This is a genomic window from Brucella sp. LJL56, from assembly GCF_054871705.1.
Map to the genome: position 1 here is coordinate 288,064 of NZ_JBTXLQ010000002.1, position 230,686 is coordinate 518,749.

Here is a 230,686-nt window from a genome sequence, read left to right on the forward strand (position 1 = left end):
GCTCTGGATTGCCGTTGCCATCGGATCTATTACGAGCTTCGTCGGTGCCTATGTAAGCTACTTTCTGGATGGTGCGACTGGAGGCATTATCGTTGTTCTCCAAACGCTGGTGTTCCTCGGCGTCTTTATCCTTGCTCCGAAACATGGCCTTCTGGCAGCACGTCGCAAAGCTGCGATTGCCCTCAAGAAGAGTCTGCAATGACCATTCTTGAAATGCTGGCCTCCCCTTTTCAGTTCGAGTTTATGCGATATGCACTCGCCATTTCAGTGCTCATCGCCGTCCCGACAGCGTTGTTGTCGTGCTTTCTGGTTCTCAAAGGCTGGTCACTGATGGGCGATGCGATCAGCCATGCCGTTTTTCCGGGTGTGGTTATTGCCTATATTATTGGGATACCTTTTGGCATCGGCGCCTTTGTAGCGGGTATGGCTTGTGCTCTTGCGACCGGCTATCTCACTGAGAACAGCCGTATCAAGCAGGATACGGTGATGGGCATCGTATTCTCCGGCATGTTCGGCCTGGGCCTCGTCCTCTACGTTTCGATCCGCTCGACAGTGCATCTCGATCATATCCTGTTTGGCGACATGCTCGGCATAACACTACCCGACCTGATCGAAACGGCAGTTATCGCTGCGCTGACCGCTGGCGTTCTTGTCGTCAAATGGCGCGACTTCCTGCTGCATGCTTTCGACCCGGCACAAGCCAGAGCCGTCGGCCTCCCGGTTCGTCTTCTGCACTACGGCTTGCTCTGCCTGATATCGCTGACAATTGTTGGCGTTCTGAAAGCAGTAGGCATCATTCTGGCCATCGCCATGTTGATCGCTCCTGGTGCGATTGCCTTTCTGCTTACGCGCAAATTCAGCGCCATGATGGTGCTTGCTGTGGTGATTGCGGTCATCGCATCTTTCTTTGGTGTCTATCTATCGTTCTTCATCGACAGCGCCCCGGCACCAACGATCGTCCTGCTGATGACCGCGATGTTCCTTGCCGCGTTCATCCACTCCTCTCGGCGAAATGCAAAATTCGAAGAGCGCGCAGAAGAAGTATGACCCGACATCGATAACAAACCTGGGCCTGTACTCTCCGCAGCGCCCGCTTGCGTGCGACGTGGACAGCTTTGCAAAGCTATCCACGTCTTCGGCTATGCGTCATGCATCTGTTATAAAATCTCGCTAAATAGCATCCAGATAACGTTCCACATTGGAATTCAGAGCGGTTTTCCACGCAATTTCACTTTTGCGGCTTGTCGAGGTGGCTTAAAGATGCTTCAATCCAATTTGCACGGCTGTGCAGAAAAAATAAAACCAGCCGGCGATCCTGGGGAGGAGGCGCTTATGCCAGCGTTTTTGGAGGTGGCGGACGCACGCGTTCGCTATGGGAGCAATGAAGTTCTCAAAGGCGTGAATTTGTCAGTCAAGAAGGGCGAATTCGTTGCGCTTCTCGGCTCGTCCGGCTGCGGGAAGACAACCCTGCTGCGTGCGATCGCAGGCTTTAACATGCCATCCGATGGCGCCATCCGGGTAGACGGGAAAGATGTCACAAAACTCCCTCCGGATAAACGCGGCATGGCACTTGTCTTCCAGTCCTACGCGCTCTGGCCGCATATGACTGTCGCGCAGAACATGGGCTACGGCCTGCGTATTCGCGGCGCAGCAAAAGAAAAGATCAAGCACAAGGTCGAAGAAGTTGCTCGCCTGCTGGGCCTCGACGCCTTGTTGGAGCGCAAACCCTCCGCCCTTTCCGGCGGACAGCGCCAGCGTGTCGCTCTCGGTCGAGCCCTCGCTATTCAGCCTGACATTTTGTTGCTTGATGAGCCACTTTCCAATCTCGATGCGCGCATCAGACTGACGGTTCGCCACGAGATCAGCGCTTTGCAGCGCCGCCTCGGCATTACGGCGGTCCACGTGACACACGACCGAGAAGAAGCCATGGTTATGGCCGACCGCATCGTCATCCTCAATAACGGCAAAATCGCACAGGCTGGCGCACCAGAAGAGGTCTACAACCATCCTGTTTCGGATTTTGTAGCGGCATTTATGGGTGCCGAAAATCTGATCGAAGTGCCAATCCAGATCAAGGCCGATCGCATAGAGATCGCAGCGGGCGCCAACAACAAGGCCGGTAGCATTTCTGCGGGCCGTCGCAACCTTTCAGACGGCTTGGCATCCGCACGCTTCCGCAGTGAAGCAGCCCGCCTCACCGAGCCGGGGGCAAACCAGCCCGCCCAAGCCTCCGAGCTAATCCTCAACGGAACAGTCGAACAGACCAGTTATCCCGGCGGCCTATGGCGACACATGATCCGCATTGGTGATCGTCACATCATGGTCGATGCTCAGGAAAGCCATCGACCTGGAGCGAATGTTGAAATCCATATACCCGAACACACCCTGTTTCTGTTCGACAAATAGTTCGCCAACAGGCGATTCTCGCCAGCGGCATGTACGATGTACCCTTGAAATGAAGGAGATTATGGATCGGTGAGATAAGCGTTCGCGTCACATTTTTTTATGCACAGCCGTGCACACCGATCCCATTCTCTATCGTGTCCAATACGGGGAAAGCCCGTTTCGAAGTTCTTTCTACGGACACTTCCGTGCCCGTATATGCCTCTGTTCCCGATAGCCACCACAGGATGCGCTGCATCTACATTCAACATAAGACCGGAAATCCCGGTTTCAGACAGGAGTCCTTTTCATGAGAACTATCCTGAACGCAGCGATGGCGATAGGCCTCACCGTCGCACCAGCCGCTGCCGATGACCTTACCGTCCTTACGGCAGGCGATCAGAATATGGTCGACTATATTAATCAGTATCTTGGACCTTTGTTCGAGAAGGAAAACCCAGGAACGACTGTTCGCGTCGTTGGAACAGGCCCTGGCGATGCAGGCTCGCAAAAAATTCTCGAACGTTTCGAAGCCCAATCCAAGGCCGGGGTAGAAAAATGGGATACCGACGTTGCTGTAGTCCACGAAAAATTTGCCGGACCAATGGTAACGGCCAAGTTCCTCGAAAACTACCGCGGCAAGATCGACAGTGGCAAGCTGGTCACACGCGATAATGCAAAAATGGCACTCGGCACGGACGTCGACGGTTATGTCATGCCGATGTTCAACAGCCAGACAGCACTTGCATACAATCCAGCTCTCGTCGCCAACCCGCCGAAGAGCTATGACGAGCTCGTCACATGGGCCAAAGAAAACCCGAAGCAGTTCGGTTATAATGGCATCAAAGGTGGTGCGTCGGGCGTGAGTTTCGTTATGGGTTGGATCTATGCTTATGGCGGCGATGCAGACAAGCTAATGAAAGGTCCATTCGAAGAAGGCGAAGCGAAGAACTGGGACAAGGCATTTACCTCGCTCAAGGACTTTACAAAAAATGCCACCCTCACCCCAGGAAATGCCGGCACACTCGACATGCTGAGCCGGGGCGAGATTGCGATGGGACCGGTATGGGTCGACATGTTCTATTCATGGAAGGCGAATGGTCAGCTTCCGCCAGAAATGAAACTTGTCCTGCCCGCTCCCGGCATGCCCGGACAGCCGATGCACTATGTGATCCCAGAAAAGAGCGCACATAAGGAACTCGCCGAAAAATTCGTTGCTTTGGCGACAAGCCCGAAAGTGCAAGCCGAAGGTATCGTGAAGCGATTCAACTGGTATCCGGGCATCGATGCCGACCATGTCAAGGCAGAGCTGGATAACGACACCTGGAACAAGCTTTTCACCGATATTTCGCCGGATGACCTTGCGAAATATGGCAAGCCTTTCCCAATCGCACCTTATAACACAGCGATTCTGGAGGCTTATGAGCGTCAGGTTGGCAATTAAGCCCGACAATCCTGCCTTCTATCGGAGCGTTTCGGCGAACCTGGTTCTATTCTGAATGCTCCGATGTTGATGCCGGGTACGCCACTAAAGCACCATTAAAGCGCATTCGAAAAATTTGAAACGGTTTTCGGATGCGCGTCTAAGCGAGCTGTTAGAGCGCCGATCTGAATCGATCAGATCGCAACGCACTTGAGTATGCCCGGCACGTCCCCATTTTCATGAGGTTTCGAATGTCGCATCGACTGATAGGGATCCTTCTTGTCGCGCCAGCAATGGCGATCGTCTTGTTGCTGTTTATCGTACCGCTTTTCGGAGCGATCACCGGAGCATTCTATGTCTCGGGCGAATGGGGAACCGGCAATTTCACCAAAGCATTCGAGCTTTATTCCAGTGATATTCTTTTCACTTTCGTGATCGTCACACTGTCGTCTCTGCTGATTGCGTTGTTTTCCGTCGCTATCGGCGGTTACCTGACGCTCGGCTCGAACCCGCGTGCCGTCACAATTCTGCGCTGGCTGTATCGGTGGCCGCTTTTCATACCCTTCATCGTCGTCGGCCAGATACTCCGTACCTTCCTTGCCAAGAACGGGTTGATGAACAGCCTACTCATCGAAACCGGGCTCCTCACGCCACTGCAAGCCATGAGCTTTCTAGACTGGCGGGGCATCGTGATCGCGTTCGTCTGGAAACAAACCCCCTTTGTCACGCTGTTACTGGCTGGTGCCATGGCGTCCATTGATCGCAGCACTATTGAATCCGCCCGCAATCTGGGTGCCGGACGGCTGCGCATCCTCATCGAGATCGTTCTCCCCCAGGTCCGCCAGACGTTGCTCGTTGGACTGATACTGAGCTTTGTCACCATGATGTCCGTTTTGTCCGTGCCTTTGATGATTAACGCCCAATCACCGACGATGATTACCGCAAACATGGCATTCCGCATCAACGCCTATGGCGATTATGGCGTCGCAAACGCGTTGGGTACCATTTCTCTGCTCATGACGAGCCTCGTCGCCTGGATTTACCTCCGCCAGACCATGAAGGAACACGGCCAATGAGCAACATCATTGATTGGCGCTGGATACCGCGTGGCATACTGCTTGGCCTGCTCGCCTTTGCGATTTTCGGGCCGCTTGCCAACCTGCTTCTGTGGGCCGTGGCTGAGCGCTGGTATTTTCCGCATACACTGCCGCTTCAGTATGGATTTTCGTTCTGGGCGAATGTTTTTTCCTCTCGGGGCAATGCGCTCTCATCACTTGCCACAAGCGTCGTCATCGCAGGACTGACCGTGGTCGTCTCGCTCGGCCTTGCAATTCCCGCCGGTTATGCTCTCGCACGATTAACACTGCCGTTTCGTGGGCTGATCCTGTTGACGCTCCTGATACCGCAGGCTTTTCCGAACCTGCCCGTTTACGTGAACATCGCACAAATATTCTATTCGTTTGGCCTGAATGGCACGATTACTGGCGTCGTTCTGGTGCATGTCACCCATGGTCTGGTCTATGCTGTGTGGATCGCCACGGCCGCGTTCTCGGCTATTGATCGCGAGCTTGAAGAAGCGGCCCGTTCAATGGGCGCATCAGCACTCAAGACATTTTTCGACATCACCCTGCCTATAGCTGCACCCGGTTTGCTTGCCAGCGCCATCTTCGTCTTTCTCGAGTCGCTCGACGAGTTCACTGGCACCTATTTCGTTGGCGCTCCGGATATTTCCACCTTGCCGTTGCTACTTTATACAGCGAGTTCCGGTGGCAATTATCAAATCGCGTCGATCAGTGCATTGATATTGCTGGTGCCGTCAATTGCCTTCATGTTCGTGGTCGAGCGCTTCCTCAGAGCCGATGTCCTTTCAAAAGTAGGACGATGAAATGTCAGATAAAGAAATACCGCGTGAACTGGACATCGCCGATAACCAGCCACGGTTCATCAGTGCGCATGAAGTCGCGCTTGAGGCAGGTGTGTCTCGTTCCGCAGTGTCTCGCACCTTTACGCCGGGCGCGAGTGTCTCGCCCGCGACACGTGAGAAAGTGCTGAAAGCCGCAGAAAAGCTTGGCTATCAGGTCAACGACTTGGCGCGTGGTCTTCTAGCAAATCGCAGCCGTATCGTCGGAATGATCGCCGCAGACCCGGACAGCCCGTTTCGCGCTCGCCAGGTAGCAGCACTTTCCCGTCGGCTTGCCGCACGCGGCAGTGTGCCTGTATTGATCCCGACCGGTCAGCACGGCGAGAACCTCTCCGCCGCCCACGAAACGCTGCTCCGTTATCGCGCCGAAGCGACGGTGGTTCTTTCCGGTATGCCCTCATCGTCATTTGTCGAACTGGCACAACGAAATGGCCAGACCCTCATCCTCGTCGGGCGCACCGAAAATGGGGCCGACCACATCCACATCAACAATCGACTTGCCGCCGAAACGGCTGTCGATATTTTTGCCGCACGTGGCATGAAAAAGCTCGGCCTGATAACGTCGAATGTCGGCAGCCTCAATCTCGTTGAACGTGAGGAAGCCTTTATCGCCAAGGGCAAGAGCCTCGGATTAAGCATCAGTGTCCAACGCGGTGAACTCACCGATTATGATGGCGGCTATGGAGCCGCCTCCCTGCTTCTTGGTGAAAGAGAGCGGGTGGAAGGCGTTTTCTGCGTCAACGATCTTATGGCCTTCGGTCTGATGGACTGCGCACGCGACGTCTTCAACCTTTCCATTCCCGAGGATATTTCAGTGATCGGCTTCGACAATGTCACTGAAGCACGCTGGGGCGCCTATCGCCTGACAACATTCGACCAAAACGCAGAACGTCTTTCTACCGAGATCATCCGGCTGCTGGATGACCGGCAAGCAGCCCCGAACGCACCACCGCAAACTCTCATACTCGAATTGCCGCTCATTCTGCGCAACAGTGTCAGACCACTAAAAGCCGAACGCGGCGTTCGGGGAAAGCCAGACCAATGAGTTTCCATTCCATCTGGTTACGTCCTTCACGCGACGACCTCAAATTTCTTGAATCCATCGTTACAGAGCTGGCTGGCCGCTTTGCCTCGCCTAAATTTGAACCGCATGCGACGCTCGTGCCCGATATGAAACGCTCGGCAGACGAACTGCTGCCGCTAGTGCTGAGCCTCGCGGTCGGTCGCAAGCCGATCGACGTCCAGATTGAAGATGTAACGACAACCAAGGACTATTTCCGGTCGTTCTATGCCGCATTGCAGAAAACACCTGCACTGATGGCATTGAAACAGGATGCACTGGGCATATCAGGAGAGGACGATGCCTCAACCTTTCTGCCGCATGTTTCGCTTGCCTACGGCGTCGCTGATAACGCTTTGCGTGAAACGGAGATGTTACGCCTGGCACAATCGCTCACTGGTCGTAGACTTTGCTTCGACCGAATGGTGATCGTCAGTTCCTCAAGCGAGACGCCAATCGAACAATGGATCGTCAAACACGAAATCTATCTTGCCGGATAGAGAAAGCCCGCCAGGTTGCGGGCTTTCTTCAATGCCTTGTCTTGACTTACAGCGGACGTGGATACTGCCTGTAGACCTTCTCAATGTCGGTCATAACATCATCGGAAAGATTGACCTGATAGGCGGCGATATCGATCTTCAACTGGTCGACAGTCGTCGCACCAATGATGGCCGAAGTCATAAACGGGCGCGTCAACGTAAAGGCAATAGCCATCTGGGCGATATCGAGACCATGCTTCTTTGCAACCTCGATATAAGCGCGAACTGCCGGTTCGGAATGAACATTGTTCCTCCAGATACCACCTTCGGAAATGGCCGCGCGTGAGCCGGCTGGCATTTTGCCTCCCAGATATTTCCCAGTCAGCACACCGGCTGCAAGCGTCGAATAAGCAAGCAGCCCCACATCCTCACAAATTGCCAGCTCCGCCATGTCAAAATCGAACTGGCGCTGCAACAGGCTATATTCGTTCTGGATCGAGGCTATCCGCGGCAGGTCATGCTGCTCCGCCAGCCGAAGCCACTGCATGGTTCCCCAGGCCGTCTCATTGGAAAGACCAATATGTCGGATCTTGCCATCCTGAACCATGTCTCCGAGCCCCCGCAGAACGTCATGCATCTGTCGGGTTTCTGCTGTTCCGTCCGTCATGGACGGATCGAAGCTCCAGCTTTGGCCAAAATGATAGTGCGCGCGCATGGGCCAATGGACCTGATAGAGGTCTATATAGTCCGTCTGAAGCCGCTTCAGGCTATTTTCCACCGCCTCGCGAACGCTGGCTCGGCTTGGCCTGGCACCGTCTCGAATCCACTTCTGCCTACCACCACCGGCGATCTTGCTTGCCAGTACAATCTTGTCACGTTTCCCGGACTTTTTAAACCAACTACCAATATAAGCCTCTGTTTTGCCGTAACTTTCCGGGCTCATTGGAATAGCATACCCCTCGGCCGTATCAATGAAGTTGATACCGGCATCAAGGGCGACATCGAGCTGCTCATGAGCGTCTGACTCGGTATTTTGCACCCCCCAAGTCATGGTGCCGAGGCAAATTTCAGTGACAGTAAGGCCGGTACGGCCCAAAGGCTTCATTTTCACGAGAGTTTTCCGGATCGATTGTTCGCGACTGCGCGATATGAGAGTGGGACCAATTGATAGCCCCGCTCTATCGCAACTGACAAGCCTGTCACGAAATTTTCAGATCAAATTAAAGAAATCGTTCTACCGAATAAGGCTTCGGATCAACAAAAGTCTCTTCTCCAACAAGCATTTCGGCGAGCAACCGTCCTGTTGCAGGTCCAAGCGTCAAGCCGTGATGCGCATGGCCGAAATTGAACCACAACCCCTTGTGCCTTGGCGCGGCACCAATGACCGGGCGCATATCAGGCAGGCAGGGACGTAGCCCAAGCCAAGGCGTCGTTTCGACAGCGTCGCCCAATTGGGGCACAAGCTGGCGCGCGATTTTCTCATCTTTCTTAAGCTGTATATAATTGGCGGGTGCATCGGGCGAGGCGAATTCGATGCCTGTCGATAGACGTACGCCCTGTACCATCGGGGCGAGAACATAGCCAGCTTCTTCATCCACCACCGTATGACCAAGCCGCGAACCGTCCTTCATAGCAAAATGAAGGTGATGGCCGCGCTTGATGCCGAGCGGGATTGGATAGCCAAACTTTCGGAAAATAAGACCGGATTGCGGACCCAGTGCGACGACAACGTCACGCGCATGGATAGCGCCCTCTTCCGTTGTCACTTGCCAGCCGTTCTCATTCGGCACCAAGCTCGCAGCATCGCCGTGAACGAAGATGCCGCCATTTCCGGTAAACAAATCAGCATAGGCTTTGACCAAACCACCCGGGTTCACAACGGTCTTGGGGTCGAGCCAGTGAATGCCGCCCGCCACATCGCCGAGTGATGTCTCACGCTGGCGCAATGCTGTTGCATCCAAGATGTCATAAGACAGTTTGAAGCGTTGCAGATCAGGTAACCGGCGCACTGCTGCATCGAATGCCGAAGACGTCCGGAACACTTCGATCCATCCCTGCGACCGGATTAATCTCTCACTGCCTGACTGGCCCACCAAGGCATCATGCTCACGGACGCTCGCTTCGATCAATGGCAGCATGGCATTCGTAGCAATTTTCAACCGATCCGGCGACGATTCCCGCCAGTACTGAAACAGCCAGCTCGCCATCTTCGGTATGTAGAGTGGGTTATAACGAACGTCAGAACGACGGTTCATACCGTAACGCACAAGTGTCCAAAGGCCTTGCGGGAAGGAGTAGGGAATTACACTCGACCGCTCGATCAGACCCGCATTTCCGAAACTGGTGCCATTGCCCGGCTCGTTCTTGTCAATCAAAAAGACCGAACGACCTCGCGCCTGCAGATGCAGCGCCGTGGATACACCGATAATACCCGCGCCCAGAACGATGACATCTTGTTGCTGAATCGGCATTTCCGGTATCCACAAAATTAAAGAAACAAACGCGCCGATTGCAGCCGGCGCGTTGTTGCTTACAGCAAAGTGCTGTGTCTTTTACAAGCAATCAGTAGATGTCGAAGTCGAAATATTTCTTCACAATGGTAGCGTAGGTCCCGTCTTCGCGAATTTTCTTGATTGCAGCGTTGAATTGTTCACGCAGATCGTCATCACCCTGACGCAGCGCAATTCCAGTATCGGTCTGCGTTCCAGGAATATCGCCAATGAGCTTGCAGCAATCGGCACCGTCACCCTTGATCCAGTCGGAGATCGGGAACTTATCGGAAACAACTGCATCAAGCCGCCCATTTTTCAGGTCGGCATTGGCTTCGTCGGCAGTCGGATAGAGCTTAACGTCAGCACCAGCCTTGCCGTAGACGTCTTCCGCATAGTTGCCCTGCGTCGTCGAGCCTTGAGCACCAACTGATTTGCCCTTGAAGGCTGCGGCATCCAAGGATGCGATCGGGCTGTCCTTTGGCACGGCAACGGAAAGCGGTGTGGAGTAATATTTGTCGGTGAAGGCGACTTCCTTTTTGCGCTCTTCCGTAATGCTCATCGAAGCGATGACCGCATCGAACTTGTTCGATTTCAGACCGGGAATCATCCCGTCCCAATCATTAGCAACAATGGTGCACTTCGCTTCCATCGCCTTGCACAGAGCATTGGCTATTTCGACATCAAGCCCCTGCAACGAACCGTCGGCGGCCACGAAGTTGAAAGGTGGGTACGCACCTTCGGTTGCAATGCGGATTTCCTTCCACTCCTTGGCCTGCGCCGGCAAGGCCGCGATTACGGTTGCAACACTCGCAAATAGGATGGCTTTCAACATAACTATTCCCCTTACTGCTTTGTTATCGTTGTAATTGGCAGGGTATCTCCTGCGAATGGCAGCGCCCCATTTTTCATGCGCTCGCCAAGACTGAAGCACCGGACGCCCTCCACTGCAAGCAGGATTTGAAGGCATCCGGTGCAAATTTTGTCACATCAATAGATGTCGAAATCGAAATACTTCTTGCGGATCGTTTCGTAGGTGCCGTCGTCACGGATCTTCTTGATAGCGGCGTTGAACTGTTCACGCAGATCGTCATCACCCTTGCGCAAGGCAACTGCGATCTTGGTTTCAGAACCGGGAATGTCGCCGAGGAATTTGCAGCAGTTTCCACCTTGCTTCTTCAGCCAGTCCGCAGCGAGGAATTTGTCAGCGGCAATTGCGTCCAGACGGCCACTTTCAAGATCGGCGTTAGCTTCGTCGGCAGTCGGATAAAGCTTCACATCTGCTCCCGCTTTGCCATAAACGTCGTCGGCATAGTTGCCCTGAGTGGTGCCAGCCTGCGCACCAACCGTCTTTCCATCAAATGCCGATGGATCGAGCGAAGTGATATCAGTATCCTTCGGTACGACAACCGCAAGCGGGGTCGTGTAATAGCGTTCAGTGAAGGCGACCTGCTTTTCACGCTCTTCGGTAATGGCCATCGAAGCAATAACCGCATCGAATTTATTGGCCTGCAGACCTGGGATCATACCATCCCAATCATTGGCAACGATCGTGCATTTGGCTTCCATGGCTTCGCAAAGCGCGTTCGCGATATCAAGATCGAAACCTTCAAGCTTGCCGTCTGGAGACATATAGTTGAACGGAGGATAAGCACCTTCGCTGGCGATGCGGATTTCTTTCCATTCCTTTGCCTGAACCGGCAAAGCGAGGAAGACAGAGGCCAGACCGGCCAGCAAAACTGATTTCAACATAACTTTCCTACTTCTTCAAAGCGCACTCCGAAACGTGCGAAACGGTTTTCGGATACGATGCGCAGATAGACACAGATCAAGCGGGCAGAAATATCCATCCGCCGGTTTGGATCGGGCAATGCGCTTAAATCCGATCCCGTTCAATAGCAACTTTTGCAGGACTGACTTACCAAATGCCAAAACGCAAAAAGGGTCTGTTGCAAACAAGTGCAACAGACCCTGCATTCATGCGGCAGAAGCTATCAGGCAACCATACGTGCGCAATGGTCTTCCTGTGCATAAGCCTTGCCAAAGCGATTTGCGAGAAACGCTTCCAGCGTGATGTCTTCCTGGCGGATAAAGCCCTGCTGCGGAAGATCGCCCTTGGCAAGCATGTCGAGCACAGCGCAAATAGCCGAAGCCGTCGTGATCTGAATACCCGAGCGAACGATCTTGCCAACCTGAGCGGCATAAACCTTGTTCGCGTAGGTTTCCTGAACCAGGCGACCATTCTTGGTGCCGGAAACTGTCACGAAAATCACGACAACATCCTGAAGGGTCGTTGGCAGGGCATTTTCAAAAATGTCCTTGAGCACTTCACGACGATGGCGCAGGCCGAGGTCGTTGAGGAGCGCCTTCATCAGCGCAACGTGCCCCGGATAACGGATGGTGCGATAATTGAGCGTACGCACCTTGCCTTCGAGCGTTTCGCAGAGCGTGCCAAGACCACCAGAGGTGTTGAAGGCTTCATAGGTAACGCCATCAAGCGAAAATTCTTCACGCTCTTCGAGAGCAGGAACTTCAGTCAGTTCACCGTTAACGATGGCTTCGCACGGCTCGATATACTCGTTGATGACGCCATCGGTGCTCCAGGTCAGATTGTAGTTCAGAGCATTCGAAGGGTACTGCGGCAGGGCGCCAACGCGCATACGAACGTTATCGAGCTTATCAAAGCGCTTCGCCAGATCATAGGCAACGATAGAGATGAAGCCGGGAGCAAGGCCACACTGTGGAATGAAGGCCGTCTTGGCTTCCTTCGCAAGCTCCTTGACACGGCGGGTGCTTGCCACGTCTTCAGTGAGGTCCAGATAGTGAACGCCCGCCTTCGCTGCAGCTTCGGCGATACGGGTCGTCAGATGAAATGGAGCGGCGCTGAGTACGGCGAACTTGCCAGTAAGAGCGACTTCAAGAGCCTTGGCATCTTCAATAGCTAGTGCCTGCGTCTTGACTTCTGCACCAGACTCCAGAGCATCAAGCTGTTCCTGAGAGCGATCGACAACGGTGACGGCATACTCGCCTGTGGAAGCGAGAAGATCGGCAATGGTGGCGCCGATTTTACCTGCGCCGACAACAACGATCTCTTTCATGTATTTTCCCCTTGGAATGCAAATCGGATATGCAAGAATCGCATAGTTCCATGCAAAAAGAAGCATACAAACCGACGATATGACGTTGTTTATTTGCACATATTAACGTATTTAATATGCATTATGACGACAGAAGCCGACCTTACACTCATCGCCCTCCTCCGTGAAAATGCCCGCGCCTCTACGGCGGACCTTGCGAGGCGCCTCGGCGTCTCTCGCACCACAGTCCAAAGCCGGATCGAAAAGCTGGAAAAACGTGGAGTTATTGAAGGTTATACGGTGCGAATCGCACCGGAATTCGAACGCGATCTGGTTCGCGCTCATGTACTGGTGACAGCATTACCCAAACTTGCTCCGAAAGTCGAAACGGCACTGCGTGGCATGATGGCCGTCCGTTCGCTTCATTCTGTCAGCGGCCACTTCGATATGATCGTCGTTGTCGAAGCTCCGTCCATACAAGAGCTCGACGCCGTTCTGGATCGCATAGGCGCGCTGGAAGGTGTCGAGCGTACGATGTCATCCATCATCCTTTCGACACGGATTGATCGCTAAACGACTTCGGATAAAAAGAGCGGCATCAAGTGGCGGCGGTTCCCGCTCCTCTCAAACGTTTTCGACGAAAAAACATGGCTGCAAGGCCTAAAAGCACCGTACCTGCGATGAACAGAAATGCTGCGGAAGCTATAGCCGGACTAATATTCTCTCGGATTGTCGAAAACATCTGACGCGCCAAGGTGCGCTGATTTGGACCAGCAACAAACAGTGTCAGCACAACCTCGTCCAGCGAAGTAGCAAAAGCAAGCACAGCACCGGAAGCTATGCCCGGCATGGCAAGTGGAAGAGTGATTTTTCGAAACACTGTCAAAGGGGATGCGCCCAGGCTCTCGGCTGCAAGTTCGACGCGCCTGTCAATACCAGCCAGTGCCCCGGTAACGCTCACGAGAACAAAAGGTATCGAAATCACGGTATGAGCGACGATCACGCCAAGATAGGAACTCGCTATACCAAGTCGCACGAATAACAACTGCATCCCTACCCCCATGACGACGGCGGGAACGACCATGGGTAACAGGAACAGAGTTTTAATGGGGCCGGAAAGAAACAAGGTCCTGCTGCGCAAGCCGAGTGCAGCCATGGTTCCTAGCGCAGTCGCCAAAATCGTCGTTCCTGAACCGACAATCAGGCTGTTACCGATTGCGCGCCGCCAGACGTCCGCCGTAGCAAGTTCTTCAAACCAGCGCACTGACCAGCCGGGCACCGGATAGGTCAGGAATACGCTGGATGTAAAAGCAAGCGGAAGGATGGCGAATAACGGCGCGATCAAAAAGACCACCGCTGCGATACCGAACATGATTTTCGCAATGCGCCCCATGTTCACGCCCTCCCCTGTTCGTCAGCGGTAAGCCGTCCGTACACAGCGTAGAGTATAAGACAGGCAACCAGCAACACGAGTCCGAGTGCGCCAGCCATACCCCAGTTGGCTGAACCGGTCGCATAATAGGCGATGATCGAGCTTATCATCTGATCGCTCGGTCCACCAATCAATGCCGGGGTGATGTAATAGCCAATAGCGCTCATGAACACGAGCAGCATTCCGGACAGGATGCCGCGCATGCTCAATGGCAGCAATACACGCAGAAAAGCCCTCCACGGTGGCGCACCGAGTGATGCAGCCGCTGGCATCAGATTGCTTGGGATCGACACAAGCACGCTATAGATCGGAAGCACCATGAACGGCAAAAGCACATGCGTCATGGCTATCACCACACCTGCCCTGTTGAAAATCAATGGGAAAGGCGAATCCGTAATACCCAGCCAGATCAATGCATCATTAATAAGCCCCTTGTCCTGCAGAAGGATGAACCAGGCAGCGGTTCGCACCAGCAACGATGTCCACAACGGCAGAAGAACGGCAGCAAAAAGTACATTTCTGACCCACCCCGTAGACGATGTAAGCAAGACAGCATAGGGGTAACCGATCACCGCACAGGCTAGCGTCACCAGCGCAGCGATCCAGAATGTACGCAACATTATTGCCCGGTTGGCCGATGTGCCAGACGCCATAGAAACAATCTCGCCAGACGTATCGCGTTCCATGTCAACGGCTGCAAGCAGGTTGCGATCAGTTGTTGGAGAAAGCGCATTCGCAATCGTCTGCCAGAATTCCGGTCGGCTCCATCGCTTGTCGATCATTTCCAGGTCAGGAACAGGATCGCCCTTGTCTATGGCCGACAGCGTTTTGCTCATCAACGTTCGAAAGCCCGATTGAGCGCTGTTCAAACGGCGAACCATGTCCCCTACAGCCTGCTGATCGGTGGAGGACTTGAGATCCGTCACCAGAGCCTGCTTCATATCCGGTGACGGCCCCGATTGCCCGTCCCACAGGCTTACAGCCTCGGCTGTCTGAGGAAGAACGCGCAAAACCGCCGTATCGGACACAGCCTGCTTCATCATCACCCCGAGAGGCCACAGGAAAAATAAGGCTATGAAAACAAGTAAAGGCGCGATCAGGAGCATCGCTCGGACAGTTTTGCCGGATAGAACCGTCATGTTGCGATAGTCCAGCAATCAGCGGCGTTGAACCCTGCAACTACATCCGTTCCAGGCGTCCATTCACGCGCTTTCCTGTCAAGACGTACGATGAAATCATGGGCGCGGCCATCAAGCTGGATACGGAGATGATCTCCCTGATAGACATTGTCAATCACGCGAGTTCTAAGAAGATTGTCTGAATTGCCCTCGCTACCCAGCTCAATACGCTCGGGCCGGATGGACAGGAGAACTTTCTGTCCCATCGCAAACGTTCCCTTTGATGACGCGGTTAGCGTGCCGCCATTGCTCAAACGAATAAAAGCGCTGGTGCCTTCAACCCGGTCGATTGTTCCTTCAGTGAGATTGGTTTCACCTATGAACTCGGCGACAAACCTCGTCTGCGGTTCATCGTAAATCGTGCGTGGTGTGCCTATCTGTTCGATTTTTCCTTTGTTGAAAACAGCAATCCTGTCAGACATGGTCAGGGCTTCGCTTTGGTCATGGGTGACGAAAACAATCGTCAATCCCAACCGGCTGTGCAGCGCACGGATGTCGAGTTGCATTTGTTCGCGCAACTGCTTGTCAAGCGCGCCGAGCGGCTCATCCATCAAGACCACTCCCGGTTCGAAAACCAGTGCCCGGGCAAGCGCCACGCGTTGTTGCTGTCCACCGGAGAGTTGGGACGGCTTGCGTTCGCGCATCGTGGAAAGCTGCACCATATCGAGCACCTTATCCACCAGCTTGCCGATCTCCACTTTCCCAATACCTCGCATCTGAAGCGGAAAGGCGACATTTTCGCCAACTGTCATATGGGGGAAAAGCGCATAGTTCTGAAAGACCACCCCCATATTGCGCTTGTATGAAGGAACCGTGTTGATTGCCTTGCCATCAACGTGAATCGCTCCACTGCTTGGATTTTCAAACCCCGCGAGCATCATCAAAAGTGTCGTCTTACCTGACCCGGAAGGACCGAGCAGGCTCACGAATTCACCTCGATCAATATCGAGGTTCAAACCATCTATGACTTTGAAATCACCGTAGGATTTACTGATATTCTCGAAGCGGATGCGGCAGTCCGTCAATGAATCACTCCATCTTCCGGAAACGGGGAAACCCCGCCGATATTGCACGACGGGGGCCATAACTACGAATTATTGCGCCAGCCAGGCGTTGAAGCGCTTTGTCAACTCTTCGGAATTATCGATCCAGAAATCGACATTAAGCGGAAGGGCGTCTTTCAGATTGGCTTCCGCTGTTGGAAGATCCGACGCGAATTCCGCAGGCACCTTGCTTGCAGCTTCCTTGTTCGGCAGACCGTAAGCGACGTATTTCGGCAGTTTCACCTGATTTTCAGGTTGGCTGGCAAAAGCAATGAAATCCAGCCCTGCATCCTTGTTCTCGGCATCTTTCAGGATCACCCAGCTATCAACGGCATAAATACTTCCCGGCCAGACCACCTTGAAGTTCTTGCCTTCGCTCCGGTTTATACCCGTAATACGCCCGTTGTAGGCGGATGCCATCACCACTTCATCCGAGGCCAGCAATTGCAACGGTTGTGCCCCTGCTTCCCACCAGACGATGTTCGGCTTCAATTCATCGAGTTTTTTGAACGCACGGTCCACACCTTCCGGTGTCGAGAGCACGTCATAAACTTCATCCTTGCTGACCCCATCGGCGAGAAGCGCGAATTCTAACGTATACTTTGCGCCCTTACGCAAGGAGCGCTTGCCTGGAAATTTCTTCACATCCCAGAAATCAGCCCAGGATTGCGGGCCATCTTTCAGCTTGTCCGCATTATAGGCGATTGCCGTCGACCACACGATTGCACCCACGCCGCAATCATTGACCGCACTCTCGAGGAATTTATCCTTGCCGCCAACCTTGTCCCAATCGATCTTCTCGTAAAGACCGTCCGCACAGCCCAGCGCGAGCTCTTCGGCCTCCACCTGCACGACATCCCAATTAGGCGATCCTGCCTTTACTTTAGCCTGAACGACGCCATAGCCGCCGTCCCAGGATTCATCCAGCAAGGGCTTGCCGGTCTTCTCGGAAAAAGGCTTGAAGTAGATTTCACGCTGGGCGTCCTGATAATTACCACCCCAGGAAACGACCGTCAGGTCACGGGCGGCAGCGGAGCCGGTATAAAGCGCGGTTGCGAGGAGTCCACCCATCAGGGCAAGGCGAGCAATTTTCATCGACATGTTCCCCATTTTGGTTCGACGGGTTGTTCCCGCCATTGTTGTAATGAGGTCATGCTAACTTGATCGGTAGGCGCGGGCAATATTGTAGTCGCCCAGGAATACAAAAGTCGTATCTGCTCTGTCAGAAACAACAAATCCGGGCGCAAAAGTGCTCGGATTTGTTATTTATTCAGACTCAAGCGCGCTCTAGCGCGATTGCAATACCCTGCCCGACGCCGATGCACATCGTTGCGAGAGCATATTTGCCACCGTTGAGCGAGAGTTCGAGTGCCGCCGTGCCTGCAATGCGTGCACCAGACATGCCGAGCGGATGCCCGAGCGCAATAGCACCACCATTCGGATTGACGCGTTTGTCGTCGTCGATAATTCCAAGATCGCGCAACACTGCCAGCCCCTGCGACGCAAATGCTTCATTCAGTTCGATCACATCGAATGCATCGGGTGCAATGCCGATGCGTGCAGAAAGCTTCTTTGTTGCCGGGGCCGGACCGATCCCCATGATGCGTGGAGGAACACCTGCCGTGGCTCCGCCCATGATACGGGCAATTGGTGTGAGACCATATTTCTTGATGGAGGCATCAGACGCGATGATGAGTGCCGCCGCTCCATCATTGACACCGGAAGCATTGCCAGCCGTCACGGTACCACCCTCGCGGAAGGGCGTACCCAGCTTCGCCAGCGCTTCCAAGCTCGTAGCGCGAGGGTGTTCGTCTTTTTCGACAATCAAGGGATCACCCCTGCGCTGCGGGATCGTAACCGGAGCAATTTCCTTCGCAAGGCGTCCATTGGCCTGCGCAGCAGCCGCCTTCTCCTGGCTGCGAAGTGCAAATGCGTCCTGATCTTGTCGTGAGACATGAAAATCTTCGGCGACATTTTCACCCGTCTCCGGCATGGAATCGACGCCGTACTGCCTTTTCATCAAAGGATTGATGAACCGCCAGCCGATTGTCGTATCGAAAATTTCCGCCTTGCGTGAAAATGCACTATCGGCCTTCGGCATAACGAAGGGAGCGCGGCTCATGCTTTCCACACCACCCGCTATAAGCAATTCTGCCTCGCCCGCCTTGATAGCGCGTGCGGCAGTTATGACTGCATCCATCCCGGAACCGCAGAGACGGTTGATCGTCGTTCCTGATACCCCAACAGGTAATCCAGCCAAAAGCAGTGACATGCGCGCAACATCGCGGTTGTCTTCCCCCGCCTGATTGGCCGAGCCGAAGATAACGTCATCGACTCCTTCCCAGTCGACGGAGCTGTTACGTTCCATAAGTGCTTTCAATGGAATAGCACCAAGATCGTCCGCACGGATTGATGAAAGCGCGCCGCCGAAACGACCGATGGGAGTGCGGATATAGTCGCAGATATAGGCTTCATTCATGGTATGGCCTCACAGTTCGGGGACGATGAGATCGGCAACCGGGCCGTCAATATGAAGCTCTGCACCAGTCATGGCCTGAAGGTCTTCCAGCGTCATCGCCGCCAGTTTTTCGCGCAAAACGAAACGGCCCTTGTCAATGTCGATCACGGCATGACTGGTATAGATGCGAGTGATACATGCGACGCCAGTGAGTGGAAAAGTGCACTTTTCGACCAGTTTCGGCTCGCCTTTCTTGGTCATATGCTCGGTGATGACAACCACCTGCTTCGCGCCGTGCACAAGGTCCATCGCACCGCCGACCGCGGGCACGCCCTTCGCGCCAACCCGCCAGTTGGCGAGATCACCATTCTGGGCAACCTGATAAGCACCGAGAATTGCCACATCAAGATGCCCACCACGCACCATTGCGAAACTATCGGCATGATGGAAGAATGCTGCTCCGGGCTTCAGCGTAACTGCTTTTTTTCCTGCATTGATCAGATCCCAGTCTTCCTCGCCAACCGGAGGTGCGTCACCGAAATCCAGAATGCCGTTTTCTGTATGGAAAATTGCTTCGCGCCCTTCCGGCTGATAGCGGGCGACCATTTCGGGAAAGCCAATTCCAAGATTTACGTAGGCACCGTCCTGAATATCCTGTGCAGCACGCCATGCGATCTGGGCATTGGACAGTTTAATGTCCTCATGAGGATCAATCATCATACGTAAGCCACTCCCGCCCGAATAAGTTCTTCTTCCTGCTGCGGATTTGCAACTTCGACGACACTATCGACGAAGATACCCGGCGTGATGATGTCTTCCGGTTCCATGCCGCCGAGCGGAACAATTTCTGAGACCTGCACAATCGTCTTGGCCGCAGCCATACACATGAGCGGATTGAAATTGCGTGCGGCCATGCGATAGGTCAGATTGCCGTGAGTATCACCGAGATGCGCTTTGATGAGCGCGAAATCGGCTTTCAACCAGCGCTCCTGCACGTAAAATCGTCCATCGAACTCGGCTATGATCTTGCCTTCGGCAAGCTCGGTGCCGTAGGCCGTCGGCGTATAGAAAGCCGGAATACCGGCACCGCCCGCACGGATACGCTCTGCCAACGTTCCCTGCGGCACAAGCTCAAGGTCGATTTCACCGGCGATGTACTTATCGGTGAATGCGCGCGGATCGGAAGATCGAGGGAATGAACAAATCATTTTCCTGATCATCCCTGCATCGATCATGGCCGCAATACCGATGCGTCCATTGCCTGCATTGTTATTGATGACCGTCAGGTTCTTTGGGCCTTTGTCGATCAGGGCATGAATGAGTTCGATTGGCGCACCGGAGCCACCAAATCCGCCAATCATGACGGTTGCACCCTCACCTATTCCGTCAACGGCCTCCGCCAGACTTCCGACTGTCTTGTCCATCTTACCTCCATACCGGAAAGCTCCTGCTCCTGCCCAAGCATTTCCGATCTCAATGGCGCTGGAGTTAGCCACTCGATCGATACTTGGTCAAATTTTTTGTGCGTTATTTGAAATTTGTTCATATATCGCACAAACTGCACTATACGGCGAGGGGAATCTCATGCGTGAAACAGATTTCGTTGGAGGCTTTGCCAAAGGCCTGAGGGTCATTGAAGCATTAGGTGAAGACCAGCCACGTCTTTCAATAGCTGACGTTTCAAAGATCACAGGCCTTGATCGCGCGACGGCACGACGATGCCTGCTGACACTCGCCGAACTCGGCTATGCCGAATATGACGGGAAATTTTTTATGCTCCTGCCCAGGATCCTGCGGCTTGGACATGCATACCTCTCCTCAACGCCATTGCCCACGATCATCCAGCCGCATCTGGATCGGCTCGCCGATATAGTCGGCGAGAGCGCATCAGCATCCGTTCTTGACGGAACGGAAATTGTTTACATCGCACGTGCCTCGCAAATGCGCGTGATGTCCATCAATCTGATGGCTGGCAGCAGGCTTCCAGCATACTGTGCTTCAATGGGCCGTGTACTTCTGGCCTGGCTCCACGAAGACGAAGCACAGGCTCTTCTCAAACGCACTGAACGAAAAAAATTGACGCCGTTTACGAAAACGGAAATTGGCCTGGTGATGACTGAGCTGTCTCTTATTCGCGGACAGGGTTATGCAATCAACGATCAGGAACTGGAGCTTGGATTACGCTCCATCGCCGTTCCTGTCTTTAATCATCGCGGCACCATTGTCGCAGCGCTCAACATCGGGGCCCCAGTGGCCCATGTTGAAACAAGCGATCTTGTCAGGCGCTTCCTACCTGTCATGCTGCAGATTCAATCAGAATTGCGCAGTCTGCTGAGATGAACTGCCAAGAATGAAAAATCCAATCTAACTCTGCGGTGATGAATCCAGAGCGGCCAGACGCTGGCGCTCCCTCAAACGGTAAGATCGCGGTGTCTCCCCCGTCATTTTTAGAAAGAAACGTGAGAAATAAGCCGGATCCGAGAAACCAAGACTGTAAGCTATATGCTGAACAGACGATGGCATAGCTATCAAATCACGCTTGGCTACATCAACCAGCTTGCTTGCAAGCATATGTTGTGCGGTCATCCCTGTTAGCAGTTTGACAGTCCGATTGAGATGCGTCGATGAAACTCCAAGTAATTTCGCATAGAACCAAACGGGCTTGTGTTCGCGGTAATAACGGTCAATCAGCTCCAGAAATCGTTCGATGCAGGGGGACCTATACGCCTGCCGCACGTCCTGAATCGCCGGTTCACAATTACAAAGCTGCCTCAGAATATAGACAAAAAATACTTTAAAAAGAGATTCCAGTAAGCTGTTTTTATATTCTTTTCTCATCTGAAATTCATCTTGCATCTGCTTTAAAAGAGACGAAAGCAACGCTAGGTTTTCTTCGCCCGCACCTTCCATCGTCAGGAGTTGAGGCCGCATGAGCCACTCCGGCGTCGCGCCTCCCCCGATAAATGGCATATGAGGATTCAAGATCGTTACGATATGCCCTACAATATCTCTTGAAAATGCAAACCCATGATTGAATCCTGGTGGTATTAAAACAGCACATGGTGTCAGGAATGGGCGAACGACGCCGTCAAAATTCGCATGCCCCGTACCACCTTCAATGTACAAGAGCTGAAAGAAGCTCTCGTGACGATGCAATGAAATCTCGAAATTGTGCAAACTTGATCGCGAAAAAAGCGTCTCACAATGTAGCCAGAAATCCGGCTTCTGCTCGTTCTCTTCTCCGTACAGCTTGTAGGTCGGAATAAATCGATCTCGCATGTCCTCCTCCAGTCATGTTCGATTTGTACAATAAATTGCTAGGATTATCCATTGTCAGCTTGAAGGTTCCCTCAAGAATAAAGGCGGATTTGCATTGGGAGGAATATATGCGCACTCAGGTCGCAATCATCGGATCAGGCCCGTCCGGCCTACTCCTCGGCCAGCTTCTGACGAAAGCCGGGATCGACAACGTGGTGCTTGATCGCGTAAACGCGGATTATATTCTGGGCCGTGTACGTGCTGGCGTATTGGAAGAAGGCACCGTCAATCTGATGGATGAAGCTGGAGTATCGGCGCGCCTCTTCGCAGAGGGACTGCCACATGACGGCTTCTCTCTCGCCTTCGACGGACGCGATCACCGTATCGATCTGTACAAGCTTGCCGGCAAACGCGTGACGGTTTATGGCCAGACCGAAATGACGCATGATCTCATGGATGAGCGGCGGAAGTCTAACACAGTCAGCATTTACGAAGCCGCCAACGTAACGCCGCACGATTTCGATACAACATCACCATATGTCACTTACGAAATGGACGGGAAAACTCATCGCATCGATTGCGATTTCATAGCGGGATGCGATGGATATCATGGCATAAGCCGCAAATCCGTGCCGGACAAGGCAATCGACATCTTTGAAAAGACCTACCCCTTCGGTTGGCTGGGGTTACTGGCGGATATTCCACCAGTCGCTCACGAACTGATCTACGCGAACCACGAACGCGGCTTTGCACTGTGCTCCATGCGCTCCCTCACCCGCAGCCGCTATTATATTCAATGTTCGCTTGATGAGAAAATCGAAGACTGGAGCGATCAACGCTTTTACGACGAATTACGCCGACGTCTTCCATCTCATCATTCCGAGGCTATGGTAACCGGAACGTCTTTCGAAAAATCCATCGCGCCTCTACGCTCTTTCGTGGCCGAGCCGATGCGTTTCGGGCGTCTTTTCCTTGTCGGTGATGCCGCTCATATCGTTCCTCCGACTGGCGCAAAAGGACTGAACCTCGCTGCCAGCGACGTGCATTATCTTTACGAAGGACTGAGAGAGTTTTACTTAGATAAATCGACGAATGGTATCGATGCTTATTCCGTCAATGCGCTCTCGCGTATCTGGAAAGCCGAGCGCTTTTCATGGTCAATGACGAAGATGCTGCACCGATTTCCAGATATGGTTCCATTCGATCAGAAAGTACAGGAGGCCGAACTTAACTATTTCTGTACTTCCGAAGCAGCTTCCAGTGCGCTTGCCGAAAATTACGTCGGGCTACCGTTTTGACAAGCGAATACCTTCAATTAAATAATTACTAATATTAATGGTAAGCAACCATTACTATTGTTAATACATTGTACAAATTTGATGCCTTATTTTAGAAATGATGTATAATTCTATTCATCGCGAAACCCCCGGCGTGAAGTTCCGGCCAGAACTTCTCGCTCCTAGCACGGTCAGTCATCTTTTTTCGGGTGACTGACCGTGTTTTTCTATGACTTCAAACCGGCAGCTTCTCGCAATGTCTGGATTAGAATTTGCATCGCGGCTGTCTCCACCATGTCTGTGCGCATAGTTAGCCCTACAGGGCCTGTCGTCTCACTTGTATCAATAGGAAGCGCAACGAGTTTGCCTTCCAATACATCTCTGGCCGCAACGCCTTCTGAAATAATCCACACCGCGTCACTGTCTCGGACAAAAGCACGTCCGAAAGAATCCGATACGGTCTCGATCTGGATAGGCAAGGCACCTATGCCGTTGGTTATTAGCAAGCGCTCTACAAATGGGCGAATGATTGAATTGCGTGTCGGCATCAACACCGGATAGTCGGCCAGATTCTCGAAGACCGCGCGTCCGTCTGTCAAAGGATGCCGAGCCCGCACCAGAAATCGAACCTGCTCCGAATAAAGATGTTCGAATGAAAACCCTGTCATCTTTTCCGGCGCAGCAAGCCGCCCTACAACCAGATCGAGGTCCCCAACCCGCAACTGTTCCAGAAGTACGGCATTCTCTCCCGTAACGATTTTGACCCGGCTGGACGTTCTTTCCGCAAGGAACAGGCTCATAGCTTTCGGCATGATACGGGTTGAGACTGTCGGCAACGCTCCTATGCGAATAGGTGGCCCTGTTCCATCCAACTCCTGCGACACAGAATCCAGTCCCTGCCGCAAGGCCGTCAAAGCTGTCCCTGCGTGGCGAAGGAACACTTCACCAAATCGCGTTATGCGGATGCCGCGACCATCACGCTCTACCACCGGAACGCCTAGTATCTCCTCCAGCTCACGCATCGTTTTGGTCACTGCCGGCTGACTGATGCTCAAAACTTCCGAGGCTTTTACAACGCTCTTCTGTCGCGCAACCTCGACGAACGTATGCAGATGACGAAACTTGATCCTGTTCCCGATCACTTATTAATAACCCTATAGTTATGATTTTGGTCAATAATATCATTTTACTTAACCACTTTAAAGCACGACAGTACGGCACGAGAGGAGAAAGCCGTGCAGTTCACGTCTGTAAATGACATCGTCATTCACTATGATTTTCGACAATCAACGGAAGAAACGCCTGTTCTCGTTTTCATCAATTCGCTCGGAACTGATTTCCGTATATGGGATGAAGTTCGCAAGCGCCTGCGCAGTGACGTATCGACGCTTGTTTATGACAAGCGCGGTCACGGTCTTTCGGATGTCGGAGCCACCCCATACACGATAGAATTGCTTGCCTCCGATCTCATAGCTCTGCTCGACAAACTATCGATAAAGCAGGCGGTCATCTGTGGTCTTTCCGTAGGCGGTCTGATTGCGCAAGGCGTTTATGCAGCGCGCCCCGATCTGGTAGCTGGGCTCGTCCTTTCCAATACCGCACACAAAATCGGCACAGCAGAAATGTGGAATGCGCGTATTGCCGCAATTTTGCAGGACGGTCTTTCAAGCATCCTCGACGCGACGATGCCCCGCTGGTTTACTCTGGACTATCGGCGACCCGATAATCCGGCCTACCGGGCCTATTGCAATATGTTTGTTCGCCAACCGCTCGACGGCTACGCCGCAACATGCGCCGCACTACGGGATGCCGATTTTACCGAAGCGGCTAGTAGAATTCCGGTACCCGTACTTTGCCTCGTCGGTGATCAGGACGGCTCCACACCACCGTCTCTTGTGCGCGAGTTAGCAAATCTCATTCCGGGAGCCGATTTCTCAGAAATTGCAGCTAGCGGCCATATCCCTTGTGTTGAGCAGCCTGATGCCTATGTCGCGCTGTTGCGTAATTTTCTTTCAAACAGATTTGAGCATGGAGAATAACCATGGCTGATAGTGCCGCGCAGTCGGAACGCTATAAGATTGGCATGAATGTGCGCCGTTCGGTTCTGGGCGATACACATGTGGACCGCGCTTCGAACAGTGCAACCGAGCTTGATGCGCCCTTTCAGGAGTTGATAACAGAAGCGGCTTGGGGAACTGTCTGGTCGCGGCCCGGTTGGACCAAGCGCGAGCGTTCCATCATCACGATTGCGCTTCTCGCCGCGCTGGGACAAGACGATGAAGTTGCCATGCATATACGCGCTACTAAAAATACGGGCGCGACGAAGGAGGACATCTGCGAAGCGTTGATGCATGTTGCCATCTATGCGGGAGTCCCGGCATCGAACCACGCATTTAAGATCGCAAAGCAGATTTACGCGCAGATGGAAGTGGAGGAAGCTGAGAAATGAAGAACCGTCTGCCGGAGACAACTCCATTCTTCGCTCGTGATTTGTTCATACATCCGCCGGCCTACACACCGTGGTACAAGACCTCTGTGCTCCGCTCGCCTACTCGCGCGCTGCTTTCGCTGGAAGGCACCAAAAGCGAAATTACTGGCCCGGTATTCGGGCACAATATGCTGCACGAACTGGATAACGACCTCATTGCCAATTATGCGCGCCCCGGCGAAATGCCGATTGGTCCGCGCATTCTGGTGCATGGTCGTGTACTGGACGAAAGCAACCACCCCGTTCCAGGCGCATTACTTGAATTCTGGCAGGCCAATGCTGGCGGACGTTATCGCCACAAGAAGGAAACCTATCTTGCAGCTATCGATCCCAACTTCGGCGGCGTCGGTCGCACGATCACAGATGAGAACGGCTATTACTGGTTCAAGACCATAAAGCCCGGCCCATATCCCTGGCCGAATGGTGTGAACGACTGGCGACCAGCTCACATCCATTTCTCTGTGTTCGGTCATGGCTTTGCACAGCGCCTTATCACCCAGATGTATTTCGAGGGGGACCCGCTGATCTGGATTTGCCCGATCGTCAAAACCATTCCGGATAAATCGGCTGTCGAGCGGCTGGTCGCGCCGTTGGATATGAATGCCAACTTGCCGATGGATATGCTCGCCTACAAATTCGACATCGTGTTGCGCGGGCGCCGTTCGACCTTCTTTGAAAATCGCCCGGAGGGTAACTGATATGGTCCAATCTCTCGGCTATCTGAAGGAAACCGCCTCACAAACCGCTGGCCCCTACGTCCATATCGGACTGACCCCCAACTTTGTCGGCATCAACGGTGTCTTTGAGGAGGATCTGGGCTCCGGTCCTCTTTATAATGAGAAGACCGCTGGCGAGCGCATCACTATCAAGGGCCATGTGATTGATGGCATGGGCGCGCCACTCCGCGATGCGCTTGTCGAAATATGGCAAGCGGATGCGAAAGGCCTCTATAACAGCCCTTCCGAAACTGCGGGGAAGGCCGACCCTGGTTTTCGCGGCTGGGGCCGCTGTCCAAGCCACATGGATACGGGCGAATTTACTTTCGAGACGATCAAGCCTGGCCGCGTTCCTTTAAAGAACGGTCGCCTCATGGCGCCACACGTCACTTTGTGGATCGTGGCTCGCGGCATTAACCTTGGCTTGCAGACGCGGATGTATTTTTCCGACGAAGCCGATGCCAATGCTGATGATCCTATCCTTGCTCGCATCGAACATCGCAGCCGGGTGCAAACCCTGATTGGTCAGCGCGACGGTAACGTCTATCATTTCGACATTCACTTGCAGGGCGAGAAAGAAACTGTCTTTTTCGATATTTGAAGCATGAGCATCTCGGTCTTCGAACATCCATTTCTGGCGCAGCTTTTCGGCGATGACGAAGAGATACTGAGCCTTTTCACGGCGGCAGCCGATATTACCGAAATGCTGCGCTTCGAAGCGGCTCTGGCTGAAGCGCAAGCCGACTTGTGCCTCATACCGGTCGACGCGGGACGGGCAATCAAGCAAGCCGTAGAATTGTTTGAACCCAATCTATCCGACCTAGCAAAAGCGACAGCGCGTGATGGGGTGATCGTTCCTTCTTTGGTGAAGGAACTGCGTAAAGCCGTGGGCAACAATCATGGAGAATACGTCCATTTCGGCGCAACAAGTCAGGATGTCATTGATACAAGCCTGATTTTGCGACTGAAGCGCGCCAGCGCAATTCTCTCCGGTCGAATTCAGCAACTCGCACAATGTTTCAACCAGCTTGACGGAACGTTCGGAACAAATCCGCTGACCGGTTTTACGCGTATGCAGCCCGCTATCCCGATAACCGTATCAGATCGGATCGCAAGCTGGAAAAGCCCACTCCGCGCTTATGAGACAAAACTGAATGCCATCGTTTTTCCTATGCAGTTCGGAGGAGCAGCAGGAACGCTTGAAAAATTCGATGATCAAGCACTGGCACTGCGTGCGCTGCTAGCGGAAAAACTTGGGCTGCACGATTGTCCGCAATGGCACAGCCAACGCGCTTTCATTATTGAGTTCGGCAATCTAGCTTCGCTCGTCACAGGTACTCTTGGAAAATTCGGACAGGATATCGCGCTGATGGCTGAGCTGGGCACGGAACTGTCCTTGACCGGTGGGGGCGGCTCATCCGCCATGCCCCACAAGCAAAATCCGGTATCGGCAGAGATACTCGTCAGCCTTGCTCGTTTCAACGCTACCCAAATGGGTGGTCTGCATCAGACAATGGTGCACGAGCAGGAACGCTCAGGTGCGGCCTGGATGATCGAATGGATGATCCTGCCACAAATCGTGGCGTCGACCGGCAGTGCTCTCAACATAGCATCAACTCTGATGGATAAGATCGTCTGGATCGGAAACGAACAAGCCCCAGACATATAACCATCTGAGTATCGTTTATAAGGAATTTTTCATTTTACATGACCAATTAGATAGGCATGCTGAAATCAGGACATTCCCTGTTGCGACAAGACGGTTACGCACGGGAATGGTGGGCGATAGGGAGGAGAACATGAAGAAAATCGCATTAACCGCGCTTACGGTCTTTTCACTCGCAACATCAGCGGCTTATGCCGATGTGGTGAAGGTCGGTGTCATTGGTCCATTTTCGGGTCCGTTTGCCCTTCAAGGTAAGAACTTCAAGGCTGGTATCGACGCCTATATGACCGAGCACGGTAACAAGATCGGCGATGACACTGTCGAGATCGTTTATCGTGACGTACCTCAAGCCGATCCGGCGCAATCCAAGGCGCTTGCGCAGGAACTCGTGGTCAAAGAAGGCGTGCAATATCTCGCAGGCTTTTACTTCACTCCCGATGCCATGGCGGTTACGCCCATTCTCAAGCAGGGCAATGTGCCGATGGTAGTCATGAATGCCGCCACTTCTTCCATTGTGACGAAGAGCCCGTATGTGGTGCGAACATCGTTCACCACTTGGCAGACGTCGACCCCGATTGCAAAGGTCGCGCTTGATAAAGGTGTCAAGAAAGTCATCTCGGTCGTGAGCGATTACGGTCCAGGCGTGGACGCAGAAAACGCTTTCAAAGCGGCTTTTACAGAAGCAGGCGGCGAAGTAGTTGAAACTATTCGCATGCCGCTCGCCACAAATGATTTCAGCCCGATCATGCAGCGCGTCAAGGACTCCGGCGCGCAAGGCGTTTTTGCTTTTCTGCCATCCGGCCCAACGACGCTTGGCTTTATGAAGTCCTATGTCGACAACGGGTTGAAGGGTTCGGGCATCCAGCTTTTCGCTCCTGGCGATCTGACACAGGAATCTGATCTTCCGGCACTGGGAGAGAATGCACTCGGGGTGCTGACGACATTCCACTACGCAGTCTCGCATGACTCACCCGAGAACAAGAAGTTCGTCGAGGAAGCCCAAAAGGCGATCGGTAATCCTGTAGAATTGTCCTTCCCTTCAGTTGGCGCGTATGATGGCATGCATGTCATCTACAAGATGATCGAAGCAACGGGCGGCAAAAAAGATGCTGAAAAGGCAGTGGAGGCCGTGAAAGGAATGGAGTGGGTTAGTCCCCGCGGCCCCGTATCCATTGACCCCGAAAGCCGCCACGTGACGCAGAACATATATCTGCGCGAAGTCGCAAAGGCTGACGACGGCACCTATTACAACAAGGAAATCGAGACCTTCGAGAAGCAGGGGGATCCTGGGCTAAAAGCCCAATAAACCCGACATTCAAGAGTGAACGCGCCTTGATGCTCGAAATGACACAAGGCGATACACAGCTCGCAAGCAACTGCTTATTTTAACGCTCATCCCGAAGGCCATTTCACACACTTCGGGATGCGCTCTAATAGGACCACTCAATGCAGACTGTGCTCAGCATTGCTGTCGATGCGCTCGCCTATGGCATGGTGCTTTTCGTCATTTCCGTCGGCCTTTCGGTCACCATGGGTTTGATGCGCGTTGTCAATCTCGCTCATGGCGCATTTGCAATGATCGGCGGTTATTTCGCATCCTATGCCGTCCAGCAGCTTGGCCTCAATTATGGCTTTGCAATCATTATCGCGGTCGTCGGTACGATGATAATCGCCATTCCCGTAGAGAGACTGCTCTATCGACGCATTTATGAAGCACCTGAACTGACACAGGTGCTGATGACCATCGGTATCACTTTTTGCATCATCGGTCTCACCAATTATATATTCGGGCCGACACTGAAGACCATTCCTTTGCCCGAAATGTTGCGTGGATCGGTCGATCTCGGATTCCGCGCCATTGCAAAACACCGCATCTTTGCAATCGGATGTGGCTTCGCAGTAGCTCTTGGCCTCTGGTACATCATTGAACGCACTGCTTTCGGCGTGAAACTGCGTGCTGCTGTCGACAATGCCAATATGGCGGCTGCACTCGGCGTGCGAACGGAAATCGTTTACGCTATCAGCTTTGCGCTTGCCATCGGACTTGCAGCTTTCGGCGGCGTTGTCGGTGCCGAACTTCTGCCAGTCGAGCCCTATTATGCTCTCCGCTACATGGTGACATTTCTGGTTGTTGTTTCCGTCGGTGGTGCAGGCTCCATACCGGGTGCGCTGATTGCCTGTCTCTTGCTCGGGGGAATCGACACAACCGGTCGCTATCTGGCACCGGAATATGGCGAGTTCTTCTTTTATCTGGCGGTGATCGTCATTGTGACTCTGTTCCCACGCGGTCTCGCAGGAAGGCTGGCCAGGAAATGACAGACATGACGCACCCGCTTCCCCGTAGCCGTCATTCCTATGCAGGACTCATTGGCATTGCGACCATTATTGCAGCCAGTGTCGTCGGTTGGGTTCTGTTCCCCGACAATCTGGCACTGCTGACACGTATCATTGCCATTGCTCTCCTCGTCTTGTCGCTCGATCTGGTGACGGGCTATTGCGGCATTGCAACCCTCGGTCATGCAGCGCTGTTTGGCGCTGGTGCCTACGGTGCCGGTATCGCCGCCGCCCATTTCGGCATAACCGACCCGATCCTGATGACGCTTATCGGTCTTGTTGCAGGTGCACTTACCGGGCTTGTTTCCGGCATGGTCATCCTGCGCGCTCATGGCCTCGCACAACTTGTTTTATCGATTGCCGTTGTCCATCTGTTCCATGAAGCTGCCAACAAAGCATCAAGCTGGACCGGTGGTAGCGATGGACTAAGCGGCATTTCGCCCGATCCCATTTTCGGCATGTTCGAGTTCGATCTCTACGGACACACTGTCTACGTTTATGCAGTAATCCTACTGCTCGTTTCCTTCATCTTCCTACGCCATGTAGTATGTTCACCCTTCGGCATGCTTTGCCGAGGCGTGAAAGAAGACCCGATCCGCATTCATGCAATGGGCGCTTCGGTTCAATCCATACAGCTTCGGATGTATGTTATTTCGGGGGCTGTAGCCGGTATCGGCGGCGCGCTGAATGCGATTTCCACGCAGGTCGTTGGACTGGATAGTCTCAGCTTCACCATGTCGGCGGAGGCTTTGGTGATGTTGGTTCTCGGCGGCACAGGATCGCTGTTCGGCGGACTAATCGGCACGGTTGTCTTCATGTGGTTCGAAGATCTGGTCTCAGCAGCCAATCCATTCCATTGGCTCACAATGGTCGGTGCTTTGTTGATTGCTGTCGTGCTGTTTGCGCCACGCGGCCTCTACGGAACCCTGGCTTATTATTTCGAAAAGCAGAAAGCGCGCAGCAGATGAGTACGGTTTTCGAAGTAACGAAACTGCGCAAGAATTTCGGTGGTCTGGCGGTCACGAACGACGTCTCGCTCAGTATGGCGAAGGGCGATCGCGTCGCGCTCATTGGTCCCAATGGCGCAGGCAAGACCACCTTCGTCAATCTCGTCACAGGCAACCTCACCGCGACTTCCGGTACAGTGGCATTGGGCGGCGAGAACATCTCCAGGCTGAACGCCGTGCAACGCGTCAGACGCGGACTGGTGCGCTCATTTCAGGTTACCCGCCTCTTCTTTGATATGACGCCCGAAGAGCACGTCGCTCTTGCCGTGCTGCAACGCGAAGGCAAGACGGGGCGCATTCTCGGCAACTATCGCAATATGCCGGAAGTCATGGATGAAGTGTCCGACATTCTCGATGCGCTCGGTCTTCTGCATCTTAGCCACTTGCGGGTAAGCGAAATTGCCTATGGCCAGCAACGGCTTCTGGAGATTGCCCTTGCATTGGCGCTTCGCCCCAAGGTTCTGCTGCTTGATGAACCTGCCGCCGGTGTTCCGCAAAGTGATACGGGCCGTATCGAGGAAGCGCTCGCCCGCTTACCTGCAGATCTGGCAGTACTCATGATCGAGCACGATATGGACCTCGTTTTTCGCTTTGCAAAGCGCGTTGTAGTGCTGGCTGCCGGAACGGTGATTTTTGACGGGCTACCACAAGACGTCGTGCAGGACAAACAAGTCCGCGAAGCCTATCTCGGGAGCTATGCGCAATGAGTGCCGCCTCACTTGAAATTCGCAATCTCTCCTCCGGTTATGGCCCTACCCGCGTCATTGAAGATGTATCGTTCAAAGCCGAACCGGGATCGCGGCTTGCAATTCTTGGTCGCAATGGTGTTGGCAAGACCAGCCTATTTGCCACCATAGCAGGCCAGACGCATCGCTATGGCGGTGAAATTCTGCTGGGAGGGAAGAATATCGCCACGCTGCCATCAGCCGCGCGCGCAATTGCCGGCCTTGGCTATGTGCCGCAAACCCGCGATGTTTTTCCGACCCTCACAGTTGAAGAAAACCTCTTCGTTGGCCTCAAGAACCGGCCAAAGGATGCGCTCAAAGAAGCCTACACTATGTTTCCGCGCCTGAAGGAGCGGTGCCACAATCTTGGCTCACAGCTTTCAGGCGGCGAACAGCAGATGCTTTCCACAGCGCGCAGCATTCTCGGGCAACCAACAGTTCTGCTACTCGATGAACCGCTGGAAGGACTCGCACCTGTCATCTGTGAAGAACTGATGGCCGCATTCTCGATGCTGGCGCAAAAGGGCGACATGACGATCCTGCTTGTCGAACAACGTATCCAGAGCGCCCTCGATTTTGCCGATCATGTCATTATTCTGGAACGTGGGCGTATCGCGTGGTCTGGCACATCGGCAGACCTCGCCGAAAACCAGCAGACTGTAGAAGGCCTGCTGGGTGTCGGTGGCCTGCACTAATCAGTTGCCAACAAATTCGAACTTGTCGACGTCTACGAGGCCGCGATCAGTGATCTTGAGATGCGGGATTACCGGCAAGGCGATGAAAGCCAGTTGCAAGAATGGCTCTTCGAGAATTGAACCCAGTTCTTCGGCAGCATGACGCAGAACACGAAGCTGGTCGCGGACAGTTTCGTATGGTTCCGCACTCATCAATCCTGCGATGGGCAAAGGCATTTCAGCCAAAACCCTGCCATCACGCACCACGACAAAACCACCCTCAATTTCGCCTAACCGGTTTGCAGCAACGGCAATATCTTCGTCAGATGTGCCCACCACGCAGATATTATGACTGTCATGGCTAACAGTCGAAGCGATTGCACCTGCCTTCAACCCAAAACCATGCACAAAGCCGGTCGCGATATTTCCATTTTTGCCGTGACGTTCGACAACAGCAATCTTGACGACATCTTTTTGGAAGTCCGGCTCGACACCATTCGGCCCAACTTTAAGGTCGAATTCGAGGCTTTCCGTTATAATCTTGCCCGGAATGATACCGATTGCACGTGTCTTTCCGCTATTGGAATGAGAGCGGAAACTGGATGCACTGACTTTGGGCGCTTTGACGCTGTTGCGCCCAACAGGCGCAACACTCTTGCGGATGGCAAATAAATCCTCCGAAACCACCCTGCCTGCAGACAATACGATTTCGGCATGACAACCTTCAAGACTATCCACCACAACGAGATCGGCGCGCTGGCCCGGAGCAACCAAGCCGCGGTCGAAAAGGCCGAAAGCGCGTGCTGCAGAAATAGTTGCTGCCCGGTAAATGGCAATCGGCTCAACGCCACCTGCGATTGCCGTACGAATGAGGTAATCCAGATGTCCCTGATCGGCGATATCCAGCGGATTACGGTCATCCGTGCATAGCGCCAGAAACTGTGCATGACGCTCGGTAATAATCGGCATAAGCGCCTTTAGATCTTTGGAAACAGACCCTTCACGCACCAGGACATGCATGCCCTTGCGCATCTTTTCGAGCGCTTCTTCCGCAGTTGTCGCCTCGTGTTCGGTACGAATGCCTGCGGAAATATAGCCATTCAGATCAAAACCGCGCAGAAGCGGCGCATGGCCATCGATGTGCCGCCCTTGAAACGCCTTGAGCTTCGCCATGCATTCAGGGTCTTTCGCCAGAACACCCGGAAAATTCATGAACTCGGCAAGACCGATCACCTTGGGATGATCGGCAAAAGGCAAGAGGTCATCAATCAGAAGTTCGGCGCCAGACGTTTCCATATGGGTCGCCGGCACACAGCTCGAAAGCTGTACGCGGATATCCATGACGGTTTCCAACGCGCTATCGAGGAAGAACTTGATGCCTTCGGCACCCAGCACATTTGCAATCTCGTGCGGATCGCAAATGACTGTTGTCACGCCTTGCGGCAATACACACCGGTCAAATTCGTGCGGTGTAACATGCGAGGATTCAATGTGAAGGTGCGTATCGATAAATCCCGGCACGACGATGCGCCCGGAAATGTCAATTTCGTGCTTGCCCTGATAGTTGCCGAATGTTCCCACAATCCGGTCACCACAGATCGCGACGTCACTCTCGACAAGCTCGCCGGTCACGAGATCAAAGAAACGGCCGCCCTTCAAGACGATGTCAGCGGCTTCCCGACCTACACCCTGATCGATCATCCGTTCCAGCATCACATCACCTCACATTCGGAATCAATTATCGAAAGCTATCACAATGCAAGACGCGGCGGTAAGGTCACCCTTCCGCCGCGCATATAACCCTCGGATATCCAGATTAGAGCGCATCCCGAAAGGTGTGAAACGGTTTTCGGAACAAGATGCGCGATCTAACAAACATATTCAATCATGCGACTGCGGCTTAGGACCAGTTCGACACGATTGTCATCAAGCCTATGCAGACAGACGCGTTTAGTCCACGGGCCATCATACAGCGTGAAGAGCGCACGCCCCTGACCGAGATCTTCCAACGGCATGGCCCGACGTGTCGGTCCTATGCCCATGATGAGATGACCGTCCTTGATATCAAAACTGGCGCCATAGGGCGCTGCCCGCCAATGACCGTCGAGTTCCCTGCATACCGGTTTCGGCGCTACTGGTTTCAACCGGCGAGGCACATATCCAATTTCACCTTCCAGCTCAGTGCCTGTCCAACGAAGTTCAACCGGGGAAGACGGCGACAGGGACGAGAACCGGTCATCGCCGATATCGTAAAGCGTGTCCTCAGAATCAAGCCAGTTGGCGATGCCATTGCGCATTTCCAGCCAGAACGGCCCACTCTCTGTCACATACAGCCCATCTGGGATCGTGCAGTTGGCTTCTGGCAACGGCAAACCGTTGAGAGCAGCCATGCAGTCCCGCGCCATTTTATAAGTATTGGCGTCTTCACGGTTTGAAACAACAATCATGCCGGTCTTCGCGGCAGGATCGAGCAGAAAATAGCTCTTGTAGCCGGGGTGCGAGCCACCGTGTCCGACAAAACGCTTGCCACCCACTTCGTTCCATCGCAGCCCAAGACTGTAACCGGTTACTCGCCCATCAGAAAGATGGCGGCCAGCCGACAGCTCATCGAGCAAGCCTTTGAATACGCCCTCACCATTAACCAGTGCCTGCGCCCATTTGGTCAGCGCCATACCACTGCCAGTCAAGCTGCCAGATGCTGAAATATGCAAGCCAGCGGAACTGAGCTGCCATTTTTCACCGGATTTCCAATAACCGGGAACAAGGCCCGCAACCGGATCATTCCAGACGTCCGGTGCTTCCATGAAAATATCGAGAGGTCCCGCAATGTCCGATTTCACAAAATCATTGAAGCGCACCCCCTTCCGCTCAAGCGCGGCCTCCACCAGACGATAGCCGGTATTGGAATAGGAAATCTCCGAACCCGCGTCGAAATTGAGACGATTGAGAGAGGCAAGATAATCCAGAAGCTGATCGGCGTCCGTCTGCGTATAAACGGACAGTCCCAGAAGCGTCAGGCATTCTCGCGTATCCGGCAGACCACCAGTCATGTCGAGTGCGCGACCAACCGTGACGTTCGCGAGTGGAGGCTGCAGTTCCGGCAGATGATCACCCAGCCGGTCATCCAAGCCGATAACATCACTATGCTTGAGAACCATTGCACAGAATACATGTTTTGTGACCGACGCATAGCGAACGACCGTATTTGCCGTGAACGGCACACCAGTAGACAAGCATTCGAGCCCGCCCGCATAGGCGAATTTCACGCCGTCGGGACCGAAACCGATAATAACGCCGCCCGGCTCATTCTTGGCCCAGCTTCTCGAAAAGACTTTCGCGGCGAGCGATGCCGCGTTCCAGTCTGCATGCGTTGACATGAAAACTCCGTCAGGCAGGTTCTTCCAGATTGACGCTTAGGGCGCGCAATTCTGTGGTATGCGGATGTGTCGTTCGCCCGGTACGCAAATCTTCGGCACTGAGCTGCTCCACCATCTCACCATGTTGCATAACGCCCACCCGTGGGCAGAGATGCGCGATCACTGCGAGATTATGGCTCACGAGCACATAAGTGAGATTCTTTTCTGCGCGCAAGTCTGCGAGAAGATTGAGAATTTCAGCTTGCACCGAGACATCGAGCGCCGATGTCGGTTCGTCCAGCAGCAGAACCTCCGGTTCTGCAATCAGAGCGCGAGCAATCGCTACGCGCTGGCGTTGGCCACCCGAAAGCTGGTGCGGAAAGCGAAACCGTGCAGCTTTGGGCAGCGCGACTTCGTCAAGCACTTTTTCAATACGCTTGTCTATATTCCCAATACCATGGACCAGCAGCAGCTCGCTCAAAATACGGTCGATGGTCTGGCGCGGATGCAGCGATCCGAAAGGATCCTGAAACACCATCTGCACCTGACGGAAAAAGGCAGGCGTACGTCTTTGAGCGACCTCTTTGCCATCAAACACAATACGGCCGCTCCATTGTTCATTGAGGCCAGCCATGGCGCGCAGAATGGTGGATTTGCCGGAGCCGCTTTCGCCAACAATGCCGAAGCTCCCCCCCTTCTCCACATTGAAGGATACACCCTTGACGACTTCACGCTCGCTGAAACTGATGCGGAGTTGATCAATAACTATCATGAGTTTAGCCAGCTTTCTTCACGATTGAGAACCGGCAATCGATCACGGGGATGCATGAGCGATGGAATGCAATTGAGAAGTCCCTTCGTATAGGGATGCTCAGCGCGCACGAGTTCGGAAGCTTTCAACTCCTCCATGACACGGCCCATATACATGACCATAACGCGGTCGCAGAAATGAGACACGAGCGGAAGGTCGTGGCTGATGAGCAGGAGCCCCATGCCACGTTTCGAGACCAGATCATCAATCAGGCGAAGAATTTCAGCCTGCACTGTAGCGTCGAGTGCAGATGTCGGTTCATCGGCAATGAGCAGTTCTGGATCAGGTGCGAGCATCATCGCAATCATGACACGTTGCCCCATACCGCCCGAAACCTCGTGCGGATATAGCTTCGCCACGTCGCGCGGGTTGCGGATCATGACCTGATCAAGAAGATCAACCGCAGCATCCATCGCTTGACGTTTACTACCGCCTTTGTGGGTGCGCCACGCCTCAGCCACCTGCACGCCAATGGCCTTGACCGGATTAAGCGAATACTTGGGATCCTGAAGGATGAAGCCAGCCCGCTTGCCGCGTATCTGACGCATGCCGCGTTCGGTCGCCGACAAAATGTCGATACCATCGAAGGAAAGCTTGTCAGCCCTCACTTCAGCGATTGGCGGCAGCAGTTTCATGAGGGCGCGCGCAGTCAAAGACTTTCCCGAACCGCTTTCGCCGACGATGCCCAGTTTTTCGCGGCCAAGCTGAAGCGAAATCCCGCGAACAGCATCAAAACGGCTGGTGCGCGTTTCGAAGCTGATCTGCAGATTTTTAATATCAACCAGCATCTGTTCTCTCAATTCTGCTTCGGGTCGAGCACGTCACGTAGACCGTCGCCAAGGAAATTGAACGCAAGCGAGACGAGGAAGATCGCGATGCCGGGAATAGTGGCAACCCACCATTGCTCGAAGATAAAACGCTTGGCGGTAGCAATCATCGCGCCCCATTCCGGTGACGGCGGCTGAGCGCCCATACCCAGAAATCCAAGACTTGCAGCAGTGATGATGATCGAGCTCATATCGAGTGTAATGCGCACGATGACACTCGGTACGCAGAGCGGCATGATATGGCGCAGAATGATGCGGAAAGGCGATGCGCCAGTCAGCTTGGCTGCAGCAACGAAATCGCTCTTGCGCAAGGTCATGGTTTCCGCACGCGCAAGACGCGCATATGGCGGCCATGCAGTCAGTGCGATCGCCAAAACAGCGCTTTCAACACCCGGCTTCAATGCGGCCACGAAGGCCAGTGCAAGGATCAAACGCGGAAATGCAAGAAAGACGTCCGTGACACGCATCAGCGCGGTATCGACAATCCCGCCGAAATAACCAGCAATACAACCGATGAAGAGGCCGATTGGTGCGATAAGAATAACGACGGCAATGACCATTCCCAAGGTTACGCGGCCGCCATAGAGAATGCGCGAAAGAATATCACGGCCCAGTTCATCCGTACCGAACCAATGCGCTGCGGTTGGAGCAGACAAGCGATTGCCAAGATCCTGCACACTTGGATCATAGGGCGCGAGCAATGGTGCGGCCAACGACAGCACGACGAACGCAACGATGATAAAGAGACCAATCATCGCGAGCGGATTAGCCCGGAGGTTTACCCAGATGCGATAGCGCCTGCCCCAGTTAGCCTGAGAGCGAGAAGCGGGCGAGTCATCCAGCGCCCAGTTATGAAAATTGGCAAAAATCATCGGACACGCGGATCCAGAACTTTGTAGAGGATATCGGCGAGCAGATTGAGCCCGACATAGATAACGCCGATGAGCAATGTAGCGCCCACGACCGGGTTCATATCGGCATTCATCAGCGACACGGTGAGATACTGGCCCAGGCCAGGCCAACTGAAGACGGTTTCTGTCACGACAGCACCTTCGAGCAGACCCGCATATGTCAGCGCCAGCACTGTCACAAGCTGCACGGCAACGGTCGGGAAAGCGTGCTTCCAGATGACAGACGTCAGCGAAAGTCCCTTCGCACGTGCCGTAATGACGAATTCCCCCTTGAGCGCATCGAGCATGAAGGCGCGGGTCATACGCGTGATATACGCCATGCTGAAGTAGGCGAGGATCAGAACCGGCTGGATCATGTGATAGACGGCATCCAGGAATGCGTCCCAATCACCCTCGATGAGACTATCGATGGTAAGCAGGCCGGTAACATGAGGGATCATGCCTTCATAGATGATGTCCTGTCGTCCAGGTCCCGGCGCGATGTCAAGCGTCGCATAGAAGACCAGAAGCGAAATCAGGGCCAGCATGAAAACCGGGACCGAATGACCGGCAAGGCAGATTACGCGGATTGCCTGATCGACGATGGAACCTTGCCGTACGGCGGCCCATACACCGAGCGGAATACCGATAAGCGCGGCAACAAGAAGCGCGGCAGTTGCCAGCTCCAGCGTTGCCGGAAAATAACGGGCAATATCCTGTGTCACCGGATTGCGAGTCAGAATGGAATTGCCGAAATCGCCATGCAGTACCTGTCCGATATAATGCACAAACTGAACTACAAGCGGTTGATCGAGGCCCATCTCCGCGCGAACACGCTGAATAACCGCCTCAGGCGCGTTGTCGCCCACCGCAGCGATAACGGGATCGACCGGCATGACGCGGCCGATCATGAAGGTAATAACCATAAGCCCGAACAGCGTGATCGACACGCTGCTCAGGATGCCAGTCAGGTTCTTGAGGCTTTTCTTCACGCCTTGGCGATCCCTGCATAGGAGTGAGAATCGGACAGAACACCGAGACGCATTCCAGTAACATTCTTGCGGCAGGCGGCCGTCTCGAATTTCTGCATCATGATGATGAACGGGCTGTTGTTCATGAATTCGCGCTGCAGATCTTCATAAATCTTCACGCGCTTTTCCGGGTCCTGTTCGTCACGCGCGGCGAGAGATTTCTTGGCAAAATCCTCATTCTGAAAGTGCGAGCGCCATGCGAAAGGCTTGGTCTTCGCATCATCGGAATTGTCTGGATTGTTGCAGAATACATCGACATTCGTATTCGGATCGAAATAGTCCGAACCCCATACGGTCAATGCCATCTGATGCTCACGAGCGCGCATCTTCGTCAGAACCTGACGATTTTCAGCAGCGAGCAGCTCTACCTTGATACCGATTTCCGCAAGGCTTGCCTGAATTGCCTGTGCAATATCAGGGCTTGGCTGCGCCGAATAGTGATCCATCTTGATAGAAAAGCCATCGGGAACACCAGCTTCGGCAAGCAGAGCCTTCGCCTTAGCAATATCCTTCTTGAACGGATTCTCATTCAGCGCTGCCGGAAAACCTTCAGGAACGAGGCTTTGGTGAACCTTGTAATTCAGCGGCACGATATTCTTCTGGATGCCATCATAGTCCACAGCCCACTTGATTGCTTCCCAGACTTTCGGCTTGGCAAGAACTTCCACGCTCTGGTTGAGCGACATCAGCATCAAACCGCCGACACCCTTGCGCACGAGGTTATAGCTTTCATCGCCATCCAGAACTCGAAGCTGCTCGGTAGTGAGGTTACGTGCAATATCGACGTCCCCCTTCTGAAGCATGAGAAGCTGCGAGGATGGGTCCGCAACGTGACGCAAAAGGATGCGCTTCACATTGCCCTTGTATGCGCCATGCGGATTAACGTTCAGCATAATGCTTTCGCTCGGCTTCCAGGAAACGAGAACCCATTCACCCGAACCGGCGCTGTTCTTCTGAAGCCAGCCGTTACCGAGATCGTCACCGGAGGCATTTTCCAGAACAGTCTTCTTTTCCACAATGCTGGCGACACTGGCCGACAGGCAATACAGCAGGAAAGGCAGCGACGTTGACTGCTCAACCGTCAGAGTCAATGTCGACGGATCAGTTGCAACGATGTTCTTCTCCGCATTTTCAGGCGTGAAACCGAACTGGCCAATGATGAAAGCCGGGCCCTTGTTCATCTTGATCGCGCGTTGCAGCGAGAAGGCAACATCCTCAGCTGTGATCTGTGCGCCGCTTGCAAATTTTGCGTTCGGATCGATCTTGAAGGTGAAGACTTTTCCGTCAGCGTCGGCTTCCCAGGAAACAGCAACGCCGCCTTCCACCTGATCCGGATTGGAAAGACTTGGATGTACCAGACGCTGATACATGTTGTTGCAGATTTCGCTGCCGACAGCTTCAAAGCTCTCATGCGGATCAAGACTGGTCATGTTGTCAAGCTGCTGGGCCACAACCAGAATGTCCTGACGCCCGGCTCCTATTGCAGGCAAAATGCCGGCATAGGACAGGAAAGGAACGGCGGCTGCGCCCGCCAGAAAACCGCGTCTTGAAATCATTGAGAGCTCCTCTTGCAACACTTTCTGAAAGGCTCCCAGTTATCGGGAGCCATTTCGACAGCGTTCTATCTCTGGATACATTTTTCCAGCTTCCCGCTATCACGTCGGCGGAGGCAGGGGCCAATGCAGAATTTTGCATTCCCTATGCAGAGTTTGCATGAGGACAAACTAAAAGAGACCTTTTGCTTGAAAGAATCGCTGCTCATGCAGTGTGGTCATAGCGATTGACCGAAATCGCATTTGCAATTCTTCTCGCTTGGGTCCATCACCCCTTTTTGAATCCTGGATTTGAGAAGGCTCCCCCATGGCGACAGAACAGAAGATCCCCGTTTTCGATGGCCACAACGACGTGCTGCTGCGCCTATGGTCATCTGATGCTTCCGCGCCGGAAAAGCGTTTTCTTCAAGGCGAGCAAGTCGGACATATCGACCTTCCACGCGCCCAGAAGGGTGGGCTGGGCGGCGGTCTTTGCGCAGTATATGTGCCCTCACCTTCACGAGAACTGGATGCCAATGGCAATCTGGCAACGCCAAGCCAGACAGATGCGATGAAGGCAACGCTCGCCATGTCGGCGATCTTGCTGAAGATCGAACGGGCATCGGAAGGCAAGGTCCGCATCTGCCGCACGGCTGCCGATATTCGCGATGCTTTTGCCAAGGGCATTTTCGCTTCAGTGTACCATATCGAAGGTGTTGAGGCCTTTAGCGAAGACCTTGACGCCCTGTATGTTTTGTATGAGGCCGGCCTGAGAACCCTCGGACCGGTATGGAGCCGTCCGAATATATTTGCTTATGGTATCCCGTTCAGGTTTCCGGCATCACCTGACATTGGTCCCGGCCTCACTGATCATGGCAAAGCACTCATACGCGCTTGCAACGAACTCAAGGTCATGGTCGACCTTTCCCATATGAACGAGAAAGGTTTCTGGGACATCGCGGCAATTTCCGATGCACCGCTCGTGGCTTCGCATTCAAATGCTCACGCGCTTTGCCAGCAAAGCCGCAACCTGACCGACAAACAACTTGACGCCATTCGCGATACTGGCGGCCTCGTCGGACTTAACTTTGGCGTTTCATTCCTACGTGAAGACGGAAAACGCGATCCGAATACGGATCTGGGCGAACTTGTCCGCCATGCCGATTATATCGTCAGTCGCATTGGGATCGATCACCTGGCGCTGGGTTCCGATTTTGACGGCACCACGATTTCTTCGACCCTTCGCGACGTTAGCGATCTCCAGCTTGTCATAGAAGCTTTCCGTAAGCACGGCTATGACGATGCTTCCATCGTCAAGCTAGCTCACGGAAACTGGATCAATGTCCTTGAGCGGACGTGGGGTGCATAAACAAAAAAGATCTTACCCTTCAAGGGGGAGATCGAAAACATGATGATGTATGTGACCGTCGAACATTTCCAGGAGGCCTTTCGTGGCCTCCCGACTTTCATATCGGACAGGTGAGGCAAGAGCTTCCTTCAACGCCTCCCTGCCGTCATACATGGTCCAAAGCACCATCGGGTAGTCTGGCGCCCCTTCGTCACGTTCGACAGCGTAAAGAACACGAACTTCCCTGATACCCGGAAAAGCGAGCCACATCGGCATGAGAGTATCGGCAACATAAGCTTTGAACGCATCCTCGCGCCCAGCATGAATAGTACCTTCAAAAAAGGCTTGTCTGACAATCATCGAAGTAACTCAATTTACCTTGGTAGGCGGAACATCGCCGGAAAAATATGCAGCGAGATTGGCGAGTACCAGTTCGCCCATTCCGACACGTGTTTCTACCGTTGCACTACCCTGATGCGGCATCAGCACCGTATTTGGTGCGCTCAGAAAGTCCTCCCTGATCGTCGGCTCGTTGACGAAAACATCAAGACCGGCACCAGCGATATTTCCGCTATTCAAAGCAGCTAGAAGCGCATCCTCATCGACCACACTGCCTCGGGCCACATTAACCAGAAAGCCTTTACTTCCAAGCGCTGCGATAACATCCGCGTTTACGATATTGGCCGTCGATGGGTTGGCAGCGACGCAAACCGCGAGCACGTCACTCTGCTGGGCAAGCTCCGCTGGCGTCGCATGCGCAATCCAGTTTGTGCCAGTGACAGGCGAGCGGTTCCAATAATGCACTTCCATGCCGAACGCTTCCGCACGTCGCGCAAAGGATTTTCCGATCTGACCGAGCCCTAGAACGCCAACCCGCTTGCCCTTAGGACTAACGCCGAGAGGAAATCCTTCACGACGCGCCCATTTGCCTTCCCGCACAAACTGGTCGCCTGTAACAACATGGCGCATAACGGCCAGCATGAGGGCAATTCCCGTATCGGCAACATCATCGGTCAGGACACCCGGTGTGGTGCTGACATGCACATTCCGATCCCGCGCGAAGCCAAGATCGACCTTGTCTGTCCCGACGCCGTTGATGGCGATCAGGCCAAGCGATGGCAGACGCTCCATCCACTCGTTGGAAAGCCCCGTTCCACCGCCGGTAACAACGGCACGAATTGTGCCGAGGCTCGTATCAATGGCCGCCTTGTCTTCCGGCTTGTACAGGCGGAGAACCTTGTATGTTGCATCCAATCGTTCTTCGATCGGCGGCATCATGGGTTCTATGAGCAGAACTTCGTTCGTCACTTCAAACTCCATTACTAAACTATTGGAGATGATCAGGAAATCTGACCAATAAATGCCTTCGTGCGCTCATGCTTCGGATTACCAAAGAATTCCTCCGGTTCCGCCATCTCGAGAATTTGCCCTTGATCCATGAAGATGACACGGTCTGCCACCTGTCGTGCGAAGCCCATTTCATGGGTAACGCAGAGCATGGTCATACCTTCCTTGGCGAGATCGATCATGGTGTCGAGAACTTCCTTGACCATTTCAGGATCAAGTGCCGAAGTCGGTTCATCGAAAAGCATGATCTTGGGATTCATGCAGAGTGCACGTGCAATCGCCACACGCTGTTGCTGACCGCCGGATAGCTGTGCCGGATATTTATCCGCTTGTTCAGGAATGCGAACACGCTCCAGATATTTGCGTGCTGTCTTTTCGGCTTCAGACTTGGAAACACCACGCACTTTCATCGGAGCCAAAGTGCAATTCTCAAGAACCGTCATATGCGGAAAGAGGTTGAACTGCTGGAAAACCATGCCGGTTTCCTGTCGGACAATATCCACGTTCTTTCCACCCGCCGTCAGATCATGGCCGTCAACAATGATGCGGCCCTCCTGAATGGTCTCCAGCTGATTGATGCAGCGGATAAGGGTCGACTTTCCCGAGCCAGACGGACCGCAAATCACAATGCGCTCGCCGCGAGCGACATTCAGATCAATATCCCTGAGAGCATGGTAAGTGCCATACCACTTATTCACACCCTGCATGAGTACTGCAGGATCGGAAACATCCTGCGGAAGCCGGTTCGTTTTTCCCTGAGCCGTCTGGTTCATGTTGAGAAACTCACTTTCGTGGACTGGGTCGTCATGCCCGTCCATTCGGCGGGCATGACAAAATTCGAGAGCTTACTTTGCCTGAGAAACAAAATCTGGCAGAGGCGTGCCGAGCCACTTCTCATGGATCTTGTTCAGTTCGCCGTCGCTCTTCGCCTTCTCGATAAACTTATTGACGAAATCGAGCATTTCAGTCGAACCTTTGCGAACTGCGATGCCTTGCACCTGCTGACTGAGCTGAATTTTCTGCTCATAGCGGCCTGGAGCAGCCTTTTCGATCTCAGCTGCTACAACATTGGAGAGACCAATAAGCTCAACCTGACCCGAGAGCAGGGCCTGCACTGCGCTGGCATCATCGTCGAAGCGACGAATGTTTGCGTCCTGTGGTGCTACCTTGGTTACCGCCGTGTCCTGTGTGGACGCGCGCGCGACGCCGATGGTTTTACCGGAAAGATCTTCCGGCTTTGCAACAGCAATATCTTTTGGTCCAAACACCCCGATCGAAATTCCCGCATAGGGTTGCGAGAAATCAACGCTCTTTGCACGTTCCTCAGTAATACCGAGTGAAGCAACCAGAACATCGACCTGTCCGCTCTGCAGATATGGAATACGGTTTGGACCGGTAACCGGAACGATCTGAGCTTCAACGCCTAGTTCTTTAGCCAGCAACTTCGCAACATCGGCATCGTAACCATCCGGTTCGTTGCTGGTATTCATGATGCCGAATGGCGGAAAATCGACCAGCATACCGATCTTGATTTTGCCAGCAGACTTGATGCCGTCAACGGTCTGCGCAAAAGCTGTCGGTGTCAACACTGTTGCGAGAGCACCCGCACCAATCAAAGCCATTGCCAAACGTCTGGTGATAGTCATGCTTATTCCTTCCCTATTAATAGCCGGTCTCCTCACCGGCATCGTTTCATTATCTCTCGGCACATTCGCTGATGCAGTATCGTGCCACATTCAGTCGGAAGTGCCGTTCGTCTTTCCCAAGCCCCCCAAATTACCGAGCTGTAGCGCGAGAAAACCTCATCTCCATACGGCGTGCCAAAATAGATAGCGGCCAGCAAAGGACAAAATAAATAGCTGCCACAGTACCGAACACCATGAATGGGCTGAATGTTGCGTTGTTAATGATCTGCCCCTGTCGTGTCAGTTCCGTAAAGCCAATGATAGCGGCAAGCGACGTGCCCTTGATGAGTTGCACAAGAAAGCCCACTGTCGGCGCGACAGAAATGCGCGCGGCTTGCGGCAGGACTACGTAGCGCATACGATTATAGTAGCGCAGCCCCAGCGCCGTAGCCGCTTCACGTTGGCCGGGCGGCACTGCATCAATACAACCGCGCCAAATCTCTCCAAGAAAAGCACTGGCGTGCAATGTCAGTGCAATCGTCGCGGCAATCCACGGATTGATACCCAGACCAAAAATATTCAGGCCAAAAAACACCAGGAATAACTGCATGAGAAGCGGCGTACCCTGAAACAGCCGTATGAAGCCGAGTGCGACGTAACGTGGAACGCGAGCATCAGAGACCCGCATCAGCGCAACAAGCAACCCACCGATTCCGCCACCGACAAAAGCAATAGCAGAAAGAGCGATAGTCCATTGCGCTGCATAGACGATAATGAGGAATTCGTTCCAACCGAAAGGTCTGATCATAGCCTGCTCCTATCGGCTCAACGGATATTTGAATGCCACCTTCTCGATCAGCGCAAAAATGGCCGAGAAACCGATGGACATGACAAGGTACATGAGCGTGATAACGATATAGACCTCGAAACTCGCGAAAGTCGCGGATTGCAGATCGTTACCGGCAGCCGCAAGCTCGTTCGCCGAAATGACCGAAACGACACTGGAGGTCAGCATCAGATAGATGAATTGGCTGGTCAGTGACGGATAAACCGTCCGCAAAGCCGGTTTCATGATGACATAGCGAAAGACCTGCAGTTTGGAGAGACCAAGTGCCGTTCCCGCTTCCACCTGACCTTTATGAATGGATTCAATACCTGCGCGAATAATCTCCGTGCCGTAGGCACCAAAATTCACCACCAGCGCAAGCAGCGCTGCGCTGTTGGGCGACAATCGCAAACCAGCGGAAGGCAATCCAAAAAAGATGAAAAAAATCTGCACCAGAAACGGCGTATTGCGGATAATTTCGATGTAAGCATCGATAATGAAGCGGACCGGCTTTGGTCCGGAAGTCTTGCCGACCGCGCAGATGATCGAAACGACCAAACCAAGCACCATGGCAGCGCATGAAAGCTCGATTGTCTGCCATGCGCCAACCAGCAGTTTATCCATCGACGCGAAGACAGGCGCGAAGTTGAAATTGTACAATGCTGAACCTCCCGGTACGCGGATTATGCCGACTTTTCCTCCTGGCGGCAATAAATTTAGATCGATCTAAATGCGTTTAACCTTGTTCGTCAATCATTAATTCGGATTAGACGACAGAAGTTTTTACCGGTCCACAGGACTGTCTAACCTGCAGATATGCTTCACTGACGATCCGCTGTGCCTGTTTTTCGGGATTTAACAAACGGGAAAGAAGCAATCTGGCAGCATTCTGGCCAACTGTCACAGGTCGGGTCGATACGGAACTCAATCGTGGGCGCGTTGCTTCGGCATCGCTTACATCATCGAAGCCGATAAGAGAAAAATCCTCACCAATCTTTTTCCCACAATCGTAAAGACCGGCCGAAAGGCCCAGCGCAATTACGTCATTGAAGCAGATTGCAGCGGTCGGCTCTCTACCGTCCTGAAAGAGAAGCGGGGCAGCATTGGCAATTTCCGGCATCGTGTGCGGCAAGCGGACGATCATCTCAGAATCAAGACCTTGCTGCTGCATTGCATCGCGAAAACCTTTGACACGCTCGTGATATGCGGAATGAACCGGACCATGCACAGCGAATGCGATTGTCTTGTGCCCGAGCATCGCCAGATGGTTGACCGCCTGTCGCATACCACCGGCATAATCAACACCTGCATAGTCAACTCGATCTGTCACATGGCGCAACACCTGCACCAAAGGCAAGCCCCAGTCAGCGATTTGTTCGATGAATTCCGGCGCTGTTTCTGCAGTCGGCGACATGATCACGCCATCAACGCCGTGCTCACGCATGCGCTGCATGAGAATACTTTGGTTAGCGAAGTTCTCGTGACTGTTTGCCAGAAGGACGACCAGCCCCGCTTCACCCACAACACTGTCTATTCCCGAAAGCAATTCGCCGTAAAATGGATTGCCTAGGGTAGGCACGATGACGCCAACCGTATTCGATCGCTCTACCCGGAGACTAGCGGCCCCCATGTTGTAGACATAGCCCAACTCCTTTAGGACTTTTTCCACCTTTTCGCGCGTCGCCGCTCCCACCAACGGGCTTTTGCGGATGACGAGGGAAGCTGTTGCGCGTGATACACTGGCGTGGCGTGCCACATCCAGAAGCGTAACGCGACTTTTCCTGCGATCGTCACTCGGCATAAGTTCACCTGTCAGCAAGTTGGGTAATGTCCGATCCGATTGAAGGCAAAACTCAATAAAACCGTCGGCCAGATTCGAAAGGCATATATCAATTCACTCTGCGGCTTTGGTCAATCCGCCGGTCAGCAAACCTGCAATCATCATATGAGAATGGCATCGGGCAACTTTCCCAACTCCTCAATTATACGCACGTTCTCCCCACGATTATCACTTGCCTTTCGTTTTTTTTCATTTCGAATGCTATCGTTTTCGTATTTATTCTGCCATTGGGAGAATCGAAGGTTGATCCTTTGGCAAAAATTGCATTCATATAAGTGCAACGAATATATCGCAGATGTCGGAACTTTGAGACCCTCTCCAAGGAGCTCGAATGTTCACGCAATCTCACACTCGAGGAGGAAACATGCTTATCCGTCTGATTACGACTTCGGCGCTGACGAGCGCCCTCGCCCTCACCATCGGTTCGCAGGCATTCGCCCAGACGGAACTGGCATGGTGGCACGGCATGACCGGTGCCAACAACGAAATGGTCAATGAGCTTTCGAAAGAGTTCAACGAAAGCCAGAGCGAATACAAAATCGTTCCCGTCTATAAGGGAACCTACCCCGAAACGTTGAATGCCGGCATCGCTGCGTTTCGTTCCAAGCAGCCGCCTGCAATCCTTCAGGTCTTCGATGCTGGCAGCGGTGTCATGATGGCTGCTGAAGGTGCCGTGGTTCCTGCTGCTGAAGTTTTGGAAAAGGGCGGCTTCAAGTTCGACAAGTCGCAATATCTGCCCGGCATCGTCGCTTACTATTCGAAGCCGGATGGCACCATGCTGTCTTTCCCGTACAATTCCTCGTCGCCAATCCTTTATTACAACAAGGACGCTTTCAAGAAGGCTGGCCTTGATGAAAACAATCCGCCAAAGACCTGGCCGGAAGTTTTCGAAGCTGCCAAGAAGATCAAGTCTAGCGGCGCAGCACCCTGCGGTTTCACCTCCACATGGCTGACCTGGATTCAGACCGAAAACTTCGCTGCCTGGAACAACGTCCCTTATGGCACCAATGAAAACGGCCTTGGTGGAACCGATGTAAAGCTGGAAATCAATTCACCGCTTTACATCCAGCACTTCCAGTCGATTGCCGATCTCGCGAAAGATGGCACGTTCCGCTATGGCGGCCGCACATCGGAAGCCAAGCAGCTTTTCACCTCCGGTGAATGCGCAATGTTGACCGAATCCTCCGGCGGCCTCGGAGATGTCGTAAAGTCCGGCATCAATTACGGTATCGGTCAGCTGCCTTACTATGAAGGTCACGGCCCGCAGAACACGATCCCTGGTGGCGCAGCTCTGTGGGTCTTTGCCGGTCTTAGCGATGAACAGTACAAGGGTGTCGCAGAATTCTTCAATTTTCTTTCGCAGACCAAAATTCAGGTTAAACTTCACGAAAAGTCCGGTTATCTGCCGGTGACACTGGCTGCTTACGAAGAGACCAAGAAGTCGGATTTCTATGAAAAGAATCCAGGTCGCGAAACGCCGATCTTGCAGATGATGGGTAAAGCCCCCACCGAAAACTCCAAGGGTGTGCGCCTCATCAACCTGCCGCAGGTACGCGATATTCTGAACGAAGAGTTTGAAGCCATGCTTGGTGGCAAACAGGATGCGAAGACCGCGCTCGAAAACGCCGTCAAACGCGGCAATGACGCAATTGCCGCCGCTCAGTAACCGTTCACATTGATACAACGCCGCCTGCCTCTGCGGCAGGCGGCCTTGTTACCCCACGAGGAAGCTCCCCGTGCAGAAAGTTATCTTTCCGAATAAAGTTTTGCCTTATTCTCTGTTGGCCCCACAGATCGTCCTGACTGTGGTATTCTTCTTCTGGCCAGCCAGTCAGGCAGTTTATCAATCATTCATGCGTGAAGACGCATTCGGGCTTAAATCCACCTTCGTCGGATTGGCAAACTTCACGACCGTTCTGGCGGACCCTAACTATCTGCATTCATTCAGAGTAACGATTGTCTTCAATATCCTGACTGCGCTGCTTGCCATGGGCGCAGCACTATTACTTGCAACGGCAGCGGATCGCGTTATCCGCGGCAAGACATTTTATCGTACACTCCTGATCTGGCCATATGCAGTGGCTCCCGCCGTTGCCGGCATGTTATGGCTCTTCATGTTCAATCCCGCCATGGGTACTTTTGCTTACATTCTGCGGCGTAATGGCATCGCATGGGATCCGCTGCTTGATGGTAATCAGGCTATGGGCCTTGTCGTCGTTGCTGCCGCATGGAAACAGATCTCCTATAATTTCCTGTTCTTTGTCGCTGGCTTACAAGCAATCCCTAAGTCGTTAATCGAAGCGGCGGCCATTGATGGCGCTCGCGGATCACGGCGATTTTGGTCTATCGTATTTCCACTCCTTGCACCGACTTCATTCTTCCTGCTTGTCGTGAACACAGTTTACGCCTTCTTTGACACATTTGGTATCATCCATGCCGTGACCGGCGGCGGCCCTGCCAGAGCTACAGAAACGCTGGTCTACAAGGTTTACAACGATGGCTTCGTCAATCTCAACCTCGGCTCATCTTCGGCACAGTCGGTTATTCTAATGGCAATCGTGATTGCCTTGACCGCTTTCCAGTTCCGCTTCGTTGAGAAGCGCGTGCATTATTCTTGAGTGAGGGGACAATGATAGAAAAACGCCCTGTCTCAAACCTGATCGGCCACCTGATCCTGATCGTAGGCATCATAATTGTCGCCTTTCCGATCTATTATACCTTCGTCGCTTCAACGATGACGTCGACACAAATCATACGCCCCCCCATCTCGTTGTTGCCCGGCGACCATTTCGCCGAAAACTACGGTGAAGCCATCTTTGGCGGCGTGGAACGCGTTGTCGGCGTAAGTCTGGAGCGGCTTCTTTGGAACTCGTTCGTGGTTGCCATGGCGATCGCCGTCGGCAAGATCATTATTTCGTTCATGTCGGCTTTCGCGATTGTGTTTTTCCGCTTTCCGCTACGCATGTTCTTCTTCTGGATGATCTTCATAACCCTGATGCTGCCTGTGGAGGTTCGTATCCTGCCGACCTACAAGGTGATAGTGGATCTCGGCATGATCGACACCTATGCCGGGCTCACGCTGCCATTGATGGCATCTGCGACGGCAACGTTTCTGTTTCGACAGTTTTTCCTCACCATACCGGGTGAACTGGTTGAAGCTGCGCGTATCGATAATGCCGGACCATTCCGCTTCATGCGGGATATCCTGCTTCCTCTTTCGAAGACGAACATTGCAGCACTTTTCGTCATTCTCTTCATTTATGGATGGACCCAGTATCTCTGGCCGCTGCTCGTTACTAATGATGCCAAGATGAACACGATCATCATCGGCCTGCGCCGCATGGTCGATTGGGCTGATGCGTCCACACCTTGGAACTACGTCATGGTAACAGCCATTCTGGCCATCATCCCACCGATCCTCGTTGTGGTGCTGATGCAGCGCTGGTTCGTCAAAGGTCTCGTTGAAACGGAAAAGTAATGAGCAAAATTGTTCTTGATAACGTCCGCAAGAGCTATGGCGGCAATGTCGAAGTCATCAAAGGTGTATCGCTGGAGATCAACGACGGCGAATTCGTAGTACTGGTAGGTCCGTCAGGCTGCGGTAAATCCACTCTCCTGCGCATGATTGCCGGCCTGGAAGGTATTACGTCCGGCACCATCGCTATTGGCGATCGCGTGGTCAATGATGTTGAACCTGCAGAACGCGATATTGCCATGGTGTTCCAGAATTATGCGCTCTACCCGCATATGACGGTCCGGGAAAATCTCGCTTATGGCCTGAAGAACCGTAAAACACCGAAAGACGAAATCGAACGCCGTATTGCCAAAGCGGCAAAGGCACTCGAAATCGAACCTTTTCTTGAGCGTAAGCCGCGTCAGCTTTCTGGCGGTCAGCGCCAGCGCGTTGCCATGGGGCGCGCCATTGTGCGCGAACCGGCAGCTTTTCTCTTCGATGAACCGCTCTCCAATCTGGATGCGAAACTACGCGTGCAGATGCGTGTCGAGATCAAGCGCCTGCAACGTTCGCTCGGAACAACCAGCGTTTATGTCACCCATGACCAGATGGAAGCCATGACCATGGCTGACCGTCTTGTTGTGCTGAATGCAGGCCATATCGAACAGGTCGGTACGCCGATCGAACTGTATGAAAAGCCAGCCTCCACATTTGTGGCAACATTTATCGGTTCGCCGTCGATGAATCTGCTGAAAAGCGCAGAAAACATTGCCTGGAAAACGGGCGGGGCGGTGAAAACACCTATCGGGAACTTCACCATCGGCGTTCGCCCCGAAGATATCAGCATTCTGGAAGACGACGAGCCGGATGCCGACGGTTTCAATGCGACCGTTCGTATTGAAGCTGTAGAACTCGTCGGCGCGGAAAGTTATATTCATAGCGCATTGCCGGATGGTACGTCGCTCATCTTCCGCGTTGCCGGGCGATCGACACATAGCGTCGATGAAACCGTCAGGATTGGCGCATCTGCAGGACACATGCATATTTTCGGCGATAACGGCCAGCGTGTAAATGCTTGAATTAGATAAGGGTCACGCCCTTCAAAAGGGCACAACCCGCTATAATAATCGATTTCTGTTTTAGAGTTTATCGGCTACACAGGTGGAATATTTTTCCACCTGTGAGGAAATCCCGATAGATGACGCATCAGCAGATACTCTCCTTCGCGGTGATCATACTCATGATGGGGGCGTTTATCTGGGGCAAGTTTCGCTATGATGTGGTCGCGCTATGTGCGCTTCTCCTGGCGATAGCAGTCGGCGTTGTGCCCTTTGACCGAGCCTTTTCAGGTTTCAGCGACGACATCGTCATTATCGTGGGCAGCGCATTGGTGGTCAGTGCGGGTGTCGCACGCTCTGGCCTCATGCAGGCGGCGATTCAGCGCTTTCTACCGGAAATAAACAGCGTACGGCTTCAGCTTGCCGTTCTTGTCACAGTCGTCACCATCCTCTCCGCGTTTGTAAAAAATGTCGGCGCGTTGGCAATCATGATTCCAGTCGCCTTTCAATTCGCTCGCCGTTCCAATGTTTCCCCATCAACTTTCCTCATGCCCATGGCATTCGGGGCGTTGCTTGGCGGCTTGATGACCCAGGTGGGCACTTCTCCCAATATTGTTGTTTCTCGCATTCGCGGTGAAATGGTCGGCGAACCCTTCACTATGTTCGACTTCACACCGGTCGGCGCTGTGCTCTCGGTAGTAGGGCTCATCTATCTGGTATTTTTTTACTGGCTCGTTCCTCAACGCACCCGCGAAAATGTTTCGCTGGATGAGGCAATCAAAATAAAGAATTATGCTTCCGAAGCACGTATCACCAAATCATCGACGATGACCGGCAAGCGCGTGACCGATCTCATCAAGGCGGCTGAAGGCGAGGCAATGGTGACCTCCATTGTGCGCAACGAACAGCGACTGACGCCGCTTCCCGATACCATACTCAATGAAGGTGATGTCGTTCTACTTGAAGGCGACCCTAAAGCGCTTGATGCGATCATAAGCGCCGGAAAACTCACCCTGTCTGAAAACCGCAATCCATCTGAAACCAGCGGTTCCACCGATATTGAGGCCGTTGAAGCTGTTATTGGCAAGAACTCGCGTCTCATTGGGCTGACCGCCCAACGACTTGCCCTTTTCGCGCGCTATGACCTGAACCTGCTGGCAGTGAGCCGACCGGGTGAACGCATTACCGAACGTCTCAGCGAAGTCATTCTCCGTTTCGGCGACGTGATTGTGTTGCAAGGCAGACAGGCAAATCTTTCCACCTTCCTGCCTGAGTTCGAATTGCTCCCGCTTGCCCGCCGCAAACTGATGCTTGGCAGCGTCCGGCGCGGATTGATCCCGCTTGCCATTCTGATTGCGGCCATTGGGGCAACCGCTTTAAGCCTTGTACCGGTTGCGGTCGCTTTCTTTGCCGCCGCAGTCGCCATGCTGCTGTTCAAAGTGATACCGCTCAACGAGGTCTATGACGAAATTGATGGCCCCATTCTGGTCATGCTAGCTGCACTCATTCCGGTTTCGGATGCTCTCAGAACAACGGGGGGTACAGATCTCATAGCCGAAGGGCTTGCTACAATCGGCCACCAATTACCACCAGCCGGAGCTCTGGCGCTAATTCTTGTAGCCGCAATGATGGTGACACCATTTCTCAACAATGCTGCGACAGTGCTCGTCATGGCCCCGATCGCGACAAGTTTTGCTTCCGGACTCGGTTTCAAGCCGGAGGCCTTTCTGATGGCGGTCGCGATCGGCGCGGGATGTGATTTCCTTACGCCAATTGGTCATCAGTGCAATACCCTGGTTATGGGACCAGGAGGTTACAGGTTCAGTGACTATCCGCGTCTGGGATTACCGCTATCAATCATTATAGCGATTGTAACAGTTCCTACATTGATGTTCTTCTGGCCGTTGAAATAGCGCTAGAGCTCGACTGAGCGTATCCATTTGAGGCTGTCGGAGACAATCCTTTCCACGGTTTCGGCGATATCTGCGCGGAATACCAGCGGCTCTCCTACGGGGCTCTCGAGTGTAGCAATCTGGCTTTCCAGCATCGTTACCGGCATGAAATGGCCGGTGCGATGCCCCATGTGCTCGTACAAAACTTCAAAACTACCGTCCAGGAAAACAAACATTACGGGCGTACCGGCAGCGGAACGAAGACGATCACGATAGCTCTTTTTCAGTGCCGAACAGGAAACGACAATACCATCAGTCGAAGCGGCAAGACGTTCACCGATTTTATCGAGCCAGGGCCAACGATCCTCATCTTGTAAGGGAATGCCTGCGGACATCTTGTCGACATTGGATTTCGGATGCAGCGAATCGCCTTCAAGAAATGGGAGTACCAATGCATCGGCAATCTTCTCGCCCACAGTCGACTTTCCAGAGCCCGAAACACCCATAACGATAATACGCAGCATCAATTCCTCATACGCTCGCGGTCATGCCGCCATCGACGTGCAAAACCTGTCCATTGACGAAAGAGGAGGCGTCGCTGCTTAGGAAAACTGCAGCACCTACCAACTCTTCTACATCCCCCCAACGGCCTGCCGGCGTTCTTTTTTCCAGCCATGCAGTAAATTCGGGATTATCAATCAATGCCTGATTCAGCGGCGTCTTGAAATAACCTGGAGCAATCGCATTAATCTGCAAGCCATACCGTGCCCAATCGGTGGCCATACCGCGCGTTAAATTGCGAATAGCTCCCTTCGTTGCAGTATAAGGCGCGATGGAAGGACGGGCCAGTTCGCTTTGTACCGAAGCAATGTTGATTATCTTGCCACATCCTCGTGCGATCATGTAGCGCGCAGCCGCCTGCCCCGCATAAAAAGCGCTGGAAATATTGGTTTCCAAAAGCTGCTGCCATTTCTCGATCGGGAAATCTTCCAGCGGGGAGCGATACTGCATCCCCGCATTATTGATCAGAATATCCAGTGGACCAATTTCCTTTTCGATCGCATCAATAGACGCACGAACTTCTTCGGCATCCGTTACATCAAACACCGACGCAAAGACATTATAGCCTTCGTCTTCCAGTAGCGTAACCGTCGCATCGACCTTGTTTCGATCACGACCATTGATGATTACCGTTGCGCCATGTTCTGCCAGCCCCCGAGCCAATGCAAAACCAATACCCTGGCTAGAACCAGTGACCAAGGCAATGCGTCCTCGCAGACTGAAAAGTTCGAAAGAAGACGCCATTAGAAAGTTTCCAGTTTGAGGCCAACACGGCTTGCTGCCTGCACAATGTGGCGGCGCATTACTTCGCGAGCTCGCAACGGATCACGTGAATGAATGGCATCTCTGATTGCAGTATGCTCATCAATGGTGATCTCGACGATCTGCTCAAGCACTGCCCGTGCACGCGCAGCGTTGATTGCCTGATTAATGCGTTCGGCAATGAAACCGAGGACCAGCGGAAAATATTCGTTATGTGTTGCAGAAGCGAGTGCACGGTGAAATGCCAGATCAGCAGCAATACCCGTGTCAGTCCACTTTTTTGAACCACTCATCTCCGCGAGCGCTTCATTCAGTTGCATCATGTCGTTTTCATCATGATGCACTGCGGCGAGTCCCGCCGCTTCTATCTCCAGAGCCATTCGCAACTGGAACAGGCTTCGGAAACTATCGCGATTGGCAAGCGTTTCAGGTTCTATTCGGATGGCATGGCGTTTATCGGGCTCCGTTACGAAAGCGCCAACACCCTGTCGAGTTTCGACCAATCCCTCGTTGCGCAATTGGGCAATTGCTTCGCGTACAACCGAACGGCTTACACCGAAGCTCTGCGCCAGATTATGTTCTGTCGGCAGCTTTTGCCCCGGCAGAAGACTACCTTCACTGATCTGCCGCGTAATTTCGGAAGCAATGCGTCCGGGAAGTTGTTCATTGCGCCTGATTTCACCAAACAAAATGATAGAGCCTCCCTGATTACCCGTGCAAGTGGTGTGTCGTCAGCCTCTCGAAGAGTCAAGCGAAAGCTGGCAGCCTGGATTCATGATATTTTCCGGATCGAAGACTTGCTTGAGGCCTTCAAGCAATTTTCGCCGTGCAGGGTCAATGCGCGTCTCGAAATCCTCCCGCTTCAGGCGACCGATGCCGTGCTCGGCGCTGATGCTGCCGGTATAACGATCGAGAACAGCATTGATCGTTTCCTTTGCAAGCTTGATTTTCTTGTCTATCGCCGCAACATCGAGAGCGCTTCCAGGGATAACGTTGAGATGCACATTACCGTCACCCACATGCCCGTAAGAAACAGCAAGACAATCCGGAAGAACCTCAGCCAATTCGGTTTCAGCTTCAGTGACGAACGACGCCAGTTTTGACAGCGGGACCGATATGTCAGTGCGGAGGTGTTTGCCACGCAGCGCCTGCCCTTCGTTCATCGCCTCGCGGAACATCCAGAGATTTTGACCTTGCGCACGAGATGACGCGATGGTTCCGTCCAGAACGAGACCATCTTCCATTGCGCCAGCAAGAAACTGTTCCATCAAGGACGCTATATCGACCAGCCCAGAACCTGAAATTTCCATCAAGACGTAGGCAGGATATTGTCCAAGCGGCATGGCAAGATCCGGCATCGCCTCTTGCGCCAAGGTAAAAGCCACTGGCGGCATGAATTCGAAAGCAGACATCAGATCACAGCACTGCACGCGCGCACGCCGATAAAGCGCAATAGCGTCAGCGAGCGAATTGAGTCCCAACAGTGCGATTTCCACCTTGTCCGGCAAAGGCGTCAGTTTGATTGCCACGCCTGTCACCACTCCTATAATGCCTTCAGCACCGATGAAAAGCTGTTTCAGATCAATGCCGCGATTGTCTTTCCGCAACGTTGAAAGACCGTTGAATATCGTGCCATCAGGCAAGACGACCTCCAACCCCAGGACCAACTCACGTGTCATGCCATAACGCAACACGTTGACGCCTCCGGCATTGGTACTGACATTACCACCGATACGGCAGCTTCCCTGCGCGCCAAGGGCCAGTGGGAAAAACATTCCTTCAACCGCCAATTTGTCTTTCAGTTCGGAGAGAATGCAACCGGCATCAACAACCGCTGAAAAATCATCCGGGTCGACCTTTCGAATACGGTTCATCCGCTCAAGACTTAGAATGACGAGATTGTCGCGCCCATCCGGTACACCGCCTTGCACAAGACCGGTATTTCCGCCCTGCGGAATGATGGACAATCCCAGTGAAGCACAAGCTTTAACCGCAGCGGAAACGTCCTCTTTCGAGCGCGGGCGGACCACAGCAACCGCTACATTCTCCACATCACCCGGCCAGTCCCGACAATAGCGGAGCATATCGCTTCGCGTAGTCATAACCAGATCATCACCCAAAAGGGTAACGAGATCAGTCTGCATGTCTCCGGTCATGTCCCCCAAACCGTACATAGTATCCTCTTGTTCATAGACCTCGTTGATGCGCAATCGGCTGCCGCGGATGTACGACAGCTTTGGGAATGCAACAGGCTTTTCCGTTTCATTCTTGTGGCAAGACCGAGAAAATTGTTTTCAATGCCTACATATAAGGTTATCAGACAACCCTACAACAGAAATCTGGTGGGAGACTGGATAAGTGTTGTTATGGTAGCCAACACCGCGTTCTGAGTTGCAATCGGCTACAAGATTGGGAGGAGGCTTAAAAATGCATATTGCAATCATCGGCGCTGCAGGCATGGTCGGATGCAAACTGACACAACGCCTCTCAAAAGATGGGCATCTCGGCGGGAATCCCATTGAAAAGCTTACGCTTATCGATATCGTTGCAGCAGAACCTCCAGTCGGCTTTGCCGGATCAGTCGATACCCTGGCAGCAGATATATCCACTATGGAAACTGCCCAAAGCATCGTGTCAGCACGCCCCGACATCATCTTTCACCTTGCGGCAATCGTATCGGGTGAAGCGGAACTCGATTTCGACAAGGGATATCGAATCAATCTGGATGGCAGCCGCCATCTGTTTGATGCCATCAGGCTTGCACACATTGCCGATGGCTATAAGCCGCGTGTGGTCTTCACATCGTCCATAGCAGTTTTCGGCGCCCCGCTCCCCCACCCTATCCCCGATGAGTTCCACACGACTCCATTGACGAGTTACGGCACGCAGAAGGCAATCAGCGAACTTCTGTTGTCGGACTACACCCGGCGCGGCTTCTTCGATGGTATCGGCATTCGCCTGCCGACGATCTGCATACGTCCGGGCAAACCGAACAAAGCAGCTTCCGGCTTTTTCTCCAACATCCTGCGTGAGCCGCTCTCCGGGCAGGAAGCGGTCTTGCCTGTTCCCGAAGATGTCCGACACTGGCATACTTCGCCGCGGTCAGCGGTCGGCTTTCTGGTCCATGGAGCCACCATCCATACGGAAGCGGTGGGAGCACGCCGCAATCTTTCCATGCCCGGTCTCAGTGCGACAGTAGGCGAACAGATTGAAGCATTGCGCCGTGTTGCTGGTGAATCGGCCGTAGGGCTGATCCGCCATGAGCCGGACGAAATGATCATGCGTATGGTTGCCGGCTGGGCTCCCGGTTTCGAGGCAAAACGCGCGCAGGCTCTTGGTTTCACCGCAGAAACATCCTTTGATGAGATCATTCGTGTTCACATCGAAGATGAGATGGGAGGCAAACTTTGACGCGCAGGATTGCATTTCTTGGGACTGGCCTGATGGGCGCGCCGATGGCTGGTCGTCTTCTGAATGCTGGCTTCGGCGTAACAGCCTGGAACCGGAATAGCGCCAAGTTAGCCTCTCTTGGCAGAAAAGGTGCCAAACTCGCCCAAACCGCCGCCGAGGCGGCAGAGAACGCCGATATAGTCATCACCATGTTAACCGATGGCCCGGCAGTACGCGACGTTCTTTTCGACCAAGGGGTTGCTGCCGTCATGAAAAATGGTAGCACCGTCATCGACATGAGTTCAATTTCGCCCGACTTTGCCCGCGAACATGCTCAGCGTTTGCAGGCCGTTGGCATCAATCATATCGATGCTCCGGTTTCAGGAGGCGTGGTGGGAGCACAGGAAGGTACGCTTGCCATCATGGCTGGAGGCGATGAGGCGGTCATTGCCGAACTCGCTGATGTTTTCAAACCAATGGGACGCCTTACCCGCGTCGGCCCATCTGGTGCCGGTCAACTGGCAAAACTCGCCAATCAGCAGATTGTTGCCGTGACCATCGGAGCGATTGCGGAAGCAATGGTTCTTGTCGAAAAAGGTGGCGGTTCGCGCTCAGCGTTCCGCGACGCCATCCGCGGCGGCTTCTGTGAAAGCCGCATTCTCGAACTGCACGGCAAGCGGATGATTGATCGTAATTTTGAGCCGGGCGGCACATCGCGTATTCAGTTGAAAGATCTCAATTCGATCCTCAAGACTGCGGACGACCTATCGTTGAACTTGCCGTTGACCGAGGCCGTACGCGATGCCTTTGCCGCTTTCGTGGAAGAAGGCGGTGGCGAAAAGGATCATAGCGCCCTGCTCCTTCATCTCGAAAAACTTAATGAAGGCGGAAAGAGCTAGTACACACGCAATCCGGTTGCGTTGGGAGGTGCAATGAAGATTATCGCAGTCGAAACGATCCGCATAGCCGAACGGCCAAACCTGTTGTGGGTCGAAGTTCATACGGATGAAGGAATTACCGGGCTCGGTGAAACTTTTTTCATGTCCGAGACGGTCGAGTCCTACTTGCACGAATATGTGGCACCGCGTGTTCTGGGGCGCGATCCGTTGCAAATCGATCTGCTAGCCTCTGACCTTGTGGGTTATCTCGGATTTCGTTCAACCGGTGCCGAAGTGCGTGGGAACTCCGCGTTCGACATCGCCTTGTGGGATCTTTACGGTAAAGCCGCGAACCTTCCGATCGCCCAGTTGCTCGGCGGCTTCAGCCGTCAATCCATCCGCACATACAATACGTGTGCCGGAACAGAATACATAAAGAAAGCGACTGGCCAGCGGTCCACCAATTATGGCCTTGCAAATGCAGGAGCCAATTATGACGATCTCAATGGCTTCCTGCATCGTGCAGACGAACTTGCGCTCTCGTTGCTGGACGAGGGCATAACGGCAATGAAAATCTGGCCGTTCGACATGGCGGCGGAGAAAACACGCGGGCAATATATTTCCCAGCCTAATCTGAAAGCGGCATTGCAGCCTTTCGAAAAAATCCGTGCGGCCGTCGGTGATCGCATGGATATCATGGTTGAATTCCATTCCATGTGGCAGCTTCTACCGGCCATGCAGATTGCGCGAGAACTCGCGCCATTCAAGACCTTCTGGCACGAAGACCCGATCAAGATGGACAGCCTTGGCAGTCTTAAACGTTATTCGGAAGCAAGCATTGCACCGATCTGTGCCTCCGAGACCTTGGGAAGCCGTTGGGCGTTTCGTGATTTACTCGAAACGGGCGTCGCAGGCGTTGTCATGCTCGACTTGAGTTGGTGCGGTGGTCTGTCAGAAGCCCGCAAGATCGCAGCGATGGCAGAAGCCTGGCATCTTCCGGTAGCACCACACGATTGTACCGGTCCTGTCGTTCTGTGTGCTTCAACGCACCTGTCGCTCAACGCACCGAATGCACTTATTCAGGAAAGTGTACGCGCATTCTACAAGACCTGGTATCGCGATCTTGTTACGGCCTTGCCCGAAGTAAAGGGTGGCATGATTACGGTTCCCCCCGGAGCAGGACTAGGGATGGAACTCAATCCGGAAATGGACAGGGCATACACTGTCAGTCGAAGAAAAACAGATCGATCTAATTTTTGAGTTTAGCGCGGTCTGAAGGCTGGACTCAACTCCAGACTGCTAATAATAATATTACTATTGTTGTCAGACATCCTGACAACATATGACCAACGGGAAACGGTCATGCATTGGGAGGATATCTGTGCAAGACAAGCGTGAACTGAGAGCAACGGCGATTTTACCTGAAGACAACCATTCTGCGGTTTTGATCGGCCGAGCATGGTCAAAAGCAGAAAATGGCCCCTGTCCGGTACTGGTGAAAGACGGTCATCTGCACGATTTATCCGGCTTGTCGGCTACTGTTTCAGGTCTTCTGGAACGTAATTCGTTAGTAAACGAATTAAAAAATACGGACAGCTTCCCAAACCTTGGCTCACTCGACGATTTTCTTTCCGGCAATCGCGGGGAGTTGCTAGCTCCCATCGATTTGCAGTCCATAAAAGCAGCAGGCGTCACCTTCGCTGACAGCATGCTCGAACGCGTGATTGAGGAACAGGCAAAGGGCGACCCTTCCCGCGCCCGCGAAGTTCGTGAACGTCTCGCCCCCGTTATTGGCGACAGTTTGCGGGGTGTCGTGGCTGGCTCCGAAAAAGCAGCGGAGGTCAAAGCGCTCCTCCAGGAAATGGGGCTATGGTCCCAATATCTGGAAGTGGGCATTGGCCCAGATGCAGAAATCTTCACCAAATCCCAACCTATGTCCGCCGTCGGATGCGGTGCAACTGTCGGTATTCTACCGATTTCGCAATGGAACAATCCCGAACCTGAAGTCGTATTGGTCGTCGCTTCAGACGGACGCATTATTGGCGCAACCCTCGGCAATGACGTCAATCTCCGAGACGTCGAAGGGCGTTCGGCTCTCCTGCTTGGCAAAGCTAAAGATAACAATGCATCCTGCGCTATCGGGCCATTCATTCGTCTGTTTGACGGTGAATTCACCATGGATGTATTGCGCAAGGTCAAGCTGTCGCTGACAGTCCACGGAGCGGACCGCTTCGAAATGACGGGCGAAAGCCCGATGGAAGCAATCAGCCGCGACCCGGAAAATCTCGCATCACAGATGATGAACCGCAATCATCAGTATCCAGACGGCGCTGTATTATTCCTCGGCACAATGTTCGCTCCCGTCAAGGACCGTCGTGGTGCTGGACAAGGCTTCACGCACGAAGTCGGTGACCGCGTTGAAATATCCACTCCCAAGCTCGGGCGACTCGTCAACTGGGTCGACCGCACCGACAAATGTCCGGAATGGACATTCGGCATCAGGGCGCTGATCCAGAATCTACAAGCCCGCGATCTGCTCGATAAAGTCTGAGGGCGGACATATGACGAAAGCCATCGACCTCTTCTACAAGATACTTGGCGCAATTCTCGTCTTCCTCCTCGCCGGAATGGCTATCATGGTCTTCGTCAACGTGATTTTGCGCTACGCCGCAAATTCCGGACTGACCGTATCGGAAGAACTTTCACGTTATTTCTTCGTCTGGGTAGCGTTTCTCGGCGCTGTTCTCACCTTTCGAGAGAACAGCCATCTGGGTATTGAGTCCCTCGTTGCTCGCTTCGGGCGACAAGGCCGTATCACGTGCATGGCAATCAGCTATCTGATCGTCATGTTGTGCTCGGGAATCTTCTTTTGGGGCACGTGGAAACAATTCGACATCAATGCCAGCATGGTTGCACCTGTAACGGGCCTTTCGATGATCTGGGTATATGGCGTCGGGCTATTCACAGGCAGTGCGATGTTCATCATCGCTACAGAGCGTTTCTTGAGGGCTGTCACCGGTCGCTTGACCGATGAGGAAATTGCCACCTTTGCGGGCGAACACTCACTCGACCATCTTATGGAGTAGACGACATGACACTTGTAGTATTTGTCGGCTCGCTCCTCGGCGCCATGGCCATCGGTGTTCCGATCGCATTCTCGCTTATGTTCTGTGGTGTCATTCTCATGTTGTACATGGGGATGTTCAACACGCAGATCATCGCGCAGAACATGATTGCTGGTGTAGACTCATTCACCCTTTTGGCCATCCCATTCTTCATTTTGGCCGGTGAACTGATGAATTCAGGCGGCTTGTCCCGTCGTATTATTGATTTCGCCATAGCTTGTGTGGGCCATATTCGCGGCGGCCTCGGTGTCGTTGCAATTCTCGCGGCGATCATCATGGCAAGCGTATCGGGTTCGGCCGCTGCCGATACTGCGGCGCTTGCAACGATCCTCGTACCCATGATGGCGAAGGCTGGCTATAATATTCCGCGCTCTGCCGGATTGATGGCAGCCGGTGGCATCATCGCGCCGGTTATTCCGCCATCAATGGCAATGATCGTGTTCGGTGTTGCCGCCAATGTATCGATCACCCAGCTTTTCATGGCAGGCATCGTGCCGGGCCTGATGATGGGTCTCGCCCTTCTCTTCACCTGGCAGATTGTTGTCAGAAAAGACAATCTAAAAGTACTTCCGAAGCAATCCGGTAAAGATCGGCTGCAAGCGACCGCGCGCGCGCTATGGGCGCTCGGTATGCCAATCATCATCCTCGGCGGCATTCGGATGGGTGTCATGACGCCAACAGAAGCAGCCGTGGTAGCCGCAGCCTATGCCCTCTTTGTCGGTATGTTCATCTATCGCGAATTGAGATTTATCGATCTCTATGGTGTTCTTTTGCGGGCCGCCAAGACGACATCCATCATCATGTTTCTCGTTGCTTCGGCGTTGGTTTCGTCGTGGCTAATCACGGCAGCAAATATTCCGGCCGAAATTAGCAGTTATATCGCACCGTTGATCGATAGTCCGAAGCTATTGATGTTTGCAATCATGATTCTGGTTTTGGTTGTCGGAACGGCATTGGACCTTACTCCGACAATTCTAATCCTGACCCCGGTCCTAATGCCGATCGTCAAACAAGCGGGCATAGATCCGGCCTATTTCGGTGTCCTGTTCATCATGAACAACAGTATCGGGCTTATCACTCCGCCTGTGGGCGTAGTGCTGAACGTAGTGAGCGGCGTCTCAAAGGTGCCGCTTGGAAAAGTGGTCGCTGGTGTCAATCCGTTCCTGATTTCACAGGTGATCGTATTGCTATTGCTGGTTCTGTTTCCAAGTCTGGTACTCGTACCCATGAACTGGCTTCATTAGGATTAACATCAACTCTGGGAGGAGAGTTCAATGAAAAAACTGATCATGCTAGCAACGACCGCCGTTGTGGCGGGAGCGCTTACCGTCCCTGCACTTGCCGAGTTTCGGGATCGCAACATCCGCGTCTCGAATGGTATTAATGAGGATCATCCCGTCGGCAATGGCATAAAGGCCATGAATGAATGTCTTGCAGAGAAGTCCGGCGGCAAGATGAAGATAACCGCTTTCTGGGGTGGAGCGCTGGGTGGCGATTTGCAGGCAACGCAGGCGCTACGTTCCGGTGTACAGGAAGGTGTGGTTACGTCGTCGTCACCGCTCGTCGGCATCGTTCCGGCACTTGGCGTTTTCGACCTGCCGTTTCTCTTCGCAAATGATAAAGAAGCAGACGCTGTCGTCGACGGTTCGTTCGGGAAGATGATGGACGAAAAATTGGCAGCCGTCGGCCTCGTCAATCTTGCCTATTGGGAGAACGGGTTCCGGAATCTTTCGAACTCAAAACATCCGGTCAATAAGTGGGAAGACTTCAGCGGCATGAAAGTCCGCGTGATGCAGAACAACATCTTCCTCGATACGTTCCAGAATTTCGGTGCCAATGCCACCCCTATGGCTTTTGGTGAAATCTTCTCAGCACTGGAAACAAAAGCTATCGACGCACAAGAAAACCCTTACGTCACGATCGATACATCAAAATTCTATGAGGTACAGAAATTCGTCACGGAAACGAAACACGCCTACACGCCGTTTCTGTTTTTGTACTCCAAGCCGATCTTCGACACATACTCGCCGGAAGAACAGGCGGCCTTGCGTGAATGTGCAGTTGTCGGCCGCGACGTCGAACGCAAGGTCATTCGCGAACTGAACCAGAAGTCTCTTGAGAAGATTAAGGAAGCGGGTCTGGAGGTGAACACGCTCTCACCGGAAGAGCATGCCCGCATGCTTGAGAAGTCCCAGCCGATCTATGCCAAGTACAAGTCCCAGATCGGCGACGATGTCATCGATGCGGTACAAAAGCAGCTCGGTGAAATCCGCAAATAATAAAGCCTGAACCAAATAATAGGCCGCGCTCATCGCGCGGCCTATTCTGACAATTCAAGCATCCTTCAGACAATTATTCACCCGTTCAGCCAGCTTGCGAGTGCGCGCAAGACTGTGAGCTTGTTCGGTACTGAAACGCTTTCGCCGAATTCCATAAATTTCTCAGTTAAGCGGAATAGCGTTTCCATCTTTACTGGCCTGATATGTCCGGGACAATTCATCGTATTTGGCGAAAATGGCGTCCAGCCTTTTGCCGAGGCGCGACCGATCGGCGTCCGGTAGAGATGCAACCATCTTAGGAATCGAATGACTATGCCAGAAAGCATTATCGCGGTTGTACCCGCCTGGCTCCAGCGTGAAGACTTCTTTGAGAATCTTCAGATCGTGCGGAATTGAAAAAGCATCTCGTGAATCTTCATGGCTGAAGAGATAGTAGAAATTGTCGAAACCGCTCCAAGTGATGGCTGAAAGACACATCGAACAAGGCTCGTGGGTAGAAAGAAAGACCATATCCTTGGGGTCTGGACGTCCGTTCGCCGGCATCTCGTAGAAGCGCTTCAAAGTATGCACTTCGCCGTGCCAGAGCGGATTTTCAGTCTCATTGTTGGTTTCAGCAAGAACAAGAGATAGATCTGATTTGCGCAACAAGGCCGCACCGAACACCTTGTTGCCTTCCGCAACTCCTCGTTCAGTCAGTGGAATAACATCCTGCTCGATAACGTCGATCAGTTTTTCCAGCAGTTTCAGTTCATCTGTTTGCACAGTCCTGTTCCTCCCGATATTGCAGAACAAGCGCCGGACCAATTCAACCCGGCGCTTTTATTGTCACTCCGCAAAGAATGCGAAGCGGATGACGAAGAGCGCGGCAACCAGCCATGTAGCGAGATGAATGTCCCGTGCGTTGCCAGTGAAGGCTTTAAGAACGACATAGCTGATGAAGCCGAAGGCCAAGCCGTTGGCAATCGAGTAGGTGAACGGGATGGCCAAAGCCGTCAGCGCTGCAGGTGCAGCTTCCGTTACATCGTGCCATTCGATCTCGGTCAATTCACGCATCATCAAGCAAGCGACGTAGATCAGAGCCGGTGCAGTCGCATAAGCCGGAACTGAACCGGCAAGCGGCGAAATGAACAAGGCTGCAAGAAACAGAAGTGCGACAACCAAAGCTGTCAGGCCCGTACGGCCGCCAGCCTGAACACCCGATGCACTTTCGACATAAGCCGTCGTAGAGGAAGTACCGAGAAGCGAGCCGCCAAGAATTGCAGTACTATCGGCAAAAAGGGCACGTCCGAGACGGTTGGGTTTGCCTGGTTCGATCAGACCGCCCCGCTTCGCCACACCAATCAGCGTGCCGGTAGCATCGAAAACTTCAACCAGAACGAAAACCAGAATGACATGCAGAATGCCGGTATGCAGAGCGCCCATCACATCAAGCTGGAGGAAGGTCGGCGCAAGGCTCGGAGGAGCCGAGAAGACACCACCAAACTGGCTGATGCCAAGAGCGATCGATGCCACTGTGACGACAAGAATACCAATAAGGATCGCACCGCGAACTTTCAAAGCATCCAGCACGGCGATGATGAAGAAGCCGGCAATAGCCAGCAGTGGACCAGATTTCGTCAGATCCCCAAGCCCGACCAAAGTTGCTTCATTGCCAACGACGACACCAGCGCTTTTCAGACCGATCAGGGCCAGGAACATGCCGATACCCGCAGCGATCGCACTTCGCAGCGAATGCGGAATACCTTCAACCAGCCAGCGGCGTATGCCTGTCACGGTCAGGAGAAGGAATATAATACCGGAAATGAAAACGGCACCCAGCGCCTGCTGCCAAGAAAAACCCATCGCCCCTACAACGGTGAACGCGAAGAAGGCGTTGAGACCCATGCCTGGCGCCATGCCGATAGGCCAGTTCGCAACCAGCGCCATGATGATCGAGCCGAGAGCTGCCGCTAGGCAGGTGGCAACGAAAACAGCGTTTCGATCCATACCTGTCGTGGACAGAATGTCCGGATTTACGAATATGATGTAAGACATGGTCAGGAAGGTCGTCACGCCGGCGATAATTTCCGTTCTCGCCGTAGTGCCGTGTTCCTGCAATTTGAACAGCTTTTCGAGCATCGTCCCTCCAAGGCAAGCGCCCGTCAATTGGCACCTCAGTTCGCGTGAAATCACGACGCGCAACCTGTTGCGCTTCGCAATGTGTCGAACTGAAGCAACCTATGCGATTGCCATAATGTTAATTGCCGCTGCAGATTTGCAGTCGGACATGTTCCCCATACACCCATCACGGACAAAAGCACAGTTCTGCCGTGTGTATGCCAGTTTGTTGACATGATTTAGTGTGGACTGAGATCTCGCTGTGCGCCAGCCACTCATTTGTCGGGAAATATTTGAAACAGATTCAAAAAAGATAGTTCGCGAGAGTGCGTTATTTTTTCTAACTGACTGATTGAAATTGGCTTTGTAAGAGCAATGCCGTGCCGTACATGCCAAGCGCAAAAACCGTATGCGCAATAAGGTTGAGGTAGCGGACATTGCGAGCGTTCGGCAATTTGGAAGCTGCCCAACCGATTCCCAAACCGGGTTGCAGCAAAAACCATCCTGCCGCCACTGTCAGAATTCCAAAAATCCAGACCGGTAGAAATACGGGGTCCGCGAACCATTCCGAGCCACCATAAATGGCAAAGACGACACCGTAAAGGATACCGACGGCATAATGTCCAATCCACCCAAGCGCTATTTCGTGCCCATAAGGTTCGGCGTCGGAAATATCGTCGTGAAAAATTTTCCCGTGGCGAAGATGCCAGAACCAGCGGCCAACCAATCCCCAATTGGGGCGTGTCTGCCCGGGCATTGCACCCAGCAAAAGTGCCCACAAGTCCATTACGACCGTTGCGCCGATTCCAATCAGAATCCCACGCCAGATAATGTCCATGATGTAACTGCCTCTGCGTCATCGGGTGGCCAGATAAGCCGGAGATCACCCGACGCGCAAGAGGTAGATATACGTGCACTCCTGCATTTTTCACAATGCCTTTAGCAATCACTTCGGATACTGAATGCAATAAATTCCGGCAATAGACATCGCTATGAAATAAGAGGCGATGAAGAACGGCAAATTTACCGCAGCTACAACGGAAGAATCCCATCTTCATCGCCTGCCCCCGCAGATATAAGCTGACGGAAAATTGGCCCGACGACAATTGCTACCTGTCCCAAAATGGTACGGATTGCGTCTCATTAGCGATGTGTGACCGAAGAATAAGCAAACGAGGATTTCAAGCTGATGCCTGAATATAAAAGAGGCATCACACGACCGGAGACTGAAGGGTTCTGATCAAAGAATTAATTAAATGAGCAATCCATAAAACAAAAGCGCCGGGACTGGAGACCGACGCTTTGTTACTTTATTCGATTTATACTTACAGGGCGATCCTTCGAGAGACACGCCATAAGTTATTACTTACCGAAAACGGCGCTATGAATCTGCGAACGCGAAACACCGATGTCGGCAAGAAGGTGGTCGTCCATAGCACCAAGCTCACGGATAGCGCGGCGGCGGGATACGAACTGCTGTACTTTCTGACGAATGTTCATTTGCTTTCTCCTCGTTTGGATGATTGCTAAATAGGCGTTTGCCTAAATTTCCACCACGGATATGATTGCAAACGAGGCATGCGTTTTTGCTTGAGCTCGCAACCTTGAAAAGGCCGAATTTACTTCTCTTCAAAGCAATGGCTCGCTTATAGACTTAAATGCGGAATTTCCGAAATGTCTTTTGCCAATAGGCTTCTAATCGATTAATGGAGCGTTCGGAACGAACTCCTCCCCCGTTTCTTTCGGACATCGTCATGCTTTATGGTATTTTTCTCGCATTTGCGTCCTATGCGGCATTCGCCGTCAGCGATGCCTGCGTCAAGTTTCTTGATGGCACGCTGTCGCCTTACGAAGTTGCTTTCTTCGGCGCTGTACTTGGTCTACTTGCCATTCCCTTTACAAAAAAAGCTGGCGATGTCTGGCTCGATATGTTTCGCACAACCAATATCAAAATGTGGTTGCTGCGTACCGTGACCGCTGCAATGGGAACGATAGGCAGTGTTACAGCATTTACGCATCTGTCCATGGCGGAAGCCTTCGCGCTCATTTTCCTCCTGCCGGCATATGTGACAATACTTTCTGTCGTGTTCTTGAAGGAGCAAGTTGGCTGGCGGCGATGGTCGGCGGTTCTGATTGGCTTTGTCGGCGTGCTGATTGTACTCCGCCCCGGCTTCAGGGAGCTCTCAATCGGCCACCTCGGAGCGCTTGCGGCCGGTATGGGTGGCGCGATGAGCATCATCATCTTCCGTGTCATGGGCAAGCACGAAAAGCGCATATCGCTCTATACGAGCGGACTGATCGGACCCATCATCATCTGTGGCGCATTGATGGTTTCCTCATACGAAGCGCCAAATACCGAGCAATGGGTTTATCTCGCAGGATATGGCCTTCTCGCCGCGCTTGCCAACATCCTGCTGATACTCGCGGCCCAACGCGCGCCGGCAAGTGCGATTGCCTCCCCACAGTATAGCCAGATGATATGGGCGATCCTTTTCGGATATTTTGTCTTCCACGATCATATAGACACGCCGATGCTGATCGGCATTGTTCTCATCACCATTTCCGGGCTCTTCACTTTCATCCGCGAAAGGCAACGGGGCGTCAAAGGGCCTCCTGCTGTTGCCACATCGGAACCGACCCCGGCACTTGTAGAAGACAAAATGGAGCAATCTTGAAAGCAGGTAATGACAACTTCGCGCTTGTCTACGGCATTGCCTCCTCCTACGATATAGGTAACCTGTATATGATCGATGAAATTATGTTTCAGTTAGAAGTGCTTAGGACATTGATCTGATCCAAAGCTGTCGAGACGCGTTCCAAGCATTATTCCGATAACAACCTGTGTCTGAATGCGCTCTGACGCAGGCAAAAACATGAGAACTGATACTGTTAAAGGACTAGGGAAATGACCGATAAACGGGCGATGTGGACTTATTACAAGGGCGAATGGCGTGAGGGCGATGTTCGCATTCTCGGTGCGGCCTCACAAGCGACCTGGCTTGGTTCGCTGGTATTTGACGGCGCACGCCTCTTTGAAGGTGTAACACCGGACCTTGATCGTCACTCTGCACGCGCCAATGATTCAGCCCATGCCCTGGGCCTGGAACCGACGCTATCCGCCAACGATATCGAGGCACTCGCACGTGAGGGCCTGAAAAAGTTCGCGCCGGGTACGGATGTTTATATCCGCCCCATGTACTGGGCAGAAGAAGGTGACACCAGTACAGTCGCGCCGCTTGCGTCATCCACGGATTTTGCGCTCTGCCTTGAAGCGATCCCTATGGTCGAGCCGAAGGGTTTTACAATCACCACGACATCATTCCGGCGACCGTACCTGGAAGTCATGCCGGTCAATGCTAAGGCCGCCTGCCTTTATCCGAACAACGCACGTATGCTGCGTGAAGCAAAAGCAAAAGGCTTTCACAACGCATTGGTGACCGATGTTCTCGGAAACGTCGCCGAAACTGCAACCTCGAACGTCTTCATGGTCCGAGATGGCGAGGTGTTCACACCGGTTCCCAATGGCACATTCCTGAACGGCATCACTCGTCAGCGTGTACTCAATCTGTTACGCGAAGCAGGTATCTCCGTTCACGAAACCACTTTGAAGATTGACGATTTCCGCGAAGCTGACGAAATCTTCTCAACAGGTAATATGAGTAAAGTCGTGCCGATTATCGGGTTTGATGATCGCAAACTTGAATATGGACCACTGACGAAACGCGCTCGTGCTCTTTATTGGGAATGGGCTCACGCCTGATCTCCAAACAATACATCTCCGGCCCAACGACCGGAGATGTGTTCCTACCTCCGCAAAAGATAACCTCACCATCATATGATCGAACATACGCCCCTGTTCCTGGCAATCGCAGTGATTGCAGCATTTCTCGTCGGGCTTTCAAAAGGCGGATTACCGTCGGTCGGTACGCTTGCCGTTCCCTTGATGGCACTTGTCATATCTCCAGTCACCGCAGCCGCACTTCTGCTCCCGATCTATGTCATCAGCGACATGTTCGGCCTGTATCTTTATCGCCATCACTTTTCCGCACGCAATCTTGCGATCCTGACACCAGCGGCAATTCTGGGCGTCGGCATAGGCTGGATGTTCAGCGCACATCTGTCTCCCACATTCATTGGAATGCTGGTCGGGTTGGTCGGCATCCTTTTCTGCTTCAATGCGTGGTTCGGCGCGCGTTATCGTAAAAAGGCACGAAAGGCGGATGTTCCCGGCGGCATTTTCTGGGGCGTAATCACAGGCTTGACCAGCTTTGTCTCTCATTCCGGCGCACCACCGTTTCAGATGTATGTGCTGCCGCAGCACCTTCCAAAACTGGTTTTCGCTGGTACATCGACCATTCTTTTTGCCATCGTCAACGCCGTAAAGCTGGTGCCTTACTGGCAGTTGCAACAGTTTTCCAATCTCGACACATCACTTGGTCTTTGGCTCGTCCCTGCCGCTGTCATTGGCACCTTTGTCGGCGCCAAGCTGACCCGGATCATGCCGGATGGCCCATTTTTCCTCTTGGTACAGATGACCTTGTTCGGGCTTTCCATCAAGCTGATTGCCGATTGGATCGCGCCTTATTTCTTCGGTTGACGACGTGCGGCCGCAGCTTGCAACAAATCAGCCCTTCGGTCACGATGCACTTATCAAGCGCTTTTTGGAGAGAGGAAGCGGGGATGGAGGATGCAGACGCCATTATCATTGGAGCAGGACTAGCCGGACTTGTCGCAGCGCATGAACTGACCGCTGCTGGGCGCAAAGTCATTCTTCTCGAACAAGAAGGTGAGAATTCCATTGGCGGACAAGCGTTCTGGTCACTCGGTGGACTGTTCATGGTCGACAGTCCCGAACAGCGTCGCCTTGGCATAAAGGACAATATCGATCTCGCGCGGCAGGATTGGTTCGGGTCGGCACAATTTGATAGGCCCGAGGATCATTGGCCAAAGCGCTGGGCCGCATCCTATCTGGAGTTCGCCGCCGGCGAAATGCGACCCTGGCTGCATAGTCTAGGCATGCGCTGGTTTCCCGTTGTCGGCTGGGCAGAACGTGGCGGGGCGAGAGCAGATGGTCACGGCAACTCAGTACCACGTTTTCACGTGACCTGGGGCACTGGGCCAGGTGTCGTGGCTCCATTCGAGCGATCACTCCGTGAATCGATCAACAAAGGACTCATAACCTTAAAATGCCGCCATCGAGTCAATAGCATCGCCACTACCGGCGGACGAGCCAGTGGAGTTTACGGCGAAGTACTGGCACCCTCGACCGTTGAGCGTGGGCAATCTTCATCGCGGGACAGCGCGGGAGAGTTTGCCTATTTCGCTGACTGTGTAATCGTCACATCTGGCGGCATCGGCGGCGACCCGGATAAGATCCGGAGAGCCTGGCCACGCGACAGGCTCGGCAATCCACCGAAAGAAATGGTGTTGGGTGTACCAGCTCATGTGGACGGGCGAGGCATCGATATCGCTGTGGCTGCAGGCGGTCACGTCATCAATGCCGACCGCATGTGGCACTATACCGAGGGACTCCGGAACTGGGAGCCCATCTGGCCGAACCATGGTATTCGTATTCTACCGGGACCATCCTCAATGTGGTTTGACGCCAAAGGTAATCGTCTTCCTGCCCCCTATCTCCCGGGGTTCGATACGCTTGGTACGCTCAAGCACATTCTTTCGACCGGCTACGACTATTCCTGGTTTATTCTGACCGAGAAAATCATCCGCAAAGAATTCTCTCTGTCCGGATCGGAGCAAAATCCGGATATTACCGGCAAAGACTGGAAGCTCTTACTGAAAAGCCGCCTCGGCAAAGCACCGCCACCGCCAGTCAAAGCGTTCCTGGAAAACGGAGCCGATTTCCTTACAGCCGGAACTCTGCAAGAACTCGTTGCAAAAATGAATGGCTTGACGGGAGAAAATCTTCTCAAACTCGACCATATCCGCGATCAAATCGAAGCACGGGATCGCGAGATAGTGAACCGTTATTCCAAGGATGCTCAAGTGATGGCGATACACAATGCCCGAGCTTATATCGGTGATCGTCTCACGCGTGCTGTACCGCTACACCCGCTGCTGGCCCCTTCGAACGGGCCACTTATTGCCGTCAAACTGCATATTCTAACGCGCAAGACACTTGGCGGGCTGCACACGGACTTGGACGCGCAAGTGCTGAACGAGGCTGGCGAAAAGATACCCGGACTATATGCAGCAGGCGAAGCTGCCGGCTTCGGTGGGGGCGGTTACCATGGTTACAATGCACTTGAAGGAACGTTTCTCGGCGGCTGTATATTTTCCGGTCGAGCGGCCGGTCGTGCAGCCGCTGCGGCAACATCGCTGTAATTCCCGAACAGCCTGAGGCGCAACATCAACTCAGGCCGTTTCGCCTTCGACCACATTCCATATATGAGTTTTTTATTTTTTTGCGTCGTGCCTGCTCTCGAAACCCTATGCAGAGCAGCAACATAATGCCCCTGTAAGAAACAGGGAGCCCTTTCGGGCAATTCAGGCATGACTATGGATTTCGCCGTCCTTGCAATTGGCATCGTCTTTTTTGCGCTAGTGTTCGGCTATCTACGCATCTGCGAAAAGCTCTGAGGCGCGCCATGATGATTGAATACATCGCTGGCGCTTTGGTTGCAGTCTTCATAGCCGCCTACCTCCTTTACGCGCTTATACGACCGGAGCGGTTCTAAGCCGGTCTCCGGCCAACCGCGTAACTGGCAGCCATTCAGGCCTCGGAAAAAAACCATGACACTTAATGGATGGATTCAGATTCTCGTTTTTTGCGGGATTATCATTTTGCTCGTCAAGCCGCTCGGCGGCTACATGACGCGCGTTTTCAGCGGTGAACGGACGTTCCTTTCACCTGTCCTCGTTCCTGTGGAGCGCGGGCTTTATCGTCTCGCAGGCACAAGCGAACGAGAAGAACAGCACTGGACGACCTATGCTACCTCCCTGCTGCTATTCAACCTTGCCGGTTTTCTGCTGCTTTACATGCTGCAACGATTTCAGGGTTCCCTGCCCTTCAATCCGATGGGTATGAGCAACGTTCCGGCAGATCTCGCCTTCAACACCACTGCTAGTTTTGTCACCAATACGAATTGGCAGAACTATGGTGGAGAAAGTACCATGTCCTACCTGACTCAAATGGTGGGGCTGACGGTGCAGAACTTTGTTTCGGCCGCAACAGGCGTTGCCATTGCCATAGCGCTCATTCGAGCGTTCTCGCGCAAATCCATGAAGACACTCGGAAATTTCTGGGTCGATCTTACGCGATGCACGCTCTACATCCTCCTGCCGCTCTGCATCGCGCTTACGTTGGCGTTCGTCAGCCTGGGCGTTCCGCAAACAATTAGCGCTTATGCCGAAGCTACGACGCTGGAAGGCGCAAGACAGGTGATCGCACTTGGACCGGTTGCTTCACAGTTGGCCATCAAGATGCTTGGTACCAATGGGGGCGGCTTCTTCAATGCCAATTCCGCGCATCCCTTCGAGAACCCCGATGCCATCTCCAACATGATCCAGATGGTTGCGATTTTTGTCATCGGCGCTTCACTGACAAACGTCTTCGGGCGAATGGTCGGTAACGAGCGTCAGGGATGGGCGATCTTTGCTGCCATGGGCATATTGTTCGTCGCAGGTGTCGCAATCTGCTACTGGGCAGAAGCTGCTGGCAATCCCCTCATCCATGCGCTCGGTATTGATGGCGGCAACATGGAAGGCAAGGAAACGCGCTTCGGCATCGCAATGTCTGCGCTTTTCGCAGTCGTCACAACCGCTGCGTCATGCGGAGCAGTTATCGCCATGCATGACAGTATGATGGCGCTGGGCGGAATGATCCCCATGATCAATATGATGCTGGGAGAGATCATCATCGGCGGTGTAGGTGCAGGCTTCTACGGTATCGTCCTGTTCGTGGTCGTTGCCATTTTCGTGGCCGGACTGATGGTTGGACGCACTCCCGAATATCTGGGCAAGAAAATCGAAGCCAAGGAAGTGAAAATGGCGATGCTCGCCGTTCTCTGTCTACCGTTGTCCATTCTGGGCTTCACGGCCATCGCTTCGGTTCTTCCGACAGGTCTGGCCTCCATCGCCAACCCTGGACCGCATGGTTTCTCGGAAATCCTCTACGCCTATACTTCAGGCACCGCGAACAATGGTTCCGCCTTTGGCGGCCTGTCCGGCAATACGCCCTGGTACAATATCACCATTGGTCTTGCCATGCTGATGGGCCGATTTCTCGTGATTGTTCCAGCACTTGCGATAGCCGGTTCGCTTGTCGCCAAGAAAGCGGCCCCGCAATCCGCAGGCACGTTCCCTACAACCGGGCCGCTTTTCGTCGGCTTGCTGATCGGTGTCATTCTTGTGGTTGGAGGTCTGATTTTCTTCCCCGCACTGGCGCTTGGCCCAGTTGCCGAGCACCTCGCGATGATCAAGGGACAGATGTTCTGATGCTCAGGCCTTCTAGCTGCATTCTCTCGATTCTTCTGGTAACGACCGCCCTTCTTCTCGCGGTTCAGCTTGCCGGACTAATCTAAGTTTTCCGAACGGAAAAGTATTCTCACTGGAGCCTCTGTTATGAGCCAGTCCAAATCCGCGAGCGTTCTCGATGCCCGCATCCTTTTACCCGCCATTGGCGATGCCTTTCGCAAGCTCAATCCCAAGAGTCTTGCACGTAATCCGGTGATGTTCGTGGTTGCAGTTGTTTCGCTGCTGACGACTTTGCTGCTCCTGAACGACGTTGCTGCCGGCAATCCCGATGTCGGCTTCTCATTCCAGATCGTCCTATGGCTGTGGTTCACCGTGCTGTTTGCAAATTTCGCCGAGGCCGTCGCCGAAGGCCGCGGCAAAGCACAAGCGGATTCATTGCGTCGGACACGGACTGAAACGCAAGCCAAACTTCTGGACGGTCCGGAAGGGCCAAGCTGGAAAAGCGTACCGGGAACGAGCTTAAAAGTCGGTGATGTCGTTCTCGTTGAAGCCAACGACATCATCCCTTCGGATGGCGAAGTCATCGAAGGGGTTGCGTCCGTTAATGAAGCCGCCATTACCGGGGAGTCTGCACCAGTCATCCGCGAATCCGGTGGAGACCGTTCTGCTGTTACCGGTGGAACACAGGTTCTTTCAGACTGGATCAAGGTTCGCATCACTGCGGCACAAGGTTCGACTTTCATCGACAAGATGATCAGTCTGGTAGAAGGTGCCGAACGTCAGAAAACGCCGAATGAAATAGCGCTCAACATTCTGCTTGCAGGCATGACGCTGATATTCGTTTTGGCCGTTGTTACCATCCCGAGCTTTGCGACCTATGCAGGTGGCTATATTCCTGTAACGGTGCTGGTTGCACTCTTCGTCACTCTGATCCCAACTACGATCGGCGCTTTGCTTTCTGCTATTGGCATTGCAGGCATGGACCGTCTCGTTCGGTTCAACGTGCTTGCCATGTCCGGTCGTGCGGTTGAGGCCGCAGGTGACGTCGACACGCTTCTTCTCGACAAGACGGGCACGATTACTCTCGGAAACCGTCAGGCGACTGTGTTTGCACCTGTGAGCGGCGTAACCGAGCAGGCGCTTGCCGACGCAGCGCAATTGGCCTCACTTGCGGACGAAACACCAGAGGGCCGCTCCATTGTTGTGTTGGCCAAGGAAAAATACGGGTTGCGCGGGCGTGACATGCAGGGGCTTCACGCGCATTTCGTGCCCTTTACCGCGCAAAGCCGCATGAGCGGTGTCGATATCGAAGGTTCCATCATTCGCAAAGGTGCTGTCGATGCTGTGCTTGCTTATGTAGGCCAGAATAGGCGCGCCGATGAAAAAGCGGTTTCGGAACTGCAATCCATCGCTGACACAATCGCTAAAGCGGGTGGCACGCCGCTCGCTGTTGCCAAAGATGGACTTCTTCTCGGTGTCGTGCACCTGAAAGACATCGTCAAAGGCGGTATCCGTGAACGCTTCGCAGAGTTGCGCCGCATGGGAATCCGCACGGTTATGATTACCGGTGACAACCCGATGACTGCAGCGGCCATCGCCGCTGAAGCGGGTGTTGACGACTTTCTTGCGCAGGCAACACCAGAAAACAAGTTGTCGCTGATCCGCGAGGAACAGGCCAAGGGCAAACTTGTTGCAATGTGCGGCGACGGCACCAACGACGCCCCTGCTCTTGCGCAGGCCGATGTCGGCGTGGCCATGAACACCGGTACAGTTGCCGCACGCGAAGCCGGAAATATGGTCGATCTCGACAGCGATCCCACCAAGCTCATCGAAATCGTTGAAATCGGCAAGCAATTGCTGATGACGCGAGGAGCGTTGACGACCTTCTCCATCGCCAATGACATTGCAAAATATTTTGCGATCATCCCGGCAATGTTTCTGGCGTTCTATCCCCAACTCGGTGCGCTTAACATCATGGGGCTCGCTACGCCACAAAGCGCCATTCTGTCGGCCATCATCTTCAATGCCTTAATTATTGTGACCCTGATCCCGCTTTCGCTGAGAGGCGTTACCTACAAGCCGGTCGGTGCAGGAGCACTCCTCTCGCGCAATCTTCTGATCTATGGCCTGGGCGGCATCGTCGTGCCGTTCATCGGCATCAAGATCATTGATATGGCAATTATGGCTCTTGGCCTCGCATAAGGATTTGCAAAAATGCTGAAACAGCTTCGTCCAGCGCTTGTCATGATAGTTTCGCTTACTGTCATAACCGGGTTGCTTTATCCGCTTGGCATGACAGGTATCGTCCAAGCGATCTTTCCAGCCAGCGCCAATGGCAGTCTGATCGAAAAGGACGGCAAAATCGTCGGTTCCGAGTTGATTGGCCAGAATTTTACCGATGACCGTTATTTTCACGGTCGACCATCTGCCGCAGGGAAAGACGGCTATGATGCCGCAAGCTCCGGCGGCTCCAATCTTGGCCCGACCAATCCAAAACTCATCGAACGTATTAAAGCCGACGCTACCGCTTTAGTGCAAAGCGAAGGCTCTGCGCCGCCGCCGATCGACCTCGTAACTGCATCTGCAAGTGGTCTCGATCCGCATATTTCACCGGAATCCGCATTCTATCAGGTGTCTCGTATCGCAAAAGCACGGGGGATAGATGAAACTGCATTACGCGGAATTGTCGAGCAACAGGTTGAAGCCCGTGAACTCGGCTTCCTCGGTGAACCAGTGATCAATGTTTTGAAGCTGAACCTTGTTCTGGACAGGACCGGCACCAAGTAGAATAACTGACGGCGGCATGATTTGCCGCCCCTTCTTTTCAGGAGCTTTGCTTGACATCGGATGCCCTGCGCTTTGGCGATAACAGACCGTCACCCGATGCTCTGCTTGAACAGGCGGAACGCGAGACGCGTGGCCGCCTGAAAATATTTCTCGGTGCCGCGCCAGGTGTCGGTAAAACTTATGAAATGCTGATGTCCGGCCGCGCGCGCAAAGCCGATGGAGTAGATGTGGTCATCGGCGTGGTCGAAACCCACGGACGCGCTGAAACCGAAGCCCTGACAAACGGGCTTGAGATCGTCCCGCGTGCACAAGTGGCCTATCGTGGTCATCTTCTCGATGAGATGGATATCGACGCAGTGCTCGTCCGCAAACCACAACTGGTTCTAGTGGATGAACTGGCGCACACGAATGCGCCGGGCAGCAGACACCCTAAACGCTATCAGGATGTCGAGGAAATTCTGGCGCGCGGGATCGATGTTTATACAACGCTCAATATCCAGCACGTCGAAAGCCTCAACGATGTTGTGGCGCAAATCACCCGCATCCGCGTGCGTGAAACCGTGCCAGACAGTATCATCGACCGAGCCGACGATATCGAACTGATCGATCTCACGCCGAACGATCTCATCAAGCGTCTCAATGAAGGCAAAATTTACCTTCCCAAGACTGCGAAACGGGCGATCCGCAATTACTTTTCGCCCGGAAATCTGACAGCGCTACGAGAACTGGCGCTGCGTCGTACCGCCCAGCGTGTGGACGAGCAACTTCTCAGCCATATGCGAGCCCATGCTATCGAAGGGCCGTGGGCCGCTGGCGACCGCATATTGGTTGCCATCGACGAGCGTCCCCGTAGTGTATCGCTGGTGCGTTACGCGCGTCGGCTTGCAGATCGTCTTCGTGCACCATGGGCCGCCATCCATATAGAAACGGCACGGTCTGCCGGACTTACCGAACAAGCAAAGGATAGGCTTGCAACTGCGTTGAGACTGGCCGAACAGCTTGGCGGAGACACAATCGTCATTCCAGGCCAGTCGGTCGCCGAAGATATTGTACGCTACGCCTCGGCTCACAACTTCACCCAGATTGTCGCCGGAAAATCAATAAAATCACGCTGGCGGGAGATGATTGACGGCTCCATAGCACGCGAACTGGTCCGGCTCTCCGGCGCTATTGATATTCATATAACTGCGGGTGTCGACGTTGAAAACGGAGCGCCAACCCGCAAGGTAAATACCGCCACTCAAAGAACATCGCCTGACATTGGGCCGTATCTGATCGGCATCGCGATGACAGGCATTGCGCTTGTTGCAGGATTATTGCTTGAACAGTTTCTGGATGTGCGCAGCATCGCACTGGTGTTTGTTGTTGGCGTGCTTGGCGTCGCAGTCACTCTTGGTCTCTGGCCAGCGCTTTTTTCATCCCTTCTTAGCGCATTTGCCTATAATTTCTTCTTTCTTTCGCCACTCTACACGCTTTCTATCGCAGATCCCGAAAGCGTCGTGGCTCTGATTTTCTTTCTGTTTGTGAGTTTCATTGCCAGCAATCTGGCAAGCCGGGTCCAGCGCCAGGCCGCAGCAGCACGACAGCGCGCGCGCATGACGGAAGATCTGTATCTTTTCAGCAAAAAGCTCGCAGGGACCGGCTCACTCGATGATGTGCTATGGGCCACCGCATTCCAGATCGCATCGATGCTCAAGGTACGAGCCGTGATCCTTTTGCCTGAAGGTAATAGCATCGCCGTCAGGGGCGGTTATCCGCCGGATGACACTTTGGATGACGCCGATATCGCCGCCGCACACTGGACCTGGGAACACGATCTTCCAGCGGGGCGCGGGGCTAATACTTTACCGGGTGCCAAACGCCTCTATTTACCTCTCAAAACCGCGAGGACATCGGTAGGCGTCATCGGTCTCGACAATGATCGCGCGGGCCCTATCCTCACGCCTGAACAACAACGCCTCTTTGAAGCTTTGGCCGATCAGGCCTCAATTGCGATCGAACGCGTTCAGCTTGTCGGTGATGTAGAGCAAGCGAAACTTGCTGCGGAAGCTGACAAGCTGCGTTCAGCCTTGCTCACCTCGATTTCACACGATCTAAAGACTCCTTTGGCAGCTATTCTGGGTGCAGCGACGACGCTGCGCGACTATTCTGCATCGTTGCCAGATGCCGATCGTTCCGAACTGGTGGCAACAGTGGTCGACCAGTCGGAGCGCCTGAATCGCTTCATTGCCAACCTCCTCGATATGACACGGATCGAAGCGGGTGCTATGAAGCCCAATCTATCATTTCACTACGTAGGCGACCTTATCGGAGCCGCCCTCAATCGTGCAGCCAAAATATTAGCTCATCATCAGGTGAACGTTGTCGTTCCAGTCGACCTGCCGATGGTTCAGCTTGATGCCGTCCTGTTCGAACAGGCATTGTTCAACTTGTTCGACAATGCAGCCAAATACGCGCCGCAGAATTCCTCCATTACAATTGCAGTTCGCGCCGATCCGTCTCGTATCACGCTGGAAATCAGCGATCAGGGTCCCGGTATTCCGCCGGCCGATCTGGAGCGCGTGTTCGATACGTTCTATCGTGTGCGCAAAGGTGACCACGTGCAGGCTGGAACTGGGCTGGGTCTTCCCATTGCTCGCGGTTTCATCGAGGCGATGGGAGGCTCCATCCGGGCAGGCAACCAGCATGAAGGTGCCGGTGCTATATTTACAGTCACACTACCCGTGCTCGTTGACGAAATTGACAGGAACTCATGAACGATCTGAAATTGAAAATTCTTGTTGTTGACGATGAACCTGCTATCCGCAAACTATTGCGGGTGGGGCTGACGACGGAGGGCTATACCGTCGTAGAAGCAATGAATGGTGGTGAAGCCGAGGAGCGTATAGGGACAGAAAAGCCGGATATTGTGCTTCTGGATCTTGGACTTCCCGATACTGATGGGCATGCGTTGCTGCAACGCTGGAGAGAAAATGGTATCGTTTTGCCCATTCTTATCCTCTCTAGCCGTACCGACGAAGCAGGAATCGTCCGTGCGCTGGAAGATGGCGCCGATGATTACGTCCCAAAACCGTTCGGTATGAAGGAGCTCGCCGCGCGTCTGCGTGTCGCGTTGCGTCATCGGCTTCAACAGCAGGGCGAAAAGCCGCTTTTCCAAAGCGATGGTCTGATGGTCGATCTCGTTCGCCGCCTTGTGAAAGTAAATGGGGAAGAAATTAAGCTGTCGCCAAAGGAATACGACATTCTGCGTCTACTCGTACAGCACGCCGGAAAAGTGCTGACCCATCATTATATTCTCAACCAGGTCTGGGGACCAGCCGCGGATGTACAGTATATCCGCATCTATGTCCGGCAACTGCGGCAGAAGATTGAAAAATCCCCGGATCAGCCGCATTATATTCTAACCGAAACGGGCGTGGGCTACAGGCTGCGCGAAGCTGATCCAGCTCTCTGAGATAGCGGGAACCAAGGCTTTGCAGAAGCGTTGGTTGCCAAACAACCAAAGTGACGGAGGCAAGCGTGGTTGAGCTGGTAAACAATATCGAGAACTTGGAATTTATAATCGCCAAAGCTCGGGAATATGACGTTCAGGTTCCCGCAGTTGATGAAGAATCCGGATCTAATGCCAGCGACGACAGTGAAGTTGACATTCTCGACGCTTCACTGGCAAATCCTACCCGCAAGGAGCTTTTTGCTGCCATACGGTCTCTGAACATTGATGAACGGCAGGAATTGCTGGCACTTATGTGGGTGGGGCGCGGCGATTTCAGCGCCGAAGAATGGGACGAGGCCCTCTCAACTGCTGCTGATCGCGATAATGGCCGCGAAGCCAAATATCTCATTGGCACGCCGCTTCTCGGCGATTATCTCGAAGAAGGTTTGGTTGCTCTCGGCTTCGACGTCGAAGCCTACGATAATGAATAAGAAAAATTGATGTTTCCATGCACCCTTCTGTTTTGACGCTGCTGAATCCGGGCATTAGTGTTGGAAACAAATTGGGCTGGCTTATGCTGACCCTGAACAGTAAGCACGACGGAGGATGGCACGATGCTTCAGAAAAACCTCACCCAGAAAACCGACTTCTATATCGATGGGGCGTGGCGTGCCCCAATGGAAGCCAAATCCATCGAGGTCATCAATCCTGCCGATGAAAAGCCTTATGCCGCCATCTCGGCAGGTTCTGCGAAAGATATAGATCTGGCGGTCGCTGCCGCACGCAATGCTTTTCCATCCTGGAGCGAAACGCCGGCCGCAGAACGCATCGGCTATATCCGACGTATCGTCGAAATTTACGAATCTCACCTGGACGAAATGGCCAAGACGATTTCACTCGAAATGGGCGCTCCAATTAAGCTCGCTCGGGAATCGCAAGCTGCAGCAGGCCTATCGCATACAAAAGCCTTCATCGCCGCGTTTGAGAACTTTGAATTCGAAGAGATACTTTCCTCAAAGTATCCGAACCAGACGGTTGTGCGCGAACCAATTGGCGTTTGCGGCCTCATTACGCCGTGGAACTGGCCAATGAACCAGATCGCGCTGAAAGTTATTCCCGCGCTAGCCGTTGGTTGCACAGTCGTGTTGAAGCCTTCGGAAATTGCACCATTGTCGGCCATGCTCTTTGCAGAATTTTTGGATCAGGCTGGCGTTCCAAAGGGTGTTTTCAATCTCGTCAATGGCGAAGGCGCTATCGTTGGCGAAGCTTTGTCACAACACCCGGATATCGACATGATGTCTTTCACCGGTTCAACGCGCGCCGGAACAGCGGTTTCCCGCGCGGCAGCAACAACAGTAAAGCGGGTCTCGCTGGAACTTGGCGGTAAATCACCAAACATCGTTTTTGCCGATGCCGATCTTGAAAAAACCATTGCGCGCAGCCTCGCTCACTGTTTCGAGAATACCGGACAGTCCTGTAATGCACCGACACGCATGCTTGTTGAACGATCCGTTTATGACAAGGCGGTTGAACTCGCCAGGAAGGTGACTGAAGGTACGAAGGTCGGCGACCCTGCACAAGAAGGCGATCATATCGGCCCGCTGTCCTCATCGATCCAGTTCGAGAAGGTTCAGACGCTGATCCAGAAAGGCATCGATGAAGGCGCGCGACTTGTGGCCGGCGGCACCGGTCGCCCATATGGCTTCTCCGAAGGAGATTTCGTCAAGCCAACCGTCTTTGCTGACGTGAACAATGATATGATGATTGCCCGCGAAGAAATCTTCGGTCCAGTACTCGCCATGATCCCGTTCGATACAGAAGAGGAAGCAATCGCTATCGCCAACGATACACCTTACGGGCTTGCAGCTTATATCCAGACCGGAAGCCCGGAACGGGCAAAGCGTGTGGCCCGCAAACTGCGTGCAGGTATGGTGCAGATCAACGGCACCTCGCGTGCGCCGGGCAGCCCGTTCGGAGGATACAAGCAATCGGGTAATGGTCGCGAAGGCGGGAAATGGGGTCTGGAAGATTTCATGGAAGTAAAGCTTATCAGCGGCTAACCAATAAGATGACAATAAAAAAGCGCCGTTTAACGGCGCTTTTTTAGTCTTTTACTCGAAGTCAATTTTTCCCGATAACTCGAATGCGCTGATCGCCGCCAATATCTATAAACTGCGTTGGTGGCGGCACTTCATGAACGTCGTGCGTACCGAAGCTTTCGGGGTAAAACGCATAACCTTCTGGTGCACGAGGCGGGTTGGTGTCGTCGATTAGACGACCGCCCGTCAATTCCGTCATCGGATCAGGAATGGCCGAAATCAGTCGTCGCGTATAGGGATGTGTTGGGTTCGCGAATATCCGATCCCACGGACCACTCTCAACAATCTGTCCGAAATACATCACCGCCACGCGATCGCTCATGTGTTCTACGACGCTCAAATCATGGCTGATCATGATGTAGGAAAGACCAAGTCGCTCTTTCAGCTCCAGCAGCAGATTGATGATCTGCGCCCGGATCGAAACATCGAGTGCAGAGACAGGCTCATCCAGCACAATGACTTTGGGATTAAGCAGCAAGGCGCGCGCAATCCCAATACGCTGGCGTTGACCGCCGGAAAACTCGTGTGGGAAACGTTTTGCCTGTTCGGGCTTCAATCCGACGAGACGCAGAATTTCCTCTACGCGTCCATCAACTTCGCTGCGCGATGTCACACCATGAAGTCGCAAAGGTGCGGCGAGTGATGTATAGACCGACTGACGCGGATTGAGTGAAGCAAACGGATCTTGAAAGACCATCTGCGCCATCTTCGCCCGTTCCAGTCGCGAAGGTTCATTCTTGCCAGTGATCGGACGCCCCTCAAAATAGATCTGACCGCTGGTCGGTTTCTGCAAACCGACGATGGAGAGTGCGAGCGTAGATTTGCCACAGCCAGACTCACCTACGATGGACAAGCACTCGCCTTTGTTGAGGGTTAGGCTGAGATTGTTGACGGCGCGCAGCAATTGATTGGAGCGATTGAAGATGCCGCCACTCACCGGGAAGTAAACGCAGACATCATCGATGCTGACCAGCGGCTCTGCCAGTTTGGTTGAATGCATATCATTCATGATGGAAACACCTCACCACACCAGCATCCTCAAGTGGCGTCCAGCCCGGCTTTTGCGCGCGGCAAATATCGGTCGCGCGCGTGCAGCGCGGCTCAAATCTGCAGCCTTTAGGAAAGGCCGAGATAGAAGGTACGACGCCTTCGATTTCTTGAAGCCGCAACTGGCCTTCTTTCTGACGTGAGCCAAGCTGCGGGAGCGAAGCAAGAAGGCCATGCGCATAAGGGTGCGCCGGATGATGGAACAGGCCCGATGTTATCCGCTCTTCGACCAGATGCCCGGCATACATGACACCGACGCGGCGGCACATTTTGGCAATCACACCAAGATCGTGACTGATCATGAGTACAGAGGTTCCCCGCGCTGTGCAAAGCTCCTGCATCAGACGCAGAATTTCCGCCTGAACCGTCACATCAAGCGCAGTCGTGGGCTCATCAGCGATCAGCAGATCGGGATCACACGCAAGCGCGATAGCGATCATCACCCTCTGACGCATACCGCCAGACATCTGGTGCGGATAATTCTTCACGCGTTGCTCCGGCGCGGGCACCTGAACACTGGCTAATGCTTCGACCGCCTTGCGTTCTGCCTCATGCCAGGTTGCACCCTGATGCAGCACAAACATTTCTGCAATCTGCCGCCCTACAGGTGAAAGCGGATTGAGTGCGGTCATCGGCTCCTGAAAGATCATCGCGATGCGATTGCCACGCAGCCTTCGCATTTCGCGTGACGACATGGAACGCAAATCCTGCCCTTTGAAACGTATCGCTCCTCCCGTTATGCTCAACGGTTTGCGCAGCAGCCCAATCATCGACAAAGCGGTGATGCTTTTTCCGCAACCGGATTCTCCCACCAGTCCGAATGTTTCACCAGCGCCAATTGTGAAGGATACGTCTTCAACGACATTATGCTTGGTCGAACCGGACACAATATCGATCCGCAGGTTTTCGACCTCGAGAAGTGTTTGCTCGCTCATACCTTGCGCGTCCTCATATGCGGGTCGAGCCAGTCGCGAAGACCGTCACCGAACAGATTGAGTCCAAGCACTGTGAAGAAGATGGCAAGACCGGGGAACACGGCTGCCCATGGTGCATTCACGATCAACTCACGTGCATCAGTGAGCATATTGCCCCAACTTGGATCTGGAGGACTGATACCAAGACCAAGATAGGAAAGTGCTGCTTCTGCGAGGATCGCGTCACCCATTCCGAGTGTGCCGATCACAAGGATGGGTCCAATCATGTTCGGCACGATCTGCGTAATCATGATACGAACATCGCTATAACCAAGCATCTTGGCGGCCTGAATATAGCCCTGCTTCTTGAGCGAAAGGGTGGAACTGCGCGCAATACGGCACGTCCAGGACCAGTTTGTAAGACCGAGTGCGAGCAAAAGGCTCGGCAAACCGGGGCCGAGAACAGCCATGATCGCCAAAGCGAAGATCAGCGACGGGATAGCCAGCATGAGATTTGTGAGACCATTGACGAAATCGTCCCACCAGCCGCCGAAATAGCCAGCAGAAATTCCAAAACAGAGGCCAATGACCGTGTTGATGCACTGTGAGACCACACCAACGGTCAATGACACCTGCGCGCCATAAAGGATGCGCGAATAGACATCGCGTCCTTGCGCATCGGTGCCGAACCAGAATTGTGCATCGGGCGGCAGTTCGGCATTCATCAAATCGGCATCGAGGACCGGATTGTAGTGCGCCAGCAGTGACGCGAAGACGGCTGCTGCCACGATGACGATGCACACGAACCCGCCGAATACAAGATTGAAACGCAGCTTCATGGGCTTACTCGTGGCTTATGCGCGGATCGATGACCGCATAGAGAATGTCAACGATTGTATTGATGACCAGAAACCACAATACGATCACGAGAATTGCCCCCTGCACGACGGGGATATCGCGCAGCGAAACGCTGTCAATCAACAATGAGCCAAGGCCCGGCCAGGAAAACAGTTTCTCAACCACCACCGCCTGCCCCATCATCGATCCGAACTGCAGGCCAATTGTCGTAATGATCAGCACCAGTGCATTGCGCATGACATGCCATTTCACGAGCCTGAAACTGTTCATTCCTTTTGAGCGGGCGGTGCGGATGAAATCGGCGCCCATCACTTCAAGCACGGCTGCACGCGTTGTTCTTGCAAGCAATGCCAGTGGCGCCACCCCCAAGGTCAGCGCCGGCAGAATGATGTTCCTTATACCACCATCACCGTAACCGAAACTTGGTAACCAACCGAGTGTAAGTGCAAAGAGATACATTGCGAGCAGGCCTAGCCAGAATTGCGGCAGTGAAAGGCCAGAGACCGCGCCTATCATAGTCACACTGTCGAGAATGCTTCCGGGCTTCAGTGCCGCTATAAATCCAAGCGGCACACCGATCAGGATCGCAAAGCCCATGGCCGCGAAAGCAAGCTTCAACGTCGGCCACATACGCTCCTGAATAAGCGAGACAACCGGCTGCCTTGACCGATAGGACGTACCGAGATCAAACTGCGCCAGTTGAACCAGGTAATTGCCAAAACGCACATGGACAGGCTTGTCGAGGCCGAATTCCTGGGTGATTTTTTCGACCATCTTCGGGTCGTTCATGCCCTTGCCATTGGCAATAAGGCCGGATGCGATACTGCCCGGAACCACACTGAAAATGACGAAGATAAGCAGGGACACCGCAACAACTGTCGGTATCATCTGCAGGACGCGCCGGAGAATAAAATAAAGCACTTGGTCCTCCTTTCGGATCAGCGTAGATTACGCTGGAGCAAAGGGGATCAGTGGCCCGCCCGAAATCGAGCGGGCCGATCCTTGTCAGCCGGAATTAACGCCCGGACGGAACCGTGTCGTCGACCCAAAGCTTTTCATAGGACTGGACCGCGAGCTCTGCCGAGTTCGGCTGCAGACCATGCAGCCACGGCTGATGCGCCATGACCGCCTTGTTGTAGTTGAAGAACCAGACCGGCGCTTCTTCCTGCAACAGGTTGTTGGCTTTCTTCAAAAGCTCGTTCTTCTCTTCTTCGGCTTTAGCCAGTTTTGCCGCATCAACAATCTTGTCGAATTCAGCGTTAGAGAACTTTTGATAGTTGCACGCGGATTGAGGGGTCGTGGAGTAGAAGCACTGCATCGCTGTCAATGCATCTGGGCCGCTTTCAAGCGACCACATATAGGCTTGGAAGTTGCCAGCCGGAACCACATCGGCAAGAACAGATGCTTCCACCGGCTTTGCCTTTACCTTGATACCGACTTTCGCGAGCATCGGAATGATCGCTTGAACGATGGTCAAGCCCCAGCTCTCGTTCTGTGTTGCCGTAAGCTCGAATTCGAAGCCATCGGGATAACCAGCTTCTGCAAGCAAGGCTTTTGCTTTTTCAGGGTCGTATGGATAAGGCTTCGCATCCTTATCGAAGGCTGGCGATGAGTTTGGCAGCCAACCAACCGCGCGATAGGCCTTGTCTTTGACGAGCCTCTTGATGATGAGATCGCTATCGATAGCGTAGTTGATTGCTTGACGGACACGCTTGTCCTGGAACGGCTTGAAATCCGGATTAAAGCCGACGGCGCGCGTATAGACCTCGGCTACCTCGACCATGTTCTTCGCAAGTTCAGGATCGGCAAGATAGGCAGTGTACTGCGCCGGTCCGAGCACTGCTACGTCGATTTCCTTGTTGCGGAATGCGACGTCGCGAGCAGCAGCATCGCCCATGATCATGATATTGATCTTGTCCGCGTATGGCTTGCCTTTTTCATAGTACTTGTCCCACTTCTCGACCGTCAAACGGGAACCGGGAACATATTCTGCAAACTTGTAGGGTCCAAGACCGATAGGATGACGCTGAAACTCTTCGTTATCGCCCTCACCAGCCGGGTAAATGGAAGTGTTGTTGCGCATGAACTGGAAGCCCGGATCAATTGGCTGCTTGAGTGTGATCTCGAGCGTATGATCGTCGATCTTCTTCAGACCGGAAATTTCCTTGGCTTTGCCTTGAGAATATTCCTCTGCACCTTTGATTTCGGCAATATAACGTGCCGGAGGGAAAGCCTTTTTCGGATCCATTATCCGGGTATAGCTCCAGATGATGTCATCGGCTGTCAAAGGCCTGCCATTGTGGAAAAATGCATCCTGACGAAGCTTGTAAGTATAGACCAGCCTGTCGTCGGACACAGCCACATCAGTCGCAAGTCCGAGTACCGGCTTGTTGAGATCAGCATCCCAATCATAGAGCGTACGGTGAATGGCCTTGGCGTAGAACTCGTCCTGCGTAGCAGGCGAAGCCTGAATGTCGAGTGTCGAGAAGCTGTCACCATAAGGTGCAACGAAATTGATGACGCCTCCCGAACGCGGCTCGTCCGCAGCATAGGCCGCTGTTCCAGCCAATAGAACTGCGGACAGTGCCGCCAGCATTGCGAATTTTCTCATGTTGTTCCCCTTCATGGATTTCATTCTTGCGATTCAACCGAACCGTTCGTTCGGGCAGCTCCGTCGAAACCTCGCCGCCCGAAATTGCCCTGAAGCGTTTGCGCTTCAATTCTTTTTATCTATCCCCGGATATCGGGAGCATATGTATCAGGATCGTTCGAATACGATTTCTCCATCGCGTATGGTAAGAACACAGTGCGTATCGTTGAGAATCTCTTCCGGTTTTGCGGTGAGCATATTGCGTGAAAAGACTGCCAGATCAGCGACCTGCCCCGGTATGAGCTTACCCTTCACATTCTCAAGCTTCTGAGAAAACGCTCCAAACTCCGTATAGACCTGAAGAGCCTCTTCGATTGTCACGCATTCACGAGCATCCATCACTGTTCCCTTACCCGTTTCACGTGTCAGCATCGAATAGATATTCGGGTAGGGATTCGGGTGACAGACAGGTGAATCGCTACCGGTCGCAGGCTTGAAACCGAGATCTTTCCAGGTCTTCAGCGGATAACTGGAAAGTGCGCGCTCCTCACCGAGAACAGAAATATAGGCATCGCCAAAGTCGTAGATGAAAACCTGCTGCGGACATGGATAGATGCCAGCTTTTTTCATCCGCTCGTGCTGTTCCGGCGTGGAGAAACCGCAATGTTCGATACGGTGACGACGGTCAGGATCGGGATGCGCTGCAAGCGCCTTTTCGTAGGCGGTAATGAGCTGACCAATCGCTGCATCACCGATTGCGTGGCAGGCAAGCTGATAACCCTTTTTGTGAGCATCAAGCACCAGCGCTTCCAGTTCCGCATCCGGCAATATCTGTACGCCGATATTATTATCGTCGCCGAGATAAGGCTTGCTCATCCATGCTGTCCGCCCACCTGCCGAACCATCAAGGAAAATCTTGACCGCACCAACCGTCAGCATGTCATCACCGGCCCCGGACACCAGTCCAGCCTCATAACATTTCTCGACAATCGACGGGCCAGGGTCGCCTAACAGGACAAGCCATGTGCGTACCGGCAATCTTTTCTGAAGCTTCGCAACATTATAGGCGCGAATTTCATCAAAGCCCGCAACCTGCCCGACGGCTGCATCCATGACGCTGGTAATGCCATATGAGAGCAACAAATTGCCTGCAGCCTCAATGGCTTCGATCATCTCTTCAGTCGTTGCCTTCGGAATCGCCTTGCGAACTGCACCTTGTGCATTTTCGGCAACCATTCCGGTCAACGTCCCATTTCGCTGTTCGATCAAACCACCATCCGGCACTGACGATTTTTCATCTATTCCAGCCAGCTCAAAGGCTTTGGAGTTGAAAATCGAAACGTGGCCACAGGCGCGCACCAGCATGACCGGGTGGTTTGGTGCCACGGCGTCGAGCTCTGATTTATGTGGATGGCGACCTACATCGAGCTTGGTTTGGTCGTAACCGCGAGCTCTAATCCATGCTCCCGGAGGTGCCGAAGCAGCCGCATCCCGAATCGCATCGAGCAAGCTTTGCAATGTCGGCGCTGCCTGAGGCGTCGCGTCGATCCACTTGAGTGTCAGTCCGACGGAAATTAGATGCAAATGAGCATCATTCAGTCCGGGCGTAGCAAAGCGCCCTTTCAGATCGACCAAATGCGTATTGTCGCCCTTCAAAGACCAAACTTGGTCCTTCGTACCCGTTGCAAGAACCTTGCCTTGCCAGATTGCCAGGGCTTCAACTGTGCCCTCTTCATATCCACACCAGATAGTACCGTTATAAACTATTGTATCGGCACACAATTCGGGCATTACAGGCATTTCAGCGATCCCCTCCCTACGTCACGCTTTTTATAAGTGCAGGGAGATTTCCATTGTTGCTTTGAACGATCAAGCCGTGGATTTGTTAAATTTAGAGGGGCAAACTGTTCAAAATGACAACTATACGGTCAATTTGCCGAAATTTTTGCAAAGTTGAGTCGAAATTTAACGCACAAAACGACAAAGACTACCGCCAAAATGACAGCCCCGCCTCTCCTGCCAGTAATCGCAGCTTATAAATGTCAACGAACAGGCGAAGTATGAACGGCGATCACCCGTTAGAGTGTCGCACGATCCAGAAAATCTGGATTAACGGCATACCCCCGAGCCCGTTCCTTGGCGACTGATGAGACCAGCGCATTAGCCGCCAAGGGATGTGGAACAAAGGCGTCCCAGTCGACATGACCGCGACGCCGTGAAAAACGACGATCAACCCATCAATACGCCGAGCCTGGTAACCGCTCTGCCAGTTGCTCAGGCGTTAGCAAATCCGCATGATGGGCGCGTGCAACATCCGGATGTGACCGGAGGCGACTTTTGAGATTGTTTGCACCGACTTCACGGAAGATCGGGTTCAGCGCATCGACGGTCACGCCGCGTTCCTTGGTCTTCAACTCATCCGGTAAGTCTATCACCGGGATCGTTGCATCGTATCGGGCACCAAGAAAGAACGCGACAGAGAAACGTTCCACGCCGGCCGGGGGAGCGACGACACCATGCATATCCGCACGCACAAATCCATTGGTGGCAAGTTCGAGCAGTTCCCCCGTATTGACGACAAACGTGCCGGGAACCGGCGGTGCGTCAATCCACTCGCCATCTTCTTGCTGGACGCGCAGACCGGGGACGACATCTTGCAGCAGCACGGTGACGAAACCGCCGTCCTTGTGGGCTCCCACTCCCTGCTCACTTTCCGCTACATCACGCCCCGGGTACCGGATAATCTTCAATAGCTGGGATGGATACGGCTCATAGATCTGGGCGAAAAAATCTTCCGGTTGCCCAAGAGAGGCAGCGATTGCTTTCAGAATATCGATACCGACGCGCGTTACTTCGGCCTGATAGGCGAGCAGCAACGGCTTGAGTTCGGGCAATGCTTCCGGCCATTGGTTTGGACCAATCAGACGCTTCCATGCCGGGCTACCGGCACCGATCGCAGCCGGTTCCGATTCAGTGTTGATATCGAGCTGCTCGCGCCAATCCTGCTGACCGCGCGTACGTTCAAAACCAGCACGGTTGTAGCCGCGAAAATGCGACGACTTTACCATTTCTATCTTGAGTTTTTCTTCCGCTGGAAGTGCGAAAAACTTCTTTGCCGTCGCAACCACATCTTCCACGAGCTTTGGGTCGACACCATGCCCTGTAAGATAGAAAAAGCCATGGTCATGAAGCGTGCTGCGTAGCTCTTCAATAAAATTGCTACGCTCTTCGGCAGTTCCATTGAAACGCGACAAGTCGAGCAAAGGCAGATTGATTGGGGTGGTGTGTATAGTCATTGAAACCTCCTGAAAAACTCTCAGCGCGAGCGACGGCTGCGTGCCACGCGGTGATTGACGAGACGAGCGGCATAGTCGCCCGTGATCTGGATCGACTGCACGATAGCAACCAGAATGATGACGACAGCAACCATGACTTCCGGCATTAAACGCTGATAACCGAAGCGAATTCCCATATCACCCAGACCGCCGCCGCCGACGGTTCCAGCCATCGCCGAATATCCGACAAGGCTGACAAGAGTAACCGTTTGCCCGGCGATGATACCAGGCAGCGCCTCAGGCAAAAGCACTTTGAAAATGATCTGAATTGGCGATGCGCCCATGCTTTCGGCAGCCTCGACCAAGCTTTGGTCCACTTCACGCATCGCTGTTTCGGCGAGTCGTGCATAAAGTGGGGTGATTGCCGCTGTTAGCGGAACTATGGCCGCATAGGTGCCAACGGTGGTTCCGGCGATCAGCCGCGTCAATGGAATGATCGCCACCATCAGAATGATGAATGGTGTGGACCGAACCAGATTGACAGCCGTCCCCGCCACGCGATTGAAGACCGGTCTCTCAAGAAACTGGCCCGGGCTGGTCACGACCAGCACAACACCCAGTGGCAAACCTATCAATGTGGACAGGATGGCAGATGCAGCCACCATAGTGGCCGTCTGCTTCAGCGCTTCAAGCAATAGCCCAACGAGCGCCGGTGGAAACAGATCGGACAACATGACCTATGACCTCTCCATGAAGATTGAGTGAAGAAAGATAGCTGCGGACATCCGCAAGATTGGCCGAAGCCCCCTCAGCGACGAGTGTCATGATGCCCAAAGGTTGCCCAGCAATATAGTCTATGCGTCCATGCAGTATGTTCGGATTGATCCCAAAGCGCCGTACCAATGTTGCAACAACCGGTGCGTGCGCAGCTTCGCCGGAGAAAATGATGCGAAGAACGGGGTCTGACCCAGCAATCGGTTCCCGAAGCAGCCGCTGCGATACTTCCGACGGTAAATCGTGGGCAACGATACTTGCCAAAAACGACCGGGCGATAGCGGACCGCGGAAAGGCGAAGACATCGAAGGTCCCCCCGCTTTCAACAACCCTGCCGCCATCAAGAACCGTCACATGGTCTGCGATCTGGCGCACGACATCCATTTCATGCGTAATGAGTACAATCGTCAGCCCCAGCCGCCGATTGATATCCTTCAATAGCGAAAGAATTTGCTCCGTGGTTTCCGGATCAAGCGCCGATGTCGCCTCATCCGACAGCAAAACGCTCGGTTCCAGAGCCAATGCCCGCGCGATACCTACACGCTGTTTCTGACCGCCAGACAATTCTGATGGATAAGCATCAGCCTTTTCCTTGAGGCCCACCAGATCCAGTAGATCGTTCACTCGGCCTCTAATTTTGCTGTAGTCCACACCTGCCAGTTCCAAAGGTAGAGCTACATTTTCATAAGCAGTTCGAGAAGAAAGAAGGCTAAAGTGCTGAAATATCATCGATACTTCGCGCCGAAGTCGTCGTAATTCGCCTTGTCCAAGTGTTATGATCTCACGCCCGGAGATAAAAACCTCTCCGCTGTTTGGGCGCACAAGGCCATTGAGGCAGCGAACAAGCGTACTTTTTCCAGCGCCTGAACGGCCAATGATACCATGAATGGTTCCCTTGCCGATTTGAAGCGAGACATCGTCGATGATCGGACCGGCCTTCACGTCATAAGTCTTTGTCAGCGACCGTATGTCGATAATAGGCTGCACCGGCCCCCTCTCGTCCGGTACGGCATTCGACACTGGTTCGCTGCGCATGAGCACATTCATCTCACCAACCCGCTATAATGTTGCCGCCGAACTTCGTCTCGATGAAGGCTTTGACGTCGGGAGACTTATAGGCTTCGACAAGCGTCTTGACCCAGGGAGCGTTCTTATTTTTCTCGGCAACAGCAAGCAGGCAAAAATAATCAGAAAGCCGATCTTCGATCAGAATCGCATCACGGCTCGGCACCAGCCCGGCACTCAACGCAAAGTGTGAAGTGATAACCGAAAAATCTACGTCCTCCAGTGATCGCGGAAGTTGGGCCGTCTCCATCGGAACGATTTTGATCTTCTTCAGGTTATCAACAATATCGAGTTCCGTTGCGTTGAACGTCACGCCTGGGGTCAGCTTAAGGACACCACCAGCCTCGAGGAGCTTCAAGGCGCGACCCGCATTACTGGGATCGTTAGGAATGGAGACTTGCGCCCCTTCCGGTAGTTCATCGAGCGATTTGTATTTGCGTGAGTAGCCAGCCATAGGCAACAACACGGTCCTCCCGCCCACACCAACGAGATTGAGGCCGCGATCCTTGTTCTGCTGATCAAAATAAGGCGTATGTTGAAAACCATTGGCGTCCAGGTCGCCGTCATTCGTGGCTGGATCGATCAGCGCACCATCGGAAAACTCAACAATCTCGATATCAAGCCCCTTTGCTTTGGCGACAGGTGCAAGCGCCTCGGCGATCTCTGCATGCGGCCCGGACGTCACGCCAAAACGGATTTTCTCCGCTAATGAAGGTGAAGCCGCGAGTACAGAAAGGAGGGCCGCAGAAACAGCACTGCGCAAGAATGAAACTGAATGCATACTGATTTCCCTGTAGTGATATCGAAAGACGTCTAAGACGCAGCACGCCAATTCCGTTTGTTGTTCCACTTGGCCAGACGTGAAACGGCATCGCGCAGCGTTTCGTCACGTTTGGCGAAACAGAAACGCACATGGTTGCGTACATCACGCGCACCGTAAAAAGATGAGACCGGGACAGGAGTTACACCTGCTTCCAGTGTCAGCCGTCGGCAAAAATCGAGATCATCATCGCCGTGGTCAAGCTGCCGTATGTCGGCAACAGCGAAATAGGTGGCTGGCGCACTGGCGACTTCAAACCCGGCAGATTTGAGCCCTCCAACCAGTAAATCCCGCCGCGATGCCAGCGTTGCCCTAAGGTCGGCGAAGTAGTTATCAGGTAACGAAAGCCCAACGGCAATCGCCGACTGCAATGCCGGCGGCGTGGTGAAAGTGACATACTGATGAGCGCGAGCAATCGGTGCTAGAAGCTTCGCGGAAGCTGTCACATAGCCGACTTTCCATCCTGTCAATGAAAAGCTCTTTCCGGCGGAGCCAATTCGCACGACACGGTCGCGGACTTTCTCAACACCGAACATAGAATGAAACGGGCGACCATCGAAGACGAGATGTTCGTATACCTCATCCGAAACGATCACGAGATTATGCTTGATCGCGAGTTCAGCGAGAAAGTCCAACTCATCCAGATCGAATATCTTGCCAATTGGGTTCATCGGCGTATTGACGACAATGAGTTTGGTGCGAGGAGAGATCGCGTTTACCAGCTTCTCTCGCGGGAGTTCCCAATGAGGTGGCCTCAACCGTACAGGCACCACTTTCCCGCCAGCGCGCTGGATAAGTGTTGAATAAGCATCGTAAACCGGCTCGAACAGAATGACCTCGTCGCCCGTATTCAGATGTGCCAGAAACGTATCGGCCAGAGCTTCCGTAGCTCCAGAGGTCACCAGAACCTCTTTTTCCCAGTCAACGTCGAAACCGAGAAACCGTCTGGCGTTTTCTGCGACAGCCTGACGAAGAACCGGCAGGCCCATCATAGGTGGATATTGTTGCGAGGTTTCACGAAGAGCACGAGCAGCCGCCTCAAGAAGTTGAGAAGGTTCAAAGCCTTCTGGGAACCCCTGCCCCAGATTGATGGCTCCACGCTCGACAGCAAGCCGCGACATCGCCTCGAAAATCGATGTTCCCGCCTCGCCGAATATCGGATTAGCCACCGGCGCTCCCCTCTTTCAATCGAACTTACGGGGAGAAAGATAAAGCCTATAAAATTAGTAGACAAAGCATGGACTTGCCATTGTCGAGCGAGCGTGAGAAAGCTTTTTCAAATTTTGCAGATCGTAAACAGTTTTACATTCCGCAATCGCAATCACCTCTGATTCACACCGTCGCCCGACCATGACGATTGCGCCAGAGCTCTTCCGCTTTCTCAAAGAACTGCGCATAGCTTTCATTATCTGCAGACGCCGCTGTCATCATCGCCATAGCGGCTGTTGCTACGATCGTATTTTCTGCTCGTTTGTCCACGGCCGCACCGGACCAGACACCGGACCAGTATTCGAATGAACTGAAGTTTGAATGCTTGTCACTGCTCTCTCTGGAAAGAGTCGGGAGCAACAAATCCGTTTCACGGCCGGCGAGAAGCCTATGGATCGTATGCGTTCGGTGCGGAACCAGCTCGGCAACATCACGACTGGTTGAAACTACGGAGATCGACGATATGCCAAGAAGCGCCCCCGCATCGCGATGCAATTCACGATATGTCGGTTGGGTAACACCCAGAAATGATGCCTTGAGACTCATCGGATTGAGAAGATGAACAAGGCTGTTCATCGATGAACGTGACTCGAACAACGGATAAAGCGCCATCAGCGCGTGAATTTGAGGCGCAAAGCCGGCCATCGGCATGAAACAGATACCATGCGCTCTCAAAGCACTTTCAGCCAAGGAATGGGACGTTGCAATCGGCAGATTGATAGCTTCAGCCGCTATCTCAAGTTTGCCCGAGATTTCACCTGTACCGCAGTTGCCATGCATGACGACCGGATAGCCGGCCCGGGCGACCAACAGGGCCGACAGCATGAACCAGGGTGACTGCATGGAATTGGGCGACAGATAGGCTGGCCAATCCAGGGTCGGTATATTCAATCCCGGGTCGAACGAATAAATTCGTCTCGCCGCACGCACCATGCCTGCAAGTTCGGGAGCGGTTTCTCCGCGATAATGAATAAGCCGGAGCAATGCACTGATCTGCATCGGATCGGCGTTGCCTGTAAAAATCGTCGTGAATGCGTCTTCGGCTTCGGACATTTCGAGAGGACGGGTGTGCCCGACCTTTCGCCCTATCACTGCAATATATTTTGCAAGCCTCCTGACCGGATCGTTTTCGCCCTGAATATTGGCGAATTGTGCGGCAAGCTGTTCCGGTGTTGGATGATTTTCGAGCTCGACAACCTTGCGGATACCAAGCAGCGGCGGCGCTACAATGGCGCTTCGTTTCCACCCATGATGCCCAGTGCAGTTTGATTTCGGCAATTCAGTAAGATCCAAACTCAATAGCGTTTCAGCTTCGCTCGCCAGCCGCCGCAGCCGTCCACGCAACGCCTCTGCTTTTGGGGTTGCAACCATGTTTCGGCCAGAACGAACCAGAATGGGATCATTGAACTTCTCGCGAATCTGACCAAGCAACCGGCTCATGGCTGCAATGCTCAACCCCATCTGCTTGGCAGCACCGCCAACACTGCCTTCCACAAGAAGTGCATCAAGCGCGATCAACAGGCGCAATTGCCCCAGACGAAGACTTTCATTCTCACCTTTCTCCGTTTGTTGCTGGGTTTTCGCCTGCTTGTCCGACATCACTCTATCGCCCGTTCGTTTGTGGTTTTTGAAATTTGGAATGCTTATAAAACATGACGATTGACGTCACCTTGTTGCCATACATAAGGAGACTTGAAAACTCAACTTTAAACGGTGACGAAAATGACCAGCTTGTTTCGGGGATTGTGGGCCAACGGTACACAAGACAGGCGTTTGGCCAGCAAATCGCTCATTTATCGGGCGATCCTTGCGGGGACCTGCCTTTCCACAGCACTACTTCTGAGCGAAACGATTGCCATTGCGCAAACGGTAACCAACACTGCAGAAGAAGCAACTTCAGACGAAGCTGGTTCCAAGAAGAAAAAGTCATCTGCGACAGAAGCGGGCATCGAAACAACCGCTGACGGTGCCGTCAAGCTCAACCAAATCGTTGTCACTGCAACTGGGTTCGAACAGAATATCACCGACGCTCCGGCGAGCATCACAGTGGTTCCTGGCGAAGAGTTGGAAAAAGGCGCATATCGCGATCTAACCGATGCTCTGAAGGACGTTCAGGGCGTTACTGTCACTGGTTCGGCTGCCGAACGTGACATATTCATTCGCGGTCTCCCCGGTTCTTATACTCTTCTGCTCGTCGACGGAAAGCGCCAGAGCACGCGTGATGCACGTACCAATGGAAACTCGGGCTTTGAACAGAGCTTCCTGCCGCCGGCAAACGCGATTGAACGTATTGAAGTTATTCGTGGCCCAATGTCTTCGCTCTACGGATCGGACGCGATGGGCGGCGTCATCAATATTATCACCAAAAAAGTCTCTGACACGTGGAGCGGCTCGTTCACGGTAGACGGTACGGCGCAGCAACACTCAAAATTCGGCAATTCGCTTCAAGGCTCATATTATATCACAGGCCCACTCGTCCCGAACCTCGTCGGCGTGCAGGTCTGGGGTCGTGGACTGAAGCGTCAGGAAGATAAAATCATCAACGGAACGCCAGAGCAGAAAGATATTGACATCACCGGGCGCGTCACGATCACCCCGAATGAAGATCACGACATCATGCTCGAACTCGGCAAGACACGCCTTCGCCGTGATTCAACTGTCGGCAACAATATCGATCCGGTTCCAACGCGAGGAACTGCACCAGTCGATACTTATAACTACAATGATCGGGATCATTGGTCGATCAGTCACACCGGCCGTTGGGGTCCGACGACCTCTGACTTCTCCTTCATGCAGGAAACGGCCCGACGCAGCAGTTTCTCATGGGACAAGAAAAGCGGCAGCTTTGCTGAGGCAATGCGCTCGCCGCATATTCGCAACTCCATACTCGATGGAAAATTCACCACGCCTTTCGAACTCTATGGCAATCATACCCTCGTAACAGGTGGTCAATTCATGGATTCGGTTCTGACCGATCAGAATCCGGGCCGCCGCACCGGGCTCGATGAAGAGTTCGGCATCAAGCAGTGGGCACTCTTCGCCGAAGACGAGTGGTGGCTAACACCGGATTTTGGTTTGACCGGCGGTCTGCGTTTGGACCACCATGAGGTTTACGGATCACATTGGAGTCCACGCGGATATGCCGTTTGGCACGCGACAGAGCAACTGACCCTTAAGGGGGGCATTTCAACCGGCTTCCGCGCTCCTGAAATCCGCACTATTGCACCCGGCTATGCTTACACGACGGGTGGCGGAAATTGTACCTATGGCCCGAACGGCACTTGCGGTGTAATTATCGGCGACCCTAACCTGCAACCCGAAAAGAGCACCAGCTATGAAGCCAGCGCTCTTTGGGATAACCAGGAAGGCCTTCGTCTGGGTGCAACCTATTTCTATACGAAATTCACCGACAAGATCGCCAGCAATATCCAGTACGATCCAGTGACCGGCGAGCCGCGCCGCTGGGATCAGGATCCGAACTATGTTCTCTATTACAGCTACAATATTGATGAAGCTGTTTTGCAGGGTGTGGAACTGACTGGTGAATGGGAAGCCACTTCTACCCTGAATTTTCGTGCAAGCTACACCTATACGGATTCCGAACAAAAGACCGGCGAATACGCCGGGTTGCCATTGGCTCGTACACCGAAGCATATGGCAAGCATCCGCGCCGACTGGATGACCCCGGTCGAGGGACTGAAGGCCTGGGCTTCAGGGAACTACCATGGCGAGGAAATCAACGCAGGACTGCGCATTGGCACCGTAGGTGAACCCTATGCTTACAATGACAAGGGCGACGTTATTGCGCGCAAATACAAGGCTTATGCGACATTCGACATCGGCGGTTCGTATGATTTCAGCGAAAACGTAACCCTTAATGCAGCCGTTTATAATATCTTCGACAAAAAGACGGCTGTCGACGAACTCAACAACGTCGTTGAGGGGCGCCGCCTCTGGGTCGGCATGACCTCCCGCTTCTAGGATTGCAACAACCAGACGCCTGCCTGCGACGGCTGGCGTCTTTCCCATGATTGGATGCTCTTATGAGAGTATTGGCGAATACCGTGAAAAAGGTGAGCCTGATGATGGCAGGGTTAGTATTGGTTTCCGCTGCGCAGGCTGCTGAGCCCGTCACCTCGTCCTTTGACATGGAAGCTAACGGCATCGTCTATCGTATATTCACCGCGGCCCCCAATGAACCAGCGCCCGAAGGTGGGTATCCGGTGATATACGTGGTGGACGGCAACCGCATGTTGCCGATTGCAGCAAAACTCATGGCAGAAAATGCCGCCTTGAAAGCTGTCATTGTAGGCATCGGCTATCCGACTGATAATCAGGACGAAATTGTTCGCCTGAGATATTTCGACCTTACGCCTCCCACGCCTGATGATCTGATCCCGGTTCACTTCAATATGCCGAAGACCGGAGGACGGGATGCATTCTTCGATTTCATCGACAATCAAGTAAAGCCTGAAATCGAAAAGCATTTCGACATCGATAAAAAACGACAGGCCTTGTTTGGTCACTCGCTAGGTGGACTGTTCACACTTTATGCCCTGTTCAACCACGCAGATTCTTTCCAGAGTTACAGCGCGGCAGACCCATCGATCTGGTGGAATGATCGCTCAATTCTGACAGACAAAGATCATTTCATCTCGGTTTTCAAGAATGCACCTTATCCGATCCGCTTGCTTATAGAAACCTCCGGCAAGCGCGGCACCCGTCCCGGTCAGACGAAGCAGGACGATGATCGACTGAAGAAACTACGCGGCGGACCTTCCGGTTCGGATATATTCAAAGAGCTTTCCAAACTTCCGCAAATAGACGCAGCCTTTCACCGTTTCGAGGATGAGAGTCATGGCTCAATGATACCGTTGACGGTAGCAGACAGCCTCAATTTCATCCTGCTCAAACAAGCTCCCCAAGCAAAAAACAACTGAATTCTACCTCGCGGTCTTTGACGGAGAAGATACTTGACTATAAAGCACAGGATTGATGAAAGGATCGAACACCATGCTGAATATCGCTCAACAGGTTACACGCTTGTGTGGCGCCGCCATCATAGCGCTGGGCATCGCGGCAACTGCAAATGCTGCTGATCTAAAAATCAAGCATGCTCAGGGTGAGACAGCAGTTCCAGCCTCACCGGCAAAGGTCCTGGTTTTCGATCTCGGCACCCTCGATAATCTTGATCGCCTCGGCGTGAAGGTGACCGGCGTGCCCAGTGGCATTTCGTTTCCGGAGTATCTGAAGAAATATCAGGGCGACGGCTATGTAAAGATCGGAACATTGTTCGAACCTGACTATGAAGCAGTTAATGCGGCGGAGCCGGATCTCATCATCGTGGCTGGTCGCTCAGCTTCGAAATATGGTGAACTATCGAAGATCGCTCCCACCGTTGATCTGACGACCAATGCGAAGAATTTCATCGCCGACACTGAAGCCAATGTCGAGAAACTTGGCCAGATTTTCGGGAAGGAAGCAGACGCAAAGGCGGAAGCCGAGAAGCTTGATGCCGCACTTGCTGCGTTGAAAGAAAAGGCCGCAGACAAGGGCACCGGCCTCCTGATCCTCACGTCCGGCGGCAAGATCAGCGCTTATGGCCCAGGTTCGCGCTTCGGCGTCCTGCATGACAGCTTTGGGGTCAAGCCTGCAGCACCCGATCTTTCAATCGGCAATCATGGCCAGCCCATCAGCTCGGAATTCATCCTCGAAACCAATCCCGACTGGCTGTTTGTCATTGACCGCGATGCCGCCATTGGTCGTGAAGGTAATTCAGCCAAGCAGGTTCTCGATAACGAACTCGTGCACCAGACCAATGCCTGGAAAAAAGATCAGCTCGTCTATCTGAACGCTCAGAACTGGTATCTGATCGGCGGTGGCCTCGGCGCGCTTCACGGCACGATCGATCAGCTTTCACAGGCTTTCGACAAAGCGAAGTAACAGCTTTCCAAACCCAATCCGATCGGGTCATCCACAGATGGCCCGAATTCGCGATCAGGCAATAGAACAGGAAATGGGCGTGAAGGGACTTGCAGCAGCCATAGCCGTTGTTGCCGTACTGGCTGTCATCAGCCTGTTTATCGGTGTCAGCGATGTGTCTCTGGGCACACTTTTCGGAACCGGAAGTACCGATCGTGCGACCGAAGTTCTTCTTATAAGCCGCATTCCACGCACCCTTGCAATCGTCCTTGCAGGCATGTCCATGGCCGTTGCGGGCATGATCATGCAAATGCTGACACGCAACCGTTTCGTTGAACCTTCCACAGCAGGTACAGTAGAATCTGCCAGTCTCGGCATCCTCCTGGTCATATTGTTTGCACCGGAAACGCCCGTAATCGGTAAAATGCTGGTTGCTTCTGTTACAGCCCTTGCCGGAACCGCCCTCTTCCTTCGCATTCTCCGGGCAATTCCGTTGCGGTCTGTACTTGTGGTGCCATTGGTCGGTATCATGCTCGGCGGCGTCGTCAGTGCGATAACCACTTTCATTGCTTACCGTTTTGATCTTCTGCAGTCGCTCAATTCCTGGACAACCGGCGATTTTTCCGGCGTTCTTCGCGGACGCTATGAACTCTTGTGGCTTGCTTTCTTCCTTACAGTCATCGCCTATGTTGCCGCTGACCGCTTCACGGTCGCGGGGCTGGGCGAGGATTTTACCACAAACCTTGGCCTCAATTATCGCCGTGTAGTCACACTTGGTCTCGTCATCGTTTCGATGGTCAGCGCATCAGTCGTCGTGACCGTTGGCATGATACCTTTCCTTGGCCTTATCGTCCCGAACGTCGTCAGCATGTTCATTGGCGACAATATGCGGCGGGCTGTACCGTGGGTTGCGATACTCGGCGCTGGGCTTGTTCTTGCCTGCGATATTGTCGGGCGAGTGGTCCGCTTTCCTTACGAAATTCCGATCGGCACGATGATGGGAGTCGTGGGAAGTGTCATATTCCTCTACCTTCTGTTGCGGCGAGGTTCACGCCTTGCTTAAACGTCCTACCCTAATCCTTCCGCTGCTGTGCATACTCACTTTGCTTGCAGTGACGGCATTCATGACAATCGGCGCAAAGGGAAGCTGGTCGTTTATCCTGTCCTTCCGCGGTACCAAGCTTGCAGCCATGATATTGGTTGCATATTCAGTTGCTGTCTCAACAGTATTGTTCCAGACGGTCACGAACAACCGCATCCTGACCCCATCAATCATGGGGTTCGATGCGCTCTATATCCTGATCCAGACGTTGGTGGTCTTCTTCTTTGGTGCCGTTCATATCGACTGGCTTGGGCCAAATATTCGGTTTCTAGCTGAAACCGCCATCATGGTGGTTTTTGCCGGTACGCTCTATTACTGGCTCTTCTCGGGAGCGGCGCGTAGCCTGCATCTCGTAATGCTCGTCGGTATTGTCTGCGGAGTCTTATTCCGCAGCATTTCCAACCTGATGCAGCGGATGCTTGACCCAAATCTTTTCGCTGTCCTGCAAGACCGCTTCTTCGCCAGTTTCAACACCATCAATAGCGACATTCTGATCATATCGGCGGTCATTGTCGCTGCGGTTTCGCTGTATGGTCTGCGCTTCATATACGTTTTTGATGTCCTGTCTCTCGGGCGAGATCCGGCAATCAATCTGGGTGTCGATCATCAGCCCATCGTGCGCAAGATCCTGTTCGTGGTCACCGTACTGGTTTCCGTGTCTACCGCATTGGTAGGGCCTATCACCTTTTTCGGTCTGCTGGTCGCCAATCTGGCCTACATGATTGCCGGTTCGGCAAAACACAGGTTTATCCTGCCGGTGGCGGTGTTGCTCGCGATCCTCTGCATTGTCGGCGGTCAAACCATTCTTGAACGCATCTTCTCCTTCAATACCGCACTGAGTGTCATCATTGAGTTTCTGGGCGGCCTTGTCTTCATCATCCTTCTCGTTAGGGGGCACGCGCGTTGATAGAAATCAGCCAGGTCAGCAAATCCTACAACGGCACACTTGTCGTCGATGATGTAACCCTGAAACTGCCTGCTTGTGGCATAACCTCGATCATCGGACCGAACGGAGCAGGAAAATCGACGTTGCTCTCGATGGTGAGTCGTCTCCTGCCGATGGACAAAGGGCGTGTGACCATAGACGGGCTCGATGTTTCAACGACATCCGGTGATGTGTTAGCAAAGCGGCTCTCGATACTGCGGCAGGAAAACGCAATCAACTCCCGCCTGACCGTGTATGATCTCGTAACCTTCGGTCGTTATCCCTATTCCAAAGGCCGACCGAACAACGATGATCGCAAACATGTCGAACAGGCCATCAGCTATCTTGGCCTTGGCGATCTGAGTGGACGTTTTTTGGATGAGCTCTCCGGCGGACAGCGTCAGCGCGCCTTCGTGGCAATGGTGCTGTGCCAGGACACGGATTATGTGCTGCTGGACGAACCGCTCAACAATCTCGACATGAAGCATTCCGCCTCAATGATGAAGCTGTTGCGGCGAGCTGCAGACGAACTTGGAAAAACTGTCGTTCTGGTTCTGCACGACATCAATTTCGCGTCGTGCTATTCCGACCATATCGTTGCCATGCGCCACGGCAGGGTCGTCCAGCAGGGAAGTCCGGCTGAGCTCATCCATCCGGAAATCCTCGGCGACATTTACGAAATGGAGATTGCCGTCGAAATCATCGGCGGCAAACGTATTGGTGTTTATTACCTTTAAGCGACGGCATTTGCGGGAAACAGTGCCTGCAAAGCATCATATGATGCCAGAACGGTTTCCATTTGTGCGGTATGTCCCTTGACGAAAGCATCGCCATAGATCGTCTCATCCGGATATTCGGTGATGAGCGTCAATGGCACCGTATGACGATCATCGACACCGACAAGGCACGGAAACCCGTTGATGATGCGAAAGCCCGTTTCGCCTGCATGTTGCTCGAAAAGCCTGATTTGCGCGTTGTTATAGGCAACTAGCCCGTCAATGGCGGCCAGATGTTTCGTTACGCGGTCGATCAGTTCTTCTGCTTCCTTCTCCCAGGAGGCATGGTGGCGGATGATCAGAAAAAAGCCCTTCGGCAGCGTCCACATGGCAAAGGAACGCGGCACATAACCGGATAGCGGACGCGTCCATTCGTGCGACGGGTAACCGTGCAGGTTGACGTGCAGTTTCGCGTCGGTCCGCTCTTCCGCCTCGATGCGAATGGCCTTTTCGTAAAGCCCCTCGCCGCTGCGATACTCGAGATCGTCACCGAGCGCAGTATAGCGGGCAGCATGATGCATGTGATGCGGCTGAAGCGCACAAAGCCGCTTGTGTATCTCGTATCCGTCCGGGTTTTCCTGCGGAGAGATCGTGAAATGCGCACCTTCTCGCGCCGCAAGCCGGTTGGCGGCGCGCAACGCCCCGACAACACCCGTCGTTTCATTGGCATGCTGACCGGCGCTAATCATCATCGCGGCATCGCTGCCCTTGCGATAAGTCGCGCGTACCGTTCTGCCAGAACGGGTTTGCGCCTCGAATGGCTCACCGCCTAGCTGGGCAATTTCACGGCGGATCTGGTCGGCGGAAAGCGGCGCCTGCGCTGTCTCCAGAACTTGTTCTGCCGTTAGCGCATCGCTGGTGGAAAGCGGTCGCGTTTCCACCTTTACGGATAGTTCGGCATCGCGAAAACGAACTTCCGGCACGATCTGCCCCGGCTGCAAGCCGCGGTCGCCAACCGGGCGACCGGATTTTTTCTGGAAAACTTCAAGCAGCGAGAAATAGATATCTTCATGCATGGCTTCGGTGAGGCTCAGCGTTTCCTCATCGTAACGCAGGCGGCGGTCGGTGATCGGCAGACTGACTGCGATATTCAGCTCATCGAAATAGGGTTCGCCACGCTTCCAGTCACGGGCCGCGATGGTCGAGACCGCGTCATGAAATAGCTTTTCATAGGATGTCTCACAGCGGGCGCTTTCGGTCTTGCCGTTTTGCGTGACAGTCAGCCAGCCGGTTGGTGATACCAGCGTTTCGCCGATGAAATCCACATGCACACGGTTTGGTGCAAAAACCCGATGGTTTTCGCTATGGCCATCCACAAAGACCAGATCGACTTCATAATGAAAATCGTCTTGGCCCGAGGCTGTAAAAAGCACCTCAACCTCCGACAGCAGCGCGGATAAAGGATAGGTCTCGAGCAGGAAGCGGTTCTGCACACAGGCATCATGACGAGGATATCGGATCGCAGCCGACTTCACCGTCGAGCCATCGACTTCTTCCAGAAAGAAATGTAGGAGCGGTTTGTAAGCCGAGCGCAGCCGCGCCTCGACGCCTGCCTCGCGCAGCTTCGTTTCCGCAGCAAAGCGGCTCGGCTGGTCATCGAACAGCCAGGCTTCCACCTTTGCGCCGCGCATTTCCGGTTTCAGAAAGTGCTCGACAAGCGCATGAACGGTGCGCTGATAGGTTTTCTCAAAAAGCACGCTCATCGGGAAGTCCTGCCGGTTGGGTCGAGGCTGTCACGCAGCCAGTCGCCAAGGAGATTGAGGCCAAGCACAGTGAAGAGAATGGCGAGGCCCGGGAATATGCTCACCCACCATGCGGTCTGGAGATAGGTGCGCCCGTCGGCCAGCATGCCGCCCCAGCTTGGAATGGTCGGATCGACACCGAGGCCGAGGAATGTCAGACTCGATTCCAGCAGGATATTGTTGGCGACGTTGAGCGTCATCAGCACGATGACCGGACCAAGCAGGTTTGGCAGCAGGTGCTGGAAGATGATGCGCCAGTCCTTCACGCCGATAGCACGGGCCGACAGGATGAACTCGCGCTCGCGCAACGATAGCACCGAGCCGCGCACCAGTCGCGCATACTGCACACATTGCGAGACGATCAGCAAAATGATGGTGTTGAACAGTCCGCCGCCCAGAATAGCCATGACGGTGATAGCGAGCAGAATGAACGGCATGGCCAGCTGAACATCGACAAAGCGCATCAGCGCCATGTCCCAGAATCCGCGATAATAACCGGCGACGAGACCCATTATTGTTCCGATGATGACAGAACCGATCACCGAAACGAACCCGACAAACAGCGAAATCTTGCCACCGGTCACGACACGCGCCAGCACGTCACGGCCCAGTGGATCGGTGCCGAAAATATGGGCCTGATTGACAAATGGCGGCGTCAGGCGCGCCAAAAGATCAATCTTGTTGGCGCCACCCGGAAAAAGATATCCGGAGAAAATCACAGCCAAACAGATGCAGCCGGTCAGGACGACACCGACAACGAATTCGAGGCTCGCGAAGCGCGAAAATAGAACGGAAGAGGTCTTGGTTGCCATGGGTCCTACTCCGTGCGGATACGCGGATCGACAAGGCCATAGGCAATGTCCACGAGAAGATTGACGCCGATGATCAGCATGGAAAGGATCGCGATGGTGGCCTGCAAGACAGGGTAATCGCGCCCGGCCACAGCGTCGAAGGCAAGAGTGCCCATGCCCGGCCAATTGAACACGCGTTCCACCACGACGATACCGCCGAGCAGACCGCCAAACTGAAGGCCGAGATAGGTGATCAGCGGGATGGCGCAATTGCGTAGCGCATGCTTGTAGAGAACCTTGTTCTCGTTCAGCCCCTTAGCGCGCGCCACCATGATATATTGCGATTGCAGCGTCTCCAGCATCGCCGTGCGCACAAGGCGGACATTGGTCGCGGTCAGAATGATGCCCATGGTAAGCGCTGGCATGATGAAGCTTGCAATACCGCTCATGCCGCTTGGCGGCAGCCATTGCAGCGTAATGCCAAACAGCAGCACCAGCATGGTCGCCAGCCAGAAGTTCGGGAAGGACAGGCCCACCAGCGAGCAGATGCGGATGAGCTGATCAGCCCATTTTCCACGCGACACGGCAGCCTTGATACCAAGTGGAACGGAAATCACGATGGAAACGAACAGCGAGGCAAAGGCCAGCATCAGCGTGGCAGGCAGAGCGCCAGCGACGAGCGTTGAAACCGGCGTGCCACCGAGGAAACTACGCCCCAAATCCATGGTGAACAGTCCTTTGAGGAACTGCCAGTATTGAACGAAGAACGGCTGGTTGAGACCGAGACCTTCGCGGATGCGCGCGAGATCGGCTTCGGTGATGCTGCCCGCGCCTTGCGTCAGCATCAATGCCGGATCGCCTGTCAGGCGGACCGCGAAAGCGACAAGCAGCGTCATCGCGACAAGCACGAACAACGCCTGCAAAATTCGTTTGATCAGAAATCCGGCCACCAGTGCGCCTCCGAAATGCTGCGGCAAGCCGGTCATATCCGGCTTGCCGTATTGTCATTCTTGCCTACTCGACAGTGACGTCCGTCAAACGCAGACGGCTGTCGGGAACCGGCACAAAGTTCTTCACGCGCTTGTTGACGCCGAAGATTGCCTTGAGATTGTAGAGCGGCATTTCCAGTGCGCGGTCGGCTGCGTAATGCGCAATTTCCTGCAGGAGCTTTTCACGTTCGCCGCGATCAATAACCGAGCGCTGCGCTTCCAGCATCTTGTCGAGCTTTTCGTCCTTGTCGTACGGGTTCCACTTTTCTCCGAAATGATACATGGAATAGGCGGTGTTATCGTAGTCGAAGGTCCAACCGCCCCAGGCCTGCTGGAACATCGCGCCGGTCTTGCCCTGCGGGATGATATCGTTCAGCAGGACATTGGTGTCGTAAGGCTTGATGGTTGCATTGACGCCGACCATTTGCAGGAAGCTTGCGATAGCCTGCGCCACTTCATTGAAGCTTGCATCCTGACCGCGCACGTCGATCTGCACGTTTGCGCCGGGCTGAACGCCCGCTTCTTCGAGCAGCTTCTTTGCGCCTTCCGGATCGTAAGGCAGCGGCTTCATGTTCGGGTCGAAGCCGAAGGACAGCGAACCCTGGAAACTTGCAATCGGTTCTGCCTGACCTGCCAGAATGGACTGGATGATCGCATCGCGATCCACAGCCATAATCAGTGCCTTGCGCACGCGCTCGTCCTTGGTGATGCCGTCAGCCGTGTTGAAGCGCAGGGCATAGACCGTCGGGCCAGCCGTTGTGACGAGTTCCAGCTTTGGATCGCTCTGAATGGTCGGGATCATGCCAATCGGAATGGTCGGCGGAATGACCAGATCGACGCGACCGGCTTGAAGCTCGGCAACAGCGGTCGAAGGCTCGGTGATGAAGCGATATTCGAGTTCGGAAAGCTTCGGCGCGCCGCCCCAATGATCGGCAAAAGCCTCAAGCTTGATGTTGACCTTCGGCTCATAGGAAACGAATTTGAACGGTCCGGTACCGACCGGATGGGTGTTGAAATAATCGTCGCCCTTTTCCTGAATATACTTCGGCGGAACGATCATGCCGCCATAACCGGCCAGCTTGGTGATCAGAACCGGGTCCGGTGCCTTCAGATGGAAATCGACGGTCTTGTCATCGATGACTTCCACCTTCTCGATAGCAATATAGTTCGAACGCTGTGGGCCTTTCGCGCCCTCGTCACCGAGCAGGCGATCAAAAGTGAACTTGACGGCCTCCGCATTGAACGGCTCGCCGTCGTGGAACTTGACGTTCTCGCGCAGATGGAAGCGAATGCGCTTGCCGTCATCCAGTTCGTCCCACGAGGTTGCCAGTGCCGGAACGATCTTGAGGTCCGGTCCGCGATAGACGAGACCGTCGAAAATATTAGTGGCGACAGAAGCCCAGTTGACGAGGAAAGTGTCGATCGGATCCCAGCTACCCGGATCCTGCGGCGACGAAACGGTCAGCTTTCCCGCAGCAAAGGCCGGAGCAGATGCAAACACTGCCGCTGAGAGAGCGGAAGCCATGAGAACGGCTTTAAGTGTTTTCCTTATCATTGTTTTTCCCCTTTGGGTTTTTGTTGAACTTTATGTGTCAGGCGGTTTCGGCCACAAAATGCCCGGCTGCGACCTCGCGATGGCGATAGATCAGCGGCTTGTCATCGATCCGGCGCGTCGTACTTGGAATTTCGCCTTCCAGCGCAGGCCGGTTGGTGCGCGCCGACGGATCGGCGATCGGCACTGCCGAGAGAAGTCGCTTCGTATAGTCATGCGACGGTGTTTCGAAAACCTGCTGCCGCGAGCCGAGTTCCATGATCTGGCCGAGATAAAGAACTGCGACGCGATGGCTCATCTTCTCAACCACCGCCATGTCATGGCTGATGAAGAGATAAGCCAGATCCTGCTCTTTCTGCAGGTCCATGAACAGGTTGATGACCTGCGCCTGAATGGAAACATCAAGCGCCGACAGGGCTTCATCGGCGATGATGAGCTTCGGCTTGGAGGCAAGCGCTCGCGCAATGCATACGCGCTGGCGCTGGCCGCCGGAAAATTCGTGCGGATAACGCTTGGCGTGTTCAGGGCCCAGACCCACCCGCTCCAGCAACTCCGCCACACGTGCATTGATTGCCTTGTAATTGTCGAGAAGGCCATGCGTGCGAATGGGTTCTGCAATGGAAAAGCCGACTGTCTTGCGCGGATCGAGCGATGCGAACGGATCCTGAAAAATATACTGCACTTCACGGCGCATGGCGTAGCGTTCGGCAGCGGTCATGGCCGAATAGGCCTTGCCGTTGAAACGAATATCGCCGGAGAGCGGTGTCTGCAATTGCTGGATGGTGCGCCCTATGGTCGATTTGCCCGAACCAGATTCACCAACCAGTGCCAGCGTCTCGCCGGGATAAATATCAAAGGCGACCTTCGACACCGCATTGCAAACATGCGTGACCTTGCCGAACAGGTTTTTCTTGATTGGAAAGCGCACATAGAGATCGTCCACCGAAAGCAACGGCTTGTCACCATAGCGTGCCGTATCCTGAATGCGTTCCTCGCCGGTCAGAACAGGCACACCATCACGCATTGTCATGACCGGCATCCGCTTGGGAAAAGCTTCGCCCGTCATGCTGCCAAGCTTCGGCACTGCCGACAGCAGCGTCTTGGTATAGGCATGTTCCGGCTTCGAGAAAATCTGCCCGACCGGGCCTTCCTCGACCTTTTTGCCCTTCCACATGACAACGACATCGTCGGCCATTTCCGCCACCACGCCCATATCGTGCGTGATGAAAATTACTGCCATTTCAAGCTCTTGTTGCAAATCTCTGATAATGTGCAGTATCTGAGCCTGAATGGTCACATCGAGCGCAGTTGTGGGCTCATCGGCGATCAGTAGTTTCGGGCGGCAGGCAAGCGCCATGGCGATCATGACGCGCTGGCGCATGCCGCCGGAAAGCTGATGCGGATAGCGCTTCAGCAGCCCTTCCGCATCCGGCAGCCGCACCATTTCGAGAAGTCGCTTCCCCTCGGCGAGCGCCGCCTGCTGGGTCATGCCCTCATGCAGCATCAACACTTCGGATAGCTGGTTGCCGATGGTGAATACCGGATTGAGCGACGTCATCGGTTCCTGGAAGATCATGGCGATCTCCTTGCCACGAATGCCCCGCATCGTCTTTTGATCGGCCTTGAGCAGATCGCGTTCGCCGAACAGAATGCGGCCAGACGGGAATTTTGCGCCGCTCATATCGGCAAGCCGCATGATGGAGAGCGACGTAATGGACTTGCCCGAACCGGATTCTCCCACCACCGCAAGCGTGCGACCGGGACGGACCGAGAAACTCAGATCGTCAACGACGCGGCTCGCGCCAAATTCGACACTGAGGCCATCGACGGTCAGCAGAGGTTTTGAAACTGGTTCGCTCAACTCGGTTCCGCTCAAACTTTCAACCCTCTTAAAGTGTGATGGCAGACCGCGTGGCCTGATTGAATGCGCCGGACATGAAGCGCAAAAGGGCTGCCACTTCGGAAAGCGTTTCTTCCGACGGGCGCGCATTGGCGGTGGAATCCACCAGAAGACGCTCGCGAATCTGCGCATAGCGCGCGCAGGCATCGGCGCCCTTGGCGGTGATCTTCACCGTCTTTTCCTTTGCCGCCTTACCGGTCGTCAGCAAGCCGGCATTTTCAAGCTTGCGGATGGCATAGGTGGCAATATGCGTGTCTTCAATGTCGAGAACGAGGCAGATATCGGCAAGTTTCTTCTCGCGATCACGATGACGGATCGAATGGAGAATCAGCACTTCAATGGGAGAAAGCCCCGGCAATCCCGCCGCTGCCATGCAGCGAACCATCCAGCGCGAAAACGCGTGCGATGCGAGAATGAGGCCATATTCAACCTCAGACATGCCTGGCGAGCCGCCTTCCGCTAGGTGCGCGGACGAGACAATGGGGCCTATAGAGGTAACCGGGCGCAGATGTTTAGGCAGCGTGACTTCGTCAAAGCCAGCCTCCTGCATTTCGTCTCCGGTCTCAGGCTCTTCCTCAAAAGCCTTATCTTTACCCATTTCGACGCTCCCGTTTTTATGTGAATTTTATGTCACCATCTTATCGACATTTTGTCAATAAAATGTGACTATCAATTTCAGAAGTGTTTTCAGAATACACAACTCAATGCATCTGGAATTTTGTGTGAGGGAGCCGGCAATGAGCGGAACGGGACGCGGAGTATGGGACTTCTGGATCGACCGCGGCGGTACGTTTACAGACGTAATCGGACGCGACCCGCAGGGCCAGCTCCATGCACGCAAGGTTCTCTCCGAAAACCCGTCTGCATATAAGGATGCCGCCGTTCACGGCATTCGCCTGCATCTTGGCCTCAAGACCGGCGAAGCGGTTCCCGCCGGAATCATCGGCGAAGTTCGCATGGGAACGACGGTCGCGACCAATGCGCTTCTCGAGCGCAAGGGTGAGCGACTGGCCCTTGTCACCACCAGGGGCTTTCGCGATGCGCTGCGCATCGGCTATCAGGAACGCAAGAACATCTTTGCGACCGAAATCATCAAGCCGGAAGCGCTTTATGAAAAGGTCGCGGAGCTGAACGAACGCGTTCAGGCAGACGGCACGGTTGAAACAGCGCTCGATCCCTCCGAGGCCGAAGCAGCACTGCTTGCATTGAAGGAGCAGGGCTACAAGTCCGTCGCTATCGCCCTCATGCATGCTTATAAGTTCCCGGCGCATGAGGCTGAAATTGCTCGTATTGCGCACAGTCTCGACTTCGAACAGGTCTCCGTCAGCCACGAGGTTTCACCGCTAATCAAGTTGGTCGGTCGTGGCGACACTACCGTCGTTGATGCCTATCTGTCACCCGTTCTTCGCCGTTATGTTGCGCAGGTATCCAATGAGCTGGATGTCGAGCGTACCGGCGCGCGCGTCATGTTCATGATGTCATCCGGCGGTCTCACGGCAGCCGATCTGTTTCAGGGCAAGGATGCGATCTTGTCCGGCCCGGCAGGCGGTGTCGTCGGCCTCGCCCGTACCGGCGAAACGGCTGGCTTCCCGAAAGTCATCGGCTTCGACATGGGCGGCACCTCTACGGACGTTGCGCATTTCGATGGTGAATATGAACGTGCCTTCGAAACGGAAGTGGCCGGCGTTCGCGTACGCGCACCAATGATGCTGATCCACACGGTTGCAGCAGGCGGCGGCTCCATCCTGCATTACGATGCCGGGCGCTTCCGCGTCGGCCCGGATTCGGCAGGCGCAAATCCCGGCCCGGCCTGCTATCGCAATGGCGGCCCCCTTGCTGTTACCGACGCCAATGTCATGCTCGGTAAGCTTTTGCCGGAATTTTTCCCAGCGATTTTCGGTCCCGAACAGAACCAGCCGCTTGATGTGGAACGGGTGCGTGAACTCTTCACCGCGCTCGCAGCCGACATTGGTGACGGTCGCTCTCCGGAAGCAGTTGCTGACGGTTTCATCCGCATTGCTGTCGCCAATATGGTCGAGGCCATCAAGAAAATTTCTGTCCAGCGCGGCTATGATGTGACGCGCTATGCGCTCAACTGTTTCGGCGGCGCGGGCGGCCAACACGCCTGCCTCGTGGCCGATGCGCTTGGCATGAAGAATATTCTTCTCCATCCGATGTCCGGCCTGCTTTCCGCCTATGGCATGGGTCTGGCCGATATCCGCGCCACCCGTCAAAAGGCACTCGGCGTCGCGCTCGATCAGGCAGCGCCGAAAGCACTGAAGGAACTGGGAGAGGAACTGGCGCAGGAATGCGTTGCTGAACTTCTGGCTCAAGGTATAGAAGCCGCAGCCGTGCAGCGTCATCTGCGCGCGCATATCCGCTATGCGGGCACCGACACGGTGCTCTCGGTTGAAGCCACCTTCCCAGCAGAAGACAATGCCGGCCGTCTTCGCGCCAAGTTCGAGGCGGCCCATAAGCGCCGTTTCGGCTTCATTGCGGAAAACAAGGCTCTGGTTATCGATGCCGTGGAAGTTGAAGCCGTGGGCGGTGGCGCAGGCGAAACCGAAAGCGCCCAATCGCTCGATAGCGATCTGGAAGCTGCAACGGCCAAGCGGACACGCTTCTTCTCGCAAGGCGAGTTGCACGATGCGGGCGTCGTCTTGCGCGAACAGATGCAGCGCGGCCAGACTGTTACCGGCCCAGCGATCATCATTGAGAAAAACCAGACCATCGTCATCGAAGATGGCTGGCAGGCCCGCCTGACCGCGCATGACCATGTGGTGCTGACGCGCATCAAGGCGCTGCCCGCACGTACCGCCATCGGCACCGAAGCCGATCCGGTCATGCTGGAGATTTTCAACAATCTCTTCATGTCCATTGCCGAGCAGATGGGTGTGACTCTTCAAAACACCGCCTATTCGGTGAATATCAAGGAGCGTCTCGACTTTTCCTGCGCGGTTTTCGACGCTGCCGGCAATCTCGTCGCCAATGCGCCGCATATGCCGGTGCATCTGGGTTCCATGGACGCATCGGTCGCCACCGCCATCCGCGAGAATAGCGACATCAAGCCGGGCGATGTGTTCCTCATCAACGCGCCTTATAATGGCGGCACCCATCTGCCCGACCTCACCGTCTGCACGCCGGTTTTCGATGACGAGAATCGTGAAATCCGCTTCTGGGTCGCAAGCCGTGGTCACCACGCGGATATTGGCGGCATTGCGCCGGGCTCCATGTCACCGCTTGCAGTCAATATCGAGCAGGAAGGCGTCTATATTGACAATTTCAAGCTGGTGGATTGCGGCACATTCCGCGAGGAGGCGCTCGCCGCTCTTCTGACCGGAGCCACCTATCCCGTCCGCAACCTGACGCAGAACGTCAATGACCTGAAAGCGCAGATCGCCGCCAACGAAAAGGGGGGGGCGGAACTGAGAAAGATGATCAGTCTTTTTGGCGAGGATGTCGTGAAAGCCTATATGGGCCATGTTCAGGACAATGCCGCCGAAAGCGTACGTCGCGTGCTCGACAAGCTGCCCGACGGGCATTTCACCTATGAGATGGACCAGGGCTGCCAGATCGAGGTGCGCGTCACCATCGACAAGGAAAAGCGTGAAGCGACCGTCGATTTCACAGGCACATCGGAACAGCGTTCCGACAACTTCAACGCGCCGGAACCCGTCACCCGAGCGGCTGTGCTCTATGTCTTCCGCGTGCTGGTCGAGGGCGATATTCCTATGAATGCGGGCTGCCTGCGACCGATCAAAATCGTTGTCCCGGATGGCTCCATGCTTTCGCCGCGCTATCCGGCGGCAGTCGTGGCAGGCAATGTCGAGGTCAGTCAGGCTGTCACCAACTGCCTGTTCGGGGCGACCAAGGCGATGGCCGCGGCACAAGGCACGATGAACAATCTGACCTTCGGCAACGACGAATATCAGTATTACGAAACCATCTGTTCCGGCGCACCCGCCGGTCCCGGTTTCAACGGTGCCGATGCCGTACACACCCACATGACCAACTCGCGCCTGACTGACCCGGAAATTCTGGAAACCCGGTTCCCCGTCTTGCTGGAAGACTTCCATGTTCGTGAAGGTTCCGGCGGAAAGGGCAAATGGCATGCGGGCGATGGCACCAAGCGCACGATCCGCGCACTCAAGACGCTGGAATTCGCCATTCTCTCGGGTCATCGCCGCGTGGCGCCTTTCGGTCTGGACGGCGGCGAAGCCGGTCAGACCGGTCGCAACGAAGTGCGCCGCAAGGACGGCTCCGTCGATGTGCTCGGCAATTGCGACCAGACTGTTCTGGAAGCAGGCGAAGCCTTCACCGTCATCACGCCGACTGGCGGTGGTTTCGGCAAGCCTGAGTAGTCGGCCTGACGATCAAAAAGCGAAGCGTCGCCAGCCAATGCTCAGGCCGCGCTTTGCGTTCGACCCGATAAATCAGGTAAAGTTGGCTCTTGGCGACCAGCGACTGCTTTTTCCACCCTTCCGATCCACGCTGAAAAATGTTAGAATTATTCACTCAAATTCGTGAAATAATTAGGAGGTAATCCTAATTATTGTGCCTTAATGATCGTTTTTGACGCATCTTTAGAATTAAATTTCTGCGATCAATAGAACATCAACCAGTTCACGGATACCGAAAATGAAATTCGCTCAGATCATCGCTACTGCAGGCATCATTCAGGCAGCTCTCTTCACCAGCGCAATGGCCGGAGAAAATCTCGACGCCATCAAGTCGGCGGGCGTTCTGAAGATTGGCACCGAAGGCACCTATGCGCCTTTCACCTATCACGACAAGGACAACAAGCTCGTCGGCTTCGACGTGGAAATCGGTGAAGCCGTGGCTGCCAAGCTCGGCGTCAAGCCGGAATTCGTCGAAGGCAAGTGGGACGGCCTGATCGCCGGTCTCGATGTCAATCGTTACGATGCCGTTATCAATCAGGTGGGCATCACCGAAGAGCGCAAGAAGAAATTCAACTTCTCCAACCCATATATCGTTTCAAAGGTCGTGCTGATCGTCAACGACAAGAACGACACGATCAAGGGGTTCGCGGATCTCAAGGGTAAGAAGTCGGCACAGTCGCTTACCAGCAATTACGGCAAGCTCGCCAAGGAAGCCGGTGCCGAACTCGTGGCCACCGACGGTTTCGACCAGTCGATCCAGCTCGTTCTGACAGGTCGCGCCGATGCGACGCTCAATGACAGCCTGTCCTTCCTCGATTTCAAAAAGCATCAGCCGAAAGCTCCGGTCAAGATCGCCGCCGAGAAGGAAAATGCTGACGCTTCAGGCATCATCGTTCGCAAGGGCGACGACGATCTCGTCGCCGCAATCAACAAGGCGCTGGACGACATCAAGGCTGACGGCACCTACGACAAAATCGCGCAGAAATATTTCGGTCAGGACGTTTCCAAGTAGGCGTCCTTCTAGGCTCATGCAGCAAAGCCGGAAGCTAATTCCGGCTTTGCTTTATTGTGATCGTGAAAAACTATTCCCAAGACATGAGTGCCAGACCGTATAAGATAACATTGCGCAGGTTCATCAGCGCAAGTTCATTTCAGTCTGACTTTATGCATTGTTGAGGAGCCGAAAAAGTGCCCGATTGGCTTCAACTGATGGCGGAATCCCTGCCCACTCTTTTGTGGGCTGGATTGATCTTCACCATTCCACTCACCCTTTTGTCCTTTGCTTTCGGCCTCACATTGGGACTCCTGACTGCACTCGTGCGATTGTTTGCCCCGCTCTGGGTTTCATCTATTGCACGTTTCTATGTCTGGATATTCCGTGGCACACCACTGCTCGTGCAGTTGTTCGTCATCTTTTACGGTCTGCCAAGCGCAGGCATCTATCTCGATGCATTTCCCGCAGCGGTGATTGGTTTCACACTCAGTGTCGGTGCTTATAGTTCTGAGATCATCCGTGCCGTCATCTCCGCCGTTCCCAAAGGTCAATGGGAAGCAGCATATTCGATCGGCATGAGCTGGCGTCAGGCTCTCGCCCGTACGATTCTGCCGCAAGCGACCCGTACAGCAGTGCCGCCACTTTCCAATTCCTTCATTTCTCTGGTGAAAGACACTTCGCTCGCCGCTGCCATCACAGTGCCGGAGCTTTTCCAATCCGCACAGCGCATCGTCGCGACCACTTATGAGCCTCTTATCCTCTATATCGAAGCAGCCTTGATTTATCTGGTGATGAGCTCCGTTCTCTCGGCGCTACAAGTGCGACTTGAAAGGCGCTTCGGACGTTATGGCGGCACGCTGGAGACAAACGCATGATCGAGCTACAGCATATCGTAAAGCGTTTTGATGATGCGGTTATTCTCAACGATATCAACGTTGCGATTGCAGAGGGTACGGTAACGGCACTCGTCGGCCCGTCCGGTGGCGGCAAGAGTACCTTGCTGCGTTGCATAAACTTGCTTGAGATTCCAACGTCGGGCACTCTCGTTCTAGGCGGTCAGAGCCTCAGCTTCGAGCCGGATCGCAAGCCAAGCTGGCAGGCGATCCAGTCTATCCGCCGCCAAACAGGCATGGTGTTTCAGAACTTCCAGCTCTTTCCGCACCAGACCGCCATCCAGAATGTGATGGAAGGTCTTGTTACAGTCCTGAAATGGAATAAGGACAAGGCAAAAGAGCGTGCGATGGAACTGCTTACAAAGGTGGGCATGGTGCACAAGGCGGATGCCTGGCCTTCAACGCTTTCCGGCGGACAGCAACAGCGCATCGCCATTGCGCGAGCGTTGGCCCCTTCACCTCGTGTGCTATTATGCGACGAACCCACCTCGGCACTTGATCCCGAGCTCGCTTCTGAAGTTGTTGATGTTCTGAGCAAACTCGCCAAGGAAGGCACCACCATGGTGATTGCAACGCATGATCTGCGGCTCGCTTCCAAGATTGCGAAGAACGTCGTGTTTCTCGAGTCAGGCAATATCGTTGAAACAGGCTCTGCACATGACGTCTTTACGCGCCCGAAACGGGATCGTACCAGGCAGTTTGTGGCAACCATCAACGCCGCACATACTTACGACATCTAGGCTGGAGAAATAATCCATACCAGAGGGCTTTCGCCAACAGCGAAAGCCCTCTGGTGCGCCGTTAGCTCAAATTTCATACGTGTTTTCAAAATTTTCCCGCAGCTCCCGGCAGCCTGCCCCTTGGTAAAACAGAAAACCACTGTTACATTATGCACAACGTAGAAATTGAAGCGCCTTGCTTGCGTCCTCACCGGTTCGCGCGGCGCCATAAGGACAAGAACCTTGAAGAACCCCGACGAGCGCACCGCCGAAATGGTGCATCAAGGGGCGTCCGGCGGACAATCGGGTCATTCACAAGCCCGGAATCCGACCGATAACGGCAAACGCAGACCGCGTAAAAATGCCGTTTCAGATATCGGCAATGCTCGTAGTGCATCCGATTCAGGACGCTCAAAACCGCAGGACGAAACCGAAGGCACGGGCTCGCAGAGCCAGCGCAAGCGTGCACGTCGTCGTCGACGTGGCAAGTCTGTGTCCGGTGTGGAAGCTTCTGCGCAAAAGCCAGCCACAACGGAAGCAGAAAACAACCAACAGCGATCATCCAGTAAGATCTCGAATCGCCGTCGCCGTGCTCGTATGAAGAAGCAGTCGCGGCAGCAGGATGGACAGACATCTCCGACAACAGAAGTAGCCGTCAAGGCGCCGCATAATGCCGCCCGTGTGGATAACCCGCACGCTTCGATTCAGAACAAGCGGAAAGGTGGCAATGGGCAGGCATCCCGTGTCGTCAACGGTTCGCGCCATGAAAAGGGCGATGCTCCGCTTTACGCAGCTTTGGATCTCGGCACAAATAATTGTCGTCTGCTAGTTGCATCACCGACCAGACCGGGTCAATTCCGCGTTGTGGATGCGTTTTCTCGCATCGTTCGGCTGGGAGAAGGCTTGAGTGCAACGGGCCAACTCAGCGACAATGCAATGGACCGCGCCGTCGAAGCGCTGAAGATCTGTCGTGACAAGCTGGCAGGCAAAAAGATCAGACGGTCGAGGTTGATTGCGACGGAGGCTTGCCGTTCGGCATCGAATGGCGAGGCGTTTCTCGCGCGTGTTTATGCGGAAACCGGGCTTGAACTGGAGATTGTGGACCGGCAAACCGAAGCCCGGCTGGCCGTCTCTGGCTGCGGTACGCTGGTTACCCGCGAGACGGACGCTGTCGTGCTGTTCGATATCGGTGGCGGCTCTTCCGAAATTGCATTAATCGATGTTTCCCGCCGCCGGTCTCCACGTCTGGCTGAGCATATCATGGCATGGACATCCCTCCCTGTCGGCGTTGTGACACTGGCGGAGCGGTTCGGCGGACGCAATGTTACGCAGGAAAACTTCGATTCCATGGTTTCCCATGTGACCGATCTGCTTGCACAGTTTGCCGAACGTCAATGCCTCGGAAGTCTGACCGCCAGTCCGCGCTTTCATCTGCTAGGTACTTCCGGAACAGTTACGACGCTGGCAGGAATTCATCTCGGTCTCGATCGTTACGATCGGCGGCGGGTCGACGGTATGTGGATGGGCGCCGACGACGTGACACAGATGACCAATCGTCTTCTATCGTGGGATTTTGAAGCTCGTGTAGCGAACCCGTGTATTGGCGTGGATCGCGCCGATCTGGTATTGGCAGGCTGTGCTATTCTTGATGCAATACGCAAAGTGTGGCCCAGCGAGAAACTACTCGTTGCCGATCGCGGTCTGCGCGAGGGCATTTTGACCGAACTGATGTCGCGCGATGGCGCATGGCGGCACAATCGCGCAACAGGCGCTAAAAACAGGCACTGATAATGAGCAAGGCTGGCGGAAACAAAGGTGGAGTAAAAACTGGTGGTCGCGGCGGTGCGGGATCCAGCAATCTGCAGGTACGCGTGAAGAAGAAGGCGGGTACGATCAAGGAATCGTCGCGCCGCTGGCTGCAGCGCCATCTCAACGATCCCTATGTGCACAAATCCAGACAGGACGGATATCGATCGCGCGCAGCTTACAAACTTATTGAAATCAACGACCGTTACAACCTGCTCAAGAAGGGTCAGAAGATTATTGATCTCGGTGCTGCGCCTGGTGGATGGTCGCAGATTGCTGCCAAGATCGTCGGTTCAACCGACGAGACCCCGCACGTCGTCGGCATCGACTATCTTCACGTTGATCCCTTGCCCGGTGTCATCCTGTTGGAAATGGATTTTCTCGACGATGAAGCGCCGCAGAAATTGATGGATGCTCTCGGCGACAAGCCCGATCTTGTCATTTCCGACATGGCGGCCCCCACGACAGGTCACCGCAGGACTGACCATCTGCGCACCGTGCATTTGTGCGAAGTCGCTGCTGATTTTGCCATCTCGGTTCTGAAACCGGGCGGACATTTTCTCACCAAGACGTTCCAGGGCGGCACCGAAAATGAGCTCCTGGCGCTGCTCAAGCAGAAATTCCGCTCTGTGCATCACGTAAAGCCACCGGCATCCCGTGCGGAATCCGTCGAGCTCTATCTGCTTGCCCGCGATTTCAAAGGCTAACGCTTATTTTCCGGCAGAGGTGTTCGTGGCCTCTACCGATGCATGCGCCTTGCTGTGGTGTTTCACGACAGTGGGTGCAGCAAGCTCCTTGCCTGCATCCGGTGCAAGGCGTGCAAACCAGAAAAAAGCCAAAGCCGAAACACCAGCAACGACAAAGAAGCCGATGTGGAAATCCACCAGCGCAAGATGGGCTCCGCGAAGCGACGTGCTGATTTCAAGAATACCGCCTGCCAGTGCCACCCCGATAGCAATGGAAACCTGCTGGGCAACGGCGGTAATAGGCGTCGCCTGACTGGTCTTTTCATCGGGGATTTCGGCAAAAGCCAGCGCATTGACACCAGTGAAAAACAAAGAGCGTGCAAAGCCCCCCACCAGCAGAAACCCGATGACAATCCAGTAAGGTGTGGTCGGCGTGAACAGGCCGTTGATGGCAATGAAGCAGGCCGAGATCAGGGATCCAGCCATCAGAGCGCGTCGAAACCCCACACGGACAAAGATACGCTTTGCACCGAATTTCATGCTGATAGCACCAATCGCCGAAACGAAAGTCATCATTCCTGACTGAAACGGTGTGAGACCGAAACCCAACTGAAACATCAATGGCAACAAAAATGGGATCGCGCCGATCCCGAACCGAAAGATGCTGCCGCCAATGACCGCGGAGCGGAATACCTGATTATCGAAAAGTTTCAGGTTCAGCAGAGGATCGTCGACCCTCCTCGCATGTTGAAGATACAGAACCGTACAGACAATGCCGATTGCAAGGGTCGTGAACCCAACTGCTGGCGGCAAGGCCGGAAGGCTGACCACCGACAGTCCGAAGACAACACCTGACATCGCAATCCCGGAAAGGAAAAAGCCCGTCCAATCAAGACGTTTGACAATGCGTTCATCAGTGTCCGGCAGGAATCGGGTTGCAAACCAGATACCAACGAGACCGATCGGTACATTGATCAGGAAAATCCAATGCCATGTCAGGAAAGTTGTGATGAAGCCACCAACCGGTGGACCGACAAGCGGTCCAACCATTGCTGGAATCGTCAGCCATGCCATGGCCGACACAAGTTCACTGCGCGGGGTTGAACGGATAAGAACAAGACGGCCGACCGGCGTCATCATCGCACCGCCCATACCCTGCAAGAAGCGAGCAACAACGAAAGCGGCCAACGAATTCGAGGCGGCACAAGCAACAGAACCAACCACAAATACAGCTATTGCGGTCCGGAAGACATTCTTGGCGCCGAAACGATCCGCCATCCAACCGCTGACAGGAATGAAAACCGCGAGCGCAACAAGGTAAGCCGTCAATGCCAGCTTGAGTGCGATAGGGCTTGTGCCGATGTCAGTGGCGATAGCTGGAAGCGACGTCGAGATGACGTTCGAATCCATCTGCTCCATGAACAGGGCTATAGCTAATACGAGAGGAATGATGCGATTCACGGTAATATTCCGAAAGAACGGATATGAAAGAGCCGACAATTCTATGTAGCGCTAAGCTGATTTTTGCTAGCCATAACGACGTCACATTGCAGTGAATGTGCGATAAAATCAGTAATTTAAAGCGATTTTGACCCAACAGGTGCTCCGTCAGCAAAAGGGAACCGAGTCTCTCACGCCAGATTTCACTCATTCACATTTGCGTAAAACAGGGTTGCGCTTCCCGTAACAGCTTGTTACATTTCGTTACAGTTTCACGAGGCTTCGAACCGGGTGGGGGGCCGCTCCGGTTCAAGGAGGTAGGAAATGAACGATATTACAAGAACCGCCATCATCTATGGGATGATGATCATTTCACTCAACACTGCGCTTGCAGTCGGTCTTCTCGGGCTGGATTTCCTGCATTAAAGCGTGCCCCTAAACAAAATTTTTTGCCCTCCAGGCATATATGAAAAAGAGCGCTTCCATTGGTTTGGAAGCGCTCTTTTCGTTTCGTACAATTACCCAGCGTATTAGAGAAGACCGCGCTATACGCTTGATGGTCAAAGAATTCGACCTTCGCTGGTCGGATCAAAAAAGACTGACTTGTCCAAGTTGAAAGCGAGTCGAGCAGGTTGCCCTGCCGCGATGCGGGCATCTGCTCGCAAGCGCGCCACGACATGCTTGCCGCCCAAACGCGTGACCGCAAACGTATCTGATCCCGCCGGTTCAACAACATCGATCAGGCAATCCCCCTCCACAATCGCTTCAGCATTGCGATCAGCTCCATCGGGATCGGTAAGCGCTTCGGGGCGGATACCGAAAACCACATCCTTGTTGTCATAGGCCGCCAAACCCTTCGGTGCGTTTTTCAACGGCAACTTCAGCACATCGCCCTCACCTCGTCCAAGATTGATGGCGTAACCTGAGCCGTTCTTTTCAACCCCAACGGTCAGCAGGTTCATTGCTGGAGATCCCATGAAATCTGCAACGAACATGTTGGACGGATTGTTATAAATCTCCGCAGGTGTACCAAACTGTTGCAAGATTCCATCCTTCAGAACGGCGATCTTGGTTGCCAGGGTCATTGCCTCGATCTGATCGTGAGTTACGTAGACGATCGTGGTTTTCATCCGGCTGTGCAGCCGTTTAATTTCAGTGCGCATGTCGACACGCAATTTGGCATCGAGATTGGAAAGTGGTTCGTCGAACAGGAAGACCTGCGGATTGCGCACCAAAGCGCGCCCCATGGCCACACGCTGGCGTTGGCCACCGGAAAGCTGGCTCGGCTTGCGATCCAGCAGATGACCAATCTGCAGGATATCAGCAACTTCCTGAATAGACTTGTCACGCTCTGCCTTGGGAACTTTACGAATTTCCATGCCAAAAGCGATATTTCCTGCAACCGTCATATTCGGATAAAGCGCATAGGATTGGAAAACCATTGCAATATCGCGTTGGGACGGATGCAACCCGGAAACAGACTTTCCATTGATGGCGATATCGCCGGACGTGATTGGTTCGAGCCCGGCGATAGTGTTCAACAATGTCGACTTGCCGCAGCCAGACGGGCCAACGAGGACGAGAAAACCACCCTCATCGATCTCGATATTGATATCCTTCAAAACCGGAACGTTGCCATAGGATTTATAGAGGTCGGATATTTTCAGAAAAGACATTTGCAACTTATCCCTTAACGGCACCGGACATTAGGCCACGTACGAAATAGCGACCGGAAACGATGTAGACGATCAGCGTCGGCAGAGCCGCCAAAATAGCGCCTGCGAAATGCACATTGTATTCCTTGACGCCAGTGGAAGACGAAACGAGGTTATTGAGCGCTACGGTCATAGGCGTCGAATGCGCGCCGGAGAACGAAGCACCGAACAGGAAGTCGTTCCAGATATTGGTGAACTGCCAAATCACGGACACAACGATGATCGGTCCTGAAGACGGCAGCAAAATGCGCGAGAATATCTGGAAGAAGCTCGCCCCGTCTATCTGGGCCGCCCGCACCAGTTCTGTCGGAAAAGCCTCATAATAGTTGCGGAAATAGAGCGTCGTGAAACCGATGCCATAGACCACATGTACGAGGATCAGCCCCCAAATCGTACCGGCAATGCCCAAAAAACCAAGAACACGCGCCATCGGAATGAGCACGATCTGGAACGGAATAAAACACGACAACAGCAGCAAGCCGAAAAAGATATTCGATCCGCGGAATTGCCATTTGGTCAATACATAGCCGTTCAATGCGCCGACGATGGTCGAGATAGCAACGGCTGGAACGACCATCAGGATCGAATTGATAAAGAACGGCTTCAGCCCGGTAGGCTGCACTCCGATCTGTGCCGTCGACCACGCGGATAGCCATGGCTCGACTGTCCATTGTTGTGGCAAGTTCAACATACCGCCCTGACGGATTTCATCCAAGGGTTTGAACGAGTTAACCAGCATCACATAAAGCGGCAACAAATAGTAGAAAGCAAAGAGCAACAGCGCCGTGTAGATCAGCACACGCGTCAGTTTTCCGCTATTGATAGCATTGTCTTGCGACTGGGCGCTCATGACCGCGACCCTCCGCGAATTTCAGAGTAAAGATAAGGAATGATGATCGAGAAGATCATCGCCAGCATGACAATCGCTGACGACGCGCCAATACCCATCTGGTTCCGTGTGAACGTGTAGGAGTACATGAAAGTTGCTGGCAGTTCGGTTGCCTGCCCCGGCCCCCCGCCGGTCAGTGCGATAACAAGATCGTATGCCTTGATTGCCAAATGAGCGAGAACCACGAAAGCAGACAGGAATACCGGTCGCATTAGCGGGATGATGATGCGACGATAGATCGTTCCTGTCGAAGCTCCATCGATCTGTGCCGCTTTGATAATCTCGTTGTCGACACCACGCAGCCCCGCAAGAAACATCGCCATCACAAATCCGGATGATTGCCATACGGCAGCAATCACCAGACAGTATATCGCCATGGTATTGCTCTTTATCCAGTTGAAGGAGAAACTCTCCCAACCCCACAGATGCATTGTGTTTTCCAAGCCGATACCAGGATCGAGAAACCACTTCCATGCTGTTCCGGTCACGATGAAAGACAGCGCCATCGGATAGAGATAGATCGGGCGCAGAACGCCCTCACCGCGAATCTTCTGATCAAGAAGAATCGCGAGAAATAGCCCGATAACCGAACAGATAATGATGTAGAGCGACGCAAAAATTGCCAGATTGGTGATTGCCCGCCACCAGTGGGGTAAAGCCCATAGTTTGGTGTAGTTCGCGAGCCCGACGAAGCCGTAGGACGGCAGCATTCGGCTATTGGTTAGCGAGAGAACGCCAGTGTAAATGATGAAACCGTAGACAAACACGAGCACTATCAAAAAGCTCGGCGCTAGAACCAGCTTTGGCACCAGTTCCTGTATTCGGCTGTTACGCTGCATATTTGCGTCACCTTGTTTACGCCGCCCGGCCTTACGCCAATTATCAGGCTAAGCTCCAGACATCTGTTTGACCGGCATTCTGGCGCGTCTGCAAGAAATGCGACCGAATGCACTTAATAAGTTTAATTCCCTGCAATTTCCGATGGAAACATGCAGACCCTCATGAGGCAATTGTGTTTTGATTTCTGGCCGCAGTTGCCAGCACTTTAAAATGCGCATCCACATTCGGGCGCCAAATGCAAATAGCGTCCGGGAAAGACCCGGACGCTATTTTTAACATTACTTCGCAGCCTCAACAGCCGACACTAGTTCCTTGACAGCATCTTCCGAAGAGAGCTGACCGTTGAACTGGCGTGTTACAACGTCATAGATGGCGTTCTTGACAGCCGCCGGGTTGGCGTAACCATGTGCCATGGAGCCCAGCATCGTGCCCTTTTCGCTTGCTTCCTTTTCGTCAGCGATTGCCTTCTTGCCGCAAGCATCGAAGTCGGTATCAGGCACATCGGTACGAGCCGGCGCGGAGCCCTTCACCACATTAAAGGCCGACTGGAAAGTCGGGCTTTCAATCGCCGATGCCATTTCAAGCTGTGCCGGAATCTTGTCTTCCGAAACCTTGAACATGGCGAACATGTCGGAATTGAAGGTGATGGCGCCCTGCGTAGCTGGATAGCGCATGCAGACGAAGTCTTCACCGGGCTTCTTGCCAGCCTTGATAAATTCGCCCTTCGCCCAATCGCCCATGAACTGAAGACCGGCCTTGCCTTCAATAACCATAGCGGAAGCAAGGTTCCAGTCCCGACCGGAGAAGTTGTCATCAACATAAGACCGCAGCTTCGTCATCCGGTCGAAAGCCTGCTTCATCGTATCGCTGCCGAGGGTTTCGGGGTCAAGATCGATGAAAGCCTTCTTGTAGAAGTCCGTACCGAAAGAAAGTACGACAGCATCAAAAATCGTTGCGTCTTGCCACGGCTGGCCTCCATGAGCGACCGGCGTGATGCCTTGTTCCTTGAACTTATCGAGCAAAGCAATCAGTTCATCCCAGTTGGCAGGCTCCTTACCACCTGCCTTGTCGAGCGCTGCCTTGTTGATCCACATCCAGTTGGTGGAGTGAACGTTGACAGGGGCCGCGATCCAGTGACCGTCATACTTGGCAAATTCCTGCAAGGGAGCTGGGATAACTTTTTCCCAGCCTTCTTTGCTTGCGACCTCATCGAGATTGCCAAGAGCACCCTGCTCCGCCCAATCACGAATATCGAAGCCGAGCATCTGCACCGCCGTCGGCGCGTTGCCAGCCGTAACGCGTGCGCGCAGCACCGTCATGGCTTCCGTACCGCCGCCACCGGCAACCGGCATATCGGTCCAAGTGATGCCTTTCTTTTCAAGATCCTTCTTGAGGACGTCGAGCGCGGCGGCTTCACCACCTGCTGTCCACCAGTGCAGAACTTCAACATTCTGCTTATCCTGCGCGTTGGCAACAGGGGCCATTCCGGCGAGTAAAGCACAAGCGGCCGTACCCATCGCAGCGAGCTTCAAAAGTTTATGCATGTCTACCTCCCGTCGAAACAAACGAAACTAAAACTATCGGATACCCAGCCAAGCTTCTGCTTATGCATGGTAATCCGTGTCGTCACTCTCATCCACGCCTCCTCGGCACAGACGCGGAACCGGCTGCAGCACACAGCCCGGCCCTCCTATTCACCGCCGCAATACGATGCGAAAGCTTGCGCTTTCACCTGCGCCCCGGCCATCCCTTACGACGTTGTTCCTGAAATCCTCCATTCCACTCTTACGTCGCTTTTCCCCAATTGACAACGTTGTCTTTTACGAAAGCGAACCACCCACAAGACAAGATGTAGAACACAGGATAGGCTCAAACCCCGCCACGGTGTCAATATCTCTCATAGGATAAAACAAGCGAAATTTAATCGATTAAAACTGTAACCAGAGTTAACATCCTGAAAAGCCATTAGAAATGAGAGCATTACCTCTTTGAAGGAACGCGATCTGCTGCATATCCTGCTCAAGCGATTGCCTGAGATTCTGAAGCCAAACTGAAATATCGGAAGCAGAAATTTCCCTATCCGCACTGGACAAGTTTTAGACAAGGGCATAGTTTCGCGCCGCTCGCATAATAGTGTGCGAGTTTGTTCTCGGGGCGGGGTGAAACTCCCCACCGGCGGTATGAAGTGTAAGCTTCGAGCCCGCGAGCGCCTGCATGGAAGCCGATTCGGCTTCAGTTCAGGGTCAGCAGATCCGGTGAGATGCCGGAGCCGACGGTTAAAGTCCGGATGGAAGAGAGCGATTGAGCGTCAGGATTGTGCCATTCAGGTACTGTCTTTGCGTTCTTTTGTGCGCCCTGATTCTAGTTTCGTGAGGAACCTATGAACCAGAGCTGTCCGAACAAGACGTCATTCAAGATTGCATTCATTCAGGCTCGTTGGCATGCCGATATTGTCGACGAATCCCGCAAGAGCTTTATCGCAGAATTGTCTGCGAAGGCCGATACAAACGTTGAAGTCGATATCTTCGACGTGCCGGGTGCCTATGAAATCCCCCTTCATGCCAAAACCCTCGCAAAGACTGGTCAGTATGCGGCCATCGTCGGTGCGGCCTTCGTGGTGGATGGTGGCATCTATCGGCACGATTTCGTGGCAACCGCTGTTATCAACGGCATGATGCAAGCTAGTCTCGAAACTGAAGTTCCAGTACTCAGCGTCGTCCTGACGCCACATCATTTCCACGAAAGCAAAGAACACCATGGCTTCTTTCATACGCACTTCAAAGTGAAGGGTGAGGAAGCGGCAAACGCGGTATTGCAGATCGTTGGCGAGCGTAGCCGTATTGCGGCCCTCGTATAAGGATGGATTGACCGGCCTCGCAGAAGGCCGGTCATTCTCCCGCTATGCGGTCCCCATGGGCATAAATGTCGAACTCATCTCCCCGTACCAATGCAACAAGCGTCAGATTAGCTTCTTCGGCAGTTCGGATGGCCAGAGCAGTTGGCGCAGAAATAGCCGCCAGAACAAACGTGCCGAACATAACAGCTTTCTGCACCATTTCGACCGAGACGCGACTGGTGATCGCAACGATACCGTCTTGTGGTGAAGTGCCTATACGCGAGACAGCGCCGACAAGTTTATCCAGTGCATTGTGGCGCCCTACATCCTCGCGTACGGCAATAAGCCCCTCGCCCGGCACATAGAAACCTGCGGCGTGAACTGCATGGGTTTGAGCATTCAGCTCCTGCCTTTCCGCAAGAGATTTAACGGCCATCGAAATATCATGAGAGGTGAATTTTCCACCGTCTTGATCCAGTGCCCCAAGTGGCCGCAAGGCGTGATCGATTGAATCTATCCCACAAAGTCCACAACCGACAGGTCCGGCCATAAATCTGCGTCGCGCGGCAAGCCTCTGCTCCGGTCGCTCAGACAGCTTTATCTGCACGTCGATACCTTTCTCAAAGGCTACGACCTCTATCGCTTCTATCTCGGAAATATGGTCCACGATATTCTCGGTAAGCGTGAAGCCAATCGCGAAATCTTCAAGATTGTCAGGGGTAGCCATCATCACGGCTTGTGTTGAACCGTTATAGCTTACCGCCACAGGCACTTCTTCCGGCACCATGCGCGTGCCTTTGTGAAAGCTCGACACACGATGCGCGAGACGTGTAGCACTCTGGCTAACCTTGTGGATCGTCATCTTAATCGCTCGCCTGTCATCGCATCCATTCTCCCGACAGTTTCATGTGGCATGAAAACAACTTTAATGTAAGTTGCCACTGGACAAGCCGTCGCAATTTGAACGGCAAGTGAGGAAAATATGGAAATTCGCCAGGTAGACGACAATTATTCGGTTTCGGGCCAGATCGAGCCCGACGATATACGCGATATTGCGGCGGAGGGATTTCGAACGATTATCTGCAATCGACCAGATGGCGAAGGCGGGGCCGAGCAACCCGAGTTTAGCGAAATTGCACGTGTCGCTGAAAAAGCCGGACTTGCAACTTATTACATCCCGGTTGTCGGCGGACAATTGACGCAAGAAGATGTAGATGCAATGGCAGCAGCGCTCGATGAAGCTGAAGGCCCCATTCTGGGCTACTGCCGGTCAGGTGCCCGATCTACGAATATTTACGGGATCGTGCAGCAGCAAAAGCGCGCATAAAGAACGAGCGCAGGCTATGGGGGCGGTGAAGCCGCAAAGGCATTTCGATGGTCTTTGCAAACATGGTGATCACCGCCCTGAAAGTCGGGTGCGGCCCGAATGTACGCTACGCGATGTATGAGCACAATACTGGCGATAGTAGCTCATACCGGTACGCGTAACCGTTGCAACCACGCCGCCAAAAACGAGAAGCCAGCCAATGGCCTGCGGCCAGTTGAAACTTTCAATCCCTCCGCTGAGCGCTACAATGAAAATACCAGCCCAGAGCAGTGCGGCCGTACGTCGCCAGAAAACCGGATTGAGCTCATCAAACACGGCCTTCCACAATGAGTGAACAAGGCAGGCAAAGAAAAGGGCAGCAGCCAGCCCGATATTGAGCAACTCGACCGGAAGCCATTGTTGCGAAGTCAGCATTGTTTCCATCATCCACTTAACCAAGCTTAAGATCGAAGAAATCCATTACGGGGTTTGTCTCACGATCCGAAATACTGTTACTGTTCGTCCTATTCAGCTTTCGCTTTGTGGCCGCAACGTGTTACAAGCATGGAAAGCTCCTTCGAATAAATTCACTTATTATTGCGATCACGCGAAATATCGTGTTGAAAACGTTGCTCTATTCGTGATGCCCCGGCACCTCGAACATCACGCAACCCCTTCCAAAGACTAGGAAATTTGCAGTTTTCGCTCGTGGACATATTCCTGCAACACAGCATTTGCAGTCGCATAAAATAACAGATTTGTAACAATTTGGCACAGCAAAGAGCCCTCGAAAACACCGAGTTCACGCAGTTATTCACAAGCACAAAGTTTTTTATCTCGCCTTTACTTGCCCGCCACCCTTTTTGCTGGGAGACTTCGAAGAAGTATCCACAGAAGCTGGTGCGTTCGCCGGACGACCGAAGAGGAAACCCTGAACCTGCTCACAACCCTCTTCGATCACCATCCTATGCTGATCAAAGGTTTCTATACCCTCAGCTACGACGGGCAGGTCGAGGCTTCGACCCAATCCAACAATGGCTCGGACAATAGCTCTCGCACTACCATCGGTTTCCATACTGGTAATGAAGCTGCGGTCTATCTTGATCTTGTCGAATGGAAAACTCTGAAGATTGCTAAGCGATGAATAACCGGTGCCAAAATCGTCCATAACGATGCGAACACCCAGCTTCTTCATTCGCCGCAACAGTTCGAGTGTCGTCAATCGATCCTTCATCAAGGCAGATTCCGTTACTTCCAATTCCAGTCTCACTGGATCGAGACCAGTCTCTGCAAGAACCGAACTGACCGTATCCGGCAGATTGACCAGACGGAACTGCACAGGTGACAGATTGACCGCAATAGTCAGATGGTTTTCCCATCCGGCCGCCGTGCGACAAGCTTCACGCAGAACCCACTCGCCCAGCGCCACAATTGTCCCTGTTTCTTCGGCGATAGGGATGAAGACCTCAGGTGGTATCTGGCCGCGTTCTGGGTGGCTCCAGCGAACCAGAGCTTCATAGCCCGTGCAGCTTCCATCGGCAGTCGCGAACAATGGTTGATAGGCAATACCAATCTGCCCACGGACCAACGCATGGCGCAAATCTGCCTCCATCTGGCGACGCTCTCGAATCTCCCGGTCCATTTCCGGTGAATAGAACGCAACCGTACCACGTCCCTCAGTCTTTGCCCGATAAAGCGCAATGTCTGCCGCGTGTCTGATTGCTTCAGCGTCCTTCCCATCGTTCGGATATATCGCAACGCCAATGCTGACGCCGACAGCGGTCGGATCGAGCACTGTATTCAGTTCCGACCGGAAAGTGTCCAGAATTTTGTCGGAGAGTTTCCGCGCACCTTTGGGCTGCGGCACACCTACTTGCAGAATAATGAACTCGTCGCCGCCGATACGTGCAGCCGTGTCTATACCGTTAATAGCTCGCTTCAAGATGCTGGACACGGTTTTCAGTACCCGGTCGCCTTCGGCGTGGCCGAAAATGTCGTTCACAGCCTTAAACCGGTCCAGATCGAGCGCCAGCACGGCGAAAGGCTCGCGACTGCGGCGCGCTACAGCATTCGCAAGACGCTCCTCAAAGAACATGCGGTTGGGTAAACCCGTGAGCGCGTCGTGTCGTGCCATATGTTCGATCTGACGCAGAGCCGCACGCTTCTCGGTAAGATCACGGACGGCCAAAACCTCACACGGACGCCCCTGATACTCGATCGTATGAACCGCAAGTTCAAAGATCCGCTCATCGTTTGGAAACCGGGGCGCAGCTTCAATTGCTTCAACACGTGGAGCGCAAACTGGAAGCCCGTCAGCCGCCAGTAAAAGAGTATCCGGCGCAACACCGACAAGCGCCTTTTCACTGCGCCGCATGAGATCGGAAAACCGAGCATTCATTTCGACTATTCCGCCATCACGGATAACAGCCAGTCCGTCCAATGTGGCGTTTGCAAAGCCTTTCAGGTCCGTCATGTAACGATCTATGAATACAGCAACCGTTGTCGTCAGCGCTACGATGCAGACAACTGCTGCTATGGCTCCGATCACCCACAGACGTCCGATACCGAGTGGATCGGCTGCTGGAAGGGTCGGGTTGGGAACGAGTTCAGTTGACGCAACCGCTGTGAAATGGAGCGTGCAAACAGCCAGTATTCCTCCGACAGTCGGAAGCAAAATGCGCATCCATCCGGAAGCATTCGTCACAAGCCAGAACGCAGCCAGTAGAAGCATAACCGATGTAATACTGCCGACCACAATCGGTGGAAAATTATAGTGGACATCGGCCGCCGCCTTGATCGCGCTCATACCTGTGAAATGCATTGCTGCAATCGATAACGTCGCTGAAATGGCAACGATCAGAGCGTGTTTGAATGTTGCCCCGTTGAAAAGACGCAGGCTTATCCAAAAGCCGAGTACAGCTATCGCGGCCGAAAGAACGGTGCTTGTGACATCAAACTCGATTGCCACAGTACCGCTATAAGCGAGCATGGCCACGAAATGGGTCGCCCATACGCCCAGTCCGCCCGCGAACGCACTGATTGCCAGCCAATTGTCGCGGCGGGTTTCCGTGCATTCCCGCGCGCGGACAAGCAACAGAAAAAAAGCGAACATGCTCGCGAATGAAATGGACGCTGCCAAAACCACAAAAGGCTGATCATGTTGTACTGTGACGCATTCCAGGACTTTAAACATGCCACCCCGCCTTTGTCCGAAGTGTCCTGTTATAAAAATACAACCAGAAGCATCACCCAGACTGTGCTTTGTTCCCGTGCTCAAAGTACCAAGAACTATTTAAGCAATTCTGAATTATGGAATATATCGATCTGCGTTTGTTGATGTTGCAAGAACTGATCACGGGCGCTTTCCAAAGCGCCTTCCCACACGAGCAAGCAATATTACGGGCAAAATTCCGACCACCACAATAGCAAGTGCGGCAATAGACGCTTCCTCGTAAGTCCCACGCGCGGCCTCACCATAAAGATGTGTCGCAAAGGTTTCAACGTTGAGCGGGCGCAGCAAAAGCGTTGCAGGCAGTTCTTTCACACAATCGACGAATACAAGCAGGCCTGCCGCCACGATAGCAGTTTTGGACAACGGCAAGTGAACCGCACAAAATGTCTGCGTCACCCCACGCCCCAATGTGCGCGACGCGTGATCCAGCGACAAGGGTATGCGTTCCAATCCTGAATCGATTCCACCAGCAGAGATGGCAAGAAATCGGACGACATAGGCGTAGATGACGGCCGTGCCAGTTCCGATCAGTACCAACCCTGACGAAAACCCGAAGAAATGTGACGTAACCTGATTGAAGAGGTGATCGAAACCGCCAGCAACTACCAGAATGCCGATTGCGATTACGGTTCCAGGCGCCGCATACCCCATCGTCGACAGGCGATAAGACCAGCGCGAAATCGCGCCCGGAAAAAGCCGGATAGCATAAGCAATCAGCATCCCGCAAACCAGCACCAGAACCGTCGCCACTGAAGCCAGGATGATTGTATTGAAAGCTTCACCGACCAATCGCGGGGACACGCCAGCAAAGCGAACACGCTTTATGGCTTCCGCGACCAGATAGATCGCAGGCAGAACAAATCCAACGATAACTGGCAGCGAGCAGAGACAGAACAACCAAGCGGCCTGCCCTCGCCTAACTTTCAACGGCCCAAAACCACGCGAATGGCGAATATTGGAAGCAAAGCGCTGTTTTCGCCGCGCCCAGCGCTCAATTGAAACAAGCGCAACGACCAGAAACAGGAGAGCGAGTGCCAATTGGGCCGCGCCCGGCAGATCAGAACGCGTTATCCAGGTCGTGTAAATCGATACGGTCAATGTGCGAATGCCCAAAAACTCGGCAGCGCCCACATCATTCAATGTTTCCATCAAGGCCAGGCTGACTCCGACTGCTACAGCAGGCCGTGCAAGAGGTAAGGCAACCCGCCAGAAGATACCCTTGCGGCTAACACCCAGGGTTCTTGCCGCCTCAATGAGGCTGGCGGACTGGGTGAGAAACATAGCTCGCGTCGGGATGTAGACATATGGGTAGAGGACGAAACCCAGAAGAATAATGCATCCTGCCATCGAACGGATATCGGGCAACCGAAACTGGCGCGGACTATCATATCCCAGTACGAAACGGACAGCGCCTTGTACCGGACCAACGGGGTGCAGAATATCAAGATAGGCATAGGCGATAATGTAAGTCGGCACGGCCAATGGCAGCAAAAGTGCCCATTCCAGCACGCCACGCCCACGAAAATCATAAGCCGTCACCAGCCATGCCGTCGATGTTCCAACAACCGCAGCGATAATGCCGACGCCGGTAAGCAGAACTATTGTTTCGAGAAAGGCCGTTGGAAGGTTGGTAGCGAACAGATGCGTCCATAGCCCGGTTGAACCACGCATGGCTTCCAATACCAGAGCGAGGACCGGCAGCAACACCAGAACCGCAACGAAGACCGAGAGCCATAGCCAATTGCGCCCTGCCCTTGCAGGTTGCAAAACTCGTTTCCGCAGGGTTGCAAAAGCTTCCATTGGTCTCTCTATAGTGCAACGCCGGCGCATGAACTGCACCGGCGCTATTCTGCTTAATTCAATCGGCTTTTAGTTGTCGAAACCGACTTTGTCGACCAGTTCGCTCGCCTGCTTGCGGTGACTGACAATTTCGGACAGCGGAACGTTGTCAATCTTAAGTTCGCCGAACGATTCCACGATCGGATCAAGTGGCGCACCCGGCTTGACCGGATATTCGTAATTGGCCTTCGCATAGATCTGTTGCGCCTCATCGGAGACAAGGTATTCAAGCAGCTTGACTGCCTCTTCCTTGTGAGGTGCATGCTTTGCGACAGCAGCGCCGCTGATATTGACCTGCGTGCCGCCATCCTTGAAGGTTGGCAGCAAGACCTTGATGCCTTCGCCCCAGGCCTTCTGTTCGTCACCACCCTTGCCTGAACGCATCAGGCCGACATAATAGGAATTGGCCACCGCGATATCGCAAATACCACCGAGGATATCCTTGGCGCCGTCGCGATCCCCGCCTGCAGCCTTGCGTGCGAGATTGTCCTTGAGGCCCTTGAGCCATTCTTCTGTCTTTTCCGCACCATAATGCGCAATATAATCCGCAAAGAGAGCCGTATTGTAGGGATGCTGGCCTGCACGGATGCAGACTTTACCCTTCCACTTCGGATCGGAGAGGTCTTCATAATTGATCTTGTCGAGTTCCAGATCCTTGGCTGCATAGACAACACGAGCGCGCATGGACAGCGCGAACCAGTTATCCTTCGCATCGCGAAGCTGCTCCGGCACAGCCTCTTTCAATACCCTGGAATCGACAGGCTGGGTAAGGCCCTTGTCGACAAGATCGACTAGATTACCGGCATCCACCGTCATGAGGATATCGGCGGGCGAATTTGTACCTTCAGAGGCCACACGTTCTGCCAGACCATCCTTCAGAAACACCGTATTGACCGTAATTCCAGTGGACGATTTGAAAGCATCGAGCAGAGGCTGAATGAGGCCCGGCTCGCGTGTCGTGTAAATGTTCACTTCATCTGCGTGGGCGACTCCTGCGAACAGCGTTACTGCGACGAGAGCGAGACCGGAACGCGCAAACTTGGACATTTTACCTCCAGATGGACCTGTTTCATTTTGAATTATGAGTAGATTAATCAAGTTATACGGCGAGCCTCGCTGACGGTCAATTACCCATGCAACTTTGGCGGCCTATATTTTTGTCACCTGGGAAAAATGAGCGCCTTATCCCAATGCGGGCATAGAACAATCTCTTTAGCCGATGCCGGAAGCCGTAGTTCTGTACGCACCCGCAGGCGTGGAACCGCATTCGCCACGTGCACGACAAGCTCCTCGATTTCACCGAAAAACGTACGGGATTCGATGTGGCCGTGGAATGAAGCATCGCTGGTATCACCATTGGTCAGAATGGTGAAATCACGCGGACGCAGATAAACAAACACTTCGGTATTCGGCTCAAGTTGCTCTGCTAGGACAAGCCCTCCAAAAGGAGTGACCAACTTATTGCCTTCGACTCTTCCCGGTATCACATTGAAGTCACAGAAAAAATCTGCTGCATAACGGTTCGCTGGCCGGTCATGCAGTTCGCGCGCCGTGCCGCTTTGTACTATCTCGCCAGTTCGCATCAGGACCACACGATCCCCGGTAGACAGCGCTTCTTCAGCCTCATGGGTTACGATAATCGCCGTTGTACCAAGCTCCCTCAACAAGGCTACCGTCTCACGACGAACCCGCGCGCGCAGACCTCTATCAAGATTTGAAAATGGCTCGTCCATCAACAGAAGATGTGGTTTCGGCGCAAGAGCCCGAACGAGCGCAACGCGCTGCTGTTCGCCACCTGACAACATATGCGGGTAACGCTCCGCCATATGAAAGAGCGACACCAGTTCCAGAAGCTCTTTTGCCCGCGCATTTGCCTCGTCGCGGGGCATTCTCCGCAAGCCAAAAACAATATTTTCCTTGACCGTCAGATGCGGAAACAAGGCGTAGTCCTGAAAGACGACACCAACATTCCGCTTCTCTGGCTCAACGAAAACAGAAGGACCAACAAGCGTCTGCCCCCCCATCGTAAGTATTCCACTGTCTGGAGCATCGATGCCAGCGATGATACGCAACAGGGAAGTCTTTCCACAACCGGAATGACCAACCAGACAAATGATTTCGCCTGCATGAACATCGAGAGAGACATCGTTGAGCGCACGCACAGCACCAAACTGGCGGCTGATATCGGACAAACTTAACGCCGGACCGGAATGACCGGAAACCTGTCTTTCGTCGTGCGGGTTGCGTGCGTCCATAAGCAAGATCGCGTATCCAGATTGCTGTTCAGGCGGATATAGAGACACATTCTCCGGAAAGCTACCAAAACAGGATAGAATATCTCAGGAATATCGTAATTAACTATTTCTAGAACGGCTTATCTGGTTGATCGCGAATGAAAAGCGAGCCATGTTCGTCATGCTTCCACATGCCAAATCACCCAATCGCATTGCAGGAGAATACCGAAATGGGGCCGGTCACGGATAAGGTGGCGACAGCAGAAAGCATGCCGCAAGAAACCAAGATCGCCATCATTGGCGGCGGCGTCATCGGTGTTTCGACCGCCCTCTTCCTGGCCGAACGCGGTATTCCCGTCACCCTCCTTGAGAAGGGAGAGATCGCAGGTGAACAATCGAGCCGTAACTGGGGCTGGTGCCGCCGCACGGGCCGTGACAGCCGCGAAATGCCGCTCATCGTCGAGAGTATGCGGCTATGGGACAGCATGAACGAGCGCACAGGCCGCGAAACCGGCTTCCACGTTACCGGAATTGCTTACACGGCTGAAAAAGAAGAGCAAATGGCTCTTTATGCCGAGTGGATCAAGATCGCCCGCGAGCATGGTATCGAAACGGAACTTCTCAATGCCAAACAAGCTGCAGCACTTGCACCGGGGATCAATCGTCGCCTTGCCGGCGGCATGATTACGCCGCTCGACGGTCGTGCGGAACCGCAAAAGGCCGTTCCCGCATTTGCAGCAAAGGCACAAGAAAATGGCGCTGTCATTCTACAAAATTGTGCTGTGCGCGGTATCGAAACGACCAATGGCCGTGCCACCGCTGTCCTTACCGAAAAAGGTCGCCTGCCATGCGAAGCAGTGGTAGTTGCGGGTGGAGCCTGGTCCAGACTTATTGTCTCTGCCTTCAATGCACATCTGCCGCAGTTGAAAGTTCGCTCGTCCGTATTCCGTACAGCGCCTATTGATGCCGGTGTGGAACCCGCAATCGCATTTTCAGATTTTGCCCTGCGCAAGAGGTTGGACGGTGGTTATACGGTCGCGAGTCTTGGCGGCTCAATCGCCGATATCGTACCTGACAGTTTCCGGTTCTTCCGCGATTTTATACCGTCGCTTTCTACAGAGTGGCAGTCGTTGCGATTCCGGTTTGGTGAACGCTTCTTCGAAGAAGCGTTCCAATGGAAGCTTCGTCCTGCTGATCAAATCTCCATCTTCGAGAAAATCCGAACGCTCGACCCTGCTCCACACAAGGCCTCCAACGCTCAGGTACTTGCGAAGCTGAAGCAGACAATTCCGTCTTTCTCGTCAGCAACAATAGCACAGGAATGGGCCGGGCTCATCGACACGATGCCGGATGTCATCCCGGTCATTTCACCCATTCCGGGTATCGAAGGGCTGATCGTTGCTACGGGGTTTTCAGGGCATGGATTCGGCATCGGCCCAGGCGCTGGTAAGCTTGTGGCAGACATGGTTACGGGTGAAACGCCGGTCGTCGACCCATCGGCGTTCCATATATCGCGATTTTCCGATGGCTCCAAAATCCGCATTGAGAACTGGGGATAGGTCTTCGATCCAGACTATTCGATCACACCGCAGGCAAACCGAGCTCCGCCACCGCCAAGTGGCTTGGGCTCATCGGAATAATTGTCACCACCCAAGTGAACCATCAAAGCCTTGCCTTTGATTTCATCCAATGACTTGAGGCGCGAGGCCGTAACGCTTTGCGTTGCATTGCCCTCAGCATCAGTTTTAAGCAAGGGTAGGTCACCAAGATGCCCCTCACCTTCCGGACCCATATGATGCTTTGAATGTGAGGGATCATAGTGCCCACCGGCGGCTTGTGCCGGAACGGTTTTTCCGTCCTTTTCAGCAGGTGCACAGCTTCCGTTTTCGTGCACATGGAAGCCATGCTCGCCAGATGGAAGGCTATGCAGGTCCGGTTTGAACTGTAATCCTTCCGCAGTCTGCGAGATCGTGACCGTGCCGATTTCTTTTCCTTGACCAGTCGGCAGAGCTTCGTAGAGTTTGACACTCATATCTGCCGCGACAGCGGGAACTGTCAGAAGCATCATTGCTGAAGCAATCAATAACGGCTGCATCGTTTTCTCCTGATCGCAATGGTTCGTGATGAAGAGACAACGCACACTGTCTGAAATTGTTCGAAAATAAAATCTTCAAAAATGAGGGCCGTGTGACAAACGCCTGTCACACGGCCCGTTACAGGCTATACCGTTACGAACTGCGCCATCATACCCACATCTTCATGTTCCAGAACGTGGCAATGAAACATGAATGGATGGCTTTTCGCCGCTTCGCGGTCGAAATGAACGAGTATTTCGGCCTTTCCGTCGATCAATGCGGTATCCTTCCACCCCGATTGGTGTGCTGGAGGGGCCTTACCGTTCAGGGAAAGAATGCGAAATGATGCTCCATGGATATGGAACGGATGCGGCATCTCTTTCGTTGTAAGATTCCAAATCTCCCAGGAACCAAGTTTAGCCTCGACATCGATGCGGTCCATATCAAACGGCTTACCCGCAATTGCCATTTCCACGCCCGAGGTCAAGGCTTCAAGCGCTGGTCCTGTATCGGCGGAACTCCTGGCTCCATGCATATCGTGATCGGTGGCGTCGGACTGCATCGAGCCCATATCCATGTTGCCCATGTCATGACCGGCATGAAGATCGGCTGACGGCTTCGCCATCATCAGCTTCATGTTTTCCGCCATACGTTCGTCGAAGAAAAATGAGCGGCGCTTTACAGAGAGTTTTTCGTCGGGTGCATCAGGGCCGTCTAGACGATCTGGAAGCGTCGTGATTTTCCCCTGCAATGCAGCGTCTACGACAAACCGCATCAAGTGCAGATCGTCACCTCCGCTATCGTCGCCGTAGGTCAGCAAGTCAGCCGCCTCGCCCTTGGAAAAATCAACAAGAACTTCATAGCGTTCACCAGGACTAATGGTCAGCCTTTCAACTGGTTCAGGGTTTCCAATAAATCCACCATCCGATGCTACTACAAGCAAAGGCCGATCATCGCTCAAACGAACATGAAAATTTCGCGCATTGGCGCCATTCAAGATGCGCAGACGGACGATGGATGCAGGGACACGTGCTTCCGGTGAAACGACACCGTTCACAATAAGCTTGCTGCCACGGAAACCGTGCATCAAATCCATAATGTCGGGCTCGTAAACCTTGTTGCCCTCAACTACCCGGCGATCCTGAAGTACCAGTGGAATATCGTCCACACCGTAATCTTCTGGCAGTCCGCGTTCAGCATCCTTTCCGTCAGTCACAACCATGAGACCGGCAATGCCCAAATGCGCCTGACGGGCGGTGTTGCCATGCAAGTGCGGATGGAACCAGTTGAACGAAGCCGGCTGTTCAACTTTGACTTTTGGCTGCCAGGTCTTGCCCGCCGCAATCACATTATGAGGTCCGCCGTCGAGTATGGACGGAACGAAAAGCCCATGCCAATGAAGAGTGGTCCCTTCATCCATACCATTTTCGACGGAAAGAGTGACCGTTTCCCCATTCTTCAAGCGCACCAGCGGGCCAAGATAGGCACCATTGATGCCAGCCGATGCCGCTTCGCTTCCTTCTTCAAAGCTGTGTCGTCCGGTCTGTACTTTCAACTGAACGACACCTGATGCATCAGGTTCGACCAGCGGCGGCAAAGGCAAAGGCCGACCGGCCGGAGAGGTCGATGGGGCAGATGCACCGTGGCCCATTTGCTGATGTGCATCTTGGGCCAGGCTGTCAAAAGTGCGAATGGCAGTAACAAAGGTGGCCCCTGCCCCAAGGGTCAGCAGGCGGCGGCGTGTAATTCCAGACATAGTAAGTCTCCAGACAATAATCATGATAGCCGCCAAAACTCGGCGGCGATTTCCAGATCAGGCCTGAAGCGATATGGGAGGTCGTAAATCACCTTTGGGAGATTTTCCGCTTAGAGCCGCCGCGAGCGGGGGCAAGCCAAAATCCTGTGCGGGAGCAAACGAACGCAAATCAGCACCGAGCTGAAATACACAGCCACATATCATCATGACGCAAGCATTTGGTGTTTTGACACCATGATCCATCGGGGCAGTTTTGCCTACGTCCGACGATGGCCCGGTGCCGCCCATGTGATGCGGCCCAACCGCACCGACATCAGAAACCACCGGCACATACGGCGCATCATGCGCCATTGCATAACAAAGCTGTACCGAAACAAGAAACAAAAGCGATAGCAATGTCATGAGCACACGGGAGGGCAGACGCAAGAACGCATGACCTCGTGCCGTATTCCTCAAACCGACATCATACTGTGCTCGATACATCTTCGCTTCCAAAACCGACGGCACTGGAAATCTAGTCTTCCGTTACGGCAAATAAAAGACCAAGCGGAGCGCTGACGAGAATTTTACCCACTTTCGTTTTCTTTCCAAAACATCGCATTCGAAATCATAAAATTGCTTAAAAGCCGTTTTCTGCTTGCGATTCTATGTTCCGCGGCTTTAAAGAACCACATCTCGGGCTCCTCCCCCAAATTTTGACTGCCCGCAAATATTGGATTTGAAACAATGACTGTCGCTGTAGCGGTTGCTCCGCAGAAAAATTCCGCGCGCCGTGTTCTGGCCGCGAGCATGATCGGTACCACGATCGAGTTCTTCGACTTCTATATTTACGCAACCGCTGCGGTGATCGTATTCCCGCATCTCTTCTTCCCTGCGAGCGACGGCAATTCCGCCCTTCTTCAATCTCTGGCGACCTTTGCGATTGCATTCTTTGCCCGCCCCATCGGTGGCGCACTGTTCGGTCACTTCGGGGATAAAGTCGGCCGCAAGGCGACGCTGGTTGCAGCGCTCATGACTATGGGTATCTCCACAGTCGCCATCGGCTTTCTGCCAACCTATGATTCGATCGGCGTCTGGGCAGCCCTCCTGCTAGCTCTGTGCCGCCTGGGTCAGGGGCTCGGTCTCGGTGGCGAATGGGGCGGCGCAGTACTGCTTGCAACAGAGAATGCACCGGAAGGCAAGCGCACATGGTACGGCATGTTCCCGCAGCTAGGTGCTCCAGTGGGCTTCATTCTGGCGACAGGTATCTTTCTCCTTCTGGCCGAACTGCTCACCGAAGAACAATTCTTTGCATTCGGCTGGCGTATTCCTTTCATCGCCAGCGCCCTGCTGGTTGGCGTTGGTCTGTTCATCCGTCTGAAAATCGCTGAAACACCAGAATTCCAGAAGGCAATCGATAAGGCTGAACGTGTTGAGGTTCCGGTTGCGGCTCTGTTCAAGAAACACAAGATGAGCCTGTTTCTCGGCACCATCGCTGCTGTTGCAACCTTCGTCCTATTCTATCTCATGACAGTCTTCTCACTCGGCTGGGGTACACGCGCCCTTGGCTACAGCCGCGAGGAATTTCTTATTCTTCAGATGGTTGGCGTGATCTTCTTCGGCCTCATGATTCCGGTAGCAGCCCTATTGTCCGACCGCTTCGGCATGCGTCCGGTCATGATCATCGTCACTGTCCTGATCGGCCTCTACGGCTTCATCATGGCACCTTTGTTCATGGCTGGTACGGCTGGCGTTCTCGCATTCCTTATCATCGGCTTTGGTTTGATGGGCCTCACCTATGGTCCAATCGGTGCAGCTCTGGCCGAGCCGTTCCCAACCTCGGTCCGCTACACCGGCGCTTCGCTGACCTTCAATCTGGCGGGTATTCTCGGTGCTTCGGTTGCGCCCTATATCGCGACTTGGCTCGCAACGCATTATAGCTTCGACTATGTCGGCTATTACATGTCTGCTGCTGCGGTCATCTCGCTGATCGGTTTTGCATTCATCTCGTTCAAGCGCGGCGAGTGATAAACCCTACGAAACAAAAAGCCCGCATGGAGCGATCCACGCGGGCTTTTCTTGTTAAGGAGCTTTCAGCTCTTATTCGACGTCAGCAGCTTCCAGCGCGATAGCCACCGACTGGATGATCGAGGCAAAACGCACGGCAGTCTGGATCGTTTCCGACGTCATATTGGCCTTGCGCAGAACATCCTCATGTGCATCGATGCACATGCCACAGCCGTTGATCGCAGACACGGCCAGCGACCAGAGTTCGAAGTCGACCTTATCGACACCCGGATTACCGATCACATTCATACGCAGCTTCGCTGGCATGGTGCGATAGTCCTTGTTGGTCGCAAGATGTACGAAGCGGTAATAGACATTGTTCATGCCCATGATCGACGCAGCCGACTTTGCTGCCTGAATGACGGAAGCGTCGACCTTGGTAGCGGCTTCCGCAACAAGCGCCTTGCGCACGTCTACATTGCGGGAGGCAATACCGCAGGCGACGAACAGGCCGTACTTTTGCTGTGGTGTCAGCGTTTCGTCGCTTGCCATCGACGAAAGATTAAGACGAACGTCCTTGGCGAAATCCGGAATTTTTGACTTCAGATCATCAATGGACATGGAACCCTCTGTATCTGTCATTTGGATATTGGATAAAAGAAAGGCGGGCCTTGACCCGCCTTTCTGCCGATAATTGGGACCGATCAGGCAGCCTTGAGCGTCTCGCCACCGACTTCGCGGTTGCATGGGCAGAGCTCATCGGTCTGCAACGCATCGAGAACGCGCAGTGTGTCCTTGGGAGCGCGGCCAACGTTGAGGTTGGTTGCGTAAACATGCTGGATCGTGTTGTCCGGGTCGACAACAAAGGTATAGCGGTATGCCACACCATCCGGCGAGCGAACGCCAAGACCATCAACCAGCGAGCCATTCGTGTCGGCAAACGACCAAATCGGCAGCTTATCGAGATCCTTGTGATCGCGACGCCATGCGAGCTTCACGAATTCATTGTCGGTCGAGCCACCAAGAACGACCGCGTCACGGTCTTCGAAGTCCGTTGCAAGACGCGCAAATTCTGCGATTTCGGTCGGGCAAACAAAGGTGAAGTCCTTCGGGTAAAAGAAGATAACCTTCCACTTGCCCGCGAAGCTTGCTTCGGTGATTTCTTCAAATGCCGAAACACCATTTTCTTCATGATGGTTGAAGCCGGGCTTTACGCCGGTGACCTTGAAGGAGGGAAGCTTGTCGCCGATACCGAGCATTTTATACCTGCCTGTAAATTCAATTGTTATACGGAAATTTCTGAACTTTCAGAATTTCCCGTCTGCGATTCATATATAGGGCTTCTTGTTAAATCGGTCAAAGCGATTATAACGATCAAATTTATCGATTTTTGCGATGAGAAGAACTGCAAGATTCAATGCTCAACATAAGCGTCCGTCAGCTCCATTACTTTATGGCTCTTGTCAAAGCTGGGTCTTTTTCGCGTGCAGCGGAGGTCGTGGGCATTACCCAGTCTACGTTGAGTGCAGCGATCCAGGCACTCGAGACAGAGCTTGGCGTAATGCTGATCGACCGCTCGGGTCGACGGATGCAGCTTTTGCCCGCTGGCGAAGACTTTCTGGCGCGTGCCCGCACTATTGTAGCTCTCATCGAGGAACTACCCGAACATGCACGACAGGCCGAGCGCCCGCTCACGACCAGACTGCGGATGGGCGTTATTCCGTCGATCGCTCCGTTTCTACTACCAAAAGTCCTGCCTGCAACCGCCAAAGCCTTTCCCGAATTGCAATTGACTATTCGCGAAGGCCTGACCCGCTCCTTGCTCGACAGCTTGCGTTCAGGATCGCTTGATGTCGCACTCGTTGCTCATCCTTATGATCTCGACGAGTTTGAAGTGGCCGAGCTTGGGCAGGACATATTCTTTCTGGCGGTACGACGCGATCATGCGTTGGCCAATCGCGATCGGGTTGAGGCAGATGACTTGCAGGACCAGCCATTTCTTCTACTGGAAACCGGGCATTGTCTTCGTGAACACGTTATGGCCGCTATAGGATCCACACCTGCACAAGCGGATGGCGACGTTCATGCCACATCAATAATGACATTGGTGCAACTCGTTGAGTTCGGGATGGGGGTTACACTTCTGCCCGAAGTGGCGGTCAAGGCCGGGGTCACGCGCGGAACGGAGTTGAGCATCGTTCCGTATGAAGGCAAGAACAATTACCGCTCACTGGTCCTCGTCTGGCGTTCCAACGCCGCCCGCCGCAACGAATTCCAGCTCTTCGCCGAGCATCTTCGCGGCAAATGCATGAAGCCTGGCTAAAGAATTCCCCAGGCACGAAAGCGTCCGCGTCCGGTGATTTCTCTCAGATTGAGCTCCGAGATCAGTTTTAAAGCCCCCTGCTGCGTGACCTGCAATTCCTTCTCCACCATCTGGCTGGAAATAAGCGGTCTGTGTAGGACCATTTCCATCAGTTGCGGCAATCGCGAGTTGGATCTGCGTCCCTTGAGTTTACGTCGCATCTGCTCACGCGCCAACAGCAACCGGTCGTGCTCCTTCATAGTCGTGTCGGCAGCGTCTTCGATGCTTTCAAAAAACGCCTTGAGACGGATCGTACGGTTGGGCGAACGGCGTTCATCTCGACGTTTCGCGCGAAGACCGAGGCTGATTGCCGGCAGATGCCCTACTGCAACGCAGCTCTGGCGCAGGAAAGCGGCAGTCAACAATCGCCCAATCCATGATGATCGCTGCACAACCTCCAGAGAAAACCAGGCGTCGTGAACCAATGCCGCTCGCATAAGTGGCGGCAGATGTCTTGTCGCTGCAAGACAATCCCTCCATTCCTGCAGGCGCGTATCTTCGTCCCAGTCGTCGTCGTAAAGCAAGGCATCGTGCACGGCAGTTTCCAGTTTGGGTCTGTCAGAAACAGCACCTTTCAAAAGTGCGTCGGTCCGCGCAAGCAAGCTATCAATATCGTTGAGCAGTGGATCGACATCATCCATTGCTTCGGACGGTTCAATCTCGCTGAGGGGCGTGGCATTAACAGCGCGGCCAAGCAATTGCTGAATACCAGTGGACCCCAGAGCCCAGTCAGCAGACTTACCGGCAATCTGCCGGCGCATACGTAACACGGCATGCGCGATGGTCAGCGCATGGCTTGGCATTCGGCTGTCCATCAAGGCGTCGTGCAAGACCAAGTCTTCCATATGCACGAGCTCACCTTCAAGCCACATTGACGCAACCGCATCATGCATGTGCATCCGCTCGACCATACCCTCGCGAATGGGCGAGCGCGCAAGCCGTTCGTCAAGACGCACCAGAGCCGCCGTAGCCTTGCTAACGGGTACGAAAAACTCTTCGAACGGCAAATCGTCGATCTTGTAGGCCATATCCCGCTTATCGCAGCCGATTGCGGGAAAAGGCAAACGAAATTACCGCCCTATCCGAGGACTTCCGCAACTTTGACAGTGCGGCCTTCCTTGACCGAACGAAGAGCCGCCTCAGCCAGAGCCAAAGCTTGCAATCCATCCTCTGCCGAAGGGTGCGGTGCTTTGCCTGTATCAAGTGCATCGATAAACGAAGCTATTTCCGCCGCGTAAGCAGCGGTATAGCGCGTCATGAAAAAATCATGCAGTGGCGGGCGGTTATAGCCATCTCTGGAAGCTATTTCTATCGAGACTGGACGCTGGTTCTCCGCCGAAACAGCGCCGAGAGATCCATGGACTTCGATCCGTTGGTCATAGCCATAGGAAGCGCGACGTGAATTGGAAATAACGCACTGCCGACCGGAAGGGGTCGTCAGGATGACGCTCGCACTATCGTAATCTCCGAGTTCTCCGATCTTTGGATCGACAAGCACTGAGGCCGAGGCCGAGACACTCTCGATTTCCTCACCGAGAAGGAAACGCGCCATGTCAAAATCATGGATCGTCATGTCACGGAAAATGCCGCCGGATACCTTTATATATTCAGCAGGCGGCGCACCTGGGTCGCGGCTGGTGATTGTCACCATTTCAACATTGCCGATGCGTCCGTCTTCAATGGCTTTGCGTACTGCTGCGAAATGCGGATCGAAACGGCGATTGAAGCCCAGCATCACCTTTCCACTGGTTTCGCGAATGACATTCAGGCAGGCTCGAACGCGTGCAAGATCAAGATCGATCGGCTTCTCACAGAAAACAGCCTTGCCGGCACGCGAAAACCGTTCAATAAGATCGGCGTGGGTATTGGTCGGTGTGCATATCAGCACTGCATCTATATCGTCCGACTTCTCGATTTCGTCGATGGTTCGAACGTCCGCACCGGCAGAATCGGCGATTACCCTTGCCGCCGCCTCATTGGCGTCCGCAACGGCGATTAGTTGAGCCCGCTTGTCCGCCGCGATTGCGCCGGCATGAACCTTGCCGATACGGCCCGCGCCGAGCAGTGCCAAACGTGTCACCATTGCCTTACCCTCCCAGGAAACTGGCCATCTTCAGTCAGCCGAAGATATGTTATAGAATATTTATTCTATTTTGCTAGAATGTGACATAAAGATTGTCAAGAGATCATATTGAGGGCCAATGATGGATTCCCCTACACCGTCATCAATCAGCGTTCCAACGAATATCAAGGAATTCGAGGCGAAGCTGCTAGAGGTTTCCGACCGTTTGCCGAAGAGACTGAAACAGTGCGCCGATTTCGTTGCTGCCAACCAGGATCGTATCGCAGTGTCGACCGTCGCCGAGATGGCTGAGGGCGCAGGCGTACAGAGTTCCGCCTTCATGCGCTTCTGCCAGATCATGGGCTTCTCCGGTTTTTCGGAGATGCAGAAGCTATTCCGGGAATCCTATGCGGGGGGCTGGCCTGACTATTCAACCAGACTGCAGCATTTGCGAGAAACGGCAACAGGCAGCGCCCCCGCCCTTCTCGCCGAATTTGCCGAAGCAGGTCGCACTTCCCTTGAAGGTTTGCTCAAGACCATTGATCCGGTTGCACTGGAAAAGGCCGTTCAGCTTTTGGCCAGCGCGAAGACAATTCACATCGTCGGCATCCGCCGTGCTTTTCCCGTCGCGAGCTACATGGCTTACGCGCTGGAGAAAATGCAGGTACCTGCCATGCTGCATAGTGCCGTTGGCAAACTGGAGAACCTGCATGCTATTCGCGAAGGCGACGTGCTTCTGGCGATTACTTTTTCCCCTTATTCACCGGAAACGGTCGCCATGGCCGAAACCGTCGCCGCGCGCGGCATCAACGTCGTTGGCATTACCGACACATTTGTCAGCCCTATGAGTAAATCCGCCAAGCAGACTTTGCTGGTTTCGGAAGTCGATTTTGGTGCATTCCGTTCACTCTCCGCAACGCTTTGTCTCGCCATAGCGCTCGCTGTCGCCGTAGGGACAGCACGTCAGAACGACTAACCCTTTCCGCGCATATTCCATTTTTCAGTTGAAATAGAATAATAAATCTATTTTAATCGAAAATGGAATAACTGCTATGTGTGAATCATGCACAGCCATGCAGCAATAAGAGAAGAATGAGGGAGGATGTAGTGAAGCGGCTCGACTTGATTACAATTGGCCGATCTTCGGTTGACCTGTACGGCGCACAGGTTGGCGGTCTTCTGGAAGACATGGCCTCCTTCAACAAATATGTCGGTGGCTCTCCCACCAATATTGCGACTGGAACCGCGCGGCTCGGACTCAAATCGGCGCTGATTACGCGGGTCGGTGACGAGCATATGGGACGCTTCCTGCTACGCGAGCTAGAACGCGAAGGCGTTGACACGCGCGGCATCGTCACCGACCCGGAACGCCTCACCGCTCTCGTTATTCTCGGCATTCGCGACCAACAGCATTTCCCGTTGATCTTCTATCGCGAGAATTGTGCCGACATGGCTTTGTGCGAGGAAGACATCGACCCGGCATTCATTGCCGAATCTGGCTGTGTGCTGGCAACCGGCACACACTTGTCACATCCAAAGACGGAGGCCGCCGTCTTGAAGGCTCTTCGACTTGCCCGGGAAAATGGCAGTCGGACGGCGCTCGACATTGATTATCGCCCCAATCTCTGGGGACTTTCCGGCCACGGCGACGGTGAGAACCGCTTCATCGAATCCGCAGCCGTTACCGCCAAACTGCGGTCGACGCTCCATCTGTTCGATCTCATCGTCGGAACCGAAGAGGAATTTCATATTGCGGGCGGTTCGACAGATACGCTGGAGGCGCTGAAAGCCGTGCGCCAGGTGACGAATGCTGCACTGGTGTGCAAACGCGGCTCCATGGGGGCAGTGGTTTTCGAAGGCGCAATTCCCAATAGTCTCGACCAAGGGCAAAGCGGCGAAGGTTTCCCGATTGACGTTTTCAACGTTCTCGGCGCCGGCGACGGGTTCATGTCCGGGCTTTTGCGAGGCTGGCTGAAGGGCGAAGACTGGTCGACCAGTCTCAAACTCGCCAATGCCTGCGGAGCATTCGCAGTCTCGCGGCATGGATGCACGCCAGCCTATCCGAGTTGGGAAGAGCTTCAGTATTTTTTCCGGACCGGCATTCGCAACAAGGCTTTGCGCAAGGATGCCGCCCTGGAGCAGATACATTGGTCCACCAATCGCAACGGTCACTGGCCGCATATGCGCGTCTTCGCTTTCGATCACCGCATCCAGCTTGAAGAAATGGCCGCACAGGCGGGCGTTTCGACAGACAAGATCGGTGAATTCAAGCAGCTTTGCCTGAATGCAGCCTTGCAGGTGGCAAATGGCGCTGAAGGTTACGGCATATTGTGTGACGGACGGCTAGGTCGAGAGGCGCTTTACCGGGCAGCGGGCACGGGCTTGTGGATCGGGCGGCCCACCGAATGGCCCGGCTCTCGCCCGCTCAAGCTGGAACCGGAACTCGGACCGGACTGCGGTGGACTGGTCGAGTGGCCCGTCGAAAATGTCGTGAAATTATTATGTTTCTACCATCCCGATGATAGCGCTGAATTCAAGGCCGAGCAGGAAGGAACCATCTCACGTCTTTTTGCAGCCGCTCGGCGCAATCGACTGGAATTCCTTTTGGAAATCATTCCGTCCAAAGCAGGCCCTATTGACGATGACACCACAGCACGCGTGATCGAGCGCTTTTATGAGATCGGCGTCTATCCCGACTGGTGGAAGCTCGAGCCCATGAAAACCAAAGCAGCCTGGGCCAATGCCTGTGACGCGATCATACGCAACGATGCACACACACGCGGCATTGTTGTTTTGGGACTGGACGCACCTGCCGAAGACCTCGAAGCCAGCCTCGCAATTGCTGCCGAGTTCGACCTCGTCAAAGGCTTCGCAGTGGGACGCACGATCTTTGGCGATGCAGCGCGCAAATGGCTGAACGGTTCAATAAGCGACGAAGAAGCAATCGCCGACATGGCCGCGCGCTACCGCAGCCTTTGCAACGTCTGGGACAGCGTGCGTACATACTGAATTCGTTCTGCCGGGAGAAAGCTGGAGGAGCTATGAAAACCGTTCGATTGACCGCCGCGCAAGCATTGGTGCGCTACCTTGCAAACCAGATGACGCCGGATGGTGAGACCTTTATCGCAGGCGTTTGGGCTATTTTCGGCCACGGTAATGTGGCCGGACTTGGCGAGGCGCTCCATGCCATTCGCGAAGAACTGCCGACTTGGCGCGGCCACAATGAACAGACAATGGCGCATGCAGCCATTGCCTATACCAAGCAGCTTGGCCGCAAGCGCGCCTGCGCCGTCACCTCCTCCATCGGCCCCGGCGCAACGAACATGGTCACTGCGGCTGCCCTCGCCCATGTAAATCGTCTACCGGTTCTGCTTATTCCGGGCGATGTCTTTGCCAATCGCGGTCCTGATCCCGTCCTGCAACAGATCGAGGATTTCAACGACGGCACCATGACCGTGAATGATTGTTTTCGTCCGGTCAGCCGCTATTTCGACAGGATCACTCGACCCGAACAACTTCTCACCGCCCTGCCTCGTGCCTTCCGCACCATGACAGATCCTGCCGATTGCGGGCCGGTAACGCTTGCCTTCTGTCAGGATGTGCAGACCGAGGCTTATGACTGGCCGGAAGAGTTCTTTGAACAAAAAGTCTGGCACTGGCGCCGCCCACCGCCGGATGAGAATGAACTGAATGTCGCAGCGGTAGCAATTAAGACAGCGCTTAAACCCGTTATCGTTGCAGGCGGTGGAGTGCATTACTCTGATGCTCACGAAGCGTTGCGCAATTTTGCTGAAGTGCACGGCATCCCTGTCATCGAAACGCAGGCTGGCAAATCGGCTCTCCCATGGGATCATCCGCTCAATTTCGGCCCGGTAGGCGTAACCGGAGCGGACAGCGCCAATGCAATAGCGGCGGAAGCCGATCTCGTGATCGGTGTTGGCACGCGCTTTCAAGACTTCACGACAGGATCCTGGGCACTGTTCAAGCATCCGGGACGCAAGCTTCTCTCGCTAAACGTCCAGCCCTATGACAGCTCCAAACACGGTTCGCTGCCATTGGTTGCTGATGCAAAAATCGGTCTTGAAGCTTTCTCAAAAGCGATTGGCAGCTATAAACGCCAACCGGTGGATACCGCTTTGAAAGAGAAATGGTTTACGACGGCAGACCGATTTACTGCTGCCCCCAGTGATCGCAATGCCTTGCCGACCGATATGCAGGTTATCGGCGCGGTGCAGCGCCAGGCACGCGAAAACACGGTCGTCATGTGCGCGGCGGGCACAATGCCCGGAGAATTGCACCAACTCTGGAAAGCCGGTCGTCCCATGTCCTACCACATGGAATATGGCTTTTCCTGCATGGGCTACGAAATCGCCGGTGGCCTTGGTATCAAGATGGCCGAACCTGATCGAGACGTTATCGTGATGGTCGGCGATGGCTCCTACATGATGGCCAATTCCGAGCTCGCCACTGCCGTCATGATGGGGCAGAAGATTACTGTCGTCATCACCGACAATCGCGGTTTCGGCTGTATAAACCGGCTGCAAATGGCAACTGGTGGCGCCGAGTTCAACAACCTGCTCGACCATTCGAGCCATGTGAGCCCATCGCACATCGATTTCGCCGCCCATGCCGGAGCCATGGGAGCACATGCAAAGAAAGTGGGTTCTGTCCGCGAATTGGAAGATGCTCTGGCGGAAACCCGCAACAGCCCGCGCACGACTGTCATCATTATCGATACCGATCCTTATCCGACCCCTGAAACTGGCGGATGGTGGTGGGATGTCGCTGTGCCGGAAGTCTCGGAGCGCGAGCAGGTGCGCGCTGCGCGTAAAGATTATGAATCTAAACTCAAAGAAAGAAACTGACCGATGATCCTCTATGGCACCAATCCTATTGCCTGGTCGAACGACGATGATCGCAGCCTCGGCGCGCATATCACACTGGATCAATGTCTCGATGAAACCGCTGAGATCGGCTTCGACGGGATCGAGAAAGGTCACAAGTTTCCGCAGGAACCGGCTGCACTTAAAGCCGTGCTTGAACCCCGTAACCTCCGCTATGTATCGGGCTGGCATTCGCTCAATCTGCTGGTGAATTCGGTCGAAGAAGAAAAAAAGGCAATGCAGCCGTCGCTCGACCTCCTGAAAGCAATGGGCTCGAAGGTCATCATTGTTTGCGAAACCTCGAACGCCATTCACGGCGACAACGACAAGTCACTATCCGAACGTCCGGTCCTGGAGGAAGCGCGCTGGGAAGAATTTAGTGCAGGGGTTGAGGCACTGGCTGCATATGCTGCCGCACAGGGTATTGCTCTTGTTTATCACCATCATATGGGCACAGTGGTGCAGAGCGAGGATGAAATCGATCTTCTGATGCAGCATACCGGGCCGCATACCAAACTTCTCCTCGATACCGGCCACTGCCTGTTCGGCGGCGGCGATCCAGAGCGAGTTGCGAAGAAACATATGGCACGCGTGGGTCATATTCATGCCAAGAACGTTCGCTCGGCAATAGCGACCGAAGTGCGTGACCAGGGCCTGTCGTTTCTGGAGGGCGTCCGTCGCGGTGTGTTCACAGTCCCTGGCGATGCGGAAGGCGGCGTCGATTTCGTACCTGTGCTGAAAGTTGCAGCGGAAAGTGGTTATCAGGGCTGGCTGGTGATCGAAGCCGAGCAGGATCCCGATATTCGTAATCCTTATAAGTACCAGTCGCTTGGATTGAAATCGCTCAAGTCATTCGCACGTGAGGCAGGACTCGACAAAGGAGACTAAGACATGGCCAATTTGTTGCGCAAACCCAACGGTACGCATGGCAAGGTCCATGACATCAGTCCAGAGAGTGCCGAATGGGGTTATGTCGGATTCGGGCTTTATCGTCTCAAGTCTGGTGAAAGCGTTTCGGAACAGACCAACTCGACCGAGGTGATCCTCGTTCTCGTGGAAGGCAAGGCAAAGATTTTTGCCTCTGGCGAGGATTTCGGCGAAATGGGCGAACGCATGAATCTGTTCGAGAAACTGCCGCCGCACTGCCTCTATGTACCTGCTGAAAGCAACTGGCGCGCGACTGCCACAACGGATTGTGTTCTGGCCGTTTGCACCGCGCCGGGCAAGCCGGGCCGCAAGGCGCAGAAGCTTGGGCCGGAAAATCTGACGCTGGAACAGCGCGGAAAGGGTGCCAACACCCGCTTCATTCATAATATCGCGATGGAAGGTCGCGATGTTGCCGACAGCCTTCTTGTTACCGAGGTATTCACACCGCAGGGAAACTGGTCGTCCTATCCGCCCCACAGACACGACGAGGACAATTTTCCGGACATGACCTATCTGGAAGAGACCTATTACCATCGCCTCAACCCAGCGCAGGGTTTCGGCTTCCAACGTGTTTTCACCGAAGATGGAAGCCTTGATGAAACCATGGCGGTCGCGGATGGAGATGTCGTGCTCGTGCCAAAGGGGCATCATCCGTGTGGTGCACCCTATGGGTACGAGATGTACTATCTCAATGTAATGGCTGGCCCCTTGCGCAAATGGCGGTTCAAGAACCATCCCGATCACGATTGGATTTTCAAGCGCGATAATCCCTGATCTTCCTTCGGGTTCAGACCGACTCGTGTAAGCTTTCGGCAAGTCTGTATAAGACTTGCCGATTTGCTTTTTGGGGAGAGCCAATTGAACGAGCGTGTGCGCTTTCAGCTTTCATCTGCGGTTTTTGTCATTCTTGCACGCGGACCAGAAATCTGCATGTTGCAGCGGAAAGCAACCGGGTGGATGGACGGTTCGTTCAGTATTCCCGCAGGAGGGCTAGATACTGGCGAAACGATCCGTGCTGCAGCGGTACGTGAAGCGTTCGAAGAGATCGGCGTAGTTGTAGCGCCGAAAGATTTGAAATTAGTCCACACGCTGCATAGCCTGACGGCTGGCAATCAATGGCTCGGCCATTTCTTTTGCGCGAATGAATGGATTGGCACGCCTGCCATATGTGAGCCGGACAAGCATGCCGATCTACAATGGAGAAGCCTGGACAATCTTCCAGATAATACCATTCCATACGTCCGGCAGGCACTCTTCTGCGCCGCCCGCAACGAACCCTATTCAGAATATGGCTGGAACTGAGATTCCAGAAAGATCATATCCAATTCTATAGGCGAGCAACCTTCTTGAGGTCCTCGATTGCACCAGGCCCAGCTACGAAAACCTTGTTGCCCTTGGTGAGCTTTTCTCCATCGACGGGGAAAGGATGCGTATAACCGCCCGCCTCACGCACGAGGCAAAAGCCTGCCATGCAATCCCAGGCATGCATATAAGGCTCATAATAGCCGACCAGCCTGCCAGCCGCGACATAAGCAATCATGAGCGCACCGGAACCATTGCGAATAAACGTGCCGCCTGCTTCAAGCAGATCTTCCACGATTTTCGCCACGACTTGCGGTGTGACATAGTTGTTGGCACCGATACCTGTCACCGAATTGCGGATAGTACGGCTCGAATCGAGCACCAGCGTCTTGCCATCGAGTGTTGCGCCGAGGCCTTTGGCCGAAGCATAAAGCTCGTCAAAACAAGGGGCTTGAATGACCCCGATTACCGGTTCGCCGTCTTTTAGAACGGCAATGGAAACACACCAGTTTGGCATACCATTCACGAATGGACTGGTGCCATCAATGGGATCCACTACCCATGTATAACCGGAAGAACCTTCATTCAACCCATATTCCTCGCCCAGAAAACCATCCTGAGAAAAGGTTTCCGACACACGGGATCGAATAAGTTGCTCAACATCGCGGTCGGCAATGGAAACCACATCCTGCGGATCACGCTTTGTTTCGATAACCAGCGTTTCACGCCGCTTGAAATAGTCGAGAGCCTTGGTGCCCGCTTCACGCGCGATCTTTTCAGCAAGCGCAAGCCGCGCTTCTAGTTCCTGTCGGGGATGGGAAGTCATGATGATTTTCCGATGAGAGGTAAATAAAGGCACGACTTTTCTGCGCCTATTGATTGATGATGGCAAGTCCGCGCGTTTTGAACTCGATAGAGACATCGGTTTGTGGTGGCAGCGCCTCTTCGACCGCCGGATCGACAATGAAAAGTTTGCCGTGTTCGGTCTCGATTTCATACTCGATATGATCGCCTAGATAGGCCGAATGCGCGACACGTCCGGGGAAGCCACCGCCAGCCTTTGGCTGCAACGTCACTGCATTCGGACGGATCGCAAGTTGTGCCGGTCCCGGTCGGGCATTGCGCGCGGCGACACGGTGCGTCAGGCTACCGATGCGAATAACGGCTTCGCCACCGTCAGCCGTCATCACCTCACACGGCACAACATTCGCTTCCCCCATGAAATCCGCGATGAAGGCCGAGGCTGGTGTTTCATAGAGGTCGCGCGGGCTGCCCTTCTGTGCGATATTACCCTCCTTCATGACGATGATCGTATCGGAGACTGCGAGCGCCTCGTCCTGATCGTGTGTCACATAGACGGCAGTAAACCCGAGCCGCTGTTGCAGCTCGCGAATTTCTGTACGCACCCGACGACGCAGGCGCGCGTCGAGATTCGAAAGCGGTTCGTCCAGAAGCAAAACCTGCGGCTCCAGCACCAGAGCGCGAGCCACCGCCACGCGTTGTTGCTGGCCACCTGAAAGTTCAGCCGGAAGGCGATGCCCCATTCCCGCAAGACCGACAAGCTTTAAACCCTCCTCAGCACGTTCCCGTGCTTCCGCCTTTTTCAAGCCCGAGGATTCCAACCCATAGGCCACATTGTCGAGCGAGTTCATGTGCGGAAACAGCGCATAGGACTGGAAAACCATCGATACATCACGCTCATTGGCTGGCAGATTGGTCACGTCCTTGCCGCCAATCAGGATGCGGCCCGACGTCGGGTGTTCAAGCCCCGCCAGCAACCGCAATGTCGTCGTCTTACCGCAACCGGACGGTCCAAGCAGCGTCACCAGAGTTCCCGGCTCGACAGTCAGGGACAGATCGGGCAAGGCGGTGAAATTACCGAACTTCTTGGTGACGTTTTCAAATGTAACGGAGCCGGGACGGATCGCAGTCATGCGGTTTTCTCCTGACGAACAGTTGTGATGGACGCAGCAGCGACGCGGTTTTCGCGTCTGAGCTTTCGTTCCCCCACGAGAAGCTGGAAACCTGTGATGACGATGATCATCACGACAATCAGCATCGATGAATATGCGATGGCCACGCCGAATTCACCGTTTTCGACCAGACCGACAATGTAGGAAGTCGCCATATTGTACTGCGCCGAAACGAGGAAAATGACCGCGCTGATGGAGGTGATGGCTCGGACGAATGAATAGACCAATGCTGCCGTGATCGCCGGGCGCAGTAATGGCAGAATGACCTTCCGGATCGTGCGGAAGCTGTTCGCCCGCAACGTCAGGGAAGCTTCATCGAGACTCTTGTCGAGCTGGCTCATGGCTGCAATGCCACCACGCACACCCACCGGCATGTTGCGGAACACGAAACATGCGATCAGGATCAGCGCGGTACCGGTCATTTCAAGCGGTGGCAGATTGAAGGCCATGATGTAGCTGACGCCAATGACTGTTCCGGGAATGGCGAAGCTCAACATCAGGGCAAATTCGAAGACATTCCGCCCGACGAAACGCTGACGAACGATAAGGTAGGCCGTCAGCAAACCGACGGCCGCAGTCAGCGGTGCCGAAATCAGCGAAATTTCCATAGTCGTCCAGAACGAGTTCCATGCCACGCCGGTCCACGCAATGCCGCTTTCGGTCCAGTTGATGGAAAACGCGCGCGCGTAGTGTTCAACCGTCAGTGTATTGTCGAGCCCCCATTGCCGCACAAAGCCGCCGATAAGGATCATCGCATAAACGACAATGGTGAAAATCATCCACGGAATGACAAGGGCATAAACGCCGATCTTCAGCCCGCGCGGCAACCCGGCATGCATGCCGGAATCGCCCTTGCCGGTCACGGTCGCGAAATTCTTGCCCGAAAGCCAGACTCGCTGGATAAGAAATGCGGTCAGCGTAAAGCAGAGCAGAACGATAGCGAGAACGGCCGCACGCGATGGATCGTTCTGCGCACCCACCACTGCAAAGAATATTTCAGTCGAAAGTACGCCATTGCTGCCTCCGAGCACCATCGGATTGCCGAAATCCGCCATGCTTTCGATAAAAGCGATGAGGAACGCATTGGCAAGCCCCGGAGCCATCAATGGTAGAGACACCCTGCGAAACGTGCGCCAGCGATCCGCACGCAGAGTTTGCGATGCCTCTTCCATAGACGGCGACACACCTTCGACAACACCGATAAGCACGAGGAAGGATATCGGCGTGAAAGATAGAACCTGCGCAATCCATATTCCGGTGAGGCCATAAAGCCATCGACCGGGTTCGACACCGAATATATTGGAAATCTGTTCCGTCACCACGCCCGCGCGACCAAAGAGCAGCGTCAATGCAAGACCAACAACGAATGGTGGCGTAATGATCGGCAGTATGGTGAGAAGACGGAGGCCTTTCTTGAAAGGGAAATTTGTGCGGGTCGCAACAAGCGCAAAGGCAAGTCCCAGCACCGTGGCCCCTGTCGCAGTCATCAGAGCTAGCCACAATGTGCGCCACGCAACGCCGCATCGCCCTTCACCGACTACGCATGCCAGGCTCCAGATGGAGGAATCCTGAATGTTGCCGATGAAGCCTTCAGGCTTGAACGAGCCGTCGAAATCCTGCATCGACCCGACAAACATGCTGATAACGGGGTAAAAGACGAAAACGCCCACCAATGCGACAAGCAAGGTAATGGACGAAACGACGAAAGCGTCCCCTTTCATCACGCCGCGTTCCGCGAGGCCAAACGAGAAAATCAGCAAGAAGCAGAGCCCCGTTAGTATCGCCCCTGCACCGAAAGCCCGCTGGCCATCGGCAAGTGCACCGAACAGGTTTTCGCTGATCGTCCAGTTCCAACCGGAAAAACCGATAGCCAATCCTTGCAGGGCCAGGAAAATCACACCGAGGAAGCTTCCCCAGATCATAAGCCCACTACGACGCTCGACAGGCAACAGGAAGCGGGCAGCAGCACAAAACAACATGAATATAGCGACAGCGCCGAGCCACGGGCGTCCGAAGAAGGCGATCTGCCAAATGCCAGGCGCAGTTGCGCCATCGCCAAACATTCCAGCCAGCCAGCCGAAACTCAGAAAGCCGTCTTCTATGCGATACCACGGCAGTAAAACAAATGCCGCCAGTGCCAACGCCAGAACAATATCCAGTCTGCGATTATGCTGTTTCATGGATGTCCGCGTCCCTCCGGATCAGGAATTTCTGAGGGATGGCCAAGGGCTTCAGCTCCTGAATATTTCAGGAATGCTACTCACTTGCCCTGCCATTCAGAACAGGTGCGTCGCATAAAAGCGAGCAACGCACCTGAACTTCAAGCCAATGAAAGATCAGTTGGCGTGCGCACCGATTTCCTTGTCCCAGCGTTCAAGCAATTCCTTACGCTTGGCCGGTTCGCCATAGGTCTTGAAATCGTAATCAATGAGCTTGATATCCTCGAAACGCGGGGATTCTTTCGGAACCTCCGCAGACTTGTTCGACGGAAGCTGGAAGGACTTCGCATCTTTCATATGCGACTGTACTTCCGCGGTCAGTGCCCAGTCGTACCACTTCTTGGCATTTTCGAGGTTCTTGGCGCCCTTAATGATCGACATGGAACCAATTTCGTAACCGGTACCTTCGCATGGTGCGACCGACTTGATCGGAAAGCCTTCTGCCGTCATCGACACCGCATCATGCATAAAGACTATGCCAATGCCTGTTTCACCACGCGCAGCAGACTTGACCGGAGCCGAGCCGGACTTGGTATACTGCGACACGTTCTCGTTAAGTTTCTTCAGATAGTCATAGGCTTTATCCTCGCCCATGATCTGCACCAAGGTTGCCAGCGCCGTATAGGCAGTGCCGGACGAATTCGGATTAGCCATCTGGATTTCGCCCTTATAGGACGCATCCAGCAGATCAGCCCAACATTTCGGCTCCTTCAGATTCTTCTTGGCTAGAATATCGGTATTGTAACCCCAGCCAAGTGCACCGGCGTAAACGCCAACCGTACGAAAGCCGGAGCTCTCGGCCTGCTTCTTGGCCCAATCATTCAGTTGGTCGAGCATCGGTGATTTATATTCGAGTGTCAGTCCTTCGGCGGCGGCCTGAAGATGCGGATCGCCCGTACCAGCCCACCAGATATCAGTCTTCGGATTGCGCGCCTCGGCCCGCACCTTGGCATAGGTTTCACCGGAAGATAGCCGGACCATGTTGACCTTGATGCCCGTATCCTTCTCGAACATGTTCTTCATCTGCTCACAGATGACCACGTCCGCGGAACAGATGAGATTGAGATTGCCTGCGGCCTGCGCAGAAAATGCAAATGAAGATACGCCAGCGGCAAGCGCCGCAACCAGAAATGCCGAACGCATTGTTTTCCTCCCTTTATACGGCGCCTCCACGCCGACGCTTTTGCAAGCGTGTGCACAGTCTTTGCCTTTTACGAAAGCCTGTCAATGCCTTTGTAAATTTTATTCTGAAATCATAAAAAATAATTCAATCATTCTGTTTTGGGTGTCACTTGCACAGCGATGCAAGGATCATAGCGACAAAAAAGGCGGCCGAAGCCGCCTTTTTGTTCTCTCCAGTCCCATATGGGATCAACCAATCGCCATCAGGCTGGCATTGCCACCTGCCGCTGTGGTGTTGATCGAGGTCGAAACCTCTTCCAGAAGCCAATTGAGGCAGTAGGCATCCGGGTTGTTTGCAAGCTCCTCTGTGGAAGCGGCCTGTGTGAGGACCAACGGCCCGGAAAGCATCGCGAGCTTCTTGTTGATCTCTACGATGCGTTCAGCGTCCCCTTCCACCAACGCACCGGCAAACGGTGCGTCGGCTTCCCAGTTTTTCGTCCAGACCGTGCGCGCTGCCACCGAAGTGGGAATATCCTTCAATACGTTCCGCAACCCTGAAGCTTCGTCGATATATACGGTATTGCCGGTGGCAAGAGCGGCCATCATCTGGCGATAAAGGCCTGTTTCTGTCTGCGGAACCAGCAGGATATTTCCTCGCGGATGCAGCGCATAAAGATTGCGCTCACCGACCGGGCCCGGCAATTCAAGATCAAGACCAAGTGCAGAAGCGCTGCCAGTATCGCGGGCAGCCTGGGCCAGATCGTTCATGCCCCGTTGGCCAAGCCACTTGGCAAAATCCTTGAGCGCCGGATCGGTGTGAACAGAGCTATGGCGCGGTGGTATCGGAGCTGTTTCCACGAGACGTCCGAGATAGAGCGGACCACCTGCCTTCGGGCCAGTTCCAGAAAGACCGCGCCCACCAAATGGCTGCACGCCGACAATCGCGCCGATAACGTTGCGGTTGATATAGAGGTTGCCGACACGGATACGATCCGCAACATTGGCGATCGTCTCGTCAAGGCGCGTATGCAGACCGAAAGTAAGCCCGTAACCGGTCGCGTTGATATCATCGATCAGGCGCTCCATATCATCGCGCTTGTAGCGCACGACATGCAGAACCGGGCCGAAGACTTCCCGCTTCAGGTCGCGAAGCGAATTAATCTCGATGATGGTCGGTGCAACAAAAGTTCCGCTCTGTGTTTCGGGACCGAGCGGAAGCTGCTCGACCTTGCGACCGAGGTCACGCATGCCCTGAACGTGCTTTTCAATGATGTTCTTGGCTTCATCGGTGATTACTGGGCCGATATCAACCTTCAGCCTGTCGGTGCGACCGATGGACAGTTCCCGGAGAGCGCCCTTGAGCATTGTCAGAATACGATCCGCGACATCTTCCTGCAGGCAAAGAACGCGCAGCGCCGAACAACGCTGACCGGCACTGTCGAATGCCGATGCAATAACGTCGAACACGACTTGCTCCGCCAGCGCTGATGAATCCACAATCATTGCATTCTGACCACCGGTTTCAGCAACCAGCGGGATCGGCTTTCCGTTTGGCAGCAGACGCGAGGCAAGCTGAGCCTGTATGAGGCGCGCTACTTCGGTGGAACCGGTGAACATTACACCGCATGTCTCTTCGGCAGCCACAAGCGCGGCCCCGATGCGACCGTCGCCGGGCAGAAGCTGAAGCGCATTGGCTGGAATGCCAGCCTCGTGCAGGATACGAACACCCTGTGCTGCGATAAGCGGGGTCTCTTCGGCAGGCTTTGCCAAGACCGGATTGCCTGCGACAAGTGCTGCTGCAATCTGGCCGGTAAAGATCGCCAGCGGGAAGTTCCACGGACTGATGCATACGATGGGTCCGAGCGCCTTGTGACCGACGCCCAGCGTACGGCGGGTCTGCTCTGCATAATAACGCAGGAAATCGATGGCTTCGCGAACTTCGGCAATTGCGTTCGGCATGGATTTGCCAGCTTCGCGCATGATGAGGCCGAGTAGAACCGGCATCTCGCGCTGCATGATGTCCGCTGCGCGCTCAAGACAAGCTGCACGTTCGACGGGTGCAACTGTCGACCAGCTTGCCGTTGCCTTCTGCGCCGTCTTCATGGCCTTCGCTACATCGGCCTCGGCGATCTCAGTCACCGTACCGACGACGTCGTTCCGGTCGCCGGGATTGAAGACTGAACGGCAGACGCCCTTCACCTTGGCTCCGGCAACCTGCGGCTCCGAAGTCCACACCTGGTCACTGCTGTTTTTCAGAATCTTGCTCAGTTCAGCGAGTGTGACTTCGTTCGACAGGTCGAAACCATCGGAATTCTTGCGGGCGCCATAGAGATTTTCCGGCAGGGCAATCTGATCGTGACGCGCGCCGACGACGGCCATCGAGCGAACAACATCCACCGGATCGGAGATCAACTCATCGACTGAGACACTTTCATCGCCAATGCGATTGACGAAGGACGAGTTCGCACCGTTTTCGAGAAGTCTGCGAACAAGATAAGCCAGAAGTGTCTCGTGCGTACCGACCGGCGCGTAAATGCGTGCCGGGCGACCCAGTTTTTCAGGGCCAACGACTTCATCATAGAGCGGCTCACCCATGCCATGCAGGCACTGGAACTCGAATTTTCCCGCTTTGAAGTCCGGGCCAGCCATATGATAGATTGTGGCCAGTGTCTGGGCGTTATGTGTTGCGAACTGCGGGAAAATCACATCGGTCGCCGCAAGCAACTTACGTGCGCAGGCAATATAGGAAACGTCGGTGTGAACCTTGCGGGTATAGACCGGGAAGTCTTCCAGACCATCCACCTGCGCGCGTTTGATCTCGGCGTCCCAATAAGCACCCTTCACCAGACGAACCATAATGCGGCGTTTGTTCTTACGGGCCAGGTCGATGATGAAATCGAGCACAAACGGGCAGCGTTTGCCGTAGGCCTGCACGACGAAGCCGATGCCTTCCCAGTCCGCCAGATCTGAATCTTCACAGAGGCTCTGCAGCAAATCGAGCGACAGTTCGAGACGGTCTGCTTCCTCGGCATCGATGTTGAGACCGATATTGTAGGACTTCGCGATAGCGGCAAGCGCCTTTACCTTCGGCAGCAACTCTGCCATCACGCGTTCGCTCTGCGCACGGACATAGCGCGGATGCAGGGCGGACAATTTGATGGAAATACCGGGGCCGTCATAGATGCCGCGACCAGCGGAAGCGCGGCCAATGGCGTGAATGGCGGTTTCGTAATCCTTGTAATAGCGCTCTGCATCGGCAGCAGTGGTCGCGGCCTCACCCAGCATGTCGTAGGAATAGCGGAAACCGCGTTCTTCCAGCGGTTTGGCGCGCTTCAAAGCTTCATCAATGGTTTCGCCCGTGACAAACTGTTCACCCATCATGCGCATGGCCATGTCGACGCCGCGACGAATGACAGGTTCGCCGCAACGAGCGATCAGGCGCGTCAGGGCGGCCGACAGGCCGCGATCATTGACGGTGTTGGTCAGTTTGCCGGTGACGACAAGTCCCCAGGTCGCAGCATTGACGAAAAGCGAACGCCCGCCGCCAATGTGGGATTTCCAGTCGCCAGTCGAAATCTTGTCGCGGATCAGCGCATCACGCGTTGCCATATCCGGAATGCGCAGCAACGCTTCGGCAAGGCACATAAGTGCCACGCCTTCCTGGCTCGACAGAGAATATTCATGTACCAGACCTTCAACACCCGTGCCCTTATGCTTGGCGCGTAGTGCTTCGATCAGCTTGCGGGCAGTGGACCGAACTTGCTTGGCCGTTTCTTCCGGCAAGGCGGCCTGAGCAGCCAATGCGGAAACGCATTCGGCTTCCGGGCGACGATAAGCGGCGGTAATCGCCTGCCTCAGCGGGCTTTGCTCGCGGATCGGCGGCGCGAAATTCTGGAAAACCGGATTGGTAGGAGCGGGTATGGTGTCGGTCATGGTGCAATGCTCGCAATTGAAAACAGCCCCGAGCGTCTCTGCCCAGTTTAGCTCTGCTTTATCTGGGCGGACACTATCATTTGTGCAAATTGCATTCTGCCTTCATTTACTCCATATGAAGGAATATCGATCTTATTATACGACCTAAAGAAAGCTATAAGGATGCGCAAAATAGATTCCGTAGACGATTTGGATCAGTTCGATCGTCGCATTCTGGAAGTATTGAGCGAAGATGGACGCATTCCGGTCACCGAACTCTCCAAAAAAGTCGGCCTTTCCAAGACGCCTTGTCAGGCAAGACTGAAAAGGCTGGTCGATGAAGGTTATATTGTCGGCTTTCGCGCAGCCATAGACCCCGAGAAACTCGGCCTCGATCATATCGCCTTTACGACGGTCAAACTATCCGACACACGCGAAGCCGCACTTGAAGCGTTCAACACGGCAGTGCGCAAGATACGCGAAGTCGAAGAATGCCATATGATCGCAAGCTCTTTCGACTATCTTCTGAAAGTGCGAACGCCCAACATCCGGCGTTACCGCGAGGTGCTGGGCGAAAAGATTTCGAGCCTGCCCAACGTGGCAAGCACATCCACTTTTGTGGTGATGGAGTCGGTCAAGGACAATCGCCCGGTCAGAGTTTATCCGGGCGCGCTTTAATCTCAGTTTATAACGGTTCGCCAGCCAGATAAAGCTCAAGTGTCTTGACGGTCCCGTCCTGCCAGATGCGCAGAAGCGCGGATGAGAAAGCCGCTACATAGGCTGGATTCGAAGCGAGCGAGCCGAAGATATCCTCCATCGCAAGCCATGCCGCCGGATTGTTTTTCGCAAGGGCCGCCTGTTTGATCAGGCGATCCCATGACGGGTCATTCGGTTCGATGACAGCACCGCTGTCCGTCGTACCATAACAATAGCGACACCAGAAAGCCGAGACGAGCGCCAGTCCGGTCACGAAATGGCCCTTCGCCACGCGATCGGCGGCAGTGGGCAGAATGAATTTCGGCTGGCGGTTGGAGCCATCCAGACACAGGCGGCGGATGGTGTCGCCGATGCTCGGATTGGCGAAGCGCTTGTCGATCAGAACGCGATAGGCTTCAAGATCTGTAGCCGGCACGGGCGGTATTTCCGGGATGATCTCATCCTTGGTCAGCTTTTCCAGATAGCGCCGGATCAGCGGATGCTCCATGGCTTCATGCACGAAATGAATGTCGAGCAACCCGCCCGGATAGGCGATAGCAGCATGGCCCCCGTTCAGAATGCGGATTTTCATCAACTCATAAGCGGCAACCTGATCGGTAAAGGTGACGCCAACTTTTTCCAGAGGCGGGCGTCCGGTCGGGAAATTATCCTCCATCACCCACTGCTTGAAAACTTCGCAAAAGACCGGCCAACCGTCATCGACGCCGAATTCCTTCGCAGCAATTTCGCGTTCGCGCGCACCGGTGGCTGGCGTAATGCGATCGACCATGGAATTCGGGAAAGCAACATTGGCGGAAATCCAGTCGGCGAAGGTCAGGTCGCTCAGCTTGGCGAGCCCCGTCACAGCGTCTTCCGTCACATGACCGTTGCCCGGAATGTTATCACAGGACATGACCGTGAAAGGCTGGACACCCGCCGCCCTGCGCAGCTTCAGCGCCTGAACGATCAGGCCGAACACAGTCTTCGGATCGTCGGGATGCGTGGCATCCGCCACAATATCCGGATGCGCGGGATCGAAGGTCTGGCTGGCCGGATCGATATAATAGCCGCCCTCGGTGATCGTCATCGAAACGATGCGCGTATCGGCTGATGTCAGGTAAGTCATCAGGGCCTTGCGCCCTTCCTCGGTCGAAATGGTTACATAATCGACCATCGATGCGGTGATGCGCGCGCCTGCATGATCGGCCTCCTGTTCCACAACAGTCGTCAGCCAGTCCTGCGCCTTGAGCGTATCGCGCATAGCATCGTCGCTCGTGCGCACGCCAGCCCCTACCAGCGCCCAGTCATGCCCCTCGCCGGTCGCGAACAGATCGTCCAGATAGACAGCCTGATGCGCGCGGTGAAAATTGCCGACGCCGAAATGCACGATACCCGGCTTCAGCCCGGCAGGATCGTAGCCGGGCTTATGCACTTTATCTAAGCTTTGAAGCGTTGCGTGCGATAGCTTGGTCATGACGGTATCCTTTTATTCAAGCGGGTACGAACTGGACTTTCATGGTTGCAGGGTCGCCACCATGCTTGGTGAAGAACGGCAGCATTTCCTCCAGCGGCAGCCGGTGGGAAACGAGCCGCGCCATCGAGCCGCCATTTGCGCCGGAAAAGTCCTGTCTCAATATATCCAATGCCTGCGGGATATTGCGGTTCAGCGAATGGGAACCGGCAATCCTGATCTGGCGGCGGAAAATCTCGAAGGGTGCTACCGAAATCCGTGCGCCGGGTGCGCAGACGCCGAACACCAGAACGGTTCCGCCATCGGCAGTGAACCCGACCATACTTTCCACCACCTTCGCTATGCCGGTGGCGTCGGCGACAAAATCGAAACTCCGCTGACGCTCGTCCAGCGTTTGCGAACCAGATACGAGCGGCTCAAGCCCAAGGCTTTCAACGAAGGCCAGACGGTGCTCGTTGATATCGGCGACAGCCACCTGCGGCACGCCCTGCGCCTTCAGTGACAAAGCCAGCAAGAGACCTATAGGGCCTGCCCCGAACACCAGCGCGTTTTCAGTGCCATGCGGGCCGGTTTTCAACTCCGCCGCGCCAAGCCCGTTCAGCACACAGGCCAACGGTTCCGCAAGGGCGGCCACATCATAAGGCAGATCGCCGATGGAATGGAGATGGCTGGCATTGACGAGGCTCATACCTGCAAAGCCGCCATTGTGAGTGACGCCATAGGCTTTCAGATCGGAGCAGAGATTGGTCAGCCCCTTGAGGCAGGCGCGGCAATGACCGCAGGGAATATTCGGATCGACCGCAACGCGGTCGCCCAGCTTCACATTGGTCACGTCTTCGGCAATGGCCACGACAATGCCCGCATATTCATGCCCCGGCACCAGCGGAAAAGCGCTGGACCCGTAGCGGCCATGCAGAACATCGATATCGGTGTGACAAAGACCTGACGCCTTGACGTCGATCAGGACGTGTCCCGGCTGCAATGCCGGGTCCGGCAGATCAGCCATGCCTGCTTCGCCATGACCGGTAAAATAGATTGCTTTCATTGTTTGTCCCGGCCTCGTCTCACGCCATCCAGTTGCCACCGTCGACGCCAAAGGTTTGGGCAAGGATGTAGTCGCTGTCTGAAGAAGCGAGGAACACCGCCATGCCGGTAATATCTTCCGGCGTCGCGAAGCGACCGATCGGTACCGACTTTGCCACCGCCGCCTTTTTCTCGCCCGGCTTCAAGCCTTCCCATTTGGCGAAATTCGCATCCACGACGTCCCAATGTTCGCCATCGACCACACCCGGCGCAATCGCGTTCACGTTGATGCCATGCTTGACCAGAGCGAGAGCCGCCGACTGCGTGGCGGAAATAATCGCCGCCTTGGATGCACAATAGAGTGTTACCAGAGCCTCGCCGCGACGACCCGCCTGGCTTGCCATATTGATGATCTTGCCGCCACGCCCGCGTTTGATCATCACATTCGACACCGCCTTCATCATGAAAAGCGGTCCCTTGAGATTGATGCCCAGCACGCGTTCATAGCTCTCTTCGGTCAACTCATTGATCGGCGCCATGTCGAAGATCGCGGCATTATTGACCAGAATATCGATGCCGCCATATTCGGCATCGATGAAGGCAACCACCTTGTCGATTGCTCCCAGATCGGTCACGTCCAGCTGCACTGCCTTCACAGACGGGCCAATACCGCGCGCCGCTTCTTCCGCGCGCTCAATATTGATATCGGCAATGATGACCTTTGCACCCTCTTGCGCATAGGCCGCCGCAAAGCCAAGCCCGATGCCGCGTGCAGCGCCGGTAATGAGGGCAACCTTGTCTTTCAGTCTCATGGACTTTCTCCAGTGATGTAATGCCTTTAGTCTAACCATTTGTTTTTACGCATTATCCTACGCAAAACCGCTTCGCATTTTTGCTGGAAGTACTTTTTCTAAAGGTGCGTTTTCTTTTCAGACAGGATCATCGGATGGCGGTCACGACGTTGCAGCGCCAAGCCATCTGGCGTGAAGAGATGAGCGTCGGCGGCATCGAAACCGAGCTTGGCCGCCTCATGCGCGCGCGCCGTACTATTGCCGCCAGCTTCCGCCACGATCAGACCGGAAGCGGCATCGTTTTGCACATAGAGATAAGTCTCGCCGCCAAGGCGCTCGACCACCATGATTTCGCCTTCAAGAATGCCGTCATCTGCCGGATGCAGATGTTCCGGGCGCACCCCGAGCACAAGCGGCGCACCGGCGCTGACGCCTTCTGCTGCGACCGGCACCTTGACCGAACGTCCATCGGCAAGCTGTACCGTCACGCCGTCGCTATCGACCGCGCTCGCCTTGACCTCGATGAAGTTCATGGTCGGCGATCCGATGAAGCCCGCCACAAAGCGATTGACCGGGTGGTGATAAAGCTCAAGCGGCGAACCGACCTGTTCCAGCTTGCCATCGCGCAGCACGACAATCTTGTGGGCCAGCGTCATGGCTTCAACCTGATCATGCGTGACATAAATCATCGTCGCATTGAGCCGATCATGCAGACGCGCCAGCTCGATACGCATTTGCACACGTAGCGCCGCATCGAGATTGGACAGTGGTTCGTCGAACAGGAAGATCTTCGGTTCCCGAACCATAGCGCGCCCGATGGCGACACGCTGGCGCTGACCGCCCGAGAGCTGGCGCGGCTTGCGGTCCAGCAACTTGTCGAGCTGCAATGTCTTCGCGACATCTTCCACCTTGCGATCGCGCTCGGTCTTGGCAATGCCTGCAAGCTTGAGCGCGAAACCCATATTGTCGCGCACATTCATATGCGGATAGAGCGCATAGGTCTGGAACACCATGGCAAGTCCGCGCTCATCCGGCGGCGTATCGTTGCATTGCTGCCCATCAATCAGCAGATCACCGCTGGTGATTTCTTCCAGCCCCGCGATCATCCGCAAAAGAGTGGATTTGCCTGAACCGGACGGCCCGACGAAGACCACGAATTCGCGGTCTTCGATGTTGAGGTCCACCCCCTTGATGACATCGATATTGCCGAAGGACTTGGTGGCGTTATGAAAAGAAAGCGTAGCCATGGGGTTCCCTTTATTTCACGGCACCGAAGGTGAGACCGCGCACCAACTGGCGTTGCGTAACCCAGCCGAAAACGAGGATCGGCGCGATGGCGAGCGTGGACGCTGCCGAGAGTTTTGCCCAGAAAAGCCCCTCCGGTGACGAGAAGGACGCGATGAATGCAGTGAGTGGTCCGGCCTGCGAGGCCGTGAGATTGAGGCTCCAGAAGGCTTCATTCCAGCACAGGATGATGGAAAGAAGCGCCGTCGATGCAATGCCGGGCAGGCTTAGGGGCAGGAGCAGATTGCGTATCTGCTGGCCGACCTTCGCCCCGTCCATGCGGCTGGCTTCAAGAATTTCATGCGGCACTTCCTTGAAGAAGGAATAGAGCATCCAGACAACGATAGGCAGGTTGGAAAGGGTGAAGATGATGATCAGCCCGGTACGCGTATCGAGAAGCCCGGTGTCGCGCGCCAGAAGATAGATCGGCACCAAAACACCCACCGCAGGTAGCATCTTGGTGGAGAGCATCCACAACAGCAGATCCTTGGTGCGTTTTCCTGGAAAGAAAGCCGCCGCATAAGCTGCCGGAACGGCGATCAGCAAAGAGAGGATCGTTGCACCCAGGCTTTCGATCACGCTGTTCATTGCGTAGCGGAAATAGTCGGCCCGCTGATTGACCGCCGCAAAATTTTCCAGCGTTGGCTCAAAGAACAGCTTTGGCGGGGCCACCGCATCGATCTCCGTCTTGAATGCCGCAAGCAGCATCCAGAGGATCGGGAAAAACATGAGAAGCGCTACAATCCAGCCAATAATACCGGCGGAGAGTGCAGCTTTGTTGAGCCTGCGTTTTGCAGCCATCGTTCGTCTCCCCTAATTATCCAGATTGCGCGCCACGGTTCGGATGAGGAACGCGGCAACGATATTGGCGAGGATGATGGCGACGACACCGGCAGCGGAAGCGCCACCGATATCCCACTGAAGGAGCGCCTTCAGATAGATGAAATAGGTCAGCGTCGTCGTGGCAATACCCGGCCCACCGGAGGTAGTGACGAGGATTTCCGCGAAGACCGACAGGAGAAAGATCGTTTCGATCATGATGACGACCGAGATCGGGCGCAGCAGATGCGGCAGGACGATATAAAAGAACATCACCGGCCCTTTGGCGCCGTCAAGCCGCGCCGCTTCCATCTGCTCGCGGTCGAGCGACTGCATCGCGGTCATCAGGATCAGCGCTGCGAAGGGCACCCACTGCCACGACACGATCATGATGATTGACCCCATGGGGAATTGCGCAAACCAGTCTATGACTGGCAGCCCGAGACTGCGCGAGATAAAGGCGAACAACCCGTTGACCGGGTGCATCAGAAGGTTCTTCCAGATCAGCGCCGACACCGTCGGCATGACGAAGAACGGCGCAATGACCAGAAGCCGCGCAATGTTCTTGCCCCAGAAATCCTGATCGAAAATCACGGCGAATAAAACGCCGAACACCACCGAAATGGCTAGAACCGAGCCCAGCAGAATGAGCGTCTTGGTGATGGCCGACCACAGTCCCGGATCGGACACCAGGAACTTGTAGTTCGAGAAACCGGCAAAGCCAGTCACGAAGGGGTTGATGAGATTATAATACTGAAACGAGAACCAGAGCGTCATCGCCAGCGGGACGATCATCCATAGCAAAAGCAGGATGACAGCCGGTGCAAGCAGGGGTCCGGTGCGGACGCTGCGGCGCGACTTTGCGGCAAAGCGCGATTTAGCGCCTGTGGCCAAGGCTGGGTTTGCTGGCATGTCTGACGTTCCCTCCCCTTCCCACTTCGACATCCGCCACGCCCGAAAAGGGTTCAGCGGATCGCGCGAAATTCGAGCCTGCCGCGCCCTCTCATGAGCGCGGCAGGCTGATGGTAACCGGATTACTTGATGTAACCGGACTGCGTCATGATCTGCTCGGCCTGCTTCTGCGCGCCGTCGAGCGCCGCATCGACGCTTTGCTGACCGGCGACAGCCGAAGAGATCGCCTGACCGACAATGGTGCCAATCGCCTGGAATTCGGGGATCGCCACGAACTGGATACCGGTATAGGGAACCGGGTCCTTGGTCGGCTTGGTCGGGTCAGCCGATTCGATCGCCTTGAGAACTGTCTCGGCGAAAGGTGCGGCCTTCTTGTACTCTTCGTTCGCGTAGGTCGACTGACGCGTACCTGGCGGAACGGCAACCCAGCCTTCCGACTTGCCGACCAGTTCGACATAGCCTTTCGAGGTCGCCCATTTCAGGAACGACTTTGCGGCTTCCGCCTTCTTGGTCGATGCCGGGATGGCGAGGTTCCACGACCATGCCCATGAAGAGCCATTCGGCGTCACTTCGACGGGAGCCTTGGTGAAGGCGACCTTGTCGGCAACTTGGCTCTGCTTCGGATCGTAGATGCGGCCCGCAGCCGAGGTGGCGTCGATCCACATGGCGCAATGGCCGGTGGAGAACAGCGCCTGATTTTCATTGAAGCCATTCGAGGTGATTCCGGGAGGGCCTACTTCCTTCATCAGATCGACGTAGAAATTGATGGCCTTTTTCCAGGTATCGGAGCTCATCTGCGGCTTCCAGTTCTCATCGAACCAGCTACCGCCGAACGTGTTCACCAGCGTCGAAAGATAGGCCATGTTTTCGCCCCAGCCCGGCTTGCCGCGCAGACAGAGACCGTACTGTTCTTTCGACTTATCGGTGAGCTTGGTCGCAAATTCCTTGATCTCGGCATAGGTCGGCGCATCCGGCATTTTCAGGCCGGCAGCTTCGAACAGATCCTTGCGATAAAGGGTGAACGAGCTTTCCGCGTAGAATGGCACCGCATAAAGCTTGCCATCGACGGTCAGACCGGCGCGTACCGGCTTGATGAGATCGTCATAGTCGTAATCGTCGCCGAGATCATCGACCGCAAGGAGCCATCCGGCCTTGCCCCATATTGGCGTTTCGTAACCGCCGATGGTCATGATGTCGAACTGGCCGCTCTTGGTTGCGATGTCAGTGGTAACACGCTGGCGCAGCACGTTTTCTTCGAGCACCACCCAGTTGAGCTTGTTGCCGGTGGCCTTTTCCCATTCCGGCGAAAGCTTCTGCATGATGATCATATCGGCATTGTTGACCGTTGCGATCGTGAGCTCCTCCGCCCACGCCGAACCAGCCAGCATCGCGACGCCAGCGGCAGACGCAATAAGCCCTGTCACATAAGTTTTGGTCCGCATTTCGTCTCCTCCTTTACGAATGCATAGCAAAATTCTTACATATGTAAAATTTATGACGCGGCTATCCGTAGCTTGTCAAGCACGGTTTTCGATTATGCGTTGCGAGGAGAAACGACCGTTTTGTGAACAGTTCTCAAGGCTGAAATCACGGATATTTCCACCTGCCAAATTCACGAATTGATGTTTTAGCACATATAGGTATTCACCGCATCATTCTCTGCAAATACATTTGCCTGCTTGACGTTTGACCCGGCCTTTGACAGTTTGGCTGCATTTCGCCCGAAGGAGAACAAAGGCGAGCAGAGCTGGAGGAACATCCTGAAATCGTTGAGGAAGCGGCAACAGGAGCCAGACCTTGTCCTGAGAAATCGGCACATTCCAGTTTATATGGCGGCTTCGCAAGAAACGGCATTGCCGCGTGGAACAAGTTCGCGGCGACTGACAAACAGGACCTAAAGACGTGCGCAAGACGATACGCACCATGGAAGATTTCTCGGCATTCGTAGGGCTCTCCCGCCCGACGGTCTCAAAATATTTTAGCGATCCTTCTTCTGTCCGTCCCAAGACCCGGGAATTGATCGAAGCGGCAATCAAGCAATCCGGCTTTCGTCCAAATCTTTTCGCGGTGAATCTCAATCGGCGTCGCACAACAATCCTGGGTATAATAATTCCCAATCAGCTCGATCATTTCTACATGGCGATGACGAAGCGACTGCAATCGCTTGCAGAGCAACGTGGCTACCTTGCGATCGTCCTGTCATCCGATGGCAAACCTGAGTTGGAAAAGCAGGCAATTGAAACTCTGCGTTCGCTTAATGTCGCGGGCGCAATCATTGCGCCGCTTGGCGAAGAGTCGCAACATTCGACACTGGCACGTCTCGCCGACGACGTTCCTATTGTCTATGTCGACTCTCCCCTAGACAGCACTTCGCCTTTTGTCGGCACGGATAATCTCAAATCCTTTCATCTGATTGTCGATTATCTATGCCGTTCAGGCAGCGAACCCTGCTATTTTTCGATGCCGATGGTCAATAACAACGCGATCAAGCGGCAAGATGCCTATCAACAGGCAATGGAAAAGCTTGGTTATGAGCCGCGTATCATTGATCTCGAACAGAGCCGAAACTGGGATTTCGAACACTATGCATTCGAGCAAACCGCGCGCATTTTGCGCGAAAAGGGCCGTCTCCCAACAAGCACGGTGCTGTGTTCCAACGACCGTATCGCCTTTGGCGTAACAAGCGCACTCTGGCAGGCTGGTCTGAAAATCGGCAGGCTCAAGGATTGCGACGTCCGTGTTGCCGGTCACGATAACAATCCGCTATCAGAATATACGTGTCCGCCGCTTACTACCGTGGCACAGGATTACAATGAGATCGGACGGCTGGCGATTGAGCTTTTGTTCAGAACGTTGGGTGAGACGGTTGATAGCCGGCTGGAGTTTCCGGAAACACAGCGCATTCTCCTCAATGCCGAAATCAAACTGCGCATGAGCGCGTGAAAATGGCGGGTCACCCCGCCATTTTCATTTCTTTAGTTCAAACCAAGCGTACCGCGCAGCGTGGAAAGATCCTCAGCCAACGTAGTCACTGGACCAGCAAGCGCCTTGCGGTCATCATCCGACAGCTTGTCATAGGATTCATAACCGTCACCCTTCTTGTACTTGGCAAGAATGTCGTCGACCGTCTTGAAGTTGGCTTCCACCTTCTTCACAAGGTCCGGATTCTCTTTTTCCAACAGCGGCTTGAAAAGCTCGACAATTTTCTGGGCGCCGTCAACATTGGCCTTGAAATCCCAAAGATCGGTGTGGCTGTAGCGATCTTCCTCACCAGAAATCTTGGTTGCCGCCACTTCTTCAAGCAAGGCAGCAGCACCACCCACCACCTTTTCCGGCGGAACGGTGAGGTCTTTCACGCGCTTCTGAAGTTCCAGTACATCGGCGTAAAGCTTGTCTGCAACCGGGGCGAGTCCTTCGGTCGAATTCTGTGCGAACAAGCCATATTCAATACGGTGAAATCCAGTGAAATCTTCCGATTTTTCGCCATTTTCGTGATCATCGGCACGACTGTCGATCGAAGCGTCAAGATCGGCGAAAAGCTCGGCAATCGGTTCGATCTTTTCGTAGGAAACGCGTGAAGAAGGATATAGCTCCTTCGCTTTCTCCAGATCGCCTGCCTTCACTGCATCGGTAAAAGCCTTCGTATCCTTCACCAGGATATCGAGGTTTTCCTGCACGTAGACCTTGTAATCCGCAATAGGCTGGACAAGGTCCAGCGGTGAAACTTCAGCCTTGGCCACGCCGAAGCTCAGCGTGAGAGCAACGGCACATGCCGATGCCAGCAATGGCAGACGATACTTCATATTTTGCCTCTCCATATAGGGCGCATTGCGGGAATGCGCGTTAAATCCAAACTTGAGATGCGATCCTCACCCGCGGGCATTCTGCGGACCGCTGGCCTCTAAAAGTGCGCGCGCGTAGTAGTCCTTGTGATCCTGAACACCCGGCAGCGCGAAGAAATACCCGCCTCCGATGGGTTTCAGATATTCTTCCAGCGGTTCCCCGTTGAGCCGGTTCTGGACAGTGATGAAACCCTTCTCCAGATCGGCCTGATAGGCGATGAAGAGCAGGCCCATATCAAGCTGGCCCGACTTGCTGACACCGTTGGAATAATTGAATGGCCGACGCAAAATAAGGTGCTGTTCAGCACTGGCATCACGCGGATTTGCCAAGCGAATATGCGAGTCCAACGGCGTCACCTTGCCATCGACATCCTTCGTGTAATTGGGAACATCGGCTTCGGTCTTACCGTCGAATGGTGCCCCGCTGTTCTTGAGGCGCCCGAAAATGGCTTCCTGCTCCTGCAGCGGCGTGCGGTCCCAGCGTTCGACGAAATTACGAATGATGCGTACAGCCATATAGCTGCCACTGGTCGCCCAATCCGGTTCTTCGTTTTGCTTCTGCACCCACAAAATGCGGTTCATCAGTGCCTCATCAGAGGAATCCGGATTGGCGGATCCATCGCGGAAGCCGAGGAAATTCCGGGCGCTTTCCTTCGCCTTGGGCGAGTGCGGCGGCTGTACAGGAACCGTCCCCTCCTGCTTCCACCGCACCATCAGAAGATCTGGCATGTTCTTCATGATGTCACGCAGAGCATGGATGTTTGTGTCTGGCGTATTCGAACAGAACTGCAGAACCAGATCCCCATGGCAGATATCCTTCTGCAAGGCATCATTTGGGAAACCGGTCATGCGTTGTAGAAGTTTTGGCTTCAACGGCTTCAGGCCGAAACGATCATCGAACAGTGATGCGCCAAGCGCGACCGTAACTGTGAGATTATCAGGCGTGACCAAAGGCCCAAGAATACCGGAATCGGATGGCGGAAACTTCGCATCGAGTTCCGGCGGCTCCCCGCCCTTCATCAAAAATTCGGCCCGCTCAGTGAGCGTCTTGAACATACGCTCCAGTTCGGCGCGATCGCGTGCCAGCACATCGAATGAGGCGATGAGACCGGCAGCGGGACGAGGCGTAACGATACCCGGCTGATGCTTCCCGTAAAATGGCTGCTTCTCGTGAATCTTATCGCTTTCCGGCGCATTGGTTACACTTTCGGAAGAAAGCGCATGGGCTGCCTGCGGGGCAAGTACACCGGCAACGGCTCCCGCAACACCGGTTGCTCCGGCCCCCAGCAGCAATGCGCGCCGACTGGCAGAAGCAGGCTCTTCAGTGGTTATCTTATCTGTTTTGAAAAATTTTTTGGTCATCATTCTACCCCAAGCTGATCACGGAGTTTCGTAAACTGTGCGGCGAGTGCAGATGCGCCATCCTTTATTTTTGCCTTTTCGTCAGAAGACAGAGCATCGAATGTCTTGTAGCCATTGCCTTCAGCATCTGCATCGAGCAGCGCCTTGATCGAAACAGCATCCTTGTCGATGTCCTCAAATGCCTTCGGATCGACTTTTTCAACGATCGGACGCAGAACGCTGGCTGTCTTGCCGGAGCCTTCGAGAAGCCCAGACAAAGCTTGCAGATCGGTATGTGCATAGCGATCTTCACCCACATCGGAAGCAGTCGAAGCAAAGCGGTTCAAAGCGGAAGCCGTGCCCGCCAACATGCGATCCGGTGAGATACGAAGTCCCCGAATGCGCTCTTTCAATGCAGCGGCATCCTGCTCAAGCTTGCCGGCAACAGTCGTAAGTCCATCGACGGACTTTTGCTCGAAAAGACCGTACTCAATGCGGTGCAGACCACCGAAAGCCGGATCCTGTTCACGCTTCTCAAAATAGTCGGCACGGGCGTTGATAGCGGTATCGAGATCGGAGAATGCTTCCGAAACGGGAGCAATGCGTGCATAAGCTCCACGCGCCGGACCGTACGCAGCCTGCGCAGCTTCAAGATTACCGCTCGATATTGCAGCGGAGAGCTTCGCAACCGCCTCCTGGAATTCGGTTACTTCAGTGGTGAGATAAATCTGATATTCGGCCAATGCACCGATGAAAGCCGTAAGCGGGGGCTTACCCTTTTCTGCTTCACTGGCAGCGGTCGCGGTCACGATCAACTTCCCACGCGGATTGGACAGAAGCCCGCAGGTGATCTGGTACTCGCCGGGTGTCAGCTTGGCGGCGAGTGTCTGCTTGAATCCCGGTGCAATATTTTCACGCTCCTCGAGAACCATCACGCCATCAAGGATTTCCCACTCCACTGTACGGTCGGACTGGTTGATGATTTCGAATACCGAGCGCCCTGCTGGAACTGTCAGTTCGTTCGGCTCACAACTCTTACCGTTGATCGCCACCTGTATTTTGTCGCTGGCTTCTGCATGGCGGGCTTTGTCCGACACACGGGATGCATAGTAAAACGCAGCACCAGCGGCGAGCAGCAGCAGCACGGCTAGAACCAGTCCTATGCGGACCAGATTGCGTGAGATAGGTTCAGCGGGCTTCGAATTCGTCATGAAAATCTCTTTTATTGTGCGCTTGATTTGGCCTGACTTGCAGTTGCCGATGCGTTTGCTGGCATCAGGAACAGAATGAGCGCCGGAACGAGGAAAGCCACATAGGCAACCACTTCACTGACAGTCGGCGTGGCGATGTAACCGAAAACACCCGCCAGAACGGAGCCAAGCGTGCTGTCGAGCGGAAGAATATCGCTTGCATCGAACACGACCGTCTGGAAATGATTCCAGACACCGGCTTCGTGCAGCGCCATGACTGAATTGGCGAGAATGCCCGCCGCAATGATCAGAATGAAAACGCCGGTCCAGCGGAAAAAGCGGCGAAGGTTCAGCCTCAGACCACCTTTATAGATGCCATAGCCAACGACGGCAGCGAGCAATACGCCAAGAAGCGCACCAAGCGGTGCAGCAGCGCCCTCGCTCTGCTGGAAAGCCGCCAGTAGAAAGAAGACAGACTCAAGCCCCTCACGTGCGACGGCGAAGAACACCATCAGAATGAGGCCGAAGCCCTTATGCGTTGGTGTTTGAAACGCTGCATCGATGGAGTGATGCAGTTCCGACTTGATGGAGCGTGCGGCCTTGCGCATCCAGAAAACCATCGACGTCAATACGAACACAGCGATCAGACCGATAATGGCTTCGAACAGTTCCTGCGCTTTCTGTGGGAACTCTGCGCTGAGAAGCTGCAGGATGGCGCCAACGGCCAGTGACATAGCGAGTGCCAACAAGATGCCGATCCACACCACAGGCATCCAGGCGCTGCGGCCAGTCTGATGAAGATAACTGGCTATAATGCCGACGATCAGCGCGGCTTCCACGCCTTCGCGAAACATGATTAGAAAAGGTACGAGCATTCCAACTATCCAAAAGATAGAGAAATCGGCCTGTCATTCGGTCGCTTCTCTTCAAGCCCAGCATGAAGCCTTCGTCATTTGGTCATCTTTTATATCCGCACAGCCAGCGCTGCAAGCCAAATGAGCTTGACATGCATTGGAATGTTTTAGAATTGTTCTAATGATTTCATGCGTTTAGGTCACAACTCTTTAGTCGCGGTCGCAAACACTCAATCCACATAACTCAATTTTACATCTTATCTCACGGAAATAATTCGGGATTTTCTCGCAATTCCCGTACCGAAATGAAACGTATCATTTGCAGCCTGTGCGCGTTCTTCGTGTTGAACCGCTCGAAATTTCAAAATTTTCCGAAATGGTCAAAAATTTTTGCAATTTAGGGGTTGAAGATTGGAGCGAGCTGATCCATATCACAGTCACTTACCGCTGTGCCTCCTCCCATTGCGCGCGGTAAGTGTTCCCCTCTGGAGGTTTGCCCAAGTGGCACCTTCATAACTTAGCCGGACTTTTTCAGTCCGGCTCTTTTTTTACCTGGAATCCTGATTTCTGTTTGTTTCACCGGGAACGTAAAAACTCTACAACTATCTGTTTTAAAAAGATTAATTGGAATGTTTTATCTTCACTCTAATCACTCGCAATCTGATTAATCGAATTCCAGTTAATCCGCGAATACCAGTTAACTTCAACAAAAAAAGCGCCGCGTTACCGCGGCGCTTGTCATTAACAAATGTACAGTTCTTCTCAACCGTATGCTGCCACAGGCGGGCAAGAACAGATGAGATTTCTGTCGCCGCCGACATTGTCGACACGGCTGACCGGCGGCCAGTATTTTGCTGTCGCATCAAAGTCGCCATCAAGCGAGCTGGCCGGGAACACCGCTTCCTCACGCGTGTAAGGATGCGTCCATTCCGTTGCCAGCGTATCGCCAGCCGTGTGCGGAGCATTGGCAAGCGGGTTGTCATCCGCAGGCCAGACACCGTCGGCAACCTTCTTCGCTTCACCTGCAATGGCAATCATCGCATCGCAAAGGCGATCGATTTCCGACTTCGGCTCGGACTCGGTCGGCTCAATCATCAGCGTTCCAGCAACCGGCCATGACATGGTTGGTGCATGGAAACCATAGTCGATGAGGCGCTTGGCCACGTCTTCTACAGTGATGCCTGCGCTGTCTTTCAGCACGCGCGTATCCACAATGCACTCATGCGCCACACGATCATGTGCGCCGGTATAAAGGATCGGATAGGCGTCCTTCAGACGATGCGCAATGTAGTTGGCGTTGAGGATTGCAGCCTCGGTTGCCTTCTTGAGACCCGCGCCCCCCATCATGCGAATATACATCCACGTAATGACCAGAATGGATGCACTGCCAAACGGTGCTGCCGAAACGGCATGCTTGGAACCGAGATCAACATGGCCCGGCAGATAAGGCACCAGGTGCTTGGCCACACCAATCGGACCAACACCTGGACCGCCGCCGCCATGCGGAATGCAGAAGGTCTTGTGCAGGTTCATGTGGCAGACGTCAGCGCCAATATCGCAAGGACGAGCGAGGCCAACGAGTGCATTGAGGTTCGCACCGTCGAAATAGACCTGACCGCCATTGTCATGGACAATTTCGCAGAAAGCCTTGATGCCTTCTTCGAACACGCCATAGGTCGATGGGTAGGTGATCATGAACGCCGCAAGATTATCGCGGTGCTTTTCAGCCTTGGCTTTCAGATCATCAATGTCGATATCGCCGTCCGGGCGGCAATTGACGACCACAACGCTCATACCAGCCATCGATGCGCTGGCAGGATTGGTGCCATGCGCAGACGATGGAATAAGGCAGATGTTGCGATGGCCTTCACCGCGTGACTGGTGATAGTGGCGGATTGCGAGAAGACCCGCATATTCGCCCTGACTACCAGCATTTGGCTGCAACGATACACCTGCAAAGCCGGTGACTTCGCAAAGCCATGCTTCGACGTCCGAGGTCATCTTGGCATAGCCTTCGGTCTGGGCCGCAGGCGCGAACGGATGCAAATTGGCAACCGTGTTCCAGCTCACGGGCATCATTTCTGCTGCCGCATTGAGCTTCATCGTGCAGGAGCCAAGCGGGATCATCGCGCGATCAAGCGCCAGATCCTTGTCGGCCAGACGACGCAGAAAGCGCATCATCTCAGTTTCCGACCGATGCGAATGGAAAACATCCTGGGTCAGGAAGCCTTCACCGCGTCCGTTGCCAGGAACCAGAACCTTGTCGTCGTCAACCGGCTTGGCACCGAATAGCACCGCGAGCGCGGCAAGATCGTCTTCGGTGGAGGTTTCATCGAAGGTAACGCCAACTGTATCCGCATCGATAATGCGGAGCAGACGACCGCCCATGTCGGCTTCGTCCGCAAAGGCTTGCGCCTTGCCGGAAACCTTGATGCTAACTGTGTCGAACAGACTGTCGCCAGCAACTTCGACGCCTGCAGCCTTGAGGCCCGTCGCAAAACGCGACGCAAGACCAGCAACACGCGTTGCAATAGCCTGCAAACCAGCAGGACCATGCCAGATAGCAAAGGATGCAGCCATATTGGCAAGCAATGCCTGCGCGGTGCAGATGTTGGACGTCGCCTTGTCGCGGCGGATATGCTGCTCACGCGTCTGGAGCGCCAGACGGTAGGCCGCACGGCCATGCGCATCGACCGACTGGCCGACGATACGGCCCGGAATGATACGCGTCAGTGGCTCGGATACTGCGAGATATGCAGCGTGCGGGCCGCCAAAGCCCATTGGAACACCATAGCGCTGCATGGAGCCGACAGCCATGTCCGCACCCCACTTTGCAGGAGCCTCCATAATGGTCAGCGCCAGCGGGTCGGCAACAGCGATAACCAGCGCGCCCTTGGCCTTGGCATCGGTGATGACAGCGGTGAAGTCGCCATAAACGCCGCGTGTATCCGGCCATGGAACGATGATGGCTGCGGTATTATCATCAACCGTGCTTCCGGTTTCAACTTGCCAGCCAAGCGGCTCCGCGCGGGTGTTGATCACGTCAACACTCTGCGGATGCAGCTCACCTGCAAGCAGAACACGGCTGCGCTTGTCGCGATGATGACGGACGGCAACACCCACAGCTTCAGCAACAGCAGTTGCTTCATCCAGCAGCGATGCACAGGCAACCGGCAGACCGGAAAGCTCGGCAACAAGCGTCTGGAAGTGGAACAGAAGCTCCAGACGACCCTGGCTGATTTCCGACTGGTAAGGCGTGTAAGCCGTGTACCAGGCTGGATTTTCAAACAGGTTGCGCTGGATGACGGGTGGCGTCTGCACACCATGATAGCCCGCACCGATGAAGCTCTTCTTCACCACATTGCGGCCCATGATTTCATTGAGCTCGGCAAGTGCTGCGTGTTCGCTCAAAGCTGCTGGCAGATCGAGCGCACGGTTGAGGCGGATGGATGCCGGAACAGCCTGTGTGATCAGCGTTTCCATGGAAGGAAGACCGAGCGCTGCAAGCATTGCGCGCTCGTCTTCAACTCTTGGCCCGATATGACGGGCAACAAAGGGAAGAACCTGTTGCGTCATTTCTTTATCCTACGAGTTTGTCGTAACCAGCCTTGTCGAGAAGTCCCGAAAGCTGGCCTTCATCGGAAAGCTTCAGCTTGAACAGCCAGCCTTCGCCTTCAGCAGCCTGATTGATGAGAGCTGGATCGCCCGAAACGGCTTCGTTGACTTCAACCACTTCGCCATCGACCGGAGCGTAAACGTCGGAAGCGGCTTTGACCGATTCCACAACCACAATGCCTTCGCCCTTGGAAACGGTGCGACCGACTTCCGGCAGATCTACGAATACGAGGTCGCCGAGCTGTTCCTGTGCGTGGATCGTAATGCCCACAGTGGCAACGCCACCTTCGACGCTGATCCACTCGTGATCTTCGGTGAACAGGATATTGGCCATGGAAATCATCCTTTGCGATAGCGATGCGGTGTGAAGGGAAGTGCCGAAACGTCAACGGGAACCTTGTTGCCGCGAACGTCAGCGAAAACACGTGTGCCGGGGGTAGCGAGGCTTGCCTCGACATAGCCCATGGCAACAGGGAAGCCTGCCGATGGTCCAAAACCACCAGAAGTAACAGTACCGATCTGGCGACCGGTTTCATCGAACAAGTCTGCACCGCCGCGCACTGGCTGGCGGCCTTCAGGCTTCAGGCCGACGCGCTTGGCAGATGCGCCCTTGGCGATCGCGTCCAGCACAGCCTTTGCGCCGTTGAACGCAGCCTTTTCGCGCACAGGCTTGGCGATTGCCCAAGTGAGACCCGCCGAAACAGGATCCGTTTCCGGCGTTATGTCCTGACCGTGCAGGCAGAGACCGGCTTCAAGGCGCAGACTGTCGCGAGCGGCAAGGCCGATCCATTCGACGCGTTCGTCGGCCAGAAGCTTGGCTGCAAGTGCGCGCGCTTCATCAACAGGCAGGCCGATTTCAAAACCGTCTTCGCCGGTATAGCCCGAACGGGTCATGAACCAACCAGCTTTGGGCTCAAAGCCGCTCATAAAGCTGAGTTCTGCGCCGGCCAAACCTGCATCATTAATGACGCTTTCGGCTTCCGGACCCTGAATGGCAAGGAACACACGATCAAGCGGGTTGACGGTTACGTTCTTACCCGATGCAGCTTCATTAAGATGTTCAATATCGGCATCAGCGTTGCCCGCGTTGGCAACAACCATGAAACGATCTTCGCCAAGGCGCGTGACGATCAGATCATCAAGAACACCGCCCTTGTCATTGAGGAAGAACGTGTATTTCGACTGGCCGGTTTTCAGAGCCGATGGATCAAGCGGACAGGTTTCGCTCAGCAGTGCGATAGCATCTGCGCCCGAAACGTCGATCAGCTTCATATGAGAAATATCGAAGAGGCCAACATGCTCGCGCGTGTGAAGATGTTCCTTCATCACGCCCAGCGGATAGGTGATCGGCATGTTCCAACCGGCAAAGCCACCGAAGCGCGCGCCAGCTTCTTCATGCAAATCCTGCAATGGCAGGGTATTCAAGTGTGCGGTATCGCCCATAACAACTCCAGAGTCGCACGTGTGCCTCCGCAAAATGCGGTTGCTTCGTGCCCCTCTGTCTCAGGCCTGAGAGACTCGCATAGCAAGGATGCTACACTTACACCTTCGGCGCGGGGTTTCCCCCGACTTTCCAGAGTTGTCTTACCCGTCTGCGGTTCCTTGTACCTGAGAGATTTCGGGCGATTTCCCCTTCGGCGGCCAGTTGGCGCTCTCCCGCAGACAGACAGTGCAAGAACATCATTCAGCATGACGTCCCGGCACCCGACGAAACTCCCTTAACCCAATCCGGCGCGCAAGTCATGTGGAATTGTTGTCTCTAACCGACTATATCCCGGACTTTTGCGACAAAATCTAAAGCTGACGGAGGTTCAGATTTATACTCTATAATACATGCATATTACGGCACCGACGAGGCCGCATGATCACCCTGCCTGACACCCTCACGAGTTTCTCTGTTCTCCACATTTTGTGGAGATATTCTCGGCAAGCAAATTTTTAAAGAGGTTTTAACCACTTAGCCGCCGAAGCAGCCTGAATTCTGGCGGTTTCCCCACTTGGACAGATGATTGTGATGGCATGATGGCCGAGCTGCGTAAAAGGCGTGCAATTGACAAGCTTTAACGCATTGCAGCTATGCAAATCTGTCTCTCCAATTCGTAATGCTTCAAGCCTATATGCTGTTTGCAACAAAGAGATAAGATTTTACTAGGTGAGAGAAATGAACCTGATCCGCTCGTACAACAACTGGCGCCGCTACCGTAACACGGTAAACGAACTGAGCCGCCTGAGCCCACGCGAACTGAACGACCTTGGCATTCTTGCTTCGGAAATTCCGTTCGTTGCACGCAAGGCCGCTGCTCGTTAATAGCACCTTCGGAAGGCATTGCCTTCTCAAAGGATCGCGAGTCCCCATAACCGCGCGATCCTACAGTTTCCAGAATATCACCGGGGTTTTCTCCTCCTCCCATTCCCTCGGTGATTCAAGACCGGATGTCCTCCTCCCAAGTCCGGTCTTACCCATAAAATACCCGTCGCCTCCTCCCGCGACGGGTATTTTCGTTTGTGGGGTGCTTAAATTTCTTGCGAGGCGAGCCTCGCCGCACCGCGCCTGTCGAACGCAACCGAGATTGCGAAGACCACCAGGCCAGACAATGCGAGCAACGCACCGACTGTACCCGTCGATGTCCAGCCATACCCCCATGCAACCGCCAGCCCGCCGAGCCATGCTCCCAATGCATTGGCAAGATTAAGTGCGGAATGGTTGAGGGCTGCGGCCAGCGTCTGTGCGTCCGCCGCCACATCCATCAGGCGCGTCTGCAAGGCAGGGACGAGTGCAAATCCGCCTCCGACCAGAAGCACGTTCAAAAATGCTGTCACCGGATGCTGCATGAGCATGGGGAATACCAGCATGACTGCCATATCATAGAGCAGCACCAAGCCAACCGTTCCCATGACAGAGCGATCCGTCAGTCGCGACCCCACTATATTGCCAAGCACCATGCCCAGACCGAACATGGCGAACACGAAAGGCATCCATTTCACATCGATATGCGAAACCTCGGTGACGGTCGCCGCAACATAGGTAAAGACGGAAAACAAGCCACCCGTGCCGATGGCACCAATTCCGAGCGTCAGCCAGACCTGCTTGCGGCGAAATGCTCCCAGTTCGCGCAAGGGTGACGCTCCCGCATCTGCAGGCTGTTTGGGCACATAGACCGCGACCAGCATCATAGTTAGAATTGCAATCAAGCCGACCGCGCCAAACATTGCACGCCATCCGGCGATCTGACCGAGAGAAGTCGCAAGCGGCGTCCCACACAATGTGGCGACGGTCAGTCCCATCATCACCCGCCCCACTGCCTGCGCACGTTTGCCCGGTTCCGCCAATGATGCAGCGACAAGCGAAGCCACGCCGAAGTAAGCCCCATGCGGGAAACCGGCGACAAACCGCATCATATAAAGACCTGCATAGTTCTGCATGAATGCGCTTGCGAGATTGCCAAAGGCGAACAGACCCATAAGCAGAAAGAGAAGCTTGCGACGGTCCATTCTTGCACCGATCACGGCCAGCACCGGAGCACCAATCAGAACACCAAGCGCATAGGAGCTGATGAGGTGCCCACCTTGCGGTATAGTCACATTGAGGTCGCGAGCGATATCGGGCAGCAGCGCCATAATGGCGAATTCACCGGTGCCGATACCAAAGCCACCGATGGCAAGCGCTAGTTCCGCCAGTCGTATAGACGAACGTGGCGAAGTTTCCGGCGATGAAGCCGAAGGCTGAATTTCTGACATGAATGAGCCTGAAGAGAATGGAGGATGTCCGACAACCCTACCATTCCTTTCAGGCAATGGCGATACGCATTGTTGCACGCTTAGACGGCGCGGCGATAACAGATTACTTGGCCGCAACCACCTCGATCTCGACCTTGAATTCCTCGCGCGTGAAGCCGGAAACGATCATCAGCGTCGAGGCTGGCGCAGGCTGCGGGAACAGCCTGTCGCGGACGTCCATATAAGGACGCATATATGCCCGGTCAGTGACGTAAGCGTTGATGCGCACGACATCGGAAAGCTCCATACCGCCATCGCGCAGAATACGGCGAATATTCTCGAAGCAGAGTTCGGCCTGAGCGCCTGCGTCTTCCGGCACGCTGGCATCGGACGCGATACCAAGCTGACCGGAGCAGAAAATCATTTCAGCACCGGCTTCTACCTTGACGCCATGACTGTAGGCGGCAAACGGCGCTGCCATGTCAGCAGGTAGCAGATGTTTCAGAATAACCATCGTGGCTCCTCAAGATTTCGGTGCGGCAGCCAGCATTTCTTTCAGCCGTACTGCCCCGGCAGCAATATCGGCCTCGGTCGGATTGATCCCAGCCGCCAGAAGGCGGCGCGCGATCATATGATCCGCTGGACGATTGATGGAATCGACAGCCAAAAGCCTGTCACCGGCAAAGTGGAAGATGGAGAATGCGTTTTCTTCTGGATTTCCCGAAAGGATGTGCCGGTCAGCATCGAAGGAAAGTCCTGCCGTCTGCAACTTCATATCGCCCTGATCGGACCAGAACCAGGCGACCTCCCGAAACGGCGCTTCGCGTCCGACAATGGTGCGCGCCACATGCTTTGCCTGATCGGTCGCGTTCTGCACGGACTCCAACCGAACCCGGCGACCGGCGTGAAAATGATCATAGCTCACGCAATCGCCAATAGCGTAGACGTGGCTGGCAGACGTACGCAGATGCTCGTCCACAACAATCCCGTTGTCGATCGCAAGCCCCGCTGCGACTGCAAGCTCCACGTTCGGCACCGCACCAGTGCCGATCACCACCATATCCGCCGGGAATATCCTGCCGTCCGCCGCTTTCACGCCAGTAACATGATTATTCTCACCCTCGATTGCCGTCACACCGAGACCGGTCAAAAGTGTGATATTGGCGGCGCGACTGCGTGCTTCCACATGGGCGGAGATGTGCGTTGCAACCGAACGACCCAGCACACGCGGCGCGGCTTCGATCAGAATCGTCTTTTTGCCGAGTGCGATTGCGCTATGGGCCATTTCAAGGCCAATGAAACCGCCGCCGATAATGACGACGTTCTCGACATTCGGCATTGCTGCTGCGATGCGGCGTGCATCTTCCATCCGGCGCAGCGTAAAGACACCGTCAAGCCCGACACCCGGCACATTGGGAATACGCGCACGTGCGCCGGTCGCGAAGATCAGTTCAGACCAGTTCAAGATGCGTCCGCCATCAAGCGCAACTGTCTTGTCTGCAATCGATACGGCATCGACGTGATAGCCGAACAGCATCTCGATATTGTTATCGCGATAGGTTGCTTCCGGGCGCAGCACCAGACCGCCGCCTTCCGGAGCTTTCAGATAAGATTTGGAGAGCGGCGGCTTATGATAGGGAATGTCGGCTTCATCGTTGATGAGAACGATTTCGCCTGCATAGCCTTCCTGCCGAAGACTGATAGCGGCCTGCGAGCCGGCATGACCAGCCCCAATAATAATGCATCTGTCGTCCATAGGACCTCCGGAATTTCCGCACATCATAAACGTGTCGCGGCCCGCCGCGTGGCCAAATAGCCACGGATTCACACCTTAATTGCACGCAATTCGAATATTTAAAACATTTAGTTTGACCGATCGGTCAGATTGTTTAGTAGGATGCATCAAATCTGGTTTGACGCGCATCTTGTTCCGAAAACCTTTTCACACTTTTCGGGATGCGCTCTAACGCCCTTGGCCCGAGCGTGTAGGAGTTGCAATCTTGAAACGATATTGGTCCGATTATACGAGCGAGGCATTCTCCCGCCTCGATCGCGAGAAGCTCGTGGCGGTTCTGCCTGTCGGCGCAATTGAACAGCATGGACCTCACCTGCCGCTGGCGGTCGATGCCGCCATTGTCGACGGCATGGTGAAGGAAACAATCGCCCGCCTGCCTGAAACAAGCCACGCGCTTTTCCTGCCGACGCAGGCCATCGGCAAGAGCAACGAGCACAGTCTTTATCCGGGCACGCTGACGTTCTCGGCAGAGACGATTATTCGCATGTGGTGCGAAATAGGTAGCTGCGTGGCAGCAAGCGGCGTTCGCAAGATGGCGATTCTCAACAGCCATGGTGGTCAGATTAGCGTCATGGATATCGTGGCGCGCGAACTTCGCATCCGTCACAACATGATGATAGTGAGTATCAACTGGTTCGGCCTCGGAATGCCTGAAGGCGTCTACAGCGACCACGACGCCAAGCACGGCATTCATGCCGGCGACATGGAAACCTCGGTTATGCTGGAAATGCACCCCAACCTCGTCGATATGTCGAAAGCGCAGGATTTCCATACGCTTACGGAAACTTTCGCAAGTGATTTCAAGTATCTTTCACTGAGCGGTGGCGCGAAGCCTGCCTGGCAGATTCAGGACATCAATCCTTATGGTGCCGCTGGCAATGCGACGCTCGCGACAGCCGAAAAGGGTCGAGCGACCATCGACTTCGCTGCCGAGCGGCTGGTCGAGGTTCTCGCAGAAATCGAACGAGCGCCACTTTCCTGGCTCGATAATCAACCTGCTTGGCAACCCGTCTGATAAGGACAATGAGCGTGGCCCCCAACTCGCAAGTTCCGTCCTCTCTGATCGAGATCGATGGCGTCTACAAGCAATATGGCACTGGTGTGATGGCTGTGAGCGACATGTCGCTCAAGATCGAGCAAGGCCAGTTCGTCAGTTTTCTCGGCCCTTCGGGCTGCGGCAAGAGTACGGCGCTACGCATGATCGCCGGTCTGGAATCGATTTCCGCCGGTGATATCCGCGTCAACGGCCATGCTCCTGGGAAGGGACCTATTGGCGCACAGGATATCGGTTTCGTTTTTCAGGAACCGACGCTGATGCCGTGGGCCAGCGTTTTCGACAATGTCTATCTGCCGCTGCGGCTTTCTGGAATTTCCCGCAAGGAAGCAACCCCGCGTGTTGAAGAAGCGCTGGCACAGGTTGGCCTGTCGCGTTTTGCCAAGGCATTTCCACGGGAGCTGTCTGGCGGGATGAAAATGCGCGTTTCCATCGCTCGCGCGCTGGTTACACGTCCACGTCTTCTCTTGATGGACGAACCTTTTGCAGCTCTCGACGAGATGACGCGCTTCAAGCTCAACAACGATGTGCTGCGTCTTTGGCAGGAACACGGCCTGACGGTGATCTTCGTCACCCACAGCGTTTACGAGTCGGTCTACCTGTCGAACCGTGTCATCGTCATGGCGGCAAGACCAGGGCGCGTAGTTGCCGATATACCGATCATCGGTTCATATCCCCGTGCTGAAAACTACCGCACGACGGATGCTTACGCGAAATATTGCGCCAAGGTTTCCGATGCACTGACCGCGACGCTTTCCTCTGAAGATATAGATCACTGAGGACATGCAAATGAACCAGATGCAAAACGAACTGCCCGTTCTCAATTCCGAACAGGACCGCCTCGCCCGGCGCGAGCGCACCTTGCGCATCGTCATGCCGACACTGGCAATCATCATAGCGCTCGGCGTATGGGAAGGTCTCGTCCGTTACTATCAGGTGCCGCACTACCTGATCCCCGCGCCATCGCTCATTGCCGAAACGCTTTTCAAAGATGGTCCGTCCCTGATGGCGTCCATGTGGTTTACGGTAAAGCTGACCCTGATCTCGCTCGCCTGTGCCATTATCGGCGGCATTCTGCTCGGCATGGTCTTCGCCTTGTCGCGCCCGATAGAAATGGCGTTCTTTCCCTTCGCCGTTATTCTTCAGGTCACGCCGGTAATCGCTATTGCGCCGCTCATCCTGATCTATGTGCGCGATACATTTTCAGCCCTGTTGATCTGTGCATGGATCGTCGCCTTCTTCCCGATTCTCTCCAACACGGTGATTGGATTGCGCAGCGCCGATCACAATCTGCGCGACCTGTTCAAGCTCTACCGCGCTTCTCCATGGCAGCGCCTGCGCTATCTGCTGGCACCGAGCGCATTACCCTATTTCATGGCCGCGCTGAAAATCGCCGGTGGCCTGTCGCTGATCGGTGCAGTCGTGGCTGAGTTCGTTGCCGGTACGGCAGGCCAGAGCACGGGTCTTGCCTCGCGTATTCTGGAATCGAGCTTCCGCAACGAAATTCCGCGCATGTTTGCGGCACTTTTCCTCGTCTCGTTGCTCGGCATTGTGATCTTCCTCATCACGAGCTGGCTGTCGCGCCTCGTCCTCGGGCGTTGGCACGAAAGCGAAATCCGTCGCGAGCGCTAAGATGTTGACTGGCGTGGCCATAGCCGGACTTTCCGGACACTACGACATCAAGGTCGAAGGCGACGGCATCGCCTCGCTTGTGCCGTCGCAGACAGCGGGTGGCGGACTTGTCACCCCGCTTTTCGCGGATATCCACGTCCATCTCGACAAGACCTTCACGATCCAGCGCATAGCAGAAACTGGCAGTGCCAGAGTGGATTGCTTGTTCGACGCCATAGACCTGATGGGCACGGATCGGAAGAACTGGAGTGCGGAAGATATCCGCACCCGCGCAAGCAAAGGACTTGAGGCTGCATTCGAACAAGGCGTCGGCGCAATGCGCAGCCATGTCGACTGGACAGCGCCGGAAGTGCCGACTGCCTGGCCCGTTCTCAATGAATTGCGCGAGGAATGGAAAGGCCGGATCGACCTTCAGCTTGCAGCGCTTGTCCACGGTGATCTTGTGCTCGAAGCAGGCAGGCAAATAGCGGTCCGCGTTGCAAAAGACGGCGGCGTGTTCGGGGCATTTTTCTATCGCAATGCCGATCTTGAAACCAAGATCGAAGAGATGTTCCGCCTCGCCGTGCAGCATGATCTCAATCTCGACTTCCATGTCGATGAAGGTCTGGATGTCGAAGCGGATGGGTTTTCGCTGATCGTATCGACAACCAAACGCCACGGCATGGCTGGTCGGGTGTTGAGCGGTCATGCCTGCTCACTGTCATTGCGCGAGCCGGACGAACTGCAGCGCATTCTTCATGCTGCCGCAGATGCAGGCACGGCGCTCGTTTCACTACCCACGACAAACCTCTACCTGCAGGATCGGATCGGTGGGAAATCTCCGCGCCTGCGCGGTGTTGCACCGTTGAAGGAAGCGCGCGCAGCAGGCATGGATGTCATGCTCGGCTCCGACAATGTCCGCGATGCATTTTACCCTTATGGCGATTATGACCCGCTTGCCATTCTTCGTCTCGCAGCGCCGGTTTGCCATGTCGAGCCGCAGGACTGGCTTGACAGCATCACCACCCTGCCCGCCCGCCTTATTGGCAGCGAATGCGTGCAGCAACCGCAGGCAGGTGGCCTGGCCAGTTTCGTCTGGCACGATGCAATAGACCTGAACGATCTCATCAGCCGCCCGCAGGCCCTCCGCGTCGTCTGGCGCGATGGTAAAACAGTTAATCGGAGAACCCCATGAATTCTGCCGCACCACAGCGCATCTATGACTGGGCCGCGTTTCGCGCCGAAATCGAAGGCATCCGCATCTACGACGACCCAAAGCAGGTCGAGCTGCGGTCCCGCGATTATTTCTGGTACAGCCCGATCCTGACCGAAGATATCGGCCATTATGTCGGCGATCTCGTCGTCATCCCGAAAGATCAGGATGAGGTGCGTCGCGTGGCGGCAGCCGCCGCAAAGCTGCATATTCCAATCACTGTTCGTGGCGGCGGCACAGGCAATTACGGCCAATGTGTTCCGCTCGAAGGCGGCATCATTCTCGACATGACCAAGATCGACCGCATCGTTTCCATCGAACCCGGCAAGGTTCGTGTCGAAGGCGGTGCTCGCATTTCACGTCTTGACGATGCCGTGCGTGAGACCGGTCAGGAACTGTTGATGTATCCGTCCACCCGCCGCATCGCCACGATTGGCGGCTTTTTCTCAGGCGGTTCAGGCGGCATCGGCTCGCTGCGTCACGGCATGTTGCGCGACGATGGCAATGTCTATTCGGTCAAGGTTCTGACCGTCGAACCGGAACCGAAGATCATCGAATTGACCGGCCGCGACATTCACAAGGTTCAGCATGCCTATGGCACCAACGGCATCATTCTTGAGCTGGAAATCGGTCTCACCAAGGCGACAGACTGGATACATACCGCAGCGCTTTTTGATAGTTACGAGGCGACGCTCAATTTTTGCCTCAAGGCACTGGAAGAGAGCCTCGACTGCTATCTGTTGACCACAGTTGATCGCCGTTTTGCACGCTTTTACACTAAGTTCGGCAATCTTTTCCCATCCGACAAGGATGCGGTTTTTGCTATGATCGCACCGGCAGAACTGGCCCGTTTCGAAACGCTTGCCACCGAATTTGACGGCAAGGTTTCCTTCGCCATGACGCTGGATGAATTGCACAAAAGCGGCCTGCAGCCCGCTTATGAATGCGGCTGGAACCATACAACCTTGCAGGCGCTGAAAGCCGAGGAAGGCTGGACCTATCTTCAGGTCGCCTATCCGCGTCCTTTCGACGTCGATGTCGTTACACGCCAGATCGAGCGCTATGGCGAAACGCAGTATATGCATCACGAAATGGCTCGCCTTGAAGGCGAAGTGCAGATTTTCGCGCTTCCGCTTGTGCGTTTTGAAGGCCGTGACGAGATGTACCGGCTGATCAAGGAACTGGAGCAGGTTGACGGTTGCGACATTTACGATCCCCATGCCTACACAATCGAGGACGGCGGGATGAAGGAGATCGATAGCGTGCAGATCGAATTCAAGAAGCAAGCCGACCCGTACGGCTTGCTCAATCCGGGCAAAACGCGCGGCTGGACCGCTGACATGGCTTTGACTGATTAAAACAAGGGGAACCAAATGAAAAAGACACTGGTTGCGGCGCTAGCCGCACTTTCCATGGGCCTTTCCGCGCAGATGGCCTATGCACTCGACAAGGTGACGCTCGGCACCAACTGGCTCGCTCAAGCAGGTCACGGCGGATTCTATCAAGCCCTTGCCGACGGCACCTACGAGAAATACGGCCTCGATGTGCAAATTGAAATGGGCGGACCACAGGTCAACAATCGCCCGATGCTGGCCGCTGGCCGCCTCGACTTCCTGCTGACCGGAAATCTGCTTCTGTCGTTCAATAACGTCGCCAATGGCGTGCCGACAACGGTTGTTGCCGCTTTCTACCAGAAGGACCCGCAGGCACTAATGGCGCACGAGGGCGCGTACAAGGATTTCAAAGATCTGACCAATGCCGAAACGATCCTGATTTCGAAGGATGGCCAGTTCTCGTTCTGGCCATGGCTCGTCAAGGACTTTGGCTTCAAAGACGAACAACTGCGCCCTTATGGCTATAGCCTCGCCCAGTTCCTCAACGACAAGAAGGTCGTACAGCAAGCCTATGCGACCGCCGAACCAATCTATGCCGAAAAGGAAGGTGCAAAGGTCACGACCTATCTTCTCGCCGATTATGGCTACAGCACTTACGGCAACACGATCGAAACCCGCCAGGATCTGATCGAAAAGAACCCCGATCTGGTACAGCGCTTCGTCAGCGCTTCCATCGAGGGCTGGACCAATTTCCTCTACGGTGACCGCAGCAAAGCCTACGAATTCATCCTGAAAGATAACCCGGACATGAGCAAGGAAACGCTCGATGCGGAACTGGAGCGGATCAAGAACCTTCAGCTCATCGACAGCAGCGATACGCTTAAAAAGGGAATTGGCGCTATCTCGATGGAGCGCGTCAAGGCGTTCTACGAACTCGCCCGCAAGGCAGGAATTGTCAGCGGCGACGAACTCGACATGAGCAAGGTCGCGACCGATGCCTTCGTAAACAAGGGCGTGGGGCTCGACATCAAGAAGAAGCTGGGCCAATAACCCCTCCTCAATCGCGGCAGGTACAGATGAGCAACGGCGACGAGAATGACGACACCGAACTGACCGGACGGGACAAGGTTCTCGGACGCAGACGGCGCATTCTCGGCGCAATACGAGCTGCCGCGATTGACGAATTTGCCGAAAAAGGCCTTGTGGGGGCATCCACGCAGGGCATTGCGCACCGCGCTGGCCTCACCAAGCCGCAACTGCACTATTATATTTCGAGCAAGGAAGAGCTTTACGAGGATATCATCGTCTATATCCTCGACGAATGGGAAGACATTTTCCTCGGAGCCAATACAGAAGACGACCCTGCCAAGGTTATCCGCCAATATATCCATGCCAAGCTCGAATATAGCCAGAAAAACCCCAAGGCTTCGCGCCTTTTCACCACCGAAATCGCCAATGGTGCGCCCTATCTCGGACGCCACTGGACCAAGCATCAGTCTGCAACCCAGAATGCAGTCCGTCTCATCCAATCATGGGTGGACGACGGCCGCATCAAGCCTGTCGACCCCCTACTGTTTCAAATGCATATATGGGCAGTCACCCAGCATTATGCCGACTTTGAAGCACAGGTCCGCAGCATGATGGAACTCGGCAAGGACGAACCGCTCGACCTTGAACGGATCGAGAAAGAGGTTTCAACGCTATTTCTGCGTGCCTGTGGGCTGGAATAAAGTGCGCCCCGAAAAGGCACCGTTCCGGTCAGCGTAGCCCCTCAAGCTCCGCAATGCGGGCGGCGCTGTCTTTTTCCAACATTCTTGTCATTTCGCGAATGACCGTTTCCGCTAGGACAAAAAGCGCTGCCGACGAATCCCAGGCTGACGGCACAGCGGTGCGTCCTGCCAAAACATGCCTTGCCACACGTGCGATTGGTGAGAGCCACTGGTCGGTAACAAGGATAACCTCCACGCCACGCGCCCGCGCCTTTTCAGCCAGTTTCAGAAGGCTGTCCTGATAGCGGCGAATATCGAAAACCACCAGAACATCACGCTTGCTCATATCGAGAAGGCGATCACGCCAGACACTTTCCTGTCCGCTAAGGTGAAAGACGTGCGGACGAATGACCGTCATATGCGCCGCCATATATTGCGCAATGGGATCGGTGAAACGCCCACCGATCAGGTAGATATTTCCCTTGGTGCCGCTCAAAGCCGAAACGGCCTGTCGCAACTGCCTTTCGCCGAGATGCCGGAAACTCTCACGGATATTCTCCAACGTATGTTCCACTGCCGGATAGGCAGTGTCCGTACCAATTCCCGGCTGCTCGTTACGATGGTGTGGCGACTGCAACTGGGCTGCGAGTTCATCCTGCAAGCGCGCCTGAAAATCAGGATAGCTCTGAAACCCAAGCCTGTTCACAAAGCGCAAGATCGTCGGGGAGCTGACACCAGCCAATGCGGAAAATTCCGCAACGGTTTTCAGGCCCAGCATCGGATAATTGGCGATCAGCGTCTGCGCTGCACTTCGCTCACCCGCCGGCATCGTATCGATCCGCTCATTGATCAGTTCCGCAACGCTTGCATGCACCAGCACAGCACTTCCTGTTTCAGCAGGCCCTTTTTGAATTTGGGCGAAATTGTGTTTGACAAATAATCATAGGACGTATCAAATAATCCGCAATAGCGCATAATTGGAAAAAACGTAACATAAGTTACAGCGCGGGGAACGAATAGAATGACGGACGAGCGAGAACATCGCACGGCTTCGTGCGAGCCTGTTTCTGTCTTCAACAAGGATGGGGAAAGCCCCTATCTCTTTGTCTGCGAACATGCATCCAATTTCATTCCCGAGAAATTCGAGGGGCTCGGACTGAATGCCGATGCCTTGCGGGCACATATCGCCTGGGACCCCGGTGCAATCGAAGTCGCAAGACATCTCGCTACGTCTCTCGATGCGCCTCTTGTCGAAAGCCATCTTTCGCGACTGTTGATCGATTGTAATCGCCCGCTCGACGCCCACGACCTCATCCCGGAAATTAGCGAGACAACCGTGGTTCCCGGAAACCACGCTCTTAATTCCATGGAGCGTCTGGCGCGTATCGATCTTTCTCACCGCCCATTCCACACTGCTGTCGAACACGTAATTGCAGAGCGTACGCGACACGGATTGCCATCCTGGATCGTAACGATCCATTCCTTCACGCCAGTCTATCGCGGTACCGCTCGCCCCTGGCAGATCGGAATCATACATGACGAGGACGACCGGATCGCGAGGCCACTGATAGCCGCGCTGCGGGAAAACGTAAGCCTCAATGTCGGTGTCAACGAACCCTACTCGCCGGCCGACCGCGTCTACTACACGCTTGAACGACACGCACGCCCTCGCAATGCGCCCTGCGTAATGATCGAACTCCGCAACGATGAGATTGCCGATGGTCCGGCACAAACTGCCTGGGCCGAAAAGCTTGCAACGATATTGAGGGACATTGCGGAAGCAATTGGCCCTCGCAACACGGAACAGAAAGCCTGAAGGAGCCGGAAATGCCGAAGCCGATCAGACTGTTCGTCAAATACATTGATGCATTGAATTACTATGTCGGACGCTTCGCGATGTATCTTTTCTTCGTGCTCGGCGCATGCCTTCTGTATTCGACTTTTTCGCGTGTGGTCCTCGGCGTGCCGGTCAACTGGGTCTTGGAAATGTCCCAGTTCCTGCTCTCCGCCTATTATCTGCTCGGCGGCGCTTATGCCATGCAGCAGGGCGCGCACGTGCGAATGGACCTGTTCTTCGACCGCCTTTCCCCGCGCAGGAAAATGATTACCGACATGATCACCATCCTGTTCATTATCTTCTATCTTGGAGTGATGGTCGCGGGCGGAATTTCATCGACCAATTACGCGATCGTTTACAGCCAGAAGAACTATACCGCCTGGGCGCCACTTCTTTGGCCGATCAAGCTCATCATGACGGTCGGCATTCTTCTTCTGCTGCTGCAATGCGTCTCCAATTTCTTCAAGGACTGGGCATCCCTGCGTGGAAAGCCGATCAACACCATCGCAGGTCCCGCCATTGAGGAAGGGCATCACATATGAGCTCGGAATTCATTACGCTCTTCATGTTTGCAACCATGATGGTGCTGCTCATGACCGGGCAGCGCGTATTCGGCGTGATCGGTTTCGTCGGGTCGCTTGCCGCGCTCCTGCTTTGGGGCAAGGGCTCATTTGAGATGCCGTATAACGCTACCTTTGCGGTGTTGAACTGGTATCCGCTTATCACGGTGCCGTTCTTCGTCTTCATGGGCTACATGCTCTCGGAGTCCGGCATTGCCAGCAATCTCTATCGCATGTTTCACGTGTGGTTCGGCGGCATTCGTGGCGGTCTGGCGCTTGGAACGATCGGCCTGATGGTCATCATCTCCTGCATGAACGGCCTGAGCGTTGCGGGCATGGCGATCGGCGCGACCGTCGCGCTGCCCGAATTGCTGAAACGCGGCTATAACAAGGTTATGGTAACGGGCGTCATCCAGGCTGGCAGCTCGCTTGGCATCCTTATTCCACCAAGCGTCGTGCTCGTTCTCTATGCGATGATTGCCCGGCAGCCGGTCTTGCAGCTCTGGCTCGCGGGCATAGGCCCCGGTCTTCTCATGGCCGCACTCTTTGCGATTTATATCTATATACGCTGCCGTTTCCAGCCTGAACTCGGGCCGACACTGCCGAAAGAAGAACTGGACAAAATCACGTGGCACGATCGTTTTGTCACGCTACGCGCAGGCATTCTGCCGCTCGTTGTGTTTGGCGCAATGATGGGCCTGTTCCTCTCGGGCGTTACCAGCCTTGTGGAAAGCTCCGCCGTCGGCGCGTTGCTCGCGACACTTGCCGCACTTTTCACCGGGCGCCTCAACAAGACTGTCTGGGAAACCACGACACGGAACAGCCTCACCGTCACCTGCATGTTCCTCTGGATCATTCTGGCCGCGCTTTGCTTCTCGTCGGTCTATGACGGTCTCGGGGCGGTGAAAGCCATCGAAAGCATATTGCTCCATACCTTCGATCTGTCGCCATGGACAATTTTGGTGCTGATGCTGTTTTCGTTCATCATCTTGGGCATGTTCCTTGATGACACAGCAATGCTGGTCATTGTGGCGCCGCTTTACATACCGCTGGTCAAGAGCCTCGGCTTTAACGCCATCTGGTTCGGCGTGCTCTACACGATCACCTGCCAGATCGCATATATCACGCCGCCTTTCGGGTACAATCTGTTCATGATGCGAGCCTTGGCACCGAAGGAAGTCACATTGATAGATATCTATCGTTCAATCGTGCCGTTTTTCTTCCTTATGGTGCTGACCATCATCCTTCTGATGATCTTTCCGCAGATCGCGATGTGGTTGCCCAACTGGTACACAGGACGATGATGATAATTACGGGAGAATACGCATAAGCCGGTGACAAGAGCCAGAACGGCCAGACCGGAACAAATAGAGGGTGAACTCAAACAAGAGTGGGAGAATGGGCATGAGTGAGAATAGCAAGCTTAACAAACGCGATTTTCTCAAGAAGGCCGGGCTGACAACCGTTGGTGCGCTGGGTGCAAGCACGCTTGCAACGCCTTATGTGCGGGCACAAAGTCCGATCAAGTGGCGTCTCCAGACCTATGCAGGTCCGGCACTTGCAGAGCACGTCATCAAGCCGTCTATCGACGCCTTCAACAAGGCTGCCAATGGCGATATGGTGATTGAACTTTATACTGCCGACCAGCTTGTGCCGCAGGGCGAGCTGTTCCGTGCTGTTCAGTCCGGCACAATCGACGCCGCGCAAAGTGACGACGACTCCATGGCATCGCCAGTCGATGTAGCGGTGTTTGGGGCTTATTTCCCCTTTGCATCACGCTACAGCCTCGATGTACCAGCCCTGTTCAACTGGTATGGGCTCAATGAAATATGGGAAGAAGCCTACAAAGAAATTCCGGGGGTTACCTGGCTCAGCGCCGGTTCCTGGGACCCCTGCAATTTCGTGACCACCAAACCGATCCGCAGCGTCGCTGACCTGCAGGGGCTTCGGGTCTTCACCTTCCCGACCGGCGGGCGCTTCCTGACCAAATTCGGCGTCGTGCCGGTCACGCTGCCGTGGGAAGATATTGAAGTCGCAATCCAGACGGGCGAACTCGATGGCGTTGCATGGTGTGGCGCGACCGAGGCCTATACGGTCGGCTGGGCAGACATCAACAAATACTATCTGACCAACAACATCAACGGTGCATGGGCCGGCTCCTATTTCGCGAATACCGAGAAATGGGAAGCCGTGCCGGATCACCTGAAGACCCTGTTCAAGCTGGCGATGGATTCATCGCATTACTATCGCCAGCACTGGTATTGGTGGGGCGAAGCTCACTATCGCACCACGGGTGGGAAACTGGAACTGACCACTATTCCGGAATCGGAATGGAAGCAGATCGAAGACGCCGCCGAACAGTTCTGGGACGAGATCGCCGCCAAGAGCGAGAGAAACGCGAAAGTCGTCGCAATCCTGAAAAAATATCAGGAAACCATGCGAGGTGCCGGCGCACCTTACCGTTACACCTGACGAACAAAGGCGCCGTGCATTCGCGCGGCGCCTCTCACTTCATTCCGTGGGAGCACAGCAAATTAAATGGCCGGACAACTGACATTCGATGCATTGAAAAAAGCCGTTGCAAATGACGAAATCGATACCGTTCTCGCATGTTTCGTGGACATGCAGGGACGCTTGATCGGCAAGCGCTTCTATGGACAGTTTTTCGTGGAATCTGGTTATGACGAGACCCACGGCTGCAATTATCTTCTCGCCGACGATATCGACATGGAGCCGGTGCCTGGTTACGAGGCCGCGGGCTGGGACAAGGGGTATGGCGATTTTGTCATCAAGCCGGACCTTTCGACCTTGCGTGTCGCCGCCTGGCTGGAAAAGACGGCCATTGTACTCTGTGACATACTCGATCACCACGACCACGAGGATTTAGGGCACTCTCCGCGCGCTATTCTTAAGAAACAACTGGCACGCCTGCATGAGCGCGGCTATCGCGCTTACTTCGCATCCGAGCTTGAGTTTTATCTTTTCGACGAAACCTACAAGACGGCTCGCGCCAAACATTGGCAGGATATGGAAACCGCCTCGCCTTACGTGCAGGATTACGTCATTCATCTGACCACCAAGGAAGAGCCGGTCCTGCGCGCAATGCGCAACCAGCTCGCGGCAGCAGGCATTCCAGTAGAAAACTCCAAGGGCGAATGGGGCCCGGGACAGGAGGAGCTGAATGTGCGCTATGCCGAAGCTCTCGAAATGGCGGATCGCCATGTCATCATGAAGAACGCGATGAAGGAAATCGCCGAGGCACATGGAAAGTGCATCACCTTCATGGCGAAATATGATTACTGCAAGGCTGGAAGTTCAAGTCACGTGCACAATTCCATCTGGAGTGCCGACGGCAAGGAATCGCTCTTCTTCGATCCGAAAGCGCCTTATACCATGACGCCGCTGATGCGTTCATGGGTGGCGGGGCAGCTCAAATATGCCACCGATTACACCTATTTCCTTGCACCTTACATCAATTCCTACAAGCGCTTTCAGGCAGGTACCTTTGCGCCGACGAAAATCATGTGGAGCCCTGATAACCGCACCGCTGGCTTCCGGCTGTGCGGCGAAGGCACGAAAGGCATTCGCATCGAATGCCGTATCGGCGGCGCCGACCTCAATCCATATCTGGCCTTTGCCGCGCTTATCGCTGCAGGTTTGAAAGGGATAGACGAGCAACTGGAACTTGAAGACCCCTTCGTCGGCGACGCTTATAGTGCGGTCAAGCTCAAGGAAATTCCCTACACGCTGCGCGAGGCCGCACAGGCACTTAAGAACTCTGCATTTCTCAAGGAGGCCTTCGGAGACGCTGTGGTCAATCATTATGTCCATACCGCCCATTGGGAGCAGATCGAGTACGACCGGCGGGTGACCGACTGGGAACTACATCGCGGTTTCGAGCGCTATTGACCCGAGTGACCGATCCCGAAATGAATGACGAAGTAGCAGATTTCAGAGGAAATTACAGATGAGCGGCACGGCCAAGATCATCTCCCCGATAGACGGCTCGCTTTATGCCGAGCGTCCTTTTTTGAGCGAGGCTGCAATCGCCTCGGTGGTGACTGCCGCACGCAACGCGCAAACAGGTTGGGCTCAATCAAGCATCGCTGAACGCGCCCGCTATTGCCGCGCCGCGCTCGACGCTCTCGCTGCGATGCAGGATGAGATTATCCCGGAAATTGCGTGGCAGATGGGACGACCCACGCGCTATGGCGGCGAAAATGGCGGCGTTCAAGAACGCGGCCAGTATATGATCGACATCGCCGAAGACGCGCTGAAGCCTTATGTACCGGCACAGAAGGACGGCTTTCGCCGGTATGTCAAACACGTTCCGCTCGGCGTTGTTCTGGTGATTGCGCCATGGAACTATCCTTATCTCACGGCAGTGAACACGATCATTCCGGCATTGATGGCCGGAAACACCGTGATCCTCAAACACGCAACACAGACGCTTCTGGCTGGTGAGCACTTTGCAAAGGCCTTCGAGAAGGCCGGGCTGCCAAAGGGCGTCTTTCAGAACATCGTTGTTGATCACGTATCAACGGAAAAGCTGCTTGCATCCGGGACAATCGACCACGTGAATTTCACCGGCTCGGTGGGTGGCGGGCGCGCTATCGAGAAGGCTGCCGCAGGCACCTTCATGACGTTGGGGCTAGAGCTTGGTGGCAAGGATCCTGCCTATGTGCTGCCCGATGTCAATCTGGAACACGCCGTCGCCAATCTGGTTGACGGTGCATTCTTCAATTCCGGACAGTGTTGCTGCGGGATAGAACGCATCTATGTTCATGAAGCTGTCTACGACCGCTTCATTGATGGTTTTATCGACCTGACGAAGCAATATGTGGTCGGCAATCCGCTTGATAGTTCAACGACGCTTGGACCGATGGCGCAAGCGCGTTTTGCCGATCTCATCCGCGAGCAGAAGGCTGAAGCTTTGCGCAAGGGTGCGAAGGCTCATGTCAATATGAACGTCGAGAACGACCGCGCAGGTTCTCCCTATGTCGCGCCGGAAGTGCTCACCAATGTCGATCACCAGATGAGTGTCATGCGCGAAGAGAGCTTTGGCCCCATCGTCGGCATCATGAAAGTGCGCAATGACGAGGAAGCCCTCGCGCTCATGAACGATAGCATCTATGGCCTCACTGCATCGCTATGGGCCTCCGACACGGACCATGCCGCCGCACTCGGTGACCGCATCGAGACGGGCACGGTTTTCATGAACCGCTGCGACTATCTTGATCCCGCCCTTGTCTGGACCGGGGTGAAAGACACCGGCAAGGGCGCAGCCCTGTCGCCCATCGGCTACGGCAATCTCACGCGACCGAAATCCTTCCATCTGCGCGAGAAAATCTGATCTGAATTGAGTTTCTGGAAAGCAATCGACATGACCACTTTGACTGCCAAATGGAATTTCCCCACCACCGTGCTTTTTGGCCCAGGCCGTATCAAGGAATTGCCTGCCGTCCTTAAAGGCGCTGGCATTCAGAACCCGCTCTTTGTGACCGATCCTGGCTTGGCAAAGCTTCCTGTGGTGGCATCCACGCTCGCTATTCTTGATGAAGCCGGTGTAGAATACGGAGTTTTCTCCGAGGTCAAACCGAACCCGGTCGAAAGCAATCTCTATGCGGGCGTTGAGGTTTTCAAGAACGGTAAGCATGATGGCGTCATCGCCTTCGGCGGCGGTTCGGCGCTGGACCTCGGCAAGTTGATTGCCTTTCAGGCAGGGCAGACAAGGCCGGTGTGGGATTTCGAAGACATTGGCGACTGGTGGACCCGCGCCGACAGCAATGTCATTGCACCAATCATTGCCGTACCCACCACTGCTGGCACCGGATCGGAAGTTGGCCGCGCAGGCGTTTTGACCAACGAAGCGACCCACACCAAGAAGGTCATCTTCCACCCGAAGATGCTCCCGGTCACAGTGATTGCCGACCCGGAACTTTCGACCGGAATGCCGCCTTTTATCACAGCAGGCACAGGTATGGATGCGCTGGCACACTGTCTTGAAGCCTATTGTGCTCCGGGATTTCATCCGATGGCTGATGGCATCGCGGTGGAAGGTATACGTCTGGTCTTTGAGAACCTGCCCAAGGCCTACGCCGATGGAAAGAACGTCGAAGCACGTGCCAACATGATGGCCGCTGCTGCCATGGGCGCAACGGCCTTCCAGAAAGGCCTTGGCGCAATCCATTCGCTGTCGCATCCGATCGGTGCCCTCTATGATACCCATCACGGCATGACGAATGCAGTTTTCATGCCCTATGTCCTGCTTCAGAACCGATCCGCCATCGAAAAGCGTATCGAACGACTAGCCAACTATCTCGGTCTCAATGGTGGTTTTGATGGGTTTCTGGCGGCTATCATGAAGTTACGCACCGATTTGGGCGTCCCCAATACGCTGCCCGAATTCATCAAGGGCCTCGAAATGGACGACACCCGGAAGGACCTGATTGCCGAGATGGCCATCGTCGATCCGACGGCTGGCGGCAACCCGATTGAATTGACAAAAGAACGCGCGTTGAAGTTGCTAAATGCCACACTCGAAGGTAAGGTCTGAAACGCTAAATTCAGGCTCGGCAAAGGCCATAAGAGGTAAGCATCGCACCACCTATGGCGGGGGGCGATGCATTGGGGAGCGGGTTCTTGGGGAGGAGCCTGCTCCCTTTCATTTTGCACGCATTTTCACATAGCTACAAACCTTGATTTGCCAGCATATATTTGCCCGAAGGGAAACGGGAACCAATCGATATTTCAAGCGTTTACTCTGATCATCTAAGACGGAGGGTTGCACGTGAATATCTTCAAAAAAACCTGTGTCGGGGCGTTCGCCGTAATTTTTGGAGCGACCTCCATCGCACCGACGATGGCTGCCCCTATGAATCTGGAACGCCCTGTCATGAATCAGAACGTCGAACAGGTGCGTGACCATCGCCGCCCGCCGCGTCACTATCATGGAAAAAGACCCAACCGGCCCGGACATTGGAACGGACATCGCGGCTATCGTCATTATCGCCATGGCTATCGTCGCCACAACGACGGGTGGTGGTATCCACTCGCGGCGTTTGGCGCAGGTGCGATCATTGGCGGCGCGATAAGCCAGCCTCGCCCCGTTTATCGCGCGCCGAGGATGTCTAACGCGCATGTGCAGTGGTGTTATAACCGCTATCGGTCCTATCGCTCCTCGGACAATACCTTCCAGCCCTATAATGGGCCACGCAAACAATGCTACTCGCCCTATTCTCGCTGATAATTGGAAGAGCGCCCTTCGGGGCGCTTTTTTCGTGGAATTTGCGTTGTATTGAACAGAAACGTGATGAATTTTTCGGTTTCTGCCATAACCCAATGCTGGACGCCTCCCACAAAGAGGAATAAGCAAGCCCGCGTCATATCAATGTCGCGGGCAACATTTTCTCCTTTTCCAGTCTTTTGCGACATGAAGGACATTATTCAGAACGTGGATAGTGGAAGAAATGTGCTCGACTTTCTCCATGACCAGTTCAGTCCAAAGTCGACCGTCGCTCTTTAGCTGCATGCATTGCGCGAGCAGCGGAGCGATGTCGGCGTAACTTTGAGTTTGAAAATGTCGCATACCACCGCCGCAAGCCCCGCCCCCACCAATGCGCAACGTCTGGCGATGACCGCCCTGATCGTTGGCGGCATTGCTATCGGCAGTTCGCCGATCTTCGTCCGACTTTCCGAGGTAGGTCCGCTGGCAACAGGCTTCTGGCGTCTAGCGTTGGCAGTTTTACCGCTGGTGCTCATGGATGGCCGCGAGCGGCGCGACGAGAAGGATGCAGCGCCACTCACTTTGTCAGACTGCCTGCGCCTCGCCCTGCCCGGCCTGTTCATCGCTTTCGATCTGGGCGCCTGGCACTTGTCGCTGCACATGACATCCGTTGCCAATGCAACGCTGCTTGCCAATATGGCACCAATTTTCGTGACACTCGGCGCATGGCTGCTTTTCAAGTCGCGCGTGAGCTCTTCCTTCATGGTCGGGCTTGCCGTCGCAGTCATCGGCGTTGTTGTTCTAAAGGGCGGACCGGGTGAGCTTCTTCAATCCCGATCCTCCGGCGATGCGATGGCCCTTTTGGCCGCAGTCTTCTATGCCGGTTACATTCTTTCGGTCGGACGCCTGCGCAGCCGCTTTTCCACCATGCGCATCATGCTTTGGAGCAGCGCAATTGCGGCGGTCTTTTCGCTGCCGGTTGCGTATTTTATGGAAGGTCAGATACTGCCTGCCACACTTTATGGCTGGCTTATTCTTGCCGGCCTCGCATGGGTAACCCATGCTGCAGGCCAGAGCATGATTGCTTATGCCCTCGCCTATCTTCCGGCATCGTTTTCGTCACTCACCCTGCTTCTACAACCCGTCGTCGCGGCATTTCTTGCCTGGACTATCCTGTCGGAACCCATCGGTATGTTGCAGGCTCTGGGTGGTATCATCGTGATATCGGGGATTCTGATTGCTAGAAGAGGATAGAATATGAAAAAGCCCCGGAGAACCGGGGCTTTCTTACTAAGCTGGTTACTCAGCCAGCCATTCCTTGATGCGGTCCGGATGGTCCGCGATATATTTATCCACGGCCTTCTCGTAGGACGTCTCCTGCGCATCGAACATCGCAGCTTCAAGCTCGCTGATCGGAATGCTCATCTTGGTCAGCAGCGATGCGACCTTCGGATTGTCTTCCTTGAAGCCCTTGCGTGCGATGGCGTCGATATGTTCTGCACCGCCAAGAGCACCTTCGGGATCGGCGATGTAACGCAGCTTGTACTTGCCAAACATCCAGTGTGGGCTCCAAGACGTTGCCACGAACCAGCCGTCAGAACGTGTAGCGCGGTCGACCGTCGTCAGCATAGCCGCTTCACTCGAAATATTGAGCTTGTAATCCAGCCCGTATTTCTTGATCGCTTCCTGTGATAGGCGAGTAAGGCCTGCACCCGGGTCGATGCCCTGAATTTCGCCCTTCAGCTTCTCGCGAACTTCCGGCTTCTTCAGGTCTTCAATAGAGCTGATCTCGCTTTCCGGGATGTAAGCCGGAACGATCCAGCCGAGCTTTGCGCCTTCATAGAGCGGGCCGAGGTCTTCGACCTTGTCCTTCACGCGCGCATAATAGTCGGCATGCGTTTCCGGCAGCCAGGCCATCATCATGGCATCGATGTCGCCGCGGCTCACGCCCTGGTAGAGTGGGGCCACGTCCGTCTGAACCAGCTCGACCTTCTGGCCGAGATTGTCTTCGATCAGCTTCTTGGCAAGTTTGGTGACGAATTCAGCATCCGACCAGGGTGCCCAGCCGATTTTCACCGGCTTGCCGTCCTGCGCAAATGCTGCGCCCATGCTCATCGTTCCCGCCACAACTGCCGCCAGACCGAATTTGGTTAGTTTGCCTAACATAGTTTCTCCTTTTCGATTGGTATCAGTTCCCATTGTTATTGTTGGGTTATTCTTGGTTATTTTTGTCTGCTTCATGCTTCCTGCTTGCGAAAGGACGAGGCGGACTGGGTGTCCGCCGCCTTTCTTAAAGATCCGAGCCTCTTGAAAAATCCAGCACCGCCCTTGCCGAAGCTCTGGGTAATGCGGTCGAGAATGACCGCCAGAATGACCACTGCAAGACCACCTTCGAAGCCAAGCCCCACATTGAGGCGCTGAATGCCGGTCAAAACCGTATTGCCGAGACCACCCGCGCCGATCATCGATGCGATAACCACCATCGAAAGCGACAACATGATTGTCTGGTTGATACCGGCCATAATCGAGGGCATGGCGTTCGGAAGCTGCACCTTGAACAGGAGCTGCCGCGACGTGCAGCCGAAGGCCAGTCCAGCTTCGACGAATTCCGCATGCACCTGCCGGATGCCGAGATTGGTCAGACGCACGACCGGCGGCATGGCGAAGATCACCGTCGCAATCGTTCCGGGCACGGCGCCAAGGCCGAAAAACATCGCTGCCGGAATGAGATAGACGAAAGCGGGCATCGTCTGCATGAGATCGAGCACCGGACGCACGATCGAAGCGACCGTATCGTTCCGCGCCATGGCGATGCCGAGCGGAATACCGATCACAACAGCGATAACCGTAGATGCCAGCACCAGAGAAAGGCTTTCCATCGTACCGGTCCACAACTCCATGTGGATGATGAGCCCCAATGCGAGAGCCGCGAATATCGCGAACTTCCACCCTACACGCCACAGCGCGAGCAGCGTGAGAATTGCAACCCCGCCAATCGGCGGAACAACAAGAAGAGCATTCTGGATGCCGTCGGTAACAAAACCGATGGCGGCTGCGATCATATCGAGCGCGGGCGTAAAGTGGTCGAGAATGTAATTGACCACAACATCCGCCCATCCGCCGACACTAAAATTCAAATCCATGTTTTACCGTCCATTTCCGTATTTCTTCTGGATTGGACCAATTCTGCCTTTATCAGGCAAAAGTCCGTTGGCGCGCTGGTCTCAACCCGCGCGGCCAAGCGTTTCGAGCAATGCCGATTTACTGATGGCACCGACATAACGGTTCTGGCGGTCAGTAACCGGAACCGGCCAGGGGCTTTCCGCCACCTGCGTCAGCAATCCGGAAAGCGGCGCCTCGGCTTCGATAGCAGGAACACTATCCAGCCTCTCGCCATCTTGCGCTACAGCACCCTTTGCCAACGCGTCGCGGCTGACCATTCCGCGATAAGTACGGTCGGCATCGATCAATACGCCAAACGTCTTGCCACTCGCGTCGAAACGTTCGAGCGCTGTTGCAAGCTGTTCGGGCTCGAAGACGATCAGCTCGTCCTCGCGGGCCACATCGGCAGCCTTGAAAACGCGTGACACATCAACATTGCGGAAGAAGGAACGAACATAATCGTTGGCCGGTGCGGACACGATTTCGTTCGGCGTTCCCACCTGCACGACCTTGCCGTGCTGCATGATGCAGATACGGTCGCCGATACGCATGGCTTCGTCCAGATCGTGACTGACGAAAATGATCGTTCGGGTATGTTCTGCCTGAAGCCGCTTGAGTTCATCCTGCATTTCGGTGCGGATCAGCGGATCGAGCGCGGAAAAAGCCTCGTCCATCAGGAGAATGGTCGGCTCGCTCGCCAGAGCACGCGCCAGCCCGACACGCTGTTTCATGCCGCCGGAAAGCTGATCAGGCATGCTGTGGGCATAAGGCTCAAGCCCGACGGCAGCGAGTGCATTCAGCGCTTTCTGATGGCGCTCAGTTTCGCCCATTCCAGCCACTTCAAGACCGAACGAGGCATTGTTCAGGACTGAACGATTGGGCAGGAGGGCGAAAGATTGGAACACCATGCTCATGTCGCGGCGACGAAGATCGATCAGCTCACGCTTGCTCATCTTGACGATGTCGCGACCGTCCACTTCAATGGAACCGGCAGTCGGTTCGATCAGGCGATTGAGCAGACGCAGAAGCGTAGACTTGCCCGAGCCCGAGAGCCCCATAATAACGAATACTTCGCCTTCGTAGATATCGAAGGTGGCATTGTCGACGCCGATTGTCGCGCCGAGTTCGCTGTGAATCTGGGTTTTTGACTTACCTGCGCGCAATTCCTGCATTGCGCGCTCCGGATCATCGCCGAAGACTTTAAAAACGCTCTTCAAGCTTATTTTTGTCTTAGCCGGCGACTTCATACTTTCTTCCTTGTATAAAATACCATGCATTAAGTTTAACCCCGCTGTGCTGGCGGACTTAAATCTCCTTTTTACAATGACAGAACTTCATTCCAACGCAAATCGCTCACACGCGATCTGCGTTCCGCGAACGGTCCGCATAGAATGATTATCGATAGATTTCCTGATTCTATATAGGTCATTTCCCGACATGTCCACCCACAGCCGTGAATTCATCTGAATGATCCGTCCAGCAACCGTCCCCTTGAATGATTGTTTTGAAGGGTTGCGCGGCGGATTTTGGGGGCTGATCGACACGGCTCAAAGCAGGAGACAATCGACCAGCCTGAAAGCAATAGTAGTCGCGCTCCAATCAATTATCGGAACAGCCTGCGACAAATATGCTATCAGGTGCGACATCATCCGAATTAGTATAATTTGGGATAAAAATGACCATAATTACAGAAAAATAGTATGATTATACTGTAAGTCAGGATTATCCAGCCCGAAGATGAAGGACACCCAAACAGCACGCAACAGTGCCATTGGGCTTTCGAAAGCATTCCGGGCCTGAGTGGATTTGCCCGCCCCCAAGCATACTCTCCCGGAAGTTACCGGGAGAGACAGGGCGCGCTGTCGGGTCGTTTTTTATACTGATCGCTCGAATTCAAGCGAAGGCGACATCGTTCTCCGACAATTCAGCGAGCGTAACATTTTCGATGATAATTCCATTCGCGGTACCATCAATGCTCACGAAAACGCCTTCGGACGTATCGACAGATGCGGCAACAAAACTTTCAAAGCTTGTGATGGCATCAACGCCGCGGAACAAGAGAACATCTGCATTATCCACGTCAAAATCTGTCACGTGATCGAGCCCACCGGACTGGACGGAGTGATCGTCCCAGATAAATGTATCGGCGCCGCTGCCGCCGGTCAGGATATCGGACCCCACCCCGCCCAACAACCGGTCCAAACCATCACCGCCGCTCAGTTCATCATCGCCGTCTCCGCCAAGGAGACTATCAGAACCGCTTGCGCCATAGATAAAATCATTGCCTCCACGACCGTCATAGGTGTCATGGCCGCTAAACCCCTCTCGAAACGTCTCCGAACTGGTGATACGATCATCCCCTGCTCCGCCGAAAATCCGAGCCCCCATAGTCGCCGAACGAACGTCGAGGTTGAACTTTTCAATTGTAGTGTAGGATGCGGCATCAAAGGTAAAGCCGGGGGCAACGTCGTCAAAATTCACCGAGAGCGTGTCGATACCTTCGCCACCGTCAATACTGCCGAAATCGCCATCACAATAAATCGAAAACGTGTCGTCACCGGCGCCGCCAGACATCTGGAACCAATATCCGGCGTAGTAGCCATCCTGCACGCCCGCCGAAAAACTGTCATTGCCATCGCCGCCGATCATAATATCGTCGGCAGTGGCATAACTGACGAACGTGTCATTGCCCGCTCCACCGATCAAGGTGTCTGAACCCTGTCCTCCGAAGAGAGTATCGTTTCCATCACCGCCATTGAGAGTGTCGTCGCCGTCACCGCCATTCAGGATATCGTTACCACGGCCTCCCAACAGCGTATCATTGCCTTCATCTCCAGAAATGTTGTCGTCGCCATTGCCGCCCTCGATGATATCATTACCGCTGCCGCCCCGGATTTCATCGGCACCGCCTCCACCCCAGATATGATCCTGTCCGGCACCACCGAAAATCTGATCATTGCCGATGCCCCCCACGATCTGATCATTGCCAGCGCCCGCGTTAATGTATGCGAAGGCAAATCCTGACGCATCGATTATGTCGTTCCCAGCACCGGTCTGAAGATTCAGACGTTCGACATCGGTGAAATAGAGATGATTGTCACTGATCGTCGGATCTCCCCAGTAAGCGTGCCCTTGTGCAGCACTGAACACAACAGCGTCTTGCTGGTTCGACAAATCGGCTACGAGCGTATCAATCCCGCTTCCACCTCGTGCCGCACCGCCGACAAAGTTGAAGACAAGGCGGTCATTGCCGGCCCCTCCCGTCAGTTCATCAAATCCGGATGCTTCTCCTCCGGTGGTTGTCAGAACGTCATCGCCCGCGCCGCCGTCAAGAATGTCGCTGCCGCGCGCACCTTCGATAAGATCATTTCCAGCCAGACCCCAGATGCGGTCGTTCTCATCTGAACCGACGATATTGTCTGAATTGGTTGTGCCGACTATCTTTGCCATAGTACCTCTCCTCGTATAGAGGAAAACCATAGCTTTAAAATTTCGGAGTACTAAGTAAGATTATATTACATACTTATTATGGTTCAAAATTTGAATTATATTGTTTTTTAATTAATTTAAAAAATACACCAGATCGCTACATTGAATTACTTAAAAACATCTGTTTTGTTATATTAAAAGAATAATTCTAGGGTATTTTACTTTATTATTACTGCGGAACGAGGCGCAGATTAAACAATCTGCGCCGTGAAAATAGACCTCAAAAGCCAGATATTTCAGCGATAAGCCATGTATCCAACAAAGCCGGTGATCTTCCAGCATGCCCCGTCGCGACGGCAAAAATAAAGCGTCTGCCAGTTGAGGCGATCGACGGTTCCGTCCTTCTTTGCGATCGTTCCATCGAATTTTTTCCGCGCAAGAGCGACATCGCCGGTAATATCGATCACGTTCAGATTCGTCGCACGGAAGATGCCGTCTGCCAGGGATTCGGCATACTCAACCGCCGCACTTTCCGCTGCCTGTCGCAGCCATTCATCGCGATAACTTATGAGCGTCGGAAATCCCGCGTCCCATTTGTCAGGATCGCGATCATTGTGCGCATGAATGCCAAGGAAGCGCACCTCGTCGAAATCATCGGCCACCAGGGACCAGTCTTGCGACACGAAAGCTTCGATATCGCGCCGCACGAGCATTTCCCAAATCTGTTCGCGATCCTTGTCGCCAGCAAACGGATTGACCGCGCCCTTCATGCTATCCTCCTGATTAGCTTAATTTTCCACGTGCGGCGACCGGCAGTATGTCAACGACATCCTCGCCCGAAACAAAATGAACCTCGTCAAAGAGATTAGAAACGACGCAGACATGATCTGGAATGATCCGGATCCGCTCGCCAACTTTCATGTCGGCGACGTCGCCGGTCAGTTTGCCGTGCTCCTCACTCAAGCCGATCACACGGGCATCGGGACGCCCCATCACTTCGCCATAATCGCTCAGTCCTAACGTATCGCTGGATAGCGCCTTGGAACCGGCATCAATGATTGCGCGCCCGGATGTTGGGTGACTGACGACTGTTGAAAGCACCGTCAAGGCGCAATCATCCACTGTCGCCGCTCCCTTGGCGACCTGATAACGGTCGAAATAGATATAGGTACCAGGACGATACTCGGTGACAACACTGTCACTGGGTTTGCGCCACATATCGGGTGTGCCCCCGCTCGAAATTGTCTCACATTGAATACCGTTTGCTTCCAGCAGTTCTCGGGCCGAATAAAGCCATTGTTCAGCCTCGTCCGGCTTGCCCGCTGCGGGATAGGTCATCAGACCGCCGAAACGAAGGCCTGCACTTTGATCGATAATCCGTGCCAGTTCCAACGCTTCGGCTGGCGTCTGCACGCCACAGCGCCCCATGCCGGTGTCGCATTCGACAAGCACTTTCAACGGGTGTTTTTCATCGGTGAAACGTTCCGCCAACCCTGCAAGGGAGGTTGAATTATCAACCGTCACCGACAGCGTGATGCGTTGATGCAGAGCGTGCAGGCGGTCGAGCTTTTCCTGACCCAGAATATTATAGGGCAGGAAAATGTCCGTTAGCCCAGCATCGGCCATGACCTCTGCCTCGCTAAGCTTCTGGCAGGTAATCCCGGTCGCGCCCGCTTCCACCTGCATTTTTGCAAACACAGGCAATTTATGCGTCTTGATATGCGGGCGCAGTTTCACGCCCACGGAATCCGCATGGGCTTGCGCCTTGGCGATGTTCGCTTTCACGCGATCAACGTCGATGAGGATCGCAGGCGTATCCACCTCGTGCACGGTTTTCGGTCTGGTCATGTATCAGTCTCCCAGCGGCAAGCGCGGATCGTCTATGGTGAGCGTATTGAGGCTATGCTTGATGCGGCGCAGGCTTTCCAACACCTTCGGCCCTCGCGCTTCCGCCGTAGCCGTGGCGATCATGTCGAGAATGGCGAGCAGCGCAAAGCGCGACGATGTTGGCTTGTAGATATTGCCATCTTCATTGGCCTGATAAGGGATGAGCACATCTGTCGCCTTGGCGAGATCAGAACCGGCAGGCGTGATCGCCACCGTTTGTGCTCCATATTGCCGCGCGACAAGCACAGCTTCCACCACCGAACGCGCGAAGCCGGAAACTGAGAAAGCGATTACCGTCGTTTCATGCGTAGTGACGGCGGCATACATGCGCTGCAACTGCCCATCCACTTGCGCGCTGACCGGAATACCCAGCCGGAACAAACGGTTCTGCATTTCTGTTGCCAGCATGGACGAGATGCCACCGGACCCAAGGCATAGAACAGAACCACCGGCGGCAAGCCGTTCCGCCACTTTCATCAACACGCTCATATCAAGCCCATCGCTGGCCCGCTGGATAGCGGCAATCGCCGCATCGGTCACAGCCGTGGCTATACGACTCTCACGAACGTCACGAGCGGGAATTTCCGCCGTCAGATACTGGCCGCCAATGGCCAGCGCCTGCGCCAGAAAGAACTTGAAATCACGAACGCCGTCACAGCCGAGTGCGCGGCAGAAGCGGGTCACAGTGGGTTCACTGACACCGGCTCTGGCCGCAATTTCCGAGATTGCCGCCTTGGAGGCGTAATCAGGATCGGCCAGCACGAGCGCAGCCAGCCGCCGGTCGGATTTCGATCCGTCCTGCGCCACGACATGCAGCCGCGTGATGATGTCGGCAACCTTGCTCATCGGAAGTTCAAAGCGGGAGACCGCTATCCTTGTCGAAAAGGTGTAAGTGTTCGCTCTTTGCAGTTACAGGCACTTGCTCGCCCGGCGCAAGACGTATGCGCTCGCGAAACACAGCTCGTATGGGCTGTCCTGCGATCCGGCCATAAATATGCGTTTCGGGACCTGTCGGCTCGATCACCTCCACAGTGAGCGTCAGCCCCTTGCCCGTGGGCGCGACCGTGAAGTTTTCCGGCCGAATGCCCGCTTCCGCCTGCCGGGCATTTGACGGCCCCGCTGAAACGGCGATCTCTTCGCCTTCACCTGTGCGGAATATTCCTCCCGACACAGTTCCGGGAATGAAGCTCATCGACGGTGAACCGATAAAGCTTGCAACAAACTTATTGGCGGGGCGGTCATAAAGGTCCAACGGTGCGCCGATCTGTTGAATCTTGCCCTGATTCATAACCACGATCCTGTCTGCCATGGTCATGGCCTCGATCTGGTCATGAGTGACATAGATCACCGTCGATTTCAGCCTCTGATGCAGCGCCTTGATCTCGGTGCGCATCTGCACGCGCAACTGGGCGTCGAGATTGGAAAGCGGCTCATCGAACAGAAACACCGACGGTTCGCGTACAATGGCGCGCCCCATGGCAACGCGCTGGCGCTGTCCGCCGGAAAGCTGGCGCGGATAGCGGTCAAGATAGGAATGGAGATTGAGGATGGAAGCCGCCTTGTCCACCTTTGCGGCTGTTTCTTCCGATTTCTCACCGCGAATGCGCGGACCAAAACCGATATTTTCCCGCGCTGTCATATGCGGAAACAGTGCATAGGATTGAAACACCATCGCGATATTGCGCTTTTGTGGCGGCAGCTCATTGGCCCGTTCTCCACCGATCAAAAGGTCGCCACCGGAAATAGGCTCAAGCCCGGCCACCATCCGCAGAAGCGTGGATTTTCCGCAGCCGGAGGGACCAACCAACACCAGAAACTCCCCGCTTTGAATATCGAGGTCAACTCGGTCTAAGACCGTCAATTGTCCGAAGGTCTTGGTGATACCGCGCAGCGAAACCTCTTTCATCGGCTCAGTTCCCTCCGAGAATATCATCGAAGAAGCGGAGATTGCCCGCAGTCAGCCCGGCATCGACGGGAAGGATCGCGCCGGTAATCCCCGATGCGCGATCAGAGGCCAGAAATGCTACTGTTTCCGCCACCTCACGTGTATCAACGATACGCCCCAGCGGATAGAAGCGCTGCAGGCGGTCCAGCACGCTTGCGTCCTGCGCGATACGATGGTCCCACGCAGGCGTTCTGATCGACCCCGGACAGACGGCGTTGGCGCGCACACCCTTCCTTCCGAATTCAACCGCAATACCGCGCGCAAAGGCATTGATTCCGGCTTTAGCCGCCGCATAAGCCGGGTTTCCGAAATGCAGGAGCCCGTTGACCGAGGAAATGAAGACAAAAACGCCGTGTCCGCGCGCCGCCATGGCCTGTGCCATGACATTGGAAAATCCGGCAACCGCAGTCAGGTTGAGGTCGATCTCAGCGTCGATATTGCCCTGATCCAGCCCATTGAAGGTCTCGGCACGGGTCCAACCCGCATTGTTGATTACAATATCGGGCAGGCCCGATTCCGCTATGATCCGATTTGCGGCCAGCTCCAGTCCCTCACGGTCCAGTAGATCGAAAGCATGACGCGCATGGAAACCATCGCCGGTCATTGCCTCCAGTGTCGTATCGCAACCGATCACGCGGGCGCTGCGCTCAGAGAAAAGTTTGACCAGCGCGCTTCCAACACCGCCACCGGCCCCGGTAACCAGCACCGACTTTCCGGCAAATTCGCCTGCTTGCTCCACGCTATTCCCCTTTTATGCGGCAGCTTTCTGCACCTGTTTATTCCCATCAGCGTAAAAGTCAAAATGTAAGTTTGCAACAAAACTTTTCGCTTGAAAGTACCAATCAAGCCGATAATGTAAGAAAATAACAAAAATAGATCGTCATCGCACCAATGCGGGGCTAAACAAAGGGAACGGGAAGATGCCTATCAACAAATGGAACGCTGGCCTGCTGGCCGGATTGAGCATTCTAGCGCTGTCGTCGGTTGCAAATGCTGGCGAAGTACGCATGACCGTGGCGGAGTACAGCTCCAAGACCGGCCCCTATTTCGAAGAGGTCAAGAAAGCGTTTGAGGCTGCCAATCCCGGCATTACACTCAATTTCGAAGTGGTTCCGTGGGATGTGCTTCTGCAGAAACTGACCACCGACATTTCAGCAGGCACCAATGCCGACCTTTCGATCATCGGTACACGCTGGCTGATCGATTTCGTGCAGCAGGGCATCGCCGAACCGCTCGACGGCTACATGGACGACGCATTCAAGGGCCGCTTCATTGAGACTTTCCTGTCACCGTCCGTTCTTGAAGGCAAGACCTACGGCCTGCCGATCGCGGCCTCTGCCCGCGCCATGTATTACAACAAGGATTTGCTGGCCAAGGCAGGCGTTGAAAATCCGCCCGCAACCTGGGACGAACTGAGAGCCGCCGCCACCAAGATCAAGGCGCTCGGCGGAGAGAATTACGGTTTCGGCCTGCAGGGCAAGGAAATCGAGACCGACGTTTATTACTATTACGGCATGTGGTCCTATGGGACAGAAATCCTCAACAAGGACGGCACCTCCGGCCTCAGCACACCCGGCGCGCTCGAAGCCGCGAAACTTTACAAGTCGCTGATCGACGACGGCCTGACCCAGCCCGGCGTCACCTCCTATGCACGCGAGGACGTTCAGAACCTGTTCAAACAAGGCAAGGTCGGCATGATGATTACCGCGCCGTTCCTTTCCAACCAGATCAAGGAAGAAGCGCCGAACCTCAAATATGGTGTCGCAGCGATTCCTGCAGGGCCTACCGGCGCGCGCGGCACCTATGGCGTGACCGATTCCGTCATCATGTTCCAGAATTCCAAGAACAAGGAGGAAGCCTGGAAGGTGCTCGACTTCCTGTTCCAGACCGAATGGCGTGCCAAGTTCACGCAGGGCGAAGGTTTCCTTCCGGTCAACAAGGAAGAGGCGAAGATGGACTACTACGTCAATAATGCCGATCTCGCCGCCTTCACTGCGCTACTGCCGGATGCCCGCTTCGCGCCGATCATTCCGGGCTGGGAAGAAATTGCAGACATCACGTCCAATGCCATGCAGAGCATTTATCTCGGCAAGGGGGAACCTGATGCCGTGCTGAAGGAAGCCGCCGCCAAGGCGGATGCGATCCTGAAAAAATAACACTCCCCGCCTGCCCGGCGGTGCCCTCGCGCCGTCGGGCCCTTTTCTTTTCCGGGATATTGATTGCCGATGCAAAGCCGCACCCTGCCCTATCTCCTGATCCTGCCGAGCCTGCTTCTGGCTGCGGTCGTGATCTTCTGGCCAGTGGTGCATCTCGTTGAAATTGCCAGCCATGACGTGAACCGCTTCGGGCAGCTACGCGATTTCAATGACGGCGCGAACTTTACCGCGCTTTTCGCAACACCTGACTTCCTCAATGCACTCTGGCGCACCGCAGGCTGGACCGTCGCTGTGGTTGGCGGGGCACTTATCGTCTCCATTCCAGTCGCCATCATTCTAAACATGGATTTCTATGGCCGTTCGGTGGCGCGCGTCATCGTCATGCTGCCCTGGGCGGTTTCGCTCACCATGACAGCCATTGTCTGGCGCTGGGCGCTCAATGGCGAAAGCGGAATGCTCAATTCCGCACTGCGCAATCTCGGTATCATCGACAGCAATATTCAATGGCTGGCGAGTGCGGCTACCGCCTTTCCCATGCAGATACTGGTCGGAATTCTGGTCACCGTGCCCTTCACGACCACGATCTTTCTCGGCGGATTGTCATCCATCCCGGAGGATCTCTATGAAGCTTCATCGCTTGAAGGCGCCAGCCTGTGGCAGCAGTTTCGCGAGATCACATTTCCGCTGCTCAAGCCCTTCGTGAACATCGCTATCGTGCTCAACACGATCTATGTCTTCAATTCTTTCCCGATCATCTGGGTCATGACGCAAGGCGGACCAGCGAACTCCACCGATATTCTGGTGACACATCTCTACAAGCTCGCCTTCCGGCTCGGAAAGCTGGGGGAAGCCTCCGCAGTATCGCTCATCATGCTGGCGATCCTCCTCATCTTCACGGCGATCTATATCCGCCTTGCGATGCGGGGAGAACGCGCATGACAAGCTCAAAGCTGAAACGCACGATCATTGCCTGGGCCATTCTGTCCCCGCTCATCGTGCTGACACTGTTTCCCTTTGCGGTGATGTTTCTTACCGCCGTCAAACCGCCGCAGGAAGTCCTCTCTCCAACGTGGTGGCCAAGCACCTCCCGCTGGCAGAATTTTTCGGAAATGTGGGTTCAGACCAAATTCGGGCAAGCACTTCTGAACTCGCTTTACGTTTCGGTCATTGCTTCCGTCGGTGCCATCATCGTCTCCATTCCTGCCGCCTATGCCATGTCCCGCTTCCGCTTTGCTGGCCACGGTGCATTCCGGCAATTCCTGCTCATTTCGCAGATGATCTCGCCCATCGTTCTGGTGCTCGGCCTTTTCCGACTGCTCGCCGCCTATGGGCTGATTGAAAGCGTCTCCGCAGTCGGAGCGGTCTATATGGCTTTCAACATCGCCTTCACCGTTTGGATGCTGCAAAGCTATTTCGACACCATACCGCGTGATCTGGAAGAAGCCTCGTGGATGGAAGGCGCCGGACGCGGCAAGACGCTGATAAAAGTGTTCCTGCCGCTTTGCCTGCCTGCCATTGCTGTCACGGCAATCTTCACCTTCATCAATGCATGGAACGAATTCGTCGTGGCGCTGACCATGCTACGCAGGCAGGAGAGCTACACCCTGCCCATTCAGGTCTTCTCGCTGGTGGCCGGGCGCTACACGGTCGAATGGCATTATGTCATGGCGGCAACCTTTCTTGCCACGCTGCCGGTCGCCATCCTTTTCATCTGGCTCCAGCGTTATCTCATCAAGGGACTGGCTCTTGGAGCTGTCAAATAATTGGAGAAAACCATGTCCAGAAAACAGGTCTTCGGCGCATCGCATGTGCCACTTTCCCCCGCCGTTCGCGCAGGCGACACAGTCTATATTTCGGGTCAGGTGCCAGTCGGACCAAACGGCCAGATCGTTGAGGGCGGCATTGAAGCGCAGACAAGACAGGCGCTCGAGAACGTCAAGGCCGCACTGGCACTTGCAGGTGCCACAATGGAAGACGTGGTCAAAACAACCATCTGGCTGGAAGACGCGCGGGATTTCGGGCGAATGAACGCCGTTTACGGCAGCTATTTTCCAAAAGAGCCTCCAGCGCGCACCACCGTCGAATCCCGCCTGATGATCGACATCAAGATCGAAGTCGAGGCCATCGCCTACGCACCGCAGAAATAAGCACGCCACGTCCCCCGTACAGAGTATTTCCATGCGCATTTTCACCGCATCGCTTGCGACAGAAACCAACACGTTCTCGCCGGTTCCGACCGACAGGGCGTCGTTCGAAATGGCCTTCTATGCCGCACCGGGTAAGCATCCGGAAACACCCACGCTTTGCTCGTCGCCCATCGTGGCACTGCGCAAACGCGCGGCAACGGAAGGATTGACCGTCATCGAAGGCACTGCCACCTGGGCGGAACCCGGCGGGCTGTTGCAGCGGCAGACTTTCGAGGAACTGCGCGACGAAATTCTCGATCAGCTTAAAGCGGCGATGCCCGTTGATGCCGTCATTCTTGGCCTGCACGGCGCCATGGTCGCGCAGGGCTATGACGATTGCGAGGGCGATCTTCTGGAACGCGTGCGCGCCATTGTCGGGCCGGATATTCTTGTTGCCAGCGAATTCGATCCACATAGCCATCTGACGCCGAAGCGTGTCGAAAACCTCAATATTTTCGCGTCGTTCCTCGAATTTCCTCACACGGATTTTTACGAACGCGGCGAGCATGTGGTTGACCTTGCGCTGGATGCCCTGAAAGGTCGCATCAAGCCGGTCATTTCCACTTTCGACTGTCATATGATCAGTGTGTTTCCCACAAGCAAGGAGCCGATGCGCTCCTTCGTCGACCGTATCAAGGCAATGCACGGTAAGGATGGTATCCTGTCCATTTCCGTCATTCATGGCTTCATGGCTGCCGATGTGCCGGAAATGGGAACCCGTATCCTCGTCGTTACCGACAACGATCCGGTCAAGGGGGCAGCACTTGCAGAAAAACTCGGGCGTGAACTGATCGCCATGCGCGAACAGACATTGATGACCATGTTCGACACCGATCAGGGCATTGACCAAGCACTGGCTGCCCATGCGGCCAATCCTGCAAAGCCTGCGGTGATCGCCGATATATGGGACAATCCCGGCGGCGGTGTTGCGGGCGATGGAACCTACGTCCTCCGCCGCCTGATCGAACGCGGTATAGATAATATCGGCGTCGCCACGATCTGGGACCCCATCGCAGTGACATTCTGTCATGCAGCGGGGGAAGGTGCTGTGATCGACCTGCGTTTCGGCGGCAAGTCCGGCCCGCTTGGCGGTGAGCCCATCGATGCGCGTGTAACGGTCATGAAAACCCTTGCCGAAGGCTGGCAGAGTTTCGGTCCCAGCCGCGTGACGCTTGGAGCCTCGGCGGTGGTACGAATTGAAGGCACCGAGATCGACATCATTCTCAACACCAACCGGACGCAGACATTCGAGCCGGATATCTTTTCAAATATTGGCATCGACCCGATGAAGAAGGATATGTTGGTAGTCAAATCCACCAATCATTTCCATGCAGGCTTCGTGCCGATTGCTGCCGAGATCGTCTATGTCGCGGCACCCAGTTCCTATCCAAGCAATCCGCGCACAACAAATTACCGCAAGCTCAGCCGCGCCATCTGGCCGCGTGTCGAAAACCCATGGTGAACAAACGAAAAAGCGCGGGAAGTTCCCGCGCTTTTCCTGATTAGTGAGCCAGATAGGTTGAAATAATCGGCACGTAAGTGACCAGCGCCAAAAGGATAAACAGCGCCATATACATGCTGAAGGCCTGACGGGTGAAATCAGACACTCGCACCTTGGCGATGTTGCAAACCATCAGCATAACCGTACCAACCGGTGGCGTCAGCGTGCCAATCGACAGGTTGATAATCACGACGATACCGAAATGCACGGGATCGATGCCCAAAGCCTTTACCGTTGGCATCAGGAGCGGCACCAGAACGATCATCAGGGCTGTACCCTCGATCAAAGCGCCAAGGATCAGCAGGATCACATTGACTGCCAGCAGGAATGCATAAGGGTTGCTGGTGAATGTCGAGATTAACTGCATCAGCGACTGACCGGCCTGTTCAAGCGAGAACACCCATGCAAGTGCCGACGACGCCATGATAACCAGCATGACGGATGCGGTCGATTTCGCCGTTTCGATCAGCGAATCCACCACATGCGACACGCGCATTTCGCGGTAGATCACGAAACCAATGATCAGAACCAGCGTAACCGCAACTGCACCGGCTTCCGTCGGCGTGAAGATGTTCAGGCGGATGCCGCCGATAATGGCGAACAGCAACAGAACCGCAGGCCATGCCGAAGCAAGCGTCGAAGCAACCTCGGCACCGCTCATCCGCTTTTCGCGGCTCGGCTTGTAGCCGCGCTTGACCGATGTCGCATAGGCGGCAATCATCAAAATAACGGCGCCCAGAATACCCGGCAGCACACCGGCCATGAACATCTTGCCGATGGAAACATCCGCAATCAGACCGTAGATGATGAGCGCGATACCTGGAGGAATGATCGGCGTGATCAGCGAACCTGCAGCCGTTACCGCGCAGGAAAACGCCTTGTCATAGCCACGCTTGACCATTTCCGGCACCATCATGCGGGTCAACATGGCGCTGTCGGCCAGGTTGGAAGCGCTGACGCCGCCCATCAGGGTCGAAACCATGATGTTGGTGAGCGCCATGCCGCCACGCATACGACCGACCAGAATTTCCGCAACCTTGATGAGACGTTCTGCAATACCGGTATGCGACATCACCGTGCCAAGCATGATGAAGAACGGAATGGCAAGCAGTGACGTATTCTGTGCCGGGCTAATGAAGCGCTGCACGGCAATCGCTATCGGCATCTGGTTGAAGAACGTAAAATAGGTGAAGACCGCGATCAGAATGGCCACATAAAGGCGCATATTGAGCGCGATCAGTGCCAGCATCAAAAGAACGATGGTGGTCAGGTTCATGCCTTGCCTCCCGCAAAAGCGGCACGCAAGGATTTGAATGCGCCTGCAAACATATAAAGAGCGATAATGACGAAGCCGACGGGCACGGCGATATCGATCCAGTAATAGGAGACCCGCAACACGTCAGTCACTTTGAACTGAGCGGCAACCGAAAGCTTGTAACCGGCATAGGATACGTAAAGCAGGAACAGTCCCGACAGGATGGCGACGATCGCATTGACGACATCGCGAACCTTTTCCGAAAGCAGATCCACGAGCATCGGTATGGCAAGATGCTGGTTGCTGCGTTCTGCGGCGACACTGCCGAGCATCACGATCCAGATCATCAACAGACCGGCCATTTCCTCGGTCCATTGCAATGGCTGATGCATCCAATAGCGCATGACGACGGCGATGTTGAACATCGCAAGCAGGATGAACAGCGGCACTGCAGCCAGCCATTCGATCAGTTTTTCAAACAGTTTCATCGGATTGAATTCCATGAGCGAACCATGCCGCGGCAAAGCCGCGACATGGTGATATCCGAATAAGGATGGATCAGTTCAGTTCGGCTTTGATCTTGTCGTAAAGACCGGGCGACCATTCCGGGAACTGGGTGTAGACCTTTTCAGCAAGCGCCTTGAAAGGAGCACGGTCGACATCGATGACCTCGACACCGGCTTCCTTCATCTTTTCGATCATTTCATTGTCTTTTTCGATCGTCAGCTTCTGGCTGTAGAGGCCCGCATCATAGGCAGACTCATGGATCATCTTGAGCTGATCTTCCGGCAGCGTGGAGAAGAAGGCTTCGCCGCCGACGATGAGCGCCACGTTGGTCAGATAGCCGACCTTGCTCAGATATTTGGCTTCTTCCTGGAACTTTTGGCCGTAAAGAACCGAAATCGGGTTCTCGACGCCATCGATCACGCCTTGCGCCAATGCCGGGAAAGTTTCGCCCAGCGGCATCGGGGTTGGGGTTGCGCCCATGGCCTCGAAAGTCTTGATCTGCATGACGTTGTTCGGCACGCGGATCTTCATTCCCTTGAGGTCTTCCGGCGTGCGGATCGGCTTCTTGGAAATGATCTGACGAATGCCGTAGAGATAGTTCGGCATTACGATGTGAATGCCCTTCTTCTTCAGCTCCTCGCTCTTTTCCTTGAACCAGGGACCGTCATAAACCTTGAAGAGCTGTGCCGGATCGTCGGTCAGGAACGGACCGTAAAGTACACCGAGGTCCGGGTCATATTCGGCCAGAAAGCCAACATCGGAAATGGTTACGACATTGAGGCCCATCATGGCCTGTTCAGTCACGTCCTTCTTAGAACCGAGCTGAGAGCTTGGATAGAGTTCGAGCGTGATTTCGCCGTTGCTGCGCTTGGCAAGATCATCTTTCCAGTAATGCATTACCTCATCGAAAGGCTCGCCGGGGTTGTTTTCATAGGCAACCTTGATCGACACATTGGCAGCATATGCAGCCATGCTTCCTGCCAGCAACATGCTGGCGGCGATCATGCCGGTAACGAGTTTCTTCATTCGTATCCTCCCATATGGGGTCATTAAACAATTGGCCTTGCGGCCGGTTCCTCCACTAGCGTCCGATGCCATCCTTCCTGGCACCGAACATTTGCTTCGATTTCAGTCGTGCTCGATGATGATCTTCAACACGTTGCGGTCGCCGTCCCAATAGGGAAGCGCCGCTTCAGCTTCATCGAACGGAAATACCTTCGAGATCAGCTTGTCGGCATCCGCCCCAAGCTTTTCCAGATGCGCGATAACGGCCTCGAAATCCGTGAGTGTCGCATTGCGCGATCCCATGATGTCGAGTTCCTTCAAGTTGAAGAACTGCGTCTGATAGGTGACGGGGGCCTTGGAATAACCGACATAAACCACCCGGCCCGCAAAGCCTGCCAGATCAACAGCCTGCGTGAAGGTGATCGGCAGGCCGACTGCTTCAAAAGCAACGTCCACACCGTCGTCATCGGTCAGTTCCTGGACCTTCGCGACAACATCCTCACCGCCCGGCAGAGCGTGCGTTGCTCCGAATTGCAGCGCCAGTTCGCGCTTTTCAGCGCTTGGGTCAATGGCGATAACCTTCGCACCGCGCGCAAGCGCGCCGATGAGAACGCCCATGCCAATCATGCCGCAACCCAGAACAGCAACCGTATCGCCTGCCTGAACGCGTCCGCGCTCGACAGCATGGAAGCCAACCGAGAGCGGCTCGACCAGCGCCAGATGACGAGGTGCCAGCGTATCGTTCAGGATCAGCTTTTCGGCAGGCAGCACGATCTGGTCAGCCAAGCCGCCGTTTTGCTGGACGCCAAGCGTTTTGTTATAACGGCACGCATTAAGCCGACCTTTGCGACAGGACGAACACTCGCCGCAATTCGTATAGGGCAGCACGATAACCCGCTTGCCCTTGGCGTAGGCGGCATCAACACCCTCGCCTGCTTCGATAATCTCACCGCCGATTTCATGCCCCGGAATACGCGGTAGCTGGACCAGTGGATTAAGCCCCTTGAAGGTGTTCAGATCACTGCCACACAGACCGACATGCCGAACCCGCACACGGACGTGGCCCGCCAGCAACGGCGTTTCGTCGATTTCTGCAAAACGTGTGACGTTTTCGCTCTCGATACGCAGAGCTTTGACCATCGAATTATTCCTGTCAGTCGTCATTAGAGAAAGGGGATCAGGTTACGGCGCCGACCTGCCAAGGCACGAATTCGTTGTCGCCATAGTCGTAGACTTCGCTCAACGTCTTCTCGCCGGATGCGACCGCGATGATATGTTCGAAAATGCGGGTGCCGGACTGCTCGATGGTCTCATCGCCAGTGACGATACCACCACAATTGATGTCCATGTCTTCCTTCATGTGCTCGTACATTTCGGAATTCGTGGCGATCTTGATGCAAGGCGAAGGCTTGAAGCCGGAAACCGAGCCGCGTCCGGTCGTGAAACAAATCACGTTGCAGCCGCCAGCCACCTGTCCGGTTACCGCGACGGGATCGTAACCCGGCGTGTCCATGAACACGAAGCCGGGTTCAGTCACGGTTTCAGCGAATTCATAGACGGCCTTGAGCGGCATGGAGCCACCCTTGGCAACGGCGCCGAGCGACTTTTCCAGAATGGTGGTCAGCCCGCCAAGCTTGTTGCCATGCGACGGATTGTTGTTGAGCTCGTCGCCATTGCGCGCCGTGTAATCACGCCACCAGTCGATGCGCTGCAACAGCTTTTCGGCGACCGCAGGTGTTACCGCGCGGCGTGTCAGAAGATGTTCAGCGCCGTAGATTTCCGGTGTTTCCGAAAGAACGGTCGTGCCGCCATTGCGCACGATAAGGTCCGAGGCATAGCCCAATGCCGGATTAGCCGAAATGCCGGAATATCCATCCGACCCGCCGCATTCCAGCGCCACTTTCAACTTCGACAGAGGCTGTTTGGTGCGTACCGCCGAATTGACCAGCGGCAGCATTTCCTTGATCTCGGCAATCGCATGATCGATGGTTTTGCGCGTGCCGCCATGCTGCTGGATCGTCATGGTGCGCAGGCGTGAGCCTTCCTCCATGCGGTAATGTTCGAGGATCGGCGCAATCTGATTGGTTTCGCAACCAAGTCCGATCAGCAATATGCCGCCGAAATTCGGATGCTTGGCATAACCCTGAATGGTGCGGGTCAAAAGGCGATAGCCTTCCGACTTGGTGTTGAGCGCGCAACCGCTGCCATGGGTCAGCGCCACGACGCCATCAACATTGTCGAAACCGTCGAGACCGCCCATTCGGTTGAAATAATCGGCGATGTAACGCGACACCGTGGCCGAGCAATTCACCGACGAAATCACGCCGATGAAATTGCGCGTGCCAACACCGCCCGCCCCCCGGTCATAGCCCATGAAATGGCGGCGTTCGGCCTCCGGCAGCATGCCGCGCTCTTCGATATCGATGGAAAATTGATGCTCGTGTTCGGAGGGCAGCATGGCGAGATTCTGCAGATGTACATGCTCGCCCTGCGCAATATCCTTCGTCGCAATGCCGATCACCTGACCATATTTCAGGACTTCCTGACCTTCAGGAATATCGCGAATGGCAACCTTGTGCCCGCGTCCGATCAGTTCGCGGGCCTTGATCCCGTCAAGGCCGATCGGATCGCCCGCGCGAACCGAAACGCGCGCAACCGCAACGTCATCCGATGGATGCAACAGAATAACCGGCGCAACGGCTGTAGCAACGGATTCATTCATGTGTCTGACCTCACTCCCAAATCGTTCCCGGCTATTCAGTCACGGGGTTCATTATCCATCCAACGCTGCTTGGATCGATCCAGATGCGTCCGCATGGCTGCCTGCGCCTGGAGCGGATCCCTCGCTTCCAGCGCCGCATAAATGGCTTCGTGCTCGGCCAGAGCCAGAGCCCATGTATCGTTATCCTCGAAGCGCGTCCTGATATGCGACGTCAGCGGACTATGCCGCTCGTCAAAAAGGTCGCGCACGATGCGCACCAGCACGGAATTTCCCGATTGCTCGACAATGAGCAGATGAAACTGCCTGTCGAGCTCAATTGCCTTGCGTCCGGCATCGACATTCACCTTCATGGCGTCAATCGTTGCCCGTAATTCGACCAATGTTTCAGGCGTCATGCGTGCACAGGCCGTGACAACCACGCTGCCTTCGACCAGTTCGCGCGCCTGCATGATTTCAAGCGGGCTCTCGCCGATGGAGCCTCCTTGCGAAAGCGAACGCTTTTCCGACTCTGCCGTGACGTAGATGCCGGAACCCATGCGGATTTCGACATTACCGGCGATTTCGAGCGCAATCAGCGCCTCGCGTAGCGAAGGCCGCGACACGCCAAGTTGCTGCGCCAGCTCGCGTTCAGCCGGCAGCCTGCTACCGGCAGGAAACTGGCCATCCTGAATAAGGCTTCTCACCCGGTCTGCAATCTGCTGATAAAGCCTGCGGGGTTCCGCGGTTGCCGTAAAGTCGCTCATTGTGCTCCCAAATTCGCCTCTCCTCGAATTGGCCTTACCATATTTCCAACCGGATAGAAGCGCAATATGCATGAAAACCAGATGAATTGCGGCAAATCGCGCATTTCAGCATGTGAAACCGAACCAATCTCTCGATAAAGAATCCTACTGGCTTGACCAATTTGACCCGCATCGCGTAGTTAAAACCACTGAATTATGGGAGAAAGTCATGCACGAGAAGCCCGCGATACTGCAGTTCGGAACCAGCCGCTTTCTGTTGGCGCATGCCGATTTCTTTGTTTCGGAGGCGCTTTCGAACGGCAAAGCCATCGGAACGATTGCCGTCGTGCAGACGACTTCAAACCCGCAGAGCAGTCAGCGTATTGCGGCCTTGAACGAGAATATCGGCTATCCGGTGAAGATCCGTGGCCTCATAGACGGCAAGCCATCCGAGAAAGTGCATCAGGCAAGGGGCGTTACCGCCGCCTTTTCCGCGCATGACGACTGGGCGGCGATTCTCGCTCTCGGCACCACCGTCGATGTGATTCTTTCCAACACTGGCGACAAGGGTTATGAGCTCGATCCGGCCGATGACAGCTCGCTTCTGGCAAACCCAGATGCCTTGCCGAAGAGTTTTCCGGCCAAACTTCTGGTACTCCTGCATCATCGCTGGCAGCGTAATTCCGATGCATCACTGTCAGTATTTCCCTGTGAGCTGATCTCGCGCAATGGCGACAAGCTGCGCTCGATCCTCATCGATCTGGCTCATGACTGGAAATTGCCGGACAGTTTCGTGCGATGGCTCGAAGCCCGGTGCATCTTTGCCAACAGCCTTGTTGACCGCATTGTTTCCGAACCCATAGAGCCAATCGGCGCTATCGCCGAGCCTTATGCGCTCTGGGCCATCGAGAAGGCCGATGGCCTGACGCTCCCCTGCGAACACGACGATATCGTCGTCACCGACGATCTTGCACGTTACGAGCATCTGAAGCTCTATCTGCTCAATCTAGGTCATACATTCATCGCGGAACAATGGCTGATGGGTAGCCGTCCGAAAGACGAAATCGTGCTGGAAGCCATGCAGGACGAGACGATCCGGAATGAACTGGAAGCGGTCTGGCGTGAGGAAGTCCTACCCGTATTTGCCGCGGATGGCCTTGGCGAACAGGCGGAAGCCTATGTGGTTTCGGTGCGGGAGCGGTTTCTCAATCCGTTTCTCAAGCACCGCATCGCAGACATTGCTTCCAATCACGAGGAAAAGAAGCACCGCCGCTTCGCACCGGTCATCGCCCGTGCGGCGGAACTCGGCCTCAATCTCAAGCAGCGCCGACTGAAAGCGGCTGTCGGTTAGCGCCGGGCGTCCTTTCGGGCGCACAAGGACGCTCTAACCTAATGAAACTACGCATCGTGCTTTCCGAAAATCGAATCCGATTTTCGGGCCGAAGCTGTAATCCAGTCGTTGAGCTCGATTTCGGCGCGTTCCAGCGCGCTGTAGTTCAGCAGTTTGCGCAAAAGCGCAACAGTCACGGCACGAGCCCGGAGGTTGAAGCGCCCCTCGTCGGGCTCCCCCTTCTCCTGATAAACGCCCAGCTTTTCATAGAGTTGCTGCAATCTGTTCTGAACGCTTCTCAGCGACAGATTGCGACGACGGGCGATGACACGATCCGTCAGGCCCAGTGCGATATCGACCAGAATTTCATATTCGCTTTCGCTGAAACCGCTGGCATGACCAAGGCTCTTTTGTTGCAGACCGCGCACCTCGCGGTCGATCACGCATTGCGCCTCCACGAAGATGCTGCGCAATGCCAACCGCAGCTTGTCGTCGGATGCCGATTTCAGCACATAGCCATAGGCAGCGCCTTCCGGCACGATGCGCGACACACCGCGCACATAGGCTTCATCGGCATAATTCGACCAGAACAGGATGCGGGTTTCCGGATTTTCCTTCCAGATGGTGCGCGCAGCCTCAATGCCGTTGCGGCCGTTCATCTGCAGGTCCATGACAATATGGGCCGCACGATGTTGACGCGCCAGTTTTTCGCCCGCCGATCCGTTATCGGCTTCAAGGATGTCACTGCATTCAGGCAGCGCTGCCCGCACGGCTTCGCCAAGATAGGCGCGATGCAGTGGATCATCTTCCACGATCAGAACATGCATTTTACCCTCCGACCTCCCGGCACATCTCCGCGGGGAGATGGATCGTCACACTTGTGCCGCCACTTTCCCCGTTCTTCCTGATAGCGAAACTTGCAGAGATCAATCGCGCACGCGTGCGCATATTGTCGATCCCGTGACCGGGACCGGGACGCTGCATCTGACGGTCCATGCCGATACCATTATCCGCGACTTCGACGAGAAGACGACCGCCTTTATCGCGAAACGTCACAAGCAACTGGCTGGCATGGGCATGACGGATCGTGTTGTTGATGGCTTCTTGCACAATGCGGAACAGCGAGGTTGCAACCGTTTCTTCCAGCCGATCAGCGATGCCGTCGCTGCGGTCATCCAATGTCCATTCGATTGATGACCCGCTGTCACGCACCGAACGGTCAAGATGGTTTTCTGTTGCCTGCACGAAACCGAAAAGCTGGAGAATGGAAGGTTTTGCTTCCTCAATGATTTGCCTGAGATCGTGCATGCAATGCTGGAGACCACGAAACAGCGGCTCAAGCTGTTCACCGGAAAGGTCCGGCACATGCGTGAGCCGTTCCACATGCCGGGCAAGCCGGGTGAGATCGGCCAGTGTCTGGTCGTGCAGATCCATGCCGATGCGGTGGCGTTCGGTCTCAAGAGCCTCGGTTAGTTTCAAAGCGCCGAAACGCAAGCCCTCCTCGCGGGCTCGTGCTTCAGTTTCCACAATGGCGGAGCGCTTGGCCTGCTCTGCGGCGC

The 230,686-nt window shown here is 54.4% G+C and carries 206 protein-coding genes and 2 riboswitches (2 of these 208 running past the window's edge); of the genes, 94 read left to right on the forward strand and 112 right to left on the reverse strand.

All coding sequences use genetic code 11. The features are described from left to right. The 8 genes from ACYSN1_RS09950 to ACYSN1_RS09985 form a co-directional block, all read left to right on the forward strand. Positions 1-202: the final stretch of a metal ABC transporter permease gene (locus ACYSN1_RS09950; protein ID WP_461725515.1), read on the forward strand. It extends 659 nt beyond the left edge of the window; the window shows 202 of its 861 coding nt (coding positions 660-861); its start codon lies off the left edge, out of view; its stop codon occupies positions 200-202. After that, positions 199-1,047 (forward strand): metal ABC transporter permease, encoded by an 849-nt coding sequence (locus tag ACYSN1_RS09955; protein ID WP_461725516.1) that lies wholly within the window; start codon positions 199-201, stop codon positions 1,045-1,047. The genes ACYSN1_RS09950 and ACYSN1_RS09955 overlap by 4 nt, the downstream gene beginning before the upstream one ends. Before the next feature lie 285 nt (positions 1,048-1,332). Continuing rightward, positions 1,333-2,406 (forward strand): ABC transporter ATP-binding protein, encoded by a 1,074-nt coding sequence (locus ACYSN1_RS09960; protein WP_461725517.1) that lies wholly within the window; start codon positions 1,333-1,335, stop codon positions 2,404-2,406. 286 nt (positions 2,407-2,692) lie between these two features. Further along, complete coding sequence (locus tag ACYSN1_RS09965; protein WP_461725518.1) at positions 2,693-3,826, forward strand: ABC transporter substrate-binding protein; 1,134 nt, start codon at positions 2,693-2,695, stop codon at positions 3,824-3,826. Positions 3,827-4,056: 230 nt separating this feature from the next. After that, entirely contained in the window at positions 4,057-4,881 is an 825-nt protein-coding gene (locus ACYSN1_RS09970) for an ABC transporter permease (RefSeq protein ID WP_461725519.1), read from the forward strand. Then, positions 4,878-5,690: an ABC transporter permease gene (locus tag ACYSN1_RS09975; protein WP_461725520.1), complete on the forward strand. Its 813-nt coding sequence runs from the start codon at positions 4,878-4,880 to the stop codon at positions 5,688-5,690. The genes ACYSN1_RS09970 and ACYSN1_RS09975 overlap by 4 nt, the downstream gene beginning before the upstream one ends. 1 nt (position 5,691) lies before the next feature. After that, positions 5,692-6,771, forward strand: coding sequence for a LacI family DNA-binding transcriptional regulator (locus ACYSN1_RS09980; RefSeq protein ID WP_461725521.1), 1,080 nt, complete (start codon positions 5,692-5,694; stop codon positions 6,769-6,771). Continuing rightward, the gene (locus tag ACYSN1_RS09985; RefSeq protein ID WP_461725522.1) at positions 6,768-7,286 is read left to right on the forward strand and encodes a haloacid dehalogenase; all 519 of its coding nucleotides are present in this window, start codon (positions 6,768-6,770) and stop codon (positions 7,284-7,286) included. The genes ACYSN1_RS09980 and ACYSN1_RS09985 overlap by 4 nt, the downstream gene beginning before the upstream one ends. 46 nt (positions 7,287-7,332) lie before the next feature. Here ACYSN1_RS09985 and ACYSN1_RS09990 read toward each other — a convergent pair whose 3' ends face one another. The 5 genes from ACYSN1_RS09990 to ACYSN1_RS10010 all read right to left on the reverse strand — a co-directional run bounded on the left by ACYSN1_RS09990 (position 7,333) and on the right by ACYSN1_RS10010 (position 12,852). Next, a complete protein-coding gene (locus ACYSN1_RS09990; protein ID WP_461725868.1) occupies positions 7,333-8,370 on the reverse strand; it encodes an aldo/keto reductase in 1,038 nt (345 codons plus the stop codon). A 115-nt stretch (positions 8,371-8,485) separates the two neighbouring features. After that, on the reverse strand, positions 8,486-9,736 hold the full coding sequence (locus tag ACYSN1_RS09995; protein ID WP_461725523.1) for an NAD(P)/FAD-dependent oxidoreductase: 1,251 nt from the start codon (positions 9,734-9,736) through the stop codon (positions 8,486-8,488). A gap of 91 nt (positions 9,737-9,827) precedes the next feature. After that, a complete protein-coding gene (locus ACYSN1_RS10000; RefSeq protein ID WP_140019127.1) occupies positions 9,828-10,589 on the reverse strand; it encodes an ABC transporter substrate-binding protein in 762 nt (253 codons plus the stop codon). A gap of 155 nt (positions 10,590-10,744) precedes the next feature. After that, positions 10,745-11,506 (reverse strand): ABC transporter substrate-binding protein, encoded by a 762-nt coding sequence (locus tag ACYSN1_RS10005; RefSeq protein ID WP_461725524.1) that lies wholly within the window; start codon positions 11,504-11,506, stop codon positions 10,745-10,747. 242 nt (positions 11,507-11,748) lie between these two features. Continuing rightward, positions 11,749-12,852: a saccharopine dehydrogenase family protein gene (locus tag ACYSN1_RS10010; protein ID WP_461725525.1), complete on the reverse strand. Its 1,104-nt coding sequence runs from the start codon at positions 12,850-12,852 to the stop codon at positions 11,749-11,751. Between the two features lie 123 nt (positions 12,853-12,975). On the opposite strand from ACYSN1_RS10010, the gene ACYSN1_RS10015 reads away from it, so the two are divergent. Continuing rightward, positions 12,976-13,404 carry an Lrp/AsnC family transcriptional regulator gene (locus ACYSN1_RS10015; protein ID WP_061347140.1) on the forward strand — a complete coding sequence of 143 codons (429 nt, stop codon included), beginning with the start codon at positions 12,976-12,978 and terminating at the stop codon, positions 13,402-13,404. Between the two features lie 25 nt (positions 13,405-13,429). On the opposite strand, the gene ACYSN1_RS10020 is transcribed toward ACYSN1_RS10015, so the two are convergent. From ACYSN1_RS10020 to ACYSN1_RS10050, 7 genes are all read right to left on the reverse strand, one after another. Next, complete coding sequence (locus ACYSN1_RS10020; protein ID WP_461725526.1) at positions 13,430-14,224, reverse strand: ABC transporter permease; 795 nt, start codon at positions 14,222-14,224, stop codon at positions 13,430-13,432. A gap of 2 nt (positions 14,225-14,226) precedes the next feature. Next, complete coding sequence (locus ACYSN1_RS10025; RefSeq protein WP_461725527.1) at positions 14,227-15,402, reverse strand: ABC transporter permease; 1,176 nt, start codon at positions 15,400-15,402, stop codon at positions 14,227-14,229. Further along, complete coding sequence (locus tag ACYSN1_RS10030; protein WP_461725528.1) at positions 15,399-16,466, reverse strand: ABC transporter ATP-binding protein; 1,068 nt, start codon at positions 16,464-16,466, stop codon at positions 15,399-15,401. The genes ACYSN1_RS10025 and ACYSN1_RS10030 overlap by 4 nt, the downstream gene beginning before the upstream one ends. Positions 16,467-16,535: 69 nt before the next feature. After that, the gene (locus ACYSN1_RS10035) at positions 16,536-17,579 is read right to left on the reverse strand and encodes an ABC transporter substrate-binding protein (RefSeq protein WP_461725529.1); all 1,044 of its coding nucleotides are present in this window, start codon (positions 17,577-17,579) and stop codon (positions 16,536-16,538) included. 181 nt (positions 17,580-17,760) lie between these two features. Then, positions 17,761-18,963 (reverse strand): 3-oxoadipyl-CoA thiolase, encoded by a 1,203-nt coding sequence (pcaF, locus tag ACYSN1_RS10040; RefSeq protein WP_461725530.1) that lies wholly within the window; start codon positions 18,961-18,963, stop codon positions 17,761-17,763. 9 nt (positions 18,964-18,972) lie between these two features. After that, complete coding sequence (locus ACYSN1_RS10045) at positions 18,973-19,662, reverse strand: CoA transferase subunit B (protein WP_461725531.1); 690 nt, start codon at positions 19,660-19,662, stop codon at positions 18,973-18,975. Beyond that, positions 19,659-20,366, reverse strand: a complete 708-nt coding sequence (locus ACYSN1_RS10050; protein WP_461725532.1) for a 3-oxoacid CoA-transferase subunit A — start codon at positions 20,364-20,366, stop codon at positions 19,659-19,661. Before ACYSN1_RS10050 ends, ACYSN1_RS10045 begins: the two co-directional genes overlap by 4 nt. A gap of 160 nt (positions 20,367-20,526) precedes the next feature. On the opposite strand from ACYSN1_RS10050, the gene ACYSN1_RS10055 reads away from it, so the two are divergent. Beyond that, the gene (locus ACYSN1_RS10055; RefSeq protein WP_461725869.1) at positions 20,527-21,282 is read left to right on the forward strand and encodes an IclR family transcriptional regulator; all 756 of its coding nucleotides are present in this window, start codon (positions 20,527-20,529) and stop codon (positions 21,280-21,282) included. 24 nt (positions 21,283-21,306) lie between these two features. On the opposite strand, the gene ACYSN1_RS10060 is transcribed toward ACYSN1_RS10055, so the two are convergent. Further along, positions 21,307-22,221 carry a helix-turn-helix domain-containing protein gene (locus tag ACYSN1_RS10060; protein WP_461725533.1) on the reverse strand — a complete coding sequence of 305 codons (915 nt, stop codon included), beginning with the start codon at positions 22,219-22,221 and terminating at the stop codon, positions 21,307-21,309. A 107-nt stretch (positions 22,222-22,328) separates the two neighbouring features. Here ACYSN1_RS10060 and pobA point away from each other — a divergent pair, with 107 nt between their 5' ends. Beyond that, entirely contained in the window at positions 22,329-23,498 is a 1,170-nt protein-coding gene (gene pobA / locus ACYSN1_RS10065) for a 4-hydroxybenzoate 3-monooxygenase (protein ID WP_461725534.1), read from the forward strand. Between the two features lie 206 nt (positions 23,499-23,704). Here the strand turns inward: pobA and pcaQ are convergent, their stop codons facing one another. Next, complete coding sequence (gene pcaQ, locus ACYSN1_RS10070) at positions 23,705-24,619, reverse strand: pca operon transcription factor PcaQ (protein ID WP_461725535.1); 915 nt, start codon at positions 24,617-24,619, stop codon at positions 23,705-23,707. Positions 24,620-24,712: 93 nt separating this feature from the next. Here pcaQ and pcaD point away from each other — a divergent pair, with 93 nt between their 5' ends. From pcaD to ACYSN1_RS10120, 10 genes are all read left to right on the forward strand, one after another. Then, positions 24,713-25,516, forward strand: a complete 804-nt coding sequence (gene pcaD / locus ACYSN1_RS10075) for a 3-oxoadipate enol-lactonase (protein ID WP_461725536.1) — start codon at positions 24,713-24,715, stop codon at positions 25,514-25,516. A 2-nt stretch (positions 25,517-25,518) separates the two neighbouring features. Continuing rightward, on the forward strand, positions 25,519-25,926 hold the full coding sequence (gene pcaC, locus ACYSN1_RS10080; RefSeq protein WP_461725537.1) for a 4-carboxymuconolactone decarboxylase: 408 nt from the start codon (positions 25,519-25,521) through the stop codon (positions 25,924-25,926). After that, complete coding sequence (pcaH, locus tag ACYSN1_RS10085) at positions 25,923-26,663, forward strand: protocatechuate 3,4-dioxygenase subunit beta (RefSeq protein ID WP_461725538.1); 741 nt, start codon at positions 25,923-25,925, stop codon at positions 26,661-26,663. Before pcaC ends, pcaH begins: the two co-directional genes overlap by 4 nt. Position 26,664: 1 nt before the next feature. Continuing rightward, positions 26,665-27,282 (forward strand): protocatechuate 3,4-dioxygenase subunit alpha, encoded by a 618-nt coding sequence (gene pcaG / locus ACYSN1_RS10090; RefSeq protein WP_461725539.1) that lies wholly within the window; start codon positions 26,665-26,667, stop codon positions 27,280-27,282. Between the two features lie 3 nt (positions 27,283-27,285). Continuing rightward, positions 27,286-28,350, forward strand: coding sequence for a 3-carboxy-cis,cis-muconate cycloisomerase (locus ACYSN1_RS10095; protein WP_461725540.1), 1,065 nt, complete (start codon positions 27,286-27,288; stop codon positions 28,348-28,350). A gap of 130 nt (positions 28,351-28,480) precedes the next feature. Further along, positions 28,481-29,653 carry an ABC transporter substrate-binding protein gene (locus ACYSN1_RS10100; protein WP_461725541.1) on the forward strand — a complete coding sequence of 391 codons (1,173 nt, stop codon included), beginning with the start codon at positions 28,481-28,483 and terminating at the stop codon, positions 29,651-29,653. A gap of 140 nt (positions 29,654-29,793) precedes the next feature. Then, on the forward strand, positions 29,794-30,663 hold the full coding sequence (locus tag ACYSN1_RS10105) for a branched-chain amino acid ABC transporter permease (RefSeq protein WP_461725542.1): 870 nt from the start codon (positions 29,794-29,796) through the stop codon (positions 30,661-30,663). Then, a complete protein-coding gene (locus ACYSN1_RS10110; RefSeq protein ID WP_461725543.1) occupies positions 30,660-31,649 on the forward strand; it encodes a branched-chain amino acid ABC transporter permease in 990 nt (329 codons plus the stop codon). The genes ACYSN1_RS10105 and ACYSN1_RS10110 overlap by 4 nt, the downstream gene beginning before the upstream one ends. Further along, positions 31,646-32,395 carry an ABC transporter ATP-binding protein gene (locus ACYSN1_RS10115; RefSeq protein ID WP_461725544.1) on the forward strand — a complete coding sequence of 250 codons (750 nt, stop codon included), beginning with the start codon at positions 31,646-31,648 and terminating at the stop codon, positions 32,393-32,395. The genes ACYSN1_RS10110 and ACYSN1_RS10115 overlap by 4 nt, the downstream gene beginning before the upstream one ends. Next, a complete protein-coding gene (locus ACYSN1_RS10120; RefSeq protein WP_461725545.1) occupies positions 32,392-33,108 on the forward strand; it encodes a branched-chain amino acid ABC transporter ATP-binding protein in 717 nt (238 codons plus the stop codon). The genes ACYSN1_RS10115 and ACYSN1_RS10120 overlap by 4 nt, the downstream gene beginning before the upstream one ends. Here ACYSN1_RS10120 and ade read toward each other — a convergent pair whose 3' ends face one another. From ade to ACYSN1_RS10155, 7 genes are all read right to left on the reverse strand, one after another. After that, on the reverse strand, positions 33,109-34,800 hold the full coding sequence (ade, locus tag ACYSN1_RS10125; RefSeq protein WP_461725546.1) for an adenine deaminase: 1,692 nt from the start codon (positions 34,798-34,800) through the stop codon (positions 33,109-33,111). It lies immediately after the preceding gene. 155 nt (positions 34,801-34,955) lie between these two features. Next, positions 34,956-36,464, reverse strand: a complete 1,509-nt coding sequence (locus ACYSN1_RS10130; RefSeq protein WP_461725547.1) for a serine hydrolase domain-containing protein — start codon at positions 36,462-36,464, stop codon at positions 34,956-34,958. Positions 36,465-36,474: 10 nt separating this feature from the next. Continuing rightward, complete coding sequence (locus ACYSN1_RS10135) at positions 36,475-37,215, reverse strand: ABC transporter ATP-binding protein (RefSeq protein ID WP_461725548.1); 741 nt, start codon at positions 37,213-37,215, stop codon at positions 36,475-36,477. Beyond that, a complete protein-coding gene (locus ACYSN1_RS10140) occupies positions 37,212-38,042 on the reverse strand; it encodes an ABC transporter ATP-binding protein (RefSeq protein WP_461725549.1) in 831 nt (276 codons plus the stop codon). Before ACYSN1_RS10140 ends, ACYSN1_RS10135 begins: the two co-directional genes overlap by 4 nt. 8 nt (positions 38,043-38,050) lie before the next feature. Continuing rightward, positions 38,051-38,953: a nickel transporter permease gene (gene nikC, locus ACYSN1_RS10145; RefSeq protein WP_461725550.1), complete on the reverse strand. Its 903-nt coding sequence runs from the start codon at positions 38,951-38,953 to the stop codon at positions 38,051-38,053. Further along, on the reverse strand, positions 38,950-39,963 hold the full coding sequence (locus ACYSN1_RS10150) for an ABC transporter permease (protein WP_461725551.1): 1,014 nt from the start codon (positions 39,961-39,963) through the stop codon (positions 38,950-38,952). The genes nikC and ACYSN1_RS10150 overlap by 4 nt, the downstream gene beginning before the upstream one ends. Further along, positions 39,960-41,558 (reverse strand): ABC transporter substrate-binding protein, encoded by a 1,599-nt coding sequence (locus ACYSN1_RS10155; protein ID WP_461725552.1) that lies wholly within the window; start codon positions 41,556-41,558, stop codon positions 39,960-39,962. Before ACYSN1_RS10155 ends, ACYSN1_RS10150 begins: the two co-directional genes overlap by 4 nt. Positions 41,559-41,862: 304 nt before the next feature. Here ACYSN1_RS10155 and ACYSN1_RS10160 point away from each other — a divergent pair, with 304 nt between their 5' ends. Then, positions 41,863-42,903 carry a dipeptidase gene (locus ACYSN1_RS10160; RefSeq protein WP_461725553.1) on the forward strand — a complete coding sequence of 347 codons (1,041 nt, stop codon included), beginning with the start codon at positions 41,863-41,865 and terminating at the stop codon, positions 42,901-42,903. Positions 42,904-42,915: 12 nt separating this feature from the next. On the opposite strand, the gene ACYSN1_RS10165 is transcribed toward ACYSN1_RS10160, so the two are convergent. From ACYSN1_RS10165 to ACYSN1_RS10195, 7 genes are all read right to left on the reverse strand, one after another. Next, entirely contained in the window at positions 42,916-43,242 is a 327-nt protein-coding gene (locus ACYSN1_RS10165) for a hypothetical protein (protein WP_461725554.1), read from the reverse strand. Between the two features lie 9 nt (positions 43,243-43,251). Then, positions 43,252-44,202 (reverse strand): 2-hydroxyacid dehydrogenase, encoded by a 951-nt coding sequence (locus tag ACYSN1_RS10170; RefSeq protein ID WP_461725555.1) that lies wholly within the window; start codon positions 44,200-44,202, stop codon positions 43,252-43,254. A gap of 20 nt (positions 44,203-44,222) precedes the next feature. Then, the gene (locus ACYSN1_RS10175) at positions 44,223-45,002 is read right to left on the reverse strand and encodes an amino acid ABC transporter ATP-binding protein (protein ID WP_461725556.1); all 780 of its coding nucleotides are present in this window, start codon (positions 45,000-45,002) and stop codon (positions 44,223-44,225) included. Between the two features lie 72 nt (positions 45,003-45,074). Further along, positions 45,075-45,875 (reverse strand): transporter substrate-binding domain-containing protein, encoded by an 801-nt coding sequence (locus tag ACYSN1_RS10180; RefSeq protein WP_461725557.1) that lies wholly within the window; start codon positions 45,873-45,875, stop codon positions 45,075-45,077. A 130-nt stretch (positions 45,876-46,005) separates the two neighbouring features. After that, the gene (locus ACYSN1_RS10185; RefSeq protein WP_461725558.1) at positions 46,006-46,662 is read right to left on the reverse strand and encodes an amino acid ABC transporter permease; all 657 of its coding nucleotides are present in this window, start codon (positions 46,660-46,662) and stop codon (positions 46,006-46,008) included. Positions 46,663-46,671: 9 nt separating this feature from the next. After that, positions 46,672-47,340, reverse strand: a complete 669-nt coding sequence (locus ACYSN1_RS10190; RefSeq protein WP_461725559.1) for an amino acid ABC transporter permease — start codon at positions 47,338-47,340, stop codon at positions 46,672-46,674. Positions 47,341-47,446: 106 nt separating this feature from the next. Further along, positions 47,447-48,481 (reverse strand): LacI family DNA-binding transcriptional regulator, encoded by a 1,035-nt coding sequence (locus ACYSN1_RS10195; RefSeq protein WP_461725560.1) that lies wholly within the window; start codon positions 48,479-48,481, stop codon positions 47,447-47,449. A gap of 403 nt (positions 48,482-48,884) precedes the next feature. Here ACYSN1_RS10195 and ugpB point away from each other — a divergent pair, with 403 nt between their 5' ends. The 5 genes from ugpB (at position 48,885) to ACYSN1_RS10220 (ending at position 54,945) form a co-directional block, all read left to right on the forward strand. After that, positions 48,885-50,186, forward strand: coding sequence for a sn-glycerol-3-phosphate ABC transporter substrate-binding protein UgpB (gene ugpB, locus ACYSN1_RS10200; protein WP_461725561.1), 1,302 nt, complete (start codon positions 48,885-48,887; stop codon positions 50,184-50,186). Positions 50,187-50,256: 70 nt separating this feature from the next. Continuing rightward, on the forward strand, positions 50,257-51,138 hold the full coding sequence (gene ugpA, locus ACYSN1_RS10205; protein WP_461725562.1) for a sn-glycerol-3-phosphate ABC transporter permease UgpA: 882 nt from the start codon (positions 50,257-50,259) through the stop codon (positions 51,136-51,138). A gap of 11 nt (positions 51,139-51,149) precedes the next feature. Then, entirely contained in the window at positions 51,150-51,998 is an 849-nt protein-coding gene (ugpE, locus tag ACYSN1_RS10210) for a sn-glycerol-3-phosphate ABC transporter permease UgpE (RefSeq protein ID WP_461725563.1), read from the forward strand. Beyond that, on the forward strand, positions 51,998-53,053 hold the full coding sequence (locus tag ACYSN1_RS10215; RefSeq protein WP_461725564.1) for a sn-glycerol-3-phosphate import ATP-binding protein UgpC: 1,056 nt from the start codon (positions 51,998-52,000) through the stop codon (positions 53,051-53,053). The genes ugpE and ACYSN1_RS10215 overlap by 1 nt, the downstream gene beginning before the upstream one ends. A gap of 119 nt (positions 53,054-53,172) precedes the next feature. Continuing rightward, positions 53,173-54,945: an SLC13 family permease gene (locus ACYSN1_RS10220; RefSeq protein ID WP_461725565.1), complete on the forward strand. Its 1,773-nt coding sequence runs from the start codon at positions 53,173-53,175 to the stop codon at positions 54,943-54,945. Between the two features lie 2 nt (positions 54,946-54,947). On the opposite strand, the gene ACYSN1_RS10225 is transcribed toward ACYSN1_RS10220, so the two are convergent. From ACYSN1_RS10225 to ACYSN1_RS10240, 4 genes are read right to left on the reverse strand one after another with little or no spacing between them, the layout of a single operon-like run. After that, a complete protein-coding gene (locus ACYSN1_RS10225; protein WP_461725566.1) occupies positions 54,948-55,448 on the reverse strand; it encodes a gluconokinase in 501 nt (166 codons plus the stop codon). Positions 55,449-55,455: 7 nt separating this feature from the next. After that, entirely contained in the window at positions 55,456-56,229 is a 774-nt protein-coding gene (locus ACYSN1_RS10230) for an SDR family oxidoreductase (protein ID WP_461725567.1), read from the reverse strand. Next, positions 56,229-56,936 (reverse strand): FadR/GntR family transcriptional regulator, encoded by a 708-nt coding sequence (locus ACYSN1_RS10235; protein WP_140019060.1) that lies wholly within the window; start codon positions 56,934-56,936, stop codon positions 56,229-56,231. Before ACYSN1_RS10235 ends, ACYSN1_RS10230 begins: the two co-directional genes overlap by 1 nt. A gap of 42 nt (positions 56,937-56,978) precedes the next feature. Continuing rightward, a complete protein-coding gene (locus ACYSN1_RS10240) occupies positions 56,979-58,421 on the reverse strand; it encodes an FAD-binding oxidoreductase (protein ID WP_461725568.1) in 1,443 nt (480 codons plus the stop codon). Positions 58,422-58,674: 253 nt separating this feature from the next. On the opposite strand from ACYSN1_RS10240, the gene denD reads away from it, so the two are divergent. From denD to ACYSN1_RS10275, 7 genes are all read left to right on the forward strand, one after another. Further along, complete coding sequence (gene denD, locus ACYSN1_RS10245) at positions 58,675-59,658, forward strand: D-erythronate dehydrogenase (protein ID WP_461725569.1); 984 nt, start codon at positions 58,675-58,677, stop codon at positions 59,656-59,658. Further along, a complete protein-coding gene (locus ACYSN1_RS10250; protein ID WP_461725570.1) occupies positions 59,655-60,536 on the forward strand; it encodes an NAD(P)-dependent oxidoreductase in 882 nt (293 codons plus the stop codon). The genes denD and ACYSN1_RS10250 overlap by 4 nt, the downstream gene beginning before the upstream one ends. A 33-nt stretch (positions 60,537-60,569) precedes the next feature. Continuing rightward, positions 60,570-61,775, forward strand: coding sequence for a mandelate racemase/muconate lactonizing enzyme family protein (locus tag ACYSN1_RS10255; protein WP_461725571.1), 1,206 nt, complete (start codon positions 60,570-60,572; stop codon positions 61,773-61,775). Positions 61,776-61,896: 121 nt separating this feature from the next. Then, a complete protein-coding gene (locus ACYSN1_RS10260) occupies positions 61,897-63,066 on the forward strand; it encodes a fumarylacetoacetate hydrolase family protein (protein WP_461725572.1) in 1,170 nt (389 codons plus the stop codon). 10 nt (positions 63,067-63,076) lie between these two features. Then, positions 63,077-63,601 (forward strand): TRAP transporter small permease, encoded by a 525-nt coding sequence (locus tag ACYSN1_RS10265; RefSeq protein ID WP_140019054.1) that lies wholly within the window; start codon positions 63,077-63,079, stop codon positions 63,599-63,601. Between the two features lie 5 nt (positions 63,602-63,606). After that, positions 63,607-64,884 (forward strand): TRAP transporter large permease, encoded by a 1,278-nt coding sequence (locus ACYSN1_RS10270; protein ID WP_461725573.1) that lies wholly within the window; start codon positions 63,607-63,609, stop codon positions 64,882-64,884. 30 nt (positions 64,885-64,914) lie between these two features. Further along, complete coding sequence (locus tag ACYSN1_RS10275) at positions 64,915-65,919, forward strand: TRAP transporter substrate-binding protein (RefSeq protein ID WP_461725574.1); 1,005 nt, start codon at positions 64,915-64,917, stop codon at positions 65,917-65,919. A gap of 162 nt (positions 65,920-66,081) precedes the next feature. Here ACYSN1_RS10275 and ACYSN1_RS10280 read toward each other — a convergent pair whose 3' ends face one another. The 4 genes from ACYSN1_RS10280 to ACYSN1_RS10295 form a co-directional block, all read right to left on the reverse strand. After that, positions 66,082-66,681, reverse strand: a complete 600-nt coding sequence (locus tag ACYSN1_RS10280; protein ID WP_461725575.1) for a nucleoside deaminase — start codon at positions 66,679-66,681, stop codon at positions 66,082-66,084. Positions 66,682-66,744: 63 nt separating this feature from the next. After that, positions 66,745-68,037, reverse strand: coding sequence for an NCS2 family permease (locus tag ACYSN1_RS10285; RefSeq protein ID WP_461725576.1), 1,293 nt, complete (start codon positions 68,035-68,037; stop codon positions 66,745-66,747). Between the two features lie 319 nt (positions 68,038-68,356). Continuing rightward, a complete protein-coding gene (locus ACYSN1_RS10290; protein WP_461725870.1) occupies positions 68,357-68,857 on the reverse strand; it encodes a DUF2938 domain-containing protein in 501 nt (166 codons plus the stop codon). 521 nt (positions 68,858-69,378) lie between these two features. Next, positions 69,379-69,516, reverse strand: a complete 138-nt coding sequence (locus ACYSN1_RS10295) for a DUF1127 domain-containing protein (protein WP_010658957.1) — start codon at positions 69,514-69,516, stop codon at positions 69,379-69,381. Positions 69,517-69,770: 254 nt separating this feature from the next. On the opposite strand from ACYSN1_RS10295, the gene ACYSN1_RS10300 reads away from it, so the two are divergent. From ACYSN1_RS10300 to ACYSN1_RS10355, 12 genes are all read left to right on the forward strand, one after another. Next, entirely contained in the window at positions 69,771-70,691 is a 921-nt protein-coding gene (locus ACYSN1_RS10300; protein WP_140019049.1) for a DMT family transporter, read from the forward strand. A 230-nt stretch (positions 70,692-70,921) separates the two neighbouring features. Continuing rightward, positions 70,922-71,776 (forward strand): branched-chain amino acid aminotransferase, encoded by an 855-nt coding sequence (locus tag ACYSN1_RS10305; protein WP_461725577.1) that lies wholly within the window; start codon positions 70,922-70,924, stop codon positions 71,774-71,776. Positions 71,777-71,851: 75 nt separating this feature from the next. Beyond that, a complete protein-coding gene (locus tag ACYSN1_RS10310; RefSeq protein ID WP_461725578.1) occupies positions 71,852-72,613 on the forward strand; it encodes a sulfite exporter TauE/SafE family protein in 762 nt (253 codons plus the stop codon). A gap of 83 nt (positions 72,614-72,696) precedes the next feature. Next, positions 72,697-74,358, forward strand: coding sequence for an FAD-binding dehydrogenase (locus ACYSN1_RS10315; protein ID WP_461725579.1), 1,662 nt, complete (start codon positions 72,697-72,699; stop codon positions 74,356-74,358). Positions 74,359-74,624: 266 nt separating this feature from the next. Continuing rightward, complete coding sequence (gene kdpF / locus ACYSN1_RS10320; protein WP_235894817.1) at positions 74,625-74,711, forward strand: K(+)-transporting ATPase subunit F; 87 nt, start codon at positions 74,625-74,627, stop codon at positions 74,709-74,711. Between the two features lie 55 nt (positions 74,712-74,766). After that, positions 74,767-76,470, forward strand: coding sequence for a potassium-transporting ATPase subunit KdpA (gene kdpA / locus ACYSN1_RS10325; protein ID WP_461725580.1), 1,704 nt, complete (start codon positions 74,767-74,769; stop codon positions 76,468-76,470). A 126-nt stretch (positions 76,471-76,596) separates the two neighbouring features. After that, positions 76,597-78,651: a potassium-transporting ATPase subunit KdpB gene (gene kdpB / locus ACYSN1_RS10330; protein ID WP_461725581.1), complete on the forward strand. Its 2,055-nt coding sequence runs from the start codon at positions 76,597-76,599 to the stop codon at positions 78,649-78,651. Between the two features lie 12 nt (positions 78,652-78,663). Beyond that, positions 78,664-79,236, forward strand: coding sequence for a potassium-transporting ATPase subunit KdpC (gene kdpC / locus ACYSN1_RS10335; RefSeq protein WP_461725582.1), 573 nt, complete (start codon positions 78,664-78,666; stop codon positions 79,234-79,236). Between the two features lie 50 nt (positions 79,237-79,286). After that, positions 79,287-81,992: a DUF4118 domain-containing protein gene (locus tag ACYSN1_RS10340; protein WP_461725583.1), complete on the forward strand. Its 2,706-nt coding sequence runs from the start codon at positions 79,287-79,289 to the stop codon at positions 81,990-81,992. Beyond that, the gene (locus ACYSN1_RS10345; protein ID WP_461725584.1) at positions 81,989-82,690 is read left to right on the forward strand and encodes a response regulator transcription factor; all 702 of its coding nucleotides are present in this window, start codon (positions 81,989-81,991) and stop codon (positions 82,688-82,690) included. Before ACYSN1_RS10340 ends, ACYSN1_RS10345 begins: the two co-directional genes overlap by 4 nt. Before the next feature lie 65 nt (positions 82,691-82,755). Continuing rightward, positions 82,756-83,160 carry a DUF3775 domain-containing protein gene (locus tag ACYSN1_RS10350; RefSeq protein ID WP_461725585.1) on the forward strand — a complete coding sequence of 135 codons (405 nt, stop codon included), beginning with the start codon at positions 82,756-82,758 and terminating at the stop codon, positions 83,158-83,160. A gap of 123 nt (positions 83,161-83,283) precedes the next feature. Next, positions 83,284-84,729 carry an aldehyde dehydrogenase family protein gene (locus ACYSN1_RS10355; protein ID WP_461725586.1) on the forward strand — a complete coding sequence of 482 codons (1,446 nt, stop codon included), beginning with the start codon at positions 83,284-83,286 and terminating at the stop codon, positions 84,727-84,729. 61 nt (positions 84,730-84,790) lie between these two features. Here ACYSN1_RS10355 and ACYSN1_RS10360 read toward each other — a convergent pair whose 3' ends face one another. The 12 genes from ACYSN1_RS10360 to ACYSN1_RS10415 form a co-directional block, all read right to left on the reverse strand. Next, positions 84,791-85,777, reverse strand: coding sequence for an ABC transporter ATP-binding protein (locus tag ACYSN1_RS10360; RefSeq protein ID WP_461725587.1), 987 nt, complete (start codon positions 85,775-85,777; stop codon positions 84,791-84,793). Further along, positions 85,770-86,750 carry an ABC transporter ATP-binding protein gene (locus tag ACYSN1_RS10365; protein ID WP_461725588.1) on the reverse strand — a complete coding sequence of 327 codons (981 nt, stop codon included), beginning with the start codon at positions 86,748-86,750 and terminating at the stop codon, positions 85,770-85,772. Before ACYSN1_RS10365 ends, ACYSN1_RS10360 begins: the two co-directional genes overlap by 8 nt. After that, positions 86,747-87,568: an ABC transporter permease gene (locus ACYSN1_RS10370; RefSeq protein WP_461725589.1), complete on the reverse strand. Its 822-nt coding sequence runs from the start codon at positions 87,566-87,568 to the stop codon at positions 86,747-86,749. Before ACYSN1_RS10370 ends, ACYSN1_RS10365 begins: the two co-directional genes overlap by 4 nt. Before the next feature lie 4 nt (positions 87,569-87,572). Then, positions 87,573-88,508, reverse strand: a complete 936-nt coding sequence (locus tag ACYSN1_RS10375) for an ABC transporter permease (protein ID WP_461725590.1) — start codon at positions 88,506-88,508, stop codon at positions 87,573-87,575. A 94-nt stretch (positions 88,509-88,602) separates the two neighbouring features. Next, on the reverse strand, positions 88,603-90,198 hold the full coding sequence (locus tag ACYSN1_RS10380) for an ABC transporter substrate-binding protein (protein ID WP_461725591.1): 1,596 nt from the start codon (positions 90,196-90,198) through the stop codon (positions 88,603-88,605). 147 nt (positions 90,199-90,345) lie between these two features. Beyond that, complete coding sequence (locus ACYSN1_RS10385; RefSeq protein ID WP_461725871.1) at positions 90,346-91,968, reverse strand: amidohydrolase; 1,623 nt, start codon at positions 91,966-91,968, stop codon at positions 90,346-90,348. Positions 91,969-92,414: 446 nt separating this feature from the next. Beyond that, positions 92,415-93,473, reverse strand: a complete 1,059-nt coding sequence (locus tag ACYSN1_RS10390; protein WP_461725592.1) for an isopenicillin N synthase family dioxygenase — start codon at positions 93,471-93,473, stop codon at positions 92,415-92,417. A gap of 20 nt (positions 93,474-93,493) precedes the next feature. Further along, positions 93,494-94,186, reverse strand: coding sequence for a methionine ABC transporter permease (locus tag ACYSN1_RS10395; protein WP_461725593.1), 693 nt, complete (start codon positions 94,184-94,186; stop codon positions 93,494-93,496). Continuing rightward, on the reverse strand, positions 94,140-95,273 hold the full coding sequence (locus tag ACYSN1_RS10400) for a methionine ABC transporter ATP-binding protein (protein ID WP_461725594.1): 1,134 nt from the start codon (positions 95,271-95,273) through the stop codon (positions 94,140-94,142). Before ACYSN1_RS10400 ends, ACYSN1_RS10395 begins: the two co-directional genes overlap by 47 nt. Position 95,274: 1 nt before the next feature. Further along, a complete protein-coding gene (locus ACYSN1_RS10405; RefSeq protein WP_461725595.1) occupies positions 95,275-96,072 on the reverse strand; it encodes a MetQ/NlpA family ABC transporter substrate-binding protein in 798 nt (265 codons plus the stop codon). 32 nt (positions 96,073-96,104) lie between these two features. Continuing rightward, complete coding sequence (locus tag ACYSN1_RS10410) at positions 96,105-97,280, reverse strand: aminotransferase (RefSeq protein WP_461725596.1); 1,176 nt, start codon at positions 97,278-97,280, stop codon at positions 96,105-96,107. Positions 97,281-97,443: 163 nt separating this feature from the next. Further along, positions 97,444-98,919 (reverse strand): glycosyl transferase family protein, encoded by a 1,476-nt coding sequence (locus tag ACYSN1_RS10415; RefSeq protein ID WP_461725597.1) that lies wholly within the window; start codon positions 98,917-98,919, stop codon positions 97,444-97,446. A 123-nt stretch (positions 98,920-99,042) separates the two neighbouring features. On the opposite strand from ACYSN1_RS10415, the gene ACYSN1_RS10420 reads away from it, so the two are divergent. The 6 genes from ACYSN1_RS10420 to ACYSN1_RS10445 all read left to right on the forward strand — a co-directional run bounded on the left by ACYSN1_RS10420 (position 99,043) and on the right by ACYSN1_RS10445 (position 106,006). Next, positions 99,043-101,301 (forward strand): TonB-dependent receptor domain-containing protein, encoded by a 2,259-nt coding sequence (locus ACYSN1_RS10420; RefSeq protein ID WP_461725598.1) that lies wholly within the window; start codon positions 99,043-99,045, stop codon positions 101,299-101,301. Positions 101,302-101,363: 62 nt separating this feature from the next. Next, the gene (locus ACYSN1_RS10425; RefSeq protein WP_461725599.1) at positions 101,364-102,260 is read left to right on the forward strand and encodes an alpha/beta hydrolase; all 897 of its coding nucleotides are present in this window, start codon (positions 101,364-101,366) and stop codon (positions 102,258-102,260) included. 55 nt (positions 102,261-102,315) lie between these two features. Then, positions 102,316-103,263 (forward strand): siderophore ABC transporter substrate-binding protein, encoded by a 948-nt coding sequence (locus ACYSN1_RS10430; protein WP_461725600.1) that lies wholly within the window; start codon positions 102,316-102,318, stop codon positions 103,261-103,263. Between the two features lie 79 nt (positions 103,264-103,342). After that, complete coding sequence (locus tag ACYSN1_RS10435; protein WP_461725872.1) at positions 103,343-104,305, forward strand: ABC transporter permease; 963 nt, start codon at positions 103,343-103,345, stop codon at positions 104,303-104,305. Beyond that, positions 104,298-105,251, forward strand: a complete 954-nt coding sequence (locus ACYSN1_RS10440; protein ID WP_461725601.1) for an iron chelate uptake ABC transporter family permease subunit — start codon at positions 104,298-104,300, stop codon at positions 105,249-105,251. The genes ACYSN1_RS10435 and ACYSN1_RS10440 overlap by 8 nt, the downstream gene beginning before the upstream one ends. Beyond that, a complete protein-coding gene (locus tag ACYSN1_RS10445) occupies positions 105,248-106,006 on the forward strand; it encodes an iron ABC transporter ATP-binding protein (protein WP_461725602.1) in 759 nt (252 codons plus the stop codon). Before ACYSN1_RS10440 ends, ACYSN1_RS10445 begins: the two co-directional genes overlap by 4 nt. Here the strand turns inward: ACYSN1_RS10445 and ACYSN1_RS10450 are convergent. The 6 genes from ACYSN1_RS10450 to ACYSN1_RS10475 all read right to left on the reverse strand — a co-directional run bounded on the left by ACYSN1_RS10450 (position 106,003) and on the right by ACYSN1_RS10475 (position 113,617). Continuing rightward, positions 106,003-107,748, reverse strand: coding sequence for a M14 family metallopeptidase (locus tag ACYSN1_RS10450; protein WP_461725603.1), 1,746 nt, complete (start codon positions 107,746-107,748; stop codon positions 106,003-106,005). The two genes, ACYSN1_RS10445 and ACYSN1_RS10450, sit on opposite strands and share 4 nt — an antisense overlap. After that, complete coding sequence (locus ACYSN1_RS10455) at positions 107,745-108,599, reverse strand: ABC transporter permease (RefSeq protein WP_461725604.1); 855 nt, start codon at positions 108,597-108,599, stop codon at positions 107,745-107,747. Before ACYSN1_RS10455 ends, ACYSN1_RS10450 begins: the two co-directional genes overlap by 4 nt. Before the next feature lie 5 nt (positions 108,600-108,604). After that, positions 108,605-109,528, reverse strand: a complete 924-nt coding sequence (locus ACYSN1_RS10460; RefSeq protein WP_461725873.1) for an ABC transporter permease — start codon at positions 109,526-109,528, stop codon at positions 108,605-108,607. Between the two features lie 64 nt (positions 109,529-109,592). Beyond that, positions 109,593-111,122 (reverse strand): ABC transporter substrate-binding protein, encoded by a 1,530-nt coding sequence (locus ACYSN1_RS10465; protein ID WP_461725605.1) that lies wholly within the window; start codon positions 111,120-111,122, stop codon positions 109,593-109,595. A gap of 37 nt (positions 111,123-111,159) precedes the next feature. Then, positions 111,160-112,995: an ABC transporter ATP-binding protein gene (locus ACYSN1_RS10470; protein WP_461725606.1), complete on the reverse strand. Its 1,836-nt coding sequence runs from the start codon at positions 112,993-112,995 to the stop codon at positions 111,160-111,162. 13 nt (positions 112,996-113,008) lie between these two features. Next, positions 113,009-113,617, reverse strand: a complete 609-nt coding sequence (locus ACYSN1_RS10475; protein WP_461725607.1) for a winged helix DNA-binding protein — start codon at positions 113,615-113,617, stop codon at positions 113,009-113,011. 139 nt (positions 113,618-113,756) lie between these two features. Here ACYSN1_RS10475 and ACYSN1_RS10480 point away from each other — a divergent pair, with 139 nt between their 5' ends. The 6 genes from ACYSN1_RS10480 to ACYSN1_RS10505 all read left to right on the forward strand — a co-directional run bounded on the left by ACYSN1_RS10480 (position 113,757) and on the right by ACYSN1_RS10505 (position 122,538). Continuing rightward, positions 113,757-117,380: a hydantoinase B/oxoprolinase family protein gene (locus tag ACYSN1_RS10480; RefSeq protein ID WP_461725608.1), complete on the forward strand. Its 3,624-nt coding sequence runs from the start codon at positions 113,757-113,759 to the stop codon at positions 117,378-117,380. Between the two features lie 277 nt (positions 117,381-117,657). Further along, positions 117,658-118,431, forward strand: a complete 774-nt coding sequence (locus ACYSN1_RS10485; RefSeq protein ID WP_461725609.1) for an amino acid ABC transporter substrate-binding protein — start codon at positions 117,658-117,660, stop codon at positions 118,429-118,431. A gap of 176 nt (positions 118,432-118,607) precedes the next feature. Continuing rightward, on the forward strand, positions 118,608-119,288 hold the full coding sequence (locus tag ACYSN1_RS10490) for an ABC transporter permease subunit (RefSeq protein WP_461725610.1): 681 nt from the start codon (positions 118,608-118,610) through the stop codon (positions 119,286-119,288). Next, positions 119,285-120,046, forward strand: a complete 762-nt coding sequence (locus tag ACYSN1_RS10495; protein WP_461725611.1) for an amino acid ABC transporter ATP-binding protein — start codon at positions 119,285-119,287, stop codon at positions 120,044-120,046. Before ACYSN1_RS10490 ends, ACYSN1_RS10495 begins: the two co-directional genes overlap by 4 nt. Before the next feature lie 222 nt (positions 120,047-120,268). After that, the gene (locus ACYSN1_RS10500) at positions 120,269-121,813 is read left to right on the forward strand and encodes a Ppx/GppA phosphatase family protein (protein WP_461725612.1); all 1,545 of its coding nucleotides are present in this window, start codon (positions 120,269-120,271) and stop codon (positions 121,811-121,813) included. A 2-nt stretch (positions 121,814-121,815) separates the two neighbouring features. Then, on the forward strand, positions 121,816-122,538 hold the full coding sequence (locus ACYSN1_RS10505; RefSeq protein ID WP_140019012.1) for an RlmE family RNA methyltransferase: 723 nt from the start codon (positions 121,816-121,818) through the stop codon (positions 122,536-122,538). A gap of 3 nt (positions 122,539-122,541) precedes the next feature. On the opposite strand, the gene ACYSN1_RS10510 is transcribed toward ACYSN1_RS10505, so the two are convergent. The 5 genes from ACYSN1_RS10510 to ACYSN1_RS10530 all read right to left on the reverse strand — a co-directional run bounded on the left by ACYSN1_RS10510 (position 122,542) and on the right by ACYSN1_RS10530 (position 128,945). Beyond that, complete coding sequence (locus ACYSN1_RS10510) at positions 122,542-123,978, reverse strand: DHA2 family efflux MFS transporter permease subunit (protein WP_461725613.1); 1,437 nt, start codon at positions 123,976-123,978, stop codon at positions 122,542-122,544. Positions 123,979-124,517: 539 nt separating this feature from the next. Next, positions 124,518-125,633 (reverse strand): ABC transporter ATP-binding protein, encoded by a 1,116-nt coding sequence (locus ACYSN1_RS10515; RefSeq protein WP_461725614.1) that lies wholly within the window; start codon positions 125,631-125,633, stop codon positions 124,518-124,520. 7 nt (positions 125,634-125,640) lie between these two features. Then, on the reverse strand, positions 125,641-126,522 hold the full coding sequence (locus ACYSN1_RS10520) for a carbohydrate ABC transporter permease (RefSeq protein WP_461725615.1): 882 nt from the start codon (positions 126,520-126,522) through the stop codon (positions 125,641-125,643). Further along, the gene (locus tag ACYSN1_RS10525) at positions 126,519-127,400 is read right to left on the reverse strand and encodes a carbohydrate ABC transporter permease (protein WP_461725616.1); all 882 of its coding nucleotides are present in this window, start codon (positions 127,398-127,400) and stop codon (positions 126,519-126,521) included. Before ACYSN1_RS10525 ends, ACYSN1_RS10520 begins: the two co-directional genes overlap by 4 nt. 279 nt (positions 127,401-127,679) lie before the next feature. Further along, the gene (locus ACYSN1_RS10530; protein ID WP_140019007.1) at positions 127,680-128,945 is read right to left on the reverse strand and encodes an ABC transporter substrate-binding protein; all 1,266 of its coding nucleotides are present in this window, start codon (positions 128,943-128,945) and stop codon (positions 127,680-127,682) included. A 597-nt stretch (positions 128,946-129,542) separates the two neighbouring features. Further along, positions 129,543-129,704, forward strand: a riboswitch (FMN riboswitch). Positions 129,705-129,781: 77 nt separating this feature from the next. On the opposite strand from ACYSN1_RS10530, the gene ACYSN1_RS10535 reads away from it, so the two are divergent. Further along, positions 129,782-130,258: a 6,7-dimethyl-8-ribityllumazine synthase gene (locus tag ACYSN1_RS10535; protein ID WP_461725617.1), complete on the forward strand. Its 477-nt coding sequence runs from the start codon at positions 129,782-129,784 to the stop codon at positions 130,256-130,258. Positions 130,259-130,289: 31 nt separating this feature from the next. Here ACYSN1_RS10535 and fdhD read toward each other — a convergent pair whose 3' ends face one another. Continuing rightward, positions 130,290-131,099, reverse strand: coding sequence for a formate dehydrogenase accessory sulfurtransferase FdhD (gene fdhD, locus ACYSN1_RS10540; protein ID WP_461725618.1), 810 nt, complete (start codon positions 131,097-131,099; stop codon positions 130,290-130,292). 120 nt (positions 131,100-131,219) lie between these two features. Here fdhD and ACYSN1_RS10545 point away from each other — a divergent pair, with 120 nt between their 5' ends. Continuing rightward, positions 131,220-131,564 (forward strand): protein tyrosine phosphatase family protein, encoded by a 345-nt coding sequence (locus tag ACYSN1_RS10545; protein WP_140019004.1) that lies wholly within the window; start codon positions 131,220-131,222, stop codon positions 131,562-131,564. Positions 131,565-131,633: 69 nt separating this feature from the next. Here the strand turns inward: ACYSN1_RS10545 and ACYSN1_RS10550 are convergent, their stop codons facing one another. The 5 genes from ACYSN1_RS10550 to ACYSN1_RS10570 all read right to left on the reverse strand — a co-directional run bounded on the left by ACYSN1_RS10550 (position 131,634) and on the right by ACYSN1_RS10570 (position 138,869). Further along, entirely contained in the window at positions 131,634-131,978 is a 345-nt protein-coding gene (locus tag ACYSN1_RS10550; RefSeq protein ID WP_461725619.1) for a hypothetical protein, read from the reverse strand. Positions 131,979-132,375: 397 nt separating this feature from the next. Next, positions 132,376-134,736 carry a bifunctional diguanylate cyclase/phosphodiesterase gene (locus ACYSN1_RS10555; protein WP_461725620.1) on the reverse strand — a complete coding sequence of 787 codons (2,361 nt, stop codon included), beginning with the start codon at positions 134,734-134,736 and terminating at the stop codon, positions 132,376-132,378. A 159-nt stretch (positions 134,737-134,895) separates the two neighbouring features. Beyond that, complete coding sequence (locus ACYSN1_RS10560) at positions 134,896-136,575, reverse strand: ABC transporter permease (protein ID WP_461725621.1); 1,680 nt, start codon at positions 136,573-136,575, stop codon at positions 134,896-134,898. A gap of 69 nt (positions 136,576-136,644) precedes the next feature. Beyond that, complete coding sequence (locus tag ACYSN1_RS10565) at positions 136,645-137,661, reverse strand: Fe(3+) ABC transporter substrate-binding protein (RefSeq protein WP_461725622.1); 1,017 nt, start codon at positions 137,659-137,661, stop codon at positions 136,645-136,647. Positions 137,662-137,774: 113 nt separating this feature from the next. Further along, positions 137,775-138,869, reverse strand: a complete 1,095-nt coding sequence (locus ACYSN1_RS10570) for an ABC transporter ATP-binding protein (protein WP_461725874.1) — start codon at positions 138,867-138,869, stop codon at positions 137,775-137,777. 209 nt (positions 138,870-139,078) lie between these two features. Here ACYSN1_RS10570 and ACYSN1_RS10575 point away from each other — a divergent pair, with 209 nt between their 5' ends. Beyond that, positions 139,079-140,407 carry an NAD(P)/FAD-dependent oxidoreductase gene (locus tag ACYSN1_RS10575; protein ID WP_461725623.1) on the forward strand — a complete coding sequence of 443 codons (1,329 nt, stop codon included), beginning with the start codon at positions 139,079-139,081 and terminating at the stop codon, positions 140,405-140,407. A 14-nt stretch (positions 140,408-140,421) separates the two neighbouring features. Here the strand turns inward: ACYSN1_RS10575 and sodC are convergent, their stop codons facing one another. The 3 genes from sodC to ACYSN1_RS10590 form a co-directional block, all read right to left on the reverse strand. Further along, the gene (gene sodC, locus ACYSN1_RS10580) at positions 140,422-140,943 is read right to left on the reverse strand and encodes a superoxide dismutase [Cu-Zn] SodC (RefSeq protein ID WP_461725624.1); all 522 of its coding nucleotides are present in this window, start codon (positions 140,941-140,943) and stop codon (positions 140,422-140,424) included. A 125-nt stretch (positions 140,944-141,068) separates the two neighbouring features. Beyond that, positions 141,069-142,679, reverse strand: a complete 1,611-nt coding sequence (gene cueO, locus ACYSN1_RS10585; protein WP_461725625.1) for a multicopper oxidase CueO — start codon at positions 142,677-142,679, stop codon at positions 141,069-141,071. A 57-nt stretch (positions 142,680-142,736) separates the two neighbouring features. Beyond that, positions 142,737-143,162, reverse strand: coding sequence for a hypothetical protein (locus tag ACYSN1_RS10590; protein ID WP_461725626.1), 426 nt, complete (start codon positions 143,160-143,162; stop codon positions 142,737-142,739). Between the two features lie 243 nt (positions 143,163-143,405). Here ACYSN1_RS10590 and ACYSN1_RS10595 point away from each other — a divergent pair, with 243 nt between their 5' ends. Next, positions 143,406-144,686, forward strand: coding sequence for an MFS transporter (locus ACYSN1_RS10595; RefSeq protein ID WP_461725627.1), 1,281 nt, complete (start codon positions 143,406-143,408; stop codon positions 144,684-144,686). Positions 144,687-144,758: 72 nt separating this feature from the next. Here ACYSN1_RS10595 and ACYSN1_RS10600 read toward each other — a convergent pair whose 3' ends face one another. Next, positions 144,759-145,286 (reverse strand): carboxymuconolactone decarboxylase family protein, encoded by a 528-nt coding sequence (locus tag ACYSN1_RS10600; RefSeq protein WP_461725628.1) that lies wholly within the window; start codon positions 145,284-145,286, stop codon positions 144,759-144,761. An 83-nt stretch (positions 145,287-145,369) separates the two neighbouring features. After that, the gene (locus tag ACYSN1_RS10605) at positions 145,370-145,924 is read right to left on the reverse strand and encodes a peroxiredoxin (RefSeq protein ID WP_461725629.1); all 555 of its coding nucleotides are present in this window, start codon (positions 145,922-145,924) and stop codon (positions 145,370-145,372) included. Between the two features lie 158 nt (positions 145,925-146,082). Between ACYSN1_RS10605 and ACYSN1_RS10610 the strand changes: the two genes are divergently transcribed. After that, positions 146,083-146,988, forward strand: a complete 906-nt coding sequence (locus ACYSN1_RS10610) for a hydrogen peroxide-inducible genes activator (protein WP_461725630.1) — start codon at positions 146,083-146,085, stop codon at positions 146,986-146,988. Here the strand turns inward: ACYSN1_RS10610 and ACYSN1_RS10615 are convergent. Both ACYSN1_RS10615 and iolG read right to left on the reverse strand, forming a co-directional pair. Next, complete coding sequence (locus ACYSN1_RS10615; protein WP_461725631.1) at positions 146,985-148,055, reverse strand: RHE_PE00001 family protein; 1,071 nt, start codon at positions 148,053-148,055, stop codon at positions 146,985-146,987. The two genes, ACYSN1_RS10610 and ACYSN1_RS10615, sit on opposite strands and share 4 nt — an antisense overlap. A 50-nt stretch (positions 148,056-148,105) precedes the next feature. Further along, positions 148,106-149,110, reverse strand: coding sequence for an inositol 2-dehydrogenase (gene iolG / locus ACYSN1_RS10620; protein WP_461725632.1), 1,005 nt, complete (start codon positions 149,108-149,110; stop codon positions 148,106-148,108). A 121-nt stretch (positions 149,111-149,231) separates the two neighbouring features. Between iolG and ACYSN1_RS10625 the strand changes: the two genes are divergently transcribed. The 6 genes from ACYSN1_RS10625 (at position 149,232) to ACYSN1_RS10650 (ending at position 156,201) form a co-directional block, all read left to right on the forward strand. Further along, positions 149,232-150,065 carry a MurR/RpiR family transcriptional regulator gene (locus ACYSN1_RS10625; RefSeq protein WP_461725875.1) on the forward strand — a complete coding sequence of 278 codons (834 nt, stop codon included), beginning with the start codon at positions 149,232-149,234 and terminating at the stop codon, positions 150,063-150,065. 116 nt (positions 150,066-150,181) lie between these two features. After that, positions 150,182-152,098 (forward strand): bifunctional 5-dehydro-2-deoxygluconokinase/5-dehydro-2-deoxyphosphogluconate aldolase, encoded by a 1,917-nt coding sequence (locus ACYSN1_RS10630; protein ID WP_461725633.1) that lies wholly within the window; start codon positions 150,182-150,184, stop codon positions 152,096-152,098. A gap of 32 nt (positions 152,099-152,130) precedes the next feature. Continuing rightward, positions 152,131-153,954, forward strand: a complete 1,824-nt coding sequence (gene iolD, locus ACYSN1_RS10635; protein ID WP_461725634.1) for a 3D-(3,5/4)-trihydroxycyclohexane-1,2-dione acylhydrolase (decyclizing) — start codon at positions 152,131-152,133, stop codon at positions 153,952-153,954. 3 nt (positions 153,955-153,957) lie between these two features. Continuing rightward, positions 153,958-154,860 (forward strand): myo-inosose-2 dehydratase, encoded by a 903-nt coding sequence (iolE, locus tag ACYSN1_RS10640; RefSeq protein WP_461725635.1) that lies wholly within the window; start codon positions 153,958-153,960, stop codon positions 154,858-154,860. Between the two features lie 3 nt (positions 154,861-154,863). Then, positions 154,864-155,673 carry a 5-deoxy-glucuronate isomerase gene (gene iolB, locus ACYSN1_RS10645; protein ID WP_461725636.1) on the forward strand — a complete coding sequence of 270 codons (810 nt, stop codon included), beginning with the start codon at positions 154,864-154,866 and terminating at the stop codon, positions 155,671-155,673. 84 nt (positions 155,674-155,757) lie between these two features. Then, positions 155,758-156,201 (forward strand): NUDIX hydrolase, encoded by a 444-nt coding sequence (locus ACYSN1_RS10650; RefSeq protein WP_461725637.1) that lies wholly within the window; start codon positions 155,758-155,760, stop codon positions 156,199-156,201. Positions 156,202-156,226: 25 nt separating this feature from the next. On the opposite strand, the gene ACYSN1_RS10655 is transcribed toward ACYSN1_RS10650, so the two are convergent. From ACYSN1_RS10655 to putA, 5 genes are all read right to left on the reverse strand, one after another. Continuing rightward, positions 156,227-157,027, reverse strand: a complete 801-nt coding sequence (locus ACYSN1_RS10655) for an inositol monophosphatase family protein (RefSeq protein WP_461725638.1) — start codon at positions 157,025-157,027, stop codon at positions 156,227-156,229. Between the two features lie 46 nt (positions 157,028-157,073). Beyond that, positions 157,074-158,135 carry an ABC transporter ATP-binding protein gene (locus ACYSN1_RS10660; protein ID WP_461725639.1) on the reverse strand — a complete coding sequence of 354 codons (1,062 nt, stop codon included), beginning with the start codon at positions 158,133-158,135 and terminating at the stop codon, positions 157,074-157,076. After that, complete coding sequence (locus tag ACYSN1_RS10665) at positions 158,132-160,354, reverse strand: ABC transporter permease (RefSeq protein WP_461725640.1); 2,223 nt, start codon at positions 160,352-160,354, stop codon at positions 158,132-158,134. Before ACYSN1_RS10665 ends, ACYSN1_RS10660 begins: the two co-directional genes overlap by 4 nt. A gap of 156 nt (positions 160,355-160,510) precedes the next feature. Beyond that, positions 160,511-161,536 carry an ABC transporter substrate-binding protein gene (locus ACYSN1_RS10670; RefSeq protein ID WP_010659031.1) on the reverse strand — a complete coding sequence of 342 codons (1,026 nt, stop codon included), beginning with the start codon at positions 161,534-161,536 and terminating at the stop codon, positions 160,511-160,513. 228 nt (positions 161,537-161,764) lie between these two features. Further along, on the reverse strand, positions 161,765-165,448 hold the full coding sequence (gene putA / locus ACYSN1_RS10675; RefSeq protein ID WP_461725641.1) for a trifunctional transcriptional regulator/proline dehydrogenase/L-glutamate gamma-semialdehyde dehydrogenase: 3,684 nt from the start codon (positions 165,446-165,448) through the stop codon (positions 161,765-161,767). 162 nt (positions 165,449-165,610) lie between these two features. On the opposite strand from putA, the gene ACYSN1_RS10680 reads away from it, so the two are divergent. After that, positions 165,611-166,105 carry an Lrp/AsnC family transcriptional regulator gene (locus ACYSN1_RS10680; RefSeq protein ID WP_010659033.1) on the forward strand — a complete coding sequence of 165 codons (495 nt, stop codon included), beginning with the start codon at positions 165,611-165,613 and terminating at the stop codon, positions 166,103-166,105. 7 nt (positions 166,106-166,112) lie between these two features. Here the strand turns inward: ACYSN1_RS10680 and ACYSN1_RS10685 are convergent, their stop codons facing one another. From ACYSN1_RS10685 to ACYSN1_RS10715, 7 genes are all read right to left on the reverse strand, one after another. After that, the gene (locus ACYSN1_RS10685) at positions 166,113-167,597 is read right to left on the reverse strand and encodes a mannitol dehydrogenase family protein (RefSeq protein WP_461725642.1); all 1,485 of its coding nucleotides are present in this window, start codon (positions 167,595-167,597) and stop codon (positions 166,113-166,115) included. A 16-nt stretch (positions 167,598-167,613) separates the two neighbouring features. Further along, on the reverse strand, positions 167,614-168,639 hold the full coding sequence (locus tag ACYSN1_RS10690; RefSeq protein WP_461725643.1) for a zinc-dependent alcohol dehydrogenase family protein: 1,026 nt from the start codon (positions 168,637-168,639) through the stop codon (positions 167,614-167,616). A gap of 19 nt (positions 168,640-168,658) precedes the next feature. Then, positions 168,659-169,429, reverse strand: a complete 771-nt coding sequence (locus ACYSN1_RS10695) for an L-iditol 2-dehydrogenase (RefSeq protein ID WP_461725644.1) — start codon at positions 169,427-169,429, stop codon at positions 168,659-168,661. 98 nt (positions 169,430-169,527) lie between these two features. Beyond that, positions 169,528-170,655: an ABC transporter ATP-binding protein gene (locus ACYSN1_RS10700; protein WP_461725645.1), complete on the reverse strand. Its 1,128-nt coding sequence runs from the start codon at positions 170,653-170,655 to the stop codon at positions 169,528-169,530. 10 nt (positions 170,656-170,665) lie between these two features. Next, entirely contained in the window at positions 170,666-171,493 is an 828-nt protein-coding gene (locus tag ACYSN1_RS10705; RefSeq protein ID WP_461725646.1) for a carbohydrate ABC transporter permease, read from the reverse strand. A gap of 12 nt (positions 171,494-171,505) precedes the next feature. Then, positions 171,506-172,423 (reverse strand): carbohydrate ABC transporter permease, encoded by a 918-nt coding sequence (locus tag ACYSN1_RS10710; protein ID WP_461725647.1) that lies wholly within the window; start codon positions 172,421-172,423, stop codon positions 171,506-171,508. Positions 172,424-172,545: 122 nt separating this feature from the next. Continuing rightward, on the reverse strand, positions 172,546-173,865 hold the full coding sequence (locus ACYSN1_RS10715; protein WP_461725648.1) for an ABC transporter substrate-binding protein: 1,320 nt from the start codon (positions 173,863-173,865) through the stop codon (positions 172,546-172,548). 481 nt (positions 173,866-174,346) lie between these two features. On the opposite strand from ACYSN1_RS10715, the gene ACYSN1_RS10720 reads away from it, so the two are divergent. Next, a complete protein-coding gene (locus tag ACYSN1_RS10720) occupies positions 174,347-175,366 on the forward strand; it encodes a LacI family DNA-binding transcriptional regulator (protein ID WP_461725876.1) in 1,020 nt (339 codons plus the stop codon). 32 nt (positions 175,367-175,398) lie between these two features. Here the strand turns inward: ACYSN1_RS10720 and efeO (ACYSN1_RS10725) are convergent, their stop codons facing one another. The 7 genes from efeO (ACYSN1_RS10725) to gcvT all read right to left on the reverse strand — a co-directional run bounded on the left by efeO (ACYSN1_RS10725) (position 175,399) and on the right by gcvT (position 184,708). Then, positions 175,399-176,226 carry an iron uptake system protein EfeO gene (efeO, locus tag ACYSN1_RS10725; protein ID WP_461725649.1) on the reverse strand — a complete coding sequence of 276 codons (828 nt, stop codon included), beginning with the start codon at positions 176,224-176,226 and terminating at the stop codon, positions 175,399-175,401. A 66-nt stretch (positions 176,227-176,292) separates the two neighbouring features. After that, positions 176,293-177,627: an iron uptake transporter deferrochelatase/peroxidase subunit gene (efeB, locus tag ACYSN1_RS10730; RefSeq protein ID WP_461725650.1), complete on the reverse strand. Its 1,335-nt coding sequence runs from the start codon at positions 177,625-177,627 to the stop codon at positions 176,293-176,295. Then, on the reverse strand, positions 177,627-178,817 hold the full coding sequence (gene efeO / locus ACYSN1_RS10735) for an iron uptake system protein EfeO (protein ID WP_461725651.1): 1,191 nt from the start codon (positions 178,815-178,817) through the stop codon (positions 177,627-177,629). Before efeO (ACYSN1_RS10735) ends, efeB begins: the two co-directional genes overlap by 1 nt. 11 nt (positions 178,818-178,828) lie before the next feature. Then, positions 178,829-179,671 (reverse strand): iron uptake transporter permease EfeU, encoded by an 843-nt coding sequence (efeU, locus tag ACYSN1_RS10740; protein ID WP_461725652.1) that lies wholly within the window; start codon positions 179,669-179,671, stop codon positions 178,829-178,831. 741 nt (positions 179,672-180,412) lie between these two features. Further along, positions 180,413-183,226: an aminomethyl-transferring glycine dehydrogenase gene (gene gcvP, locus ACYSN1_RS10745; protein WP_461725653.1), complete on the reverse strand. Its 2,814-nt coding sequence runs from the start codon at positions 183,224-183,226 to the stop codon at positions 180,413-180,415. Positions 183,227-183,230: 4 nt separating this feature from the next. Then, positions 183,231-183,599, reverse strand: coding sequence for a glycine cleavage system protein GcvH (gene gcvH, locus ACYSN1_RS10750; RefSeq protein WP_140018969.1), 369 nt, complete (start codon positions 183,597-183,599; stop codon positions 183,231-183,233). A 5-nt stretch (positions 183,600-183,604) separates the two neighbouring features. Next, entirely contained in the window at positions 183,605-184,708 is a 1,104-nt protein-coding gene (gene gcvT / locus ACYSN1_RS10755) for a glycine cleavage system aminomethyltransferase GcvT (RefSeq protein WP_461725654.1), read from the reverse strand. Positions 184,709-184,850: 142 nt separating this feature from the next. Beyond that, positions 184,851-184,934, reverse strand: a riboswitch (glycine riboswitch). A gap of 492 nt (positions 184,935-185,426) precedes the next feature. Here gcvT and ACYSN1_RS10760 point away from each other — a divergent pair. Then, positions 185,427-185,573 (forward strand): DUF1127 domain-containing protein, encoded by a 147-nt coding sequence (locus ACYSN1_RS10760; RefSeq protein WP_007879540.1) that lies wholly within the window; start codon positions 185,427-185,429, stop codon positions 185,571-185,573. Positions 185,574-185,779: 206 nt separating this feature from the next. Here ACYSN1_RS10760 and ACYSN1_RS10765 read toward each other — a convergent pair whose 3' ends face one another. From ACYSN1_RS10765 to ACYSN1_RS10775, 3 genes are all read right to left on the reverse strand, one after another. Then, positions 185,780-187,003, reverse strand: coding sequence for an MFS transporter (locus ACYSN1_RS10765; RefSeq protein WP_461725655.1), 1,224 nt, complete (start codon positions 187,001-187,003; stop codon positions 185,780-185,782). A 103-nt stretch (positions 187,004-187,106) separates the two neighbouring features. Continuing rightward, positions 187,107-187,496, reverse strand: a complete 390-nt coding sequence (locus ACYSN1_RS10770; protein WP_461725656.1) for a RidA family protein — start codon at positions 187,494-187,496, stop codon at positions 187,107-187,109. A 9-nt stretch (positions 187,497-187,505) separates the two neighbouring features. Further along, positions 187,506-188,738 carry an NAD(P)/FAD-dependent oxidoreductase gene (locus tag ACYSN1_RS10775; protein ID WP_461725657.1) on the reverse strand — a complete coding sequence of 411 codons (1,233 nt, stop codon included), beginning with the start codon at positions 188,736-188,738 and terminating at the stop codon, positions 187,506-187,508. 244 nt (positions 188,739-188,982) lie between these two features. Between ACYSN1_RS10775 and ACYSN1_RS10780 the strand changes: the two genes are divergently transcribed. From ACYSN1_RS10780 to ACYSN1_RS10810, 7 genes are read left to right on the forward strand one after another with little or no spacing between them, the layout of a single operon-like run. Further along, positions 188,983-189,792 carry a creatininase family protein gene (locus ACYSN1_RS10780; protein ID WP_461725658.1) on the forward strand — a complete coding sequence of 270 codons (810 nt, stop codon included), beginning with the start codon at positions 188,983-188,985 and terminating at the stop codon, positions 189,790-189,792. Between the two features lie 8 nt (positions 189,793-189,800). Then, complete coding sequence (locus ACYSN1_RS10785) at positions 189,801-190,610, forward strand: ABC transporter ATP-binding protein (RefSeq protein WP_461725659.1); 810 nt, start codon at positions 189,801-189,803, stop codon at positions 190,608-190,610. Between the two features lie 10 nt (positions 190,611-190,620). Further along, a complete protein-coding gene (locus ACYSN1_RS10790; protein ID WP_461725660.1) occupies positions 190,621-191,463 on the forward strand; it encodes an ABC transporter permease in 843 nt (280 codons plus the stop codon). A 1-nt stretch (position 191,464) separates the two neighbouring features. Beyond that, positions 191,465-192,637 carry an amidohydrolase family protein gene (locus ACYSN1_RS10795; RefSeq protein WP_461725661.1) on the forward strand — a complete coding sequence of 391 codons (1,173 nt, stop codon included), beginning with the start codon at positions 191,465-191,467 and terminating at the stop codon, positions 192,635-192,637. Further along, positions 192,634-194,013, forward strand: a complete 1,380-nt coding sequence (locus ACYSN1_RS10800) for an FAD-binding oxidoreductase (RefSeq protein WP_461725662.1) — start codon at positions 192,634-192,636, stop codon at positions 194,011-194,013. Before ACYSN1_RS10795 ends, ACYSN1_RS10800 begins: the two co-directional genes overlap by 4 nt. 15 nt (positions 194,014-194,028) lie before the next feature. Then, a complete protein-coding gene (locus ACYSN1_RS10805) occupies positions 194,029-195,039 on the forward strand; it encodes an ABC transporter substrate-binding protein (RefSeq protein ID WP_461725663.1) in 1,011 nt (336 codons plus the stop codon). Positions 195,040-195,065: 26 nt separating this feature from the next. Beyond that, positions 195,066-195,719 carry a TetR family transcriptional regulator C-terminal domain-containing protein gene (locus ACYSN1_RS10810; RefSeq protein WP_461725664.1) on the forward strand — a complete coding sequence of 218 codons (654 nt, stop codon included), beginning with the start codon at positions 195,066-195,068 and terminating at the stop codon, positions 195,717-195,719. A gap of 28 nt (positions 195,720-195,747) precedes the next feature. On the opposite strand, the gene ACYSN1_RS10815 is transcribed toward ACYSN1_RS10810, so the two are convergent. Continuing rightward, on the reverse strand, positions 195,748-196,527 hold the full coding sequence (locus ACYSN1_RS10815) for a MurR/RpiR family transcriptional regulator (protein WP_461725877.1): 780 nt from the start codon (positions 196,525-196,527) through the stop codon (positions 195,748-195,750). A 192-nt stretch (positions 196,528-196,719) separates the two neighbouring features. Between ACYSN1_RS10815 and ACYSN1_RS10820 the strand changes: the two genes are divergently transcribed. From ACYSN1_RS10820 to ACYSN1_RS10860, 9 genes are all read left to right on the forward strand, one after another. Continuing rightward, a complete protein-coding gene (locus tag ACYSN1_RS10820; protein ID WP_461725665.1) occupies positions 196,720-197,514 on the forward strand; it encodes an N-formylglutamate amidohydrolase in 795 nt (264 codons plus the stop codon). Positions 197,515-197,525: 11 nt separating this feature from the next. After that, positions 197,526-198,077, forward strand: a complete 552-nt coding sequence (locus tag ACYSN1_RS10825; protein WP_461725666.1) for a TRAP transporter small permease subunit — start codon at positions 197,526-197,528, stop codon at positions 198,075-198,077. After that, positions 198,074-199,399, forward strand: coding sequence for a TRAP transporter large permease (locus ACYSN1_RS10830; RefSeq protein WP_461725667.1), 1,326 nt, complete (start codon positions 198,074-198,076; stop codon positions 199,397-199,399). Before ACYSN1_RS10825 ends, ACYSN1_RS10830 begins: the two co-directional genes overlap by 4 nt. Positions 199,400-199,499: 100 nt before the next feature. Then, complete coding sequence (locus ACYSN1_RS10835; protein ID WP_461725668.1) at positions 199,500-200,567, forward strand: TRAP transporter substrate-binding protein; 1,068 nt, start codon at positions 199,500-199,502, stop codon at positions 200,565-200,567. A 66-nt stretch (positions 200,568-200,633) separates the two neighbouring features. Then, positions 200,634-202,004 (forward strand): glutamine synthetase family protein, encoded by a 1,371-nt coding sequence (locus ACYSN1_RS10840; RefSeq protein ID WP_461725669.1) that lies wholly within the window; start codon positions 200,634-200,636, stop codon positions 202,002-202,004. A 58-nt stretch (positions 202,005-202,062) separates the two neighbouring features. After that, positions 202,063-203,448, forward strand: a complete 1,386-nt coding sequence (locus tag ACYSN1_RS10845) for an aldehyde dehydrogenase family protein (RefSeq protein ID WP_461725670.1) — start codon at positions 202,063-202,065, stop codon at positions 203,446-203,448. 30 nt (positions 203,449-203,478) lie between these two features. Further along, the gene (locus ACYSN1_RS10850) at positions 203,479-204,651 is read left to right on the forward strand and encodes an iron-containing alcohol dehydrogenase (protein ID WP_461725671.1); all 1,173 of its coding nucleotides are present in this window, start codon (positions 203,479-203,481) and stop codon (positions 204,649-204,651) included. Between the two features lie 234 nt (positions 204,652-204,885). Then, entirely contained in the window at positions 204,886-205,341 is a 456-nt protein-coding gene (locus tag ACYSN1_RS10855) for a BA14K family protein (protein ID WP_461725672.1), read from the forward strand. A 333-nt stretch (positions 205,342-205,674) separates the two neighbouring features. Next, the gene (locus ACYSN1_RS10860) at positions 205,675-206,574 is read left to right on the forward strand and encodes a DMT family transporter (protein WP_461725673.1); all 900 of its coding nucleotides are present in this window, start codon (positions 205,675-205,677) and stop codon (positions 206,572-206,574) included. A gap of 45 nt (positions 206,575-206,619) precedes the next feature. Here ACYSN1_RS10860 and ACYSN1_RS10865 read toward each other — a convergent pair whose 3' ends face one another. The 9 genes from ACYSN1_RS10865 to ACYSN1_RS10905 form a co-directional block, all read right to left on the reverse strand. Further along, positions 206,620-207,486, reverse strand: a complete 867-nt coding sequence (locus tag ACYSN1_RS10865) for a glycine betaine ABC transporter substrate-binding protein (protein ID WP_140018949.1) — start codon at positions 207,484-207,486, stop codon at positions 206,620-206,622. 71 nt (positions 207,487-207,557) lie between these two features. Continuing rightward, positions 207,558-208,463: an ABC transporter permease gene (locus ACYSN1_RS10870; RefSeq protein WP_461725674.1), complete on the reverse strand. Its 906-nt coding sequence runs from the start codon at positions 208,461-208,463 to the stop codon at positions 207,558-207,560. Positions 208,464-208,544: 81 nt separating this feature from the next. After that, complete coding sequence (gene proV, locus ACYSN1_RS10875; RefSeq protein ID WP_461725675.1) at positions 208,545-209,729, reverse strand: glycine betaine/L-proline ABC transporter ATP-binding protein ProV; 1,185 nt, start codon at positions 209,727-209,729, stop codon at positions 208,545-208,547. Between the two features lie 646 nt (positions 209,730-210,375). After that, positions 210,376-211,932, reverse strand: a complete 1,557-nt coding sequence (locus ACYSN1_RS10880) for a calcium-binding protein (RefSeq protein WP_461725676.1) — start codon at positions 211,930-211,932, stop codon at positions 210,376-210,378. 275 nt (positions 211,933-212,207) lie between these two features. After that, positions 212,208-212,681 (reverse strand): hypothetical protein, encoded by a 474-nt coding sequence (locus ACYSN1_RS10885; RefSeq protein ID WP_461725677.1) that lies wholly within the window; start codon positions 212,679-212,681, stop codon positions 212,208-212,210. A gap of 13 nt (positions 212,682-212,694) precedes the next feature. After that, positions 212,695-213,759 carry a D-TA family PLP-dependent enzyme gene (locus ACYSN1_RS10890; RefSeq protein ID WP_461725678.1) on the reverse strand — a complete coding sequence of 355 codons (1,065 nt, stop codon included), beginning with the start codon at positions 213,757-213,759 and terminating at the stop codon, positions 212,695-212,697. A 3-nt stretch (positions 213,760-213,762) separates the two neighbouring features. Then, positions 213,763-214,644, reverse strand: coding sequence for a MurR/RpiR family transcriptional regulator (locus ACYSN1_RS10895; protein WP_461725679.1), 882 nt, complete (start codon positions 214,642-214,644; stop codon positions 213,763-213,765). A 7-nt stretch (positions 214,645-214,651) separates the two neighbouring features. Next, complete coding sequence (locus ACYSN1_RS10900; RefSeq protein WP_461725680.1) at positions 214,652-215,704, reverse strand: ABC transporter ATP-binding protein; 1,053 nt, start codon at positions 215,702-215,704, stop codon at positions 214,652-214,654. 4 nt (positions 215,705-215,708) lie between these two features. Then, a complete protein-coding gene (locus ACYSN1_RS10905; RefSeq protein WP_461725681.1) occupies positions 215,709-216,482 on the reverse strand; it encodes an SDR family oxidoreductase in 774 nt (257 codons plus the stop codon). 181 nt (positions 216,483-216,663) lie between these two features. Here ACYSN1_RS10905 and ACYSN1_RS10910 point away from each other — a divergent pair, with 181 nt between their 5' ends. The 5 genes from ACYSN1_RS10910 to ACYSN1_RS10930 all read left to right on the forward strand — a co-directional run bounded on the left by ACYSN1_RS10910 (position 216,664) and on the right by ACYSN1_RS10930 (position 221,547). Continuing rightward, positions 216,664-217,899, forward strand: coding sequence for an ABC transporter substrate-binding protein (locus tag ACYSN1_RS10910; RefSeq protein ID WP_461725682.1), 1,236 nt, complete (start codon positions 216,664-216,666; stop codon positions 217,897-217,899). A 69-nt stretch (positions 217,900-217,968) separates the two neighbouring features. Further along, entirely contained in the window at positions 217,969-218,838 is an 870-nt protein-coding gene (locus ACYSN1_RS10915) for a carbohydrate ABC transporter permease (protein WP_461725683.1), read from the forward strand. Next, complete coding sequence (locus ACYSN1_RS10920; RefSeq protein WP_461725684.1) at positions 218,835-219,662, forward strand: carbohydrate ABC transporter permease; 828 nt, start codon at positions 218,835-218,837, stop codon at positions 219,660-219,662. The genes ACYSN1_RS10915 and ACYSN1_RS10920 overlap by 4 nt, the downstream gene beginning before the upstream one ends. 12 nt (positions 219,663-219,674) lie before the next feature. After that, a complete protein-coding gene (locus ACYSN1_RS10925) occupies positions 219,675-220,046 on the forward strand; it encodes a RidA family protein (protein ID WP_109986386.1) in 372 nt (123 codons plus the stop codon). Between the two features lie 31 nt (positions 220,047-220,077). Next, the gene (locus tag ACYSN1_RS10930) at positions 220,078-221,547 is read left to right on the forward strand and encodes a M81 family metallopeptidase (protein WP_461725685.1); all 1,470 of its coding nucleotides are present in this window, start codon (positions 220,078-220,080) and stop codon (positions 221,545-221,547) included. Between the two features lie 40 nt (positions 221,548-221,587). Here ACYSN1_RS10930 and ACYSN1_RS10935 read toward each other — a convergent pair whose 3' ends face one another. From ACYSN1_RS10935 to ACYSN1_RS10960, 6 genes are all read right to left on the reverse strand, one after another. After that, complete coding sequence (locus tag ACYSN1_RS10935) at positions 221,588-222,862, reverse strand: TRAP transporter large permease (RefSeq protein WP_461725686.1); 1,275 nt, start codon at positions 222,860-222,862, stop codon at positions 221,588-221,590. Next, complete coding sequence (locus tag ACYSN1_RS10940; protein WP_461725687.1) at positions 222,859-223,329, reverse strand: TRAP transporter small permease; 471 nt, start codon at positions 223,327-223,329, stop codon at positions 222,859-222,861. The genes ACYSN1_RS10935 and ACYSN1_RS10940 overlap by 4 nt, the downstream gene beginning before the upstream one ends. A gap of 70 nt (positions 223,330-223,399) precedes the next feature. Beyond that, positions 223,400-224,374, reverse strand: a complete 975-nt coding sequence (locus ACYSN1_RS10945) for a C4-dicarboxylate TRAP transporter substrate-binding protein (protein ID WP_006471979.1) — start codon at positions 224,372-224,374, stop codon at positions 223,400-223,402. Between the two features lie 102 nt (positions 224,375-224,476). Beyond that, positions 224,477-225,493, reverse strand: a complete 1,017-nt coding sequence (locus tag ACYSN1_RS10950; RefSeq protein WP_461725688.1) for a zinc-binding alcohol dehydrogenase family protein — start codon at positions 225,491-225,493, stop codon at positions 224,477-224,479. Positions 225,494-225,530: 37 nt separating this feature from the next. Then, a complete protein-coding gene (locus ACYSN1_RS10955; protein ID WP_461725689.1) occupies positions 225,531-227,075 on the reverse strand; it encodes a UxaA family hydrolase in 1,545 nt (514 codons plus the stop codon). 35 nt (positions 227,076-227,110) lie between these two features. Beyond that, positions 227,111-227,818 carry a FadR/GntR family transcriptional regulator gene (locus ACYSN1_RS10960; protein WP_461725690.1) on the reverse strand — a complete coding sequence of 236 codons (708 nt, stop codon included), beginning with the start codon at positions 227,816-227,818 and terminating at the stop codon, positions 227,111-227,113. Positions 227,819-228,026: 208 nt separating this feature from the next. Here ACYSN1_RS10960 and ACYSN1_RS10965 point away from each other — a divergent pair, with 208 nt between their 5' ends. Beyond that, entirely contained in the window at positions 228,027-229,148 is a 1,122-nt protein-coding gene (locus ACYSN1_RS10965) for a mannitol dehydrogenase family protein (RefSeq protein ID WP_461725691.1), read from the forward strand. 47 nt (positions 229,149-229,195) lie between these two features. Here ACYSN1_RS10965 and ACYSN1_RS10970 read toward each other — a convergent pair whose 3' ends face one another. Both ACYSN1_RS10970 and ACYSN1_RS10975 read right to left on the reverse strand, forming a co-directional pair. Further along, positions 229,196-229,954 carry a response regulator transcription factor gene (locus ACYSN1_RS10970; RefSeq protein ID WP_105544048.1) on the reverse strand — a complete coding sequence of 253 codons (759 nt, stop codon included), beginning with the start codon at positions 229,952-229,954 and terminating at the stop codon, positions 229,196-229,198. 1 nt (position 229,955) lies between these two features. Beyond that, a protein-coding gene (locus tag ACYSN1_RS10975; RefSeq protein WP_461725692.1) for a GAF domain-containing sensor histidine kinase crosses the window boundary here: on the reverse strand, positions 229,956-230,686 show its 3' portion. 508 nt of this gene lie beyond the right edge of the window; the window shows 731 of its 1,239 coding nt (coding positions 509-1,239); the start codon falls outside the window, past its right edge; it ends in the stop codon at positions 229,956-229,958.

Excerpts from the sequence above, each read along its gene's own strand:
- ACYSN1_RS10810 (WP_461725664.1), top strand. The coding sequence starts at position 195,066 with ATGAGCAACGGCGACGAGAATGACGACACCGAACTGACCGGACGGGAC.
- ACYSN1_RS10590 (WP_461725626.1), bottom strand. The coding sequence starts at position 143,162 with ATGTATCGAGCACAGTATGATGTCGGTTTGAGGAATACGGCACGAGGT.
- ACYSN1_RS10960 (WP_461725690.1), bottom strand. The coding sequence starts at position 227,818 with ATGAGCGACTTTACGGCAACCGCGGAACCCCGCAGGCTTTATCAGCAG.
- ACYSN1_RS10305 (WP_461725577.1), top strand. The coding sequence starts at position 70,922 with ATGACCGATAAACGGGCGATGTGGACTTATTACAAGGGCGAATGGCGT.
- ACYSN1_RS09970 (WP_461725519.1), top strand. The coding sequence starts at position 4,057 with ATGTCGCATCGACTGATAGGGATCCTTCTTGTCGCGCCAGCAATGGCG.
- ACYSN1_RS10800 (WP_461725662.1), top strand. The coding sequence starts at position 192,634 with ATGAATTCTGCCGCACCACAGCGCATCTATGACTGGGCCGCGTTTCGC.
- ACYSN1_RS09980 (WP_461725521.1), top strand. The coding sequence starts at position 5,692 with ATGTCAGATAAAGAAATACCGCGTGAACTGGACATCGCCGATAACCAG.
- ACYSN1_RS10970 (WP_105544048.1), bottom strand. The coding sequence starts at position 229,954 with ATGCATGTTCTGATCGTGGAAGATGATCCACTGCATCGCGCCTATCTT.
- iolB (WP_461725636.1), top strand. The coding sequence starts at position 154,864 with ATGGCCAATTTGTTGCGCAAACCCAACGGTACGCATGGCAAGGTCCAT.
- ACYSN1_RS10570 (WP_461725874.1), bottom strand. The coding sequence starts at position 138,869 with ATGGACGCACGCAACCCGCACGACGAAAGACAGGTTTCCGGTCATTCC.
- ACYSN1_RS10845 (WP_461725670.1), top strand. The coding sequence starts at position 202,063 with ATGAGCGGCACGGCCAAGATCATCTCCCCGATAGACGGCTCGCTTTAT.
- ACYSN1_RS10215 (WP_461725564.1), top strand. The coding sequence starts at position 51,998 with ATGAGCAAAATTGTTCTTGATAACGTCCGCAAGAGCTATGGCGGCAAT.
- ACYSN1_RS10385 (WP_461725871.1), bottom strand. The coding sequence starts at position 91,968 with ATGCCCGAATTGTGTGCCGATACAATAGTTTATAACGGTACTATCTGG.
- ACYSN1_RS10275 (WP_461725574.1), top strand. The coding sequence starts at position 64,915 with ATGAAAAAACTGATCATGCTAGCAACGACCGCCGTTGTGGCGGGAGCG.
- ACYSN1_RS10055 (WP_461725869.1), top strand. The coding sequence starts at position 20,527 with ATGCGTGAAACAGATTTCGTTGGAGGCTTTGCCAAAGGCCTGAGGGTC.
- ACYSN1_RS10505 (WP_140019012.1), top strand. The coding sequence starts at position 121,816 with ATGAGCAAGGCTGGCGGAAACAAAGGTGGAGTAAAAACTGGTGGTCGC.
- ACYSN1_RS09960 (WP_461725517.1), top strand. The coding sequence starts at position 1,333 with ATGCCAGCGTTTTTGGAGGTGGCGGACGCACGCGTTCGCTATGGGAGC.
- ACYSN1_RS10945 (WP_006471979.1), bottom strand. The coding sequence starts at position 224,374 with ATGAAGAAACTCGTTACCGGCATGATCGCCGCCAGCATGTTGCTGGCA.
- ACYSN1_RS10850 (WP_461725671.1), top strand. The coding sequence starts at position 203,479 with ATGACCACTTTGACTGCCAAATGGAATTTCCCCACCACCGTGCTTTTT.
- ACYSN1_RS10625 (WP_461725875.1), top strand. The coding sequence starts at position 149,232 with ATGGATTCCCCTACACCGTCATCAATCAGCGTTCCAACGAATATCAAG.
- ACYSN1_RS10930 (WP_461725685.1), top strand. The coding sequence starts at position 220,078 with ATGCGCATTTTCACCGCATCGCTTGCGACAGAAACCAACACGTTCTCG.
- ACYSN1_RS10390 (WP_461725592.1), bottom strand. The coding sequence starts at position 93,473 with ATGACTATACACACCACCCCAATCAATCTGCCTTTGCTCGACTTGTCG.
- ACYSN1_RS10950 (WP_461725688.1), bottom strand. The coding sequence starts at position 225,493 with ATGGTCAAAGCTCTGCGTATCGAGAGCGAAAACGTCACACGTTTTGCA.
- ACYSN1_RS10705 (WP_461725646.1), bottom strand. The coding sequence starts at position 171,493 with ATGGCTGCAAAACGCAGGCTCAACAAAGCTGCACTCTCCGCCGGTATT.
- ACYSN1_RS10095 (WP_461725540.1), top strand. The coding sequence starts at position 27,286 with ATGAGCATCTCGGTCTTCGAACATCCATTTCTGGCGCAGCTTTTCGGC.
- ACYSN1_RS10900 (WP_461725680.1), bottom strand. The coding sequence starts at position 215,704 with ATGAAAGAGGTTTCGCTGCGCGGTATCACCAAGACCTTCGGACAATTG.
- fdhD (WP_461725618.1), bottom strand. The coding sequence starts at position 131,099 with ATGACGATCCACAAGGTTAGCCAGAGTGCTACACGTCTCGCGCATCGT.
- ACYSN1_RS10700 (WP_461725645.1), bottom strand. The coding sequence starts at position 170,655 with ATGGCTACGCTTTCTTTTCATAACGCCACCAAGTCCTTCGGCAATATC.
- ACYSN1_RS10575 (WP_461725623.1), top strand. The coding sequence starts at position 139,079 with ATGGGGCCGGTCACGGATAAGGTGGCGACAGCAGAAAGCATGCCGCAA.
- efeO (WP_461725651.1), bottom strand. The coding sequence starts at position 178,817 with ATGACGAATTCGAAGCCCGCTGAACCTATCTCACGCAATCTGGTCCGC.
- sodC (WP_461725624.1), bottom strand. The coding sequence starts at position 140,943 with ATGCAGCCGTTATTGATTGCTTCAGCAATGATGCTTCTGACAGTTCCC.
- ACYSN1_RS10830 (WP_461725667.1), top strand. The coding sequence starts at position 198,074 with ATGAGCTCGGAATTCATTACGCTCTTCATGTTTGCAACCATGATGGTG.
- ACYSN1_RS10170 (WP_461725555.1), bottom strand. The coding sequence starts at position 44,202 with ATGGAGTTTGAAGTGACGAACGAAGTTCTGCTCATAGAACCCATGATG.
- ACYSN1_RS10285 (WP_461725576.1), bottom strand. The coding sequence starts at position 68,037 with ATGCTCGAAAAGCTGTTCAAATTGCAGGAACACGGCACTACGGCGAGA.
- ACYSN1_RS10610 (WP_461725630.1), top strand. The coding sequence starts at position 146,083 with ATGCTCAACATAAGCGTCCGTCAGCTCCATTACTTTATGGCTCTTGTC.
- ACYSN1_RS10185 (WP_461725558.1), bottom strand. The coding sequence starts at position 46,662 with ATGATCAGACCTTTCGGTTGGAACGAATTCCTCATTATCGTCTATGCA.
- ACYSN1_RS10265 (WP_140019054.1), top strand. The coding sequence starts at position 63,077 with ATGACGAAAGCCATCGACCTCTTCTACAAGATACTTGGCGCAATTCTC.
- iolD (WP_461725634.1), top strand. The coding sequence starts at position 152,131 with ATGAAAACCGTTCGATTGACCGCCGCGCAAGCATTGGTGCGCTACCTT.
- ACYSN1_RS09955 (WP_461725516.1), top strand. The coding sequence starts at position 199 with ATGACCATTCTTGAAATGCTGGCCTCCCCTTTTCAGTTCGAGTTTATG.
- ACYSN1_RS10550 (WP_461725619.1), bottom strand. The coding sequence starts at position 131,978 with ATGCTGACTTCGCAACAATGGCTTCCGGTCGAGTTGCTCAATATCGGG.
- ACYSN1_RS10160 (WP_461725553.1), top strand. The coding sequence starts at position 41,863 with ATGGCGACAGAACAGAAGATCCCCGTTTTCGATGGCCACAACGACGTG.
- kdpC (WP_461725582.1), top strand. The coding sequence starts at position 78,664 with ATGCTGAAACAGCTTCGTCCAGCGCTTGTCATGATAGTTTCGCTTACT.
- ACYSN1_RS10565 (WP_461725622.1), bottom strand. The coding sequence starts at position 137,661 with ATGTCCAAGTTTGCGCGTTCCGGTCTCGCTCTCGTCGCAGTAACGCTG.
- ACYSN1_RS10680 (WP_010659033.1), top strand. The coding sequence starts at position 165,611 with ATGCGCAAAATAGATTCCGTAGACGATTTGGATCAGTTCGATCGTCGC.
- putA (WP_461725641.1), bottom strand. The coding sequence starts at position 165,448 with ATGACCGACACCATACCCGCTCCTACCAATCCGGTTTTCCAGAATTTC.
- ACYSN1_RS10555 (WP_461725620.1), bottom strand. The coding sequence starts at position 134,736 with ATGTTTAAAGTCCTGGAATGCGTCACAGTACAACATGATCAGCCTTTT.
- ACYSN1_RS10660 (WP_461725639.1), bottom strand. The coding sequence starts at position 158,135 with ATGACTGCGATCCGTCCCGGCTCCGTTACATTTGAAAACGTCACCAAG.
- ugpE (WP_461725563.1), top strand. The coding sequence starts at position 51,150 with ATGATAGAAAAACGCCCTGTCTCAAACCTGATCGGCCACCTGATCCTG.
- efeO (WP_461725649.1), bottom strand. The coding sequence starts at position 176,226 with ATGAAGTATCGTCTGCCATTGCTGGCATCGGCATGTGCCGTTGCTCTC.
- ACYSN1_RS10110 (WP_461725543.1), top strand. The coding sequence starts at position 30,660 with ATGACAGACATGACGCACCCGCTTCCCCGTAGCCGTCATTCCTATGCA.
- ACYSN1_RS10685 (WP_461725642.1), bottom strand. The coding sequence starts at position 167,597 with ATGACCAAGCTATCGCACGCAACGCTTCAAAGCTTAGATAAAGTGCAT.
- kdpF (WP_235894817.1), top strand. The coding sequence starts at position 74,625 with ATGATTGAATACATCGCTGGCGCTTTGGTTGCAGTCTTCATAGCCGCC.
- ACYSN1_RS10885 (WP_461725677.1), bottom strand. The coding sequence starts at position 212,681 with ATGAAGGGCGCGGTCAATCCGTTTGCTGGCGACAAGGATCGCGAACAG.
- ACYSN1_RS10825 (WP_461725666.1), top strand. The coding sequence starts at position 197,526 with ATGCCGAAGCCGATCAGACTGTTCGTCAAATACATTGATGCATTGAAT.
- ACYSN1_RS10310 (WP_461725578.1), top strand. The coding sequence starts at position 71,852 with ATGATCGAACATACGCCCCTGTTCCTGGCAATCGCAGTGATTGCAGCA.
- ACYSN1_RS09995 (WP_461725523.1), bottom strand. The coding sequence starts at position 9,736 with ATGCCGATTCAGCAACAAGATGTCATCGTTCTGGGCGCGGGTATTATC.
- pcaC (WP_461725537.1), top strand. The coding sequence starts at position 25,519 with ATGGCTGATAGTGCCGCGCAGTCGGAACGCTATAAGATTGGCATGAAT.
- ACYSN1_RS10815 (WP_461725877.1), bottom strand. The coding sequence starts at position 196,527 with ATGCCGGCGGGTGAGCGAAGTGCAGCGCAGACGCTGATCGCCAATTAT.
- ACYSN1_RS09975 (WP_461725520.1), top strand. The coding sequence starts at position 4,878 with ATGAGCAACATCATTGATTGGCGCTGGATACCGCGTGGCATACTGCTT.
- ACYSN1_RS10915 (WP_461725683.1), top strand. The coding sequence starts at position 217,969 with ATGCAAAGCCGCACCCTGCCCTATCTCCTGATCCTGCCGAGCCTGCTT.
- ACYSN1_RS10760 (WP_007879540.1), top strand. The coding sequence starts at position 185,427 with ATGAACCTGATCCGCTCGTACAACAACTGGCGCCGCTACCGTAACACG.
- ACYSN1_RS10655 (WP_461725638.1), bottom strand. The coding sequence starts at position 157,027 with ATGACTTCCCATCCCCGACAGGAACTAGAAGCGCGGCTTGCGCTTGCT.
- ACYSN1_RS10480 (WP_461725608.1), top strand. The coding sequence starts at position 113,757 with ATGAGCGGAACGGGACGCGGAGTATGGGACTTCTGGATCGACCGCGGC.
- ACYSN1_RS09985 (WP_461725522.1), top strand. The coding sequence starts at position 6,768 with ATGAGTTTCCATTCCATCTGGTTACGTCCTTCACGCGACGACCTCAAA.
- ACYSN1_RS10405 (WP_461725595.1), bottom strand. The coding sequence starts at position 96,072 with ATGCATTCAGTTTCATTCTTGCGCAGTGCTGTTTCTGCGGCCCTCCTT.
- pobA (WP_461725534.1), top strand. The coding sequence starts at position 22,329 with ATGCGCACTCAGGTCGCAATCATCGGATCAGGCCCGTCCGGCCTACTC.
- cueO (WP_461725625.1), bottom strand. The coding sequence starts at position 142,679 with ATGTCTGGAATTACACGCCGCCGCCTGCTGACCCTTGGGGCAGGGGCC.
- ACYSN1_RS10370 (WP_461725589.1), bottom strand. The coding sequence starts at position 87,568 with ATGAAGCTGCGTTTCAATCTTGTATTCGGCGGGTTCGTGTGCATCGTC.
- ACYSN1_RS10720 (WP_461725876.1), top strand. The coding sequence starts at position 174,347 with ATGGAAGATTTCTCGGCATTCGTAGGGCTCTCCCGCCCGACGGTCTCA.
- ACYSN1_RS10895 (WP_461725679.1), bottom strand. The coding sequence starts at position 214,644 with ATGAGCAAGGTTGCCGACATCATCACGCGGCTGCATGTCGTGGCGCAG.
- ACYSN1_RS10050 (WP_461725532.1), bottom strand. The coding sequence starts at position 20,366 with ATGGACAAGACAGTCGGAAGTCTGGCGGAGGCCGTTGACGGAATAGGT.
- ACYSN1_RS10420 (WP_461725598.1), top strand. The coding sequence starts at position 99,043 with ATGACCAGCTTGTTTCGGGGATTGTGGGCCAACGGTACACAAGACAGG.
- ACYSN1_RS10010 (WP_461725525.1), bottom strand. The coding sequence starts at position 12,852 with ATGAAAGAGATCGTTGTTGTCGGCGCAGGTAAAATCGGCGCCACCATT.
- ACYSN1_RS10910 (WP_461725682.1), top strand. The coding sequence starts at position 216,664 with ATGCCTATCAACAAATGGAACGCTGGCCTGCTGGCCGGATTGAGCATT.
- ACYSN1_RS10180 (WP_461725557.1), bottom strand. The coding sequence starts at position 45,875 with ATGACTATCACCAGACGTTTGGCAATGGCTTTGATTGGTGCGGGTGCT.
- ACYSN1_RS10820 (WP_461725665.1), top strand. The coding sequence starts at position 196,720 with ATGACGGACGAGCGAGAACATCGCACGGCTTCGTGCGAGCCTGTTTCT.
- ACYSN1_RS10195 (WP_461725560.1), bottom strand. The coding sequence starts at position 48,481 with ATGCCGAGTGACGATCGCAGGAAAAGTCGCGTTACGCTTCTGGATGTG.
- ACYSN1_RS10920 (WP_461725684.1), top strand. The coding sequence starts at position 218,835 with ATGACAAGCTCAAAGCTGAAACGCACGATCATTGCCTGGGCCATTCTG.
- pcaG (WP_461725539.1), top strand. The coding sequence starts at position 26,665 with ATGGTCCAATCTCTCGGCTATCTGAAGGAAACCGCCTCACAAACCGCT.
- ACYSN1_RS10485 (WP_461725609.1), top strand. The coding sequence starts at position 117,658 with ATGAAATTCGCTCAGATCATCGCTACTGCAGGCATCATTCAGGCAGCT.
- iolE (WP_461725635.1), top strand. The coding sequence starts at position 153,958 with ATGATCCTCTATGGCACCAATCCTATTGCCTGGTCGAACGACGATGAT.
- ACYSN1_RS10225 (WP_461725566.1), bottom strand. The coding sequence starts at position 55,448 with ATGCTGCGTATTATCGTTATGGGTGTTTCGGGCTCTGGAAAGTCGACT.
- ACYSN1_RS10015 (WP_061347140.1), top strand. The coding sequence starts at position 12,976 with ATGACGACAGAAGCCGACCTTACACTCATCGCCCTCCTCCGTGAAAAT.
- ACYSN1_RS10155 (WP_461725552.1), bottom strand. The coding sequence starts at position 41,558 with ATGATTTCAAGACGCGGTTTTCTGGCGGGCGCAGCCGCCGTTCCTTTC.
- efeB (WP_461725650.1), bottom strand. The coding sequence starts at position 177,627 with ATGACCAAAAAATTTTTCAAAACAGATAAGATAACCACTGAAGAGCCT.
- ACYSN1_RS10165 (WP_461725554.1), bottom strand. The coding sequence starts at position 43,242 with ATGATTGTCAGACAAGCCTTTTTTGAAGGTACTATTCATGCTGGGCGC.
- ACYSN1_RS10465 (WP_461725605.1), bottom strand. The coding sequence starts at position 111,122 with ATGATAAGGAAAACACTTAAAGCCGTTCTCATGGCTTCCGCTCTCTCA.
- ACYSN1_RS10175 (WP_461725556.1), bottom strand. The coding sequence starts at position 45,002 with ATGAACCAGACGGCTCAGGGAAAAACGAACCGGCTTCCGCAGGATGTT.
- ACYSN1_RS10365 (WP_461725588.1), bottom strand. The coding sequence starts at position 86,750 with ATGAGCGAGCAAACACTTCTCGAGGTCGAAAACCTGCGGATCGATATT.
- ACYSN1_RS10695 (WP_461725644.1), bottom strand. The coding sequence starts at position 169,429 with ATGAGACTGAAAGACAAGGTTGCCCTCATTACCGGCGCTGCACGCGGC.
- ACYSN1_RS10890 (WP_461725678.1), bottom strand. The coding sequence starts at position 213,759 with ATGACCAGACCGAAAACCGTGCACGAGGTGGATACGCCTGCGATCCTC.
- ACYSN1_RS10430 (WP_461725600.1), top strand. The coding sequence starts at position 102,316 with ATGAAAGGATCGAACACCATGCTGAATATCGCTCAACAGGTTACACGC.
- ACYSN1_RS10230 (WP_461725567.1), bottom strand. The coding sequence starts at position 56,229 with ATGGCGTCTTCTTTCGAACTTTTCAGTCTGCGAGGACGCATTGCCTTG.
- ACYSN1_RS10450 (WP_461725603.1), bottom strand. The coding sequence starts at position 107,748 with ATGAGCGTGCTTTTTGAGAAAACCTATCAGCGCACCGTTCATGCGCTT.
- ACYSN1_RS10560 (WP_461725621.1), bottom strand. The coding sequence starts at position 136,575 with ATGGAAGCTTTTGCAACCCTGCGGAAACGAGTTTTGCAACCTGCAAGG.
- ACYSN1_RS10395 (WP_461725593.1), bottom strand. The coding sequence starts at position 94,186 with ATGTTGTCCGATCTGTTTCCACCGGCGCTCGTTGGGCTATTGCTTGAA.
- ade (WP_461725546.1), bottom strand. The coding sequence starts at position 34,800 with ATGCTGGAACGGATGATCGATCAGGGTGTAGGTCGGGAAGCCGCTGAC.
- kdpB (WP_461725581.1), top strand. The coding sequence starts at position 76,597 with ATGAGCCAGTCCAAATCCGCGAGCGTTCTCGATGCCCGCATCCTTTTA.
- ACYSN1_RS10295 (WP_010658957.1), bottom strand. The coding sequence starts at position 69,516 with ATGAACATTCGTCAGAAAGTACAGCAGTTCGTATCCCGCCGCCGCGCT.
- ACYSN1_RS10475 (WP_461725607.1), bottom strand. The coding sequence starts at position 113,617 with ATGGGTAAAGATAAGGCTTTTGAGGAAGAGCCTGAGACCGGAGACGAA.
- ACYSN1_RS10025 (WP_461725527.1), bottom strand. The coding sequence starts at position 15,402 with ATGACGGTTCTATCCGGCAAAACTGTCCGAGCGATGCTCCTGATCGCG.
- ACYSN1_RS10770 (WP_461725656.1), bottom strand. The coding sequence starts at position 187,496 with ATGGTTATTCTGAAACATCTGCTACCTGCTGACATGGCAGCGCCGTTT.
- ACYSN1_RS10520 (WP_461725615.1), bottom strand. The coding sequence starts at position 126,522 with ATGAGCGCCCAGTCGCAAGACAATGCTATCAATAGCGGAAAACTGACG.
- ACYSN1_RS10130 (WP_461725547.1), bottom strand. The coding sequence starts at position 36,464 with ATGTCAACGCATGCAGACTGGAACGCGGCATCGCTCGCCGCGAAAGTC.
- ACYSN1_RS10415 (WP_461725597.1), bottom strand. The coding sequence starts at position 98,919 with ATGTCGGACAAGCAGGCGAAAACCCAGCAACAAACGGAGAAAGGTGAG.
- ACYSN1_RS10690 (WP_461725643.1), bottom strand. The coding sequence starts at position 168,639 with ATGAAAGCAATCTATTTTACCGGTCATGGCGAAGCAGGCATGGCTGAT.
- ACYSN1_RS10005 (WP_461725524.1), bottom strand. The coding sequence starts at position 11,506 with ATGTTGAAATCAGTTTTGCTGGCCGGTCTGGCCTCTGTCTTCCTCGCT.
- ACYSN1_RS10965 (WP_461725691.1), top strand. The coding sequence starts at position 228,027 with ATGCACGAGAAGCCCGCGATACTGCAGTTCGGAACCAGCCGCTTTCTG.
- ACYSN1_RS10545 (WP_140019004.1), top strand. The coding sequence starts at position 131,220 with ATGGAAATTCGCCAGGTAGACGACAATTATTCGGTTTCGGGCCAGATC.
- ACYSN1_RS10105 (WP_461725542.1), top strand. The coding sequence starts at position 29,794 with ATGCAGACTGTGCTCAGCATTGCTGTCGATGCGCTCGCCTATGGCATG.
- ACYSN1_RS10380 (WP_461725591.1), bottom strand. The coding sequence starts at position 90,198 with ATGAGAAAATTCGCAATGCTGGCGGCACTGTCCGCAGTTCTATTGGCT.
- ACYSN1_RS10785 (WP_461725659.1), top strand. The coding sequence starts at position 189,801 with ATGAGCGTGGCCCCCAACTCGCAAGTTCCGTCCTCTCTGATCGAGATC.
- ACYSN1_RS10120 (WP_461725545.1), top strand. The coding sequence starts at position 32,392 with ATGAGTGCCGCCTCACTTGAAATTCGCAATCTCTCCTCCGGTTATGGC.
- ACYSN1_RS10495 (WP_461725611.1), top strand. The coding sequence starts at position 119,285 with ATGATCGAGCTACAGCATATCGTAAAGCGTTTTGATGATGCGGTTATT.
- kdpA (WP_461725580.1), top strand. The coding sequence starts at position 74,767 with ATGACACTTAATGGATGGATTCAGATTCTCGTTTTTTGCGGGATTATC.
- ACYSN1_RS10060 (WP_461725533.1), bottom strand. The coding sequence starts at position 22,221 with ATGCGAGATCGATTTATTCCGACCTACAAGCTGTACGGAGAAGAGAAC.
- ACYSN1_RS10715 (WP_461725648.1), bottom strand. The coding sequence starts at position 173,865 with ATGCGGACCAAAACTTATGTGACAGGGCTTATTGCGTCTGCCGCTGGC.
- ACYSN1_RS10805 (WP_461725663.1), top strand. The coding sequence starts at position 194,029 with ATGAAAAAGACACTGGTTGCGGCGCTAGCCGCACTTTCCATGGGCCTT.
- ACYSN1_RS09990 (WP_461725868.1), bottom strand. The coding sequence starts at position 8,370 with ATGAAGCCTTTGGGCCGTACCGGCCTTACTGTCACTGAAATTTGCCTC.
- ACYSN1_RS10525 (WP_461725616.1), bottom strand. The coding sequence starts at position 127,400 with ATGCAGCGTAACAGCCGAATACAGGAACTGGTGCCAAAGCTGGTTCTA.
- ACYSN1_RS10935 (WP_461725686.1), bottom strand. The coding sequence starts at position 222,862 with ATGAACCTGACCACCATCGTTCTTTTGATGCTGGCACTGATCGCGCTC.
- ACYSN1_RS10600 (WP_461725628.1), bottom strand. The coding sequence starts at position 145,286 with ATGTCCATTGATGATCTGAAGTCAAAAATTCCGGATTTCGCCAAGGAC.
- ACYSN1_RS10400 (WP_461725594.1), bottom strand. The coding sequence starts at position 95,273 with ATGAATGTGCTCATGCGCAGCGAACCAGTGTCGAATGCCGTACCGGAC.
- ACYSN1_RS10710 (WP_461725647.1), bottom strand. The coding sequence starts at position 172,423 with ATGCCAGCAAACCCAGCCTTGGCCACAGGCGCTAAATCGCGCTTTGCC.
- ACYSN1_RS10345 (WP_461725584.1), top strand. The coding sequence starts at position 81,989 with ATGAACGATCTGAAATTGAAAATTCTTGTTGTTGACGATGAACCTGCT.
- ACYSN1_RS10665 (WP_461725640.1), bottom strand. The coding sequence starts at position 160,354 with ATGAAACAGCATAATCGCAGACTGGATATTGTTCTGGCGTTGGCACTG.
- ACYSN1_RS10835 (WP_461725668.1), top strand. The coding sequence starts at position 199,500 with ATGAGTGAGAATAGCAAGCTTAACAAACGCGATTTTCTCAAGAAGGCC.
- ACYSN1_RS10880 (WP_461725676.1), bottom strand. The coding sequence starts at position 211,932 with ATGGCAAAGATAGTCGGCACAACCAATTCAGACAATATCGTCGGTTCA.
- ACYSN1_RS10595 (WP_461725627.1), top strand. The coding sequence starts at position 143,406 with ATGACTGTCGCTGTAGCGGTTGCTCCGCAGAAAAATTCCGCGCGCCGT.
- ACYSN1_RS10530 (WP_140019007.1), bottom strand. The coding sequence starts at position 128,945 with ATGCATAAACTTTTGAAGCTCGCTGCGATGGGTACGGCCGCTTGTGCT.
- gcvT (WP_461725654.1), bottom strand. The coding sequence starts at position 184,708 with ATGGGCGATACCGCACACTTGAATACCCTGCCATTGCAGGATTTGCAT.
- ACYSN1_RS10220 (WP_461725565.1), top strand. The coding sequence starts at position 53,173 with ATGACGCATCAGCAGATACTCTCCTTCGCGGTGATCATACTCATGATG.
- ACYSN1_RS10300 (WP_140019049.1), top strand. The coding sequence starts at position 69,771 with ATGCTTTATGGTATTTTTCTCGCATTTGCGTCCTATGCGGCATTCGCC.
- ACYSN1_RS10270 (WP_461725573.1), top strand. The coding sequence starts at position 63,607 with ATGACACTTGTAGTATTTGTCGGCTCGCTCCTCGGCGCCATGGCCATC.
- ACYSN1_RS10840 (WP_461725669.1), top strand. The coding sequence starts at position 200,634 with ATGGCCGGACAACTGACATTCGATGCATTGAAAAAAGCCGTTGCAAAT.
- ACYSN1_RS10795 (WP_461725661.1), top strand. The coding sequence starts at position 191,465 with ATGTTGACTGGCGTGGCCATAGCCGGACTTTCCGGACACTACGACATC.
- efeU (WP_461725652.1), bottom strand. The coding sequence starts at position 179,671 with ATGCTCGTACCTTTTCTAATCATGTTTCGCGAAGGCGTGGAAGCCGCG.
- pcaF (WP_461725530.1), bottom strand. The coding sequence starts at position 18,963 with ATGAATGAAGCCTATATCTGCGACTATATCCGCACTCCCATCGGTCGT.
- ACYSN1_RS10615 (WP_461725631.1), bottom strand. The coding sequence starts at position 148,055 with ATGGCCTACAAGATCGACGATTTGCCGTTCGAAGAGTTTTTCGTACCC.
- ACYSN1_RS10255 (WP_461725571.1), top strand. The coding sequence starts at position 60,570 with ATGAAGATTATCGCAGTCGAAACGATCCGCATAGCCGAACGGCCAAAC.
- ACYSN1_RS10535 (WP_461725617.1), top strand. The coding sequence starts at position 129,782 with ATGAACCAGAGCTGTCCGAACAAGACGTCATTCAAGATTGCATTCATT.
- denD (WP_461725569.1), top strand. The coding sequence starts at position 58,675 with ATGCATATTGCAATCATCGGCGCTGCAGGCATGGTCGGATGCAAACTG.
- gcvH (WP_140018969.1), bottom strand. The coding sequence starts at position 183,599 with ATGGCCAATATCCTGTTCACCGAAGATCACGAGTGGATCAGCGTCGAA.
- ACYSN1_RS10955 (WP_461725689.1), bottom strand. The coding sequence starts at position 227,075 with ATGAATGAATCCGTTGCTACAGCCGTTGCGCCGGTTATTCTGTTGCAT.
- ACYSN1_RS10100 (WP_461725541.1), top strand. The coding sequence starts at position 28,481 with ATGAAGAAAATCGCATTAACCGCGCTTACGGTCTTTTCACTCGCAACA.
- ACYSN1_RS10135 (WP_461725548.1), bottom strand. The coding sequence starts at position 37,215 with ATGATAGTTATTGATCAACTCCGCATCAGTTTCAGCGAGCGTGAAGTC.
- ACYSN1_RS10605 (WP_461725629.1), bottom strand. The coding sequence starts at position 145,924 with ATGCTCGGTATCGGCGACAAGCTTCCCTCCTTCAAGGTCACCGGCGTA.
- ACYSN1_RS10925 (WP_109986386.1), top strand. The coding sequence starts at position 219,675 with ATGTCCAGAAAACAGGTCTTCGGCGCATCGCATGTGCCACTTTCCCCC.
- ACYSN1_RS10455 (WP_461725604.1), bottom strand. The coding sequence starts at position 108,599 with ATGGCAACCAAGACCTCTTCCGTTCTATTTTCGCGCTTCGCGAGCCTC.
- ugpB (WP_461725561.1), top strand. The coding sequence starts at position 48,885 with ATGCTTATCCGTCTGATTACGACTTCGGCGCTGACGAGCGCCCTCGCC.
- ACYSN1_RS10790 (WP_461725660.1), top strand. The coding sequence starts at position 190,621 with ATGAACCAGATGCAAAACGAACTGCCCGTTCTCAATTCCGAACAGGAC.
- ACYSN1_RS10360 (WP_461725587.1), bottom strand. The coding sequence starts at position 85,777 with ATGAATGATATGCATTCAACCAAACTGGCAGAGCCGCTGGTCAGCATC.
- proV (WP_461725675.1), bottom strand. The coding sequence starts at position 209,729 with ATGAAGTCGCCGGCTAAGACAAAAATAAGCTTGAAGAGCGTTTTTAAA.
- ACYSN1_RS10670 (WP_010659031.1), bottom strand. The coding sequence starts at position 161,536 with ATGCGTTCGGCATTTCTGGTTGCGGCGCTTGCCGCTGGCGTATCTTCA.
- ACYSN1_RS10870 (WP_461725674.1), bottom strand. The coding sequence starts at position 208,463 with ATGGATTTGAATTTTAGTGTCGGCGGATGGGCGGATGTTGTGGTCAAT.
- ACYSN1_RS10045 (WP_461725531.1), bottom strand. The coding sequence starts at position 19,662 with ATGATGATTGATCCTCATGAGGACATTAAACTGTCCAATGCCCAGATC.
- ACYSN1_RS10140 (WP_461725549.1), bottom strand. The coding sequence starts at position 38,042 with ATGCTGGTTGATATTAAAAATCTGCAGATCAGCTTCGAAACGCGCACC.
- ACYSN1_RS10765 (WP_461725655.1), bottom strand. The coding sequence starts at position 187,003 with ATGTCAGAAATTCAGCCTTCGGCTTCATCGCCGGAAACTTCGCCACGT.
- ACYSN1_RS10115 (WP_461725544.1), top strand. The coding sequence starts at position 31,646 with ATGAGTACGGTTTTCGAAGTAACGAAACTGCGCAAGAATTTCGGTGGT.
- ACYSN1_RS10860 (WP_461725673.1), top strand. The coding sequence starts at position 205,675 with ATGTCGCATACCACCGCCGCAAGCCCCGCCCCCACCAATGCGCAACGT.
- gcvP (WP_461725653.1), bottom strand. The coding sequence starts at position 183,226 with ATGACGCAACAGGTTCTTCCCTTTGTTGCCCGTCATATCGGGCCAAGA.
- ACYSN1_RS10865 (WP_140018949.1), bottom strand. The coding sequence starts at position 207,486 with ATGTTAGGCAAACTAACCAAATTCGGTCTGGCGGCAGTTGTGGCGGGA.
- ACYSN1_RS10940 (WP_461725687.1), bottom strand. The coding sequence starts at position 223,329 with ATGAAACTGTTTGAAAAACTGATCGAATGGCTGGCTGCAGTGCCGCTG.
- ACYSN1_RS10515 (WP_461725614.1), bottom strand. The coding sequence starts at position 125,633 with ATGTCTTTTCTGAAAATATCCGACCTCTATAAATCCTATGGCAACGTT.
- ACYSN1_RS10240 (WP_461725568.1), bottom strand. The coding sequence starts at position 58,421 with ATGTACGGTTTGGGGGACATGACCGGAGACATGCAGACTGATCTCGTT.
- ACYSN1_RS10315 (WP_461725579.1), top strand. The coding sequence starts at position 72,697 with ATGGAGGATGCAGACGCCATTATCATTGGAGCAGGACTAGCCGGACTT.
- ACYSN1_RS09965 (WP_461725518.1), top strand. The coding sequence starts at position 2,693 with ATGAGAACTATCCTGAACGCAGCGATGGCGATAGGCCTCACCGTCGCA.
- ACYSN1_RS10020 (WP_461725526.1), bottom strand. The coding sequence starts at position 14,224 with ATGGGGCGCATTGCGAAAATCATGTTCGGTATCGCAGCGGTGGTCTTT.
- ACYSN1_RS10630 (WP_461725633.1), top strand. The coding sequence starts at position 150,182 with ATGAGGGAGGATGTAGTGAAGCGGCTCGACTTGATTACAATTGGCCGA.
- ACYSN1_RS10425 (WP_461725599.1), top strand. The coding sequence starts at position 101,364 with ATGAGAGTATTGGCGAATACCGTGAAAAAGGTGAGCCTGATGATGGCA.
- pcaH (WP_461725538.1), top strand. The coding sequence starts at position 25,923 with ATGAAGAACCGTCTGCCGGAGACAACTCCATTCTTCGCTCGTGATTTG.
- iolG (WP_461725632.1), bottom strand. The coding sequence starts at position 149,110 with ATGGTGACACGTTTGGCACTGCTCGGCGCGGGCCGTATCGGCAAGGTT.
- nikC (WP_461725550.1), bottom strand. The coding sequence starts at position 38,953 with ATGATTTTTGCCAATTTTCATAACTGGGCGCTGGATGACTCGCCCGCT.
- ACYSN1_RS10000 (WP_140019127.1), bottom strand. The coding sequence starts at position 10,589 with ATGTTGAAAGCCATCCTATTTGCGAGTGTTGCAACCGTAATCGCGGCC.
- ACYSN1_RS10775 (WP_461725657.1), bottom strand. The coding sequence starts at position 188,738 with ATGGACGACAGATGCATTATTATTGGGGCTGGTCATGCCGGCTCGCAG.
- ACYSN1_RS10355 (WP_461725586.1), top strand. The coding sequence starts at position 83,284 with ATGCTTCAGAAAAACCTCACCCAGAAAACCGACTTCTATATCGATGGG.
- ACYSN1_RS10035 (WP_461725529.1), bottom strand. The coding sequence starts at position 17,579 with ATGAAAATTGCTCGCCTTGCCCTGATGGGTGGACTCCTCGCAACCGCG.